At 59.1% G+C, this 230,686-nt stretch carries 206 protein-coding genes, 1 tRNA gene and 6 pseudogenes (1 of these 213 cut by a window edge); 94 read left to right on the top strand and 119 right to left on the bottom strand.

Annotated features, from left to right (window positions below; genetic code table 11):
• The 4 genes from astD to JFT58_RS15525 form a co-directional block, all read right to left on the bottom strand.
• Window positions 1-106: the start of a succinylglutamate-semialdehyde dehydrogenase gene (astD, locus tag JFT58_RS15540; protein ID WP_169918848.1), read on the bottom strand. 1,364 nt of this gene lie to the left of the window's left edge; the window shows 106 of its 1,470 coding nt (coding positions 1-106); the start codon lies at window positions 104-106; its stop codon lies beyond the left edge, outside the window.
• Entirely contained in the window at window positions 103-1,128 is a 1,026-nt protein-coding gene (gene astA / locus JFT58_RS15535) for an arginine N-succinyltransferase (protein WP_003193612.1), read from the bottom strand. Before astA ends, astD begins: the two co-directional genes overlap by 4 nt.
• A gap of 51 nt (window positions 1,129-1,179) precedes the next feature.
• Window positions 1,180-2,199 (bottom strand): arginine/ornithine succinyltransferase subunit alpha, encoded by a 1,020-nt coding sequence (gene aruF, locus JFT58_RS15530; protein WP_015885475.1) that lies wholly within the window; start codon window positions 2,197-2,199, stop codon window positions 1,180-1,182.
• Between the two features lie 212 nt (window positions 2,200-2,411).
• Window positions 2,412-3,632, bottom strand: a complete 1,221-nt coding sequence (locus JFT58_RS15525) for an aspartate aminotransferase family protein (RefSeq protein WP_054922319.1) — start codon at window positions 3,630-3,632, stop codon at window positions 2,412-2,414.
• Between the two features lie 388 nt (window positions 3,633-4,020).
• Between JFT58_RS15525 and JFT58_RS15520 the strand changes: the two genes are divergently transcribed.
• A complete protein-coding gene (locus tag JFT58_RS15520; protein ID WP_054896744.1) occupies window positions 4,021-9,048 on the top strand; it encodes a leucine-rich repeat domain-containing protein in 5,028 nt (1,675 codons plus the stop codon).
• 8 nt (window positions 9,049-9,056) lie between these two features.
• Here the strand turns inward: JFT58_RS15520 and argR are convergent, their stop codons facing one another.
• The 8 genes and pseudogenes from argR to acs form a co-directional block, all read right to left on the bottom strand.
• On the bottom strand, window positions 9,057-10,037 hold the full coding sequence (gene argR / locus JFT58_RS15515; protein ID WP_034128470.1) for a transcriptional regulator ArgR: 981 nt from the start codon (window positions 10,035-10,037) through the stop codon (window positions 9,057-9,059).
• Window positions 10,038-10,134: 97 nt separating this feature from the next.
• Window positions 10,135-10,221 (bottom strand): annotated as a pseudogene (locus tag JFT58_RS30315) (outer membrane lipoprotein carrier protein LolA); the annotation flags it as partial.
• Between the two features lie 34 nt (window positions 10,222-10,255).
• Complete coding sequence (locus JFT58_RS15510) at window positions 10,256-11,020, bottom strand: ABC transporter ATP-binding protein (protein ID WP_054896743.1); 765 nt, start codon at window positions 11,018-11,020, stop codon at window positions 10,256-10,258.
• A 27-nt stretch (window positions 11,021-11,047) separates the two neighbouring features.
• Complete coding sequence (locus JFT58_RS15505; RefSeq protein ID WP_054896742.1) at window positions 11,048-12,160, bottom strand: succinylglutamate desuccinylase/aspartoacylase family protein; 1,113 nt, start codon at window positions 12,158-12,160, stop codon at window positions 11,048-11,050.
• 1 nt (window position 12,161) lies between these two features.
• Complete coding sequence (locus JFT58_RS15500) at window positions 12,162-12,860, bottom strand: ABC transporter permease (protein WP_034119440.1); 699 nt, start codon at window positions 12,858-12,860, stop codon at window positions 12,162-12,164.
• On the bottom strand, window positions 12,857-13,546 hold the full coding sequence (locus JFT58_RS15495; protein WP_003193627.1) for an ABC transporter permease: 690 nt from the start codon (window positions 13,544-13,546) through the stop codon (window positions 12,857-12,859). Before JFT58_RS15495 ends, JFT58_RS15500 begins: the two co-directional genes overlap by 4 nt.
• A 91-nt stretch (window positions 13,547-13,637) precedes the next feature.
• The gene (locus JFT58_RS15490) at window positions 13,638-14,423 is read right to left on the bottom strand and encodes an ABC transporter substrate-binding protein (protein WP_043050341.1); all 786 of its coding nucleotides are present in this window, start codon (window positions 14,421-14,423) and stop codon (window positions 13,638-13,640) included.
• Window positions 14,424-15,118: 695 nt separating this feature from the next.
• Entirely contained in the window at window positions 15,119-17,074 is a 1,956-nt protein-coding gene (acs, locus tag JFT58_RS15485; RefSeq protein ID WP_005790645.1) for an acetate--CoA ligase, read from the bottom strand.
• A gap of 397 nt (window positions 17,075-17,471) precedes the next feature.
• On the opposite strand from acs, the gene JFT58_RS15480 reads away from it, so the two are divergent.
• The 5 genes from JFT58_RS15480 (at window position 17,472) to JFT58_RS15460 (ending at window position 21,125) form a co-directional block, all read left to right on the top strand.
• Window positions 17,472-17,741 carry a DUF2790 domain-containing protein gene (locus JFT58_RS15480; RefSeq protein WP_054896740.1) on the top strand — a complete coding sequence of 90 codons (270 nt, stop codon included), beginning with the start codon at window positions 17,472-17,474 and terminating at the stop codon, window positions 17,739-17,741.
• Between the two features lie 304 nt (window positions 17,742-18,045).
• Entirely contained in the window at window positions 18,046-18,435 is a 390-nt protein-coding gene (locus tag JFT58_RS15475) for a hypothetical protein (protein WP_054896739.1), read from the top strand.
• Window positions 18,436-18,931: 496 nt separating this feature from the next.
• Complete coding sequence (locus JFT58_RS15470; RefSeq protein WP_014719604.1) at window positions 18,932-20,182, top strand: ribonucleotide-diphosphate reductase subunit beta; 1,251 nt, start codon at window positions 18,932-18,934, stop codon at window positions 20,180-20,182.
• A gap of 66 nt (window positions 20,183-20,248) precedes the next feature.
• Complete coding sequence (locus JFT58_RS15465) at window positions 20,249-20,425, top strand: HNH endonuclease (protein WP_371264134.1); 177 nt, start codon at window positions 20,249-20,251, stop codon at window positions 20,423-20,425.
• A 52-nt stretch (window positions 20,426-20,477) separates the two neighbouring features.
• Window positions 20,478-21,125 carry an HAD-IB family hydrolase gene (locus JFT58_RS15460; RefSeq protein WP_054896738.1) on the top strand — a complete coding sequence of 216 codons (648 nt, stop codon included), beginning with the start codon at window positions 20,478-20,480 and terminating at the stop codon, window positions 21,123-21,125.
• A 92-nt stretch (window positions 21,126-21,217) separates the two neighbouring features.
• Here the strand turns inward: JFT58_RS15460 and JFT58_RS15455 are convergent, their stop codons facing one another.
• Window positions 21,218-22,177 carry a LysR family transcriptional regulator gene (locus tag JFT58_RS15455; RefSeq protein ID WP_054896737.1) on the bottom strand — a complete coding sequence of 320 codons (960 nt, stop codon included), beginning with the start codon at window positions 22,175-22,177 and terminating at the stop codon, window positions 21,218-21,220.
• A gap of 193 nt (window positions 22,178-22,370) precedes the next feature.
• Between JFT58_RS15455 and argH the strand changes: the two genes are divergently transcribed.
• The 7 genes from argH to JFT58_RS15420 all read left to right on the top strand — a co-directional run bounded on the left by argH (window position 22,371) and on the right by JFT58_RS15420 (window position 29,283).
• A complete protein-coding gene (gene argH / locus JFT58_RS15450) occupies window positions 22,371-23,798 on the top strand; it encodes an argininosuccinate lyase (RefSeq protein WP_054896736.1) in 1,428 nt (475 codons plus the stop codon).
• Between the two features lie 161 nt (window positions 23,799-23,959).
• The gene (locus JFT58_RS15445) at window positions 23,960-24,838 is read left to right on the top strand and encodes an amino acid ABC transporter permease (protein WP_019819278.1); all 879 of its coding nucleotides are present in this window, start codon (window positions 23,960-23,962) and stop codon (window positions 24,836-24,838) included.
• Window positions 24,839-24,862: 24 nt separating this feature from the next.
• Window positions 24,863-25,627, top strand: a complete 765-nt coding sequence (locus JFT58_RS15440; protein ID WP_003193648.1) for an amino acid ABC transporter ATP-binding protein — start codon at window positions 24,863-24,865, stop codon at window positions 25,625-25,627.
• Window positions 25,628-25,652: 25 nt separating this feature from the next.
• On the top strand, window positions 25,653-26,474 hold the full coding sequence (locus JFT58_RS15435) for an ABC transporter substrate-binding protein (RefSeq protein ID WP_054896735.1): 822 nt from the start codon (window positions 25,653-25,655) through the stop codon (window positions 26,472-26,474).
• Window positions 26,475-26,637: 163 nt separating this feature from the next.
• The gene (locus tag JFT58_RS15430; RefSeq protein WP_054896734.1) at window positions 26,638-27,807 is read left to right on the top strand and encodes an MFS transporter; all 1,170 of its coding nucleotides are present in this window, start codon (window positions 26,638-26,640) and stop codon (window positions 27,805-27,807) included.
• Between the two features lie 54 nt (window positions 27,808-27,861).
• On the top strand, window positions 27,862-28,812 hold the full coding sequence (locus tag JFT58_RS15425; protein ID WP_054896733.1) for a hypothetical protein: 951 nt from the start codon (window positions 27,862-27,864) through the stop codon (window positions 28,810-28,812).
• A gap of 90 nt (window positions 28,813-28,902) precedes the next feature.
• On the top strand, window positions 28,903-29,283 hold the full coding sequence (locus JFT58_RS15420) for a helix-turn-helix domain-containing protein (protein ID WP_054896732.1): 381 nt from the start codon (window positions 28,903-28,905) through the stop codon (window positions 29,281-29,283).
• 110 nt (window positions 29,284-29,393) lie between these two features.
• Here the strand turns inward: JFT58_RS15420 and JFT58_RS15415 are convergent, their stop codons facing one another.
• The 3 genes from JFT58_RS15415 to JFT58_RS15405 form a co-directional block, all read right to left on the bottom strand.
• On the bottom strand, window positions 29,394-30,929 hold the full coding sequence (locus tag JFT58_RS15415; protein WP_229999917.1) for an amidase family protein: 1,536 nt from the start codon (window positions 30,927-30,929) through the stop codon (window positions 29,394-29,396).
• Window positions 30,930-31,073: 144 nt separating this feature from the next.
• Window positions 31,074-31,610 (bottom strand): hypothetical protein, encoded by a 537-nt coding sequence (locus tag JFT58_RS15410; protein ID WP_229999914.1) that lies wholly within the window; start codon window positions 31,608-31,610, stop codon window positions 31,074-31,076.
• A gap of 266 nt (window positions 31,611-31,876) precedes the next feature.
• A complete protein-coding gene (locus JFT58_RS15405) occupies window positions 31,877-32,935 on the bottom strand; it encodes an MBL fold metallo-hydrolase (RefSeq protein WP_054896731.1) in 1,059 nt (352 codons plus the stop codon).
• A 122-nt stretch (window positions 32,936-33,057) separates the two neighbouring features.
• Here JFT58_RS15405 and JFT58_RS15400 point away from each other — a divergent pair, with 122 nt between their 5' ends.
• Both JFT58_RS15400 and JFT58_RS15395 read left to right on the top strand, forming a co-directional pair.
• On the top strand, window positions 33,058-33,684 hold the full coding sequence (locus JFT58_RS15400) for a TetR/AcrR family transcriptional regulator (RefSeq protein WP_034128571.1): 627 nt from the start codon (window positions 33,058-33,060) through the stop codon (window positions 33,682-33,684).
• Window positions 33,685-34,010: 326 nt separating this feature from the next.
• The gene (locus JFT58_RS15395; RefSeq protein ID WP_054896751.1) at window positions 34,011-35,330 is read left to right on the top strand and encodes a methyl-accepting chemotaxis protein; all 1,320 of its coding nucleotides are present in this window, start codon (window positions 34,011-34,013) and stop codon (window positions 35,328-35,330) included.
• A 25-nt stretch (window positions 35,331-35,355) separates the two neighbouring features.
• On the opposite strand, the gene JFT58_RS15390 is transcribed toward JFT58_RS15395, so the two are convergent.
• Complete coding sequence (locus JFT58_RS15390) at window positions 35,356-36,240, bottom strand: LysR family transcriptional regulator (RefSeq protein ID WP_054896730.1); 885 nt, start codon at window positions 36,238-36,240, stop codon at window positions 35,356-35,358.
• A 79-nt stretch (window positions 36,241-36,319) separates the two neighbouring features.
• Between JFT58_RS15390 and JFT58_RS15385 the strand changes: the two genes are divergently transcribed.
• Together JFT58_RS15385 and JFT58_RS15380 are read left to right on the top strand one after the other, a co-directional pair.
• Entirely contained in the window at window positions 36,320-37,027 is a 708-nt protein-coding gene (locus JFT58_RS15385) for a CTP synthase C-terminal region-related (seleno)protein (RefSeq protein ID WP_054896729.1), read from the top strand.
• Entirely contained in the window at window positions 37,024-37,344 is a 321-nt protein-coding gene (locus JFT58_RS15380; protein ID WP_034128487.1) for an antibiotic biosynthesis monooxygenase family protein, read from the top strand. Before JFT58_RS15385 ends, JFT58_RS15380 begins: the two co-directional genes overlap by 4 nt.
• Before the next feature lie 133 nt (window positions 37,345-37,477).
• Here JFT58_RS15380 and JFT58_RS15375 read toward each other — a convergent pair whose 3' ends face one another.
• Window positions 37,478-37,801, bottom strand: a complete 324-nt coding sequence (locus JFT58_RS15375) for a DUF2025 family protein (protein WP_014719621.1) — start codon at window positions 37,799-37,801, stop codon at window positions 37,478-37,480.
• 232 nt (window positions 37,802-38,033) lie between these two features.
• On the opposite strand from JFT58_RS15375, the gene JFT58_RS15370 reads away from it, so the two are divergent.
• From JFT58_RS15370 to JFT58_RS15360, 3 genes are all read left to right on the top strand, one after another.
• Window positions 38,034-39,161, top strand: a complete 1,128-nt coding sequence (locus JFT58_RS15370; protein ID WP_034128488.1) for a glycerophosphodiester phosphodiesterase — start codon at window positions 38,034-38,036, stop codon at window positions 39,159-39,161.
• Window positions 39,162-39,255: 94 nt separating this feature from the next.
• Window positions 39,256-39,561 (top strand): PepSY domain-containing protein, encoded by a 306-nt coding sequence (locus tag JFT58_RS15365; RefSeq protein ID WP_034128489.1) that lies wholly within the window; start codon window positions 39,256-39,258, stop codon window positions 39,559-39,561.
• A gap of 145 nt (window positions 39,562-39,706) precedes the next feature.
• Complete coding sequence (locus JFT58_RS15360) at window positions 39,707-40,726, top strand: transporter (RefSeq protein ID WP_054896728.1); 1,020 nt, start codon at window positions 39,707-39,709, stop codon at window positions 40,724-40,726.
• Between the two features lie 117 nt (window positions 40,727-40,843).
• Here JFT58_RS15360 and JFT58_RS15355 read toward each other — a convergent pair whose 3' ends face one another.
• Genes JFT58_RS15355 through JFT58_RS15345 form a run of 3 tightly spaced genes read right to left on the bottom strand, consistent with a single transcriptional unit; the run spans window position 40,844 to window position 43,508 of the window.
• Window positions 40,844-41,818 (bottom strand): biotin-dependent carboxyltransferase family protein, encoded by a 975-nt coding sequence (locus JFT58_RS15355; protein WP_054918276.1) that lies wholly within the window; start codon window positions 41,816-41,818, stop codon window positions 40,844-40,846.
• Window positions 41,815-42,693, bottom strand: a complete 879-nt coding sequence (locus JFT58_RS15350; RefSeq protein WP_054896726.1) for a 5-oxoprolinase subunit B family protein — start codon at window positions 42,691-42,693, stop codon at window positions 41,815-41,817. Before JFT58_RS15350 ends, JFT58_RS15355 begins: the two co-directional genes overlap by 4 nt.
• 56 nt (window positions 42,694-42,749) lie before the next feature.
• On the bottom strand, window positions 42,750-43,508 hold the full coding sequence (locus JFT58_RS15345; RefSeq protein WP_054896725.1) for a 5-oxoprolinase subunit PxpA: 759 nt from the start codon (window positions 43,506-43,508) through the stop codon (window positions 42,750-42,752).
• Between the two features lie 249 nt (window positions 43,509-43,757).
• Here JFT58_RS15345 and JFT58_RS15340 point away from each other — a divergent pair, with 249 nt between their 5' ends.
• On the top strand, window positions 43,758-44,675 hold the full coding sequence (locus JFT58_RS15340; protein ID WP_054896724.1) for a LysR family transcriptional regulator: 918 nt from the start codon (window positions 43,758-43,760) through the stop codon (window positions 44,673-44,675).
• Here JFT58_RS15340 and JFT58_RS15335 read toward each other — a convergent pair.
• Window positions 44,672-45,568 carry a LysR family transcriptional regulator gene (locus JFT58_RS15335; RefSeq protein WP_054896723.1) on the bottom strand — a complete coding sequence of 299 codons (897 nt, stop codon included), beginning with the start codon at window positions 45,566-45,568 and terminating at the stop codon, window positions 44,672-44,674. The two genes, JFT58_RS15340 and JFT58_RS15335, sit on opposite strands and share 4 nt — an antisense overlap.
• A 106-nt stretch (window positions 45,569-45,674) precedes the next feature.
• Between JFT58_RS15335 and JFT58_RS15330 the strand changes: the two genes are divergently transcribed.
• On the top strand, window positions 45,675-46,433 hold the full coding sequence (locus tag JFT58_RS15330; protein ID WP_054896722.1) for an SDR family NAD(P)-dependent oxidoreductase: 759 nt from the start codon (window positions 45,675-45,677) through the stop codon (window positions 46,431-46,433).
• Between the two features lie 11 nt (window positions 46,434-46,444).
• Here the strand turns inward: JFT58_RS15330 and JFT58_RS15325 are convergent, their stop codons facing one another.
• Window positions 46,445-46,882 carry a multidrug/biocide efflux PACE transporter gene (locus JFT58_RS15325; RefSeq protein ID WP_054896721.1) on the bottom strand — a complete coding sequence of 146 codons (438 nt, stop codon included), beginning with the start codon at window positions 46,880-46,882 and terminating at the stop codon, window positions 46,445-46,447.
• Between the two features lie 88 nt (window positions 46,883-46,970).
• Between JFT58_RS15325 and JFT58_RS15320 the strand changes: the two genes are divergently transcribed.
• Entirely contained in the window at window positions 46,971-47,825 is an 855-nt protein-coding gene (locus JFT58_RS15320) for a LysR family transcriptional regulator (RefSeq protein WP_034128498.1), read from the top strand.
• Between the two features lie 112 nt (window positions 47,826-47,937).
• Here JFT58_RS15320 and JFT58_RS15315 read toward each other — a convergent pair whose 3' ends face one another.
• Genes JFT58_RS15315 through JFT58_RS15300 form a run of 4 tightly spaced genes read right to left on the bottom strand, consistent with a single transcriptional unit; the run spans window position 47,938 to window position 50,474 of the window.
• Window positions 47,938-49,161 carry an RNA polymerase sigma factor gene (locus tag JFT58_RS15315; RefSeq protein WP_054896719.1) on the bottom strand — a complete coding sequence of 408 codons (1,224 nt, stop codon included), beginning with the start codon at window positions 49,159-49,161 and terminating at the stop codon, window positions 47,938-47,940.
• Window positions 49,158-49,634 (bottom strand): SRPBCC family protein, encoded by a 477-nt coding sequence (locus JFT58_RS15310; protein ID WP_054896718.1) that lies wholly within the window; start codon window positions 49,632-49,634, stop codon window positions 49,158-49,160. The genes JFT58_RS15315 and JFT58_RS15310 overlap by 4 nt, the downstream gene beginning before the upstream one ends.
• A gap of 24 nt (window positions 49,635-49,658) precedes the next feature.
• Window positions 49,659-50,012 carry a YciI family protein gene (locus JFT58_RS15305; protein ID WP_034128501.1) on the bottom strand — a complete coding sequence of 118 codons (354 nt, stop codon included), beginning with the start codon at window positions 50,010-50,012 and terminating at the stop codon, window positions 49,659-49,661.
• 42 nt (window positions 50,013-50,054) lie between these two features.
• Window positions 50,055-50,474: a YybH family protein gene (locus tag JFT58_RS15300; protein ID WP_054896717.1), complete on the bottom strand. Its 420-nt coding sequence runs from the start codon at window positions 50,472-50,474 to the stop codon at window positions 50,055-50,057.
• A 145-nt stretch (window positions 50,475-50,619) separates the two neighbouring features.
• Here JFT58_RS15300 and JFT58_RS15295 point away from each other — a divergent pair, with 145 nt between their 5' ends.
• Window positions 50,620-51,111, top strand: coding sequence for a GNAT family N-acetyltransferase (locus tag JFT58_RS15295; RefSeq protein ID WP_054896716.1), 492 nt, complete (start codon window positions 50,620-50,622; stop codon window positions 51,109-51,111).
• Window positions 51,112-51,177: 66 nt separating this feature from the next.
• On the opposite strand, the gene JFT58_RS15290 is transcribed toward JFT58_RS15295, so the two are convergent.
• Window positions 51,178-51,660, bottom strand: a complete 483-nt coding sequence (locus JFT58_RS15290; RefSeq protein ID WP_054896715.1) for a GyrI-like domain-containing protein — start codon at window positions 51,658-51,660, stop codon at window positions 51,178-51,180.
• 195 nt (window positions 51,661-51,855) lie between these two features.
• Between JFT58_RS15290 and alaC the strand changes: the two genes are divergently transcribed.
• The gene (gene alaC / locus JFT58_RS15285) at window positions 51,856-53,067 is read left to right on the top strand and encodes an alanine transaminase (RefSeq protein WP_020303120.1); all 1,212 of its coding nucleotides are present in this window, start codon (window positions 51,856-51,858) and stop codon (window positions 53,065-53,067) included.
• Between the two features lie 153 nt (window positions 53,068-53,220).
• On the opposite strand, the gene JFT58_RS15280 is transcribed toward alaC, so the two are convergent.
• Both JFT58_RS15280 and JFT58_RS15275 read right to left on the bottom strand, forming a co-directional pair.
• Complete coding sequence (locus JFT58_RS15280; RefSeq protein WP_014719640.1) at window positions 53,221-54,573, bottom strand: GntP family permease; 1,353 nt, start codon at window positions 54,571-54,573, stop codon at window positions 53,221-53,223.
• Window positions 54,574-54,657: 84 nt separating this feature from the next.
• Window positions 54,658-55,191 carry a gluconokinase gene (locus JFT58_RS15275; RefSeq protein WP_034128504.1) on the bottom strand — a complete coding sequence of 178 codons (534 nt, stop codon included), beginning with the start codon at window positions 55,189-55,191 and terminating at the stop codon, window positions 54,658-54,660.
• A 225-nt stretch (window positions 55,192-55,416) separates the two neighbouring features.
• Between JFT58_RS15275 and JFT58_RS15270 the strand changes: the two genes are divergently transcribed.
• From JFT58_RS15270 to JFT58_RS15255, 4 genes are all read left to right on the top strand, one after another.
• Window positions 55,417-56,448 carry a LacI family DNA-binding transcriptional regulator gene (locus JFT58_RS15270; RefSeq protein ID WP_161793224.1) on the top strand — a complete coding sequence of 344 codons (1,032 nt, stop codon included), beginning with the start codon at window positions 55,417-55,419 and terminating at the stop codon, window positions 56,446-56,448.
• Window positions 56,449-56,697: 249 nt separating this feature from the next.
• Window positions 56,698-57,330 (top strand): glutathione S-transferase family protein, encoded by a 633-nt coding sequence (locus JFT58_RS15265; RefSeq protein ID WP_034128505.1) that lies wholly within the window; start codon window positions 56,698-56,700, stop codon window positions 57,328-57,330.
• Between the two features lie 88 nt (window positions 57,331-57,418).
• Window positions 57,419-58,825, top strand: a complete 1,407-nt coding sequence (locus JFT58_RS15260; RefSeq protein ID WP_054896714.1) for an MFS transporter — start codon at window positions 57,419-57,421, stop codon at window positions 58,823-58,825.
• Between the two features lie 132 nt (window positions 58,826-58,957).
• Window positions 58,958-59,419, top strand: coding sequence for a hypothetical protein (locus tag JFT58_RS15255; protein ID WP_054896713.1), 462 nt, complete (start codon window positions 58,958-58,960; stop codon window positions 59,417-59,419).
• Window positions 59,420-59,525: 106 nt separating this feature from the next.
• On the opposite strand, the pseudogene JFT58_RS30795 reads toward JFT58_RS15255, so the two are convergent.
• The 6 genes and pseudogenes from JFT58_RS30795 to JFT58_RS15230 all read right to left on the bottom strand — a co-directional run.
• A pseudogene (locus JFT58_RS30795) lies at window positions 59,526-59,921 on the bottom strand (methyl-accepting chemotaxis protein); the annotation flags it as partial.
• 150 nt (window positions 59,922-60,071) lie between these two features.
• Window positions 60,072-60,845 (bottom strand): annotated as a pseudogene (locus JFT58_RS30790) (PAS domain-containing protein); the annotation flags it as partial.
• A 188-nt stretch (window positions 60,846-61,033) separates the two neighbouring features.
• Window positions 61,034-61,984, bottom strand: a complete 951-nt coding sequence (locus tag JFT58_RS15245) for an aliphatic sulfonate ABC transporter substrate-binding protein (protein ID WP_054896711.1) — start codon at window positions 61,982-61,984, stop codon at window positions 61,034-61,036.
• Window positions 61,985-62,094: 110 nt separating this feature from the next.
• A complete protein-coding gene (locus tag JFT58_RS15240; RefSeq protein ID WP_096144831.1) occupies window positions 62,095-62,616 on the bottom strand; it encodes a sigma-70 family RNA polymerase sigma factor in 522 nt (173 codons plus the stop codon).
• 108 nt (window positions 62,617-62,724) lie between these two features.
• Entirely contained in the window at window positions 62,725-63,516 is a 792-nt protein-coding gene (locus JFT58_RS15235; protein ID WP_054896709.1) for a phosphate/phosphite/phosphonate ABC transporter substrate-binding protein, read from the bottom strand.
• Between the two features lie 9 nt (window positions 63,517-63,525).
• Entirely contained in the window at window positions 63,526-64,455 is a 930-nt protein-coding gene (locus JFT58_RS15230; protein WP_054896708.1) for a fatty acid desaturase, read from the bottom strand.
• 302 nt (window positions 64,456-64,757) lie between these two features.
• Here JFT58_RS15230 and JFT58_RS15225 point away from each other — a divergent pair, with 302 nt between their 5' ends.
• Window positions 64,758-65,177: a GNAT family N-acetyltransferase gene (locus tag JFT58_RS15225; RefSeq protein WP_054896707.1), complete on the top strand. Its 420-nt coding sequence runs from the start codon at window positions 64,758-64,760 to the stop codon at window positions 65,175-65,177.
• Between the two features lie 120 nt (window positions 65,178-65,297).
• Here JFT58_RS15225 and def read toward each other — a convergent pair whose 3' ends face one another.
• The 3 genes from def to JFT58_RS15210 form a co-directional block, all read right to left on the bottom strand.
• Window positions 65,298-65,837, bottom strand: coding sequence for a peptide deformylase (def, locus tag JFT58_RS15220; protein ID WP_034128513.1), 540 nt, complete (start codon window positions 65,835-65,837; stop codon window positions 65,298-65,300).
• Window positions 65,834-66,787, bottom strand: coding sequence for a YihY/virulence factor BrkB family protein (locus tag JFT58_RS15215; RefSeq protein ID WP_032895581.1), 954 nt, complete (start codon window positions 66,785-66,787; stop codon window positions 65,834-65,836). Before JFT58_RS15215 ends, def begins: the two co-directional genes overlap by 4 nt.
• A 181-nt stretch (window positions 66,788-66,968) precedes the next feature.
• Window positions 66,969-67,154, bottom strand: coding sequence for a CsbD family protein (locus JFT58_RS15210; protein WP_003193737.1), 186 nt, complete (start codon window positions 67,152-67,154; stop codon window positions 66,969-66,971).
• Window positions 67,155-67,355: 201 nt separating this feature from the next.
• Here JFT58_RS15210 and JFT58_RS15205 point away from each other — a divergent pair, with 201 nt between their 5' ends.
• Complete coding sequence (locus JFT58_RS15205) at window positions 67,356-67,733, top strand: hypothetical protein (RefSeq protein WP_003193739.1); 378 nt, start codon at window positions 67,356-67,358, stop codon at window positions 67,731-67,733.
• A gap of 162 nt (window positions 67,734-67,895) precedes the next feature.
• Here JFT58_RS15205 and fadD1 read toward each other — a convergent pair whose 3' ends face one another.
• Both fadD1 and fadD2 read right to left on the bottom strand, forming a co-directional pair.
• Window positions 67,896-69,587 carry a long-chain-fatty-acid--CoA ligase FadD1 gene (gene fadD1, locus JFT58_RS15200; protein ID WP_034128515.1) on the bottom strand — a complete coding sequence of 564 codons (1,692 nt, stop codon included), beginning with the start codon at window positions 69,585-69,587 and terminating at the stop codon, window positions 67,896-67,898.
• A gap of 381 nt (window positions 69,588-69,968) precedes the next feature.
• The gene (gene fadD2 / locus JFT58_RS15195; protein ID WP_054896706.1) at window positions 69,969-71,657 is read right to left on the bottom strand and encodes a long-chain-fatty-acid--CoA ligase FadD2; all 1,689 of its coding nucleotides are present in this window, start codon (window positions 71,655-71,657) and stop codon (window positions 69,969-69,971) included.
• Between the two features lie 219 nt (window positions 71,658-71,876).
• Between fadD2 and JFT58_RS15190 the strand changes: the two genes are divergently transcribed.
• Entirely contained in the window at window positions 71,877-72,821 is a 945-nt protein-coding gene (locus JFT58_RS15190; protein ID WP_054896705.1) for an alpha/beta hydrolase, read from the top strand.
• Window positions 72,822-72,877: 56 nt separating this feature from the next.
• Window positions 72,878-73,348, top strand: coding sequence for a MaoC family dehydratase (locus tag JFT58_RS15185; RefSeq protein WP_003193747.1), 471 nt, complete (start codon window positions 72,878-72,880; stop codon window positions 73,346-73,348).
• Between the two features lie 147 nt (window positions 73,349-73,495).
• Here JFT58_RS15185 and JFT58_RS15180 read toward each other — a convergent pair whose 3' ends face one another.
• The gene (locus JFT58_RS15180) at window positions 73,496-73,963 is read right to left on the bottom strand and encodes a ferritin-like domain-containing protein (RefSeq protein WP_034128518.1); all 468 of its coding nucleotides are present in this window, start codon (window positions 73,961-73,963) and stop codon (window positions 73,496-73,498) included.
• A gap of 204 nt (window positions 73,964-74,167) precedes the next feature.
• Here JFT58_RS15180 and JFT58_RS15175 point away from each other — a divergent pair, with 204 nt between their 5' ends.
• Window positions 74,168-74,404 carry a DUF3820 family protein gene (locus tag JFT58_RS15175; protein ID WP_003193750.1) on the top strand — a complete coding sequence of 79 codons (237 nt, stop codon included), beginning with the start codon at window positions 74,168-74,170 and terminating at the stop codon, window positions 74,402-74,404.
• A 10-nt stretch (window positions 74,405-74,414) separates the two neighbouring features.
• Window positions 74,415-75,590, top strand: a complete 1,176-nt coding sequence (locus JFT58_RS15170; protein ID WP_054896704.1) for an aminotransferase class V-fold PLP-dependent enzyme — start codon at window positions 74,415-74,417, stop codon at window positions 75,588-75,590.
• A gap of 205 nt (window positions 75,591-75,795) precedes the next feature.
• Here the strand turns inward: JFT58_RS15170 and JFT58_RS15165 are convergent, their stop codons facing one another.
• Genes JFT58_RS15165 through zwf form a run of 3 tightly spaced genes read right to left on the bottom strand, consistent with a single transcriptional unit; the run spans window position 75,796 to window position 78,645 of the window.
• Window positions 75,796-76,461: a bifunctional 4-hydroxy-2-oxoglutarate aldolase/2-dehydro-3-deoxy-phosphogluconate aldolase gene (locus tag JFT58_RS15165; RefSeq protein WP_026067364.1), complete on the bottom strand. Its 666-nt coding sequence runs from the start codon at window positions 76,459-76,461 to the stop codon at window positions 75,796-75,798.
• Window positions 76,462-76,478: 17 nt separating this feature from the next.
• Complete coding sequence (pgl, locus tag JFT58_RS15160; protein ID WP_034128520.1) at window positions 76,479-77,192, bottom strand: 6-phosphogluconolactonase; 714 nt, start codon at window positions 77,190-77,192, stop codon at window positions 76,479-76,481.
• Entirely contained in the window at window positions 77,179-78,645 is a 1,467-nt protein-coding gene (zwf, locus tag JFT58_RS15155; protein WP_034128521.1) for a glucose-6-phosphate dehydrogenase, read from the bottom strand. Before zwf ends, pgl begins: the two co-directional genes overlap by 14 nt.
• A gap of 220 nt (window positions 78,646-78,865) precedes the next feature.
• Here zwf and JFT58_RS15150 point away from each other — a divergent pair, with 220 nt between their 5' ends.
• The gene (locus tag JFT58_RS15150) at window positions 78,866-79,726 is read left to right on the top strand and encodes a MurR/RpiR family transcriptional regulator (RefSeq protein WP_169856377.1); all 861 of its coding nucleotides are present in this window, start codon (window positions 78,866-78,868) and stop codon (window positions 79,724-79,726) included.
• Between the two features lie 173 nt (window positions 79,727-79,899).
• Here the strand turns inward: JFT58_RS15150 and JFT58_RS15145 are convergent, their stop codons facing one another.
• From JFT58_RS15145 to JFT58_RS15100, 10 genes are all read right to left on the bottom strand, one after another.
• Complete coding sequence (locus JFT58_RS15145; RefSeq protein WP_054896703.1) at window positions 79,900-80,745, bottom strand: D-hexose-6-phosphate mutarotase; 846 nt, start codon at window positions 80,743-80,745, stop codon at window positions 79,900-79,902.
• A gap of 98 nt (window positions 80,746-80,843) precedes the next feature.
• Window positions 80,844-82,190, bottom strand: coding sequence for a carbohydrate porin (locus tag JFT58_RS15140; RefSeq protein ID WP_054896702.1), 1,347 nt, complete (start codon window positions 82,188-82,190; stop codon window positions 80,844-80,846).
• A gap of 85 nt (window positions 82,191-82,275) precedes the next feature.
• Entirely contained in the window at window positions 82,276-83,436 is a 1,161-nt protein-coding gene (locus tag JFT58_RS15135; protein ID WP_054896701.1) for an ABC transporter ATP-binding protein, read from the bottom strand.
• Window positions 83,437-83,438: 2 nt separating this feature from the next.
• On the bottom strand, window positions 83,439-84,284 hold the full coding sequence (locus JFT58_RS15130) for a carbohydrate ABC transporter permease (protein WP_003193763.1): 846 nt from the start codon (window positions 84,282-84,284) through the stop codon (window positions 83,439-83,441).
• Window positions 84,277-85,185 (bottom strand): carbohydrate ABC transporter permease, encoded by a 909-nt coding sequence (locus tag JFT58_RS15125; RefSeq protein ID WP_003193765.1) that lies wholly within the window; start codon window positions 85,183-85,185, stop codon window positions 84,277-84,279. The genes JFT58_RS15130 and JFT58_RS15125 overlap by 8 nt, the downstream gene beginning before the upstream one ends.
• 169 nt (window positions 85,186-85,354) lie before the next feature.
• Window positions 85,355-86,641 carry an ABC transporter substrate-binding protein gene (locus JFT58_RS15120; RefSeq protein ID WP_003193767.1) on the bottom strand — a complete coding sequence of 429 codons (1,287 nt, stop codon included), beginning with the start codon at window positions 86,639-86,641 and terminating at the stop codon, window positions 85,355-85,357.
• Between the two features lie 104 nt (window positions 86,642-86,745).
• Window positions 86,746-88,005, bottom strand: coding sequence for a D-mannose isomerase (locus JFT58_RS15115; RefSeq protein ID WP_054896700.1), 1,260 nt, complete (start codon window positions 88,003-88,005; stop codon window positions 86,746-86,748).
• Window positions 88,006-88,234: 229 nt separating this feature from the next.
• Complete coding sequence (locus JFT58_RS15110; protein WP_054896699.1) at window positions 88,235-89,059, bottom strand: hypothetical protein; 825 nt, start codon at window positions 89,057-89,059, stop codon at window positions 88,235-88,237.
• Window positions 89,060-89,186: 127 nt separating this feature from the next.
• Window positions 89,187-90,185, bottom strand: a complete 999-nt coding sequence (locus JFT58_RS15105) for an NAD-dependent epimerase/dehydratase family protein (protein WP_034128528.1) — start codon at window positions 90,183-90,185, stop codon at window positions 89,187-89,189.
• A 52-nt stretch (window positions 90,186-90,237) separates the two neighbouring features.
• Window positions 90,238-91,131 (bottom strand): LysR family transcriptional regulator ArgP, encoded by an 894-nt coding sequence (locus tag JFT58_RS15100; protein ID WP_054896698.1) that lies wholly within the window; start codon window positions 91,129-91,131, stop codon window positions 90,238-90,240.
• A gap of 100 nt (window positions 91,132-91,231) precedes the next feature.
• Between JFT58_RS15100 and JFT58_RS15095 the strand changes: the two genes are divergently transcribed.
• From JFT58_RS15095 to JFT58_RS15075, 5 genes are all read left to right on the top strand, one after another.
• Entirely contained in the window at window positions 91,232-91,831 is a 600-nt protein-coding gene (locus tag JFT58_RS15095; RefSeq protein ID WP_034128530.1) for a LysE/ArgO family amino acid transporter, read from the top strand.
• Window positions 91,832-92,009: 178 nt separating this feature from the next.
• The gene (locus JFT58_RS15090; RefSeq protein ID WP_003175739.1) at window positions 92,010-92,606 is read left to right on the top strand and encodes a superoxide dismutase; all 597 of its coding nucleotides are present in this window, start codon (window positions 92,010-92,012) and stop codon (window positions 92,604-92,606) included.
• A 546-nt stretch (window positions 92,607-93,152) separates the two neighbouring features.
• The gene (locus JFT58_RS15085) at window positions 93,153-95,204 is read left to right on the top strand and encodes a putative bifunctional diguanylate cyclase/phosphodiesterase (protein WP_054896697.1); all 2,052 of its coding nucleotides are present in this window, start codon (window positions 93,153-93,155) and stop codon (window positions 95,202-95,204) included.
• A gap of 126 nt (window positions 95,205-95,330) precedes the next feature.
• Window positions 95,331-96,668 carry an imelysin family protein gene (locus JFT58_RS15080; protein ID WP_034128533.1) on the top strand — a complete coding sequence of 446 codons (1,338 nt, stop codon included), beginning with the start codon at window positions 95,331-95,333 and terminating at the stop codon, window positions 96,666-96,668.
• A gap of 303 nt (window positions 96,669-96,971) precedes the next feature.
• Window positions 96,972-98,426 (top strand): TrkH family potassium uptake protein, encoded by a 1,455-nt coding sequence (locus JFT58_RS15075; RefSeq protein ID WP_003193780.1) that lies wholly within the window; start codon window positions 96,972-96,974, stop codon window positions 98,424-98,426.
• Here the strand turns inward: JFT58_RS15075 and JFT58_RS15070 are convergent.
• The gene (locus JFT58_RS15070) at window positions 98,383-99,441 is read right to left on the bottom strand and encodes an AraC family transcriptional regulator (protein WP_054896696.1); all 1,059 of its coding nucleotides are present in this window, start codon (window positions 99,439-99,441) and stop codon (window positions 98,383-98,385) included. The genes JFT58_RS15075 and JFT58_RS15070 overlap by 44 nt on opposite strands.
• A gap of 160 nt (window positions 99,442-99,601) precedes the next feature.
• Here JFT58_RS15070 and JFT58_RS15065 point away from each other — a divergent pair, with 160 nt between their 5' ends.
• From JFT58_RS15065 to JFT58_RS15055, 3 genes are all read left to right on the top strand, one after another.
• Window positions 99,602-99,913 carry a DUF962 domain-containing protein gene (locus JFT58_RS15065; protein ID WP_034128574.1) on the top strand — a complete coding sequence of 104 codons (312 nt, stop codon included), beginning with the start codon at window positions 99,602-99,604 and terminating at the stop codon, window positions 99,911-99,913.
• 363 nt (window positions 99,914-100,276) lie between these two features.
• On the top strand, window positions 100,277-100,459 hold the full coding sequence (locus JFT58_RS15060; protein WP_054918213.1) for a hypothetical protein: 183 nt from the start codon (window positions 100,277-100,279) through the stop codon (window positions 100,457-100,459).
• Between the two features lie 103 nt (window positions 100,460-100,562).
• On the top strand, window positions 100,563-101,759 hold the full coding sequence (locus JFT58_RS15055) for an MFS transporter (protein WP_198834402.1): 1,197 nt from the start codon (window positions 100,563-100,565) through the stop codon (window positions 101,757-101,759).
• On the opposite strand, the gene arfB is transcribed toward JFT58_RS15055, so the two are convergent.
• The 3 genes from arfB to JFT58_RS15040 all read right to left on the bottom strand — a co-directional run bounded on the left by arfB (window position 101,756) and on the right by JFT58_RS15040 (window position 104,386).
• Entirely contained in the window at window positions 101,756-102,169 is a 414-nt protein-coding gene (gene arfB, locus JFT58_RS15050; protein ID WP_034128536.1) for an alternative ribosome rescue aminoacyl-tRNA hydrolase ArfB, read from the bottom strand. The genes JFT58_RS15055 and arfB overlap by 4 nt on opposite strands.
• A gap of 11 nt (window positions 102,170-102,180) precedes the next feature.
• Window positions 102,181-102,864, bottom strand: coding sequence for a pentapeptide repeat-containing protein (locus JFT58_RS15045; RefSeq protein ID WP_054896693.1), 684 nt, complete (start codon window positions 102,862-102,864; stop codon window positions 102,181-102,183).
• Window positions 102,865-102,964: 100 nt separating this feature from the next.
• Entirely contained in the window at window positions 102,965-104,386 is a 1,422-nt protein-coding gene (locus JFT58_RS15040; protein ID WP_054896692.1) for an amino acid permease, read from the bottom strand.
• A 647-nt stretch (window positions 104,387-105,033) separates the two neighbouring features.
• Here JFT58_RS15040 and JFT58_RS15035 point away from each other — a divergent pair.
• Both JFT58_RS15035 and JFT58_RS15030 read left to right on the top strand, forming a co-directional pair.
• The gene (locus JFT58_RS15035; RefSeq protein WP_003175756.1) at window positions 105,034-105,171 is read left to right on the top strand and encodes a hypothetical protein; all 138 of its coding nucleotides are present in this window, start codon (window positions 105,034-105,036) and stop codon (window positions 105,169-105,171) included.
• A gap of 73 nt (window positions 105,172-105,244) precedes the next feature.
• The gene (locus tag JFT58_RS15030) at window positions 105,245-106,204 is read left to right on the top strand and encodes a hypothetical protein (RefSeq protein WP_054896691.1); all 960 of its coding nucleotides are present in this window, start codon (window positions 105,245-105,247) and stop codon (window positions 106,202-106,204) included.
• Window positions 106,205-106,534: 330 nt separating this feature from the next.
• Here JFT58_RS15030 and rluB read toward each other — a convergent pair whose 3' ends face one another.
• From rluB to JFT58_RS15000, 6 genes are all read right to left on the bottom strand, one after another.
• Window positions 106,535-107,743: a 23S rRNA pseudouridine(2605) synthase RluB gene (gene rluB / locus JFT58_RS15025; RefSeq protein WP_014719681.1), complete on the bottom strand. Its 1,209-nt coding sequence runs from the start codon at window positions 107,741-107,743 to the stop codon at window positions 106,535-106,537.
• 143 nt (window positions 107,744-107,886) lie between these two features.
• Window positions 107,887-108,078: a DUF1289 domain-containing protein gene (locus tag JFT58_RS15020; protein ID WP_034128540.1), complete on the bottom strand. Its 192-nt coding sequence runs from the start codon at window positions 108,076-108,078 to the stop codon at window positions 107,887-107,889.
• A gap of 126 nt (window positions 108,079-108,204) precedes the next feature.
• Window positions 108,205-109,125 (bottom strand): SMC-Scp complex subunit ScpB, encoded by a 921-nt coding sequence (gene scpB, locus JFT58_RS15015; RefSeq protein ID WP_003193794.1) that lies wholly within the window; start codon window positions 109,123-109,125, stop codon window positions 108,205-108,207.
• A 12-nt stretch (window positions 109,126-109,137) separates the two neighbouring features.
• Window positions 109,138-109,836 carry a segregation and condensation protein A gene (locus JFT58_RS15010; protein WP_164365898.1) on the bottom strand — a complete coding sequence of 233 codons (699 nt, stop codon included), beginning with the start codon at window positions 109,834-109,836 and terminating at the stop codon, window positions 109,138-109,140.
• Window positions 109,837-109,956: 120 nt separating this feature from the next.
• A complete protein-coding gene (locus JFT58_RS15005; RefSeq protein ID WP_003193796.1) occupies window positions 109,957-110,586 on the bottom strand; it encodes an L-threonylcarbamoyladenylate synthase in 630 nt (209 codons plus the stop codon).
• Between the two features lie 13 nt (window positions 110,587-110,599).
• Complete coding sequence (locus JFT58_RS15000) at window positions 110,600-111,463, bottom strand: PHP domain-containing protein (RefSeq protein WP_054898402.1); 864 nt, start codon at window positions 111,461-111,463, stop codon at window positions 110,600-110,602.
• Window positions 111,464-111,550: 87 nt separating this feature from the next.
• Between JFT58_RS15000 and JFT58_RS14995 the strand changes: the two genes are divergently transcribed.
• The 6 genes from JFT58_RS14995 to JFT58_RS14970 all read left to right on the top strand — a co-directional run bounded on the left by JFT58_RS14995 (window position 111,551) and on the right by JFT58_RS14970 (window position 116,724).
• A complete protein-coding gene (locus tag JFT58_RS14995; RefSeq protein WP_054898401.1) occupies window positions 111,551-112,138 on the top strand; it encodes a septation protein A in 588 nt (195 codons plus the stop codon).
• A gap of 1 nt (window position 112,139) precedes the next feature.
• Window positions 112,140-112,439 carry a YciI family protein gene (locus JFT58_RS14990; RefSeq protein ID WP_034128543.1) on the top strand — a complete coding sequence of 100 codons (300 nt, stop codon included), beginning with the start codon at window positions 112,140-112,142 and terminating at the stop codon, window positions 112,437-112,439.
• A 100-nt stretch (window positions 112,440-112,539) separates the two neighbouring features.
• Window positions 112,540-113,217, top strand: a complete 678-nt coding sequence (locus JFT58_RS14985; protein ID WP_003193803.1) for a response regulator transcription factor — start codon at window positions 112,540-112,542, stop codon at window positions 113,215-113,217.
• A 250-nt stretch (window positions 113,218-113,467) separates the two neighbouring features.
• Window positions 113,468-113,926, top strand: coding sequence for an LTXXQ domain protein (locus JFT58_RS14980; protein WP_034128544.1), 459 nt, complete (start codon window positions 113,468-113,470; stop codon window positions 113,924-113,926).
• A gap of 64 nt (window positions 113,927-113,990) precedes the next feature.
• On the top strand, window positions 113,991-115,337 hold the full coding sequence (locus JFT58_RS14975) for a sensor histidine kinase (protein ID WP_054898400.1): 1,347 nt from the start codon (window positions 113,991-113,993) through the stop codon (window positions 115,335-115,337).
• A 37-nt stretch (window positions 115,338-115,374) separates the two neighbouring features.
• The gene (locus JFT58_RS14970) at window positions 115,375-116,724 is read left to right on the top strand and encodes a CoA transferase (protein WP_034128546.1); all 1,350 of its coding nucleotides are present in this window, start codon (window positions 115,375-115,377) and stop codon (window positions 116,722-116,724) included.
• A gap of 104 nt (window positions 116,725-116,828) precedes the next feature.
• Here the strand turns inward: JFT58_RS14970 and JFT58_RS14965 are convergent, their stop codons facing one another.
• Both JFT58_RS14965 and arcD (JFT58_RS14960) read right to left on the bottom strand, forming a co-directional pair.
• Window positions 116,829-117,680, bottom strand: coding sequence for a DNA-3-methyladenine glycosylase family protein (locus JFT58_RS14965; RefSeq protein WP_198834401.1), 852 nt, complete (start codon window positions 117,678-117,680; stop codon window positions 116,829-116,831).
• On the bottom strand, window positions 117,677-119,104 hold the full coding sequence (gene arcD, locus JFT58_RS14960) for an arginine-ornithine antiporter (protein ID WP_198834400.1): 1,428 nt from the start codon (window positions 119,102-119,104) through the stop codon (window positions 117,677-117,679). Before arcD (JFT58_RS14960) ends, JFT58_RS14965 begins: the two co-directional genes overlap by 4 nt.
• A 395-nt stretch (window positions 119,105-119,499) precedes the next feature.
• Between arcD (JFT58_RS14960) and arcD (JFT58_RS14955) the strand changes: the two genes are divergently transcribed.
• From arcD (JFT58_RS14955) to JFT58_RS14900, 12 genes are all read left to right on the top strand, one after another.
• Window positions 119,500-120,927: an arginine-ornithine antiporter gene (gene arcD, locus JFT58_RS14955; protein ID WP_198834399.1), complete on the top strand. Its 1,428-nt coding sequence runs from the start codon at window positions 119,500-119,502 to the stop codon at window positions 120,925-120,927.
• A gap of 24 nt (window positions 120,928-120,951) precedes the next feature.
• On the top strand, window positions 120,952-122,208 hold the full coding sequence (gene arcA, locus JFT58_RS14950; RefSeq protein ID WP_014719694.1) for an arginine deiminase: 1,257 nt from the start codon (window positions 120,952-120,954) through the stop codon (window positions 122,206-122,208).
• A gap of 12 nt (window positions 122,209-122,220) precedes the next feature.
• Window positions 122,221-123,231: an ornithine carbamoyltransferase gene (locus JFT58_RS14945; protein WP_054898396.1), complete on the top strand. Its 1,011-nt coding sequence runs from the start codon at window positions 122,221-122,223 to the stop codon at window positions 123,229-123,231.
• Window positions 123,232-123,367: 136 nt separating this feature from the next.
• Window positions 123,368-124,297: a carbamate kinase gene (gene arcC, locus JFT58_RS14940; RefSeq protein ID WP_003193819.1), complete on the top strand. Its 930-nt coding sequence runs from the start codon at window positions 123,368-123,370 to the stop codon at window positions 124,295-124,297.
• A gap of 18 nt (window positions 124,298-124,315) precedes the next feature.
• Window positions 124,316-124,678 carry a DUF5064 family protein gene (locus JFT58_RS14935; protein WP_054898395.1) on the top strand — a complete coding sequence of 121 codons (363 nt, stop codon included), beginning with the start codon at window positions 124,316-124,318 and terminating at the stop codon, window positions 124,676-124,678.
• Between the two features lie 173 nt (window positions 124,679-124,851).
• The gene (locus JFT58_RS14930; protein ID WP_003193823.1) at window positions 124,852-126,360 is read left to right on the top strand and encodes a sigma-54-dependent transcriptional regulator; all 1,509 of its coding nucleotides are present in this window, start codon (window positions 124,852-124,854) and stop codon (window positions 126,358-126,360) included.
• A gap of 403 nt (window positions 126,361-126,763) precedes the next feature.
• A complete protein-coding gene (gcvH, locus tag JFT58_RS14925) occupies window positions 126,764-127,147 on the top strand; it encodes a glycine cleavage system protein GcvH (protein WP_014719698.1) in 384 nt (127 codons plus the stop codon).
• Window positions 127,148-127,157: 10 nt separating this feature from the next.
• Complete coding sequence (gene gcvP, locus JFT58_RS14920) at window positions 127,158-129,995, top strand: aminomethyl-transferring glycine dehydrogenase (RefSeq protein WP_054898394.1); 2,838 nt, start codon at window positions 127,158-127,160, stop codon at window positions 129,993-129,995.
• Between the two features lie 161 nt (window positions 129,996-130,156).
• A complete protein-coding gene (locus tag JFT58_RS14915; protein WP_034128553.1) occupies window positions 130,157-131,533 on the top strand; it encodes an L-serine ammonia-lyase in 1,377 nt (458 codons plus the stop codon).
• A 39-nt stretch (window positions 131,534-131,572) separates the two neighbouring features.
• Window positions 131,573-132,697, top strand: coding sequence for a glycine cleavage system aminomethyltransferase GcvT (gcvT, locus tag JFT58_RS14910; RefSeq protein ID WP_054898393.1), 1,125 nt, complete (start codon window positions 131,573-131,575; stop codon window positions 132,695-132,697).
• 392 nt (window positions 132,698-133,089) lie between these two features.
• Window positions 133,090-133,302 carry a cold-shock protein gene (locus JFT58_RS14905; protein WP_034128555.1) on the top strand — a complete coding sequence of 71 codons (213 nt, stop codon included), beginning with the start codon at window positions 133,090-133,092 and terminating at the stop codon, window positions 133,300-133,302.
• 95 nt (window positions 133,303-133,397) lie between these two features.
• Window positions 133,398-133,886: an RDD family protein gene (locus JFT58_RS14900; protein ID WP_054898392.1), complete on the top strand. Its 489-nt coding sequence runs from the start codon at window positions 133,398-133,400 to the stop codon at window positions 133,884-133,886.
• Window positions 133,887-134,011: 125 nt separating this feature from the next.
• Here JFT58_RS14900 and nadA read toward each other — a convergent pair whose 3' ends face one another.
• The gene (gene nadA, locus JFT58_RS14895) at window positions 134,012-135,070 is read right to left on the bottom strand and encodes a quinolinate synthase NadA (protein WP_003193840.1); all 1,059 of its coding nucleotides are present in this window, start codon (window positions 135,068-135,070) and stop codon (window positions 134,012-134,014) included.
• 473 nt (window positions 135,071-135,543) lie between these two features.
• On the opposite strand from nadA, the gene JFT58_RS14890 reads away from it, so the two are divergent.
• Together JFT58_RS14890 and JFT58_RS14885 are read left to right on the top strand one after the other, a co-directional pair.
• Window positions 135,544-137,259 carry a ShlB/FhaC/HecB family hemolysin secretion/activation protein gene (locus tag JFT58_RS14890; protein ID WP_054898391.1) on the top strand — a complete coding sequence of 572 codons (1,716 nt, stop codon included), beginning with the start codon at window positions 135,544-135,546 and terminating at the stop codon, window positions 137,257-137,259.
• Window positions 137,260-137,379: 120 nt separating this feature from the next.
• A complete protein-coding gene (locus JFT58_RS14885; RefSeq protein WP_054898390.1) occupies window positions 137,380-142,335 on the top strand; it encodes a hemagglutinin repeat-containing protein in 4,956 nt (1,651 codons plus the stop codon).
• 143 nt (window positions 142,336-142,478) lie between these two features.
• Here the strand turns inward: JFT58_RS14885 and JFT58_RS14880 are convergent, their stop codons facing one another.
• From JFT58_RS14880 to JFT58_RS14695, 38 genes and pseudogenes are all read right to left on the bottom strand, one after another.
• Window positions 142,479-142,946: an SRPBCC family protein gene (locus JFT58_RS14880; RefSeq protein ID WP_034128559.1), complete on the bottom strand. Its 468-nt coding sequence runs from the start codon at window positions 142,944-142,946 to the stop codon at window positions 142,479-142,481.
• A gap of 22 nt (window positions 142,947-142,968) precedes the next feature.
• Complete coding sequence (locus JFT58_RS14875) at window positions 142,969-146,445, bottom strand: amino acid adenylation domain-containing protein (protein WP_054898389.1); 3,477 nt, start codon at window positions 146,443-146,445, stop codon at window positions 142,969-142,971.
• Between the two features lie 12 nt (window positions 146,446-146,457).
• The gene (locus JFT58_RS14870) at window positions 146,458-147,387 is read right to left on the bottom strand and encodes a diiron oxygenase (protein ID WP_054898388.1); all 930 of its coding nucleotides are present in this window, start codon (window positions 147,385-147,387) and stop codon (window positions 146,458-146,460) included.
• 24 nt (window positions 147,388-147,411) lie between these two features.
• The gene (locus tag JFT58_RS14865; protein ID WP_034128561.1) at window positions 147,412-147,759 is read right to left on the bottom strand and encodes a DUF4437 domain-containing protein; all 348 of its coding nucleotides are present in this window, start codon (window positions 147,757-147,759) and stop codon (window positions 147,412-147,414) included.
• Window positions 147,756-148,532 carry a DUF3050 domain-containing protein gene (locus JFT58_RS14860; protein WP_054898387.1) on the bottom strand — a complete coding sequence of 259 codons (777 nt, stop codon included), beginning with the start codon at window positions 148,530-148,532 and terminating at the stop codon, window positions 147,756-147,758. The genes JFT58_RS14865 and JFT58_RS14860 overlap by 4 nt, the downstream gene beginning before the upstream one ends.
• A gap of 461 nt (window positions 148,533-148,993) precedes the next feature.
• The gene (locus tag JFT58_RS14855; protein ID WP_054898386.1) at window positions 148,994-150,538 is read right to left on the bottom strand and encodes an MDR family MFS transporter; all 1,545 of its coding nucleotides are present in this window, start codon (window positions 150,536-150,538) and stop codon (window positions 148,994-148,996) included.
• Complete coding sequence (locus JFT58_RS14850) at window positions 150,531-151,703, bottom strand: HlyD family secretion protein (protein ID WP_054898385.1); 1,173 nt, start codon at window positions 151,701-151,703, stop codon at window positions 150,531-150,533. Before JFT58_RS14850 ends, JFT58_RS14855 begins: the two co-directional genes overlap by 8 nt.
• Complete coding sequence (locus JFT58_RS14845) at window positions 151,700-153,202, bottom strand: TolC family protein (protein ID WP_072448453.1); 1,503 nt, start codon at window positions 153,200-153,202, stop codon at window positions 151,700-151,702. Before JFT58_RS14845 ends, JFT58_RS14850 begins: the two co-directional genes overlap by 4 nt.
• 210 nt (window positions 153,203-153,412) lie before the next feature.
• Complete coding sequence (locus JFT58_RS14840; RefSeq protein ID WP_054899116.1) at window positions 153,413-154,153, bottom strand: AraC family transcriptional regulator; 741 nt, start codon at window positions 154,151-154,153, stop codon at window positions 153,413-153,415.
• Window position 154,154: 1 nt separating this feature from the next.
• On the bottom strand, window positions 154,155-155,849 hold the full coding sequence (leuA, locus tag JFT58_RS14835) for a 2-isopropylmalate synthase (RefSeq protein WP_054899117.1): 1,695 nt from the start codon (window positions 155,847-155,849) through the stop codon (window positions 154,155-154,157).
• A 431-nt stretch (window positions 155,850-156,280) separates the two neighbouring features.
• Complete coding sequence (locus JFT58_RS14830) at window positions 156,281-156,982, bottom strand: transposase (RefSeq protein ID WP_169918758.1); 702 nt, start codon at window positions 156,980-156,982, stop codon at window positions 156,281-156,283.
• A gap of 262 nt (window positions 156,983-157,244) precedes the next feature.
• The gene (locus JFT58_RS14825; protein WP_140915240.1) at window positions 157,245-157,613 is read right to left on the bottom strand and encodes a hypothetical protein; all 369 of its coding nucleotides are present in this window, start codon (window positions 157,611-157,613) and stop codon (window positions 157,245-157,247) included.
• Entirely contained in the window at window positions 157,567-158,268 is a 702-nt protein-coding gene (locus tag JFT58_RS14820) for a transposase (protein ID WP_198834398.1), read from the bottom strand. The genes JFT58_RS14825 and JFT58_RS14820 overlap by 47 nt, the downstream gene beginning before the upstream one ends.
• A 23-nt stretch (window positions 158,269-158,291) precedes the next feature.
• Window positions 158,292-158,591: a hypothetical protein gene (locus JFT58_RS14815; RefSeq protein WP_169918757.1), complete on the bottom strand. Its 300-nt coding sequence runs from the start codon at window positions 158,589-158,591 to the stop codon at window positions 158,292-158,294.
• A gap of 250 nt (window positions 158,592-158,841) precedes the next feature.
• A complete protein-coding gene (locus tag JFT58_RS14810) occupies window positions 158,842-159,321 on the bottom strand; it encodes a hypothetical protein (protein ID WP_054897996.1) in 480 nt (159 codons plus the stop codon).
• 3 nt (window positions 159,322-159,324) lie between these two features.
• Window positions 159,325-159,474: a hypothetical protein gene (locus tag JFT58_RS14805; protein WP_164919369.1), complete on the bottom strand. Its 150-nt coding sequence runs from the start codon at window positions 159,472-159,474 to the stop codon at window positions 159,325-159,327.
• 262 nt (window positions 159,475-159,736) lie between these two features.
• Entirely contained in the window at window positions 159,737-159,979 is a 243-nt protein-coding gene (locus JFT58_RS14800) for a hypothetical protein (RefSeq protein ID WP_054897997.1), read from the bottom strand.
• Window positions 159,980-160,566: 587 nt separating this feature from the next.
• Window positions 160,567-161,463: pseudogene (locus tag JFT58_RS30785) on the bottom strand (DUF637 domain-containing protein); the annotation flags it as partial.
• Window positions 161,464-161,704: 241 nt separating this feature from the next.
• On the bottom strand, window positions 161,705-161,902 hold the full coding sequence (locus JFT58_RS30600; protein ID WP_034128708.1) for a DUF4926 domain-containing protein: 198 nt from the start codon (window positions 161,900-161,902) through the stop codon (window positions 161,705-161,707).
• Between the two features lie 10 nt (window positions 161,903-161,912).
• On the bottom strand, window positions 161,913-172,547 hold the full coding sequence (locus JFT58_RS30595; protein ID WP_269837125.1) for a two-partner secretion domain-containing protein: 10,635 nt from the start codon (window positions 172,545-172,547) through the stop codon (window positions 161,913-161,915).
• Window positions 172,548-172,577: 30 nt separating this feature from the next.
• On the bottom strand, window positions 172,578-174,290 hold the full coding sequence (locus tag JFT58_RS14780) for a ShlB/FhaC/HecB family hemolysin secretion/activation protein (RefSeq protein WP_054897999.1): 1,713 nt from the start codon (window positions 174,288-174,290) through the stop codon (window positions 172,578-172,580).
• 398 nt (window positions 174,291-174,688) lie between these two features.
• Window positions 174,689-174,764: transfer RNA gene (locus tag JFT58_RS14775), tRNA-Lys, on the bottom strand.
• A 123-nt stretch (window positions 174,765-174,887) separates the two neighbouring features.
• Window positions 174,888-175,535 (bottom strand): 7-carboxy-7-deazaguanine synthase QueE, encoded by a 648-nt coding sequence (queE, locus tag JFT58_RS14770; RefSeq protein WP_034128580.1) that lies wholly within the window; start codon window positions 175,533-175,535, stop codon window positions 174,888-174,890.
• Window positions 175,536-175,699: 164 nt separating this feature from the next.
• Entirely contained in the window at window positions 175,700-176,530 is an 831-nt protein-coding gene (ybgF, locus tag JFT58_RS14765) for a tol-pal system protein YbgF (RefSeq protein ID WP_054898000.1), read from the bottom strand.
• 6 nt (window positions 176,531-176,536) lie between these two features.
• Window positions 176,537-177,037, bottom strand: coding sequence for a peptidoglycan-associated lipoprotein Pal (gene pal, locus JFT58_RS14760; protein WP_003193861.1), 501 nt, complete (start codon window positions 177,035-177,037; stop codon window positions 176,537-176,539).
• 55 nt (window positions 177,038-177,092) lie between these two features.
• Entirely contained in the window at window positions 177,093-178,373 is a 1,281-nt protein-coding gene (tolB, locus tag JFT58_RS14755) for a Tol-Pal system beta propeller repeat protein TolB (protein ID WP_032874245.1), read from the bottom strand.
• A 17-nt stretch (window positions 178,374-178,390) separates the two neighbouring features.
• Complete coding sequence (gene tolA / locus JFT58_RS14750) at window positions 178,391-179,464, bottom strand: cell envelope integrity protein TolA (protein ID WP_003193863.1); 1,074 nt, start codon at window positions 179,462-179,464, stop codon at window positions 178,391-178,393.
• Window positions 179,464-179,916 (bottom strand): protein TolR, encoded by a 453-nt coding sequence (gene tolR / locus JFT58_RS14745; protein ID WP_161793227.1) that lies wholly within the window; start codon window positions 179,914-179,916, stop codon window positions 179,464-179,466. Before tolR ends, tolA begins: the two co-directional genes overlap by 1 nt.
• Before the next feature lie 23 nt (window positions 179,917-179,939).
• Entirely contained in the window at window positions 179,940-180,635 is a 696-nt protein-coding gene (tolQ, locus tag JFT58_RS14740) for a protein TolQ (RefSeq protein ID WP_003193865.1), read from the bottom strand.
• A gap of 1 nt (window position 180,636) precedes the next feature.
• Window positions 180,637-181,092 carry a tol-pal system-associated acyl-CoA thioesterase gene (gene ybgC / locus JFT58_RS14735; RefSeq protein WP_054898001.1) on the bottom strand — a complete coding sequence of 152 codons (456 nt, stop codon included), beginning with the start codon at window positions 181,090-181,092 and terminating at the stop codon, window positions 180,637-180,639.
• A 238-nt stretch (window positions 181,093-181,330) separates the two neighbouring features.
• On the bottom strand, window positions 181,331-182,389 hold the full coding sequence (gene ruvB, locus JFT58_RS14730; RefSeq protein ID WP_003193867.1) for a Holliday junction branch migration DNA helicase RuvB: 1,059 nt from the start codon (window positions 182,387-182,389) through the stop codon (window positions 181,331-181,333).
• Entirely contained in the window at window positions 182,390-183,001 is a 612-nt protein-coding gene (gene ruvA / locus JFT58_RS14725; RefSeq protein ID WP_054898002.1) for a Holliday junction branch migration protein RuvA, read from the bottom strand. It abuts the gene before it with no gap.
• A gap of 70 nt (window positions 183,002-183,071) precedes the next feature.
• The gene (ruvC, locus tag JFT58_RS14720) at window positions 183,072-183,596 is read right to left on the bottom strand and encodes a crossover junction endodeoxyribonuclease RuvC (protein WP_019821257.1); all 525 of its coding nucleotides are present in this window, start codon (window positions 183,594-183,596) and stop codon (window positions 183,072-183,074) included.
• Window positions 183,597-183,767: 171 nt separating this feature from the next.
• The gene (locus JFT58_RS14715) at window positions 183,768-184,514 is read right to left on the bottom strand and encodes a YebC/PmpR family DNA-binding transcriptional regulator (RefSeq protein WP_034128583.1); all 747 of its coding nucleotides are present in this window, start codon (window positions 184,512-184,514) and stop codon (window positions 183,768-183,770) included.
• A 135-nt stretch (window positions 184,515-184,649) separates the two neighbouring features.
• Entirely contained in the window at window positions 184,650-186,425 is a 1,776-nt protein-coding gene (gene aspS / locus JFT58_RS14710; protein ID WP_005790914.1) for an aspartate--tRNA ligase, read from the bottom strand.
• Window positions 186,426-186,533: 108 nt separating this feature from the next.
• A complete protein-coding gene (locus JFT58_RS14705; protein WP_003193872.1) occupies window positions 186,534-186,755 on the bottom strand; it encodes an FmdB family zinc ribbon protein in 222 nt (73 codons plus the stop codon).
• Between the two features lie 162 nt (window positions 186,756-186,917).
• Window positions 186,918-187,271, bottom strand: a complete 354-nt coding sequence (locus tag JFT58_RS14700; RefSeq protein ID WP_034128584.1) for a ribbon-helix-helix domain-containing protein — start codon at window positions 187,269-187,271, stop codon at window positions 186,918-186,920.
• Window positions 187,272-187,451: 180 nt separating this feature from the next.
• Window positions 187,452-187,925: a Dps family protein gene (locus JFT58_RS14695; RefSeq protein ID WP_003193874.1), complete on the bottom strand. Its 474-nt coding sequence runs from the start codon at window positions 187,923-187,925 to the stop codon at window positions 187,452-187,454.
• A gap of 427 nt (window positions 187,926-188,352) precedes the next feature.
• Between JFT58_RS14695 and JFT58_RS30590 the strand changes: the two genes are divergently transcribed.
• Window positions 188,353-188,955, top strand: coding sequence for a cold-shock protein (locus tag JFT58_RS30590; protein WP_003193875.1), 603 nt, complete (start codon window positions 188,353-188,355; stop codon window positions 188,953-188,955).
• A gap of 73 nt (window positions 188,956-189,028) precedes the next feature.
• Here the strand turns inward: JFT58_RS30590 and JFT58_RS14685 are convergent, their stop codons facing one another.
• On the bottom strand, window positions 189,029-189,235 hold the full coding sequence (locus JFT58_RS14685; protein ID WP_005790924.1) for a SlyX family protein: 207 nt from the start codon (window positions 189,233-189,235) through the stop codon (window positions 189,029-189,031).
• A 3-nt stretch (window positions 189,236-189,238) separates the two neighbouring features.
• On the bottom strand, window positions 189,239-189,664 hold the full coding sequence (locus tag JFT58_RS14680) for an HIT domain-containing protein (RefSeq protein ID WP_054898003.1): 426 nt from the start codon (window positions 189,662-189,664) through the stop codon (window positions 189,239-189,241).
• Window positions 189,665-190,404: 740 nt separating this feature from the next.
• Between JFT58_RS14680 and JFT58_RS14675 the strand changes: the two genes are divergently transcribed.
• Window positions 190,405-191,685, top strand: a complete 1,281-nt coding sequence (locus JFT58_RS14675; protein ID WP_034128586.1) for an OprD family porin — start codon at window positions 190,405-190,407, stop codon at window positions 191,683-191,685.
• A 182-nt stretch (window positions 191,686-191,867) separates the two neighbouring features.
• Here the strand turns inward: JFT58_RS14675 and JFT58_RS14670 are convergent, their stop codons facing one another.
• Together JFT58_RS14670 and JFT58_RS14665 are read right to left on the bottom strand one after the other, a co-directional pair.
• Complete coding sequence (locus JFT58_RS14670) at window positions 191,868-192,710, bottom strand: mechanosensitive ion channel family protein (RefSeq protein WP_054898004.1); 843 nt, start codon at window positions 192,708-192,710, stop codon at window positions 191,868-191,870.
• A gap of 136 nt (window positions 192,711-192,846) precedes the next feature.
• Window positions 192,847-193,332, bottom strand: coding sequence for a YajQ family cyclic di-GMP-binding protein (locus tag JFT58_RS14665; protein ID WP_003193880.1), 486 nt, complete (start codon window positions 193,330-193,332; stop codon window positions 192,847-192,849).
• 123 nt (window positions 193,333-193,455) lie between these two features.
• On the opposite strand from JFT58_RS14665, the gene JFT58_RS14660 reads away from it, so the two are divergent.
• From JFT58_RS14660 to JFT58_RS14650, 3 genes are read left to right on the top strand one after another with little or no spacing between them, the layout of a single operon-like run.
• Complete coding sequence (locus tag JFT58_RS14660; RefSeq protein WP_054898016.1) at window positions 193,456-194,373, top strand: putative 2-dehydropantoate 2-reductase; 918 nt, start codon at window positions 193,456-193,458, stop codon at window positions 194,371-194,373.
• Between the two features lie 46 nt (window positions 194,374-194,419).
• Entirely contained in the window at window positions 194,420-196,456 is a 2,037-nt protein-coding gene (locus tag JFT58_RS14655; protein WP_054898005.1) for a sensor histidine kinase, read from the top strand.
• 2 nt (window positions 196,457-196,458) lie between these two features.
• Window positions 196,459-197,037, top strand: coding sequence for a cob(I)yrinic acid a,c-diamide adenosyltransferase (locus JFT58_RS14650; protein ID WP_032895497.1), 579 nt, complete (start codon window positions 196,459-196,461; stop codon window positions 197,035-197,037).
• Window positions 197,038-197,147: 110 nt separating this feature from the next.
• Here the strand turns inward: JFT58_RS14650 and JFT58_RS14645 are convergent, their stop codons facing one another.
• The 3 genes from JFT58_RS14645 to secA all read right to left on the bottom strand — a co-directional run bounded on the left by JFT58_RS14645 (window position 197,148) and on the right by secA (window position 202,313).
• On the bottom strand, window positions 197,148-198,092 hold the full coding sequence (locus JFT58_RS14645; protein WP_047711674.1) for a Nudix family hydrolase: 945 nt from the start codon (window positions 198,090-198,092) through the stop codon (window positions 197,148-197,150).
• Window positions 198,093-198,235: 143 nt separating this feature from the next.
• On the bottom strand, window positions 198,236-199,453 hold the full coding sequence (gene argJ / locus JFT58_RS14640) for a bifunctional glutamate N-acetyltransferase/amino-acid acetyltransferase ArgJ (RefSeq protein ID WP_054918425.1): 1,218 nt from the start codon (window positions 199,451-199,453) through the stop codon (window positions 198,236-198,238).
• 124 nt (window positions 199,454-199,577) lie between these two features.
• Window positions 199,578-202,313 carry a preprotein translocase subunit SecA gene (secA, locus tag JFT58_RS14635; protein ID WP_014719726.1) on the bottom strand — a complete coding sequence of 912 codons (2,736 nt, stop codon included), beginning with the start codon at window positions 202,311-202,313 and terminating at the stop codon, window positions 199,578-199,580.
• Window positions 202,314-202,619: 306 nt separating this feature from the next.
• Between secA and JFT58_RS14625 the strand changes: the two genes are divergently transcribed.
• Complete coding sequence (locus tag JFT58_RS14625; RefSeq protein ID WP_034128591.1) at window positions 202,620-203,075, top strand: DUF721 domain-containing protein; 456 nt, start codon at window positions 202,620-202,622, stop codon at window positions 203,073-203,075.
• A 4-nt stretch (window positions 203,076-203,079) separates the two neighbouring features.
• On the opposite strand, the gene JFT58_RS14620 is transcribed toward JFT58_RS14625, so the two are convergent.
• Window positions 203,080-204,558, bottom strand: coding sequence for a helicase HerA-like domain-containing protein (locus tag JFT58_RS14620; RefSeq protein ID WP_054898007.1), 1,479 nt, complete (start codon window positions 204,556-204,558; stop codon window positions 203,080-203,082).
• Window positions 204,559-204,763: 205 nt separating this feature from the next.
• On the opposite strand from JFT58_RS14620, the pseudogene JFT58_RS30780 reads away from it, so the two are divergent.
• From JFT58_RS30780 to JFT58_RS14600, 5 genes and pseudogenes are all read left to right on the top strand, one after another.
• Window positions 204,764-205,795 (top strand): annotated as a pseudogene (locus JFT58_RS30780) (HAMP domain-containing protein); the annotation flags it as partial.
• Window positions 205,796-205,888: 93 nt separating this feature from the next.
• Window positions 205,889-206,653: a methyl-accepting chemotaxis protein gene (locus JFT58_RS30775; protein ID WP_370694806.1), complete on the top strand. Its 765-nt coding sequence runs from the start codon at window positions 205,889-205,891 to the stop codon at window positions 206,651-206,653.
• A 221-nt stretch (window positions 206,654-206,874) separates the two neighbouring features.
• Window positions 206,875-207,996 carry a glycosyltransferase family 4 protein gene (locus tag JFT58_RS14610; protein ID WP_054898008.1) on the top strand — a complete coding sequence of 374 codons (1,122 nt, stop codon included), beginning with the start codon at window positions 206,875-206,877 and terminating at the stop codon, window positions 207,994-207,996.
• Window positions 207,989-208,741, top strand: coding sequence for a DUF2334 domain-containing protein (locus JFT58_RS14605; protein ID WP_054898009.1), 753 nt, complete (start codon window positions 207,989-207,991; stop codon window positions 208,739-208,741). Before JFT58_RS14610 ends, JFT58_RS14605 begins: the two co-directional genes overlap by 8 nt.
• The gene (locus JFT58_RS14600) at window positions 208,729-209,838 is read left to right on the top strand and encodes a lysylphosphatidylglycerol synthase transmembrane domain-containing protein (protein WP_054898010.1); all 1,110 of its coding nucleotides are present in this window, start codon (window positions 208,729-208,731) and stop codon (window positions 209,836-209,838) included. The genes JFT58_RS14605 and JFT58_RS14600 overlap by 13 nt, the downstream gene beginning before the upstream one ends.
• 123 nt (window positions 209,839-209,961) lie before the next feature.
• On the opposite strand, the gene purU is transcribed toward JFT58_RS14600, so the two are convergent.
• Window positions 209,962-210,810 (bottom strand): formyltetrahydrofolate deformylase, encoded by an 849-nt coding sequence (gene purU / locus JFT58_RS14595; protein ID WP_019821236.1) that lies wholly within the window; start codon window positions 210,808-210,810, stop codon window positions 209,962-209,964.
• A gap of 352 nt (window positions 210,811-211,162) precedes the next feature.
• Between purU and mvaT the strand changes: the two genes are divergently transcribed.
• Complete coding sequence (mvaT, locus tag JFT58_RS14590; RefSeq protein WP_019821235.1) at window positions 211,163-211,537, top strand: histone-like nucleoid-structuring protein MvaT; 375 nt, start codon at window positions 211,163-211,165, stop codon at window positions 211,535-211,537.
• Window positions 211,538-211,627: 90 nt separating this feature from the next.
• On the opposite strand, the gene sbcB is transcribed toward mvaT, so the two are convergent.
• On the bottom strand, window positions 211,628-213,055 hold the full coding sequence (gene sbcB / locus JFT58_RS14585) for an exodeoxyribonuclease I (RefSeq protein WP_054898011.1): 1,428 nt from the start codon (window positions 213,053-213,055) through the stop codon (window positions 211,628-211,630).
• A gap of 167 nt (window positions 213,056-213,222) precedes the next feature.
• Between sbcB and JFT58_RS14580 the strand changes: the two genes are divergently transcribed.
• From JFT58_RS14580 to JFT58_RS14540, 9 genes are all read left to right on the top strand, one after another.
• A complete protein-coding gene (locus JFT58_RS14580; protein WP_054898012.1) occupies window positions 213,223-213,915 on the top strand; it encodes an RDD family protein in 693 nt (230 codons plus the stop codon).
• Complete coding sequence (locus tag JFT58_RS14575; protein WP_054898013.1) at window positions 213,912-214,892, top strand: stage II sporulation protein M; 981 nt, start codon at window positions 213,912-213,914, stop codon at window positions 214,890-214,892. Before JFT58_RS14580 ends, JFT58_RS14575 begins: the two co-directional genes overlap by 4 nt.
• Window positions 214,879-216,408 carry a DUF4129 domain-containing protein gene (locus JFT58_RS14570; RefSeq protein ID WP_054898014.1) on the top strand — a complete coding sequence of 510 codons (1,530 nt, stop codon included), beginning with the start codon at window positions 214,879-214,881 and terminating at the stop codon, window positions 216,406-216,408. Before JFT58_RS14575 ends, JFT58_RS14570 begins: the two co-directional genes overlap by 14 nt.
• Complete coding sequence (locus JFT58_RS14565; protein WP_103299415.1) at window positions 216,405-217,562, top strand: DUF4350 domain-containing protein; 1,158 nt, start codon at window positions 216,405-216,407, stop codon at window positions 217,560-217,562. Before JFT58_RS14570 ends, JFT58_RS14565 begins: the two co-directional genes overlap by 4 nt.
• 154 nt (window positions 217,563-217,716) lie before the next feature.
• A complete protein-coding gene (locus JFT58_RS14560; RefSeq protein WP_056791103.1) occupies window positions 217,717-218,889 on the top strand; it encodes a tyrosine-type recombinase/integrase in 1,173 nt (390 codons plus the stop codon).
• Entirely contained in the window at window positions 218,864-220,543 is a 1,680-nt protein-coding gene (locus tag JFT58_RS14555) for a hypothetical protein (RefSeq protein WP_131672134.1), read from the top strand. The genes JFT58_RS14560 and JFT58_RS14555 overlap by 26 nt, the downstream gene beginning before the upstream one ends.
• Window positions 220,540-222,438, top strand: coding sequence for a hypothetical protein (locus JFT58_RS14550; protein WP_054899050.1), 1,899 nt, complete (start codon window positions 220,540-220,542; stop codon window positions 222,436-222,438). The genes JFT58_RS14555 and JFT58_RS14550 overlap by 4 nt, the downstream gene beginning before the upstream one ends.
• Window positions 222,435-222,854 carry a hypothetical protein gene (locus JFT58_RS14545; protein WP_054899051.1) on the top strand — a complete coding sequence of 140 codons (420 nt, stop codon included), beginning with the start codon at window positions 222,435-222,437 and terminating at the stop codon, window positions 222,852-222,854. Before JFT58_RS14550 ends, JFT58_RS14545 begins: the two co-directional genes overlap by 4 nt.
• Before the next feature lie 219 nt (window positions 222,855-223,073).
• Window positions 223,074-223,280, top strand: coding sequence for a hypothetical protein (locus tag JFT58_RS14540; protein ID WP_131672133.1), 207 nt, complete (start codon window positions 223,074-223,076; stop codon window positions 223,278-223,280).
• Between the two features lie 729 nt (window positions 223,281-224,009).
• Here JFT58_RS14540 and JFT58_RS30275 read toward each other — a convergent pair.
• Both JFT58_RS30275 and JFT58_RS30270 read right to left on the bottom strand, forming a co-directional pair.
• Entirely contained in the window at window positions 224,010-224,678 is a 669-nt protein-coding gene (locus JFT58_RS30275) for a tyrosine-type recombinase/integrase (RefSeq protein ID WP_131672132.1), read from the bottom strand.
• A complete protein-coding gene (locus JFT58_RS30270; RefSeq protein ID WP_262020207.1) occupies window positions 224,642-225,298 on the bottom strand; it encodes a tyrosine-type recombinase/integrase in 657 nt (218 codons plus the stop codon). Before JFT58_RS30270 ends, JFT58_RS30275 begins: the two co-directional genes overlap by 37 nt.
• Before the next feature lie 291 nt (window positions 225,299-225,589).
• Between JFT58_RS30270 and JFT58_RS14530 the strand changes: the two are divergent.
• The 7 genes and pseudogenes from JFT58_RS14530 to JFT58_RS30770 all read left to right on the top strand — a co-directional run.
• Window positions 225,590-225,718, top strand: a pseudogene (locus JFT58_RS14530) (type II toxin-antitoxin system RelE/ParE family toxin); the annotation flags it as partial.
• Window positions 225,719-226,071: 353 nt separating this feature from the next.
• On the top strand, window positions 226,072-226,293 hold the full coding sequence (locus JFT58_RS14525; protein ID WP_054899052.1) for a hypothetical protein: 222 nt from the start codon (window positions 226,072-226,074) through the stop codon (window positions 226,291-226,293).
• A gap of 416 nt (window positions 226,294-226,709) precedes the next feature.
• A complete protein-coding gene (locus JFT58_RS14520; RefSeq protein ID WP_056791091.1) occupies window positions 226,710-227,072 on the top strand; it encodes a GtrA family protein in 363 nt (120 codons plus the stop codon).
• Complete coding sequence (locus tag JFT58_RS14515; protein ID WP_054899054.1) at window positions 227,069-227,989, top strand: glycosyltransferase family 2 protein; 921 nt, start codon at window positions 227,069-227,071, stop codon at window positions 227,987-227,989. Before JFT58_RS14520 ends, JFT58_RS14515 begins: the two co-directional genes overlap by 4 nt.
• Window positions 227,986-229,428, top strand: coding sequence for a glucosyltransferase domain-containing protein (locus tag JFT58_RS14510; protein WP_096001721.1), 1,443 nt, complete (start codon window positions 227,986-227,988; stop codon window positions 229,426-229,428). Before JFT58_RS14515 ends, JFT58_RS14510 begins: the two co-directional genes overlap by 4 nt.
• Before the next feature lie 217 nt (window positions 229,429-229,645).
• Window positions 229,646-229,861 (top strand): hypothetical protein, encoded by a 216-nt coding sequence (locus tag JFT58_RS14505; protein WP_223816856.1) that lies wholly within the window; start codon window positions 229,646-229,648, stop codon window positions 229,859-229,861.
• A gap of 65 nt (window positions 229,862-229,926) precedes the next feature.
• On the top strand, window positions 229,927-230,214 hold the full coding sequence (locus JFT58_RS30770) for a helix-turn-helix domain-containing protein (RefSeq protein WP_096001720.1): 288 nt from the start codon (window positions 229,927-229,929) through the stop codon (window positions 230,212-230,214).
• Between the two features lie 374 nt (window positions 230,215-230,588).
• On the opposite strand, the gene JFT58_RS14495 is transcribed toward JFT58_RS30770, so the two are convergent.
• The coding region (locus JFT58_RS14495) for an IS3 family transposase (RefSeq protein WP_146186410.1) at window positions 230,589-230,686 on the bottom strand (98 nt) is incomplete at its 5' end.

The raw sequence follows: 230,686 nt of genomic DNA, 5'->3' as shown, positions 1-230,686 counted from the left end.
CACCATTGCCAGCCCACAGCACTTGCTGAGTCACCGGGTTGCGCGATTCAAACAGCTCACCCTGGCCAGCCAGCCAGCTACCTGCGATATACAGCGAATTCATTATTTGGACTCCCGAGCAGCAGACAACGCAACAGCACGCACTTGATCACCCACCACCAGTTGCAGGCGCTTGGCGGTCTGTGGATCGACCACCAGCGTACCTGCCGCCAGACGGGCCGGAGCGGCGGTGATACGGCATTCCTCGCGCTTGCGGTTATGGATCAGGAACGGCGTGGCATCGTCCCCCGGCGTGCCGATGGCCAACACCAGTGACTGGCTGTCGCGCACCGCACGGATCTTGCTGGTTTCACATTCCACCGCCGGGCCGGCGTCGAAAATATCCACATAGCCCTGGTAGCTGAAGCCTTCGCTCTTGAGCATGCTCAGCGCCGGCTCGGTGTCCGGGTGGACCTTGCCGATTACATTGCGCGCGTCTTCGGAGAGAAAGCAGCTGTACAGCGGGAACTTGGGCATCAGCTCGGCGATAAACGCCTTGTTGCCTACGCCCGTGAGGTAGTCGGCCTGGCTGAACTCCATCTTGAAGAAGTGCCGGCCCAGGCTTTCCCAGAACGGCGAACGCCCGGCGTCGTTGGACACACCGCGCATCTCGGCAATGATCTTGTTGCCGAACAGTTGCGGGAACTCGGCGATAAACAACATGCGCGCCTTGGCCAGCATGCGACCGTTGAGGCCGTTGCGGTAATCGGCATGCAAAAACAACGAGCACAATTCGGAATTACCGGTGAGGTCGTTGGCCAGGAACAGCGTCGGTATCTCACGGTAGATATTCAGTTCCTGGGAAGCGCTGACAGTCAGCCCAACCCGGAAGTTGTACCACGGCTCGCGCAGGCCAACGGCGCCAGCGATGGCGGAGATTCCCACCACGCGGCCTTCGTCGTTTTCCAGCACGAACAGGTAGTCGGCATCGCCGCGCCCGGCTTCGCCGCGAAAGGTTTTTTCCGCCCAGCCCACCCGGTGGGTCAGGCGCTCTTCGTTGGCCGGCAAGGTGGTGAGGCCGGTGCCAGTGCTGCGCGCCAGGTCTATCAGGGCCGGTAAATCGCTGCTGCGTACGGGACGAACGATCATGCTATCTCCTCGAACGGGCCGCTGTTGTCAGCCACCCGCGAAACTCTCTTTTTAAACCGCAACCAGGCGCACACTGGCGCCTTCGCCAACACCCAGCGCTTCGGCTGCCGCCAGGTCCAGGGTCACTGGTTTGCCGGGCGCGTAGTCCAGCTCCAGCATCACCGCACGGTAATCCTGCAACTGCGCGTTGCTCACCAGGTACTGGCGGCCAACCCCCTTGACCATCTCACCGATTTTCACTGGCACCACGCGGCTCTGGGCAATCGAGCGAATGCCCGAGACCCGGGCGTGCAGCGTCGGGCCACCGTCGAAGATGTCGATGTAATGGTCAGTTTCGAAACCTTCACGCATGAGGATGTCGAAGGTGATTTGCGCACGCGGGTGCACCTGGCCCATGGCTTCTTGCGCTTCGTCCGGCAGCAGCGGCACGTAGATCGGATAGTGCGGCATCAGCTCGGCGAGGAAGGTACGGCTTTTCAGCCCGCACAGGCGCTCGGCGGCGGCGTAGTTGAGGTCGAAGAAATTGCGGCCAATGGCATCCCAGAACGGCGAGTCACCGTTCTCGTCGCTGTAGCCGACAATCTCGGTCACCACCGAGTCGGCAAAGCGCTCGGGATGGCTGGCGACAAACAGCAGTCGGCCACGGGAATTGAGTTCCGACCACGGCGAACCGACCAGCGCAGGCTTCACGTAGAAACTGGTGAGCAGGCTGTTGCCGGTAAGGTCGTGGCACTGGGAAAGCACGTGGATCTTGTTGTGGATCTTCAGCTCGCGGGAGGCGTGTACGAAGGTCTCGTTACGAAAGCTATAGAACGGCTCGGAGTAACCGGCCGAGGCCACGATGGCCGAGCAGCCGGCGAGCTTGCCGGTCTCGGTGTCTTCCAGCACGAAGAAATAGCTCTCTTCACCGTTGAAACTCACCTCGGCCGCAAAAGAAGCTTCGCTGGCCGCGATCTTGTCGCTCAAGCGTTCCACATCATCCGGCAAGGAGGTGACACCAATCGGGCTGTCCGCAGCCAGACGCTGTACCTCGCCCAGATCAGCCATTTGCGCGGGGCGCATCACCAGCATGGTGTCACTCCTTAACTCGAAAACTCACAGAGGAAAAAATGCCGGACACAGGCCCTGGATACACATCGGTCTCAATGTGTCAGCAGATCCATGTGGGAGCTGGCTTGCCTGCGATACAGGCAACTCGGTATATCAATGTCACCGAGGTGATGCTATCGCAGGCAAGCCAGCTCCCACATGTGTTCAGGTCCGGCCAATAAAATGTGTCGCTATCAGGCTTGCGTCAACGTCTTCACAGCACGCTCAAAACGATCCAGGCCTTCGTTGATGTCCGCCTCTTCCACCACCAGGCTCGGCGCAAAACGCACCACGTCGGGGCCGGCTTGCAGGATCATCAGGTTTTCTTTCTCGGCCGCGTTGAACACGTCCTTAGCCTTGCCTTTGAAGGCATCGCTGAGTACGCAACCGATCAACAAGCCCATGCCACGCACTTGGGTGAAGATGCCGTACTGCTTGCCGATCTGCTCCAGGCGCGCCTTGAACAGGTCGTGCTTGGCATTCACACCCGCCAGCACTTCTGGGGTGTTGATCACGTCGATCACCGCTTCCGCTACCGCGCACGCCAGCGGGTTGCCGCCGTAGGTGGTGCCGTGGGTGCCGACCACCAAGTGCTTGGCCAAGTCTTCACGGGTGAGCATCGCCGCAATCGGGAAGCCGCCGCCCAGGCTCTTGGCGCTGGTGAGGATGTCCGGCGTCACGCCGTAATGCTGGTAGGCAAACAGGTGGCCGCTGCGGCCCATGCCGGTTTGCACTTCGTCGAATACCAGCAGCGCATCGTGGGTGTCGCACAGTTCGCGGGCGCCTTGCAGGTAAGCCAGTTCGGCTGGCAGTACGCCGCCTTCGCCCTGGATCGGTTCCAGAACCACGGCGCAGGTCTTATCGGTCACCGCCGCTTTCAGCGCAGCCAGGTCGTTATAAGGAACGTGGGTGATGCCGGTGATTTTAGGCCCGAAACCATCGGAGTACTTCGACTGGCCACCGACGTTGACGGTGAACAGGGTACGGCCATGGAAGCTGTTCAGCGCGGCGATGATCTCGTACTTCTCGCTGCCAAAACGGTCGAACGCCACGCGACGGGCCAGCTTGAAGGCGGCCTCGTTGGCTTCGGCGCCGGAGTTGCAGAAGAACACGCGCTCGGCAAAGGTGGCGTCGATCAGCTTGTGGGCCAGGCGCAGCGCCGGCTCATTGGTGAACACGTTGGAGACGTGCCAGAGTTTGTTGGCCTGTTCGGTCAAAGCACCGACCAGTGCCGGATGGGCGTGGCCCAGAACGTTAACCGCGATGCCGCCGGCAAAGTCGATCAGCTCGCGACCGGCCTGGTCCCAGACGCGCGAACCTTGGCCACGCACAGGAATAAAGGCAGCAGGTGCGTAGTTGGGCACCATCACCTGGTCGAAATCGGCACGTTGCACCGGGGCTTGCTCAACGGACATCGGAGTCTCCTGAAGAGGAACGCCTGCCTGGAACTGGCGGGCGATGCAGGGATTGTAAGGACAGTTTTCAGTGGGGCCTTGTCGCCAAGCGACAACTTCTTATAGCGCCAACCCGTGTTTTTCGCGGGTTTACGCCAATGCGACAAATAGCGTCGCAATGGCGCAGTTTAAACGCTGCGGCAGGTTTACGTCAGGATCATGCAGCGAAAGGGTTGGCGCGCCCTGACGATCTAACTGCGCCTACCTGAGTTCCGGGCAGCACGGCCTCATAAGCAAGGGAGGCAAGCGCAAGATCTGCAGGTTTCTTTGCGGGCATCACTATATATGCTCCCGCCCTGCATCAAAGTTGGTGTGATGTCGCTGCCTCAACTCAATGAAGATCCAGCCCATGCCCACCCCAACTCAGACCTCGCTCTCCCAACACCTCGCACAAGTCGCAGCCGTAGTGCCCGCCGAGGTCAACCCCCGCCTACCGAAATGGCTAGGGAACGCCTCAAGTGCCCGGCGTCAGGCCCTGAAAAACAGCCCAATTGAATTCGCCGATTGGTATGGCGATGCCAACCGCACACAGCAAGCTCCCGCCAAGAAGGCCCTGGAGAACAGTTGGAAGGCACAAAACCAAGTCGACAGCGCCCTATCCATGCTCCAATCCCCGCAGGCATTTGCCGCCCCCTTGCTGCAGCAGGCACTCAAGCAGCAGTACGACGCCGACTGCGACGTCAGCGCTATTTACCTGCGCTTGTATATCCCACAGACCACACCGCTGCTTCCCATAGAAACTGGCGCCAAAACCTGGACCGTTTCACTGGTGGAGGCGGCATTGCACAACTTTGATGCGGACGAAAGCAAGCCGACGGCATATGCCCCAGAGTCGACATTCATTACTCAGCCCTCCGCCACCGGGCAATTCAACACGCTGCCCCAATTACGCGAGAAAATCAGCATCGCGCAATTCATTGGGTTATGCCGCACGCTGGATGTCGGCAAGCAATACCAGCGCTACCTCAAGAACCTTTTGGGCTTCAATGACGCGGCGATCAAGGCTCAACTGCGCCAAAAGGTCATCAACAGCCTGAAAGCCGACGCCCAAGCCAGCTTGCATATGGCGCAGCTGAAAAAAGATGTATCGCCCCAAGCGTTCAATGCACTTCGCAGCTTTCTCAAAAACCTGATCGGCGACCTGAACGGCAGGCCGTTGCTGTGCCATGACCTTAGCCTGATGAACGCCCCCTTGACCGGCATCGTGCTGTTCGCCGCCGACCTGGAGTCCAATCGCAGCGCCGTCCCGATGGTGGCCTACATTCCGGGCGACCCGCAATCGCCGCTCAAGTATTACGCCAACGGTCAGGCTTTCATGCAGGACCTGGCGAACAAACTGCGCAGCGCCGACTATCAGGCGTTTTTCAGCCGTTTCGTCAGGCATGAACAGCGTGGCTACTTCTTTGCCGATCTCAACAGCCGCTTATCACAGGTCGTCTGGCACGAGCATGTTTCGGGCGACCCCCGCCCTGTCTGGCGTGACGAACCCGTGGCCAAAACCAACCTGCAATTCTATGCGACGAAAATCACCAACGACCTGTACGAGCACCTGTATGAGAACAAGCTTGATAAGTTGCTCAACGATGCTCGCGTAACGGCCATTCCCACCGCCGACGCTGACAGAAATGCTCGCTGGCGGCACTGGGAGGTTGTGCAGAAAATCGGTGAAGCCATTCTCGAAATCGCCGCCTTCATCGCAACACCCTTTGTTCCGCCGCTGGGCTTACTGATGCTCGGCTATACCGCCTATCAACTGCTCGACGATGTGTTCGAAGGCGTGCTCGACTGGGCCGAAGGGCTCAAGCGCCAGGCATTCGGGCACCTGATGTCAATCCTTGAGCAAATGGTCCAACTGGGGATGTTCGCGGTCGGCGCACCGATAGCCGAAAACCTGTTGCGACAGACGCTACCGAAGGCGCTATGGGACTTCTTTGACAGACTCACTCCGGTGACCACCGACCGTAAAACCCGTCTGTGGAACCCCGACCTGGCGCCCTACGCCCACGACATTCAACTGGTTCCAGGGTCGCGCCCCGGCCCGCAGGGATTACATGCCCATCAACAAAAGCAGATCCTGGCGCTGGACGGGCAATTTTTCTCCATCAAACAACCCTCGGGCAACGCTAGCCTTGAACACCCTACGCGCCCCCACGCTTACCGCCCACGCGTACTGAGCAATGGCAAGGGCGCCTGGTTGACGCCCGTGGATCGCCCGTTGACCTGGAATCGCACCACCTTGCTGCGCCGGCTCGGCCCATCTGCCGAAGGTATCAGCGAAGCGGGTCTTGAAAGAGCCAGTCGCATCAGCGAGACCAATGATGACGCCCTGCGCAAACTGTACATGGACCACCAACCGCCACCGCCGCTGTTGGCCGACACACTCAAGCGCATCCGGATCGATGAGCAGCTGCAAACTTTCATCGACCAAATGAACAGCGATGACCCTGCGATGTATCAGAAGGCTGATACCCAAACGCAACTGTGGCTGCTGAGCCAGACGGGCCTATGGCCCGAATCCAAGACCCTGCGGTTTCTCAACGCCAAAGGTGAAACCGTCTGGGAGCACAAAGGCCATAAAAACGCCGCCGTGGCACAGATACACGAAGCCCAGATGAACAACGGCGATTTGCTGACGATCGTGCTGGAAACCTTGAACGAGTCGGAACGCAAAACCTTGCTTGAAGAGCCATTCGGCCCCACGCCCACCCTGCCTGCGCGCACCGCCAAACTGCGCAAACAACTGGCACGCGCAGCTCAGAAAAGCCGCGCCTCGCTGTTCGACTCGCGTTATCGCGGGCTGGAGATAACCGCTGACGCACGCCTGCAAACCATCATCGACGCCGCGCCCGGCCTGCCAACGAGCGCCGCCGAAGACGTATTACGCTGCTCCACCGGCCAGCAGTTGCTGGACATCGACCAAGGCAAGGTACCCGCACCGGTACTTGAGCGAGCACGCTGGGCCGCTCATCACGTTCGAATCAGCCGGGCGCATGAAGGGCTGTACATGACCACTCTGGAAAACAGCGACACCCACCGCCTCGCCCTGCACTCGCTGGAAAACCTGCCGGGCTGGTCGCCGTCTGTGCGCCTGGAAGTGCGCGATTTCAAGCAAACCGGCAAGCTGCACGATGCAATCGGCGCTCCTGAAGCACCGATCAAACGCACCCTGGTGCGTACCATCGAAGGCGAGTACATCCCCGAAGACGAAAAAGGCATGGTGCTTGCCGAAACGGATTTTTACACTGCCGTCCTGCAGGCCCTGCCTGACACTCAGCGCGATGCGCTGGGCATTCATATCGGCCAGGGTCCGTTGTTGCGGCAAACCTTGAGCCAGCGCCCCCTGACACGTGAAGCGCTCGGCGCGTTGTTGGCCCAGGATCCAGTGCGCAAACCTGCCTACGACCCCAGGCTGATGCGCCTACCCGGCGGCATGGAAGGCTACCCCGCCACACCGCCAGAGGCCGGTAACACCCCCGAATTGGCGTTGTTACACGAGCTGTACCCTGGCCTGAGCCCGCAAGAGCTGGCTCAGACACTGGACATTTTGAACAGCTATCCCAGCACTCCCTTACAGACGCTCCGCTACCTGAAAAACGAGCTTTTACGACTGAAAACCGATCTGATGGCCTGGCGCTCGAGCCTCTTGCAGGCCTCTCTCAACACCGATGCCCCGCTACCCCCTTCCACCGTCGCCGAAGCGGAACTGCACCGCTGGATATGGACACAAGAACTGCTCCGCGGCTGGCGCCATGAAACGCCGATCGATACTGACCACGCAATCGGACGCACACTGAACCTTGGCTACCCCATTCACGGCGAACTGCCTGTACTCAATGCAAACTTCGATCACATTTCCAGTTTGACGCTAAAGGGTTACCCCACTACCCGGGGAGCGCCAGGTTTCCTCACCCACTTCCCCAACCTACGTACGTTGCATCTGAGCGACGTTGCCCTCAACACAATTCCTCCCGAGGTCATCGCACTTTCTCACCTTGACAGACTGACGCTGCGCAACTGCAACCTGACCCTGCAAAACCGCGCAGACCTTGATCCATTCACAGGACTCAAAAGCCTGGACCTGTCCAACAACAATCAGCTGTCACGGTCTCCCAACCTCGGGCACATGCCTGAACTACAGACGCTGAACCTGAGCGGAACCCATATCTCCCTGTTTCCCGAGAACTTGCTCAATCGCCCCCAACTAGTCAGCGCCGATCTGAGCAACAACTATTTGAGTCGGCTGCCTGATTTGATCTTCCAGCTGCCAGGCAATGCCGCCAAAGCCTTTAACCTGTCAGGCAACGGGTTCTCACGCGCCACGCTGCAGAGGATCAAAGCCTATTGCCAGATAACCGGCGAACATTTTGGTGCTGATGCCAACCCCGCGCAGAGGCTTATGGTGCAAGCGCTTTACCCCAAGTACAGCGTCGACCAGGCGAATAACTTCATCTTCAGGCTGCCCGGCGGCCTGGAGGACTCAATGGCACACTTGGTGCGCTTGAAAGCGGACTACGAGCGTCTTCAAGCCGATTTGCAGGAATGGATAGTGAGTGTGCCGGCACAGCATCCGCTTACGAGGGCACCACTGGACGAGCAAGCGCAGGCTCAGCAGCAGTTGGTGCGAGACGAACTCAAAACAGTGCTGGAAGCAGCTTGGCGAAGGGAAACCGCTCTGGACTCCGATCAAGAGCCGCCTGCCGCCTCCCACGAAATGGAAGTGACGCTGGCGCCGCTAGGCGATCTACCGTCATTGAATATCGATTTCGAGCACATTTCGAAGCTGGAATTGAGAGCAGAGGAAACTACGTCGATTCCCCAGGGATTTCTCGAGCACTTTCCCAACCTGGAAAGCCTGCTGATCTACCGCTATGCCTTGAACGACATTCCTGGCGCCGTGTTCAATCTACCCAAACTCAAGTCACTGAGCCTTGCAAACAGCCATATTCGCTTGACCACCACCAGCGCCGACGCCCTGAGCGACCTGCAGAACCTTGAGTACCTGGACCTGAGTCATAACCCGCTGGGCGTCGCGCCCGACATCAGCAAAATGTCGGGACTGACAGGTTTGATGATCGAAGAAGCCGGCCTCACGCAAGTGCCGAACGGAATATTCAACCTGCCATCGCTTGATCAAGTGAGCTTGCGCAACAACCAGATTAGCGAGCTGCCCAGCGACCTCCTTGAGATGGATGCAGACAGAGCCCAGGGCTTCGACCTCAGCGGCAACCCGTTCTCGCCCGCGGCGATCGCCATGCTGCGCAGTTATTACAACCGCACGGCGGTAAGTTTCGATGTACCGGAAGCTTTACAACCCCCGCCGATCAATCCCAACCAGGACTCCGTCAGCGGTGGACCCGACACAGAGGGCGATGAATAGCCCGCCGCTCAACCGCGCTCGGAGGGCACCGACGACAACTCGAACGGGCTGCTGCTGCGCCGTTGGTTGCGGTCTTCACGGGGAGTAGCGCCGAAGAAGTTACGGTAGGCGCTGGAGAAATGCGGCCCCGAGGAGAAGCCGCACGACAGGCCGATCTGGATGATCGACTTGCTGGTTTGCATCAACATCTGGCGCGCCTTGTTCAGGCGCAGTTCCAGGTAATACTGGCTGGGAACGCGGTTAAGGTACTGCTTGAAGATGCGCTCCAGCTGTCGTCGTGACACGCACACGTGCTGGGCAATTTCATCGGTGGTCAGCGGCTCTTCAATATTGGCTTCCATCAACAACACCGCCTGGGTCAGCTTCGGATGGCTGGAGCCCAGGCGGTTTTGCAACGGAATGCGCTGGCGCTCGCCGCCCTCACGGATGCGCTCCACCACCAATTCTTCAGACACGGCACCGGCCAACTCGGCGCCATGGTCACGGGCCAGTACCGCCAACAGCAGGTCAAGTACCGACATGCCGCCGCAAGCGGTCAGGCGATCACGGTCCCAGTCAAACAGGTGGCTGGTGGCGATGACCTTGGGGAAACGCTCGGCGAAATCGTCCTGCCAGCGCCAATGCACGGCAGCACGATAACCATCCAGCAAACCAAGCTGGGCCAATGGGTACACGCCCGCCGATAACCCGCCGATCACGCAACCAGCCCGAACCAGCTGCTTGAGCGCTGTGCTGAGCTGCGAGGCGATGGCGGCAGGCGGCTCATCCGCCAGCAGGAACAGTTTCTGAAAACCTTCCAGCTTGCCGGCCCACGGCTCGCCCGGCAGTTGCCAGGCCCCCTCGGTTTGCGGCTCGGCCTGCAGAAACGACAATTCGTAGACCACATCCGGATGCACCCGCTGAGCAACGCGCAAGGCCTCCTCAGCCAGCGCAAGCGTGAGTGCTTTTGTGCTGGGCCAAATCAGGAAACCAATTTTGTGGGCGGTCATGGAGTGCTATCCGGAGCGAAAACGGTGAAAGAAGCTGTGGGCCAATGCTAGCCCGTAAACCAACACAAATCTCAAAAACAATGAAGCCCTGCCCTCCTGTAGGAGCGAGCTTGCTCGCGAAAAACCTGAGAACGCCACGGGGTATCAGGCTTCCCGCGTTATCGTTGACGATCTTCGCGAGCAAGCTCGCTCCTACAGGGGATGGGTGGCAACCTTGACTATTTCAAGCTGCCGGACAGGAATTGCTGAAGGCGCTCGGACTGCGGGTTCACCAGCACTTCCCTCGGATTGCCACGCTCTTCAACAATGCCTTTGTGCAAAAACACCAACTGGTTCGACACTTCCCGGGCAAAGCCCATTTCGTGGGTCACCACCACCATGGTGCGGCCTTCCTGGGCCAGGTCCTGCATGACCTTGAGCACTTCGCCCACCAACTCCGGATCCAGCGCCGAAGTAGGTTCGTCGAACAGCATCACCTCAGGTTCCATCGCCAGCGCACGAGCAATCGCTACGCGCTGCTGCTCGCCACCGGACATGTGGCCCGGGAACGCATCCTTACGATGGCCCACGCCAACTTTGGCCAGGTAATGCTCGGCCTTTTCACGGGCCTCTTTCTTCGATATGCCCAACACGTGCACCGGGGCTTCCATCACGTTTTCAATCGCGGTCATGTGCGACCACAGGTTGAAATGCTGGAACACCATGGACAGGCGTGAACGCATACGTTGCAGTTGCTTGGGGTCGGCGGCCTTCATGGCGCCGTCCTTGCTGGCCACCAGTTTCAGCTCTTCGTTATTGAGCAGAATCTTGCCGGCGTGGGGCTGCTCCAGCAGGTTGACGCAGCGCAAAAAGGTACTTTTGCCCGAACCGCTGGAACCGATGATGCTGATCACATCACCGGCGGCGGCGGCCAGGGACACACCTTTGAGCACTTCATGACTGCCATAGCGTTTATGCAGGTCTTGGACTTCAAGCTTGTACATGCGGTCGGTTCTCACAAAAACAGGTGGTCAGTCGTTGAGCAAGCGCCCGTGACGCAGCGCTTCGCGCCCCGCCACCTTGGCCAGCCAGAAACCCGCTTGGGCATAACGTAGCCGTTCAACGGCAAACAACACCCCCGAGGTGCCCGCGCAAATAGTGCTTACGCGGTCAGTCAGGGGGTCAATCACTTCAAAAATCTCGTCGCCGGTTTCTACCCAGTCGCCCGCTTTACGCAGGTAACTGATCACCCCGGCATGGGGCGCGAACAGCAGCTCGGTGCCCTCAAAAGGCACACCTTCGCAAGGTTCGTGTTGCGGCGCAGGCCACTCGCCCTTGATCAAGCCTTGTTCGGCGAGGAACGCAAGGATGCCTTCGGCGTGGAAGATGGCTTCATCACGGCCGGTGTCGGCCTGGCCGCCCAACTCCAACGTCGTTGCCAGGCAGGCCAGCGGAATCTGCGCCTGCGGGAACATGCGCGACAAACGCAGCCACGGCAACGAGCACGCCTCGTCAAACGAACTGCCGCCGGAATCTTCCGCCAGCAGGCCGACCTTCACATTCAGATGTGCCGACAGCGACCGCCACTGCGGCCAGTGTTGGGGCAGCGCGTACATGTGCAGTGCGGCTTCGGCGTCGCAATGCAGGTCCAGCACCACATCGGCGGTGCAGGCATGGCTCAGCAGGATACGCTGCATGCCTTGCAACTGGCTGCTCGGCTCGGGCAAGGCGGCCAGCGTATCGCTCATGGCCTGGCGAATCATGCGCACATTGGCGTGCGGGTCATCACCCAGTTTGCCTTGCAACAATGCACCGACCGGCTCGCTCAACTCAACGAAGTCGCGATTGAAGTTCTTGCCGCTGCCCACTTCGAAACGCCCCTGGTGGCTGCCCTGCAACAGCTGGCCAAGGCCCATCGGGTTAGCCACCGGCACCAGCTCGATCACGCCGTTGAGGGCGCCCTGCTGCTCCAGCTTTGTGAGGCGTTTTTTCAGTTCCCACGCGGCACGCATACCCGGCAACTCATCGGCGTGCAGGCTGGCCTGGATATAGGCCTTGCGCTCGCCGCTGCCAAAGCGGAACACGCTCAGTTGGCGCTCGCAGCCCAAATGCCCCCAGGGCAGCAGATGATCGATACGTTCCATATCAGTGCTTCCGTGGAGCCAGGTAGCTCAGCCAGCGGCGCTCGGCCAACTTGAACAGGCGCACCAGGATGAAGGTCAGGCACAGGTAGAACACGCCGGCGGTGATATAGGCTTCGAACGGCAGGTAATACTGGGCATTGACCGTACGCGCGGCACCGGTGATGTCGATCAGGGTAACGATGGACGCCAGGCTGGTGGTCTGCAGCATCATGATCACTTCGTTGCTGTACTGCGGCAGCGCGCGGCGCAGGGCCGACGGCAACAGGATGCGGCGGTACAGTTTGTAGCGCGACATGCCCATGGCCTTGGCCGCTTCGATCTCACCGTTAGGAGTGGCCTTGAGGCTGCCGGCGATAATTTCGGCGGTGTAGGCGCTGGTGTTGATCGCAAACGCCAGGCACGCACAGAATGTCGCGCTGGACAGCAGCGGCCACAGGAAGCTTTCGCGTACCGCTTCGAACTGCGCCAGGCCGTAGTAGATCAAAAACAGCTGCACCAGCATCGGCGTGCCGCGGATCACGTAGGTGTAAAGCCAGGCCACGCCGTTGACGATCGGCTGCTTGGACACGCGCATCAAGCCCAGGGGCAAGGCCGCGAGCAGGCCGAAGAACAGCGAGATAGCGAGCAGTTTCAGGGTGGTCAGCAAGCCGCCAAGGTACAGCGGCATGGCCTCCCAGATGACGTTGTAGTCGAAGATCATAGATCAGCCGCCCTTACGCCTACCGAGTAGCGCTTCTCAAGGTAACGCAAGGCCAGCAACGACACGCTGGTGATCACCAGGTACATCGCCGCCACTGCGAGGAAGAAGGTAAAAGGCTCGCGGGTGGCGTCTGCCGCCTGCTTGGCCTTGAACATCATGTCTTGCAGACCTACCACCGAAATCAGCGCGGTGGCCTTGGTCAATACCAGCCAGTTGTTGGTAAACCCAGGGATCGCCAGCCGAATCATCTGCGGCACCATCACCCGGAAAAACACCTGGAAGCTGCTCATGCCATACGCCAGGCCGGCTTCAGCCTGCCCCTTGGGAATGGCCATGAAGGCGCCACGGAAAGTTTCCGACAGGTAGGCGCCAAAGATGAAACCCAGGGTGCCGATACCGGCGGCCAAGGGGTTCAAGTCGATATAGTCGTCAAAGCCCAATAGCGGCGCGACGCGGTTAAGCAAGTCCTGGCCGCCATAGAAAATCAGCAGGATCAGCACCAGGTCGGGGATCCCGCGGATCACCGTGGAGTACAAGTCACCCAGCCAAGCCAACCAGCGCACCGGCGACAGGCGTAACGCGACCCCGATCAGACCCAGAACAATGGCCAAGGCCATGGACGACAAGGCGAGCTGAAGCGTCAACCAAGCGCCATCGAGGATAACGGCCCCGTAGCCTTTCAACATGATTCAGGTCCTCGAAAAGGGGGATGAAAAAATGGCGCAAACTTCAGGATGACTGTTGCTTGCGCCATTTCGGACAGACAGCTGCGATGAGTTACTTGGCGTCAGCGCCGTAAATATCGAAGTCGAAGTACTTGTCCTGGATTTTCTTGTATTCGCCGTTGGCACGGATTGCAGCGATGGCCGCGTTGATGCGTTCAAGGTTTTCCTTGTCGCCTTTGCGCACTGCGATGCCGATACCGTCGCCGAAGTATTTGGCTTCGGTGAACGATGGGCCTACAAACGCGTAGCCTTTGCCGGCGTCGGTTTTCAGGAAACCGTCTTGCAGCAGGGTGGCGTCAGCCACGGTACCGTCGAGACGACCGGCGGCCACGTCCAGGTAGATTTCGTTCTGGGTACTGTAACCCTTGATATCCGCACCTTTTGGCGCCAGGACTTCACGGGCGAAACGGTCGTGGATCGAACCGCGCTGCACACCGATCTTCTTGCCCTTCAACTCATCCAGACTGTCGCTGACGGTGGTGCCTTCCTTCATCACCAGACGCGCAGGGGACAGGTAGTAGCGAGTGGTGAAGTCCACCGATTTCTTGCGGTCGTCAGTGATGGACATGGATGACAGGATCGCGTCGATCTTGCGCACTTTCAACGCCGGGATCAGGCCGTCGAACTCTTGCTCAACCCAGGTGCATTTCACGTCCATCTGCTTGCACAGCGCGTTGCCGATGTCGTAGTCAAAACCGACGATGCTGCCATCCGGCGCCTTCGAGGCAAACGGAGGGTAAGCCGCTTCGATACCAATTTTCAGCGGCTTGCCTTCGGCGAAAGCCTGCATGGACAGCACGGACAGCGCCAGGGCGCCCAACAGCACGAGTTTCTTCATCTTGGGACTCCATCGGTATAGGGCAAAAACAGCAGTATGAGCCATGGCCCACGATGCGGCGAAGGTGTAACCGAATAGCGGTGCTGCGTCCTGCGCGGGCGACACCTGCGACGACGAGCGAGTGATCGGCATTCTAACGACAGGCCGGAAGCCGATATTTCCTCAATGCGACAACAATTTACAGAAGCACTGAGAAAGCGGTTCCAACACATTGACAGCCTCTGAATTTTATGCAGAGACAAAAGATATTAAACCTGATGATGCTGCAAATTGCGGGCCTATTATTCGCAAACCCTTCTAGCACGGCAAGTCTGGCGTTTAATCTTATTTTTTGGGGTGTCTAGAACGCGGTTTTTCGGGGCGTGGGCGTGGTCCATTGCCCCAGCTTTGTGCGGGTGGTTACACATTTGGGCGGGCCGGTAACATTCAGAAACGTCCCACCGGGAAAACCGATATTTATTGGCTTGGTCGTGATGCGACTCTGTCAGACCGCCACCCACACCCCTTTATGAAATGCGATCTGAACTGTGGGAGCTGGCTTGCCTGCGATAACGGTGTATCAGCCAAAGATGGGCTAACTGATAAATAGCTATCGCAGGCAAGCCAGCTCCCACATTGAACCTCGGTGCTTCTGAGTCCCCAAAAAAAGCCCCATCCGGCTTCCACCGAATGGGGCTCTGTCCCACCTACCCCGCTTACGCGACGTTCATGGTCTTGTGCGTTTCAATCAAATGCGCCACCACACTCGGATCTGCCAGGGTGGAGATATCCCCCAACCCGTCGTATTCAGCCGTGGCGATCTTGCGCAAAATGCGCCGCATGATTTTCCCCGAGCGCGTTTTCGGCAACCCAGGCGCCCATTGGATTACGTCCGGCGAGGCAATCGGCCCGATTTCCTTGCGCACCCAGTTTTTCAGCTCCAGGCGCAGTGCTTCGTTGGGCTCTTCACCATTCTTCAAGGTGACATACACATAAATGCCCTGCCCCTTGATGTCGTGGGGCACACCCACCACCGCCGCCTCGGCGACTTTGGGGTGCGCAACCATGGCGCTCTCGATCTCGGCAGTACCCATGCGGTGGCCGGACACGTTCAACACGTCATCCACACGGCCCGTGATCCACCAGTAACCATCTTCATCGCGACGGGCGCCGTCACCGGTGAAGTACATGCCGCGGAAGGTCTTGAAGTAGGTGTCGACAAAACGGTCATGGTCGCCGTACAGGGTACGCGCCTGGCCTGGCCAGGAATCCAGAATCACCAGGTTGCCTTCGGCGGCGCCTTCGATGATGTTGCCCAGGTTGTCCACTAGCGCCGGCACCACACCGAAGAACGGCCGTGCCGCCGAACCCGGCTTCAACGCATGGGCGCCTGGCAGTGGGCTCATCAGCGTGGCACCGGTTTCGGTCTGCCACCAGGTGTCGACGATCGGGCAACGGGATTGGCCGACGTTCTTGTAGTACCAGTCCCAGGCTTCCGGGTTGATCGGCTCACCCACAGAACCCAACAGGCGCAGGCTGCTGCCGTCGGCGCCTTCACAGGCGGCGGTGCCGGAGGCCATCATGGCGCGGATCGCGGTCGGTGCGGTGTAGAGGATGTTGACCTTGTGCTTGTCGACGATCTTCGCCACGCGGGTGATGTCCGGGTAGTTCGGCACGCCTTCGAACAGCAGCGTGGTCGCGCCATTGGCCAGCGGGCCGTAGACGATGTAGGTGTGGCCAGTGACCCAGCCGACGTCGGCGGTGCACCAGTAGATTTCGCCTGGGCGATAGTCGAATACGCGCTCGTGGGTCAGGGCCGCATAGAGCAAGTAGCCACCGGTGGTGTGCTGCACACCCTTGGGCTTGCCGGTAGAGCCGGAGGTATAGAGGATGAACAGCGCTTCTTCGGCGCCCATCTCTTTTGGCGCGCAGACGGTGCCCGCCACTTTCATCAGGTCTTCGTACCAGATGTCGCGATGCTGGTTCCACTTGATCGCACCATTGGTGCGCTTGCACACGATCACCTTCTGGATACTGCTGGTTTCCGGGTTGGTCAGTGCGTCGTCAACGTTAGCCTTAAGCGGAATCTTCTTACCGGCACGGATGCCTTCGTCAGCGGTAATCACCACTTTTGACTTACAGTCGATGATGCGACCGGCCAGGGCTTCCGGGGAAAAACCGCCAAACACCACCGAATGGATCGCGCCGATACGGGTACAAGCCAGCATGGCGACCACGGCTTCGGGGATCATCGGCATATAGATAGTCACCACATCGCCGCGGTGCACGTCCTGGCCGCGCAAGGCGTTGGCGAACTTGCAGACTTCTTCATGCAACTCGCGGTAGGTGATGTTGCGGCTCTCGGCAGGGTCGTCGCCCTCCCAGATGATTGCGATCTGGTCGCCACGCTCGGCGAGGTGACGGTCCAGGCAATTGTAGGAAACGTTCAGGGTGCCATCGGCGAACCATTTGATGTCGACATGGTGGTCGTCGAAAGAGGTCTGCTTCACCGCGGTGAAAGGCTTGACCCAGTCAAGGCGCTTGGCTTGCTCGCGCCAGAAGCCATCGGGGTTGACCACCGACTGCTGGTACATGGCCTTGTAGGTCGCCTCGTCGGTCAGCGTATTGGCTGCTACTTCGGGGCGAACGGGGTACAGGGAAGCCGCACTCATCTTTCTTACCTCGGTGACATAGTTGTTGTTGTATGGCCCCTGTTGTAGCCGGGGTGGGCCTATAGAACCATTCGACGATGGTAGTAACAAGACCCTACAAATTGCCCTGCTATGCCGTTTCACCGCTCTGGCCCGCGTGCTGCGACGCCTGGCAGGTCTCTGAAAAAATCTTGATTGAGGGATTGTTACAAAAACCGCCAAAAGTGTTTATCAAAAGCACGGGTATATGAATATAACCGAGGCGCCTAAAATCAACTCCGCCAACAAGGCACTCTGATTAACAACGCAACAGCCCCCACGAAGGCAACGTTAATCCGAACTTCCCAACTTTTAAGTGACACACGCGGCCTCACAAGGGCCCCGTGCACCCTTTCGCCCTGAAGAAGGTAATGAAGCAATGAAAGCGTTATTAGTGATCGCCCTGAGCAGCCTGTGCGCCACCGCTGCCCTGGCGGACGAAGCCCCGACTGAACTGGCCGGCCAGAACGCCCCGATTGTCGAGAACTACACCTATAGCACGCACTTGGATGTGGCCAAAGTCTTGTCCATGAGCAGCATTCCAGAAGTCTGCGAAGTTGTACCGGTGAAGATGGAATATGAAGATTCTCAAGGCCAGCGTCATATTCTCAACTATCAAGTAATGGGCAATGGTTGCTCTAACGGCTAACAGCTCTTGCTTCGCCCCATCAAAATCCATGTCTATAAAGTAATCATTGTTGCGACGAGGAGCATTATCTCGGGCGGCTACTCCAGCCCTCAGTGATGACCGAGCCACTGCTCCTTCCCGCATATGATTTTTTTACTGATAAATACCTCACATAATTCCAATTACTTCTTTAAACCTGTCAACTCTGACAGTTACCTCAGTTTTAAGTGCGTGTTTGAATGAGACTCCGAGTTTGTCATGCCTGTCGCATCAAGAAGGATGCGGCAAGACAAATATCATACGCAACGACTGAGGAGCAAAAACCATGACGATTTTAAAAAAAGACCCGCGTGATTTAGCTAAAGCGACAGGAAGCGGGAGTGCGGTCATCCATTTCAAAGAGATCCGTGGTGAAGTTGACCAGAGAGCAGCTTATTTGTATTTTTTACCAAAACTTTCAAGCTACGACAGTTACGTTCAAATCACCATCCTGCGTGAGGAGTTCAACCAAGGCGCAATCCCCTTACCCTCAGACAATGTACAAACCTATATAAAACTGGGCACTTCCGCGTGGAGCGCCAATGCGGGAAACGTTAAATGCGACTGGGATGAAAATTCAGGCCGTGCCACAGGTACCTTTGAATTAATTAACTCGCAAACCGAAGAAAAAATATCTTCCGGTAATTTTGATGTGACATTCCCGGTTAAAAAGTAACGCACCCTCGCGGGGGCAGTAAATGCTGTAGCCCCCCTCCTGCCTCCGTATCTGTGAGCCAGATCGAAGCGCATTGGCATCACAAGCGTCCAGAGATCGCGAAAGCATCTGCGCACCAATTAAAAATCGCTCAAGCAACAATCCCCCTGCAAACCCTTGCCGTGGCTGGAAAAATCTACATTCAGCTCCTCCACTGCGGTCATCCACCACAACACAAACCCAATTTTTTCCCTATAATGCGCGGGTAAATCGGGCCTGCAATATCCCTTTACACAGGGATGAAGAGCCAGACCTGAGGCATCCCGCGCGAGCTTGCACCTGCTGCTGCGCCCCTCAAGCCTCACGCAGAGCACCCGTAGCCCTATTCCGTTTAATGCGTGCGCTAGCTGCAACAAACGATTCCTTAAGATCCACCGCGGCCCTAGGGCCGTGTGAACACCCAACCATCCGGTTTCACACGGGCACCTTTGAGCCCTCACGCAGGAGACGACACGTCATGCTGAGCTGGGACGAATTCGACAAAGAAGAAGAAGGCGAAGTAGCCGCCAAAGGCGCCAACGCCGGCCACGCCACCGAAGCCAACATGGACCGCCTCGACGGTGCCGGCGCCGCTGCCGCCGTGGAAGCCCGCGCCGTCACCGCCAACGACTCCGCCGCCATCGTGCGCGCCAAGGCCGCCCTGGACAAACTCGACGTCGCCGAAGGCCTCGCCGAGCTCGAAGGCGCCTCCGCCCGCGTCGCCGTTGACGAAAAGCGCATGATCAACTGCCGCGCCGACCTCAACCAACTCGTGCCATTCAAGTACGACTGGGCCTGGCAGAAGTACCTCGACGGCTGCGCCAACCACTGGATGCCGCAAGAGGTCAACATGACCGCCGACATCGCCCTGTGGAAAAACCCCGAAGGCCTGACCGACGACGAGCGCCGCATCGTCATGCGCAACCTGGGCTTCTTCTCCACCGCCGACTCCCTGGTAGCCAACAACCTGGTGCTGGCCGTGTACCGCCTGATCACCAACCCGGAGTGCCGCCAGTACATCCTGCGCCAGGCCTTCGAAGAAGCGATCCACACACACGCCTACCAGTACTGCATCGAATCGCTGGCCATGGATGAAGGCGAGATCTTCAACATGTACCACGAGATTCCATCGGTCGCCAAAAAGGCCGCCTGGGGCCTCAAATACACCCGCTCGATCTCCGATCCGAAGTTCGAAACCGGCACCGTCGACACCGACAAAGAGCTGCTGCGCAACCTGGTCGCCTACTACTGCGTGCTGGAAGGCATCTTCTTCTACTGCGGCTTCACCCAGATCCTGTCCATGGGCCGCCGCAACAAAATGACCGGCGTGGCCGAGCAGTTCCAGTACATCCTGCGCGATGAGTCGATGCACCTGAACTTCGGTATCGACGTGATCAACCAGATCAAAATCGAAAACCCACACCTGTGGGATGCCGAGATGAAGGAAGAAGCGACCCAGATGATCCTGCAAGGGACGCAGCTGGAGATCGAATATGCGCGTGATACCATGCCTCGTGGGGTGTTGGGCATGAATGCGGCGATGATGGAAGACTATCTGAAGTTCATCGCTAACCGTCGCCTGTCGCAGATCGGCTTGAAGGAAGAGTACCCAGGCACGACTAACCCGTTCCCGTGGATGAGCGAGATCATGGACTTGAAGAAAGAGAAGAACTTCTTCGAGACCCGTGTGATCGAGTATCAGACCGGCGGCGCGTTGAGCTGGGATTGATCCGGACTAAGCACTAAAGGAAGCCCTGGCATGTTCAGGGCTTTTTTTCGTCGGTAAAAAAGGAATTTGCTATTTCTTGAAGTACATCACCTCAAACACCTGGCCCGGAAGGGTTCGGATCGCCCCCCCAATGCTGTAGCCTTGTGCCCCAATTGCCATCAGCGTTGTCACCGGTTTTACCGAAGAGATTTACGCCAAGATCGGAAGATTGGCACGGGAGTAGACTCCTGCTGTCACAGCTGATGCATGCTTAAAAACTATTAGATAGGACCGAGGCCAACCCGTGAACCCAGACATGCTCGAAGCCGGCCCCGCAGACGCCAAAGTACTTTCCGTCTTTGACTTCGACGGCACCCTCACCCACCACGACAGTTTCGTGCCCTTCCTCAAGTTTGCCTTTGGCCCCGGTGAGTTTTATGGCCGGATGGTCAAGCTGGCGGTGCCGGGGTTGCGGTTTTTGGTGCGGCAGATCAGCCGGGATGAGTTGAAGGCGCAGTTGATTCGCACCTTTATGACCGGGGTGGAGAAGGCTTGGGTTGAGCAGCAAGCGCAGAAATATTGCCAGGCGCGCTGGAGCAAGCTGATGCGCCCGAGCGGGTTGCAGTCAGTGGCGGATGAGGTGAAGTCCGGGGCGGTGGTGACGCTGTGTTCGGCGTCGCCGGCGTTGGTGTTGCAGCCGTTTGCCGACCGGCTTGGCATTCGTTTGATCGGCACTGAACTTGAGGTGGTGGATGGGGTGCTGACCGGCAAACTCACCGGGAATAATTGCCGTTGTGAGAACAAGGTGCTGCGCCTTGAAGCGGTTTATGGCGACCTGGGGGAGTATCGGCTCAGGGCCTGGGGCGATACGCGTGGGGATCGGGAGTTGTTGGCGGCGGCGCAGGATGCGCATTTTCGGCATTTTCATGCGAAGAAGAAAAAGCGAGCTCGGTTGCAGCGGTGATGCGGGGGGATGAGGTTGGCGGGGAGACCGAGGCGATCCCATCGCAGCCTCGCTGGGGCTCGACAGCTCCCACATTTGAGCTTTGTTGAGGCTTAGGCCGAAGTCTTCAGGTCTACACCCAGCGCTGTGGCAAAGGCTTTTACCATCGGGCTTCTCGGCGCGTTGTGGCGCAGGATCAGGTTGAACGCGGTGCTTAAATGAACCTGCTGTGGGCACAGTGCGCGCAGGCGCCCTTCCCTCACCAGTGGCGTGGCGTAGTGTTCTGGCAGAAAGCCCAGGAAGCGGCCGGTGAGGATCAGGATGGCGACGGCTTCCACTTGTGAAGCCGAGGCGGACTGGCTGTCGTGGCCGACGAAGTTGGCCTTGTCGCGATGGATCGCATACCGATGGTTCACCACTTCGTATTGGCGAAGCGCATCGGGGGTGATGTCGCTCGCAGTGAACAAGGGATGCCCTACGGCGCAGTAGGCGTGGGCCTTTTCTTCGTAGAGCGGGAAGTAGTCGAATTCTTCACGGCGTTGGTACACCGGGACGATGCCGGCGACCAGGCGCCCTTCCACTACTCCGCGTTCAACTTCGTCCAATTGAGAGGCGTGTAGGCGCAATCTTATTTTTGGCGATTGGCGATGTAAGTTGCCCAGAGCGGTAATCAGCGGGGAATTGACATCAGAGACGGTGTTATCAATAACGCCCACACTCAGGTCGCCGATCAGTTCGTTTTGCGCCGAACTAAGCTTGTCGCGAAAACTGTCCACTGAGGTAAATAACTCGATGGATGCTTGATACACCAACTTGCCTTCTTCGGTCAGCCCGAACCCTTCGCGGCCCCGTGTGCACAGGCGCATGCCGATGCGAATCTCCAGGTCGGAGATCTGTTTGCTGATGGCCGCCAGGCCCACGTTCAGCTCGTTTTGCGCAGCACTGAAGCCGCCGGCTTCGACCACGGCCATAAATACCCGCAGCAATTTGAAGTCCAGCCCACTCAGTTGCAGCGGTGCTCGTGTGCCGGGTTTTGGCGGCAGGTTTCCAGAAGTGGAAAGTGGGGTTTCCATAATGCGCGTTGACCTCGAGTGCCATATTCAACAGGCTTGAACCCAATCCTTGAACATAGCCAGGCGGCGATAATGAACATAAACATCCGCCCTTGGCAACCTTGAATACGGCGCGTCAGATGCCGGTTCTACACCGATAAACGTCTGTTGAAACTGCCTCCGACTCTTCTAAAAACAAGCGTGAGGAATACCCATGTCCCAGCCCACCGACCGCCTTTGGGGCGCTCGTTTCAAGACCGGTCCGTCTGCGGCGTTGGCCGCGTTGTCGCGTTGCCCTGAGCGCTATTTTCGCCTGACGCCCTACGACCTGGCCGGCTCCTGCGCCCATGCCCGTGAGTTGCAGCGCGCTGGGTTGCTGGATGAGTCGGAGACTTTGCGTACCCTCGAGGCCCTGGACCGCATCGGTGAGGATTTTGCCGCCGGGCGCCTGCATCCCACCCTGGATGACGAGGACGTACACACCTTTATCGAACGCGTATTGACCGAGCGCCTGGGCGCCCTGGGCGGCAAGTTGCGTGCCGGACGCTCGCGCAATGACCAGACGGCCAATGATCTGCGCCTGTTCCTGCGCGACCATGCGCGCACCATCGCCAACGAGGTGCTGGGTTTGCAGCAGGCGCTGGTTGAGCAGGCCGAGCAACATGTGCAGAGCATCTGCCCGGGCTTCACCCATTTGCAGCAGGCGCAACCCATTGTGTTTGCCCATCACTTGCTGGCCCACGCGCAGTCGATGCTGCGCGATGTGCAGCGCCTGGTGGATTGGGATGCGCGTACGGCCCTGTCGCCGTTGGGCGCGGCCGCCATGGCAGGTTCGGCGATAGCGCGTCAGCCAGAGCACTCGGCCAGGGAAATGGGTTACACCGGGCCATGCGAAAACTCCATAGACGCCGTCGCCAGCCGTGACCATGTGGCGGAGTTCCTGTTTGTGGCCGGCATGCTCGGGGTGAATATTTCGCGGCTGTCGGAGGAGTTTTGCCTGTGGTCGTCGCGCCAGTTTCGCTGGGTAGTGCTGGACGATGCCTACGCCACCGGCAGTTCGATCATGCCGCAGAAAAAGAACCCGGACATTGCCGAATTGGCGCGGGGCAAGGCCGGGCGTTTGATCGGCAACCTGACCGGGCTGATGTCGACGCTCAAGTCGTTGCCGCTGTCGTACAACCGCGATTTGAGTGAAGACAAGCACTGCGTGTTGGATAGCGTGGACACCTTGCTGCTGGTATTGCCGGCGATGGCCGGCATGGTGGCGACCATGAAGGTGCAGGTAGAGGAGTTGCGGCGCCAGGCGCCAATGGGCTTTACCTTGGCGACTGAGGTGGCGGACTGGCTGGCCACCCGTGGTGTGCCGTTCAAGGAGGCCCACGAGATTACTGGCGCGCTGGTGCAGGCCTGTGAGCAGCATGAGATTGAGTTGTGGCAAGCCTCACCGGCGATGTTGGCCGAGGTGGATGGGCGACTCACCCCGGACGTGCGCGACTGCCTGACCCTGGAGGCGGCGATTGCGGCGCGTAGTGGGTGGGGTGGGACGGCGCCGGAGCGGGTGAAGGAGCAGATTGGACGGTTGAAGATGGCGTTGGCGGCTCAGCAAAAGTGGACTGAAAGTTATCAAGGATTTCGGATTTAAGCCGGTGACGATCGTTCCCACGCACTGCGTGGGAATGCATCCCGTGACGCTCCGCGTCGTCACGTTACGCGCCAACGGCGGGACGCGGAGCGTCCGAGGCGGCGTTCCCACGCGGAGCGTGGGAACGATCACGCATCAAGAATAAATTTTGGAGTAGCAGCATGAACCAAACCCCGGCCGAGCGCTTGGAAGCCGAGCGCAAGTTGTCCGAAAACCAGTTCGATATCACCCAGTACGAGCACGTGCCGCGGCGCTATTACGGGCGGATGTTTTTTGCCACCCTGATCGTGATTGTGTTGGCGGCGCTGTTGCGCGCGTTTGCCAATGGCCAGATCGAATGGTCCTACATTGGCCAGTTCCTTACGTCGCAAGCCATCCTCTGGGGCCTGGTGAACACCATCGTCATGTCGATCCTGGCGATGGCATTGGGCGTAGTGATCGGAGTGATCACGGCGATCATGCGCATGTCGGCCAACCCGATCCTGCGTTACGTGGCCATCACCTACACCTGGTTGTTTCGCGGTACACCGCTGATTTTGCAGCTGCTGCTGTGGTTCAACCTGGCGTTGATCTTCCCGGTGATCGCGATTCCGGGCCTGTTCAGCATCGACACCGTCGACCTGATGACGCCCTTCGTGGCCGCCCTGCTCGGCTTGAGCATCAACCAGGGCGCCTATACCGCTGAAGTGGTGCGTGCCGGCTTGCTGTCGGTGGACACCGGCCAATACGAGGCGGCCAAGTCCATCGGCATGCCGAGCCTGCAGGCGCTGCGCAGGATCATTCTGCCGCAGGCGATGCGCGTGATCATCCCGCCCGTAGGCAACGAGTTCATCAGCATGGTGAAAATGACCAGCCTGGCCAGTGTCATCCAGTACTCGGAGCTGTTGCACAACGCGCAAAACATCTACTACGCCAACGCCCGGGTGATGGAGCTGCTGATTGTGGCGGGCATCTGGTACCTGGCGGTGGTGACTGTTCTTTCATTCGGTCAAAGCCGCCTCGAGCGTCGTTTTGCCCGCGGCGCCGGCAAGCGTTCGTAAGCCTGGGTTGAGGAGATTTGCCCCATGAGAAGCATCGTCAAGGCTGTCAACCTGAACAAGTATTACGACCAGTATCACGCCCTGCGTGACATCAATATAGAGGTCGAGCAAGGCGAGGTGATGTGCATCATCGGCCCGTCCGGCTCGGGCAAAAGTACCCTGCTGCGTTGCGTCAATCAGCTGGAAAAGATCGACAAGGGCGGCCTGTGGGTCGATGGCGAATTGGTTGGTTATCGAGTGGTCGGAAACAAGCTGCACGAGATGAACGAAGCGCAGATCGCCCGCCAGCGCCTGGCCACCGGCATGGTGTTCCAGCGGTTCAATTTGTTCCCGCACATGACTGTGTTGCAAAACATCATCGAAGGCCCGTGCCAGGTGCTCAAGCGCTCGCCCAAGGAAGCCATCGAAGATGCGCTGGAACTGCTGGCCCGCGTTGGCCTGGCGGATAAGCGCAATGCCTACCCGGTGGAGTTGTCCGGCGGCCAGCAACAGCGTGTGGCAATTGCCCGGGCCTTGGCGATGCGCCCCAAGTTGATGCTGTTTGACGAACCCACCTCAGCCCTCGACCCGGAGCTGGTAGGCGAAGTGCTGTCGGTGATGCGCGATTTGGCCACCACCGGCATGACCATGATCGTGGTCACCCATGAATTGGGCTTCGCTCGCGAAGTGTCCAACCGCATGGTGTTTATGGACGCCGGCCAGATTGTGGAAGCCGGCAGCCCGGAAGACATTCTAATAAGCCCACAAAACCCGCGTACCCAAAGCTTTATTTCTGCCGTTCGCACTTAACTAAAAAACTAACGAGAACGCCCCCATGAAGAAGATGTTTATCCCTACTTTGCTTGCAGGCCTGATGGCCTCCTCGTGTGTATTCGCGGCCTTGCCGCAAGCCATCAAGGACAAGGGTGAGATCAGCGCGGCCATCGTGCCGAACTACCCGCCGATGGACTTCAAGGACCCGGCCACCAACAAACTCACCGGTTTCGATTTCGACCTGGGCAACGCCCTGGCCGAGCGACTGGGCGTGAAGATCAAATGGCAGGAAACCGGCTTCGAACAGATGCTCAGCGGCCTGACCACCAAGCGCGTGGACATCGTGCTGTCGGGCATGACCGATACCGCCGAGCGCCAGAAAGCCGTGACCTTCATCGACTACTTCACCAGCGGCCCGCAGCTCTACACTTTGGCCAAGCGCGAAGAGATCAAGGAATTGACCGACCTGTGCGGTAAAAAAGTCGGCACCAGCCGCCGCACCACCTGGCCGTCTGAAATTACCGCCTGGAGCAAGGCAAACTGCGAAGCGGCGGGTAAGCCGGCAATCGTGGTGATCGGCACCGAAGGCTCGGCAGATGCCCGGGCGCAGTTGCAGCAGAACCGCCTGGATGCGGCGATGCAGGGCAGCGAGACCATTCCTTATTTGATGTCGCTGGACAAAGGCAAGTACAAGCCGGTGGGCCTGGCGATTTCCAAGCAATTCACCGGGCTTGGGATTGAGAAGAGCAATACCGAGTTGGTCACGGCGATCAGTGAGGCATTGCAGGGCATGATTGATGACGGGACTTACGGCAAGATCTTGAAAAAGTGGGATCTGGAACAAGGTGCGGTAAAAAAAATCACCATCAACTCTGGCCAATAACGCCATCGAATGTGGGAGCTGGCTTGCCTGCGATAACGGTGGGTCAGCTAAAACAATGTTGGCTGTTACTCCGCTATCGCAGGCAAGCCAGCTCCCACACTCAATCTGCGTTCGCTGGTGATCTGAGTCGTGTAGGTAAGAATCACAAGGAGCCCACCCCACCGTGGCCACCTACTCCCTGGTAATCCGTCGCCTGATGATCTGCTCGGTGACCATCGTGGTCAGCCGTGCCATGACCAGCCCGTTGCTGGCCCTCTGGCTGAGCACACGCCTGGGCCTCAACCAGCAGGACATCGGCCTGCTGATGGGGGTCGCCGTGTTCATCGCCACGCTCCTGGGTTTGTACGGCGGCTACATCATCGACCGTCTGGAAAAGCGCAAGCTGTTGATCCTGGCCATGCTCTCCAGCTCCATCGGTTTTTTGTTGCTGACCTTTGCCAGCAACCTCTACCTCACCACGCTGACCCTTGTTGTGACTGAAGCCGCGTCGGCGCTGTTCCTGATCGGCTCCAAGGCGATCATCAGCGAAAACCTGCCGGTGGGTGAGCGCGCCAAGGTGTTTTCCCTGCGCTACACCCTGACCAATGTCGGCTATGCCACGGGCCCGATGTTGGGCGTAGTGATTGCCGGCCAATTGCCGTGGGCACCGTTTTTGATCGCCAGCGCCATTGCCTTTGGCAGCTTGTTCCTGATGATCGGCATTGCGCCGACCCAGCGCGACGACAGTCATAAGCCTCAGAGTTTCCTCAGCACCCTGCGCATCTTGCGCAGCGACCGCACGCTGATCCTCTTCACCAGCGGCAGCCTGTTGAGCACCATCGTCCATGGGCGCTACACCCTTTATCTGTCGCAGTTTTTGCTGGTGGCCTACACACCCGACCAGGCACTGAAAATTCTGTCTGCGGTGCTCGCCTGCAACGCCATCACCGTGATTTTGATGCAGTACCAAATCGGCCGATTTCTCAAGCGCGAGCAACTGCGCCATTGGATCGTGCTGGGCACCCTGCTGTTTATTGCCGGGTTGGTCGGCTTCAGCCAGGCGCACAGTCTGCTGACCTGGTGCCTGGCAATGTTCGTGTTCACCCTGGGCGAGATGATCATCTACCCCTCGGAGTTTCTGTTTATCGACACCATCGCGCCGGATGCACTACGCGGCAGTTATTACGGCGCACAGAACCTGGCCGCGTTTGGCGGGGCCATGAGCCCGGTGATTTGTGGCTATCTGCTGATCAATGCGGCGCCCACCAGCATGTTCTTTGCCCTGGCCGCACTCACGGCCATGGGTGGCACCCTGTGTTTCTTGAGCGGGCGACGCGTGGCAGGTTCTTGCTGATATTTACGCAAGATCCGGCTATTAATAGCCAAACCTCTGACGGACCCGAGCCCCATGAAATTCGACACGGCCTACAGCCTGAGTCTCGACGACAAGCTGTCAATCTACGACGTGCGAGATCTGAATTTCGATGAAACTACCGCCTTCGATTCCGACAAAGACAGCTTCCTGTGCCCCAACGACGCCTGCCGTGCGGCGTTCGATAGCGCCAATGCGTTGAGTACCTTCAACGCCAAGAACGTCAACTACCAGCGCACGCCGCACTTCAAGAACAAACCCGGCACGCGGCATATCGACGGCTGCCGCTATGCCGGCAGCCATAAACCTGCGACGGGTGAAAATGACGACGAGCGTGAGGAAAATTTCCCATCGGAATTTGTGCTGACGCGGCGACTGTACGAGCTTAGAACGCCGGTAGTCGGCACCGCTGGGAGCGTCCTGCAGGAGCCGACGAAAGTGCCCGCAAACCGCGCTACCACCTCTTCTGGCAGCAATGACTCGATCCCGGACAAAACCAGCGTATTCGCACACCCGGTGGAGTGCTACGTGTCCAACATCGATGACAAGGACAAGCTAAAGGCCATGCCCTTGAAGATCGGTGAGCACACGGCGACCTACTGGGCATTCTTCAAGAAGATCGAATACCTGCAAGACAACCAGGGTTTGATTTACTGGGGCAAGATCAAGACCATCAAGGACTACACCAGCAGCTTTCGCATCGACTTCGAAAAGAAGGTGTGGCTCGACAAGAAGCCCTATTCGGTAAATGTCTACCTGAGCAAAAAGCTTATCGAAAACTACCGCAAGCGCACGGCATTCCTGGAACAGATCAAGGCGGCGGCCAGCAGCGAACGGCCGCTGTATTGCTTTTTCTACGGGGTCACGCCGCAGCTTGTGCAGGTGCCCAGCCAGAAAAAACCCGAGCAGACGTTCGGGGTATTCAGCGCCAGGATCGAAAACCTGGATCACCTGATTATTCGCGAGGCGCCGGGGCTGGAATCATAAGGGGTTGCAACGCCAATGGATGAGCGGTAGAAACAACTGTACAAAAACACAGTATAGTTGCGCCTCCCCTGTCGAACCTGGAGAAACCCCATGTCCTCTCTGGCAATGAGTTCTTTCGTAGAACAACAGATCGTCTTGCATCAATTCACCACCAAACACTGCGCGCAGGCGCGCGTGATGCTGGGCTGGAGCCGCGAAGAGCTGGCTCGCCAGGCTGGCGTGGCGGTGCAAGCAATTGAGAAACTGGAAGGCCACGGCGACGTGGACGATGAAACTCGTTTGATCCTGGCGTTTCGCCTGGAGGCCGAAGGGCTGGTATTTTTCCCGGGGTTCGCGCCGGGGTGGGGGATGAGTGCGCGGCGGTTTGATACCGCCGCAGCGCAACCTTCTGCGCAAGGCCTCATTTCCCGGTTGATGGGTTCAACCACCGCAACCATTGACTCACAAACGCCTCAACCCAATGGTGCGTAGAGCCCAGGTGTTTCTCCGGGCGCTTCAATAGTTTCAAATGCACCCGTGGCGGTCGATTGAACCCTGGCACAACCTCTGCGAGGCAGCCGTCTGCAGAGGCTGATTCAAACTCAAGTGTCAGTAGTCTCAACCACGTCCTCTGTACTGGCAGGTGTCGGTGTGAAGGGAGCACCTGGGAGAAAAGCCGGTTTTTGAATGGCCTGTGAGGCTTGTTCATAACCATAGGCGACTGACAGCAAGGTCGCTTCACTGTTGGCGGAGCCATACACGTAAAGTGCCGTGGGCATGCCATCTTCATCCATGCCTGACGGAACGGATATGCCTGGGTACCCGGCCGCAGCGCTGAAAAAATAATTGTGGGACTGGAAGTTCGACACCATGGCGTCGAGCTTGTGCTCCTTCATGGGGTCATCAATGGTGTTCTGAAATATAGGAAGAATGGCTTTCCACAGCGCATCGCGATCTTCCTGGTTGGTCTGCACCCCATTGATCATTTCCAGCAGTTTCTGGTCAGGCTCACCAGGTTTCTGGGTGCGGTTGATAAAAGCAATCAGCTCAGAGAGTGATTTGACCGGCAAACCTTCTCGCCCAGCCAGGTAGCCTTCCAGCGCTTGCTTGACCTCCGAGAAAAGCGCGTTGTTATAATCGACATAGGTTTGTTCGGGGACGCCAGCATCCAACCGCGCCATCGGCACCAGAATCGCCCCTTGGGCCTTCATCACGTCGAGCGCCGCCTCATAATGCTTGCGGTCTGCTCGCTTGGCCGGGTCCTTGGCCTCCTCAGCGGACAACTCGGGTAAAGGGGTATAGCCAATTCGCTTGTCCTTCAAGGCGTCGGACTGCAGGCCCTTGGTGTAGGCAGTGGTCTCGGTCATTGCGTTAAGCGCTTCGGCCGCATCACAGATATTGCGGGTAAAAGTCCCCACCGCGTCCATGCGAGTGCTGGTCATGACGCCTTCGGTACTGACCAGGCCCGTCGTTGTTTTCAGGCCAAACACACCGTTGTAGGCGGCGGGGCTGATGATCGATCCGTTGGTTTCCAACCCCAGTGCCACAGGCACATGCCCTTGGGCGACCGCCACTGCCGAACCTGAACTCGACCCAGCCACCGGCCCTCCGAGTCGATGAGGGTTCAGCGTCTGGCCACCTCGGGAGCTCCAGCCATCCACAGGTAATAGTGACCGAAAGTTGGACAGCTCACTCATATTGGTTTTCCCCACAATCACCACCCCGTGCTTCAACAAATTGTCGACAACCTTGGCGGTTTTAGTGGCCGGCGCGCCCACCAAGGCCTTCGAACCTGCACTGGTCTGCATGCGGTCGTTGGTTTCGAAGACATCCTTCAGCGCTATCGGCACGCCATGCAAGTGCTTGAGTACGCGGCCATTGGCACGTTCCTGGTCGCGGGCCTTCGCCTCCCTCATAGCATCCGGGTTGGTTTCCAAAAACGCATTGCCGCCCTGTAGCCCACGATCAATATTGGCAATCTGCTTGAGCGAGTCCCTCAACAGTGACTCTGAGGTAACGCCGCCACCTTGGCCCATCTCCAATGACATCTGGCAGGCACTCTTGAAACCTTGCACAGGGTTTGCAAGTTCCTGAAGCAGGCCTGTCGCCCATCCACTTACCGAAACTGGTCCGATCATGAAATTCCCCTCTGTCTAACTGGATGTGAGCGTTATCGGTCGATAACACCGCACCAGTCTAAGAGCCGACACCCCATCACTATTTCGGGCGAATCCTGCTGCTGCGTCCTACTCTTCCCAGCCCGACGTAGTCTTCAATAACGTCTATGGCCGTAGCTGGCGGTAAGCGCGTACCAGTGCCGCCAAACGATCACCTGCCCAGCGTGCACCGTAAAACCAGACTCTGGAGCCATCCTCCAGGGTTTCACACACCGTGGGGTATCCGCTTCTCGAGGCGTTATGAAAGGCGGCTTCGGGGTCCTCCGACACCAAGGCATCCAGGCGAAGGCCTGCCACCCGCTCATCGATTTCACGACAGGCCTGCTGATTGTCGCCGCTGCGCTGCATGTCCACCGCTACCCATTGGACACCGGCCCTGCGCAGGGTGTCGAAGACTCGGTGCAAGGCCTCACTGTGTTCGACCCGTTCAACGTGATTGCCCTGCACATAGCGCTCGACATACCCGACCCGATAGCCCGTCAACGCCCGCGTGGCGGTGAACGTGGTGTTATTCAACACGAGCGGTACCTCTACCATCACCGGTTCGGTAGGGTCCTCGCCGCTGAGGGCGACAAGTGATAGCGCGGGGTCACGCACCGGCCGTAGATGGGGCGCCAGGGCGTTATACCCTGGGATGAGCATGGCGCCCGCAGCCTGTTCGGTGCCAAAGACAATAGAGGTGGGTGCAGCATGGGGGGGTGAAGCGGGTACGTCGGCGGCGTTCATTGGCGGGGGTAGCGGTTGGGCTGGGGCACAAGGCACCCCTATTTTCCAAAGCTTCTTACAGTGGCTGTCCATCGAAACATCCTCCCGGAAATAAAATTTCCGCGGGATCATCGCACTCTCATTTGGCCTTTGTCGCAGAGCAGAAATTCGCTGAAAAACTCTTTTCCAAGCGGGCCATCGGCTCAGCTTGCTGCGTGTTCGTTGACCGGTTGAGGCTCCACTTCCAGCCACCAGGCCTGCCCGCGCTCGGGCTGGTTCAGGCGGAACGCCTGGCCCATTGCCGGGGTAGTGATCGAGATATTGCGCTCCCAGGCCAGGGCCATGATGCGGTCGAACGGTTCGTGCCAGGCGTGGAAGGCCAGATCGAAGGTGCCATTGTGAATCGGCAGCAGCCACCGCCCTTTCAGATCGATATGCGCCTGCAGCGTTTGCTCCGGCTGCATGTGCACATGGGGCCAATCGACATTGTAAGCGCCGGTTTCCATCAGGGTCAGGTCAAACGGCCCGTACTGCTCGCCGATGCGTTTGAAACCGTCGAAATAGCCAGTATCGCCACTGAAAAATATACGTCGCGTAGCGTCGATCATTACCCATGAGCACCACAGGGTCTGGTTGCCATCAAACAGGCCGCGCCCTGAAAAGTGCTGAGCCGGCGTGCAGACAAAACGAACGCCATCGACTTCGATGCCCTGCCACCACTCCAGCTGGCGCACTTTGCTGGCGTCTACGCCCCATTTGACCAGCGTGTCACCCACGCCCAGGGGCGCCAGGAAGTAGCGGGTCTTTTCGGCCAATTGGACCACCGCTTTACGGTCGAGATGGTCGTAATGATTATGGGAAAGGATCACCGCTTCCAGCGCTGGCAGCTCATCAAGACTGATGGGCGGCTGATGAAAACGCTTGGGGCCGGCCCAACTGAACGGCGAGGCGCGTTCGGCAAACACAGGGTCGGTGACCCAGAATTTACCACGCAGTTTCAGCAGCACGGTTGAATGGCCGAGGCGATACACGCTGTGATCAGGGGCGGCCAATAACTGCTCGCGGGTCAGTGGCTGTACCGGAATCTGCCCCACCGGCCGTGTCGTGCGCGGCTTGTTGAATAGCATGTTCCAGAAAATGCGCAGGGTCTTGCCCAAGCCACCGTGCTGCACCGGAGTGTCGTTGCTGAAGTGCCCCAGGCCCTGCTCGGCAGGCTTGGGCGCCGAGGGCGCCGGGTCGAGACGGGTTGAAATAGTGGCCATGACGATGTGACTCCGGCGGTCCGCTCAAGTATTACACTGCACAGTGTAGTTTCTAGATTGCAACAAAATCCGGAGCAAGTAAACTGCCCGGTGTAATTTCATTGTTGAGTCGAATGCCTTCCATGACTGCCCCCAAACGCCTCACCGAGCGTAAACGCGAAGCCATCGTGGCTGCGGCGATTGCCGAATTTCGCGAGAACGGCTTCGAGGTCACCAGCATGGACAAAATCGCCGCAACTGCTGGCGTTTCCAAGCGCACGGTGTACAACCATTTCCCCAGCAAGGAAGAACTGTTCGCCGAGATCCTCCACCAACTATGGGCCAGCAGCGTTGCCCAGCTGGACGTGATCTATACGAGCGACCGTCCGCTGCGCGACCAACTGCGCACGTTGCTGGAAGCGAAAATGCAGATGATGTCGGACGCCAACTTCCTCGACCTGGCACGCGTAGCCATTGCTGCCACCATTCATTCGCCGGAACGCGCTCAAGACATGGTCAACCGCCTCAGCGCACGAGAAGAAGGCTTTACCCAATGGGTGCGCGCCGCCCAGGAAGACGGCCGCCTCACCTGCACCGACCCGGGGTTCGCCGCCCACCAGATCCAAAGCCTGCTCAAGGCCTTTGCATTCTGGCCGCAGATTACCCTCGGCCAGCCCACCCTCGACCCCGCCGCCCAGGCAGGTGTTATCGAATCAGCCATCGACCTGTTCCTGGCCGGCTACGAAGTCAGCACTCCGCCCTCATACTAAGGCGCGTTATTGCAGAGCGTTTTGGCGTATTCCGCCCGTTGCGTGGCCGCCCATCCGGCCTGAGTTGTCTGATGACACCTCGTCTGAAACTTCATTCGCCGGCTTGCCGCAATAGCATAATGCCGCCATTGGTCGCCTGGTCAAAATAGTCCTGCCTGACGGGCGAACTTCCAGGTCGGTTGATCACTCTGACACCGTTGTTCTACCCCCCTCTGTCAGCATCAGGAAGCTGGCAATGAGCAAGTCAACCGTAAGGCCAGGGGCCCTACGGGGTCAGGCGCAAATACATGGACCCCGCATACGCTTGCATGCCCGAGCCCTCCACCATGCTATTCAACGCTCACAAGAAAACCATCAGTACCCTGCAACACAGCCTAGCCCAACAGACCAGCCTGCTTGCCGCCATCGAACGCTCCATGGCCGTGATCGAATTCGACCTGCAAGGCACCGTGCTGCGCGCCAATGACAACTTCATCAAGACCATGGGCTACCGCGCCGAACAGATCCTGGGCCAGCCCCATCGGATGTTCTGTACCCCGGCGTTCGCCCGCAGCGCGGACTACAACCAGCTGTGGACGCACCTGCGAAACGGCCAATTCCAGTCGGGCACCTTTGAACGCGTAGGCGCCAACGGCGCCTCGGTGTGGCTGGAAGCCAGCTATAACCCGGTACGGGATGAGGCGGGGAATGTGATCAAAGTGGTGAAATACGCCATGGACGTCACCCCGCGCCTGCAAGCCGAAAGCGAAGCCAACGCCAAGCTCGAAGCCATCGACCGCGCCATGGCGATGATCGAGTTCAACCTCGACGGCACCATCATCACCGCCAACGGCAATTTCCTGCAGCGCATGGGCTACAGCCTGGCGCAGATCCAGGGCAAGCATCACCGTCTGTTTTGCACGCCCGAGCTGGCCAACAGTGCGGCCTACAGCGAGTTCTGGAAGCGCTTGAACCAGGGCGAGCTGTTCAATGGCCAGTTTGAGCGGGTGGACAAACACGGCCAGGTCGTGTGGCTGGAAGCCAACTACAACCCGGTGTACGACGCCAGCGGGCGCCTGTGCAAAGTGGTGAAGTTCGCCTCGGATGTCACCGCCCGCGTGCTACAGCATGCCGCTGACGCACAGAGCGCCGCCCAGGCTTACCACCTGTCGTTGAACACCCAGGAGATGGCGGAAAAAGGCGCCGAGGTGATTCAGAAAACCGCCAGCGGCATGCGCGAAATCGCCGTGGATATCGACACCTCTTCGCAACTGATCGCCAAACTCGGCGAACGCTCGCAACAGATCACCGCCATCGTCAATACCATTCGCGGCATTGCCGACCAGACCAATCTGCTGGCCCTCAACGCCGCCATTGAAGCCGCCCGCGCCGGCGAGCAGGGCCGTGGCTTTGCCGTGGTGGCCGATGAAGTGCGGCAACTGGCGGCGCGCACCAGCGGCTCCACCGCGGAAATCTCCGGCATGATCGCCATGATCCAGGACGAAACCCGCCAAGCCATCGACAGCATGGACGCCACCCGCGACCGCGCCGCCCAGGGTGTGGAACTGGCCAACCAGGCCGGCACGGTGATCCTGCAGATTCGCGAAGGCACCGGCGAAGCAGTACAAGCGGTAAGTGCGTTTGCCAATGAGCGGGGCAATCGCTGAGCCATTGGCGCTGGCTGTCTGCAGGTTAACTTCGCAGCCAGCGCACATGCCGCCCCAGTTCATCAAATAGCGTCACCACCGAGCGTAACGCCCGGCAATCAGGCCGCGTCAACAACCACAGCGCCGTATCGTGCCCTGCCAGCGCAGGGCCCAGCGGTTGCAGGCCATCGCCCATCAGAAACTCCGGCAGCGCCGCCACGCCCAACCCCGCGCGCACTAATTCGGTCACCGACTGCATGCTGTTGCACCGATAACGGGGACGCACGCCCGGCAAATGCTCACGGCGCCAGATGACGGTGGGGTGATCGGGTAAAAAATCGTCCGGCGCGATCCAGGCCAGGTCGGCCCACTCATGGTCTGGGTGCAGGCGCGCATAGTCGGCACTGGCACACACCTGGTAGGTCACCGCACCCAGGCAACGTCCGACAAGATGCGCTGGCGGCGTCTTGGTCAGGCGCAGGGCGATATCCGCATCGCGGCGGCTGAGGTTGGCGAAGTCATTGGAGGTGCTCAGTTCCAGGGTCAACGCCGGGTAGGCCGGCATGAACTGCGCGAGGGCCGGCAACAGCAAGCCTTGCAACACCGAGTCGGTGCAGGTCAGGCGCACGGTACCGCTGATCACTTCACCGCCCTGCTCCACGCCAATACGCGCCGCCTCCAGCGCCTGTTCGGCACGCTCGGCCTGTTGGGCCAGGTTGCTCGCCAGGCTGGTGGGCAAATAACCGGCACGGCTTTTTTCAAACAGGGTCTGGCCCAGCGCCGCCTCCAGCCGCCGCACCGCACGGAATACCGTGGACACATCGACCCGCAGCAGCGCCGCCGCCCGCGCCAGGGTACCGCCGCGCACCAGGGCCAGGATCAATGACAGGTCGGCGTAGTCGATTTGATAGTGCGTGACTGCATTGAACATATGGGCAAACGCCAATATTGATTGCGTGAGCGCCAATCTATAGTGGGTATCACCGCACCACAAGTCATGGACGTACATGATGCCAACCCCCGCGCTGCACCTTGCCCTGATCGGTGATTACACCCCCGATGTGACCGCCCACCAAGCCATTCCCATGGCCCTGCAACAGGCCGCCGACGTTCTGGGCCTGAACGTCCAAGTGCAATGGCTGGCCACCGACACCCTCACCTCCACTTCTGCCCTGAGCGACTTCGACGGTTTCTGGTGCGTGCCCGGCAGCCCCTATCGCGATGTCGACGGCGCCTTACGGGCGATACGTTTTGCCCGCGAACAAGGTCGCCCTTTCCTCGGTACCTGCGGCGGTTTTCAACATGCCGTGCTGGAATATGCCCGCCATGTGCTCGGCTGGGCCGATGCCCAGCACGGCGAATTAATGCCGGATGCTGAACGCGCCGTCATCACGCCGCTGGACTGCTCCCTGGTGGAGGTGAGCAACACCGTACGCCTGGCCCCGTACACGCGCATTGCCCAGGCCTACAGCCGCCTGGACATCCACGAGGGTTACCGTTGCCGCTACGGCATCAACCCCGCCTTTGCCGACGCCCTGCTGGACGCCAACCTGATTCCCACCGGCCACGATTCGGCGGGCGATCTGCGCGCGGTGGAACTGCTCGACCACCCGTTCTTCGTCGCCACCCTGTTCCAGCCCGAACGCGCCGCACTCAAGGGCATCACGCCGCCGCTGGCGATTGCGCTGCTCAAGGCCTGCCAGGAGGTATCGGTATGATCGCCAAGACACCCGCCCCACCTTATTACGCGGTAATTTTCAGCTCGCTGCGCACCGGCGCCGACCTGGGTTATGGCGAGGCCGCCACACGCATGCTGGAACTGGCCAGGCAACAACCGGGGTTCCTTGGGGTGGAATCGGCGCGGGAGGATGGACTGGGGATCACCGTATCCTACTGGGCCAGTGAGGCGGCGATACTGGCCTGGAAACAGCAGGCCGAGCATCGGCAGGTGCGCGAGCAAGGGCGGGCCACCTGGTATGCGGCGTTTCACACACGGGTATGCAAGGTAGAGCGGGCCTACACCTTCTCCACTTGAGACACTGACCCCTTGTGGAAGCTGGCTTGCCTGCGATGCAGACACCTCGGTGATGCAGTGAAACCGCATTGATACTATCGCAGGCAAGCCAGCTCCCACATTTGCTCGTCATCGTTAGCAAAATCGCGGACGCTCAGCTCACCAAACTACGCAACGCGCTGATCTGCGGGATCTCTACCCGACGCATATACACCCGCAGCGGCTCGGTGATGTTGATGCGCTCGTCGATATTCTGGTCGAGCAACAACTGCAGGCGCGCTCGGCACAGGGTCATGGTGTGGTCGGCGGCCGGCAGCCAGACGAACTCGGCCGTGGGGATGATGCCGTCATCGGCCACGTCCATGCCGAATGAGTCTTCGCTGAAACGCACGATGTACTGGCCGGTCTTGCGGTTGAGGCCGACAAATCCCTGGAGTTGGTCGGCGGCCTGGCAGATAAGCTCTGAAGTGATGCGCATGGTAAACCTCACTGAAAAGTCCCACAGGGACTGGAAAGATGGTTTACACGCGTGGCAGAAAATACCGCCCTCTGACGGGGCAGCTACCCGTAAGAATACTGCAACGCCCTGCAAAAAAGTCGACAAAATTGGCCGGTGCGCACGTTAATGTCGGTTTGGTGATAGCGCCGTTCGCAATCAATTGTTAAAAAGGACACCTTCTCAAAGTTACCTCCACGAAAGGACTTCGCATATGCCTGTCACGTTTTCCAAAAGCGCCTTGCTGCTGGCGTTGATGCTCGGCCTTGGCCAGGCACAGGCTGCCGAACCGGTCAGCCCGGCCGAATTGGCGACAAACGAAGGCATCCCCTATCCTGCCGTGATCGCTCACCGTGGCGCATCCTACGACGCACCTGAATCCACCGCCGCTGCCTACAAGGTTGCACGCGACCTGGGTGCCGACTACCTGGAACTGGACTTGCAACGCAGCAAGGACGGCGTACTGTTCGCCCTGCACGACAACAACCTGCAGCGCACCACCGACGTCGCCACCAAGTTCCCCGAGCGCAAAGACGCGCCTGCCAACGAGTTCACCTGGAAAGAACTGCAAACCCTCGACGCCGGCAGCTGGTTCAACGCCGCCTACCCGGACCGCGCGCGCCCTGGTTTCGTTGGCCTGAAAATCCTGAGCCTGGACGACATCATCAAGATCGCCGAAGGCAACCCCTCGCACAAACCCGGCCTGTACATCGAGACCAAGGAGCCCAAGCAGTTCCCGGGCATCGAAGCCGACCTGAAAAACAAGCTGCTGGACAAAGGCTGGCTGAGCTCCGCCGGCTCCAAGCTGGGCAAGAGCAACACCGGTGTCGGCCAAGGCAAGGGCCGCGTGGTGCTGCAAACCTTCGAAACCGCCAGCCTTAAAGAGCTGCAGAAGGAAATGCCCAACACCCCGAAAATCCTGCTGTTGTGGGTAGGTGAAGGCAGCATCGAGCCCAAATCCAAAGTGACCTTCGCCGAGTCTGGCGAAGCCACCAAGGCCGCCTACTACGCCAAGCAAGAGCCCAAAGACGCCGCCGAATTCGAAAAGTGGGTCGATGAGGCCAAAAGCCTCGGCGCCATCGGCACCGGCCCGTCGGCTGAGCTGACCGACCACGGCGACCAGAGCTACACCGACCTGGTGAAGCCGGAAATGAACAAGCTGACCCACGACAAGGGCCTGCTGGTGCATGTGTATACCGTGGATGAGCCGGTGGACTTCGAGAAGGTCATGAAGGCCGGCGTCGATGGTATCTTTACCAACCGCGCCGCCGAGCTGTTGAAGTTCTACAAGCGCTGGCCGTCGTCCAGCGTGCAAGACCTGCTCAACGACCATAAGTACTAAAAGCGTTGGTGTCAGTGAGCCATTAAGGCTGAGTTAAGTTGCGCTGGTTAATCTGGCGCCACTTAAACAGCTCAACCTAAGAAGGACATACACCATGAAAACCTTGACCGCCCTGTTCGCTGCTACTGCCCTGACTTTGACCGCCGGCCTGGCCCAGGCTGATGTTCGTCCGGACCAGATTCCCAGCCTGCTCAAGACCGGTGAAGTGATGGCGTTCGAAAAGCTCAACGCCGCCGCCGTCGCCCAACATGCCGGCGCTACCATCAACGATACCGAGTTGGATCACGAAGCTGGCAAGCTGGTCTACGAAGTGGACCTGACCGACACCACCGGCAAGAAATGGGATGTGAAGCTCGACGCCAAAACCGGTGCCGTGCTGGAAAACAAGCAAGACACCTGAGTTGAACCTTGAAAAAACGCGCCACCTTCGGATGGCGCGTTTTTTTATGCGAGCCTCAAACCGTCACATAACCGTCATACCGCCTTGCAATGATTCGCTCAGGAACCTGTGAAACGTCCTACAGGCCCTTTCTCTGCGAGTCGCCATGAACCACAGCATCGACCACGGCCATCAGGATTCCGATCTGTTTGGCCTGCTTTACGGTTTTCGTTTTCGCCCCGGCGAGAAAGGCCAGCAAATTGATTCCGCCACCGCCCTCGCCGCCTTGCAGCAACCGCCAGACCCGGACGAATTCCTGTGGCTGCACCTGAACCTGGCGCACGCCGCCTGCGAGCGCTGGATGCAGGCGCATCTGTCATTGCCAGAAGAGTTTTTTGAAGCCTTGCATGAAGGCTCACGCTCCACGCGCATCGAGCATGTGGACTCGGCCTTATTGGCCGTGGTCAACGATGTGGTGTTCAACTTCAGCAGCATGGTGTCGTCGGATATTTCCACGCTGTGGGTGTGCGCGCGCAGCCGCTTGCTGGTGAGCGCACGCCTGCAGCCGTTGCACTCGGTGGATAAATTGCGCTCGTCGGTGAAGGCCGGCGAACACTTTCGCTCCCCCTTGGAGCTGTTGGTGCACCTGCTGCGCGACCAGGGCGAAGTGCTGACGCAGATCGTGCGCAAGACCAGCATCAGCGTTGACCAAATCGAGGATCAGCTGTTGTCTTCGCGCCTGTCCACCAACCGTGCCGAACTGGGCGCCGCCCGCCGCGTGCTGGTGCGCCTGCAACGCCTGCTGGCTTTGGAGCCGGGCTCGCTGCTACGCCTGCTCAATCGCCCGCCGCAATGGCTGCAAAAGGAAGACGTGAAGGAATTGCGCAAATCCACCGAGGAGTTTGCGCTGATCATCAACGACCTGACCGCCCTGGGCGAACGCATCAAACTGTTGCAGGAAGAGATTGCCGCCAACCTCAATGAACAGAGCAACCGCACATTGTTTACCCTCACGGTGGTGACGGTGCTGGCGCTGCCGATCAACATCATTGCCGGTTTTTTTGGCATGAATGTGGGTGGGGTGCCCCTGTCCCAAGACCCGGAAGGCTTCTGGATACTGGTGGCCTTGGTCGCAACCTTCACCCTGATCGCTGGGCGGTGGGCATTCCGCAAATTCTCAAATTGAAATAAGCCCAAAGGTGGGAACTGGCTTGCCTGCGATTGCGGTGTATCAGCCAAGACAATGCAAGCAGACCCACCGCTATCGCAGGCAAGCCAGCTTCCACAGGGGTTAAGCGTATGTTCAGTGATTGAAGAGTCCCGTCATCGCTCTGAGGCGCTTCTTGTACAACCGCCGCGCCTCCAAAGCCTCCTCCAGACTCACCGCCACAAACCCCGCTCGCTGGTTGGGCTGCATTTGCCCGATCAAGTCCAGGTCGGCGCTGATCACCGTGCCGATCATCGCGTAGCCACCGCCCGACACCGCATCGCGGTGCAGCACAATCGGCTCCAGCCCCGCCGGTACTTGAATCGAGCCAATCGGGTAGCAACTGTCCACGATGTTGGAAGGATCGGAGCCGGCGCCAAACGGCTGTTCCCGCGGCTGGAAGCTCAACGCGCTGCCGCCCTTGAAGCGATAGCCAATGCGATCGGCCTCGGAGCCGACCGTCCACGGCTCGGCAAAAAAGCTGCTTTTGGCCTCCAAGCTCAAGCGTTCGTAATACAGCCCCGGCACCACCCGCAACGTCACATCGCCGCCGACCGAACGCCGCAACGCCATCGGCAAGCTGTTGCCCGCACGCCCGGTACCGCTGGCGCTACCGATCGGCAATTGATCGCCCTCCTGCAAGCGTCGGCCATTAAACCCGCCGAGGGCGCCGAGGGTGTAGGTGGAGCGGCTGCCGAGCACCAACGGCACGTCGATACCGCCGGCGACGGCGAGGTAGGTGCGTGCGCCGGCCTTGGGAAACTCGAACCGCAGCACCTGCCCGGCGCGTACGGCAAAGGCGGTGTCCTGATGCACCACTTCACCGTCCAGGCGCGGCGACATCAAGGCGCCGCTCAAGGCCACCAGCGCGTCCTGCTGGAACTCCAGCGCCGGCCCGATCAGCGTGCATTCCAGGCCCGCCGCGCCCACGGGATTGCCCACCAGGTGGTTGGCCGCACTCAACGCGTATTGGTCCAGCGCCCCCGATGGTGGGATGCCTAAATGGTAATAACCTTCGCGGCCCAGGTCCTGCACGGAGGTGGCGAGGCCGGGTTTGAGGACCTTGATCATGCCAGCGCCTCCTGCAGGGTTTTCGGATAGCCGATGGGGTCGGCGAGAAAGGCATCCAGGGAAAACTCCACCGGGCGAATGCGCAAGTCGAAACGCCCGGCGTCCACCTCGGCGACCGCCAGGTCATATGCCTCGCGGTCCATCGGCTTGAACTGCACGATATCGCCAGGGCGGAAGAACACCATGTGCTCCTTGAGGTACGCCAACTGCTGCGCCGGGTCGTAGATCGGTGCCGGGGTAACGCCGAACATCTGATAACCGCCCGCCCCTCGCACTGAGTAGATACAGCCAAAGCAACCGCCATGGCCCAGGGTCAGTTTCGGTGTGTCGGTGCGTGGCCGCAGGTATTTGGGCACCTGCAATTGCCGCTCGCGTTCGACCATCTGGAACATGAACGGCAAGCCCGCGACAAAGCCGACCATCGACACAAACCACGGCGCGCCACTGTGGGCGGCGATGAACGCGTCCACGTCGGCCAGGCCATTGATGCGTGCCGCGTATTCCAGGTCTGTGCCGCTGGGGTCTTGGTGGCGGTCACGAAAACGCATCAGGGTTTCGTGGGTCCAGGGGTCGTTATAGAGCACTGGGATTTCGATGATGCGCGTGCGCAAGGTACGTTCGGCCACGGCCTGGGCTTCGGCGCTTTGCACGGCGTCGAGCAGCGCGTGAGGGGCGATGCGGTCAGGGTCGAAGCGAATCTGGAAGGATGCATTGGCCAGGCACACATCCAGTACGCCTTCCAGTGCCAGGCGCTCCACGGCGCGGGTCACCGCCATGCCCTTGAAAAAAGCCTCCAGGGACATGCTGTCGCTGACCTCGGCAAACAGATGTTCATCACCGCCGAAGCTATAGCGGATGGGGGACGTTTCAGCCATGTCTGTTCCTCTTGGAATCTTTGTAGAAAGGCAGGCAAAAAAGTAAGGGTTGGATCTTATCGGGGTGTTCTGACGTCGATACCCGCCTGGTCCAAGGCTTCACGGGTAGCCTCCACCAGATCCAGGGCGCCAGGGGTGTCGCTGTGCAGGCAGATGGAATCGAATTCGATCGCAAGGTCTTCGCCTTCGACGGTACGTACCAGGCCGGCCTGACACGCACGCAAGACCCGGGCGGCCACTGTGGCTGGGGCCAGCGCCCGCACATTGCGGGTAAACACGATGGAGCCGCTCAGGTCGTATTCACGGTCGGCATAGAACTCGCGCACCACCGGCTGCCCCAGTTCCTTGGCGATGCGCCAGATCACTGAGTTGGGCATGCAGTACAGCATCAGCGTGGGCTCAATGATTTGCAGGTTCTGCACCAACAGCCGGGCGGCCTCTTCATCACGGGCCAGGTGCATGTAAAGCGCGCCGTGAGGCTTGATATGTTGCAGGGTCACGCCTTGGGCACGAGCCATTTCACGCAGGGCACCGAGCTGGTAGAGCATGTCGTCCACCAGTTCCTGGGCCGGTGCGTTGATATGCCGGCGACCGAAACCCACCAGGTCACGAAAGCCTGGGTGCGCGCCGATGGCCACACCCAGTTGCTTGGCGCGCTCGACGGTGCGGCGCATGGTGCCCGGATCGCCAGCGTGAAAGCCGGTGGCGATATTGGCCGAGCTGATATAGCCCATCAGCTCTGCGTCGACGCCGTCGCCGATGGTCCAGGGGCCAAAGCTTTCGCCCATGTCTGAATTGAAATCCACTGCCTGCATCAGGGTCGCTCCGCCAAAGGTGATGCCCGCAAAGTAGGCCGGGGCTTGACCCCTTGGGAAGATCTATTATCAGATGGCCCATCTTCTGAAAATCAGATAGCTTTTTATCCTCGACCCCAGATCGTTCCCACGCTCTGCGTGGGAATGCAGCCATGGACGCTTTGCGTCCGCACTTGAGACCGTGACGCGGAGCGCCACAAGAGGCATTCCCACGCAGAGCGTGGGATCGATCAATAAGCAGAGTGCGATATGTCTTTAACCTTGCGCCAGGTTCGCTATTTCGTCGCCACTGCGGAAATCGGCCAGATTTCCCAGGCAGCAATTCATCTGAATATTTCCCAATCGGCGGTGACCACAGCGATCAAGGAGCTGGAAGCCATGCTCGGCGTGCAGTTGTTCGTGCGCTCGGCCCAAGGCATGAACCTCACCGATGCCGGGCGGCATTTTCTCAACCGTGCCTATGTGATTGTGCGCAGCGTGGAAGATGCCCTCAACAGCCCGTTGCCGGACTACCGCGCCAGCGGCGTGCTGCGGGTGGCGGCCAGCTACACCGTGCTGGGTTATTTCCTGCCGCACCATTTACAGCGCATGGAGCATTGGCATCCGGACGTGACCATCGAGGTGTTCGAACAGGAGCGCCAGGCCATCGAACAGGGCCTGCTCGACGGCCAGTTCGACATGGCTGTGGTGCTCACTGCCAACCTCACCCACACGGATATCGTCTCGGAAATTCTGTTCAACTCCGAGCGCCGCCTGTGGCTGCCCAGCCATCACCCATTGTGCGAACGCGGTGCCGTGAGCCTGGCCGACGTGGCCCAAGAACCCTACATTTTGCTCACCGTCGACGAAGCCGAACACAGCGCCATGCGCTACTGGGAACAGGCCGGGCAAACGCCCAAGGTGCGGCTGCGCACCAGCTCAGTGGAGGCGGTGCGCAGCATGGTTGCCAACGGCAGCGGCGTGGCGATCCTGTCAGACCTGGTACACCGGCCCTGGTCCCTGGAAGGCAAACGCATCGAAACCCTGACCGTGACCGACCCGGTCACCCCCATGAGCGTCGGCCTGGCCTGGCACCGCGAGCGCGCGTTTACCCCAGCGATGCAAGCGTTCCGGGATTACTTCCACGACGCGTTTCTGGCGCCCCAGCAGTTGTCGGCACGCCGTTAAAGATGAGCTTGCAGGGTGGCGGTCAACCAGTCCATGAACACCCGCACTCGCAACGGCAGATGCCGCTGGCCGGCGTACAGCAACGACACATCCAAGGGCGGCGCTTGGTAGTCGGGCAGCACCGCCACCAACTCGCCGCTGGCCAATAAGTCGCGTATCCCGAGCTGCGGCACCTGGGTGATGCCAAACCCGCCCAGGCACGCCGATTGATAGGCGTCGGTGCTGTTGACCGTCACCCGGCCTGCCATCGGCAGCCGCTGCACCTTGTTGCCCACCATGTATTCGAACCCGGCCGAGCGTGCGCCCAGCGGCCGCACATAATGCACCAACTGGTGATGCGCCAGGTCTGCCAGGGTTTCGGGCACGCCATACCGTTGCAGGTACGCCGCGCTCGCGCAGTTGACCATCGGCATGCTGCACACCCGCCGCGCTACCACGGTTTGATCGGGCTGGGCGCCGACGCGCACCACGCAATCAAAACCTTCGGCGATCATGTCCACCTGGCGGTCCGAACCGCTGATCTCCATGTCGATCAGAGGATGGCGCGCCATGAACGTGGGCAAGTTCGGCAAGATCAAGCCCCGCGCCATGACGTTGGGCATGTCCACCCGTATGCGCCCGGCCAATTGGGTTTCGTCCTGACGGAACAAACCTTCCAGCTCTTCCATATGCGCCAGCAGATCCTTGCTGCGCTCATACAACACACGACCATCCTGGGTCGCCTGCACCTTGCGCGTGGTGCGTTGCAACAGCCGTGCGCCGAGCAACTCCTCCAACGCCTGCACATGCTCGGAGACCGTAGAGCGCGGCAAGCCCAGACTTTGACCGGCCTGGGTAAAGCTCGACAACTCAGTAACGCGTACGAAGGTGCGCAGCAACTCAAGCTTGTTCATTAGATTGTTCGCCTTATCCGGCCAGTGATTCCGATATCAGCCTGTTTATCACGTTATGGCCGGACAAATACACTCAGTCCCACTCACCCCATTCGAGGACTGCACCATGACCCGTAAAATCGCACTCATCACTGGCGCCAGCCGTGGCCTGGGTAAAAGCGCCGCCCTGCACCTGGCTGCGCAGGGCATCGACATCATCGGCACTTACCACAGCGCAGCGGCTGAAGCCCAAGCCGTGGTTGCCCAGGTAGAGGCCTTGGGCGGTCGCGCCGCCATGCTGCAACTGGACGTCAGCCAGAGCGCAACCTTCGATGCATTCGTTGGCCAGATCGGCACCCTGCTCAAGGATGTGTTCGCCCAGGAACATTTCAACTTCCTGATCAACAACGCCGGGGTTGGCACCTACGCAAGCTTTGCCGAAACCACCGAAGCCCAGTTCGACCAGTTGGTGGCGATCCATGTGAAGGCACCGTTTTTCCTCACGCAAAAACTGTTGCCGCTGATCAGCGATGGCGGGCGCATTATCAATGTCTCCAGCGGCCTGGCGCGCTTCAGCCTGCCGGGTTATGCCGCTTACGCGTCCATGAAAGGCGCGGTGGAAGTCTTGTCGCGCTACCAGGCTAAAGAGCTGGGCCCACGGGGTATTACCGTGAACACCCTGGCACCGGGCGCGATTGCCACTGACTTCGGCGGCGGCGCGGTACGCGATAACACCGATGTGAATGCGATGGTTGCCAATAACACCGCCCTGGGCCGCGCTGGCTTGCCGGACGATATTGGCGGGGCGATTTCGACCTTGCTGGCCGATGGCAGTCATTGGATCACCGGCCAGCGGATCGAGGCATCGGGCGGGATGTTCCTATGAGCGACGCACGCCTACGGGGTAACTGGGGTTTTACCGGCGAATTTCTCACGCAGCACGTCATAACCCCAGTGGTACACGTAGGTGTACGGCAGGAAGAACAGCAACACGCCAATGTCGAGGATGAAGGCTTCCAGCAGGCTGATCTTCATCAAGGCGGCAATCAACGGCACTGCCAAGAGAATCAGGCCGCCTTCAAACAACAGCGCGTGCAGCACACGGGTCCAACCACCGTTGGCCAGTTGCAGGCGGGTTTTAAGGCGGTCGAACAGGCTGTTGAACACCACGTTCCAGCTCAGTGCCAACAGGCTGATGCCCAGGGTCACTGCGCCCATTTCCAGCGCCGGCCGGCCGGTGATCCACACCAACAGCGGCGTGCAAATCAATAAGGCCAGCCCTTCGAAACCAAGGGCTTGAAACACGCGTTCAGTAAAGGATTTGGTAGGGGTCATGACCCGGCTCCGTGAGTGACGATGGTTGCCATGATCAGGCTTTGTATCGATACTTCATAACCAATAACCATCGATCAAGGCGATAGTCATGGCCTCCCATGAAGTGCTTCAGGCGTTTGTCCAGGCTGCCACCCAAGGCTCGTTTTCCGCGGCGGCGCGCAAGCTGGGCAAAAGCCAGTCCACCGTGAGCGCGGCAGTGGCCAGCCTTGAGATTGACCTGAACGTGGTGCTGTTTGACCGCAGCAGCCGCAAGCCGACCCTCACGCCGGCGGGGCAAGTGTTGCTGCAAAGGGCTGAGCAAGTGCTGGAAGCCAGTAGCCGCCTGGAGCTGGCAGCCAGTCAGTTATCGCAAGGCCTGGAGCCGAAGTTGAGTCTCGCTATGTCCGATACTTACCAATCCGATCGATTCGAGGTCGCCCTCACGGCCTTCGAGCAACGCTACCCGGACCTTGAGCTGGAATGCCTGATCGCGGAATGCGAAGACTTGATCGCACTGGTGCAAAGTGGCCGGGCGCAGATCGCGTTTATCGAGAAACAAGAAGCCTACCCGCCGGACCTTTCCTTCTCCACGGTGGAGGAGCGCACGGAGATCGCGCTGTTTGTCTCGCCTGGACACCCATTGGCGACCCTGGACAAGGTTCACCCGCACACCTTGCAACAACACCGGGAGTTGCGTTTGGCGAGCATCATCAGCCCCAATGAAAACCGCGGCACGCAGCGAGTATGGTCGGCGCCGAGTTACCTGATGCTGATGGAGATGGCACAGCTGGGGTTTGGCTGGGCACCGATTCCACGCTGGCTGGTGGAGCGCTTTGGCGGCAACCAGTTGGTTGAACTCAAGGTGCGCAGTTGGCCGCGTTCGGTGGCGGTGGATGCGCTGTGGTCCCGGCACCAGCCGCCGGGGCCTGCGGGGAGCTGGTTGCTGGGCAAGATGCTGGAATGAGCCTGTAGGAGCGAGCTTGCTCGCGAAGAACGTCAACGATAACGCGTGCTTCCTGAAGAAACGTGGCGTCTGTGAGTTTTTCGCGAGCAAGCTCGCTCCTACATTTGGATCGTCACTGCCTGGAGGAATTGAGTTCGGCGAGACGCCGCGTGATGAAGCGTTTTTCTGGCGCCTGTTGCGTCAGCGACAGCGCTTTTTCGTACGCGCTGCGGGCTTCGTCAAACCGCCCCAACTGCCGGCAAAACTCCCCACGCGCCGAATGCGCCAAGTGGTAGTCCTGCAACTCACCGCGCTGCAAAAGATTGTCTACCAGCACCAACCCCGCCAACGGCCCCTGCTCCATCGCCACCGCTACCGCACGGTTCAACTCGATCACCGGCGACGGCACAGACCTGAGCAATACATCGTAGAGCCCGACAATCTGCCGCCAATCGGTTTCCCCTGCGCTGGGCGCCTCGGCGTGCACGGCGGCAATCGCAGCCTGCAAGCAATACGGCCCGAAGCGTGGCGTCATCAGCGCCTGCTCCACCAATGCGCAGCCTTCAGCGATCAAGGCCCTGTCCCAAAGCGTACGATCCTGAGCGTCCAACAGCACCAGTTCGCCGCTGGCAGAAGTGCGGGCAGGCCGACGCGACTCGTGCAGCAACATTAACGCCAGCAAGCCCATGACTTCCGGCTCGGGCAGCAACTCCAGCAGCAAACGCCCCAGGCGAATGGCCTCCAAGGTCAGGTCCTCACGGGTGAGGTCGGCACCCGCCGAGGCCGAATAGCCCTCGTTGAACACCAGGTAAATCACCCGCAGCACACTGTCCAATCGTTCGGGCAATTCGGCGCGGGACGGCACTTGATAGGGAATTTTCGCCTCACGGATCTTGCCCTTGGCGCGCACGATGCGTTGGGCAATGGTGGTGGGCGTGGCTAGAAAAGCGTGAGCGATGGCCTCGGTGCTCAGGTCGCAGATCTCGCGCAAGGTCAGCGCAACCTGGGCATCGGCTGCCAACGCTGGGTGGCAGCAAGTGAACATCAGGCGCAGGCGGTCGTCTTCCACGTCTTCATCACTCCAAGGCGCAGCCTCCAACGCCTCGGCCTGCTCTTCCAATAACGGGGTAAAACGCGACTGCCGACGCAGGCGGTCGATGGCTTTGAAGCGGCCGGTGGACACCAGCCACGCCCGTGGATTATCCGGCACGCCATCTTGGGGCCAGCGCTGCAGGGCGACGAAAAATGCTTCGTGCAGCGCCTCCTCGGCCAAGTCGAAATCCCCCAGCACACGAATCAACGTCGCGAGCACGCGGCGTGATTCGCGGCGGTAAATAGCGTCGATCTGCTGGGTCAATCGACCATGTCCTCGGTCACCAACTTCACCAGGCGGTCCAGGCTCTGGCCCCAGCCGTCATGAAAGCCCATGGCTTCGTGGGCCTGCTTGTCCTCGGCACTCCAGTGCATGGCGCGGGCGGTATAGAGGGTCTTTTCGCCGACCTCCTCAAAGGTGACTTCGGCGCTCATGAACGGCTTTCCCGAAGGCACCCAACCCGGCATGAACGCGTCGGTAAACACCAGGCGGTTGGGCGCATCGATTTCCAGAAAAACGCCCTGGGTCGGGTACTCGCTGCCATCGGGCGCACGCATCAAGGTGCGGAACAAGCCGCCGACCCACAGGTTCATCTCGCATTCAGGGGTGGTCATGCCGTGGGGGCCCCACCATTGTTGCAGCAGGGTTGGCTCAGTCCAGGCGCGAAACACCCGGCGGCGCGGCGCATCGATCAAGCGGCTGATGGACAGTTCAAATTGGGCGGGTTGAGTGTTCACGGGAAACCTCCTCACGTCTTTTGATTATTGTGTTGAGAGATTCAATTGGCGCACGGGGCGCACTTCCACACTGCCGACCCGGGCCGCCGGAATGCCGCCAGCCACCTGGAGCGCTTCATTGAGGTCCTTGGCGTCGATCAGGTAGAACCCGGCGAGCTGCTCCTTGGTTTCGGCAAAAGGCCCGTCGGTGATCGACAGCTTGCCGTTGCGCATGCGCACGGTGGTGGCGGTGGTCACCGACTCCAGCGGCTCGGCGGCCAGCATGCGCCCGCTGGCCTGGACGGCCTCGGCGTAGGCCAGACATTCCGAGTCGTGGGGGCTGTCGGGCGAGGTGTGCAACACCTGTTCATCGCTGTAGATCAGGCACAGGTATTTCATGGCGTTCTCCGTTTTCGGACTACTGACTATAGTTCGCGGTGCTCAAGGTTTCAGGTCGAACAACGCCGTGCCGCTTTGCATATCAAACGGTGCCGACCAGTGCTCGTGCACCACCTTCCATTGGCCATCGATACGCTGGTAGCCGGCGGTCACGCGCATCCAGCAGGCCTTTACCTCGCCGTCCGGCCCGGCGCCGCCGCAGTGGGCCAGCCAGTGGGCAAACGCACTGTCTGGCGCATCGACGACATGCAATTCATGAAACTCGAAGATGCCGGGGCCGGGGCAGTGCTCCATGCACGCCTCCCAATGCGCGCGGTAGGCCGCCTTGCCCTTGAATTGCAGAGCGGTTACGGCGTCGAACGAGACGATATCGTCGGCGTAAAAGCTGACAATCTGGTCGATATCGCGACTGACAACGGCGTCTTTCCATTGCTCGATCAGGCTCTTGATTGCAGTGCTCATGGCGATGACTCCTTGGGGTGGAAAATCACGGAAGACACCCTTAGTCGAATGGCCCCGAGGGAAATCGACATTTCCCTGAAAAATAATTTCCCGTGGCTCAAACCCGATAAACTGCCACTTCTCTTGCAGCCGTTCGGATAGTCCCATGCCAACCCGCCTCGTTGCTTACGAGGCGCTGAACGCTGTGCAAAAACAGCAAGTCGGCGCCATCGAAGTTCACCCTGAACAACTGCCGTTTTGCGGTGATATGTATTGCGCCCTCAATACCCTGCTCGCCAACCCGAGCCCTGGGGTCAAGGGCTTTGCGCTGTTGGTCGACGACCTTCCTGTGGCGTTCTTGCTGCTCAAGCGACCACCGTGCCTGCCTCATTGGGCCGATGAACACAGCGCCACACTCCACGCGCTACAGGTAGACCGGCATCAACAGGGGCGTGGATACGGCAAGATGTGTTTGCAGGCGTTGCCCGCCGTGGCGCGCGAGGCCTGGCCGCAGATCAAGGGGTTGGAGTTGTCGGTGGATGCCCACAACCTGGCGGCAATGGGGTTGTATCTGGGGGCGGGATGGGTGGATCGCGGTGAGGCGTACAAGGGTCGTGTAGGGTATGAGCGTCGGTTGAGTTTCAGGTTTAATCCATAGCGGCAATGTCACGTAAACATGACTTTTAAGCGTGCATGTCGTGTTTACGTGACATCGGGTGCAGTGTCAGCCCCGCTCCCCGATCGGCAGCCAGATTTCCACCGTCCCCGTGCCCTTCCTGGCATCGAAGTCCGCGCTATAGCGCTCGAAATCCGCACCCATGACCTTGTAGCCCGAATGCGGCAGCCATTCGAACATGATGCGCTCGTAGGTTTGCTCAAGCGCCTGCACCGGCCCGTAGTGGGGGAAGACGGCATAGTTGAGTGGCGGAATTTCGATCACCTCGAAATTGCTCGGCACGTCCTTCTTGGCCGGGACTTCAACACCTGCCAGGTAATCGAATTCGCCGTGATGCGGGTTATGGCACACCCCGTAGGTCACACCGCCGACGCGCTTCTTGATGTCCTTGATACAGGTATCGAACAACTCCCACAGCCGTGGGATATCGCCCACGGTGGCCTTCGAATATCGCCCTTGTACCCCGGCGATCACTAGGGCCTTACCGGCTTCCAGGCGTGACTCCAACGGTCTTTTTGTCTGCTGATCCATACGAACAGTCTCCTTCTTATGAGGGAACAAACCCGCATCGAGTATAGGGGCATATCCGCGTTGTACTCCATGTAGAAAAATTTCCTACGCATCTGGACAACTGGCCATCATCGCCCTTATTGTCTGCCCCGCAGGCCACCGCAGTGGCCGACGTCGCTCGGACGGTTCCGGGCGCTTACGTACCTCGAGGCAACAATGGCAGACCAAGGTTCGCCGCGCCGCTTTGCGCGCATAGATCGACTCCCCCCGTATGTATTCAATATCACTGCCGAGCTGAAGATGGCTGCGCGTCGGCGCGGCGAAGACATCATCGACTTGAGCATGGGTAATCCTGACGGCGCCACGCCTCCTCATATCGTGGAGAAAATGGTCACCGTCGCCCAGCGTGAAGACACCCACGGCTACTCCACCTCCAAAGGCATTCCGCGCCTGCGCCGGGCGATTTCGCGTTGGTACAAGGACCGTTACGCGGTGGATATCGACCCGGAGTCCGAAGCTATCGTGACCATCGGTTCCAAGGAAGGCCTGGCGCACTTGATGCTGGCCACCCTGGACCAGGGCGATACCGTGCTGGTGCCCAACCCCAGCTACCCGATTCATATCTACGGCGCAGTGATTGCCGGTGCCCAGGTACGTTCGGTGCCGCTGATACCGGGCGTGGATTTCTTCGCAGAGCTGGAACGCGCGATTCGCGGCTCGATCCCCAAGCCGAAGATGATGATCCTCGGCTTCCCGTCCAACCCAACCGCGCAGTGTGTGGAACTGGACTTCTTCGAACGGGTGATCGCCCTGGCCAAGCAGTACGACGTGCTGGTGGTGCACGACCTGGCCTACGCCGACATCGTCTACGACGGCTGGAAAGCCCCCTCGATCATGCAAGTGCCCGGCGCCAAGGACATTGCGGTGGAGTTTTTCACCCTGTCCAAGAGCTACAACATGGCCGGTTGGCGCATCGGCTTCATGGTGGGCAACCCTGAACTGGTCAACGCCCTGGCACGCATCAAGAGCTACCACGACTACGGCACCTTCACCCCGCTGCAAGTGGCGGCGATTGCGGCGCTGGAAGGCGACCAACAGTGCGTGAAGGACATCGCCGAGCAGTACCGCCAGCGTCGCAATGTGCTGGTCAAGGGCCTGCATGAACTGGGCTGGATGGTGGAGAATCCGAAGGCGTCGATGTACGTCTGGGCCAAGATTCCCGAGCAGTACGCGGCCATGGGCTCGCTGGAGTTTGCCAAGAAACTGCTATTGGAAGCGAAGGTGTGTGTGTCGCCGGGGATCGGCTTTGGTGAGTATGGCGACGATCATGTGCGCTTTGCGCTGATCGAAAACCAGGATCGGATTCGCCAGGCCGTACGTGGGATTCGCGGGATGTTCAGGGCGGATGCGTTGGTCAGCAAGGCCTGACCTGATCTACCTGAAGAAACCCAATTAATGTGGGAGCTGGCTTGCCTGCGATGCAGACACCTCGGTGTTTCAGATGTACCGAGGTGATGCTATCGCAGGCAAGCCAGCTCCCACATTTTGATCGAGTTGCCGCCACTGCTTTTGTGGTGTGGCTTACACCACCAACGACAGCAACATGATGAAGATCAGCGCCACGATCGACAGAATGGTCTCCATCGCCGTCCAGGTCTTGAACGTCTCGGCCACGGTCATGTTGAAGTACTGCTTGACCAGCCAGAACCCCGCATCGTTGACGTGAGACAGGATCAACGAACCCGCGCCCGTCGCCAGTACCAGCAACTCGCGGTTGACGCCAGGGATCATCCCCACCACCGGCACCACAATGCCCGCGCCGGTAATGGTCGCGACCGTCGCTGAACCGGTGGCAATCCGAATCACCGCCGCCACCAGCCACGCCAGCAGGATCGGGTTGATCTGCGCGTTCACCGCCATATGGCCGATCACGTCGCCCACGCCGCTGGTCACCAACATCTGCTTGAAGCCACCACCGGCACCGATGATCAGGATGATCGCGGCGGTGGGCGCAAGGCTGGCGTCGAGCAGCTTGAGGATTTGCTTGGAGTGGATACCCTGGCGATGGCCAAAGGTGTACAGCGACAACAGCAAAGCCAGCAACAGTGCGGTGATCGGGTGGCCGATCATGTCCATCCAGTTGCGTACCACATTGCCTTCGGCGAACGCGATGTCGGCAAAGGTTTTGAGCAGCATCAGGAACACCGGCAGCAGCACGGTGACCAGGGTGATGCTGAAGCTGGGCAGCGACTTGTTATCGGTTTCGCGGGCCAGTTGGTCCACCAGTTCCTGGGACGGGTTGCCCGGGATGTACTTGGCGATGAACGTACCGAAGATCGGGCCGGCGATGATGGCGGTCGGCAGTGCGACGATCAGGCCGTACAGGATGGTCTTGCCGATATCGGCACCGAACACGCCGATGGCCAGCAGCGGGCCCGGGTGCGGTGGCACCAGGCCGTGCACCGCCGACAGACCGGCCAGCAGCGGGATACCGATCTTGATCAACGACACACCGGTACGCCGGGCGACGATAAACACCAGCGGGATCAGCAACACAAAGCCGATCTCGAAGAACAGCGGGATGCCCACCAGGAACGCGGCGAACATCATGGCCCACTGGACCTTCTCTTTGCCGAAGGCGCGGATCAGGGTCTGGGCGATCTGATCGGCACCGCCGGACTCGGCCATCATCTTGCCGAGCATCGTGCCCAGCGCGAGGATGATGCCGACAAAGCCGAGCACACCGCCGAAACCGTCCTGGAACGCCTTGATGATCTTGTCCACGGGCATGCCCGAGGTCAGGCCGAGGAAACCGGCCGCGATGATCAGTGCAATGAACGGGTGCACCTTGAACTTGGTGATCAGTACGATCAACCCGATGATAGTGACTACTGCATCTAGCAGCAGGTAAGACTCGTGGGACATGCCAAACATGGGGGGTCTCTCCTGTTTGTTGTTGTTATTAAAGCGGGTGTTGAACTTCCTGCCGGGGATAGCGCTATCTTTTCCGGCAAAAAATTAATGAGTAGGTTCAAAGCCGTGCTTGCGCCACCAGGTATGGGTCTGCGCGGCCAGTTCCTCGACGCTGTCTTCACTGGCGTTCAAGGCCAGGGTCAGCGGCTCGCCCTTGGGCGATTCAAGGGTGGCGAACTGGCTGTCGATCAGGCTTGCCGGCATGAAATGGCCGGGGCGGTGAGACACGCGGTCAGCGGCGACTTCACGGGTCAGCTCCAGAAAGACAAAACCCAGGCCCGGCGCAGCTTCGCGCAGGTGGTCACGGTATTTTTTCTTCAGGGCCGAACAGGTCAGTACAGGATGCTCGCCCGCTTTCAACGCACGACGCAGTTCATCGCACAGGATGTCGAGCCAGCCGGCGCGGTCGTCGTCGTTGAGGGGGTGGCCGGCGCTCATCTTTTCGATGTTCGCGGCAGGGTGAAAGCTGTCGCCTTCAATGGCAGTGGCGCCGTTAAGGGCGCACAGGGCTTGGCTGACGCTGGACTTGCCACAGCCGGAAACACCCATGATGACCAGGGCGGTAACAGGTTGACTCATGAAACACCTCAGGACGCAGATAGCGCTACCTTTGCATAGCGTAAGGCTAGTGCAAAAACAGGCTTTTCCCGCGCCGACTTGTCATTTTTATGGAGTGACGCGTGCATCCGTTCCAACAGATTGACTTCAAGAGCTGGACAGGATCAGGCAACCCTTTATCCAAGAATTTGCAGCCCTTTGGAGACAGCGCTACCTTAGTGCCTCGATTTTTGTTTGGCAAGCCGCCTGATGACCTCCAAGAACGATAAAAATACCCGCACGACGGGCCGCCCTACCCTCAATGAAGTTGCGCGCCTGGCCGGCGTCAGCCCGATCACGGCCTCCCGTGCCCTGCGCGGTATCAGTACCGTGGCTACAGAACTGGTTGAAAAAGTGCAACAGGCCGCCGCCGAACTGAGCTACGTGGTCAACCCCGCCGCCCGCGCCCTGGCCTCGGCGCAGAGCCATTCGGTGGTGGTGCTGGTGCCGTCACTGTCCAACCTGCTGTTTATCGAAACCCTGGAAGCTATCCATCAGGTACTGCGGCCCAAGGGCTTTGAAGTACTGATCGGCAACTCCCATTATTCGCGCGATGAAGAAGAAGACCTGCTGCGCAACTACATGGCCTACCAGCCACGGGGTTTGTTGCTGACCGGTTTTGACCGCACCGAAAGCGCGCGACGAATGGTCGAGGCCAGCAATGTGCCCTGTGTGTACATGATGGATCTGGACCCCAATGCCGGGGTGAACTGTGTGGGCTTCTCGCAACTGGCCGCCGGCGAGACCGCGGCGGCGCACTTGCTGTCCCGGGGGCGCAAGCGCCTGGCCTATATCGGCGCACAACTGGACCAACGCACCTTGCTGCGTGGCGAAGGCTTTCGCCGCGCCTTGCAACAGGCCGGCATGTACGATCCGGCGCTGGAGCTGCTGACGCCACGCCCGTCCTCCGTGGGCCTGGGAGGCGAACTGTTTTTGCAACTGCTGGCCGCCCACCCGGATGTGGACGCGATCTTCTTCGGCAACGACGACCTGGCCCAGGGCGCCCTGCTCGAAGCCCTGCGCCATGGCATCAAGGTGCCTGAACGTGTGGCGGTGCTGGGCTTCAACGACCTACCCGCCTCGTCATTCATGGTGCCGCGCCTGAGCAGCATCAGCACGCCACGGGAAGCCATCGGGCGTCGGGCAGCAGAGCATCTGCTGACGATCATGGCGGGCAACAAGGTGGCCAAGCCAGTGGTGGATATGGGGTTTGAGTTGCAGGTGCGCGAGAGCACCTGAGCGTCGAGCCGAACGCAATCAATGTGAGAGCTGGCCATGTAGTGTCCACAGAATCAGCGCCTGGCACAGATCCCCTGTGGGAGCGGGCTTGCTCGCGAAGGCGGTGGGTCAGTCAACGCATCTTCAACTGAACCAACGCTTTCGCAGGCAAGCCAGCTCCCACATTTTCGGCCGTGCCCGCTTCACACCCTCGCCGCCGTGCCCGGCCCCTGCTAGATTGGTCACTCTCTTAGATGCCAGGGAAGCACCATGGGCCATTCACTGAAAATCTTGGGTCGTACCTCTTCAATCAACGTGCGAAAAGTACTGTGGACCTGCCAGGAGTTGGGCATCGACTACGTGCGCGAAGACTGGGGCATCGGTTTCAAGCCTACCCAATCCCCCGATTTCCTCGCCTTGAACCCCAACGCCCAGGTGCCAGTGCTGATCGACGACCATGGCGTGCTGTGGGAGTCCAATACCATCTGCCGCTACCTTGTCGGCCTCTACCAGCGCCATGACTTGCTACCCGTTGAGCCTGCCTTGCGTGCACGGGTCGAACAGTGGATGGACTGGCAAGCCACCGAACTCAACCCTTCGTGGGGCTATGCGTTCCACGCACTGGTGCGTCAAAACCCGGACTATCAGGACCCGCAACGCATCCAGGCGGGTGTGCAGGCCTGGAATGACAAGATGGCCTTGCTAGAACAACAGTTGACTAAGACCGGCGCCTACGTCGCCGGCGAAGAGTTCACCCTCGCTGACATCTTGATAGGCCTTTCGGTACATCGGTGGCAGATGACACCCATGGAGCGGCCACCCTACCCCGCCATCGCGGCGTATTACCAACGCCTCAGCCAGCACGCCGGTTTCAAGACGTTCGCGCTCGACGGCCACAATTAGAGAAGCAGTTGCGCACGTTAAGCTCCAAGCCCAATAGCGGTTTGGCTTAAAGCTCGAAGCTTCCAACTCGCCCAACTGAAGGTTATTCATGCCCCCACTCGCCGCCTGCGTCTCAGACCCCACCCGCGCCGCCCACATCAGCGCCCGCATCGACCGCCTGCCCGCCGTCGCCACTATTTGGCGCCTGGTGGCGTTGCTCTCCATCGGCGGTTTTTTCGAGCTGTATGACCTGTTCCAAACCGCCTATATCAGCCCTGGCCTGATCAGCGACGGGATTTTTCATACCGGCAGCGAAGGTGTTTTCGGTTTCTCGGACCAAGCCGCTTTCGCCTCGGCCACGTTCCTCGGCCTGTTCCTCGGCGCCAGCCTGCTCAGCCCCATCGCTGACCGCTTCGGGCGACGCGCGATTTTCACCTTTGCGTTGGTCTGGTACACGGTGGCCACGGTGTTGATGGGCATTCAAACCTCGGCCTTGGGCATCATCTGCATGCGCTTTCTGGTGGGCATTGGCCTTGGCATCGAACTGGTGACCATCGACGCCTACCTCTCGGAACTGGTGCCCAAACGTATGCGCAGTTCGGCGTTTGCCTTTGCGTTTTTTATCCAGTTTCTGTCCGTACCGGCCGTGGCGTTGATGTCGTGGTGGCTGGTGCCACAGGCGCCGTTCGGTATCGCCGGGTGGCGCTGGGTGGTGTTGAGCAGTGCAGTGTTTGCATTGTTTATCTGGCAACTGCGCAAGCGCCTGCCGGAGTCACCGCGCTGGCTTGCACAAAAGGGACGCTTCGAAGAGGCCGACACGATCCTGAACAACCTGGAGGCACGCTGCCGAAAGGACCAAGGCAAGCCGCTGGACGAACCGGAACCCGAAGCGATCAGCGTGCAGGGCAATGGCCGTTTCGCCGATATCTGGCAGCCGCCCTACCGTCGCCGCGCCTTGATGCTGATCGTGTTTCATGTATTCCAGGCCATCGGCTTCTTCGGCTTCGGCAACTGGCTGCCGGCCTTGCTCTCGGGCCAGGGTGTCAGCGTGACCCACAGCCTGCTCTACGCCTTCATCATCACCCTCGCCTACCCGCTGGGCCCGCTGTTGTTCGTCAAGGTGGCCAACCGCTTCGAGAACAAGTGGCAAATTGTCGGATCGGCCATGGGTGCAGTGATTTTCGGCAGCCTATTTGCCCTGCAAACCACGGCGTTAGGGCTGATTTTCTGCGGGGTGATGATCACCTTCTGCAATGCCTGGCTGAGCTTCAGTTATCACTCGTACCAAAGCGAATTGTTCCCCACCAATATCCGTGCGCGAGCGGTCGGGTTCTGTTATTCGTTCAGCCGTTTATCCACGGTGTTCAGCAGCCTGTTGATCGGTTTTATCCTCGAACACCTGGGCACGCCGGGCGTGTTGGCGTTTATTGCCAGCAGCATGTTGATCGTGATGATTACCATCAGTTGGTTTGGGCCGCGCACGCGCAACCTGGCGCTGGAGAACATCGCTCACTGACGGCAACGGTTGGCCGCACAAGGAGAAGGCTTGCCGCGTCGACGACGCCAGCCCCAGTAAACACTGGGGTCTGGCAACCGGCACAGTATTTGCTCCAGCTGTCGCACCGTCTGTTTTCATAGGTGAACGATCATGCTGGTTAACAACACTCAAGCGGCGTCGAACGTGCAACAGATCACGCGACCCGACATGGACCCCGCCAACGCCGCCGCCAGTGCGCTGTACAGCGGCGCCCTGCAGGCTGCGCAACACAGCGTGACAGTGCCCGCCGCGCAGAGGGAATTGGACAAGGCCAGCGATCGCATCGACGAAGCCTTCGCCAAGACTCGCGTGCAGTTACAGGCCACAACTAATGGGGCACGTACCGAGTTCACCGAATACATGAGCAAGACCCCAGCCGAACGTATTCGTGAACAGTTACTCAAGGAACAAGGGCTGACCGAAGAACAAGTGCAGGCGATGCCCCAGGACAAACAAGACGCCATCGCCAAACAAGTGGCCGAGCGCTTGAAAGAGCAGCAACAGCAGCAGGTGGCGGCGAAGGCTACTGCTTCGCCAGCCCAGACACTTAAAGAAACCTTGGCCGCGATCTAAACAGGTGCGAGCTGGCTTGCCTGCGATGCAAACAACTCGGTGGATCTGCAGGACCGAGGTGATGCTATCGCAGGCAAGCCTGCTCCCACATAGAGCGGCGGCTGCGCTATTGCAATTGCAGCGTCGAATTGAACTGACTGATCGCATCTACCACATGCCGTGACCCTTCCTGGATCTCCAGGATCACCTGCCCCGCCTCGTTCGCCAACTCCACGCCCAGGCCCGTACGGCTCAAGCTCGACTGCATGCTCGACACGGCGCTCAACGACAGGTCATGGTTCTTGCGCACCACGTCCACGATCTCAACGGTGGCCTGGCTGGTGCGAGCGGCAAGGCTGCGCACTTCATCGGCGACCACCGCGAACCCACGCCCGTGCTCGCCCGCACGCGCGGCTTCAATCGCCGCATTCAGGGCCAGCATGTTGGTTTGTTCGGCAATGCTGCGGATGGTTTGCACGATGGCGCCGATGATGTCCGACTGTTTGCTCACCGCATCGATGCTCTGCGCCGCCTGGTTAAGGTCGTGGGACATGGCTTCAATGATCTGCACCGTTTGCTGCACTACCTGCGAGCCCTTGCGGGCGCAGGCATCGTTCTGTACCGAAGTGGCGTGGGCCGAGTCGGCGGCCGTGCGCAGGGTGCTGACTTGCTCGGTGATATCGCTGGCGAACTTCACCACTTTGTACAAGCGCCCATGGGTGTCGAAAATGGGGTTGTAAGAGGCTTCCAGAAACAGGGTCTTGCCGTATTTGTTTTTACGTTCGAAGCGGTGGGAGTGAAATTCACCGCGATTGAGTGAAGCCCAGAACGCTTTATACGCCGGGGACTCCACTTCGCTGCGGTGGCAAAACATGCTGTGATGCTGGCCGATGATTTCTTCGCGCGTGTACTGCACCGTGCGCAGGAAGTTGTCGTTGGCATTGAGGATCTGGCCCTGGGGAGTGAATTCGATTACCGCCATGGAACGGCTGATGGCGTCGATCAGACTTTGGTTTTCGTGTTCGTGATGGACCCGTGCGGAAATATCCGCCGCCACCTTGATTACACTGCGTACCTGATGGTCGCTGTCCAGCACCGGCAAATAGCTGGCTTCCAGCCACACTTGCTCACCGCGCTTGTTAAGGCGCATGAAGGTGCCGCTGAGCGCCTCGCCTCGCGCCAGATCGCGCCACAACTGGTGGTAGGCATCGGTGTGGGTATACGCCTCCTCGCAAAACAGGCGGTGATGTTTGCCACGGATCTCCTCGACGCTGTAGCCCATGGTTTGGCAAAAGCGTTCGTTGGCATTCAGGATCACTCCCGTGCGGTCGAACTCGATCATCGCCATGGAGCGACTGATGGCGGCAAGCTTGGCGTTGGCTTCGGTGAGGGCACAGGAAAAACGCTGGATTTCTTGCAGGTCGGATTTGTGCTGGCGGTTGAACATGGTCAGATCACCCTAGATTCCCGGCGCCTGGAGGGCGCATTCCATTCATACGTTGGATATTTCTGGTACACCTGCATGGGGAAATAACCATTGGAAACGCTTTATCGGCCAAGCGTCGTTAACGGTTCTGGGTGAGCATAGACAGGCCTTGGCACTCTGCAAGGCCACTAATCCGCCAGCATTGCTGCTCATGGATGATCAAGGGGCTTGAAGACAGCCTGCTGCACATCGACTTTTTTCGGGATCAGGCCGTTGGCAAAAAACAGGTCGGCGGTGCGTTGCTGGTTGGCAATGTCGATGGCCGCCAAGGGGCGGATCGGCTCGGGCGAGCGATGTTCGAAGTAGCTTTTGACCACCGCCGGTTGCAGGCCCAGGGTGCCGGCCATCAGCGTGATGCTCGCGTCAGGCTCATCAAGCGACAGCCGCTGCGCCTTGCCAAGCGTCTGGATAATCGTGGCAACGGCCTCTGGGTGCTGCTTGGCAAACGGGTGGTTGACCACGAAGAAACTGCCCGCAGGGTTCAACCCTTGCCCGTCCCGCAGCACGCGTGCCGAGCCGTCGATCACGGCGGCCGAGTAGTACGGGTCCCACACCACCCATGCGTCCACCTTGCCTTGTTCGAACGCGGCGCGGCCGTCGGAAGGCGACAGGTACACCACATTCACATCCTTCCACTGCAACCCGGCGTGCAGCAGGCTTTTGAGGAACAGGTTGTGTGCACTGGAGCCCTTGAGCAATGCCACGCGCTTGCCCTTGAGTTCGGCCACGTTCTGCACGGTACTGGCCTTGGGCACCAGCACTGCTTCGGCCTTGCCCTCGTTGGGCTCGACGGCAAAATACTGCAAGTCGATCCCGGCTGCCTGGGCGAAGATCGGCGGGATATCGCCAATATTGCCGATGTCCAGGCTGCCGGCGTTGAGCGCTTCGATCAGCGGCGGGCCACCGAGAAATTCGGTCCACTGCACCTGGGTGCCCGGCAGTGCGGCTTCGAAGAGCTTGTGCTCACGGGCGAGCACCATGCTGACCGAGCTTTTCTGGTAGCCGATGCGCAGCGTGGAAGGTTCGGCCGCCGAGGTGGGTTGCGCCAGTACTGCCAATGCCAGCAGCGAACTGCCCAGCAGGTGTCTGATTGCTTTCATAAGTTGCCTCTTGGTGGTTCGATCAGATTCAAAGTGAGCACAGGAAGTGTGGGAGCTGGCTTGCCTGCGATGGCGGCCTGACATGGCCAGAGGTGTTGGCTGGCTCACCGCTATCGCAGGCAAGCCAGCTCCCACATTTGATCGGGGTGGGATTCAAGTCCGGTAACAGCGCGGGCCATGTAGTCACTGACCGAGCGCTGGGAAATCCCCAGTTCGGCAGCGATCTGGGGGTACGTCAGGCCGTTGACGCGGGACAACAGGAACGTCGTCTTGACCTTGGCCGGCAAGCGGTCGAGCGAGAGATCGATGGCTTGGAGGGCTTCGAGTACCTGCGCCCGGTCCTCGGCGCAGGCTGCATCGTCATCCAGCACAGCGAGGTAGGCACGCTCCAGGTCACGCCGGCGCCACACCTGGTACACCAGGCGCTGGGCAATGGTGGTGAGCAATGCGCGGGGCTGTCGTATCGGCGCTACCTGAGGTGCACTCAAGAGCTGGACAAACGCGTCGACGGCGATGTCTTCGGCGTGGGCACGGGAGTTGAGGTAGCGGTGCAAGCGGCTGCACAGCCAAGGGTAATGAATGCGAAACAATGAGCCCACGTAGTCGCTGTGAGCACGATCGGCGCCGGACATAGTGGCTCCTTCTGAGTAGGTTGCGCGGTATGTCCGGTGTTCCGGTGAAGCAATCCTAGCAAGGCTACTTATGCTTTAATAATATTTAAAACGCATTTTTATATAACCTTATTGAAGTACCGGATAGCCGTTGCTGGCGGCTTTGCGCTGGTAATCCAACACCACCTGGTAGTCATCTTCGCTGGCAGGAAGCACAGCTCGCACACCGAGGGTTTGCGCCACCTGCGGCAGGTCCTGCAACGCCAGGTTCATCGCCTCCCGAATCTGCGCTACCTGCGCATCGCTCAAGCCCAGCGCGCCTATGTAAGGCAAAGTCGGGCTCGGCGCGCTGCGGGCGATGACGCGTAGGCCCGCGACCTCTGCTGGGGCGAATCGGGCGAGGTAGTCGTAGGTGACGCTGTCAATGGCGGCGAGGTCGGCGCGGCCTTCACGCAGCCAGCGCAAGCTCTCGCGATGGGCACCGCTGATGCCGACGCTGGCGAAGAAACGCCCGTCGCGCTGCAACGGCGCCAGGCAGTCACGCAGCAGGTTCATACCGCTGTTGGAGTCGTGGCCGTTGATCACGCCGCGGCTCTGGTAGAACTGCGCCAGGCGGGTACGCGGGTTGTCAGCGCGAGTTAACAGCAGGCTGCAATGTTCGCCGTGGCTGCTGTGGGCCAACTCGTAACGGGGGCGCCCAATGATGCGCACCTGGCCGCGCAGTTGGGTCATCAGCGGGTAGCCGCAGGTTTGGCTGACGAGCAATTGCGGCGCCAGCCACAGGCCGCGCAAGTCGAGGTGGTCGGCATCAAGACGATGCAGCTTCAAGCGCTCAAGGATGCGCGCCAGCCAGTATTGATTGGCCTGCTGGATGGGCTCGGGCGCAACGTACATGCGCAGGTCGGCGTAGTGCTCACTCATGGTCGCCTCTCAGGCAAACGGGTGCAGGGGACTGTCGATGGCCTTGAGGCCGTGACGGCTGATCAACTGGCCGTAGCCATGCACCAGGAAACCACCGCTGCGCGCCAGCCACTGCTCGCGCCGGGCACGGTACACCCTGGGCAGCAGGTACCACGGCAACTTTGGCAGATCGTGGTGCACCAGGTGCAGATTGTTGTTGAGAAACAGCCAGGCCCAGGGCCAGGATGCTTCGTTGAGCACTGTGCGCTGTTCCGGCCGAGGATGGGGGCGGTGCTCATAGTAGGAACGGATCGAGGCCAGGGACAAGGCTGGCACGCTGACCAGCAGCAGGTAGTGCCACACCGCAAGCGCGCTGTAGTAGGCGATGAAACTCAGCATCAGCACAGTGACGGCGCCGTGGGCCAGCCACATCGGCCATACCTGGGGCAGGCGTTGAAACTCGTGACGTGCCAACCGGCCAATCGCCAACGGCGCAGCCAGCAGGAAGCGGCCAAGCACGGTCTTGGTCAGCCAATGCACGCCACGTTCGAACAGTGAGCTGTTGTTCCATTGCTGCTGATTGAGGTAGCGGCTTTCCGGGTCGATGCCCGGCAGGGTCAGGTCATGGTCGTTATGGTGCAACAGGTGGCTGTCGCGGTACAGCGTGTAGGGATACCACACCGCGAAAGGGGCATAGCCGAGGAGTTTATTCAGCCATAACGAACGGGTCGGGTGGCCGTGGAGCAATTCGTGCTGCACCGATAGCCACAGGGTCAGCAGCGGAATCAGCAGCAACATGCTCAGCCACACGCCCAGCCACCGGCTGCCAAGGATCACCGCAAACCAGCCGGCATACACGCCGATCAACAGCAGCCAGGTCGGCCACTCGGTTCTTGCCACAAAGGTCGTCGCCAGGGCTTCGATTTCCCGGCGGTGGGTCGGATCAAGGTAATTGGCCATCGGCAGCTCAGAGCAGGTGTTTCCTGCTCTGTGCAATGAGGCGGGAAAATCTTGCAGATCGTTTGGTTCTAAGCGTGTAACTCAGTGACCGAACAGGCCTGCTTCGGATTTTTTGGTCTTCTTGTCCGCGCGTTTTTCATCCGCGGTCTTTGCCGGTTTTTTCTTCGCGGCTTTCTTTGAATCCATACCTTTGGCCATGATGCATGCTCCACTAACAGGGGATGTAGCACTGGGTATACCACCTATTGCCCGGCAGAAGGCGCTTATAATCCCCTGCCCTGGATAATGCTTGTCTGAACCCCATGCCCCCAATGCACATCGAACCGCTGGCCGAGCCTCTGTGGCCACTGCTGAACAAGTTTTACCGCAGCCACAATTCATCGATGAAGGCGCTCAAGGGCGGCCGTTTGTGGGTAGTGCGAGATGCCGAGATCGTGGCCGGCTTGTGCTTGAGCCCGGTGATGGGTGGGCAGTGGCTGACGGGGGTGTTTGTGGCGCCGACTTATCGTGGCCAGCAGCTGGCGGCGCGACTGATTGGCGAGGCCGTGGCAGGTTGTGAGGGGACGGTCTGGTTGCTGTGCCATCCGGACCTGGAAGGGTTGTATCAGGGCATGGGGTTCAGCCAGGACACGGTTTTGCCGCAATCGCTGAGTGAGCGGCTGGTGCGTTACAAGCGCAATAAACCGATGATTGCGATGGGGCTCAATGCCCCAAAACACTGATCCAATGTGGGAGCTGGCTTGCCTGCGATGGCGGTGTATCAGCTACAAATAAGGTAGCTGGCCCACCGCCATCGCAGGCAAGCCAGCTCCCACAGTTGAACTGTGAGTGTGTCAGAAGGGCTATTCGTCAGCCGTTGGGTCCAGCTCCGGGAACATCACTTCAATAAATCCGAATTTGCTGAAGTCGGTAATCCGCGAGGGGTACAGCCGGCCGATCAAATGGTCGCACTCATGCTGCACCACCCGCGCATGGAAGCCGTCGGCAAAACGTACGATCGGCTCGCCTTTGGGGTCGAACCCTTCGTAGCGGATCTGCTGGTAACGGTTCACGGCGCCGCGCAGGCCGGGCACTGACAGGCAACCCTCATAGCCCTCTTCCTGCAGCGGGCTGAGCGGTGTGATCAGCGGGTTGATCAAGATGGTCTGCGGCACAGGCGGCGCGTCCGGGTAGCGTTCGCTGGCCTCGAAACCGAAGATCACCAGTTGCAGGTCCACGCCAATCTGCGGCGCCGCCAGGCCAACGCCGCCCACGTGCTCCATGGTCTGGAACATATCGTCGATCAGTTGCCACAACTCCGGGCTGTCAAACATCTCCGGCGGCACCGGCGGGGCGATACGCAGCAGGCGCTCGTCGCCCATTTTCAGGATTTCACGGATCATTGTTCAGGCTCGGTCATGGGCTTGGAGTGGTCCCGGCCTAGGCCTGAGACGTGTTGTTTTTCATCGGTGTGGCCCGGCTCGCCTATTTCCTTCTCACCGGGGTCCTTGCCCTCGGCAGACATATGCTCGATCACCGCGTTCATCTCCGCGCCCAGCAGCAGTACGGCGGCAGAGATGTAGAAATACAGGAGCAAGACAATGATCGCACCGATACTGCCATACATGGCGTTGTAGTCCGCGAAGGTCTTGACGTAGTAGCCAAAGCCCAGGGAGGCGACGATCCATACCACCACGGCCAAGACGGAGCCGGGGGTGATAAAGCGAAATTCCTGCTCGACGTCCGGCATCACGTAGTACATGAGGGCCACGGCGAACATCAGCAAGATCACAATCAGCGGCCAGCGCAGGATGGTCCACAGCGTGACCACGAATTCCTGCATGCCAATCTGCCCGGCCAGCCACTCCATGACTTGCGGGCCCAGCACCATCAGCGCGGCGGCCGCCAGCAGCATGCCGGCGATACCCACGGTGTAGAAAATCGACAGCGGGAAACGCTTCCAGATCGGCCGACCTTCAACCACATCGTAGGCGGCGTTCATGGCGCTCATCATCAGGCGCACGCCCGCAGAGGCCGTCCACAGGGCGATAACGATACCCACCGAGAGCAAGCCGCCCTTGGACTGCTGCAACTGATCGATCACCGGGTTGACCTGTTCCAGCGCCTGGGGTGGCAACACCAGCTCCGATTGCAGGCGCAGCCAACTGAAGAAGTCGGGCAAATGCAGGAAGCCGATCAGGGCAATGAGGAACAGCAGGAACGGAAACAAAGAGAACAGCATCTGGTAGGCCAGTGCCGAGGCGTAGGTAGGCATCTCGTCATCGACGAATTCCTTGATGGTGCGTACCAGCACCTTGTGCAGCTTGAGACCATCGAGTACTGGAAAAAGCATAGCGTCTCCTTTCGCCGCAAAAGAGGTTGAGTTCGTGGGCGACTCAGGGGCCGTTTTCTACATCAAAGTAGCCCATTTGGCGACTTTGAAACAATTTCGAAAGTTTAGTTGCAGCACCGGATACAAAAACGGCCATCCGTGGATGGCCGTCGGGCTGCTGGGGTCAGCCAGCCAGGACGTGTTACTCAGTGGCTTTTTTCACTGCGTCCTTGGTCTTGCCCACTGCTTGCTGAGCTTCGCCTTTTTTCTCTTGGATCACGCCTTCAGCACGCAGCTTGTCATTGTCTGTGACTTTACCGACGCCTTGCTTGATGTTACCGACAGCTTCGTTCGCCAAGCCCTTTACCTTATCGGAAGTGCTGCTCATGGTATTACTCCTGATAACAATCAAATGGTTTTTGGTCACTACGTAGCGGTTGACCCGAAGCGCAACGGCAGAGTTTCAATTATTTTTGCGCAAGCATTTCATCGAAAGCGGCAGGTTTGGCTTTATGTTTTGCAGCCAACCCACGAGAATGCCCGGCACATTCAGGCTGCAACGCTGGATAACAGATCCCGTAGGAAGGTTATGAAACTCAATAAAGCACAGGCCATTGCCCGCAGAAACCAGGAACTGGGCGGTGCCGTACTCGGCGTCAACAACTGCCACTTCACCGACCTGGACCGCAAACGCAACATCTGGTGGTTCGACCTGCCGGTGGGGCGTATTGCCGTGGGCCAGTACGAGTGGATCCACCTGTTGATGCACAACGCCGACACCGACCAGTTGCTGCACCTGAAGGTGCCGACCGTGTTCCTGCGTGAAAAACTCGAAGGGCTGGTGGTACGCAATGCGGGCAAGCGCAAGCCGGAGATTACCCTGGAGCTAAGCGCGGATAAGGACTCGTTCTTGAAGGACGTACGCCCCGCCGGTGCGGGTGTGAGCTTCGCGCAGTTCGCGTTGTAAGCCCGGTAACCCTGTGGGAGCGGGCTTGCCCGCGATGGCAGTGAGTCAGGCGATACAGCAATGGCTGCTGTAGCGCTATCGCAGGCAAGCCAGCTCCCACGGGGGTAAGTGTTTCGCCAGCGCCCTCATAAAAAACCCCGCATCGGCGGGGTTTTTTATGGGTTACTTTTTAAGACCGAGTTTCTTCAGTTCTTCATCACGCAATTCACGCCGCAGGATCTTGCCCACGTTGGTGGTCGGCAGCGCATCACGGAACTCCACGGCCTTGGGCACTTTGTAGCCGGTGACGTTGGCGCGCATGTGCTCCATCACCTGGTCCTTGGTCAGGGTAGCCCCTGGCTTGACCACGATGAACAACTTGATGTGCTCGCCGGATTTTTCATCCGGTACGCCGATAGCCGCACACTGCAGCACACCCGGCAGGCCCGCCAGCACGTCTTCCAGCTCGTTGGGGTAGACGTTGAAGCCGGAGACCAGAATCATGTCCTTCTTGCGGTCGACGATACGCATGTAGCCGTCTGGCTGGATGATCGCGATGTCGCCGGTCTTCAGCCAACCCTCGCTGTCAAGCATCTCGTCGGTAGCTTCCTGGCGCTGCCAGTAGCCCTTCATCACTTGCGGACCTTTCACGCACAACTCGCCAGTTTCGCCCAGTGCAAGCTCGGTACCGTCGTCGGCGATGACTTTACACGCGGTGGAAGGCACCGGAATGCCGATGGTGCCGATCTGGATGTGCTGGATCGGGTTGACCGTGGCCACCGGGCTGGTTTCGGTCATGCCGTAGCCTTCGCAGATCGCGCAGCCGGTCACGGCCTTCCAACGCTCCGCCGCCGCCAGCTGCAACGCCATGCCGCCCGATAGGGTGACCTTCAGCGCAGAGAAGTCCAGCTTGCGGAAACCTTCGTTGTTGCACAGTGCCACGAACAGGGTGTTGAGGCCGACGAAGCCGCTGAACTTCCACTTCGACAGTTCCTTGACCATCGCCGGCAGGTCGCGCGGGTTGCTGATCAGGATGTTGTGGTTGCCGATCAGCATCATCGCCATGCAATGAAAGGTGAAGGCATAGATGTGGTAGAGCGGTAGCGGCGTGATCAGGATCTCGCAGCCTTCATTGAGGTTGGAGCCCATCAGCGCCTTGCATTGCAGCATGTTGGCGACGAGGTTGCGGTGGGTCAGCATCGCGCCCTTGGCCACGCCGGTGGTACCGCCGGTGTATTGCAACACGGCCACATCGCCGCTGGCCGGGCTGGCATCGTTGACCGGCTGGCCATGGCCCTTGGCGAGTACGTCGTTGAACTTGATGGCCTGGGGCAGATGATAGGCCGGGACCATTTTCTTTACGTATTTGATCACGCTGTTGATCAGCACGCGCTTGAACGGCGAGAGCAGGTCGGCAACTTCGGTGACGATCACGTGCTTGACGGCGGTCTTGGGCACGACTTTTTCAGCCAGGTGCGCCATGTTGGCCAGGCAAACCAGGGCCTTGGCCCCCGAATCATTGAATTGGTGTTCCATCTCCCGCGCGGTATACAGCGGGTTGGTGTTGACCACGATCAGGCCGGCGCGGATCGCACCGAATACAGCGACGGGGTATTGCAGAACGTTGGGCAGTTGCACGGCGATTCGATCGCCAGGCTTCAAATCGGTATGCTGTTGCAGATACGCGGCGAATGCGCCGGACAATTCGTACAGTTCACCGTAGGTGATTGTCTTGCCCAGGTTGCTGAAAGCCGGTTTGTTGGCGAAGCGCTGGCAGGACTGCTTCAGTACCGCCTGAATATTCGGATACTCGTCTGGATTGATCTGTGCAGCAATCCCGGCGGGGTACTTATCCTTCCAAAAGTCTTCATTCATGGAAGCCCACTCCTCAGCGACGCGAATTCATCATCGCATTTGATGCGATTATTATTGGTGTATGTTTTTAGGTGAGTCTGGCGCTTTCAAGCAGGCCTAGAAGTCACAAAGCGCGCCGAGAGTAGCAGCTTTGCCAAGGGCCGCCTAGAGCCAAAAGAGGCCCCTACAGTCATAAACATGACTCAAGAACATCCAATGGTCACTTTTAGAGCAAAAATTCTATAACTCCAGAAATGGCTCTAGAACAGGCTCTCACGGGCGAAAAATACAGTGTGGGAGCTGGCTTGCCTGCGATAGCGATGGATCAGTCAATTCAACAGGCGACTGAAACACTGCTATCGCGGGCAAACCAGCTCCCACATTTTTGTACCCTATTTCAATTCAAGCGATGTCGCGCAGCTCCCGGCGCAGAATTTTCCCCACCGGCGTCATCGGCAACGACTCTCTCAACACAATATGCTTGGGCACCTTGTACCCCGTGAAGTTGGCCTTGCAGTACGCCTTCAGTTCCTCGAGGCTCACCCCCTGGGCCCGTGCCACCACGAACAGCTTCACCGCCTCCCCCGTGCGCTCGTCCGGTACGCCGATCACGGCGCAGTTGGCCACGGCCGGGTGGGCCATGATCACGTCTTCGATTTCGTTGGGGTACACGTTGAAACCCGAGACGATGATCAAATCCTTCTTGCGATCCACAATACTGATGTAGCCATCGGTGTCGATCACCGCAATATCACCGGTCTTCAACCAGCCATCGGCGTCCAGGGTTTCGGCGGTGGCGGCCGGTTGCTGCCAGTAGCCCTTCATCACTTGTGGGCCCTGGATGCACAGCTCGCCGCGCTCGCCCAACGGCAGTTCTTGCCCCAGCTCATCCACGACCTTCATCGCCGTACCCGGCACCGGGATGCCCACGGTACCCAGGCGCGACAGGCCGCCGTAGGGGTTGGTACTGGCCACTGGCGAGGTTTCGGTGAGGCCGTAGCCTTCGCCGATGGCGCAGCCGGTCACCGCTTTCCAGCGTTCCGCCGTGGCCTTGACCAGGGCGGTGCCGCCGGAGTTGGTAATCTTCAGGTGGGAGAAATCCAGGGTCTTGAAATCCGGGTGGTCCATCAGCGCCACAAACAGTGTGTTGAGCCCCAACAGGCCGGAGAACTGCCACTGTTTGAGCTCCTTGATAAACCCGCCGATGTCCCGTGGGTTGGTGATCAGCACGTTGTGGTTACCGGAGACCATCATGCACATGCAATTGGCCGTGAATGCATAGATGTGGTACAGCGGCAGCGGTGCAATCATCACCTCCTGCCCTTCCTTGATCAGCGGATGGCCGTCGTCGCCCAGTTGCGACATGCACGCCCGCACTTGCTGCATGTTCGCCACCAGGTTGCCGTGAGTGAGCATCGCGCCCTTGGCCAGCCCAGTGGTGCCGCCGGTGTATTGCAGCACGGCGACGTCGTCCAGGGTCACCGGATGGCGCGTCACTCCAAGGCCCGCGCCCATGCGCAGGGCGCGCTTGAACGAAACCGCCCGCGGCAGGTGGTAGGCCGGGACCATCTTCTTGACTTTGTCGACCACGGTGTTGACCAGCCAGCCTTTGGCGGCGGGCATGAAATCGCCCATCCTGGCTTCGATCAGGTAGTCGATCTCCGTGTCGGTGCACACCTCCTGCACACGTGAACCGAACAGGTTGAGGTAGACCAGCGCCCGCACACCGGCATCCTTGAACTGATGGCGCATCTCGCGCGGCGTATAAAGCGGGTTGGTGTTGACCACGATCAGCCCGGCGCGCAGTGCGCCGAACACCGCAACCGGGTAATGCAGCACGTTGGGCAGCTGCACCGCGATGCGCTCGCCGGGCTTGAGGTCGGTGTGCTGCTGCAGGTAACCGGCAAACGCCGCACTCTGGCGCTCAAGCTCGGCGTAGGTGAGGGTAATGCCCATGCTGCTGAATGCCGGACGGTCGGCAAAGGTCTTGCAGGAACGCTCGAAGACCTCGATCACCGACTTGTAGGTGCTGAGGTCGATGGCATTGGGGACTCCCGGCGCGCGTTTGTCATTCCAGAAATCAGGTTGCATTATTCTTGTCCTCTTTACCTGAGTGTGTCCGGCCGCTGCCATGCAGATGTGCAGCAATAAGAAGCGGAGCTTTGGGGAAGTTAGCAGCTATGGCCAAACAGGCAAGACGCTGAACTGTGTCATTGATTGTATGAATCTTGTACCTAAGGCGTAGGCAGATACCCCGCCCCACGCCGGATGAGCTATACAATGCAACCACCCTGAGCAAAGGAAGCCGCCATGAACCACAGCACCTTCTGGCTGACCGCGAACGACCACACCCGTCTGTACGTCAACCAATGGATGCCCGACGGCCCGCCCAGGGCCGTGGTGATGATTTCCCATGGCATGGCCGAGCACGGCGGTCGCTATGCGCGCCTGGCGCAAGCGTTGTGTGGCGCAGGGTATGGCGTATATGCGCTGGACCAGCGTGGGCATGGCCGTACCGCCGAGGCCGGCACCGTTGGGCTATATGCTGAAACGGATGGCTGGAACAAAGTCGTGGGCGATCTGGCCAGCCTTAATCAGCACATCGGCCAACAGCATGCCGGGCTGCCGATCATCTTGCTGGGCCACAGCATGGGCAGCTATATCTCCCAGGCATACTTGCTGCATCACAGCGCCAGCTTGCATGGCGCAATACTCAGCGGCTCGAATTTCCAGCCAGTGGCCCTCTACCGTGCAGCGCAAATCATTGCGCGCATCGAACGTGCACGCCAAGGCCTGCGAGGACGCAGTGCGTTGATCGACTTCTTGTCGTTCGGCTCATTCAACAAAGCCTTCAAACCCAATCGCACCGCGTTTGACTGGCTCAGCCGCGACCCGGTTGAAGTGGACAACTACATCAACGACCCACTCTGTGGCTTTCGTTGCACCAATCAACTGTGGATCGACCTGTTGGGCGGCTTGCAGCAGATCAGCAAAGTCTCCAACCTGGCGCAGATTGATCCCGGCCTGCCGATCCTGGTGATGGGCGGCGATCGTGATCCGGTGAGTGAAGGCAAGCGTCTCAAGCACCTGGCCCACGCCCTGTGTGAGGCCGGTTGCCAGGACGTGCAATTGACGCTTTACCCGCAGGCGCGCCATGAAGTATTCAACGAAACCAACCGTGATGAAGTCACCGCCGACCTGCTGACCTGGCTCGACCAGGCGCTGGCGTTGCGCAGGCCCACCCGCTGCGAATAGTTTTTGCTTTAAAATCAGCCGATTAATTACCGTTAAGCCACAGGATGCACCTTGAGATGACCCAGGTAACCAACACCCCGTACGAAGCGCTTGAAGTGGGCCAGACTGCCAGCTTCAGCAAAACCGTCGAAGAGCGCGATATCCAGTTGTTCGCCGCCATGTCGGGTGACCACAACCCGGTGCACCTGGACGCTGAATACGCCAAGGCGACCATGTTCAAGGAGCGGATTGCCCACGGCATGTTCAGCGGCGCGCTGATCAGCGCGGCAGTGGCCTGCGAGCTGCCTGGGCCGGGCACGATCTATATCGGCCAGCAAATGACCTTCCAGAAACCGGTGAAGATCGGCGACACCCTGACCGTGCGCTTGGAAATCCTCGAGAAACTGCCGAAGTTTCGCGTGCGCATTGCCACTCGGGTGTTCAACCAGCGTGATGAGTTGGTAGTCGATGGCGAGGCGGAGATTCTGGCGCCGCGCAAACAGCAAGTCGTGACCCTGACCGAGCTGCCGCCAATCAGCATCGGCTGATCTACATTCCAGCCTTTGCATAAAAAAATGTGGGAGCGGGCTCGCCCGCGAATGCGGTGTATCAGCCAATACAACAGTGACTGATCCACCGCTTTCGCGAGCAAGCCCGCTCCCACACTAGGTCCAGCGTAGGTCTTACCTCAGGTCTTACGACTGAGCGCGAGCCTGGTTACGCAGGGCTTTTACCTGGTCGTGGTTGCGCTGTACACCGTGGTACTGACGCTCAACCAAGTCACGAATGCCCACCAGGTTGTGCTTGTTGATCTTCTCGATCGCTTCCTTGTAAGCCTTCAGTGCGTGGTCTTCACCGCGCTCGGCTTCGTTCAATACGGCCTCTTCGTCCTTGCCGGTGACCATCGACTTCACGTCGACCCAGCCACGGTGCAGGGCGCCGGCAACACTACCGGACTTCTCTGGATCGCCGCCCAGGGCACGCACAGCAGTTTTCAGTTCTTCGGCAGCGGTACCGCAATCAACAGCACGCTTGGCAAACAATGCCTTGAGTTCCGGATGCTTGATGTCTTCAGCGCATTCCTTGAAACCCTTTTGGCCGTCGATGCTGGTCTCGATCAGGTCGTTCAGTACGGAGATCGATTCTTTGTTGATATCAGTCATTTTTCAATTCCTTGTACGGGTTAGAAGGTTGCCTTGGTTATTGCAGCGCCCGTGCCAGGTTTATAAAAATTATTTTTATGTTTATTTTCAATAACTTACGAATTATTGAACCATCTGTATGTTGGTTATTTGCATGATCTGTCATTTGGCCTTCATGCAGAATGCCTGTATTTTCGAAAGCCTGGCCTCAACCCTACGACGTTCATGAATCCCGAAAAACTCGAACTGCTGATCACCCGCCAAATGCCCTTTGGCAAATACAAAGGCCGGATCATTGCCGACCTGCCTGGGCCCTACCTGAATTGGTTCGCCCGTGAAGGTTTCCCCCACGGGGAACTGGGCGGTTTGCTGGCCTTGATGCAGGAAATCGACCACAACGGACTGTCCGAATTGCTTGAACCACTGCGCGCCAAACATGGCAGACCCGCCCCCCGCCACTAAGAGACTCACCATGCCAAGGAATGCCGATAACGACCCGCACTGGCAGGCCATCGCCCAACGCTATGAATACGAGCCCGGTCCGATCAACCTGGAAAACGGCTACTTCGGGCGCATGAGCCGGGCGGTGCAGGCCCAGTACCTTGAGCACATCAGCTTTATCAACCGCAGCAACTCTGTGCATGTGCGCCAGCGTTTTGAGCAGGGCGAAAACAACGAGATACGCCGCCAGTTGGCCGGGTTGATTGATGTCGACCCCGAATCGGTCGCTTTCACCCGTAACGCCACCGAAGCCTTGCAGTCGCTGATCCGTAACTACAATCGCCTGCAACCGGGCGACCAGGTGCTGATCAGCGACCTGGAGTACGACACGGTCAAAGGCGCCATGCGCTGGCTGGCAGCGATTCGCGGCGTGGAAGTGATAGAGGTGGCCCACACCCACCCGGCCAGTTTCGACAGCCTGGTGCAGACTTATCACGATGCGTTTGTGCAGTACCCGCGTCTGAAATTAATGGCCTTGACCCATGTGACCCACCGTACGGGCCTGGTCATGCCGGTTGCGGACATTGCCAAGGCCGCGCGCGAACGCGCAATCGACGTGATCCTCGACGGCGCGCACGCCTTGGGCCAGATCGACTTCAACCTGGCCGAACTGGGCATTCAGTTCGCAGGCTTCAACCTGCACAAATGGATCGGCGCGCCGCTGACCCTGGGCTTTTTGTATATCGCACCAGAGCGCCTGGCCGATATCGACCCGGATATGGGCGAGTTTCACTACCCAGCCACCGATGTGCGAGCGCGTACGTCCTACAGCACGCCGAACTTTCCGGCGCTGATGACATTGCCCCTGGTATTTGAAGAGCATCGACAGTTGGGTGGCGCGGCGGCCAAGGGCGCACGCGTCAATTACCTGCGCAACCTGTGGGTAAACCAGGTACGGCCGTTGCCGGGAATTGAAGTGCTGACCTCGGATGACCCGCGACTGTATTGCGGGATCACAGCCTTCAAGTTCATCGGGCGTAATCAGCAGGCGATGGCGGACAGGTTGCTCAAGGAGCACGGCCTGTTCACCACCACGCGCACGGGGGCAGCGTTTGGCACCTGTATCCGGGTGACGCCGGGGCTGGTGACGTCGGCGGCGGACATCAATGCGCTAGTCCACGCGATCACCAAACTAAACACCGTTTAAAACTGTAGGAGCTGGCTTGCCTGCGATAACGGTGTATCAGCCAAAGATGGGCTAACTGATAAATGGCTATCGCAGGCAAGCCAGCTCCCACCTTCAGAGCAGCGATGTGCTTGAGGTTTTTCTACAGGCAAAAAAAAGCGGCACACCGACCAAGTGCGCCGCAAAAATGCCGTTAAGCACAGCAACAACGATTCGATAAATCAGTTCAGTCCAGCAGCGCCAGCGCCTGGGCAGTGACTTCCTGGATACGCGCCCAGTCGCCGTTCTTGACCCACTCCGGATCCAACATCCAGCTGCCGCCCACGCACATCACGTTTTTCAACGCCATGTAGCTCTTGATGTTGGCCGGGCCAACACCGCCAGTCGGGCAGAATTTGACTTCGCCGAACGGGCCGCCGAGAGCCTTGATGGCAGCAACACCACCGCTGACTTCAGCCGGGAACAGCTTGAAGCGGCGATAACCCAGGCCGTAGCCTTCCATGATGCCGGAGGCGTTGCTGATGCCCGGCAACAGCGGGATCGGGCTGTGTACCGAGGCTTCCAGCAAGTCACGGGTGATGCCGGGGGTGACGATAAATTGCGAGCCTGCCACTTCTGCCGCTTCGAGCATGTGACGGTCGAGCACGGTACCGGCACCGGTGCACAGCTCAGGACGTTGCTCGCGCAAGACCTGAATGGCCTTGAGGCCGAACTCGGAACGCAGGGTCACTTCCAGCGCGGTCAAACCGCCAGCGGCCAGGGCGTCGGCCAACGGCAGGATGTCCTGCTCGCGGGCGATGGTGATCACCGGCAGGATCCGCGCCTTGGCGCAGAGGCTGTCGATCAAGGCAACTTTATCCGCCATGGACACGGTCGGTTGAGGGCTTTTCATAGCGGCTGATCCTTGGCTCATGGGCACCAGTAAATCTCTAGAGTAGGTTGCAAAAACGCGCGAATCGGCATGGCAGCAACATCGTCGCTGGCCAGGGCGGCGCTCAAGGTAGTCAATTTCGAACTGCCGGAAATCGACAGCACGGTGTAGCTGGCCGTGGCCAGCAGCGCACGACTCATGGTCAGGCGCTGGTGCGGCACAGTGGGCGCCAGCATCGGCCAGCAACGGCGGGTACCGTCGGCCTTAAGCGCTTCGCTCAGGTTAGGGCTGTTGGGGAACAGCGATGCGGTGTGGCCGTCATCGCCCATGCCCAGCACCAGCACATCAATGGCTGGCAACTCGCCCAGCAGGCGATCGGCCTGCTCGGCAGCGTCTTCAAGATTGGCAGCGGGGCTGTACAGGCTCAAGAACTTCGCCTTGGCCGCCGGACCTTGCAGCAAGTGTTGCTTCAACAGGCCAGCATTGCTGTCGGCATGTTCGACCGGCACCCAGCGTTCATCGGCAAGGGTGATGGTGACCTTGGACCAGTCCAGGCCCTGCTTGGCCAGGTTCTGGAAAAACGCCACGGGGCTGCGGCCACCGGACACCACCAACGTCGCCTCGCCACGAGCACTGATGGCCGAGCGCAGTTGCTCAGCCACGTCATTGGCCAGGCCATCGGCCAGCAGCGCAGGCGTACGGTACTCATGGGCAGTGACGCCCTGAGGCAGTTTCAATTCAGATATCGCCATACCACGACCTCCCATCCCGCGTGATCAGTGCAATGGAGCTCATCGGCCCCCAGGACCCCGCCGCATACGGCTTGGGCGCATCACCGGATTTTTTCCACCCGGCGATCAACTGGTCACACCACTTCCACGCGGCTTCGATTTCATCTTTGCGAACAAACAGGTTCTGATTGCCGCGCATCACTTCCAGCAACAATCGCTCGTAGGCATCGGGGATGCGTGCGCTGCGATAGGTGTCGGAAAAATTCAATTGCAGTGGTCCGCTGCGCAGTTGCATGCCTTTGTCCAGGCCCTGCTCCTTGGTCATCACACGCAGGGAAATACCTTCGTCCGGCTGCAGGCGGATGATCAGCTTGTTGCTGATTTGCAGGCGCTGCTCCGGGGCGAAGATGTAGTGGGACGGTTCCTTGAAGTGAATGACGATCTGCGACAGTTTTTGCGGCATACGCTTGCCGGTACGCAGGTAGAACGGCACGCCGGCCCAGCGCCAGTTACGGATATCGGCACGCAGGGCAACGAACGTCTCGGTGTCGCTCTGGGTATTGGAGTTGTCTTCTTCCAGGTAACCCGGCACGGCTTTACCAGCGCTGTAGCCGGCGATGTACTGGCCACGGACTACCTGAGTGGTCAGGCCCTCGGGGCTGATCGGCGCCAGGGCCTTGAGCACCTTGACCTTCTCGTCGCGGATGCTGTCGGCGGACAGGTCGGCAGGCGGGTCCATGGCAATCAGGCAAAGCAGTTGCAACAAGTGATTCTGGATCATGTCGCGCAGCTGGCCAGCCTTGTCGAAGTAACCCCAACGGCCTTCGATGCCAACCTGCTCGGCCACGGTGATTTCCACGTGGGAGATGTAGTTCTGATTCCACTGGGTTTCGAACAGGCTGTTGGCGAAACGCAGGGCGATCAGGTTCTGCACCGTCTCTTTGCCCAGGTAGTGGTCGATGCGATAGGTGCGGTTTTCCGGAAAGAACTGCGCCACGGCGTCGTTGACCTTGCGCGACGACTCCAGGTCCGAACCGATGGGTTTTTCCAGCACTACGCGGGTATTTTCCGCCAGGCCGACCTTGGACAGGTTTTCGCAGATCGCGCCGTATACCGCCGCCGGGGTAGCGAAGTAGGCAATCAGGCGTTGCTCGCTGCCGGCTTTTTCGGCCAGGGCGACGTAGTCGTCGGCCTTCATGAAGTCGACATGCACATAAGCCAGGCGTGCGAGGAAACGCTGGGCCACGGCTTCGTCGAGCTCTTTGCCGACGTATTTACGCAATTCTTTTTCGATATGGGCCAGGTGTTGCTGCTCGGAGCCGGCTTCACGGGCCAGGGCCAGGATGCGTGTGTCGTCGTGCAGCAACCCGGCGCCATCGAGTTGATAAAGGGCAGGAAATAACTTGCGCAGCGCCAGATCACCCAAGGCGCCAAACAGGGCAAAGGTGCAGGGTTCCACGGTTATCGAAGGCATGATGTTTGTTCTTTTATCAAGTTAAGCTACAAATACCTTTTTTCAAGGCATCACTCAAGGAAAAATGTAGTAATAACCACAACATTTTCCCGAAATACGCATTGCGAGTGGTGGTGTTCAGCTACCCTCAGTAGGATAGGCCACCGCGAAAAGCCACTCATCGATTGGTTACCGCCTTTTTATTTGCATCGTCGCCCGAAGGAAAGACTGAATGGACCGCGTGCGAAATCTTCTGGAACAGATCCGGAACCGCCTCGAAGAATTGAACAAGGCCGAGCGCAAAGTCGCTGAAGTGATCCTGCTCAACCCGCAGCAGGCCACACGCTTCTCGATCGCCGCCCTCGCCCAGGCCGCCTCGGTCAGTGAACCGACGGTCAACCGCTTCTGCCGTTCGTTCGGTGTCAGCGGTTACCCTGAACTCAAATTGCAGTTGGCGCAAAGCCTGGCCAGTGGCGCCGCGTATGTCAGCCGCGCCGTGGAGGCCGATGATAACCCTGAGGCCTACACCCAGAAGATCTTTGGCAGCGCCATTGCCTCCTTGGACAGTGCGTGCCAGGCCCTGGACCCGGCGCTGATCAGCAAGGCCGTGGACTTGTTGATCCAGGCGCGGCAAATCCACTTCTTTGGCCTCGGCGCTTCGGCCCCCGTCGCCATGGACGCGTTGCACAAGTTCTTCCGCTTCAACCTGGCGGTGACCGCCCATGCCGACGTGCTGATGCAACGCATGATCGCCTCGGTGGCGCACACCGGTGAGTTGTTCGTGATCATTTCCTACACCGGCCGTACCCGCGAGCTGGTGGAAGTGGCGCGTATCGCTCGGGAAAACGGTGCGTCAGTGCTGGGCGTGACCGCCGAAAACTCGCCGCTGGCCAAGGCCAGTACGGTGAGCCTGAACATCCCGTTGCCGGAAGACACGGATATCTACATGCCGATGACTTCTCGGATTATCCAATTGACGGTATTGGACGTGTTGGCAACGGGTATGACCCTGCGTCGCGGAGTGGATTTCCAGCCGCATTTGCGCAAGATCAAAGAGAGTTTGAATGACAGCCGATATCCGGTGGGGGATGAATTCAACTAAATCCGTGTCAACTGATCGTTCCCACGCTCCGCGTGGGAATGCCTCACTGGACGCTCTGCGTCTGCCTTTAGCGTCGTGACGCGGAGCGTCATAGGCTGCATTCCCACGCGGAGCGTGGGAACGATCATGAATTCAACTAGCAGGCAGCTCTTCCAGCAGTACCGGCGCTATCGCTAAACCCCTGCCCTGGCCTGCAAACTCAAGTGGGCCCTCTCCCCCGGCGCCAGGCTCGCCGCCGCCATCGCCGCCTCTACGCACACAAACCCCGACGCTTCGTTAAAGCTCACGCCCAACAGCGGCCGGCTCCCCGGGTGCCACACCACCGTGTCGGCGCTGTCGCCGGTGTCGATGCACAGTTCACGCTGCCAGGCGTGGTCCTTGAGCTGCAATTCGCCCTCATGCTGGAACACCCGCTGGCATCCGCCATCGACCCGCAATTCACCTTCCTGCTGGCAAACCTGGCGATTGAGCTGGTCGTAACCTTGTGCTCCTTCGAGCCCAGACAGCGCTACCTCATCGACGTGACCAATACGCCAGTAAGCGTGCAATGCATGACTCAACTGGCACGGCAGCTCGTCGTGATGCTCGGTGCTCAGGCGCAGTTCCAGGGTGTCACCCAGGTGCGCGTGCAGGTCCACCTGCCAGTCGCACAGCTGCAATTGCCAGTGCAGCCGCACGCCGTCGTCATCGGTGCTGCTGTCGAGCAGTTTCCAGTCGATCAAGCGGGCCCATCCGTGGGACGGCCAGGCATTTTCGCTGGGGTGGCGGCCATACCACGGCCAGCACACCGGTACGCCACCACGGATAGCCCCGACTTGCGGCCATTTGGCGGCACACCACAGCCACGGCTTCTGGCCCGTAGGTTGAAAGTGCAGCAATTGCGCACCCTGGCGACTGAACACCGCCTGGCACAGGGGGTGGTCGATCACCAACACATCGCGCATCTGAAAGCGCTCCCAGGCGAACACCGGACGCTCGCGCAGGGATTTGAAAAAGCGTTGCAGCGGTTGCTCGTGCATGTGCCCAGGTCCCGAATATCACAGTGCCACGCAAAAAAAAGCGGATAGCCATGGCTACCCGCAAATGCGCACAGAGAGAGGAGCTTATCGCAACAGCGTTAGAACGTAGACTGAATTTTCAGGCCCGCTACCAGCGCGTTGTCGACTTTATCCACGCCGCCAGGCTGGACAACGTACTGCAGGTTCGGACGCACAGTCAGCCAGTTGGTGACGTGGAAACCGTAGTTGAGTTCGACGTTGTATTCAGTCTCACGAATCGGCGTGTACAGCGGATTGTCGTAGTCGCTCACACCATTGGCGGCGTTGAGCAATTGAGAGTTCTTCTTCACGTCATCGTTGACATGCAGGCGAGCGACGCCAATGCCGACGTCATCTTTTGGACGCGCGTCGAATGGGCCTTTGTACACGAGCATCAACGACTGGTAGTTGTCGACCAGGTTGGTTTCCTTGTCATGGAAGGTCGCGTTGGCTGCAATGTTCAGGCCACGGGAAGCGTCGCCGTTATGGGTGGTGAGTTGCTGTTGCGCAACGAACCAGTAGCCTTTCTTGCTGCTGCGGGTACGGAAGTCGGCGCCGCTGAGGACCGCATCGTTACCGTTGACGTCTTCACGTACATCCGGAGCATCGGCCGCACTTTTATAGAAACCCACACGGTATTCGCCCGGCAGGTTATTAACCTTTGGCGACCAGACCAATTCCACCGGAATCACGGTGCCCTTGGTACCACTGCCGCTGAGTTTGAAGCCGTTGCCGTGCTCCAACTGCGACGGGTTCTGGTTGTAGGCACCGATTTGCGCATACAGCTCAGGCGTGATGTTGTATTTCACGCGGATAGCGGCCTGGGCGACCGGCCAGTTGTACCAGGTATTGACGTAGTTACCGACCTGCGAGCCGCAGAACGACAGGTTCTGGAAGTCGCAAGGGAAGGTGTTGAAGTCTTCGCCTTCACCGAAGTAACCGAGCTTCACGTCCAGCTTGTTATCGAACATCTGGTGCTGAATCCAGAACTGGGTCAGACGCACCATGTGGCCACGGCCATACACTTCTTGCGAGGAACTCAAGGTGCCGGCACGCGGGTCGCCAATGCGGTCATTGGAGATGTTCTGGCCATTACGATTGGTCAACTGGATCTTGGCCTGGGTGTTATCCCAGCCCCACAATTTTTCCAGGTCCAGCGCCACGCCCAGACCGAACTGGTCGGAGTAACGACCGGTCTTGTCGTCGTTGTAGCCGCCGTGGGCGTTGTAGCCCATCTCGCCCACGTAGTCGGCCTTGATGTCGATACCTTGCTCGATCAGCTTGGTACGCTCGCCGCCCCAATCGCCGGTCATCCACTTGGAATCGGCGCTGAATGCATCGGCCGCCATCGCATTGGCGGACAATACAAGGGCTGCTGCCGCTGAGAGTTGGCAGATCAGCCGGGTGTTGTTGTGTTGCTTTTTCATCCCTACATCCTCGTCTTTATTGTTATTAAACTGTTTTTATCTAACGCGGGTTACATTTTTTAACTAAAACAATCACTTATCTTGCTCAACGGCCCTTGAACTTGGTCACATTGTCGGCATGCCCCTGTGCCGGCAATGAAGCCACTGCGCCCAACCGCTCACCGGTCTTGGCGTCAAACAGCAATACCTTGGCCGGGTCGAACTGCAAGGTCAGTGTCTCGCCCACTTGCGGTGCCACGTCCGGCGCCAAACGGCAGCAGACCTTGGTGTCATTGAGCTGCACAAACACCAGGGTGTCCGGGCCGGTAGGCTCGGTCACCTGCACTTCGGCGCGAATGCTCGACGAGCCGTTGCCCTCGCCCGCTGCCAGCACGATCTGCTCCGGGCGCAGGCCTAGGATCACATCGCGGTCTTCCAACCCGGCGTCATTCACGCCCAGCGGCAACTCGCAACGGGCCTGGCCGCTGTCGAGCAGCGCGACCAGACCACCGTTCTGTCGTTTTAGACGCATGGGAACGAAGTTCATCGGTGGTGAACCGATAAAGCTTGCCACAAACAGGTTGGCAGGGTCGTTGTAAATTTCCTTCGGGGTGCCGAATTGCTGAATGATGCCGTCCTTCATCACCGCCACTTTGTCGCCCAGGGTCATCGCTTCGATCTGGTCGTGGGTCACGTAGACGGTGGTGGTTTTCAGACGCTGGTGCATCAGCTTCATTTCGGTACGCATCTCGACCCGTAGCTTGGCGTCGAGGTTGGACAGCGGTTCGTCGAACAGGTAGATCTTCGGCCGACGCGCCAGGGCACGGCCCATGGCCACGCGCTGTTGCTGGCCACCGGACAACTGGCCCGGCTTGCGGTTGAGCAGGTGTTCGATCTGCAGCAACTTGGCCACGCGCGCCACTTCGGCGTCGATGTCGGCTTGCGGCATCTTGCGGATCTTGAGGCCGAACTCGATGTTCTCGCGCACGCTCATGGTCGGGTACAGCGCGTAGGACTGGAACACCATGGCGATGTCACGGTCCTTGGGGCTCATGCCGCTCACGTCTTGATCACCGATCATGATCGCGCCGCCGGTGATGGTCTCAAGGCCGGCGATGCAGTTCATCAGCGTGGATTTACCACAGCCCGACGGGCCGACCAGGATGAGGAACTCGCCTTCCTTGATCGACAGTTCAATGTTCTTCAAGGTGTCGGGCAGGCCGGCGCCATAGGTCTTGTTTACATTGCGAAGTTCAAGCGTAGCCATGATTACCCCTTGACCGCGCCGGCCGTGAGGCCGCGCACGAAATACTTGCCTGCGATCACATAGACCAGCAGGGTCGGCAGCCCGGCGATCATCGCCGCCGCCATATCCACGTTATATTCCTTGGCCCCGGTACTGGTGTTGACCAGGTTGTTCAGCGCCACCGTGATGGGCTGGGAGTCGCCACTGGAGAACACCACACCGAACAGGAAGTCGTTCCAGATCTGGGTGAACTGCCAGATCAGGCAGACCATGATGATCGGCGTCGACATCGGCAGGATGATCCGGCGGAAGATGGTGAAAAAACCCGCTCCGTCCAGGCGTGCTGCCTTGATCAGCGCATCCGGGATGCTCACGTAGTAGTTACGGAAGAATAGCGTGGTGAACGCCAGGCCGTAGACCACGTGGATAAACACCAGGCCGGTGGTGGTGCTGGCCAGGCCCATCTTGCCGAGGGTGAACGACGCGGGCAGCAGCACAGTCTGGAACGGCAGGAAGCAGCCGAACAGCAGCAGGCCGAAGAACAGCTGCGAACCCCGGAAGCGCCAGAACGACAGCACGTAGCCGTTCAAGGCGCCAATGGCGGTAGAGATGAGCACAGCAGGAACGGTGATCTTGATCGAGTTCCAGAAGTAGCCATCCACGGTGGCCCAGGCCTTGACCCAGCCGATACCGCTGACCACGGTGGGCCAGCTCAGCAGGTTACCGGTGCTGATGTCTTCCGGGGTCTTGAAGCTGGTGAGCAGCATCACCACCAACGGCACCAGGTACAGCAGAACCGCCAGGATCAGCACCGCGTAGATCGCGATGCGGCTCAGGCTGATGGCAGGTTTGGCGGCGAGACTAGTCATTGCGCTTGGTCCTCAGCTCGGAATACAGGTACGGCACAATGATCGCGAGGATCGCACCGAGCATCAGGATCGCACTGGCCGAACCCATGCCCATCTGGCCGCGACTGAAGGTGAACGAGTACATGAACATAGCCGGCAGGTCGGACGAGTAGCCCGGGCCGCCTGCGGTCATTGCCGCCACCAGGTCGAAGCTCTTGATCGCAATGTGCGCCAGGATCATCACCGCACTGAAGAACACCGGGCGCAGGCTCGGCAGCACCACGCTCCAGTAGATACGCGGCAGGCTTGCGCCATCGATCTGCGCAGCGCGGATGATCGACTGATCAACACCGCGCAGGCCGGCGAGGAACATCGCCATGATAAAGCCCGAGGCTTGCCACACAGCGGCGATCACCAGGCAGTAGACCACGCGGTCCGGGTCGATCAGCCAGTCGAGACGGAAGCCTTCCCAGCCCCAGTCCCGCAGGAGTTTGTCCAGGCCCATGCCCGGGTTGAGCAGCCATTTCCAGGCGGTACCGGTGACGATCATGGAGAGCGCCATCGGGTACAGGTAAATGGTGCGGATAAAGCCTTCGCGGCGGATTTTCTGGTCGAGGAAAATCGCCAGCAGCACACCGATCACCAGGGTGATGCCGATGAACATGCCGCCGAACACGGCCAGGTTCTTGCTCGCCACCCACCAGCGGTCGTTATCGAACAGCCGCTGATACTGCGCCAGGCCCGCCCATTTGTAGCTGGGGAGGAAGGTCGAGGTGGTGAACGACAGCACGAACGTCCACAGGATGTAGCCATAAAAGCCCACCAGCACGATGAACATGCTCGGCGCCAGCACCAGTTTAGGGAGCCAGCGCTGCAGTACATCGAATGGCGAGGCCTTGCTGAACACAGCAACAGAACTCATGGGAAAATCCAGTACAGGGAAAAAGGACTACAACCTGCAGGAACCCGCCTTTGTGGCGAGGGAGCTTGCTCCCGCTCGGCTGCGAAGCAGACGCTGTCTTTGGGGGCGCTTCGCACCCCAGCGGGAGCAAGCTCCCTCGCCACAGCAAGCCGGGTTCCTACATAGGGTGTTACTTGGCCGACTTGATCGCCGCGCCAAGCTTCTTGGCCGTGTCGGCCGGGTCGGCTTTCGGGTCGTTGATGAAGTTGGTCACGACATCAAAGAACGCACCTTGCACCGCCAGGGTGGTGGCCATGTTGTGCGCCATGCTTGGCTGCAGGCCGCCAGTCTTGGCGTCGGCCAGGAAGTCCTTGGCGGCGGTCTGGGCGCAGGAATCAAAGCCGTAGGATTCCATCTTGGTCAGCATGTCGTTACGCACAGGGATCGAGCCCTTGTTGATGCTGAACACCTTCTGGAAGTTTTCACCCAACACTACTTTGGCGATGTCCTGCTGACCCGCAGCAGTGCCTTTGTCTTTCTGCTTGAACACCGCCAGGGAGTCGATGTTGTAGGTGAAGGCTTTATCAGTGCCCGGGAACGCTACGCACTCATAATCCTTGCCAGCGACTTTCTTGGCGGCGGTCCACTCGGACTTGGCCCAGTCACCCATGATCTGCATGCCGGCCTTGCCGTTGATGACCTTGCCAGCTTCCAGGTTCCAGTCCTGGCCCTTGCCGTCGACGTCCATGTAGGTCGCGACTTTCTTCAGCTCGGTGAGGGCCTTGACCATTTCCGGGCCGGTCAGTGCGCCGTTATCCAGGTCGACCAGCGCTTTCTTGTAGCCATCAGCGCCCATTACCGAAAGCACCACCGCTTCGAACACGGTGCTGTCCTGCCAAGGCTGGCCGCCGTGGGCGAGCGCAATGAAGCCTGCAGCCTTGAGCTTGTCGCCCGCTGCGTAGAATTCTTCGAGGGTGGTAGGGTTCTTGGTGATGCCGGCTTTCTTGAAGACTTCCGGGTTGATCCACAGCCAGTTCACGCGGTGGATATTCACCGGCACGGCCACGTAGTCACCGTCGTATTTCACGGTGTCGGAGACTTTCTTGTCGAGCAGCGAATCCCATTTTTCTTCTTTGGCGACGTCTTTGAGCACGTCGGTGTCGAGCAGGCCAGTAGAGGCCCATTCCTGGATATCGGGGCCTTTGATCTGGGCAACGCCTGGCGGGTTGCCAGCGACCGCACGGCTTTTCAGCACGGTCATGGCGGTGGCGCCACCGCCGCCTGCCACTGCACCGTCTTTCCAGGTGAAGCCGTCTTTCTCAACTTGGGCCTTCAGGACATCCACAGCCGCTTTTTCACCGCCGGAGGTCCACCAATGCACCACTTCCACCGTACCTTTGGAGTCGGCGGCAAATGCACTGAGGGGGAACAACGAGGCAATGGAAATAGCGACGGCGAGGCGATTAATCGCGTTCATCTGAGTACCTTTTCTTGTTGTTATGCATGCAAGTCTAGAGCTTGCGCTGCACGGAGTTTAAACATGGATTTTCGGGGCGCAGGTAACAAAGGGACGTACAAATGTCACCACCTGGTGACATAGCATCCGCTGCCCAATGCACTGGCCAGGCTGGGTGCCAAGGGCAGTGCAGGCAGCACGACCGCTTGCCAGGCATGGTACAGGTCAGGTTTGCCGCCCCAGATTTTACTGCTGGGTTGGTTGTGCGGGCTGAGTTCGTGGTGCCAACTGCCCTGGAGCCGGTCGATGAAGTGGGTTTCGCAAAACTCCCAGAAGCGTCGGTACCAGGTTTCGTAATGCAGCTCGCCGGTACGTTTGAGCAGCGCCTGAGCAGCGGCGCTGGCTTCAGCATGGGTCCAGTGCAGGCGCTCGCGTACCACCGGGCGCTGGTTCCAATCCAGAGTGTAGACAAGGCCCGGCGCACCATCCACCGCCCAGGCGTACTCGCAGGCACTGGCGAACAGGCCTTTGGCGTCGCTCACCAGCCAGTCCGGCGTGGCCAGCTTGGCCTTGAGGCGCGCAGCTTCAAGGTGCAGCAGCAACCGCGCCCATTCGAAACCATGGCCGGGGGTGATGCCGTAGGGGCGAAAGCCATCGGCGGGGTTGTCTTGGTTGTATCCGAGCAACGGCTTCCAGTGCGCATCGAAATGTTCGATGACCATGAATTGGTTGCCAGCGGCATGGGTGTGGATCACCCGTTCGACGATGCGCAGCGCACGGTCCAGCCAACGTGTATCACCACTGACATCGGCCAATGCCAGGAAAGCTTCGGTGGCGTGCATGTTGCTGTTGGCGCCACGATAGGCTTCGACGCCGCTCCAGTCCCGGGCAAAGGATTCAAGCATGACGCCCTCCTCTTCGCTCCAGAAGAACTGGTCGATGATATGGACGGCGTCGTTCATTAATGTGCGCGCACCCGGCGCGCCGGCCACCACGGCAGAGCTGGCGGCGAGGGCCACGAAGGCGTGCAGGTAGGCGGCCTTGCCGGTGTTGCCATCAGCCGCCTGGGGCGCGGCGAACCAGCCACCGTGCTCACTGTCACGCAGCGGGCCGCTGAGCGCTGCCACACCGTGCGCCACCAGTTCGGCATAACCCGGCAACCCCATGGCGTGGGCCATGGCAAAGCTGTGGGTCATGCGCGCGGTGTTCATGGTTTCGGCGCGGGCATTGGCCGGTAACTGGCCTTTATCGTCGAGGTTGCCGAACCCGTCCGGCAGGCGCGATGCCTTGGCGAACGCCAACAGGCGCTGGCCTTCCGCGGCGAGCCAAGCGTGATGGGCAGGTGCATTCAGCCAACTGCTGGCAGGCAGTGGGTGGGTGGTCATGGGTGGCCCTTATTGTTTTTTTGGGATGACCGGAGTCTAAACAAGGGCGCGGCAGGGGCAAGTAACGAAGGGGAAAAGAAATGTCACCGAGTGGTGACAATCAACACCCGAATGTAGAAGCGAGCTTGCTCGCGAAAAGCTCACAAGCGCCGCGTTTATTCCAGGGAACCTGCGTGATCGTTAACGTTTTTCGCGAGCAAGCTCGCTCCTACAGAGGATGATTTTGAGTTCATTGACCCAGTGGGGTGACCGCAGCAGGCGCATTGAGACGCTGATTCAAGTTCTGCACCTGGCTCTGCAAGGTGGTGATATTGCGCGTGGTCTGGATGCGGAACACGTCAAATTCCTTGTTGGTCGGCGCGTCGATATTGGCCGGCTGGTTTTCCTGGGCGCTCTTGAGCACCAGCACGTCCTGCTCGAGGCGGGCGATGGCCGCGCTTGGGTTGCCTTGTTTCTTCAAGGCCGCCACATCGGTGGCCAGGCCCTTGCTCTCGGCCTGTGCTGCCGTGAGGCTGGTGACCGCGTCAGTGAGGGCCTGCACCTGGCCTTGCAGCTTGGTATTGGCCGCTGTCAGCTCGGTGTTGCTGGCGCTCATCTGGGCCAGGCGGCTGTCAAGTTCGGTGGTTTGACCGGCGACGCCCAACTGTTGCTTGCCCTGCTCCTGCAACTGGGCTTCCAGTTGCTTGATCTGCAGCTTCAAGGCTTCGCTGCCGTTGTTCACATTCGCTTCGCTGGCCACGACCTTGCCGGAAATCGCCTGTAGCCGTCCTGCCGCTTCCTCGCTGATGCGGGCAAAGCTTTCCTGGGTGGCAACCAACTGCTGGCCCATCAGGGAAATCTGCTGGAAGCTCCACCAGGCCAGGCCCGCAAAGGCGATCAACAGCGCACCGACCAGTGCCCACAACGGGCCAGTGCTGGCGCTCTTGACCTTGACCACGGGCGTCGTTCGCGAACGCACCGACGTCGCGGGGGTCGGCACGAAATCATCGTCATCCCCAAGGTCGGCCCGCAGGCTGGGAACGTTGTCGAAGTCGTCTTTAGCATCGTTACGCATGAATCTACCCTGAATCAATGAGATGGCTGGCTGTAAAGCCGAGCGGCAGGAGTATAAACCGCACTCCCGGCGCATGGATCGACTCGGAACCTGGAATGGGGTTCCCGAAGTGTTGCTGCTTATGAGGTTATTGGCGGCCCGGGTCCTGGGCTTTCCACCAACTGCAGAACTCGTCGAGCGCGGCCCACAGGCTGACCTTGGGCTCGTAGTCGAGATAATGCCTGGCGCGACTGATGTCGAGGGTGAAGTTTTTATTCATCACTTGCATGCCCAGACGCGATAACGCCGGTTCCGGCCGCCCCGGCCACATCGCGCAGAATGCCTCGTTCAACGCCGCCACGCTGTAGGACAAACCGTAGGATCGATAGCGGGTCACTTGGGGCAGCTCCATCTGCCGCATCACGTAGTTCACCACATCCCAGATCGGCACCGGTGCGCCATTGCTGATGTTGTAGGCTTTGCCCAGGGCCGAGCCGGTGGCGAGCAAACTGCTGAGCAGCGCCTCGTTGAGGTTGTGCACGCTGGTGAAGTCGACTTTGTTCAAACCGTCGCCGACGATCGCCAGACGGTTCTTGCGCTGCATTTTCAGCAAGCGCGGGAAGATACTCATATCGCCGGCCCCGGTGACAAAGCGTGGGCGCAGGGCTATCACTTGCAGGCCGAACTCCTGGGCGCCGAACACCTTCTGCTCGGCCAGGTACTTGGTAGCGGCATAGGGATGCTTGAAACGCTTGGGCACTTGCTCTTCGGTGAGCCCAAGGTGATCGCGACCGTCAAAATAGATCGACGGCGACGACAGGTGCACCAGGCGCCCCACGCGCTGTTTCAGGCAGGCTTCGACGACGTTTTCGGTGACCAATACGTTGTTCTGGTGGAAGTCCTGGTACTTGCCCCACAGCCCGACGGCGCCGGCGCAATGCACCACGGCTTCGACATCGCGGCACAGGTCGCGCACAAGGTCGGCATCATTCAAATCACCCTGGATGAACTCGGCACCGCGCCGCACCAGGTGTTCCACACCCTCGGCGCGCCGCCCGTTGACCCGCACGTCCAGGCCCTGCTCAAGGGCGAAGCGCGCAAAGCGCCCGCCAATGAAGCCGCTTGCGCCGGTGACCAGAATTTTCATGTCGTACTCCGTGTTCTTTCATTTTTCATCGCTCTTGCCTTGACGCGCGCCATCACTCCAACGGCACCAACCAATGACCACACACATCGGCCAGATGGTCGGTCAACAAGCCCAACAGTTGCCCGCCACTGCGCCAATGATGCCAGTACAGCGGCACATCGATGGGCTTATCTGGCAATAACTCGACCAATACACCGGTTTCCAACTGGTCGCGCACCTGCAATTCAGGCACCAGGCCCCACCCCAAGCCGGCTTCCGTCAGGCGGATAAAACCTTCGGATGACGGGCATAGATGGTGTTCGAAACCACCGTCCACGCCAAGGGACGCCAGGTAGCGGTGCTGCAGGAAATCATCCGGGCCGAACACCAGCGCAGGCGTGCGCGCCAATTGGTCGGCCCGCACGCCTCCAGGAAAATGCCGCGCCAGAAAGGCCGGGCTGGCCAGCGCCCGATAACGCATGGCGCCCAGCAACAGGCTGCGAGCACCGGCCACAGGACGCTCGCTGGCACAAATGCAGGCCGCCACTTCACCGGCGCGCATGCGCTTGAGGCCCACGGTCTGGTCTTCGACCACCAGGTCCAGCAACACATGCTGTTCGGCGCAGAAGTCGCTGACTGCTTCGGCCCACCAAGTGGCGAGGCTGTCGGCATTCAGGGCAATGCGCAGGCGCTCAGGCATGCCCTCCTCGTCCAGGGCCGGCACCTGGCTTTGCAGGTCACGCTCCAGCAAACGCACCTGCTGCACATGGTTGAGCAGGCGCCGACCGATATCGGTGGGCGTTGGCGGCGAGGCCCGTATCAACACCGGCTGGCCGACGCGCGCCTCCAATAGCTTGATGCGTTGGGAGATGGCTGATTGCGACAGCCCCAACACCTGGGCACCGCGCTCAAAGCCGGCTTGTTCCACCACCGCCGCCAGGGCGGAAAGCAATTTATAGTCGAACATCAGTTTCTCTAATGAGCGATCAGCAATATTGGTTTTTCTTATACAGCCCCGACCCGCACCATAGCCAGCATCGTTTGAGCATCAACAAGGATCTCCTTCTATGTGGCAAAGCTATATGAACGGTTTGCTGGTGGCCCTCGGGTTGATCATGGCAATCGGCAGCCAAAATGCATTCGTACTCGCGCAGAGCCTGCGCCGCGAACACCACTTACCCGTGGCGGCGTTGTGTGTGATCTGCGACGCACTGCTAGTGGCCGCTGGGGTATTCGGGCTGGCCACCGTGCTGGCGCAGAGCCCGATACTGCTGGCGGTGGCACGCTGGGGCGGCGCAGCGTTCTTGCTCTGGTATGGCGCATGCGCGCTGCGCAGGGCGTGCTCCAAGCAGAGCCTGGACCAAAGCGACACCCTCAAGACGCGCTCATTGCGCGCTGTGCTGCTGAGCGCTTTGGCGGTCACCTTGCTCAACCCCCATGTCTACCTGGATACCGTCCTGCTGATCGGCTCCCTGGGCGCGCAACAAACCGAACCCGGTGCCTACGTAGCCGGTGCAGCCAGTGCATCGTTCCTGTGGTTCGCCACCCTGGCGCTGGGTGCGGCATGGTTGGCACCCTGGCTGGCACGCCCGGCCACCTGGCGCCTGCTGGACCTGCTGGTGGCCGCGATGATGTTCTCGGTGGCCTATCAACTGATCAGCGCCTGAGCAATATTCCAAAACGCTCTGGAACCTCTATCCCACACAGTTGTTGCGTGGTTATGCCGCACCCCCGGTGCTATGATCGGCCCCCTGCGCCGCAAAGAGTACAAACTCCCCGGCGCATGTTTGGCCGCCCGTGATCGGCCTTGCGCTCACCGCAACTGACCTGATTAGGAGAATCATCATGGCTTTCGAATTGCCGCCGCTGCCCTACGCACACGATGCCCTGCAGCCGCACATCTCCAAGGAAACCTTGGAATACCACCACGACAAGCACCACAACACCTATGTCGTGAACCTGAACAACCTGGTGCCTGGCACCGAGTTCGAAGGCAAGACCCTGGAAGAGATCGTCAAGTCTTCCTCGGGTGGCATCTTCAACAACGCCGCTCAGGTCTGGAACCACACTTTCTACTGGAACTGCCTGGCGCCGAACGCCGGCGGCCAACCAACCGGCGCACTGGCTGAAGCCATCAACGCTGCGTTCGGTTCGTTCGACAAGTTCAAGGAAGAGTTCACCAAGACTTCGGTCGGCACCTTCGGTTCCGGTTGGGGCTGGCTGGTGAAAAAGGCTGACGGTTCCCTGGCCCTGGCCAGCACCATCGGCGCCGGCAACCCGCTGACCAACGGCGACACCCCGCTGCTGACCTGCGACGTCTGGGAACACGCCTACTACATCGACTACCGCAACGTGCGTCCAAAGTATGTAGAAGCGTTCTGGAACCTGGTCAACTGGAAGTTCGTGGCTGAGCAGTTCGAAGGCAAGACCTTCACTGCCTAAGCGACGCTTGCAGTAAAAAGAGCCCGGCGATTGCCGGGCTTTTTCATGGGCGCCCTGATTGCCATGCCAGAAATCCCGGAACCCAACGGTAACTATTCACCACACAAACGCCAGGAGGAATAAACCTCCTGAATCAATGTGGAGAATGACAATGGATCCTATTTCAACGGCCGCAGGTGCAGTGCCAATGTTATCCGGTCTTCTTGAGAAGGGAATGGACCTGGCAAAAAGCGCACTGGACTTGACGAACAAACTCGTAGACATAGCGGGTGAACAGTCAAAGGTCGGAGGGGAAGAGCAACAGCCAGAGGGTAAGATCAATTTTTGAGAGCGTCGCCAAACAGAGGGCGGATCTGTTCCGCCTTCTTCTTCTCTGCCCGACGTCCAGTCCACGCCTCAAACGTCCTGACATAAGCGGGTATCCCTCCACGTTTATCCAGCCCCTTCAATTAATCTCAAGCCCGAATGTCCCTTTGACTGCCATCACCAGATTGCCAATACTCATGGCATATTGACGGCCACCCGCATGAGACAAGGAATGCCCCTTTGAAGCTGGAACTCAAGAACAGCTTGTCGGTGAAGTTGCTACGGGTTGTGCTGCTGTCGGCATTGATCGTGGGTGTGGCGCTGAGCGTGGCGCAGATCGTTTTTGATGCCTACAAAACGCGCCAGGCCGTGGCGGGCGATGCCCAGCGCATCCTCGACATGTTTCGCGACCCCTCGACCCAGGCCGTGTACAGCCTGGATCGCGAGATGGGCATGCAGGTGATCGAAGGTCTGTTCCAGGACGACGCTGTGCGCATGGCTTCCATCGGGCACCCCAACGAGACCATGCTGGCGGAAAAAAGCCGTCCTTTACAGCAGTCGCCCAGCCGCTGGTTGACCGACCTGATTCTTGGCCAGGAACGCTCCTTTACTACTGCGTTGGTGGGCAAGGGCCCCTACAGCGAATATTACGGCGACCTGAGCATCACCCTCGACACCGCCACCTATGGTCGAAGTTTTCTGGTCAGCTCGGTCATCATTTTTATCTCGGGCGTATTGCGCGCCCTGGTCATGGGGCTGGTGCTGTACCTGGTGTATCACTGGATGCTCACCAAACCGCTGTCGCGGATGATCGAGCACCTGACCTCGATCAACCCGGACCGCCCCAGCGAGCACAAGATCCCTCAGCTCAAGGGCCACGAACGCAACGAACTGGGGCAGTGGATAAACACCGCCAACCAATTGCTCGAATCCATCGAGCGCAATACCCACCTGCGCCACGAGGCCGAATCGAGCCTGTTGCGCATGGCCCAATACGACTTCCTGACCGGCCTGCCGAACCGCCAGAAGTTGCAGGCGCAACTGGACAAAATCCTCACGGACGCCGGCCGCCGGCAACGCCGTGTCGCGGTGTTGTGCGTGGGGCTGGATGATTTCAAGAGCGTCAACGAGCAATTCACCTACCAGGCCGGCGACAAACTCTTGTTGGCGCTGGCTGATCGCTTGCGCGCCCATAGTGGCCACCTGGGCACGCTCGCCCGCCTGGGCGGCGACCAGTTCGCCCTGGTTCAAGCCGATATCGACCAGCCCTACGAAGCCGCCGAACTGGCGCAAAGCATCCTTGATGACCTGGAAGCAGAGTTCGCCCTTGAGCATGACCTGATCCGCCTGCGCGCCACCATCGGCATCACGCTGTTCCCGGAAGATGGCGACAGCACCGAGAAGTTGCTCCAGAAAGCCGAGCAGACCATGACCCTGGCCAAGAGCCGCTCGCGCAACCGCTATCAGTTTTATATCGCCAGCGTCGACAGCGAAATGCGCCGGCGTCGTGAACTGGAGAAAGACTTGCGAGACGCCTTGGGCCGCGAGCAGTTTCACTTGGTGTACCAACCACAAATCAGCTATCTCGACCATCACGTGGTCGGTGTGGAAGCGCTGCTGCGTTGGCAACACCCGGAACATGGGCTGGTACCGCCGGACTTGTTCATTCCGCTGGCGGAACAGAACGGCACCATCATTCCCATCGGCGAATGGGTGCTGGACCAGGCGTGTCGGCAACTGCGCGAATGGCATGACCAGGGTTTCACCGCGCTGCGCATGGCCGTCAACCTGTCCACCGTGCAACTGCACCACACCGAGTTGCCGCGGGTGGTCAACAACCTGATGCAGATCTATCGCCTGCCGCCCCGCAGCCTGGAGCTGGAAGTGACCGAGACCGGCCTGATGGAAGACATCAGCACCGCAGCCCAGCACCTGCTGAGCCTGCGTCGCTCCGGCGCGCTGATCGCCATTGATGACTTCGGCACCGGCTACTCATCCTTGAGTTACCTCAAGAGCCTGCCCCTGGACAAGATCAAGATCGACAAGAGCTTCGTCCAGGACCTGCAGGACGACGACGATGACGCCACCATCGTGCGCGCCATTATCCAATTGGGCAAAAGCCTGGGCATGCAGGTGATTGCCGAAGGCGTGGAGACTGCCGAACAGGAGGCCTACATCATCTCCGAGGGGTGCCATGAGGGGCAGGGTTATCACTACAGCAAACCGCTGCAGGCCCGGGAGTTGACGGCTTATCTGAAGCAGTCCGAGCGCAATAACGCCGTGAGTCTTTGAATTTACACTTCGATACTCAATATTTCCCGCGTATAAGCCTTTACACAAAATGCAAATCTTTCGCATTATGTCGCAGCGTTTGCGCTCCCCGCGCGCCCTTTCAACAACCGAAGCAGGATGTTCGCCATGATTCGTATGCCCCTGGCCACCGCCAGTCTGCTGGCCATTGCCATTTCTCTCGCCGGTTGCGGCGAAGGTAAAGACAAGGCCGCCGCGCCCCAGGCACCCGCTGCCGCCAGCACTACCGCACCGGCGGCTGCCCCGGCTGGCCAGGTCGACGAAGCGGCCGCCAAGGCCGTGGTCGCGCACTACGCAGACATGGTGTTTGCGGTGTACAGCGATGCCGAATCCACCGCAAAAACCCTGCAGACCGCAATCGATACCTTCCTCGCCAACCCGAACGACGAAACCCTGAAAGCGGCCCGTACCGCCTGGATCGCCGCACGCGTACCCTACCTGCAGAGCGAAGTATTCCGCTTCGGCAACACCATCATCGACGACTGGGAAGGCCAGGTGAACGCCTGGCCCCTGGACGAAGGCCTGATCGACTACGTCGACAAGTCCTACGAGCACGCGCTGGGCAACCCAGGTGCGAACGCCAATATCATCGCCAATAACGAGATCCAGGTCGGCGAAGACAAGGTCGACGTCAAGGAGATCACTCCGGAAAAACTCGCCAGCCTCAATGAACTGGGCGGTTCCGAAGCGAACGTCGCCACCGGCTACCACGCCATCGAATTCCTGCTGTGGGGCCAGGACCTCAACGGCACCGGCCCAGGCGCGGGCAACCGCCCGGCATCGGACTACATGACCGGTGACGGTGCAACCGGCGGCCACAACGAGCGTCGCCGCACTTACCTGCGCGCCGTCACCCAACTGCTGGTCAGCGACCTGCAGGAAATGGTCGGCAACTGGAAGCCCAACGTCGAAGACAACTACCGCGCCACCCTGGAGTCGGAACCTGCGACCGATGGCCTGCGTAAAATGCTGTTCGGCATGGGCAGCCTGTCTCTGGGCGAACTCGCCGGGGAGCGCATGAAAGTATCCCTGGAAGCCAACTCGCCGGAAGACGAGCAAGACTGCTTCAGCGACAACACCCATTACTCGCACTTCTACGACGCCAAGGGCATCCGTAACGTTTACTTGGGCGAATACACCCGTGTTGACGGTACCAAGCTGACCGGCGCCAGCCTGTCGTCCCTGGTGGCCAAGGCCGACCCGGCAGCAGATGCAGCCCTCAAGGCTGACCTGGCCGCCACCGAAGCGAAGATCCAGGTGATGGTTGACCACGCCAACAACGGCGAGCACTACGACCAGTTGATCGCCGCCGACAATGAAAAGGGCAACCAGATCGTGCGTGACTCGATTGCCGCCCTGGTCAAGCAGACCGGCTCGATCGAGGCTGCTGCCGGCAAGCTGGGCATCAGCGACCTGAACCCGGACAGCGCTGATCACGAGTTCTGATCAAGCGCAGTTGAAAGAGGCGACCTGCGGGTCGCCTTTTTCATGCGCGCAATAACTGCCGCCGTTATACCTGTGGGAGCTGGCTTGCCTGCGATGGCGGTGGTTCAGTCGACTGATCTGTAACTGACACACCGCCATCGCAGGCAAGCCAGCTCCCACATTGGATTGCGGGGCGTCAGGTGGATATCCGCCGGCTGGCAGGCCAGCTCCCACAGGGGTTCTCCATCAACCGGCAGCCCTTGGTTTACAAGACCTGCACCGCAGGTAGAATGGCGCCTCTGTCCAATCACCCGAGCGAACTTCATGGCGTTGCCGACCCTGCGCATCATCGGTTTCATCATCGGCATCTTCCTGATCACCCTTGCGGTCGCCATGGTGATCCCGATGGCGACCCTGGTGATCTTCGAACGCACCAGCGACCTGCCCTCGTTCCTGTGGGCCAGCCTGATCACCTTTATCGCCGGCCTGGCGCTGGTCATCCCTGGTCGCCCAGAGCACGTGCACCTGCGCCCCAGGGACATGTACCTGCTGACGGTCAGTAGTTGGGTGGTGGTGTGCATCTTCGCCGCCCTGCCCTTTTTGCTGACCCAGCACATCAGCTACACCGACTCGTTCTTCGAAAGCATGTCCGGCATCACCGCCACAGGCTCCACCGTGTTGAGCGGGCTGGACAGCATGTCGCCGGGCATCTTGATGTGGCGTTCGCTGCTGCACTGGCTCGGCGGTATCGGCTTTATCGGCATGGCGGTGGCGATCCTGCCGCTGCTGCGCATTGGTGGCATGCGCCTGTTCCAGACCGAATCCTCGGACCGCTCGGAAAAGGTCATGCCTCGTTCACACATGGTGGCGCGCCTGATCGTGGCGGCGTATGTGGGCATCACTATCTTCGGCAGCCTGGCCTTCTGGTGGGCCGGAATGGGCGTGTTCGATGCGATCAACCATGCGATGTCGGCGATTTCCACGGGCGGGTTTTCCACCTCGGACGAGTCCCTGGCCCATTGGAAACAACCGGCGGTGCACTGGGTCGCGGTGGTGGTGATGATCCTGGGCAGCTTGCCGTTCGCCCTGTACGTTGCCACTTTACGTGGTAACCGTCGGGCGCTGATCAAGGACCAGCAGGTGCAAGGCTTGCTCGGCCTGTTGCTGGTGACCTGGCTGGTACTCGGCACCTGGTACTGGTGGACCACCAACCTGCATTGGCTCGATGCCTTGCGCCATGTGGCGCTGAACGTGACGTCTGTGGTGACCACCACCGGCTTTGCACTGGGGGACTACAGCTTGTGGGGCAACTTCTCACTGATGCTGTTTTTCTACCTGGGCTTTATCGGCGGCTGCTCGGGCTCCACCGCGGGCGGTATCAAAATCTTCCGTTTCCAGGTGGCCTACATCCTGCTCAAGGCCAACTTGAATCAGTTGATCCATCCGCGCGCGGTGATCAAGCAGAAGTACAACGGCCATCGCCTCGATGAAGAGATTGTGCGGTCGATCCTGACTTTTTCGTTTTTCTTCGCCATCACCATCTGCATGATCGCCCTGGCCCTGTCGCTGCTAGGCGTGGACTGGATGACCGCGTTGACCGGCGCCGCCAGTACCGTTTCCGGCGTGGGCCCCGGCCTGGGCGAAACCATCGGCCCGGCCGGCAACTTCGCCACCCTGCCGGATGCCGCCAAGTGGATCCTGTCCCTGGGCATGTTGTTGGGGCGCCTGGAGATCATCACCGTGTTTGTGTTGTGCATTCCGGCGTTCTGGCGTCACTGACCGACGACGTTTGCTGCAAGCGCGCCCGGTATTCACCGGGCGTGGCATCGAACCAGCGGCGAAACGCGCGGAAAAAGTTGCTCGGGTCGGCAAACCCCAGCAGGTAAGCGATTTCCAGCAAGGTCATGCTGGGTTGTGCCAGGTACTGCTCGGCCAGTTCGCGCCGGGTGTCATCAAGCAAGGCCTGGAAGCTGGTGCCCTCCTCCTGCAGCCGCCGCTGCAAGGTGCGCTGGGACAGGTGCAACGTCTGGGCCACGGCTTCGCGCTTGGGCTCGCCCTGAGGCAACAGGCGGCACAGCACCTGACGCGCCTTGTGGGTCACGCGGCTTTCGGAAAAACGCGCCAGGTATTCACCGGCAAAGCGATCATGCAACAGCGCCATGGCTTCGTTGGCCGTGGGCAGCGGCGCCTCCATGTCAGCCTGCTCGAAAATCAGCGCGTCATAGGGTGCATTGAATTGCAAAGGCGCATGAAAGGCCTGTTGGTAGGGCGCCAGGTCCGCCGGCTGCTCGCCTTGCAGCAGCACTTTGCGGGGCTGCAGGGTGCGCCCGGTGAGCCAGCCGCACAGGGCCAGGGCGCTGGCCAGCGAGGCTTCGGCGCTTTGACGGGTCGGCGGCAGGTGATCGCCATGCACCGTCAGAATCAACGCATAGCCTTCGGGTAACAGTCGAAAACTCAAATCAGCGCTTTCGGCGATGATGCGCTGGTAGCGCACCAATCGCATAAAACCTTCGGCCAGGGTGTTGCTGGACATCAACGCATAACCGGCAACGTGAAACGAGGCCGGGCGCACCACCTTGCCCATGTTCAGGCCAATCGCCGGGTTACCCGACACCTCTACCGCGCGTTGCCACAGGCGGGTCATGGCGTCTTGCGGGAAGCGCGCATCGGGGTCACTGAGGGCGGCGTAGTCCAGGCCCAGTTGCTTGAACAAGGCACGGCAATCCAGGCCATCCATTTCCAGCGCCTTGACGATGCCCATCGCCCAGCTTGCAGAAGTTGTTCGTTCGCTCATGGCGTCTTCTTGTTGAAAGCAGGCTCAAACGGCAGCCAGGAAGCCAAGGATACTAAAGTGGCATCTATTGTCACTGGCTGTTAGCACTGATCACTCTAGACTCAAATAAGCTCCCCGCCGCGCACCCGTTGGCGGCACAGCAACCAGAGGGCCGGTGACCGTGGAAAACATCAAGAAATTCAACAGTTTTGCCGAGTTCTACCCGTACTACCTGAGCGAACATGGCAACAGCACCTGCCGACGCCTGCACTTTATCGGCACCACCCTGGTAATAGGCATTCTCGCGTACGCCATCGGCAGAGGCTCATTGGTTCTGCTGCTGGCGTTGCCCCTGGCAGGCTACAGCTTTGCCTGGATTGGCCACTTCTTCTTCGAAAAGAACCGCCCCGCCACCTTTCAGCACCCGTTCTACAGCTTGCTGGGGGATTTTGTGATGTACCGCGACATGATCCTGGGCAAGGTGCCGTTCTAGGGGTGTGACCTCATGTCACTTGCGCCTGAACCATTAAAAATTGTGCATCTGTGGAGATAAAAGTCTTTTTGTCATTTACGGTGCTGTATCCTGCCAAGGCTTTTTGAGAGCGCGGAATCACCTGCGATTGAAAAAACAGACCTTGCGAGGAGCGACCACGATGCACGAGATACCTAATCTCCCCTTCCCAAGCCTGCACCCAACTGAGCAGCCAACACCGCAGCAGGCCAGCGACAAGCAGCCTGAGGCCAAAGAAGCAAAACCAGTCGAGCGCGAAAGCCGAGACTGACGCCGTACCAGACCGTGTGGAAAGCGCGCCTTTGAGCGCTTTCCACACTGCCTGAATTATCCGAGACCTTCACTATGACCACTTCCCCTTCCGACACGCCGGACGCCGCTGTACTCGACGCTGCCTTGCAGATGGTCGAAGTCTGGAACCGCCTCAGTGCCGACAAGCAAGCAGCACTGCTCAAGCGCTTCGGCACCCAGGAAAACGCCCTGGCGGCCCTGGTGACCACCCAATTGCTGGCCCCCGCCCAAGCTTGATCTGCCTTAGATCTGACGTTTTACATTTTTGCCGCCCTGCCCGGCTTGCGCACCGGTATCATTAGCAGCCTATCTTTACCTGCTGCGACAGTGGATCTCTCCCATGCCAGATACCCAGCGCCCCATGACGGTCACGCTGCAAGTCGTTTCCATCGTGCTGTTTACCTTCATCGGCTACTTGAATATCGGCATCCCCCTGGCCGTACTACCGGGCTATGTCCATAGCCAGTTGGGCTATGGCGCCGTCATCGCCGGGCTGGTGATCAGCGTGCAATACCTGGCAACCCTGCTGAGCCGCCCCTATGCCGGTAAGATCATCGACAATCTGGGCAGCAAGCGCGCCGTGCTGATCGGCTTGGTGGGCTGCGGTTTGAGTGGCGTGTTCATGTTGTTTGCGGCGTGGTTTTCCAGCCTGCCGGCTCTGAGCCTCGGCTGCCTGCTGGTCGGGCGGCTGGTGCTGGGCAGCGCTGAAAGCCTGGTGGGTTCGGGCGCGATTGGCTGGGGCATTGGCCGTGTCGGCGCGGCGAACACGGCCAAGGTTATTTCCTGGAACGGCATTGCCAGCTACGGCGCGCTGGCGGTGGGTGCGCCGTTGGGGGTGCTGCTGGTCAGCCATTTTGGGCTGTGGAGCATGGGCGTCAGCATCATTCTGTTGGCCGTGCTGGGTGTGCTGTTGGCCTGGAAAAAACAAGCGGCGCCGATTGTGCCCGGCGTACGTTTGCCGTTCATGAACGTGCTGGGCCGCGTGCTGCCCCATGGTTGCGCGCTAGCGCTGGGCTCCATCGGCTTTGGCACCATCGCCACCTTTATCACGTTGTATTACAGCACCCAGCACTGGGATAACGCGGTGTGGGCCTTGAGCCTGTTCGGTGCCAGTTTTATCGGCGCACGCTTGCTGTTTGGCAATTTGATCAACCGCATTGGCGGTTTTCGCGTCGCAATCGCCTGCCTGTCAGTGGAAGTACTGGGCCTGCTGTTGCTGTGGCTGGCGCCGGATGCCCAACTGGCGTTGGCGGGTGCGGCGTTGAGCGGTTTCGGCTTTTCCCTGGTGTTCCCGGCGCTGGGGGTAGAGGCGGTCAACCTGGTGCCGGCCTCCAGCCGAGGTTCGGCGGTGGGCGCCTATTCGCTGTTTATCGAATTGTCCCTGGGCATCACCGGGCCGCTGGCGGGCGCCGTGGCGGCAGGTTTTGGCTTTGCCTCAATCTTCCTGTTCGCGGCCCTCGCAGCTTTCGCCGGTTTGCTGCTGAGCTTCTACCTGTACCGCCAGGCGCCTAAGGCCCGCGAAACACGCGACGCCTAGAAGTCGACCTTGCCGCGCCCGGCCTTGATGCTGCCGCGCTTGGTCTTGGACTCCAGGCGGCGTTTCTTCGAACCCAGGGTGGGCTTGGTCGGACGACGCTTTTTCTCGACCTTGGTGGCGCTCTGGATCAACTCCACCAGGCGCTCCAGCGCATCGGCGCGGTTCTGCTCCTGGGTGCGATATTGCTGGGCCTTGAGCACCAGCACGCCTTCGCTGGTGATCCGGCTGTCACGCAGCGCCAGCAGGCGCTCCTTGTAAAACTCCGGCAACGACGAGGCCGGAATATCAAACCGCAGGTGCACCGCACTCGACACCTTATTGACGTTCTGCCCACCGGCACCCTGGGCACGAATGGCGGTCAGCTCGATCTCGGCGTCGGGCAGGTGCACATTGTTGGAAATTTCCAGCATCAATCAAAACCTTAGGCAACGGACAAGCCCAACTCGGACAACAATATCGACGCCTGGGCTTTGGAAATCACGGCGCCTTTGAACAGTTTGGCATCATTGAGGCGAAAACCGCTCAAATCTGCACCGCGCAAGTCGGCACCCGCAAAATTAGCGCCGTTGATGCGGGCATGTGCGAGGCTGCAGTCGACCAGTTCAGCCTTGCGAAAGTCCGTATCCGACAAGTCGCTGTCGGAAAAATCCAGATTATTGAGCACACTTCGAGCAAACGACAACCCGGATAAAAAGGCACTGTTGAGCAGGGTTTCGCTGAAGCTCAGCCCCAGTGACGCGCAATGGGTGAAATTGGCGCCCGTCAGCTTGCACTGGGTAAAAGTCGCCTGGGACAGTTTGCTGCGCTGCCAACGAGTGTTGTTCAGATCGCAACTGTGGAATTGCGCCTCGAGCAGGTTGGCCGCTTCGAAAATGGCGAGGCTGGCTCGGCAGTTTTTCCACTGAGTCCCTTCCAGTCGAGAACCGAGAAACGAGGTCTGGACCAGGGTGCAGCGCTCGAACACCCAGTTGTCCAGTGCCATGCGCGACAGGTCGACACCACTTAAATCTACTCCGATCAAGCGCAAAGGGCCGCTGTGCCGGCCGATCAAGTCTTGCAGTTCATCGCGCTGCAAGGCGCTATCGGCGACGTCGGTGTATTGCATCGGGGCCTCCGGGTAGGCGGAAAAAAGAGGGGGCGATTCTAACGTGCCATACCCACAAAAAACCCGGCAGGGCGCCGGGTTTTCTGCAAGGGGAAAAGTCCTACTCCAGAACCGGACCCGTTGCGCCAATAGCTGACCGCGCCGTGCGCTTGTTCTTGATCCAGTAACATACTGCCATGAACGCTACCCACACCGGGATCGCATATACCGACACCTGAATCCCCGGCATCATCAGCATGATCACCAGGATAAACACCACGAACGCCAAGCAGATGTAGTTTCCATACGGATACCACAACGCCTTGAACAGCGGCACCTGGCCGGTGCGGTTCATGTGCTGGCGGAACTTGACGTGGGAGAAACTGATCATCGCCCAGTTGATCACCAACGTGGCCACCACCAGCGACATCAGCAGTTCCAGCGCGTCATGGGGCATCAGGTAGTTCATCAGCACCGCCACCAGGGTGATCGCCGCCGAGGCCAGGATCGAACGCACCGGCACGCCGCGCTTGTCGATCTTCGCCAGGGCCCTGGGCGCGTCGCCCTGCTCGGCCATGCCCAAGAGCATGCGGCTGTTGCAGTAGGTACCGCTGTTGTACACCGACAGCGCGGCGGTCAGCACCACGAAGTTGAGGATATGCGCGGCGGTGTTACTGCCCAGCATCGAGAACACCTGCACGAACGGGCTACCGCTGTAGGCATCGCCGGAGGCGTTGAGGGTCGCCAGCAGGCTGTCCCACGGTGTGAGCGACAGCAGTACTACCAGGGCACCGATGTAGAAAATCAGGATGCGGTAGATCACCTGATTGATCGCTTTGGGGATCACGGTACGTGGCTGGTCGGCTTCGGCAGCGGTAAAGCCGAGCATTTCCAGGCCGCCGAAGGAGAACATGATGATCGCCATGGCCATCACCAAGCCGCCGACGCCATGGGGGAAGAAACCACCATGCTCCCACAGGTTGCTGACCGAGGCCTGCGGGCCGCCGCTGCCGCTGACCAGCAGGTAGCTGCCCAAGGCAATCATGCCGACGATCGCCACCACCTTGATGATGGCGAACCAGAACTCGGCTTCACCGAAGACTTTGACGTTGGCCAGGTTGATCGCGTTGATCAGCACGAAGAAGGCCGCAGCAGAGACCCAGGTCGGAATCTCCGGCCACCAGTAATGCACGTACTTGCCGACGGCCGTCAGCTCCGACATACCCACCAGAATGTACAGAATCCAGCAGTTCCAGCCCGACAGAAAACCGGCGAAACCGCCCCAGTACTTGTGGGCAAAATGGCTGAAGGAGCCGGCGACGGGCTCCTCGACGATCATTTCGCCAAGCTGGCGCATGATCATGAAGGCGATAAAGCCGCAAATGGCATAGCCCAGGATCATCGACGGGCCGGCGGATTTGAGCACCCCGGCCGAGCCCAGGAACAGGCCGGTGCCGATGGCGCCACCGAGGGCGATCAACTGGATATGCCGATTTTTCAGGCCGCGTTTCAGCTCGCCTGAAGAGGAATGGGGTCCACTCATGAAAAGGGTCTCACGCAAGGTTTGAAGAGTTGAATGCAGGTTGCTGCCTTGAATTACCGACTCAAGCAGCGCCGCTCAAACCCCAGCGCAGGCACCAGGAGTACAGCTTCTTTCTAACGGTCATGCGTCACCTGTTTGTTTTTATCTGTGACGAAATCGAACCCGTCCGGCTCGTGGCCAGGCGGAGTGATCAGGGGGATCAAACCCTGAGGTCTTGGCCTTTTGCGTGGGTACGCAAGGGGGGTCACAGTAAAACGCGGCGCATTGTACACCGCTCGACAGCTTCGGCACGCACCGGGAAAGTGCACAGGCAATTCTGTCAGCTAATGCTTACATCGGCGCGCCCCCCAACAACGGCAGGGCAGTTGCGTAAATCTATCGTTACACCGCGGAAATCCTGCGTTACAGCCAGACTTTGGCAGCCCTCAACGGAATTCTGTCGGAAGGCCACGTCTGAAGAATCGCTTCAGCCAATTCACTGTTTTGCCTGAATAAAAAAATCCGCCAAAAAACAGAAGAAAAAATCCAAATGAAACCGTGTCAATAAATTTTTTGCATTTCGAAACACTCTCTTCTAGGTTCTTTCCACTTGCCCGCGAAGCCCGTGGGTGAGCCGTTCTCAATCAACGTCCTCTAGGAGATACACCATGCAAGCACTGGAAAACGACCTGGAAACCGAACTGCAACTCGACGATTGGTTTGAAGCGCCGACCCATGAGGCCGCCGTTGAAATGATGCAAGCCGATGCCGTTGTGCCTTTTGGCACCGCGATGTGGCCTTTCTAATAACCGGCAGGCATCCGGCAGGCGCTGTGCACGGCGCCTGCCCCCTTACCCAAGGCACCGAAGGACACCCGTCATGGACAAGGCCCGCGCCGTCGAACACTTTCTCTACTACCTTGCTCACCACCCGGCCCTCAACGGCCTGAACCGCCCCACCGTGTTGCTGGGCCATACCGAGCGCTATGACGCCATCGCCCAGGCGATCACCCACGGCAGCGCCGCCCGCTTCAACTTCCAACTGCAACGCCTGGACCTGGCGCCCAGCGACACCCTGGCAAAGGCCATTCAAACCTGTGATCTGTACCTGTTTCTCTACGATTCCTCCACGCTGCCCAACCCGCGCGCCGAAGGCCCTGACTTTATCCGCGCCCTGCAAGGCGTGATGGCCGAGCACTGGAAGAAATCCCTGCTGTTCAAGGATTACGGCGACTATTTTTACGACACCTTCAGCGTCGAGCCCCAACGCATCGCCGACCTCAACGCCACACTGATCCGGCGCATGGCCCAGGCCAACGTGCTGAGCTTTACCGACAAACACGGTTCGCGCCTGGAAGCGCCGATGAGCAGCATCAAGAAGTGGACCAATATCAACGGCGTCGGCAACCACGACCTGGCGCCCGGCGAAATCGCCACCCACAGCGAAGCCATCAACGGCCAGGTGCGGTTTGTCGGCACCTTCCTCAGTACCATCCCCTTTGCACGCAAATACGGCGTGCTGCAATCCCCGTTGGAGTTATGGATCGAGAACTCCACCGTTTGCAGCGTGGCCAGCGAAGTGCCGGGGCTGGCAGATGACTTCAACAAGTACCTGAATGCCAACCCGTCCAACCGTCGCGTGGAGGAGTTGGGGATTGGCACCAATGAAGGGGTCAAGGACCTGTATGCGCGCAATGCCGGGTTTGAAGAGCGTCACTGCGGGCTGCACCTGGGCTTGGGTGGCGGGCAGAAGGGCAGCCATCACCTGGACCTGATCTTTGCCAGTGGGGTGTTGGCGCTGGATGACAAGCCGGTGTTTGATGGCGCCTTTGCCTTTTAAAAGGCCGTCAGACGTGTAGAGATCCCTGTGGGAGCCGGGCTTGCCCTAATGCCAGTCAGTTAAGAGCTAGAGCAGACAACCAGTGACTTGTGGCGAGGGAGCTTGCTCCCGCTGGACTGCGTAGCAGTCCCATTTTTGGGGCCGCTTCGCGCCCCAGCGGGAGCAAGCTCCCTCGCCACAGTTGCCGATTCTGTCTTAACTGACTGGCATTAGGGCTTGCCCACCGCTATCACAGGCAAGCCAGCTGCCACAGTTGATTGCATTTCGAATGTAGATCGCAAAAAAAAACGCCAACCCTAGGGTTGGCGTTTTCGCGCAGCACTTAGCGCATCACTGCGGCTTCTTGCGGCCAAAACCAGGACGCTGGCCGGAACCGGCCGGGGCGCCACGGCGCTTGCCCGAAGGCTCGTCCGCGACCAGTTTCGGGCCAGGGCGCTTGTTCGCCGCTGGCTTGGCTGGACGCTTGGTGCTGGCGTTGTCGGCCGGGCGATCCGCTTCACCACGGTTGCTGCGACCACCCGCCGGAGCAGGACGCGGCGTACGTGGCGCACGCTCGCCTTCCTGACGCGATGGCGTGGTGGGGCGGCGTTCGCCTTCAATGTGCGGCTGACGCGAGATACGACCGCCGGTGGCCGGTGCATCCAGCGCAGGGCGCAGGGTGCGAGCAACACGTTCGGTACGTGGCACTGGGCGCGACGATTTACGCTGCATACGCTCAAGCTTGTCTTTGCTCTTGGCGTTCATCTGCGGCATGGCAACCGGCGTCAGGCCCACTTCGGCGCTGAGGATATCGACTTCGTACTGGCTCATTTCGCGCCAGCGGCCCATCGGCAGGTCGGAGTTCAGGAACACCGGACCAAAACGCACGCGCTTGAGGCGGCTGACCACCAGGCCCTGGGACTCCCACAGGCGACGCACTTCACGGTTACGGCCTTCCATCACCACGCAGTGGTACCAGTGGTTGAAACCTTCGCCACCCGGCGCCTGCTTGATGTCGGTGAACTTGGCCGGGCCGTCTTCGAGCACCACGCCCGCCTTGAGGCGTTCGATCATCTCGTCATCGACTTCACCACGTACACGCACGGCGTATTCACGGTCCATCTCGTAGGACGGGTGCATCAGGCGGTTGGCCAACTCACCGTCAGTGGTGAACATCAGCAAGCCGGTGGTGTTGATGTCCAGGCGACCGATGTTGATCCAGCGGCCTTCTTTAGGCTTGGGCATCTTGTCGAACACGGTCGGACGGCCTTCCGGGTCGTCACGGGTGCAGATCTCGCCGTCGGGCTTGTTGTACATGATCACGCGGCGCACCGATTCGGCGGCCTCTTCACGCTTGATGACCTTGCCATCAATGGTGATTGCATCGTGCAGGTCGACGCGCTGGCCGAGGGTTGCCTCGACGCCGTTGACCTTGATGCGCTTCTGGGTGATCCAGGCTTCGACGTCGCGGCGCGAGCCCACGCCGATACGCGCCAGCACTTTTTGCAGCTTTTCGCCTGCTGGGCCGATTTCCTGGTCTTTCTGGTCTTGGTCATTCATCGTAAGCACCTCCCGGTGGGTCGATTCAGGCGTGGCCTGAGGGTATTGAAAGCGGGGCCTTGGCCAAATAGCTCGGCAAGGGGTCGCGAATCATACGCGCATGGCGCGTGTTGCGCATCACAGACTAGTCGATAACGCCCAGCTCATTTGCTTTTCCGCCGACCGGTGGCCCCCAGGGCCAGCAATCGCAGCTCGGCTTCGGCCAGCACCGTGCGCTTGTCGGCTTTATCGAGCTTCTTCCAGGCACGGATTTCACGCTTGCTGCGGCCACAGCCGACGCAGATGTCATCGTTGAATTTGCAGATGCTGATGCACGGGTCTTTCATGGCACTCATGGTCGATCCTCTGTGGGAGCTGGCTTGCCTGCGATGGCATCACCTCCTTGCATCTGAGAGACCGAGGCGCCTGCATCGCAGGCAAGCCAGCTCCCACATGGGTTGCGCAGTGAACGTCAGAGCCGGTCAGTCTTCGAGCTGTCGGCGTTCGTTTTCGATGGCTTCGGCCAGCGCCCGGGCTTCGTCTTCTTCGTCACTCAGGGGCGGCTGTTCGAGGGCGGCGACGGCGGCCAGGAGCTTTTCCCGGGCTTGGGCCACGCCAAGCACATCGTCTTCGGCTTCGACCTCAGGCTCGGATTCAACGTTCACCTGGGTTTCTGGCTCCGCCGCACCATCACGCAGCAAATCGTCGAAGTCTGTCTTGATCCCCTGCTCCATGTCGTCCAGCTCCAGCAACAACGTATGGAAACTGGTTTCGTCCTTGGGCTCCTCCGGCTCGGCGCTGGCGTCGGCCAGTTCCTGCAGGCTTTGCGGCACCGGCGCGTCGTCGAAGTCGAGCACCGGCTCGGCCTCCATTTCGCGCAGCTCGGCCAGGGGTGGCAGGTCGTCGAGGTTTTTCAGGTTGAAATGATCGAGGAACACCTTGGTGGTGGCGAACATGGCTGGTTTGCCCGGCACATCGCGGTAGCCAACAATGCGGATCCACTCACGTTCCAGCAGGGTCTTGACGATATGGCTGTTGACCGCCACACCACGCACATCTTCGATCTCGCCTCGGGTGATGGGCTGGCGATAGGCGATCAGCGCCATGGTCTCCAGCATCGCCCGGGAGTAGCGCTGCGGGCGTTCTTCCCACAAACGCCCGACCCACGGTGAAAACTTCTCACGGATCTGCAGGCGGTAACCCGACGCCACTTCACGCAGTTCAAAGGCACGGCCCTCGCAGGATTTGCGCAGGATCTCCAAGGCCTTCTTGAAGACCGGCGGCTCCGGGCGTTCGGCCTCTTCAAAGAGTTCGAACAGGCGCTCCAGAGATTGCGGTTTGCCCGAGGCCAGGAGAAAGGCCTCCAGCAAAGGGGCCAGTTCGCGGGGTTCAGTCAGATTCATCGATTCAGCTCGTTATTCGGCTCGCGCCCGCACGTGGATAGCCGCAAAAGGCTCATTCTGCACCAGCTCGACCAAGGACTCCTTCACCAGCTCAAGGATCGCCATAAAGGTCACCACCACGCCCAGTCGGCCCTCTTCGGCAGTAAACAACTCGACAAAGGGCACAAACCCACCGCCTTTGAGACGTTCCAGCACATCGCTCATGCGCTCGCGGGTGGACAGCGCTTCACGGCTGACCTGGTGGCTCTCGAACATATCGCCGCGGCGCAGTACTTCGGCCATGGACATCAGCAATTCTTCCAGACTCACGTCCGGCAGCAACTTGCGCGCGCGCGCCTCGGGAGCGTCGAGCTTGGGCACCACCACATCACGGCCCACACGGCTCAGGCCGTCGATGCCTTCGGCGGCGGCCTTGAAGCGTTCGTACTCTTGCAGGCGGCGGATCAGCTCGGCGCGCGGGTCATCCTCTTCGGCTTCCACCGTCTCCGAGCGCGGCAACAGCATGCGCGACTTGATCTCGGCGAGCATGGCGGCCATCACCAGGTACTCGGCGGCCAGTTCCAGGCGCACCGACTGCATCAGCTCGACATAGCCCATGTACTGGCGGGTGATTTCTGCCACCGGAATGTCGAGGATGTTGATGTTCTGCTTGCGGATCAGGTACAGCAGCAAGTCCAGCGGGCCTTCGAAGGCTTCAAGGAACACCTCCAAGGCATCCGGCGGGATGTACAGGTCCAGGGGCATTTCCATAACCGCCTGGCCATACACCATGGCAAACGGCAGTTCCTGCTGGGCGCCAGCCTGGGGATCAGCGGCTTCCACGGCTGACATTCAGGCCTCGACCATGAACGGAGCCGGGTCGCCACAACCCACACGCACCACTTCTGGCTCGCCATCGGCCAGGTTGATCACCGTGGAGGCCTTGTTGCCACCGTAGCCGCCGTCGATGATCAGGTCGACGTGCTTTTCCAGCAAACGGCGCATTTCGTAAGGGTCGTACAACGGCTCGGTTTCGCCGGGCAGGATCAACGACACGCTCATCAGCGGTTCGCCCAATTCGGCCAGCAGCGCCAGGGCAATCGGGTGTTCCGGCACGCGCAGGCCAATGGTGCGCTTCTTCGGGTGCAGCAACAGGCGCGGCACTTCGCGGGTGGCGTTGAGGATGAAGGTGTAGGGCCCCGGCGTGTGGGCCTTGAGCAGGCGGAAGGTGCCGGTGTCGACCTTGGCGAACAGCCCGAGCTGGGACAAGTCGCTGCAGATCAGCGCAAAGTTGTGCTTGTCGTCCAGCTGGCGCAGGCGTCTTACTCGCTCCACCGCGCCCTTGTCGCCGATCTGGCAGCCAATGGCGTAGGACGAATCAGTCGGATAGATCACCACGCCGCCGGCACGGATGATCTCCACGGCCTGTTTGATCAGGCGCGCCTGAGGGTTTTCCGGATGAATCTGGAAGAATTGGCTCACGTGCTCTACCTGTTCAGACGGTGGCAATAATGGGGTCATGCTTGAATCGCCCCCACAACAGCGGCAGATCTTCCGGGACCTGGCGATATTCGCCAATCTCGGACCAGCCGCCTGGGCCATGAAAGTCACTGCCGGCACTGACCAGCAGACCAAATTCGCGGGCGAGGATCGCCAGGCTGCCGACCTGTTCGGCGGGTTGATGCCCATTGACCACCTCGATGGCGTGGCCACCCGCTCCAATATAGTCGCTGATCAGCTTGCGGCGCTTGCTGCGGGTGAAATCGTAATGCCAGGGATGCGCCAGGCTCACCCAGGCCCCGGAGGCCCGCAGGGTCTGGACGGTGTCTTCCAGGGTTGGCCAGTGCAGCTTCACATCGCCCAACTTGCCGGCGCCCAGCCATTTGCGAAAGGCCTCGGCGCGATCCTTCACATAGCCTTCACGCACCATCCAGTCGGCAAAGTGCGGACGGGCCGGTGCGTTGCCGCTGTCGCCCAGTTCCTGCTGGATAGCACGGGCGCCATCGAGGGCACCAGGCATGCCTTTAAGGCTGAGCTTGCGGCTTATTTCTTCGGACCGCAGCCAGCGGCCATCGTGCAATTGGGCAATCGCCGCCACCAAGGGCGGGGCCTTTTGATCAAAACCGTAGCCCAGCACGTGGATGGTGGCGCCGCCCCAGGTGCAGGACAATTCCACGCCGTTAACCAGCTGCATACCCAGGGAGTGCGCGGCCTGGCGGGCTTCGTCGAGGCCTTCAAGGGTGTCATGGTCGGTCAATGCCAAAACTCGCACGCCTCTTTCGAACGCACGCGCAACCAGTACAGCGGGCGCCAGGGCGCCGTCGGAGGCCGTGCTGTGGCAGTGCAAATCAACATTCACGGGGGTGTGTAACCTCAAGTCAGCTGGCGCTATCGCAACCAAGGATGTTTGTTATTATGCCGACACATCCAGCTTCTGGCTCTTACTGTGAAACAATTCATCGACTTCATCCCGCTGTTGCTGTTTTTCATCGTTACCAAACTCGACCCCAGGGTCATCGAAATCGCCGGCCACGAGCTGTCGTTCGGGGGCATCTACAGTGCCACTGCCGTACTGATCATCAGCTCTATCGTAGTGTACGGCGCCATCTTCATCTCGCAGCGCAAGCTGGAAAAAAGCCAATGGCTCACCCTCGTCGCCTGCCTGGTGTTCGGCGGCCTGACCCTGGCCTTCCACAGCGAAACCTTCCTTAAATGGAAAGCCCCGGTGGTCAACTGGCTGTTCGCCCTGGTGTTTATCGGCAGCCACTTCATCGGTGACCGCCTGCTGATCAAGCGGATCATGGGCCATGCGCTGACCTTGCCGGAGCCGGTGTGGGGGCGCCTGAACGTGGCCTGGATCGTGTTCTTCCTGTTCTGCGGCGCCGCCAACCTGTTCGTGGCCTTCACCTTCCAGGACTACTGGGTCGACTTCAAAGTGTTTGGCAGCCTGGGCATGACCGTATTGTTTTTGATCGGCCAGGGCATCTACCTGTCACGCCACCTGCATGACACCACACCGAAAACCGAGGACTGACATGCTCTACGCCATCATTGCCACCGACGTTGCCAACTCCCTGGAAAAACGCCTGAGCGTACGCCCGGCCCACGTCGAGCGCCTCAAACAGCTGCAAGCCGAAGGCCGCATGGTACTGGCCGGCCCGCACCCGGCCGTCGACAGCAACGACCCAGGCGACGCGGGTTTCAGCGGAAGCCTGATCGTCGCCGAGTTCGCCTCCCTGGCCGACGCCCAGGCCTGGGCCAAGGCTGACCCTTATGTCGCAGCAGGCGTCTACGCCGATGTAGTGGTCAAGCCGTTCAAGCAAGTCTTGCCTTGAGCCTGGCTGCGTCGAACCTAATCGTTTCGGCGCACTCCTAATGGCTCACGGCGTCACCGGTGGGGCCTTCGCCGCCGACAATGGCTAAATTGAGTGAGTCATGAGCGAGCTGTTACTGATAGATGATGACCAGGAGCTCTGTGAGCTGCTGACCAGTTGGTTGAGCCAGGAAGGTTTCCAGGTACGCGCCTGCCATGACGGCTTGAGTGCCCGAAAAGCCCTGGCCGACAGTGCGCCGGCGGCCGTCGTACTGGATGTTATGCTGCCCGACGGCAGCGGCCTGGAGCTGCTCAAGCAATTGCGCAACGACCACCCGGAGCTGCCGGTGCTGATGCTCTCGGCCCGGGGCGAACCCCTGGACCGCATCCTCGGCCTGGAACTGGGCGCCGACGATTACCTGGCCAAGCCTTGCGACCCACGCGAACTGACGGCGCGCCTGCGCGCCGTATTACGCCGCAGCCACCCGGCCGCGGTATCGACCCAGCTGGAACTGGGGGACCTGTGCTTCAGCCCGGTGCGCGGCGTGGTCAGCATCGATGAACAGGAGTTCGCCCTCACCGTCTCCGAAAGCCGCCTGCTCGAAGCATTGCTGCGTCAGCCCGGCGAGCCCCTGGATAAACAGGAACTGGCGCAGATCGCCCTGGGCCGCAAGCTGACCCTGTATGACCGCAGCCTGGATATGCACGTCAGCAACCTGCGTAAAAAGATCGGCCCACACCCCGATGGCCGGCCACGGATCGTGGCGCTGCGTAGTCGTGGTTACTACTACAGCCTCTAAACATCACGCTCAACCCTGGGGGAGCTGGCTTGCCTGCGATAGTGGTGGGCCAGTTAGCATGAGGGTGACTGACACACCGCTATCGCAGGCAAGCCAGCTCCCACCCGCGTTCTCATCAGCCTCGAGGGTTTTGTCAGTTCCTATCAAACCCGTCTTTACCGAAGCTTTACCCTCCCCTGACCGCCGCTGACCTTGCGCTGCGTAACCTACTCACATCCGGACTCACCGGAATAGAGACAGGAGAATCACCATGCGCAAGACCCTTATCGCTTTGATGTTCGCCACTGCCCTGCCCACCGTTGCCATGGCAATGCCGGAAGGCCCAGGCCCGATGGGTGGTCCTGAAAGCCACATGATGGGCGGCCCAGGCCACGGTGAACACGGTCCGCGTGGCAAAGGCGGCCCGTTCAGCCAGCTGGACTTGAGCAAGGAACAGCGCGAGCAGATCCGCAAGCTGATGGGTGACCAATGGCACGCCCGCAAAGACCTGGTCAAAAAGTACCTGGACAAACTGCCAGCCGCTGACCAGAAGGCGATGCAGGACGAAATCGCCGCCGGCAAGCAGAAAACCCAGACCGATATCCGTGCCGTGCTCAAGCCCGACCAGCAGAAGAAGTACGACGAAATCGTCAAGAAACAAGCCGAACGCCGCGCCGAATGGAAAGAGTTCCAGGCCTGGAAAGCCCAGCAAGCGCAAAAAGCGCAATAATGACCTAGCTTCACCCCAGCCCAGTGGTTCGCGCCGCTGGGCTTTTCCTGTTTGAGGGTTTCCTGTGCGTTCATTGTTCTGGCGTATCCTGGCGAGTTTCTGGCTGGCCATCGCCCTGGTTGCCGGTTTGTCGATCCTGCTTGGGCACATGCTCAACCAGGATGCCTGGATTCTCAGCCGCCACCCTGGCCTCAACAACCTGGCCCAAGAGTGGACGCAGCTCTACGAAACCCAGGGCGAAGACGCCGCCCAGGAGTTGCTGCAGCAGCGCAAACGCCAGTACCACATCGACGTGCAAGTGCTTAACGAAAGCGGCGACCCGGTGGTGCGCGGCACCTTCCCGCGCCGCGCCGCCGCGTTCGAAGCCCGCCAGAACGACAGCCAGGACGGCCACCTGCCGTGGCGACGCCTGACCGCCGAGTACACCAGCGCCAAAACCGGCGACACCTACCTATTGATCTACCGTATTCCTCACCCGGAGCTGGACGCCTGGCACCGCAGCAGCCTGCTGTGGCCGCTCAGTGCATTGGCGATTACCCTGGTGGTGCTGACCCTGTTCAGCCTGCTGGTGACCTTGTCCATCACCCGCCCACTCAGCCGTTTGCGCGGCGCGGTGCATGATCTGGGGCAAACCACTTATCAACAGAACAGCCTGGCGCAACTGGCCAATCGGCGCGACGAGTTCGGCGTGCTGGCCAACGACTTCAACCGCATGGGCGCACGCCTGCAAAGCCTGATCGGCAGCCAGCGCCAGTTGCTGCGCGACGTGTCCCACGAACTGCGCTCGCCGTTGGCGCGCTTGCGTATCGCCCTGGCCCTGGCCGAACGCGCCAGCCCCGAAGAACGGGAAAAACTCTGGCCGCGCCTGACCCGCGAATGCGATCGACTGGAGGCCTTGATCAGCGAGATCCTGGTATTGGCGCGGGTCGACGCCGACAACGCCAGCGCCGAAGACATCGACCTCACCCCGTTGCTTAAAACGCTGCAAAAGGACGCCCAACTCAGTGCCCCCGAGCAAGTGGTGCAACTGACGACTGCCAATGACTTGCAGCTTAAAGGCTGGCCGACCATGATCGAACGCGCCGTGGACAACCTGCTGCGCAATGCCCAGCGCTTCAACCCGGTGGGCGAACCGATTGAATTGCAGGCCCAGCATCAAGGCGGGCGCATTCTGATCAGCGTACGCGACCACGGCCCCGGCGTTGAAGCCGAGCACCTGAGCCAATTGGGCGAGCCGTTCTACCGGGCGCCAGGCCAGACCGCCCAAGGCCATGGCCTGGGCCTGGCCATCGCCCGTCGCGCCGCCGAGCGCCATGGCGGTAACCTGATCCTGGCCAATCATCCCGATGGCGGCTTTATCGCCAGCATCGAACTGCCCTTGATCCCTGGGGTTGCCACACCGGTGGGATGATCTTCTATAGTGGCCCTTCTCTTACGGAGGGCCTTTGATGACAGACCTGCTGACTCCCATCCAAGCCGCACTCGCTTTACCGCACGCCCCACTGCCCCAGACCCAGGCCGGCGCCTTGCCCTCGACCTTCGCCGTGACAGACCTGGCGGCCGCCAGCATCGGCGCCGCGGGCCAGGCCGTCGCCCAGTTGATTGAGCAACAAACCGGGCGCCTGCCCAGCGTCAGCGTGGATCGGCGCCTGGCCTCGTTGTGGTTCTCCTCGTCGATTCGCCCCGTGGGGTGGCAAGTGCCGCCTTTGTGGGACCCGGTAGCGGGTGATTACGCCAGCGTGGATGGCTGGATCCGTCTGCACACCAACGCGCCCCATCACCGCGCAGCGGCCGAGCGGGTATTGGGGCCTGCCGCTGATCGCGCAGCCATGGCGAGTAGAGTCGCGACCTGGAAAGCCGCCGAACTGGAACAGGCGGTTGTCGATGCGGGCGGTTGTGCGGCGCAGATGCGTAGCTGGCAAGCTTGGCAGCAGCATCCCCAAGGCTTGGCGGTAAACGCCGAAGCGTTGATCCAGCGTCAGGTCTTCGAACCCGGCACCGACAAACCCTGGCTCGGTTCCGCAGCGCGCCCACTGGCCGGCATCAAGGTGCTGGATTTGACCCGGGTGCTGGCCGGCCCGGTGGCCAGTCGTTTCCTCGCCGGCTTGGGTGCCAGCGTACTGCGCATCGACTCGCCCACCTGGAACGAACCTGGCGTCGTCCCGGAAATGACCCTGGGTAAACGCTGCGCCCGCCTGGATCTAACGAGCCACGACGACCGGCAAGTGTTCGAAGCGTTGCTCAAGGACGCCGACATCCTGTTCCACGGTTACCGCGCCGATGCCCTGGAGCAACTCGGTTATACCCTTGGCGAACGTCAGCACATCGCCCCCGGACTGATCGACGTCAGCCTCAACGCCTACGGCTGGAGCGGCCCATGGCGTAATCGTCGTGGCTTTGACAGCCTGGTGCAGATGAGCAGCGGGATTGCCGAGGCCGGCATGGCCTGGAAACAGACGGATAAACCGCTGCCGCTGCCGGTGCAGGCGCTGGATCACGCCACCGGCTATTTGATGGCCGCCAGTGCGATCCGGGCGTTGGCCGAGCGCCTGGACTCCGGACGCGGCGGTTCGGCGCGCTTGTCGTTGGCGCGTACGGCGAAGTTGCTGGTGGAGGCCGGGCAAGTGCCACAGCAAGCGGCATTGCGCGAAGAAGACATCAATGACCAAGGCCTGGTGGTGGAGCAGACAGCCTGGGGCCAGGCCCACCGGCTACTGGCGCCGCTGAGCATCAGTGGCACGCCGTTGCAGTGGGATTTGCCGGCGGTGGAACTGGGCTCGCACCGGCCGCAATGGTGACTAATACCCTGTAGGAGCGAGCTTGCTCGCGAAGGTCGCCAACGATAACGCGGGAAACCTGATACACAGCGGCGTTCTCAGGTTTTTCGCGAGCAAGCTCGCTCCTACAGGGTTGTCCACAAATGCTGCGCCGCATACGCCCTCAACGGCCGCCACGCGTCGGCCCGCGCCAATAACTGCCGCGCCGACACCGGTCCACCTTCCAAGGCTGCCAAAGCATTGATCAGCCAGATATCCCCCGACGCAAACGCATCCGCCTCGCGCAACTGGCGCATGGCGATGTACTGCGCGGTCCACTCTCCAATCCCCGGCAATGCCACTAGCCTTGCAACGCCGTCCTGGAGGCTGGCCTTCGGTTCGAAAAGCTGTGGATCATCCAATAGCGCCTGGGCCACACCAGACAACGTACGGCCCCGCGCCTTGGGCATGCCCAGGGTCGCCAGGTCCGCCGCCGCCAGCACTTCAGGTGTTGGAAACAGGTGGGTAATATCGGCGTGCGGGGTTTGCAGGGTCTGGCCATACTGCGCCACCAGCTTGCCCGCCAGGCGAATCGCCGCCACCACGGTGATCTGCTGGCCCAGCACTGCACGAATCGCCAGTTCCAACCCATCCCAGGTGCCAGGCAACCGCAGGCCAGGGCGGGCCGCAACCAGTTGCGCCATCAGGGGGTCTTGCGACAATTGCGCGTTGATCACCTCAGGCACCGCGTCCAGATCAAACATCCTGCGCAAGCGCCGCTCGATCTCAGGCATCGCGGCAGGCTCGGGAAAGTCGACCGTCACCTCCAGCCAATCCCCCGCGCCCGGTTCGACGCTGACCCAGCCATGTCGCCCTGCCATACTGATACTGCGCCGATACACGCCGGCGACCACGGTTTCCAACCCGGTAATCGCCCGCGCCGATAGGAACCCCAGCATCGCCGCCCAGTCGTAGGGCGGTTGATACGCCAGTCTCACAGTGACAATACCCCGCTATACAGCCCATACGCGGCTAACCCGGCGCCCGCGATCACGCCGCTGAAAATGCCTTTTTCCACGGTGGTAAACAAGGGTTGGCCCTGCTCGCGCTTGGCCAGGGCAAACAGGATCACACCCGGTGCGTACAGCAACGCCGACAGCAGCAAGTACTTCAAGCCCCCCGCATACAGCAGCCAGATCGCATAACCGAGGGCAACCAGCCCCACCAGCAGATCTTTCATGCGCCGACGCTGCCAGCCTGCATAGGTTTCGCCGCGCGCGCTCAACAGCACCGCATAGGCCGCCGACCACAAGTAAGGCACCAGGATCATCGAGGACGCCAGGTAGATCAGAGTGGTGTAGGTGCTGGCTGAAAACAGCGTGATCACCAGGAATGCCTGGATCATCACGTTGGTCAGCCACAGTGCGTTGACCGGCACCTGATTGGCATTTTCCTTCTTCAGGAACGCCGGCATGGTCTTGTCCTGGGCGGTGGCATAGAGGATTTCCGCGCACAGCAGCGCCCAGGAGAGCAACGCGCCGAGCAGCGAAACCGCCAGGCCGATACTGATCAATACCGCGCCCCAAGGCCCGACGATATGCTCCAACACACCGGCCAGGGACGGGTTCTGCAATTGCGCCAGCTCCGGTTGGCTCATGATGCCCAGGGACAGCACATTTACCAGCACCAACAGGGCCAGCACGCCCACAAAACCAATCACCGTGGCGCGCCCCACGTCCGAACGTTTCTGCGCCCGCGCCGAGTACACACTGGCGCCTTCGATCCCGATAAATACGAACACCGTGACCAACATCATATGGCGCACCTGCTCGACCACGCTGCCCATCTGCGGATTGCCCAGGCCCCAGATATCGCGAGTGAAAATATCCGCCTTGAATGCAACGCCGGCGATCACGATAAACATCAGCAACGGCACGATCTTCGCCACCGTCGTCACCTGGTTGATGAACGCCGCCTCTTTGATTCCGCGCATCACCAGAAAATGCACCGCCCACAGCAACAGCGACGCGCAGCCGATGGCGAGCGGTGTATTGCCCTGGCCGAACGCCGGAAAAAAGTAGCCGAGGGTGCTGAACAGCAAGACGAAATAACCGACGTTGCCCATCCACGCACTGATCCAGTAACCCCAAGCGGATGAAAAGCCCATGTAATCGCCAAAACCCGCCTTGGCGTAGGCATATACCCCGGAGTCCAGTTCGGGCTTACGGTTCGCCAACGTCTGGAACACAAAGGCCAGGGTCAGCATGCCGATGGCGGTGATCGCCCAGCCGATCAAGATGGCGCCCACTTCGGCACGGGCGGCCATGTTCTGCGGCAATGAAAAGATGCCGCCGCCAATCATCGAGCCCACCACCAGGGCAATCAGGGCACTGAGCCGGAGTTTCAGGGCGGGTTGGGTCATGCAGTTTCCTCGAAATAAACGGTTGGCCGACAACTGCGCACGCAAGTAATTCAAATTAATGACGTTGTCATAACATAAGGATATGTAAAGGTACGAAGTTTAGGCTTATTTAGAATTTAAATACGTCAATTATGAAGTACTCGTCAAACAACGCACAAAAAATTTGCACATCCGCAAATAAGAACTAGCGTCAACACCCATGCCCCAACCAATTGATTAACCATAAAGCAGAGAGCGCTCTACCCAGGGTCTTTGCGGGATTTTCTTGCCCGCAAAACCTCACCCTAAGTCGTTAATTCACAATGGAATGTGCCAATGAAGTGATCTGAGTCAGCTGTTTGATTAGCGCACGGAATTATTCTGTGGTCTCTCTTCTCCTGCATTGGAGTCATGCAATGTCTGAAACTCCCGGAAAACTTCGATTAGGCGCCCTGGTCGCACTTGTCGTCGGCTCGATGATTGGCGGCGGCATCTTTTCACTGCCACAAAACATGGCCGCCAGCGCCGATGTCGGTGCAGTGTTGATCGGCTGGGTAATTACCGCCATCGGCATGCTGACCCTCGCCTTCGTGTTCCAGACCCTCGCCAACCGCAAGCCTGACCTCGACGGCGGGGTATACGCCTACGCCAAGGCCGGTTTCGGCGACTACATGGGTTTTTCATCTGCCTGGGGTTACTGGATCAGCGCCTGGCTGGGCAACGTCGGCTACTTCGTGTTGCTGTTCAGCACCTTGGGCTATTTCTTCCCGGTCTTTGGCGAGGGCAATACCCCGACGGCGGTGATCGCTGCGTCAGTGCTGTTGTGGGCCGTGCATTTCCTGGTGCTGCGCGGCATCAAGGAAGCCGCGTTCATTAACCTGGTAACCACCGTCGCCAAGGTGGTGCCGCTGCTGCTGTTCGTGCTCATCGCGCTGTTCGCGTTCAAGCTGGACATCTTCACCGCCGACATCTGGGGCGTGAAAAACCCGGACCTGGGCAGTGTGATGAACCAGGTGCGCAACATGATGCTGGTCACCGTGTGGGTGTTTATCGGCATCGAAGGCGCGAGCATCTTCTCGTCCCGTGCCGAGAAACGCAGTGACGTGGGCAAGGCCACCGTGATCGGCTTTATCACTGTGCTGCTGTTCCTGATGCTGGTGAACGTGCTGTCCCTGGGGATCATGACCCAGCCGGAACTGGCCAAGCTGCAGAACCCGTCGATGGCCGCCGTGCTGGAGCATGTGGTGGGCCACTGGGGCGCGGTGCTGATCAGCGTCGGCTTGATCATCTCGTTGCTCGGCGCGTTGCTGTCCTGGGTGCTGCTGTGTGCGGAGATCATGTTCGCCGCCGCCAAGGACCACACCATGCCGGAGTTCCTGCGCAAGGAGAACGCCAACCACGTGCCGGTCAACGCCCTGTGGCTGACCAACGCAATGGTGCAGATATTCCTGGTGATCACGCTGTTTTTCGCCAGCACTTACCTGTCACTGATCTACCTCGCCACCTCGATGATCCTGGTGCCTTACCTGTGGTCGGCGGCCTATGCCCTGCTGCTGGCGGTGCGTGGCGAAACCTACGAGAACGCCCTCAAAGAGCGCAGGAAAGACCTGTTCATCGGCGCCGTCGCCCTGATCTACGCGATCTGGCTGCTGTATGCCGGCGGCACCAAATACCTGCTGCTCTCCGCCCTGCTCTACGCCCCTGGCGCGATCCTGTTCGCCAAGGCCAAGCGTGAACTGGGCAAACCGATTTTCACCCCCGTCGAGAAGCTGATTTTCGCCGCAGTGGTCATTGGCGCCCTGGTGGCGGCCTATGGGCTCTACGACGGCTTCCTGACCCTGTAATTGTTGTTCACTGGAGGATCTGTAATGACCACGGAAAAAGTGAAGTACGGCGTACATTCCGAAGCCGGCAAACTGCGCAAAGTCATGGTGTGCTCCCCAGGTTTGGCCCACCAGCGGCTGACCCCCAACAACTGCGACGAGCTGCTGTTTGATGACGTGCTGTGGGTGGCCCAGGCCAAGCGCGACCACTTCGACTTCGTGACCAAGATGCGCGAGCGGGACATTGATGTGCTGGAAATGCACAACCTGCTCACCGACATCGTCGCCAACCCCGAAGCGCTGGACTGGATCCTGGAGCGCAAGATCACCGCCAACACGGTAGGCCTGGGCCTGGTCGATGAAGTCGGCTCGTGGCTGCGCAGCCTGGAGCCGCGCAAAATCAGCGAATACCTGATTGGCGGCGTATCGGCCGACGACCTGCCGAGCAGCTTCGGTGGCAAGACCATCGAGATGTTCCGCGATTTTCTCGGCCACGCCAGTTTCATCCTGCCGCCGCTGCCCAATACCCAGTTCACCCGCGACACCACTTGCTGGATCTACGGCGGCGTGACGCTCAACCCGATGTACTGGCCGGCGCGCCGTCAGGAAACCCTGCTGACCAGCGCCATCTATAAATTCCACCCTGAGTTCACCAACGCGGACTTCCAGATCTGGTACGGCGACCCCGACCAGGAACATGGCGCCGCGACGCTGGAAGGCGGCGACGTGATGCCGATTGGCAATGGCGTGGTGTTGATCGGCATGGGTGAGCGCTCCTCCCACCAGGCCATCGGCCAACTGGCGCGCAACCTGTTCCAGAACAAAGCCGTGGAACGCGTCATTGTTGCCGGCCTGCCCAAATCCCGCGCCGCGATGCACCTGGACACCGTGTTCAGCTTCTGCGACCGCGACCTGGTCACCGTCTTCCCCGAAGTGGTCAACCAGATCGTGCCGTTCACCCTGCGCCCTGACGAGAGCAAGCCCCACGGCATCGACATCCAGCGCGAGAAAACCAACTTCCTCGAAACCGTGGCCGCAGCGCTCAACCTCAAGGCGCTACGTGTCGTCGAGACCGGCGGCAACAGCTTCGCCGCCGAACGCGAGCAATGGGATGACGGCAACAACGTGGTGGCCGTGGAACCGGGCGTGGTGATTGGCTACGACCGCAACACCTACACCAACACCCTGCTGCGCAAGGCCGGTGTGGAAGTGATCACCATCAGCGCCGGTGAACTCGGCCGTGGCCGTGGCGGCGGCCACTGCATGACCTGCCCGATCATCCGCGACCCTATCGACTATTAAGGAGATTCCATCATGGCTTTCAATATGCGCAACCGCAGCCTGCTGTCGCTGATGCACCACACTACCCGCGAGCTGCATTACCTGCTGGACCTGTCCCGCGACCTCAAACGCGCCAAATACACCGGCACCGAGCGTCCGCACTTGCAGGGCAAGAACATCGCGCTGATCTTCGAAAAAACCTCGACCCGCACTCGCTGTGCCTTCGAAGTCGCGGCCCATGACCAGGGCGCCCACGTCACCTACATCGACCCGGTGTCGTCGCAGATCGGCCACAAAGAAAGCATGAAAGACACCGCCCGCGTGTTGGGCCGGATGTTCGATGCCATCGAGTACCGTGGTTTTGAGCAGGAAATCGTCGAAGAGCTGGCCAAGTTCGCCGGTGTGCCGGTGTTCAACGGCCTCACCGCCGAATTCCACCCGACCCAGATGATCGCCGACACCCTGACCATGCGCGAACACAGCGACAAGCCGCTGCATGACATCAGCTACGCGTACCTCGGGGACGCCCGCTACAACATGGGCAACTCGCTGCTGATGATCGGCGCCAAGCTCGGCATGGACGTGCGCATCGGCGCGCCGAAAGCGCTGTGGCCCCATGAAGATTTCATCAAGCAATGCCAGGCCTTTGCCGAGGAAAGCGGTGCACGCATCACCATCACCGAAGACCCGAAAGAAGCCGTGAAGGGCGTGGACTTCATCCACACCGATATCTGGGTGTCCATGGGCGAACCGGTGGAAGCGTGGGACGAGCGCATCGAGCAACTGCTGCCGTACCAGATCAACGCCAAGATGATGAAAGCCTCGGGCAACCCTCGGGTGAAATTCATGCATTGCCTGCCGGCGTTCCACAACAGTGAAACCAAGGTCGGCAAGGACATCGCGGCACGCTATCCGCACCTGGCCAATGGCGTGGAAGTGACCGAAGAGGTGTTCGAGTCGCCGGCCAATATCGCCTTCGAGCAGGCGGAAAACCGCATGCATACCATCAAGGCGATTCTGGTGTCGGCGTTGGCGGATATCTAACCCCACTCTGATCGTTCCCACGCTCCGCGTGGGAATGCAGCCAGTGGCGCTCTGCGCCACAAGAGCGGACGCAGAGCGTCCGGTGGGGCATTCCCACGCAGAGCGTGGGAACGATCATTCTAGAAGGACATTCTGTATGCGCATCGTCGTAGCCCTGGGCGGCAACGCCCTCCTGCGTCGTGGTGAACCCATGACCGCAGACAACCAACGCGCCAATATCCGCATCGCCACCGAACAGATCGCCAAGATCCACCCCGGCAACGAACTGGTGATCGCCCACGGCAATGGCCCGCAAGTCGGCCTGCTGTCATTGCAGGCGGCGGCCTACACCAGCGTCTCGCCTTACCCGCTGGACGTGCTGGGCGCCGAGACCGAGGGCATGATCGGCTACATCATCGAACAGGAACTGGGCAACCTGCTGGACTTCGAAGTGCCGTTCGCCACCCTGCTCACCCAGGTCGAAGTCGACGCCAAGGACCCGGCCTTCCAGAACCCCACCAAGCCTATCGGCCCTGTGTACCCCAAAGCCGAAGCCGAGAAGCTCGCCGCCGAAAAAGGTTGGGCCATCGCGCCCGACGGCGACAAATACCGCCGTGTAGTCGCCAGCCCGCGTCCCAAACGCATCTTTGAAATTCGCCCGATCAAGTGGCTGCTGGAGAAAAAAGCCATCGTGATCTGCGCCGGTGGTGGCGGCATCCCCACCATGTATGGCGAAGACGGCAAGCTGCGCGGCATTGAAGCGGTGATCGACAAAGACTTGTGTTCCTCCTTGCTGGCCACGCAACTGGAGGCCGATTTGCTGGTGATCGCCACCGACGTCAACGCCGCCTTTATCGACTTCGGCAAGCCCACCCAGAAGGCCATCGGCCAGGCCCACCCCGACGATATGGAAAAACTCGGCTTCGCCGCTGGCTCCATGGGCCCCAAGGTACAAGCCGCCTGCGAGTTCGCCCGTCAGACTGGCAAAACCGCGGTGATCGGTTCACTCTCGGACATCGAAGCCATCGTCCAGGGCAGCGCCGGCACGCGCATCAGCACGGCAAAACCTGGCATCACCTACCTGTGAAGTTGAGGAGAAACGCCTATGGCTATCTTTGAACCCGGCCACTTGCATATCGAGCGACACGCGCTGAACAAGGACGATGTCAGCTACGACCTGTGCCTGGACTACGAAGTCGTCACGGATGACCGCGAAGGCAAAGGCATGCAGTTCACCCTGCATGGCAGCATCCAGGGCAAGGACATGAAGGAAACGTTTTTCCTGCCCAAGGACCAGGCCTATAACTTCGCCAGCAATGTGACCAAGATTGTCGAAAAATACGGCATTCCCAAGACCCATAGCAGCGTCGGTTCACAGCACAAGCATTACGATCTGATGTTTGAGGATGTGCGCCAGCAGTTGGGTATGAAATCCGGCGACCCAGTCAAACCCGAACACCTGGAATAACCTGCCCCCCAATCGAATGTGGGAGCTGGCTTGCCTGCGATAGCGACGTGTCAGACGATATTTTCGGTAACTGACCCACCGCCATCGCAGGCAAGCCAGCTCCCACATTTTGATCTCCACCGGCTCCAAGGCATACTGGCCACCCTCAGCACTCCAGAATCAAGATCCGCCCCATGCGTATCCACGTCAGCTTCATCGACCGCGTCGGCATCACCCAGGAAGTCCTGGCCTTGCTCGGTGGGCGCAATCTCAATCTGGATGCGGTGGAGATGGTGCCGCCCAATGTCTATATCGATGCGCCGACCCTCAGCGCCGAAGTGCTCGAAGAACTGCGCGACGCGTTGTTCAGCGTGCACGGCGTGCAAGCGGTAAAGGTCGTCGACATCCTTCCGGGCCAGCGTCGCCACTTGCAACTCGACGCCCTGCTGGCGGCCATGACCGACCCGGTGCTGGCCCTGGACAGTGCAGGCAAGATCCTGCTGGCCAATCCGGCGCTGATCGCCTTGTACGGGCGTGAACCGGCCGGCGAAAGCATCGCCGAGCTGTTCGATGATCCGGCCTTACTGGAAACCTTGCTGGACCAGGGCTTTCGCTTGCCGTTGCGCGAGATCAGCGTGAACGGCCAGACCTTGCTGCTGGGCGCCACGCCGATCACCGACGCCGGCGCCCTGCTCACCCTCTACCAGCCCAACCGCATCGGCGAACAACTGTCGGCGCTGCACCATGACCATGCCGAAGGGTTTGATGCGCTGCTGGGCGAGTCCCCGGCGATCCGCACGCTCAAGGCGCGGGCGCAACGGGTGGCGGCACTGGATGCACCGCTGCTGATCCAAGGCGAAACCGGTACCGGCAAAGAGCTGGTGGCCCGCGCCTGCCACGCCATCAGTGCGCGCCACAGTGCGCCGTTTCTGGCATTGAACTGCGCGGCACTGCCGGAAAATCTCGCCGAAAGTGAATTGTTCGGCTATGCCCCTGGCGCCTTTACCGGCGCGCAACGCGGTGGCAAACCAGGGCTGATGGAGCTGGCCAACCAGGGCACGGTGTTCCTCGATGAGATCGGTGAGATGTCGCCGTATCTGCAAGCCAAGCTGCTGCGTTTTCTCAATGACGGTAGCTTTCGCCGCGTGGGTGGCGACCGCGAAGTGAAGGTCAATGTGCGCATCCTCAGCGCCACCCACCGCGACCTGGAAAAGATGGTCAGCGAAGGCACCTTTCGCGAAGATCTGTTTTACCGCCTTAACGTGCTCAACGTCGCCGTGCCGCCCTTGCGTGAACGCGGCCAGGACATCCTGCTGCTGGCGCGCTACTTCATGCAGCAAGCCTGCGCGCAGATCCAGCGCCCGGTCTGCCGCCTGGCGCCGGGTACCTATCCAGCCCTGCTGGGCAACCACTGGCCGGGCAACGTGCGGCAGTTGCAAAACGTGATCTTCCGCGCTGCCGCCATCTGCGAAAGCAGCCTGGTGGACATCGGTGACCTGGACATCGCCGGCACCTCCGTGGCGCGCCAGAGCGATGGTGAAGTCGACAGCCTTGAACAGGCCGTGGAAGATTTCGAGCGCAGCCTGCTGGAAAGCCTCTACAGCCGCTACCCCTCGACCCGCCAACTGGCCAGCCGGCTGCAAACCTCCCACACGGCTATCGCCCATCGCCTGCGCAAATACGGCATTCCCAACAAACCCTGACGGAATAAACGCGGTTCAACTGTGGGAGCTGGCTTGCCCTGCGATAGCGTCGGGTCATCCAACTCCTTAGTGACGGGTAGACCGCTATCGCAGGCAAGCCCCCACAGAAACCGCATTACAGATTTGGTCTGAGAACGACATTCCGTGTACTGAAAGCGCTACAGCGTAACGATATCGCTACAGCCCTGTTTTTTGCGTGCCATGCAAGGCTTTGATCCACATAGGCTTTTTTTCACGCACCTGACTGTAGCGAAATCGCTACAGCTCACTGCTCGGACTTTATAGCGAAATTTATTAACCCATTGATTTATAACGGCTTAATAACGTTGGCCGCGATATTGCTAAGCAACTCCCCATTATTCCAATCCCGTCCACCAGACGATTCTGGCCCTGAGGAGTTTCCATGAGCGAGTTGCGTTTCACTGAAGATCACGAATGGCTGCGCGCCGAAGCCGATGGCAGCGTCACCGTGGGTATCACCGCTTTTGCGCAGAACGCGCTGGGTGACGTGGTTTTCGTGCAACTGCCGGAGTTGCAGGCTTATACCAAGGGCGCCGAAGCCTCCACCGTGGAGTCGGTCAAGGCCGCCAGTGGTGTGTACATGCCGTTGGACGGTGAAGTCCTCGAAGTCAACGACAAGCTCGATGGCAGCCCGGAACTGGTCAACGAAGACCCGATGGGCGAAGGCTGGTTCTTCCGCTTTAAACCCGCCGATGCCGATGCAGTGGCTAAGCTGTTGGATCAGGATGCGTACGACCGCCTGATCAAAGCCAACGCTGAAGCCTGAGGAGCGCGCCATGACCGTTAATCTGACCACCGCCAACGAATTCATCGCCCGCCACATCGGCCCGCGCCAGGAAGATGAGCAGCAAATGCTCGCCAGCCTGGGGTTTGATTCCCTCGAAGCCCTGAGCGCCAGCGTCATCCCGGAAAGCATCAAGGGCACCAGCGTGCTCGGCCTGGAAGACGGCCTGAGCGAAGCCGAGGCCCTGGCCAAGATCAAGGCCATCGCCAGCCAGAACCAACTGTTCAAGACCTACATCGGCCAGGGCTACTACAACTGCCATACGCCGTCGCCGATCCTGCGCAACCTGCTGGAAAACCCGGCCTGGTACACCGCCTACACGCCGTATCAACCCGAGATTTCCCAAGGCCGCCTGGAAGCCCTGCTGAATTTCCAGACCCTGATCAGCGACCTCACCGGCCTGCCGATCGCCAACGCCTCCTTGCTCGACGAAGCCACGGCCGCCGCCGAAGCCATGACCTTCTGCAAGCGCCTGAGCAAGAACAAAAGCAGCAACGCGTTCTTCGCTTCGGTGCACAGCCACCCACAAACCCTCGACGTCCTGCGCACTCGCGCCGAACCACTGGGCATCGATGTAGTAGTGGGCGATGAGCGCGAACTGACCGACGTCAGCCCGTTCTTCGGCGCCCTGCTGCAATACCCGGCCAGCAACGGCGATGTGTTCGACTATCGCGAACTGACCGAACGTTTCCACGCCGCCAACGCACTGGTCGCCGTGGCCGCCGACCTGCTGGCCCTGACCCTGCTGACGCCGCCGGGTGAATTCGGCGCCGACGTCGCCATTGGCAGCGCACAACGCTTTGGCGTGCCACTGGGCTTCGGTGGCCCGCACGCGGCGTACTTCTCCACCAAGGATGCGTTCAAGCGCGACATGCCAGGCCGTCTGGTCGGTGTTTCCGTCGACCGCTTCGGCAAGCCGGCCCTGCGCCTGGCCATGCAAACCCGCGAGCAACATATCCGCCGCGAGAAAGCCACCAGCAACATCTGCACTGCCCAAGTGCTGCTGGCCAATATCGCCAGCATGTACGCCGTGTACCACGGCCCCAAGGGCCTGACGCAGATCGCCCAGCGCATTCACCAACTGACCGCGATCCTGGCCAAGGGTTTGACTGCCCTGGGCCAGAAAGTCGAGCAGGCACACTTCTTCGACACCCTGACAATCCACACCCTCGCCCACACCGCAGCCCTGCACGACAAGGCCCGCGCCCAGCGCATCAACTTGCGTGTGGTAGATGGCGAGCGCGTAGGCCTGTCGGTCGACGAAACCACCACCCAGGCCGATATCCAAGCCTTGTGGGCCATCTTCGCCGACGGCAAAACCCTGCCAGCCTTTGCTGCAACCGAAAGCACCCTGCCAAGCGCATTGCTGCGTCAGTCGCCGATCCTCAGCCACCCGGTGTTCAACCGTTATCACTCGGAAACCGAGCTGATGCGCTACCTGCGCAAGCTGGCCGACAAGGACCTGGCCCTGGACCGCACCATGATCCCGCTGGGCTCGTGCACCATGAAGCTCAACGCCGCCAGCGAAATGATCCCGGTGACCTGGGCCGAATTCGGTGCCCTGCACCCGTTCGCCCCCGCCGCGCAAAGCGCCGGCTACCAGCAACTGACCAGCGAACTGGAAGCCATGCTCTGCGCGGCCACCGGTTACGACGCGATCTCCCTGCAACCCAACGCCGGTTCCCAGGGTGAGTACGCCGGCCTCTTGGCCATCCGTGCCTATCACCAGAGCCGTGGCGAAGAACGTCGCGACATCTGCCTGATCCCGTCGTCAGCCCACGGTACCAACCCTGCGACCGCCAACATGGCCGGCATGCGCGTGGTGGTCACCGCTTGCGATGCACGCGGCAACGTCGACATCGAAGACCTGCGCGCCAAGGCCATCGAGCACCGCGAGCACCTCGCAGCACTGATGATCACCTACCCCTCTACCCACGGCGTGTTCGAGGAAGGTATTCGCGAAATCTGCGGGATCATTCATGACAACGGCGGCCAGGTGTACATCGACGGCGCCAACATGAACGCCATGGTCGGCCTGTGCGCACCGGGCAAGTTCGGCGGCGATGTGTCCCACCTGAACCTGCACAAAACCTTCTGCATTCCCCACGGCGGTGGCGGCCCGGGCGTTGGCCCGATTGGCGTCAAGTCGCACCTCACGCCATTCCTGCCCGGCCATGCCGCCATGGAACGCAAGGAAGGCGCGGTGTGCGCTGCGCCGTTCGGCAGCGCGAGCATTCTGCCGATCACCTGGATGTACATCAGCATGATGGGCGGCGCCGGCCTCAAGCGTGCGTCGCAGTTGGCGATCCTGAATGCCAACTACATTTCCCGTCGCCTGGAAGAGCACTACCCGGTGCTGTACACCGGCAGCAATGGCCTGGTGGCCCACGAATGCATCCTGGACCTGCGCCCGTTGAAAGACAGCAGCGGCATCAGCGTGGACGACGTGGCCAAGCGCCTGATCGATTTTGGTTTCCATGCGCCGACCATGTCGTTCCCGGTGGCCGGCACCTTGATGATCGAGCCCACCGAAAGTGAATCCAAGGAAGAGCTGGACCGCTTCTGCGACGCCATGATCGCCATCCGCGAAGAGATCCGCGCGGTAGAAAACGGCACCCTCGACAAAGACGACAACCCCCTCAAGAACGCGCCGCACACGGCTGCGGAACTGGTGGGAGAATGGAGCCACCCATACAGCCGTGAACAAGCGGTGTACCCGGTAGCGTCGTTGATCGAAAGCAAGTACTGGCCACCGGTTGGCCGGGTCGACAACGTGTTTGGCGATCGCAACCTGGTGTGTGCGTGCCCTTCTATCGAGAGCTACGCCTGATCTGACGAGAGATACGCGGCCAGTGTGGGAGCTGGCTTGCCTGCGATAGCGGTGTATCAGCCGACAGTGATGTTGCCTGACCCACCGTTATCGCGGGCAAGCCCGGCTCCCACATTGACCGAGTCGGCTTTCAGAAAATAATAAGAAACCGGAGAACAACCATGTCCCTTAGCGTGTTCGACCTGTTCAAGATTGGCATCGGCCCCTCCAGTTCCCACACCGTCGGCCCGATGCGTGCCGCTGCCCGATTCGTCGAGGGGCTCAAGCGTGACAACCTGCTGGAGGCCACCACCGGCATCAAGGTGGAACTCTACGGATCACTGGGCGCCACCGGCAAAGGCCACGGCAGCGACAAGGCTGTGTTGCTGGGCCTGGAAGGCGAACACCCGGACACCGTGAATACCGAAACCGTGGCAGCACGCCTGGCGCAGATGCGCAGTGACGGGCGCCTCAACCTGCTCGGCGAACACAGCATTGCGTTCAACGAGAAAGAACACCTGGCGATGATCCGCAAGCCCCTTGCCTATCATCCCAACGGCATGATCTTTCGTGCCTTTGACGCCGCCGGCATCCAGACCCGCAGCCGCGAGTACTACTCGGTCGGTGGCGGTTTCGTGGTGGATGAAGACGCGGCGGGCGCCGACCGTATCGTCGAAGACGCTACCCCCCTGACCTTCCCGTTCAAACACGCCAAGGACTTGCTCGGCCACTGCACCACCTATGGCCTGTCTATCAGCCAGGTGATGCTGACCAATGAAAGTGCCTGGCGCCCGGAAGCCGAAACCCGCAGCGGTTTGTTGAAGATCTGGCAGGTCATGCAGGATTGCGTCGATGCCGGCTGTCGCAACGAAGGCATCTTGCCCGGAGGCTTGAAGGTCAAGCGCCGGGCAGCGGCCTTGCACAGGCAGTTGTGCAAGAACCCGGAGTCGGCGCTGCGCGACCCGCTGTCGGTGCTCGATTGGGTCAACCTGTATGCGCTGGCGGTCAACGAAGAAAACGCCAATGGCGGGCGCGTGGTCACCGCGCCCACCAACGGCGCGGCCGGGATCATTCCCGCCGTGCTGCATTACTACATGCGTTTTATCCCCGGCGCGAACGAAGACGGCGTAGTGCGCTTTTTGCTCACCGCGGCCGCCATCGGCATTTTGTACAAGGAAAACGCTTCGATCTCAGGCGCCGAAGTCGGTTGCCAGGGCGAAGTCGGCGTGGCCTGTTCCATGGCCGCAGGCGCACTCTGCGAAGTGCTGGGCGGCAGCGTGTCCCAAGTGGAAAACGCCGCCGAGATCGGCATGGAACACAACCTCGGCCTGACCTGCGACCCAATTGGCGGGCTGGTGCAGGTGCCGTGCATCGAGCGCAATGCCATGGGCTCGGTGAAGGCGATCAATGCGGTGCGCATGGCCCTGCGTGGCGACGGGCAGCACTTTGTGTCCCTCGACAAGGTCATCCGCACCATGCGCCAGACGGGCGCCGACATGAAAAGCAAATACAAGGAAACCGCCCGTGGCGGTTTGGCGGTCAACATTATCGAGTGCTGACGCCCACAAGCGCGTCGGCACGTTTTTCAGGAGTTGAATATGTCCACCGAAACCCTGTTGAAAACCCCATTGCATGCCCTGCACCTGGAACTGGGCGCACGCATGGTGCCCTTCGCCGGCTACGACATGCCGGTGCAGTATCCATTGGGCGTGATGAAGGAACACCTGCATACCCGTGAACAGGCCGGGTTGTTCGACGTCTCCCACATGGGCCAGATTCGTCTCACTGGCGCGAATGCCGCCAAGGCTCTGGAGACCCTGGTGCCCGTCGATATCATCGACCTGCCAGTAGGCATGCAGCGCTATGCGATGTTCACCAATGAGCAAGGCGGCATCCTCGACGACCTGATGGTCGCCAACCTGGGCAACGACGAATTGTTCCTGGTGGTCAACGCCGCCTGCAAGGACCAGGACCTGGCGCACCTGCGTACACATATCGGCGACCAATGCACCATCGAACCGCTGTTCGAAGAACGCGCCCTGCTGGCCCTGCAAGGCCCTGCGGCAGTGAAAGTATTGGCGCGCCTGGCCCCTGAAGTCACTCAGATGACCTTCATGCAATTCGCCACCCTGCGTTTGCTGGGCGTGGACTGCTACGTCAGCCGCTCCGGCTACACCGGTGAAGACGGTTTTGAAATCTCCGTGCCGGCCGCCAATGCCGAGAGCCTGGCCCGCAGCCTGCTGGCCGAAACCGAAGTGCAGGCGATCGGCCTGGGCGCTCGCGATTCGCTACGCCTGGAAGCCGGCTTGTGTTTGTACGGCCACGACATGAACACCGACACCACGCCAATCGAAGCCAGCCTGCTGTGGGCGATTTCCAAGGCTCGGCGTGCCGATGGCGCACGGGCCGGCGGCTTCCCTGGCGCCGACCGCATCTTCACTCAGCAGCAAACCGGTGTGGCGCGCAAACGCGTAGGCCTGCTGCCGCAGGAGCGTACCCCGGTGCGTGAAGGCGCTGAAATTGTCGATGCACAAGGTACGGTTATCGGCAGCGTCTGCAGCGGGGGCTTTGGTCCAACCTTGGGCGGCCCTCTGGCAATGGGTTACCTGGACAGCGCATTTGTCGCACTGGATACCGAAGTTTGCGCAATGGTACGTGGGAAAAAGGTGCCACTGCGTGTAAGTAAAATGCCATTTGTTCCGCAACGTTACTACCGTGGCTGATTGACTGTTTCTATAAGTAACGCGGTTGCGTTAACGTGCACTAAACTGTAACGCAACCGCCATAAAACAGTGCATTCACGATAGGCTTTTTATAGCTGAGGCCCTATAACAAGTGAATAGATCTATCGAATAAGCCAGTATCAGAACATTCAACAAAGTGTCATGACCCCCAGTAAAATCAGGGCCTGCACAAGGGCTTGTTTTTTTCATATTAGTTGGCGTAGAGTTTGCCCACTGTGTTTGCATGGGTCGCTTGGAACCTGGACCTGGGCAGTAGCTCAAGTAGTTTGCTACAACCCGTTCGACGTCTCTTACTTTCCTGCAACCCAGCCCAGTACTCTTTCGTTTGAAAGGGGCTGTCATTAATTTTTAGCGTCAAAGGAAAGAAGAAAATGGCTGAGCGTCAGAGCGGTACCGTCAAGTGGTTCAACGACGAAAAAGGCTTTGGTTTTATCACTCCTGAAAGCGGCCCGGATCTGTTCGTGCATTTCCGCGCTATTCAGGGCAATGGCTTCAAGAGCCTGAAGGAAGGCCAGAAAGTGACTTTCGTCGCTGTGCAGGGCCAGAAAGGCATGCAGGCTGACGAAGTCCACGCAGAAGCCTGACCCTTACCTGCGACAAAAAGCCCCTGATATGACATCAGGGGCTTTTTTATGGGCGCCATTGCGTAAACTGCGTGCTTTCTCCAGAGAGCCCTGCCATGTCCAAACCCCTGTTGAGCCCCCAGGGCGAATTCCCCGCCGTTGGCCTGGGCCGCCGCCTGGCAGCGATGTTCTACGACTTTCTTTTATGTACCGCACTGCTGATCGTCACCGCATTTATCTACAAGCTGGTGTGGATCGCCTTCGTGGGCGAAGCGAAGATGCGCATGCTCACCGAATCCGGCGCGCTGGACGGTGACCCGTTGCTGTCCACGATCCTGCTGTTCGTGCTTTTCGGGTTCTTCGCCAAGTTCTGGACGCATTCAGGGCAAACCCTGGGCATGCAGGTGTGGGGCGTGCGCGTGCAAAACGCCGACGGGTCGCGGATCAGCCTGTGGCAGGCACTGCTGCGTTTTGTGGTGTCGATTGCGTCATGGCTGTGCGTGGGGTTGGGATTTATCTGGTCGTTGTTCGATAAACACAAACGCAGCTGGCATGACATCTATTCGGATACGCAGTTGGTGCGGATCCCGAAGCAAAAGAAGTAACTCAAGCGCATCACAGATCAACTGTGGGAGCTGGCTTGCCTGCGATAGCGGTGTTGCAGTCAAAAACACCTGTGACTGTTACACCGCTATCGCAGGCAAGCCAGCTCCCACATTTTGATTTGTGTTCAGGCGTTGCCGGCCAGTTTCAATCGTGCTGCCTGGGTAAAGTCGAGCATGCGCTTGAGCGGTCGTACCGCCTGCGGAATCACCGCCGGCTCCACGAAGATCTCATTACTGCCCTCACGCAAACACTGCAACGTACGCTCCAGTGTGTTCATTGCCATCCACGGGCAGTGCGCGCAACTGCGACAGGCTGCACCGTTACCGGCGGTAGGCGCTTCGACAAAGACTTTGTCCGGGCACAACTGCTGCATCTTGTAGAAGATGCCGCGGTCGGTCGCGACGATAAAGGTCTTGTTCGGCAAGCGTTGCGCCGCAGCGATCAGTTGGCTGGTGGAACCCACCGCGTCAGCCAATTCGATCACCGAAGTCGGTGACTCCGGGTGCACCAGGATTGCCGCATCCGGGTACAACGCCTTCATGTCTTCGAGCTGCTTGGACTTGAATTCTTCGTGGACGATGCAGGCACCGTCCCACAGCAGCATATCGGCACCGGTCTGGCGCTGGATGTAGGTGCCCAGGTGTTTGTCCGGGCCCCAGATAATGGTCTCGCCGTTGTCCATCAGGCTTTCGACAATTTCCAGCGCGCAGCTGGAAGTCACCACCCAATCCGCCCGAGCTTTGACCGCCGCCGAGGTGTTGGCATAGACCACCACGGTGCGCTCGGGGTGCTGATCGCAGAACGCGGAAAACTCATCCACCGGGCAACCCAGGTCCAGGGAGCACGTGGCTTCCAGGGTAGGCATCAGGATGCGTTTTTCAGGCGTAAGGATCTTGGCGGTCTCGCCCATGAAGCGCACGCCAGCCACCAATACGGTTTTGGCCGGGTGAGCGGCACCAAAGCGCGCCATCTCCAGGGAGTCGGAAACACAACCACCGGTTTCTTCGGCCAGGGCCTGAATCACCGGGTCGCAATAAAAGTGGGCAACCAGCACCGCGTCCTGAGCCTTGAGCTCGGCGGCAATGGCGGTTCGCAGGCTCGCCTCTTCGGCAGCGCTGAGAACCTTGGGCTGCTTGGCGTCGAGGTGAGCTTGAACCAGTAGGCGTTCGGAAATGTGCGTCATGTTCGCAAGACCTGCAGGCGCAGTAGCGCGAAAGTCGAGTGTACCACCGGCTCAGGAGCCCTTCGGGCGCCGCCGGACGAAGTGTTTTTGTTCATCAAGCACGGGTACAGCTTAAAGCTGCGCAAGGCTACAGAATATCCAATGGATTCAAAAGCCTAATCTGGCAACCGGGCAAGGTACTCAGTTCCTCGCCGCGGCACGCCGATTAGGTGAAGCCCAGACAACAATCAAAACCGCGCCGCCCCCTCCCGCCTCCTGAAAAATCAGGATTTTTGGGCTGGGACGCCCATTCGCGCACTGAATTTGTGCATTTGAGCACTGCATCACACGATTTTTCTTACAGAATGTGCAATAAATCCTACGGCGATGTAACAAACCGTTCAGCACTCACTCAAGTGGGGCAAGTCTGCGCTGAGTTCAAGGTTTAGCTCGTGCGGTGTGGATCGTGTGTATTTCTACGTTAAGGATGTCGAGTGCCAAATCAGCTCTCAACCGGACACTTGAGTTGTACCCGGAACCTGGGCATTGCCCTGCTCTGCCTGTGGGCGCTGCCCGTGGCTGGCGCCGAGGCGCCGCAGCCAGGCCAGGAAGCCCTGCGCTTGCAACAGCAACAGCAACGCGACCTGCAGCAATTACAATTGGAGCAGCGCCAACGCCAGATGCAACGTGGCAGTTTCGGTACGCCAGCGGCCACACCGGCCTTGCCAACAGACATCGCCAAGGACGAACGCTGCTGGCCCTTGAGCGGTACGCGCCTGGCCGGGGTCACGCTGTTCAGCCGTGCCGAGTTGGACAAACACATCGAGCCCTACGTGGCGCCTTGCATGGGCGTCACCCAGATCAACCGCCTGCTGGCCGAGATTACGCGGCTGTATGTCGAGGCCGGTTATATCGCCAGCCGCCCCTACCTGATCAGCGCGCCCGCCGCCGGGCAACCGCTGGATATTCACGTCGAAGAAGGCTACCTGGAGGCCATCGAACTGGCCGACCAGAGCCTGCCGGTGTCATTGGGTGGGGCATTCCCCGGGATGCTCGGCAAGCCACTGAACCTGCGAGATCTGGAGCAGGGCCTGGACCAGCTCAACCGCCTGCGCTCGGTGGACCTCACGGCCGACATCGCCCCAGGCAGCACCGCGGGCGCGTCGCGCATCATCCTGCGCTCGCGCAGCAGTGCCTCGCGCTGGGCCCTGGGCCTGGGGGTGGATAACCTCGGCAGCGCCGGCACCGGGCGTGATCGCAATGCGATCAACTTGAGCCTGGACAGCCCGCTGCAAATCAACGACTCGCTCAACCTGAGCTTCAGCGACACGCTCAACCATGGGCCGCGCTACAGCCGCAGCCACAGCCTGTTCTACTCGATCCCCTACGGTTACTGGACCTACAGCCTGTTCGCCAGCCATGCCGAATACCGCTCGCCGTTCAAACTCAGCCGCACCACGTTTTACAACAGTGGCCGCACCGATCAGGTCAGCCTGCGTAGCGACCGTGTGTTGTGGCGCGACCAGGGCCACCAACTCAGCGCCAACCTGCAACTGGCCTACAAAGACGTCGACAGCTACCTACAGAAGGTACACCTGGACATCCAAAGCCCCACGCTGACCGTAGCCGAAGCGGGCATGAACCTGTTCTGGCTCAACAGCGCGGTGTGGAACCTGGACGTCAATTACGCCCAGGGCCTGACCTGGTTCGGCGCCGATCGCGATGCCGACCAGGTGCAGAAAAACCGGCCCAAGGCGCAGTTTCAAAAGTACCGCGCCAACCTCACCCAATGGCGCAACGGCCAATGGGCAGCGCAGCCATGGCAGTGGCAGAGCCAGTTGTCGGTGCAGTACAGCCCGGATGCGTTGCCCGCCATCGAACAGTTGCTGATCACCGACGACTCGGCCGTGCGCGGCTACCGCGAAAACAGTAGTTCCGGTGCCATTGGCGCGGTCTGGCGCAACACCTTGCGCCTGCCGCTCAACACTGACTTGCCGGTGAAGCTCACCCCGCGCCTGGGCCTGGACAACGGCTGGGTCAAGCACGAACACGGCGCCCAGAGCCAACGCCTGAGCGGCGCCAGCGCGGGGCTCAACCTGAGCTGGAAGAACGTACAGCTCGACATCGACTACCAACGCAACCTCAACACCCCCACAGGTTTTCGCCAGGAGCCGGAGGTCTGGCTGACGCGCCTTAGCTTGCAGATATGAGTGTGCACCGATGAGCCAATACCTGTTTTTAGCCTGAGTCACCGCCGTACCTGACCACCCCAGCAGCGTTGCAACGAACAACGCGCGTCGTGGATCAGCCAACACAGAGCGAGATTATTTATGCCGACTACTTCACATAGCTTCCACCTTTCACCCCAGGGCAAACTGCGCTGGGCCATCGCTAGTCTCTTCCTGCTGCCGCAGCTCGCGCTCGCCGCAGGCTTGACCGTCGTCGAAGGCCCTGGCGGTACGCCGCAGCTGCAAAACCAGGGCGGCGTCCCCATCGTCAACATCGTCGCGCCGAACGCCGGTGGCCTGTCCCATAACCAGTTCCTGGATTACAACGTCGACCGCCAGGGCCTGGTGTTGAACAACGCCTTGCAAGCTGGCCAGTCCCAACTTGCCGGGCAACTGGCGGCCAACCCGCAGTTCCAGGGCCAGGCGGCGAGCGTGATCCTCAACGAAGTGATCAGCCGCAACGCCTCGACCCTCAACGGCGCCCAGGAGATTTTCGGCCAGGCGGCCGATTACGTGCTGGCCAACCCTAACGGTATTTCGGTGAATGGCGGCAGTTTCATCAACACGCCCAATGCCAACCTGGTGGTGGGCCGCCCTGAACTCAACGACGGCAAGCTGCAAGCCTTGAGCACCCGCGATGCCAACGGCCAACTGACAGTGCAAGGCCAGGGCCTGCACAACCGCGAAGGGTCCATCAACCTGATCGCGCCGCGCATCGACAGCGAAGGTCGCCTCAGTGCCCGCGATCAATTGAACCTCACCGTCGGCAGCAACCAGGTCGATTTCGCCAGCGGGCAGGTACGCCAGGTGGACCCGGCCAGCAAGACCCAGGACCAACGCATCGACGCGCGCCTGTTCGGCGCCATGCAGGCCGGGCGCATCAACATCATCAGCACCGCCGAAGGCGCCGGTGTACGCGTGGGCGGCGTGCAGGTGCAAGGCACTGACGGGGTGAAGATCAGTTCGGCCGGCGACCTTGATATCAGCGGCCAGGTGCGCGCCGACAGCCTCGACGCCACTCGCGCTGGCGTGCACAGCCGCCAGGGCGATATCGACTTGCACAGCGCCAAGGACCTGAACCTGGCCGCCACCGACGTCAGCGGGCGCAACGTCAAACTCGACGCCAGCCGCAACCTGACCCTCAGCAGCCTGGAAAGCCGCAAGCTCCAGGAAAAGCGTGAACAGTGGAACAACAGCAACTTCCTGTTCACCTACGAAACCTACGACCGCACCACCACCGACAAAGACTCGCGCCAGCACGGCAACAAGGTTGTGGCGCAACAGGATGCGGCGCTGTCTTCCGGTGCCAACACCGAGATCAAAGCCAGCCATGTGGAAGCGGGCAACACTCTGCGCGTCGACAGCGGTGCCAACCTGCACGTTAACGCCGCCACCGAAACCCATGAAACCCGCGACCAGGGCAACCATCGCAAGCACCTGTGGAAAGCCAACTGGGATAAATCCAGCAGCGAACAACGCAGCATCACCAGCAGCCTCAAGGCCGGAAAGACACTGGAGCTGACCAGCCAACAGAAGCTGCAATTGCAAGGCGCCGAGCTGAAAACCCCCGGCGATATCCAACTGGCCGCCCGGCACGTGGAAATCGCCAGCGCCAGCCGTACCCAGAGCAGCAGCGACAATGCCTACTCCGGCGACCTCACCGGTGGCAGCTTCTTCGGCAAGCAAGGCGACGGTAACCAGGGCAAGACGTCGAACACTGGTAGCAAGGTCAACGCCGACGGCAAGCTGATCGTCAAGGCCGACGACGTGCGCATCAGCGGCAGCCAGGCCCGAGGCGGCAAACAGGCCAGCGTCATCAGCGACAAAGGCTCGCTGGTGATCGACGGCGTCCAGGACACCTCCCACGACAACCGCTACAGCAATGACAGCAAGTTCTTCGGTATCTCCAAGGACGAAAGCCGCAAGAACCTCAAGGACAGCACCGTGGTTGCCAGCAACCTGCGCTCGGACAGCAACCTCAAGCTGCAAAGTGCCAAGGACATCACCGTCAGTGGCTCCCAGGTGTCCGCCGCGGGTGAACTGCAAGCGGATGCCAAGGGCGATATCAAGGTCGTTGCCGCCGAGAACACCACCCACGACACCACTCGCACCCATAGCCGTGGCTTCGATGGCTACGCCAAGGAAACCGAGGGTGTCAGCCGCCAGTACCGTGCGGGCCTGAGTTATGAAGACCAGCAGCAAACCCGCCAGACCGACACCACGCAACAACAGGCTTCCAGCCTTAAAGGCGCCAGTGTGGCGGTTAACGCCGCAGGCGATGTCAGCATCACCGGGTCCAACCTCCAGGCCACCGAAGGCGATGCCAGCCTGAGCGGCAAAAACGTCGAGCTGTTGGCCGCCCACGACAAGCGCACCGAAGCCGTCGACAAAACCGCCACCGGCGGCAGTTTCTACTACACCGGCGGCATTGATCGGGCAGGCAGTGGCGCTCAGTTCAGCCACCAAAGCAGCCAAGACACCGCTGAAAAAACCACTGCGCAAACCAGCACCGTGGCCGCGGCCGGCAAGCTGACCATCAACGCTGGCAACACCTTCACCAGCGAGGGTGCACAGGCCAAGGCCGGCGCCGGGCTGCAGGTCAACGCTGGCCAGATCGACAACCAAGCCGCCCATTCCACCGAGACCAGCACCCACAAGGAAAACGGCTGGACCGCCGATGTCGGCGCCAATGTGGAATACAAAGGCATTACCCGCCCGATCGAAAAAGCCGTCGAGGGCGTGGCCCAGGCCAAGTTCCATCAGCCCGGTTTGCTGGATGCATTCGAGCAACCCAATGTCGGCCTGGATGTGGAAGTCGGGCACACGAACAAAACCGGCACAACGCAGGACAGCACCGCCGTGGTCAGCCAGTTCAGTGGCGCCACAGTGCAGGTCAATGCGGCCAGCACCTTGCAGGACGAGGGCACCCAGTACCGCGCCACCGAGGGCGGGCTGAACATCAAGGCGGGCGAGCACGTTGCTACCGCAGCGGCCAACACCCACAGCAGCAGCGAGCAAGGCGTGGACGCCAAGGCTGGCGTGCGAGTCTATACCAACACCGGTGAAGACCTGAATGTGCGCGGCAGTGGCCTGGGCGGCAGCAGCGATGTGCGCGAGCCCAGCAGCACGGCGGTGGTCGGCAGCTATGTGGCCAGCCAAGGCGTGAGCATCGAAGCCAAGGGCGATGCCCGTTATGAAGGCAGCCAGTTCGACGGCGGCCAGGCCGGGGTCAACCTCAAGACCGGCGGTGAGCTGGCGCTCAACCAGGCCACCAACACCCAGAGTAAAAACAGCAGCACGCTGCGCGGCAACGGCTCACTGACGGTGGGCACCGCGCCCGGCGCCAATGGCAGCAACGTCAACCTCGGTGCCGGCGTGCAGTTGGATAACAAGCGCCTGGACACCCAGGACAGCCAGGCGCAGGTCGCAACCATCCAGGGCAGCGGCCCCGTGCAGCTCAGCAGCGGCGCTGACATGACCCTGCAAGGCACGCAGATCGGCAGTACGGGCGCGAAGGCTGGCGATATCAGCCTCAATGCCGGCGGCAAGCTAAACCTGCAAGCCGCCACCGATAGCCACGTCAGCAACGGCAGTAACCTGGGCGGCGGCCTGACCCTCGGTGCCGGCAAGACCAGCAGCGCCGAAAGCAGCAGCAAGACCGGCAGCCTCAGCGCCAATTTCAATATTGGCAAAGTGGCGGAAAACGACCAGAGCGCCGTCGTCGGGCAATTGCACAGCAGCGGCAAGGTCAGCCTCGCCAGCGGCGCTGATGCAACCGATGCCATCCACTTGCAGGGCACTCAGGTCAGCGCAGCCAGCGTTAGCCTGGATGCGCAAAACGGAGGCATCCTGCAAGAGTCTGCGCAATCGAACCAGGCCCGTGGCAACTGGGGCGTCACCCTGGGCGCAGGGGGCAGCGTCGGCAAAACCACCTTGGCCGACGCCGGTGAACATGAGACACCCAAGACCCAGCGCGGCATCAATGCGCGGGCCAAGGTCGATGTGGATCACTTGCAAGGTACCACCCAGCACAACAGCCTGATCACAGCGGGTGACGTCACCCTCAACAGTGCCGGCGATACCCATCTGGCCGGAGCGCGTATCGACGCCAACAAGGTACATGGCACGGTGGGCGGCGACCTCGTCGTCGAAAGCCGCAAGGACCAGGTCAACAGCACCCAGGTGAATGTCGACGCCAGGCTGGATGTCGAGAAAAACCAGCCGGGGGTGGTGGATAAGCTGGCCAAAGCCAGCGGCCCATTGAAGGACAAGGTACAAGCCAAGGCTGAAGGCGCGTTCGACAAGCATCGCGACAAGCTGGAGAACGTCGTCGACAAAGGCACCGGGCACCTGGCTTCGGCCAAGGACAGCGTGGTCAACAGCGTGGTCAATGCCAAGGAACGCTTGGGCGAAAAACTCACTCGCAGTGGCAGCTACGATGTGAACCCGGAACCCCGTGGCGCCTTCGGTACCCGCGTGGACAAGGCCAAGGCATACCTGGCAGACAAGACCGATGCCCTGGGCACGCGCTTGTCTGGCTTCAAGGATAAGGTCTGGCCAAAAACCAGCGACAGCTACACCGTCAGTGGCAAAGACACCACCGGCAGCAAGGTGGCCAATACCGCCGAAAGCGTGTTGTTCGGCGACAAGAGCGGCAACACCAGCTACACCCCGACTCTGTATCTGGATGTCAGCCATGTGGCCAAGGACAGCGTCACCCAGGCGTCAGGCATTCGCGCGAGCCACGGCGTCAACCTGCAGGTCAAGGGTGATACCCAGCTTACGGGCGCGCGGATCAGTGCGCCCAATGGCAAGGTTGAGCTGGGTGGCTCCAAGGTGACGGCAACCACACTGGCCGGCAGCGACTACCGCGCCGATGTCGGGCTGAACGTTTCGAAGTCACCGGTCAACCTGGCCCTGGGTGCCAAGGACGAACTGACCCAGAAACACGACGACGCCACACGCAATGACCAAGCCTTCAACCTGGGCCCGCTGCGAGCGGGTGGGCACAGTGAAAGCCAGGCCTTGCAGGCGGGGATTGATCAGGCCATCAACTAACGCTTAAAACAGCAGAACGCTTCTGTGGCGAGGGAGCTTGCTCCCGCTGGACTGCGCAGCAGTCCTATTCTCAGGGTCGCTTCGCGCCCCAACGGGAGCAAGCTCCCTCGCCACGGAATCAGCCACTGCCTGCTCTTCCTATGTCAGTTGAAGAGCGCCTGTACGTTCTTCATCGCGTCATCGGCAAAGCCTTGCAGGAAAGCTTCGAACGCCGGTACGTCTTCCTTGCCGCCCGTGTAGGGCTGGCCAATGATGGTCCAGGTCGCCAGGCTCTGGTTCGGGCCTTGTGGCACCACCTCCATCAGCGCCCACAGGTTACCGATGTTCAGCGAGGTGTAGATCAGCGACCAGGTCATGGTCATGGCTTGATCGTCATGGCTGTTGAGTTGCTCAATCACGACATTGCCGTCCTTGAACAGCTTCTTGCGTACCGAGCGCACGCCCTCGCCCGTCATCTCGATATGGGACAAGGCCGGAATAAACTTCGCGAAACCGGCGAAATCTCCGACGACATTCCACACACTGCGAGCATCGCCATTCACGCTGACGCTGGCGACGACAGGGTTGCCGACTGGATTACGGACCAGGGTATCGGGTTCAAAATGTTGCATGGGTAAGCTCCTTTTTTTTTGCTCAGATGAAATCGATTTGCTTGAGGTAGTCACAGCCTTTTTGCAGCAACTCACTGTTCTTGGCTGGGTAGTCTTCGCCCATGCTCTGGATGCCTGAGAGTGCATTGCGGTACTCGATCATCGAGATATCGCCAATGTCTTCTTCAAACCCATTGAGGTAAAAACCGACCACGCCGAACAACGCGTTATCACTGTCGATGGCCGACAGGCGTTGCTGCCATTGTGTCACCGGGACCATCTGGAAATCGTGACCGGCCGCGCGGAACGCCTCCAGATAGTGAGCCCATGTCAAAGGCAGCGGGTTGTGCAAGTTGAACACCGCTTTGGTGCGGTTATGACGGCTGGCGTGAAACGCAATGAAGCGTGCGAGGAAGTCCACCGGCATCAGGTCGAAGTTGAGCGCCAGTTCGGGCACTTGCTTAAGCTGCAAGGAGCCTTTAAGCATCAGCATCAAACGGTTCTGATGAGGCTGGCACACACCGGTTCGCGTATTGAACGCGATGTTTCCAGGGCGATAGAGATTGACCCACACCCCCGACTCACTGGCGTTCCACAAGATGCGCTCAGCCACCCATTTGGAGAGGTTGTAACCATTGCGGATGTAGATGGGCGGCGTGAAGGCAGGCGGTTCTTCCAATACCCGGCCCTGCTCGTCCACCGTGCTGGAGGCCGACAGGGTGGAAATGAAGTTGAAAATTTTCTTGCTGCGCCCTTCACACAATTGCAGGCATTCCAGCACCGGCGTGACGTTGTCCTTGACCAGCGACTCGTAGTCGAGCACGTGGTTGACGTTGGCCGCGTTGTAGATCAACACGCCGTATTCACGATCCAGCCATTCATAGTCCTGCTCGGACAACCCCAGGCGCGGCTTGCTGATATCCGCCGCCAGGACCTTGACCCGGCTCAGGTCCAGATGTTCGAGGCGGTTCTGGATCAGCGCATCCTCGAAGCGCTCTTGCGCGCTCATGCCGCCGGACTCGCGCACCAGGCACGCCACTTCGGTGCTGCCCAGTTCCAGCAGGGCCTCGACGATATGCACACCCAGGAACCCGTTGGAGCCGGTCACGATGACTTTATGTACGTTGCCCAATCGACTGATGGGCAGTACCTCCAGCTCAGGCCGGATCATGGCGTCTTGCAGCGCCTGCGGACTGACCGTAGCAGTGGCCTCGACGTCCTGGTCAATCAGGTTGGCGAGGTTGACCAAGGTGGGTTGCTCAATAAAACGGTTGATCGAGACTCCTTTGCCGAACGCCTCGCGAATCCCCATGAGCATCTGCGACAACAGGATCGAATGGCCACCCAGATTGAAGAAACTGTCATCTACGGAAATGTCCGGCCCAGGCAAGTCGAGCAGCCTGGACCACAGCTCCAGCAACTGCGCCTGGGTGGCGTTCTGGGGCGCCAGGCGCGGCCCTTGCGTCTTGTAGTTGACCGGCAGGTCTCTCAAGGCCTTGCGGTCGACCTTGCCATTGGCCGTGGCCGGCAACCGGTCCAGCAGGCAATAGGCGCTGGGGCGCATGTAGTCGGGCAAATGCTTGAGCGCATAGGCCTGCAACTGCTCGCTGGCCGCCTGGGCCTCGCCCTCTTGGGGCTGGGAGAAAAACGTCAGGATGCGGCGCTGGTGATCGATGACCACCGCCAGTTGCCGGAACAACTGGCTCGATTGCAGCAGGTGTTCGATCTCTTCCGGCTCCACCCGAAAACCGCGGATCTTCACCTGGTTATCCAGGCGCCCGATGATCTGGATGCCCTCCTCGGTCCAACGCGCCAGGTCACCGGTACGGTAGAGGCGCACCCACTGGCCATCGGGCAACTCGTGCAGCCGATAGCGTTCGGCCGTCATTTGCAAGGCACCCAGGTAACCGGCGCCCACCCCTGGCCCGGCGATGTGGATTTCACCGCTGTCATTTTCGCCTACCGGTTGGCCGTGCTCATCCAGCAGGTAAATCGCGGTATTGGCAATCGGTACGCCCAGGTTGCGATTGTTGTCCCCCCGTTGGAAGGTACGGCAGGTGGCGAGCACCGTGGTCTCGGTGGGGCCATAGATGTTGTGCAGTGCACAATGGCCAACCAGTTGTTCGATCACGTGGGGTTCGCACACATCGCCGCCCGTCACCAAGTGCTGCATACCGTACAGCGATTCAAGCTGGATGATGCTGAGCAAAGCCGGCGGCAAAAAGGCGTGGGTGACCTGCTCCTGTTGGATCAATTCAGCAAGCGCCACCGGGTCGCGGCGCTGGTCTTCGGTGGGCACGATCAACTCGCCACCCTGGATCAGCGTCGGGAAGATATCCAGCAGCGATGCATCGAAATTGATGGTCGAGAACTGCAGGGCACGGCTATGGCGGTCCAGTTCCACATAACGGGCATACCACGCACAGAAGTGGCTCAAGTTGTCGACTGTGAGCAACACGCCTTTGGGTTGGCCGGTGGTACCGGACGTGTAGATCGCCACGCAGGGTGCCGAACCGTCCAGCGCTACGCGCAACAGGCTCTGATCCGGGGCCAGGGCGACACGGCTGTAGCCCTTGGCGCCGTGGTGGAAGAAGTCCAGATGGCCAATATCCAGGGTAGCCAGGCCCGGTAGCGGGTTGTCTGCCTCGGTGTCCTGGATCAGCAGGCTGGCACCGGCATGCTTGAGGATGGCCGCACGGCGTTCGACAGGATGGTTCGGGTCCAACGGCAGGTACACCGCACCGCAACCAATCACCGCCAGGATCGCTGCATAGAGCGCAGTGCCTTTGGGCAACGAGATGCCGACCACCGTCAACCCTGGGGTCGAGGTTTCAAGCAAGGGTTGCAAGCGTTCCTGGATCGCAACGCTATAAGCGTGCAGTTGCGCATAGGACATACCCCGCCCTTGCACTTTCAGGGCGTTGCGCTCGGCGTTGGCCAACAGGCTATCGGCCAAGCGCTGCACAAAGGGGCGCCTGGCCTCCTCCAGAATGCCGGTATTAGCGCTCGCATTGTGGCGATGACGCCAGGCCAGGCCATCCAACAGGGTCAGGCTCGACAAGCGATCAATCGCCTGCACCGGCTCACGGGGCGCCTCAAGATAGTCAGCACTGCGTGAGAAACGCCCGATGTGCACACTGGCCATCTCTACCACTTGCGCTATCGCTTCACGTGCCCGGTCGGCACCGTTGCCGGCGAGGGAGGCGCTGACTTCACGACGCCCCAGCAGCATCCAATCGCCATCGCCAGGACGCCACAGGCAGTCCACCCGCAGTGGCGCGAGAACATCACTGTCATCGTCAGCCTGCGCCCGCAAAGATAGGCGATGACACGACGGATAGTGCGGGAGTTGCGCCGTGCTGGCGTCGTCTATCAGCACGTCCGGCGCCGATAACTGGCAAAGCTCAATGGCGTTATCGCTGGTCAACAAGCGGGCGGTGTGCCCCATCTGTTCCAACTCTTGCGTAAGGCAGGCGAGCGCATGGCTGCGCCCGCACAAAACGATATCAAGATGTCTCATCGAAGTTGTCCTCTAGCGCAGATAATCGGCGAGCGCTTCCTGCATGCAGGGAGCGTCGAGCAGGCCGCTGTGTTTGAAGAATCGGACGATGTTGCCTACCAGCGGGTGAGACGGCGTGATCGGAAAACTCATGCCTTCGACCTCTTCACGCAACGCCGCCTTGACGCTGGGGTTCACCGGCAGTTGCTCGATCAGCGCGAAATCAAACCCCTGCTGGATCTCGTTGGTCAGGTACTCACCCAAGAACACCGGCATGATCGAGGCCAGCACACGTTTGTCGTCTTCGCTCGCGGTATTCCAGTAAATGCGCGTCAACTTGGCCCAAAAGCCCGAATGTCGACCCTCATCCGCCAAGTGGTCGGCCATCAACCCCTTGACCGATGCCTTGACCGAGTCGTCGCGGGCAAACGCGGCAACATCGTTGGTCAGGGTGTTTTCCGCAATGGCCACGCAGATCAGCTCGACAGCAGCCTTGAGGTGCGCGGGCGCCATGGCCAATGCCTTGGGGATAGAACGGCTGAGCTCGATTTCCGCTGGCAAGGTGATGGGTTCGATGCCCGTCAACTCGATGGTCTGTTGCATGTAGTCCATCGCCACTAGCGCGTGATAGTCCTCATCGACGACCACGGTCATCGCGTCGTAACGGCACGCAAACGGAAAGCGGATAGCGAAGTTATCTTTCGCAATGCTCCTGGCGGTCTTGTCGACAATTTCGGTTTCGAAAATCACCACATCATTAATGAACTTATACAAGCTCTGAACGAGAACAAAATGCTGTAAGTGACTACACTCCTGCATAAAGGTTGCGCTCATGACCAATGGTTGACGACTGGCCGGAAATATTAACTTTTCGTCATCTTCCAAGCGTCGTCTCGGGCGCGTCCGAATGGTCGCCCTTTCCTCCCACGACTCGGAAAACGATTGATATGCTTCAGCTCTCATGACTACTTCCTTTATTCATGATACTCAGTAGTAGTGCACTTCAAACAACAGGCATCCGTCTTTCGAATTAAACGGCCCGTGCTCCGTGTGTGCGGCCCTGAAGAAGTAACTACCGTCGCGGTAAGTTTTCTCCGGGCGCCCCTCACTGGCCTGCTCTGTCTGGTCGCCTTCAATCAAATACACTTCTTCGTGATAATCATGGGTATAGATTTCACGGGTGCCGCCCCCAGGGTGAAAACGTACCAGACGTGTACGCACTCCAGTTTTCGTAACAGGGTCCAATGTGTCTTTGAAGACGGTCAGCGTGATACCGCGTTCAGAGGTCACCTCAAACCATTGGGCCTGGTCGGCCTCGATCACTTCGAAGTTCATGCCACGCACTCACTGACCGTTTCGCCCATGGCCACGCGCAGGTTGTCCCACAACGCCAGGCGGCTTTGTACCGCCGCGATAGCCGATACGTAGACCTCTTCCTGACGCTGCGCATCGCCATTGACCAGGCGCGCCAACAGGCTTTCTGCCGCCGGGCCGTGGTCTTCCGAGTCGACTTCGATGTGGCGCTGCAGGTAATAGCGAAAGGTTGGCGCGTCGTCTGCGGTGATATCCCAATCGTCCAGAATGCGCTGGAACATCTGCGGGATGACACTTTCACGGCCATGCAAAAACGCAGCAGCCACACTGTGGGTGGAAGCGTTGATGGCGGTTTCGATGGTGTCAGTGACGAAAGCCGACGCTGCCAGGCCTGCACCGCAACGGCTCAAGGCCGTTTTCAGATCGACGCCTTCGCGCATCAGTTTGACAAAGTGTTCGATCTTGTCGGTGCTGGCGCCGACTTCGCGCATGGCATGCAGGTAGAGTTCGAAGTGGCTGTAGTGACCGCCTTGCAAGTTCTGGTCGGACTCTTCGCCCAGGATGATTTCGTTGATCAGGTGCGCGGCCGCCGGGTCCACGGGAGGCAGCCAAGGCAGGCGAGTACAGGTGAGGTCCTGTTGCAGGCGCTTGGCCAGGGACATGAAATCCCACACCGCAAACACATGGGTTTCCATAAAGGCGCGCAGGACCGGCAGCGAATTGATTTCAGCAAAGATCCGATGATTGCCCAGCTCTACTTTCTTGGCGTTCAACAGCGTCTTTTTATCTTCCATGTTGCGCTCCTTATCAGGCTTTAGTTAACGCTGACCACTCGAGAGATACCCGCTTACCTTTTTTCAGGCATAAGCAGGCCTGCCTCGCCGTTCTTGGCCAGTGCTAGAGTCTTATTCAATTAAGTTGTACGGTTATGCTTCCGTGACCCGAAGGTCAGCCGTCGAAGCAAGACGAAACTTAGAGGAAGTTCATGATGATCAGCAAGTGTTTTTTGGAAAATTAATACAATTTATTTCCAAGTTGTAAAACCCACAAAAACAGAAGCCCGACCGAAGTTAATAAAATCAACTTCGCCAGGCAATAGTTAGCTAACACCCCTCAAGGGAGTGCAAACAAACTGTATGGAATTGCTAAGTTAGCAATTAACTAGTCTATGAACGCGGCCATTCGCCTTTTTACCATTCAAGTTCCCTCTTACCGCTGATAAGCGCCCGCGTATTACCTGCGGGCAGTAATGAGTTCAGTTCTTTGCTGATTGGCGCAATGCCAGGGCCGCGACCCCGCACAAGATCAAAGCAATACAGGACACATAGAACGCATCGCTGTAGGCCATCAGGTACGCCTCACGACGCACGGTGTGGATCAAGCCCTCAAGGACCTGCTGTTGAGCGGGTAATAGCTGGTTGAAGATAAAAGCCTCGCTGTCGGCCATGCTGGCGCGCAGGCGCTCCTGAAAGGCCGGGGAAAACAGGGTGATCGACTCCCCTACCCGCTCAGAGTGAAAGCGCTCGCGCATGGCCACGATCTGCGTCAGGCCCGCCGTGCCCACGGCACCACCCAAGTTACGCAGCATGGAAAACAAGGCCGAGGCCGAGCCGGCTTCATCTTTGGCCAGGCCAGACACCGCCAGCACGGAAAGCGCCACCATGATCAGCGGCTGCCCGATGCCCCGTACCACGGTGGACGGAATAATCACGTTGGCGGCGCTGTCCACGTCCAGGTGCGCGCCGAGATAGCACCCCAGGGCCATGATGAAAAAGCCACTGGCGACCATCAGTTTCGGGTTGAGCCACTTCATCAGGCGCGGCATGAACGGCGCCAGTACCAGTTGCACCATGCCGTAGGCGATCAGGCTGATGCCAATCTCCCGGGCGTTGTAGCCCTGCAACTGAGACAGGTAATTGGGCACCAGGAACACCAGGCCGAAGGTGGCCGCGCCAAAGATGAACATCGCTGCGCTGGCCACGCCGAAGTTGTAGCTCTTGAGCAGGCGCAGGTTGATGAAGGAGCGACTGCCATACAACTGCGACAGCACGAAGTACACCAAGGCAGCGCCGGCAATCAGTGACATCCATACAATGAAATCGGAGCCGAACCAGTCCTTGCGGCCACCTTCTTCCAGCACGATCTGCAAGCCACCCAGGCCGACGATCATGGCGATGATCCCGCCCCAGTCGCCGCGCTTGAGCAGGCTCAACTGCATGGGCTTGGCATCGATCGACCATGCCACCGCCAACAGCAAGAGAATGCCGGGGGCCAGTTGCAGGTAGAAGATCCAGCGCCAGGAATAGGCATCGGTCAGCCAGCCGCCAATGGACGGCCCGGCGGCCTGGGCGACGCTGTTGGACAACGCGAACAGCGCCATGCCCATCGCGATCTTGCTGGGCGGCAGTTCAGTGATGATCAGCTGGAATGACAAGGGAATCAGCACTGCGCCGGCAGCGCCCTGGATTACCCGAATGATGATCATCACTTCCAGGTTGGGCGCCCAGGAGCAGGCAATGGACGCCACCAAAAATACAAACGAGCCCACGAGCATCACACGTCGCAGAGAGAACACCTGCACCAACCAGGCGGTCAGCGGGATCATCACGATTTCCGCGACCAGGTAGGCGGTGGAAATCCACGAGCCTTCCTCGAACGTCGCGCCCAGGGAGCCTTCGATCTCCGGCAGCGCGGCGCTGGTCACGTGCACGTTCATGCCGGCCATGAAACAGCCGAACAGCCCCCCGATCACCGCCACCCAGGCGCGAAAGGAGACGCTCTTTTCAGCCGCTTCAGTCATGTGCAGCGCCCTGCTCAGCTGGGCGGGTGTCCACCGTGGTGATCACCGACATGCCCGGCAGGATGGGCCCGCCTTCGTCATGCTCATCAATGACGATCTTGACTGGAAAGCGTTGCACGATCTTGGTGAAGTTGCCGGTAGCGTTGTCCGACGGCAACAGTGCGAACACCGCCCCGGAGCCTGGCGAGAAGCTCACCACATGGCCTTTGAGCTTGCGCCCCGAATAACTGTCGACGCTGATATCCACCGGTTGGCCGGCACGCATATCGCGCAATTGAGTTTCTTTGTAGTTGGCCACGACGTAAGCCTGCTGCAAAGGCACCACCGCCAGCAGTGGCAACCCTGGCGCGACGTATTGGCGGGTACGGACTTTGCGCTGCCCCACCACGCCGTCGATGGGTGAGCGGATCAAGGTGTCCTCCAACGCATGCGTCGCCAGGTTCAACTGCGCCTCGGCCTGGCTGCGCCGGGCTATCTGCTGCTGGAGCGAAGCCTGGGCCAGTTGACGGCGGGTGGTGGCCACGGTCAAGCGGGTTTCCTGCTGGCGTTGCATCGCCTTGGCAATTTCCACCGCAGCATTGGCCTGGGTGTAACTGGCGGCGGCCGTTTCCAGACGCTGCGTGCTGGCAGCATGTTCGCGCACCAAGCCTTCGTAGCGACGCTGGTCAAGGCTTGCGCGGCGTAACTCAGCGGCCACACTGCGAGCATGGGCCTCAGCCTGGGCAACCCCGGCCTTTTGCTGGGCGATCAGGCTGTCAGTGACTGTCAAGTTGGCCTCTTGCGCTGCCACCGAGGCCTGGGTCTCGGCCAGTTCTGCGCGGGCTTGTGCCAAGCGGGCCTGGTAGTCACGGTCCTCGATGCGTACCAGCACATCCCCTGCCTTGACCGGCTGATCATCCTCTACCATCACCTCGGCCACGTAGCCTGAGACTTTCGGGCTGATGGGGATCCAGTCGGCCCGCACATAAGCATCATCGGTCTGCTCCAGATAGCGGCCGACGGTCATCCAGTACACGCCGAACACCACCGCCGCGATCAACAACCCGGCGCCGCCCAGCAGGATCAGGTTTCTTTTGCGCCGTTGCTTACGCGCATGCATAAGTTGCTCGAGCACATTCTCCTGCTCGTCCTGGACAGCAGTTTTTTCATCAACGGCGATATTCATGGCTGGGTACCGGAAGAAGGGATAGACGCGTGGGTGGGCGCAGCGGCCGGGGTATCGACGGCGCCGGACTGCCAACCGCCACCAAGGGCACGGAATAGGCCGATCTGGCGTTGCAGTAACTGGCCATCGGCGTCGGCGCGCGTGGCCTGCAAGCGGATCAGTTCACGCTCACTGTCCAGCACGTCGAGAAAGTCGATAGAACCGGCGTCGTAGTTGAATTGGGCCAACTTGTAGGCTTGGCGGCTGCTGTCCAGCGCCCGGCTCAAGGCCGCGTGGCGCTGCCGTTCGCCGTCGTACAACGCCAGGGCCTGGCGCACCTCCTTGAGGGCCTTGAGGACGCTGGCCTCGAACTGCGCGACCTCCACCTGCTCGAGTGCCCGTGCCTGCTTGACCCGCGCGCGGTTGGCCTGCCAATTAGGGAACTGCCAGGTAATCAGTGGGCCGATGCCGAACATCACCGCACTGCTGTCCCCCAGCTCATGGGGTTTGTTGGCCGAGGAGGACACTGAAGCGCCGAAGGTCACCTTGGGGTACAGGTCGGCCTGGACGATATCCACTTGCAGCGTGGCCGCCTGCAACGCGCGCTCGGCCTGACGTATGTCGGGGCGGCGCGCCAATAGTTGCCAGCCATCACCCACCGGCAACTCGGCATTGAGTTGGGGCACCACTTCACACGTTGCGGCGCCAGAGCCTTGGTCCAGTTCAGCGACGCCGGTCAGCATGGCCAATTCGTAGAGCGCGGCTTGTCGACGCGCCTCCAACATCGGCAGCAACGCCTGGGTTTCGCCTTGCAGGGCTTGCATGCGGCTGTATTCAAGGTCTGTCACCACACCGGCCTGGCGCTGGCGATCGGTCAACGCCAGGCTATGCCCGACCACGTCCAACGAATGGCGCTGTACCTTGGCACGCGCCCCCAGGGCGCAGGCATTCACATAGGCGCGAGTGGTTTGCGCCACGACCGTGATGCGCAGCAAGTCCTCGGCATCCTGCGCCGCTGCGGTTTGCACGTGGGCACGTTCAATGGTGCGCTGAACCTGGCCCCACACATCCACTTGATAAGCCAGCTCGAAGCCTGGGTTGAATGCCCATTCTGACGGCGCATGGCTATCGGTGGCCTTGGCCAGCGTCTGGTCATCGGTCGTCTTGCCATAAGCGGCCCCCAGCGACGCCTGGGTGGACGGCCAGCGCTCGGCATCGGCCTGCTGGATCCCGGCCAGCATCGCTTGCACATGGGCCTGGGCCGCCGCCAGGTCGCGGTTGTGCAGTAACGCCTGTTGCACCAGCGCATCGAGTTGCGGATCGTTATACAACTGCCACCAGCGCTCAGGTAACACTTGGTCCGAGACACCTTGGGGCAGGTGGCTCAGGGCATTGATGCGTTCCGGATGTGGCTGTGCCGGTGTATGGGCGACCCAGGACGAACAACCCGCCAACAACGCCACCGCCATGCCAAGCAGCGAAAGACGGTAATGCCGTGGGAAAAGAGAAGGCGAACCCATCGAAGAAATCCAGAATGCCAAGTAGAGACGCAGGGTAAGAGAGCAACCGGTTGCGCATCTCCCGAGTTCCAGACAACCATCGTTTCGATTGGGACAATGTGCCGGCGCGCCCTCTGCGCCGCAGGCTCCATACACCAGGCACAGGTAAACATGGCCCTGCCTGGAGGCGGGGCCATGTTCAAAAGGAGGTGGTGCTATCGCCAGTCAGATTCAGACCAAGCGACAGTTACTCGGGGTGTAGCCCATGGTGCGTTTGAACATCGCGGTAAATGCACTCGGACTCTGATAACCATGCTCCAATGCCACTTCAAGGATGGAGGCACCACTGGCCAGCCGCTGCATGCTGAGCAGCAGCCGCGTGCGCTTGCGCCACTCGCCGTAACTCATGCCCAACTCTTTCTGGAACAGCCGAGCCAAGGTGCGTGAACTCATATTGAGTTGCACCGCCCAACTCTCCAGTTTCGACTCCTGAGAAGGGTTGTCGATAAAGTCCGCACACAGAGACTTGAGCCTAGGCTCGTCCGGTATCGGCACGTGAGCCAGCACCCTTTGCGCACGGTCAAGTTCCGAGAAAATCAGCTCGACAATCTGTACATGCCGCAACGACGCCGGGTGGCTGTCAGGCTCATCGCCGGCGGCCACAATCAGCTCGCGCAGCAAGGGTGAAACCCTGATGACCTCGCACTCCTCCGTCAAACGACGGTGCGCTCCCGGTGAGATCAACAAAGTGCGCATGCGCACTTCGCCGGTCATGCGGATCTGATGTTCCAAACCTGAAGGCACCCACAGGGCATGCCCGGAAGGTACCACCCAGGTGGTCTCCTCCACCGACACAAGCATCACGCCGTTGATGGCGTAGACCAGTTGGCCTTCGTCATGTCGATGCGAGGCCACGATGTCACCGTGGCCATAATTACCGGCAAGTGCCGCCAATGCGGTATGCGCGTTCATCTCAGGACGGCACCGCAGCATTCACCACGCTGAGCAGGCCCAGGCGCGATGCACGATTGACCGCACTGGTGACCGCTTCGAGGGAAGCGAGCAGGCTACTGCCATCGCGAGCGGCGCCGAACAGCAACTGGTTGCCCACGCGAATTTCCACATAGGCCAACGCCTCAGCCTGGGCACCGTCACGGGTGGCATGTTCGTGGTAATCGGCGATATCAAAATGAATGCCACGCTGGGCAAACGCATCGACCAGCGCCGCAAGCGGGCCGTTGCCCTCGCCACTCAAGTCGATGCGCTGTGTACCTTGTTCAAGGGTGGCCTCCAGGTAAGTCACATCGCCCTCGCTCACCAGTTTGGGGGCTCGTAACGCGTAAGGCTTGCCCTGCTCCAGGTAATGCCGGGTGAAGCAGGCAAGGATCATCTCGCCACTGATTTCCTGGCCGGAGCCATCGGCTTCCTGTTGTACCAGGCTGCTGAACTCCATCTGCAAGCGACGCGGCATCACAATGCCGTGCTGCTCCAACAGATAGGCCACTCCCCCCTTGCCCGACTGGCTGTTCACGCGAATCACCGCTTCATAGCTACGGCCCATATCGGCAGGATCGATAGGCAGATACGGCACTTCCCACATGCCCTGCGGATTGGCCTGGCGCGCCGCAAAGCCTTTCTTGATCGCGTCCTGATGCGAGCCGGAGAACGCGGTAAACACCAACTCACCGGCGTAAGGGTGACGAGGATGGGTCGGCAACTGATTGCAGAACTCCACCTCACGCTGGACGTGCAGGATGTCGGAGAAATCCAACTGCGGATCGATGCCGCTGGTGTAGAGGTTCATCGCCAGCGTGAGGATATCGACGTTGCCGGTACGCTCACCGTTACCGAACAACGTGCCCTCGACACGCTCGGCACCGGCCAGGCACGCCTGCTCCGCGGTGGAAACTCCAGTGCCCCGATCATTGTGCGGATGCACGCTGATGACCACACTGTCACGGCGACTGAAGTGCCGGCAGAACCATTCGATCTGGTCGGCGAAGACATTGGCGGTAGACACCTCCACGGTGGTGGGCAGATTCAGGATCATCTTGTTGCTCGGGGTCGGCCCGAACGTATCCGTCACCGCTTCACACACCTGCAATGCAAAATCCAGCTCGGTGAAGCAAAAGGTTTCCGGGGAGTACTGGAACGTCCACTGCGTATCGGGGTTCGCGTCCATGTGCTGCTTGATCTCTCGTGTTGCCTGGGTAGCAATCTCGATGCAGCCCGCCTTGTCCACATTGAAGACAACGTCCCGAAACACCGGCGCCGTCGCATTGTAAACATGCACGATGGCGCAAGGCGCGCCCTTCAACGCCTCAAACGTGCGTGCGATGAGGTGGCTGCGCGCCTGGGTCATGACCTGAATCGTCACATCATCAGGAATCGAACCGCTTTCAATCAGCTCACGGACATAGTCAAAGTCGGTCTGCGAAGCGGCAGGAAAGCCCACCTCGATCTGCTTGAAACCGACCTTCACCAGCAAATCGAAGAAACGCCGCTTGCGCTCGGCATTCATCGGCTCGATCAAAGCCTGGTTGCCATCACGCATATCCACACTGCACCAGGTGGGAGCAGCAGCCTGGACAGTGCTGGGCCATGTGCGATCCGGCAGGTTGACCGTGGTGAAGTGGCGATATTTGCGGGAAGGGTCCTTGAGCATCATGGCGTTTCTCCTTTTTCAGCAGTTTGTTTGTGTCAGACACACCACCGGCAATGCCGACTGATTGGATCCAATACTAAACGAACATAGTTTGATACAAATTGCGTTGTTGAGTTTGCGGAATGAAAAAATCCAAAGAAAAATCCAAAAAGCTCAAAAAAACCGAAAAAATATTGCGCAAATAAATAAAAACCAACAATCAAAGACCGGAAGTCAGGAGTTACCGGCAAAATCAGTAAAAAAGAACCTATCGCTTGGATGAACGGGCTGAGGGAGCCAGGGAAAACATTTCTGACGGGCAAAAAAAACCCGAGAACCTTACCTGTGTAAGGCTCTCGGGTTTTCTGAACACACTTGATTGGATACCTGTAGGTTACGTTCAGGACGAGCAAAAAGGGACCAAAAAGGGGGTGACGACCAAAAAGGGGACAGATTTATTTACCACCATCCAACCTCGGCCGCCCTTGCCCTCGGCGCTCAATACGAACGCCTGCAATCCTCTCAAATTCTTCAATGAAACGAGCAGTTCCGGTAAGCTGCCCCCGTTGCAACGCCTCACGAATAATTCTCGTCTCATCACTCGAAACGGACTGCTTCACAAATACCTTATAATTTTCGCGGCGCTTCAGCGTTGTATCTCCCAATATGGAAAAACAAGCATCAACATCAAGCCAGTCACTATCAGGCACCAGCCCTGTGCGGGCACTGTAACTTGACCATGGATAATCCGCCGCGTCAGCTACCATGCATGCACGAACCGGATTTAATTCAATGTACCGGCAGCAAGCTAGCAAGTAAGTCTCCGTTTGCATCACGCTTGATTTATACCGTCCCTCCCATAATGTACCTGTCCGCCCTTCTAACCTGTTTCGATACCGAGTGGCCCGAGCCGCGAGCGCCTTCATTAACTGCCCTAGCCCTGCAACCGAGTTACCCGGAGAAACCAGTAAATGGACATGATTAGTCATCAAACAGTAGGCGTATATTTTTACGCCAAATGCGTCCTTAAGCTCTCGAAGGTCTCTCACGTAGCGCTGGTAGTCCTCCTCGGCAGCAAAGATCACCTGGCGGTTGTGACCACGCTGTACAACATGATGAGGATAGTTGGGCAAAACGACATGTCCCACTCTGGGCATAGGTAACCTCCTTCCTTAGAGAATTACAGCCTAGCAAATGGGGAAAAAATAAATCTGTCCCCTTTTATCCCTTTTATCGTCCCCTTTTATCGTCCCCTTTTATCCAGTCCCCTTTTATCCAGTCCCCTTTTATCCAAAACCTTACCCGATGCTGATGCAAACGCGTTCGGCGGCAAGGGCCGAGGTCAGGAGAAATGGACAACCAAAGAAGGTTAAGTAAGTGCCATTCAAATCTGTCCCCTTTTTCTACTTCTTCCAAATACTAGTGCCTTTTTTTGTCTTTACGACTTTTCAGCCATGACAACATCCAAATACCCGCACCTACTGGAACCCCGCAGTAAGCAGCGACTTTCAGAGAGGCATTGATAACGCCAGCCTCAAGCGCCCAATGACCCAGCTTGAAATATGCAATCGTCGCCACGAGTAAATTACCGACAATACCTACCACAAAAAAACCAGAAAAAAATACACAGCTAGCGTACCCAATAGGTACCAACCTACCGTTTTTGGCTTCACTTATTACTTCCCATATTAGATACACCACGACAAAAAGCAAAAAGGGGACAAGCAAAAAGGGGACAGATTTATTTACCACCATCCAACCTTGGCCGCCCTTGCCCTCGGCGCTCAATACGAACGCCTGCAATCCTCTCAACTTCTTCAATGAAACGAGCAGTTCCGGTAAGCTGCCCCCGTTGCAACGCCTCACGAATAATTTTCGTCTCATCACTCGAAACGGACTGCTTCACAAATAACTTATAATTTTCGCGGCGCTTCAGCGTTGTATCCCCCAATATGGAAAAACAAGCATCAACATCAAGCCAGTCACTATCAGGCACCAGCCCTGTGCGGGCACTGTAACTTGACCATGGATAATCCGCCGCGTCAGCTACCATGCATGCACGAACCGGATTTAATTCAATGTACCGGCAGCAAGCTAGCAAGTAAGTCTTCGTTTGCACCACGCTTGATTTATACCGTCCCTCCCATAATGTACCTGTCCGCCCTTCTAACCTGTTTCGATACCGAGTGGCCCGAGCCGCGAGCGCCTTCATTAACTGCCCTAGCCCTGCAACCGAGTTACCCGGAGAAACCAGTAAATGGACATGATTAGTCATCAAACAGTAGGCGTATATTTTTATGCCAAATGCGTCCTTAAGCTCTCGAAGGTCTCTCACGTAGCGCTGGTAGTCCTCCTCGGCAGCAAAGACCACCTGGCGGTTGTGACCACGCTGTACAACATGATGAGGATAGTTGGGCAAAACGACACGTCCCACTCTGGGCATAGGTAACCTCCTTCCTTAGAGAATTACAGCCTAGCAAATGGAAAAAAATAAATCTGTCCCCTTTTTTCGGAAGTTTCCACTTCGCCCAAAAAGAAACTAACCTCATTGAAACTTTCTGGATCGTCCCAGTCCTGATCAAGGGCGTAAAAAAAACCTTCACTCACAGAGAAGCCAAATCCCTGCGAAGCGTCATAGATGAACGCTGGAAAATTAGTCCTTCCCCTCGCCATAGAAGCCTCTATCAATTCGTAAAGATCTTCATAGTCCAGACCAGTTGAAGCAAATGACTCCTTGAACCTCTTAAGCCAAGCCAAGCTATCCATTAGTTTGTCCTCGGGGGCATAGTGATAAAGGAATTTGTTATTTCTCCTGTCTTGCTATTACGTGTCACTTGGAAGTGATAGCCATCAACTTTAATACTAGCTTCTCTCAACGCTGGGTTGGTTTTAAACAAAGACTCGGCTTGGACTGCCGCTCGACTAGACATATCAGCCACCCTGCTATCCGGCAGAACCTTTGGATCGTAAGTCGTTTTCGTGGATGTAGGCTTATACTCACCCATTTTGCCACCTGTCAGCGAAAACGCGTAACCAGAGGGCCTAACATTTCGCCAGTAAAGTACCGAGTTCCTAAGTCTTTAGCAGGCTCCATCCCTCCGTAATACTCCTTCATACGAACTCTATCAGAAATCTCTTTCAGATATTTCTGCAGTAGAAGCATAACTTTATCAACATCACTAAAAACAGAATCGTCAAAACACAGCTCTACGTCAACACCGCCCCCACATTTTACAACTCTAAGTAATACAAAAAAATCGGAGGAAGCAGATACAATATCAAAACCATACAACTTAGCAGACACACAAACATCACCTTCAAAACGACAAAGCTCCGCAACCATACTTTGATCAAGGCCCAAGCAACTCGCAATACCGAGCACTTCTGAAGCTGTCACATCGTCGACGCGCTCCGAATGACTCTCCAAATCCTTCAGAAGAATAATAATATCGTCTTCAACCACACCACCTAGAACAACCTCATATAACTCTTTCATAAATTAGTCGACAAACCCTTTAAATGCCCCATCTAAATTCAACCGTATGCCACGCCCGTCGCCAAGACGTTTCTCTATAAATGGAATTCCTTTTTCTGTTGTCACCGACTTAAACTCGCCGGGAGCACGTATTATTTCACGTAACTGCTTCATAGCCTGCTCGTTCCAAGTAGCCATAGACCCTGTAGTCTTACCCCAAATATCAGGATTTCTACCCGCGTGCTTCGATAGTGCATGACCGATAACGGTGGAACCTTTGTAAGGTAATTGAACGAAAAAAAATGGACAGATTTATTTTTTCAGAGACTCATCCGCTACGTCTCAAGATCTTCACAAAGCCCAAACCTCAAAAAACCTGCCCCCTTTTCTTGTCAAGTAAATGACGCTCAAATTTGCCCCATTTTTTCTTCTAGCCTCACCCCGACTCAACAATGAAATCTTTCGCTAGAATCATCGCCTCAAAAAAACCAGAGAATGGAACTCTCAAAGTCGCGCTACTTAAGTCAGCAAAGATCTCCACCTCTAAAGCGTCCACCCCTTTATCCTGATTAACTTGAGCAATTGGTTCGCCTTTATATTGAATCTCCGCAGTCAGCCTTTTATAGCGATTATCACTAAAGCCCAGAACTTCAAAATCCGAATTACTTTCAAGTTTCATGGTTTCGCCTTAGGGTCCAAAAACCCAGAAAATGAGCCATCATTATTGTAGCGCAGACCTCTTCCATCGGGAGCCCGGACCTCTAGCCCACCGCGACTCAAATTTGAGAATGTTGAATTTGGATTCTTGAGAACGTCATCAATAATACCGAGTGCAGTTGCATTTTGCTTTTCAATTCCACCTGTGAGTTTTGGGAACGTTCCAGTAGCTCGCTGGCCAGAAGCATGCTTTGTGAGCGCCCTAGCAGCCTCTGTCAGACCTTCCTTATTGATAGGATTTGAAGCTGCGGCAGATAGATCATCGAAAGTGCGGCCGCCGAAATTTTGCAGGGCGGAAGGCAATCCTTTTGCACCTCCCATCACAAGCCGACCTAATACTGCCGCCAGCCCAGCACCTGTGAGTTCACCGGCCATAAAATAGCCCCAAGCCTTGACGAACTCGTTAGCCGGTTGAACCCCTTCAAAACCTTGTCCTTGGGCCAGCTCCAGCTGTGCTTGGGCAATTTGGTCGTTAGTGGCACCTTTTTCCAGCATGTCCTTTGCCAGAGTAGTCGCCGCTGATCCGTATTCACTTAAGCCTGGTGGCAGATGCTCCAGAAAATTGTATTGCGTCAGGTTTTGCGCAACCCAAGCCCCTTTCTCGATCTTGGCAGCGTCCGCATCTTTCTGCCCCGCAGCCGCCAACACACCCACGATCTGCGAACTCATCGTCAGCAACTCTTCGTTGCCGTTAACCAGCGTATTCAGATGAGTAACCAGCGCCTCATTCGCCCCCGCTGCCAACGCACCGGTTTTAAAATCGCCGCCCGTAGCCTCAGCCAGCAAACCACCTACCATCGCGTGAATCGCAATCTTGGGTGCCGACCCATCGGCAACTACACCTTGGGTGTAATTTCCCACCAGATTGAAACTAGCTGCCGCCAACGTATTGAACAGCGCACTTTTTAATGCATCGCTGGCGCTACCGCCCTGCCCGAGTGCCTTGCTCAGCAGCATGGATGTGCCGCTTTGCAACGTCTGGTTGGCGGCAAATTTACCGACACCGCTCCATGTATTCAGTAGACCTGGCGTCGTGACTTTCCCAGTGATTGTGTTTGTTTGAGTCCCCGTCCAATCACCAAAATATGCAGCGGTCATGCCAGCCGTGACGCCAGCAATCACATACCCCTTCATCGCATCCGAAGAAGTCACGTCCTTGAGTACCGCGCCCAAGTTGCCACGGTTGTTAACGACACTGACCGTAGCGTTGGTCGCTGCTCCTGCAGCCACTGCTCCAGCTCCAGCTGCCACGCCAACGCCCGCCCCTGCGCTGGCAGCCGCACCCGCAGCCAACGGCCCAACCACCGCCGCCATCACAATCGCAATAATGATCTGCGACGCAGGCCCCAACCCTGAGTTGCTGTACTTGAAGCTGTCATGAATCTCCTTGACCTGCCTCCAGTCCACATCCCCACGAGCCTCTGCATCCTTAATCCAGGCCAGTTGAGTAAAAAAAGGGGACAGATTTATTTTTCAGAAACTCATCCGCTACTTTTCAAAATCCTCACAAAACCAAACTTCAAAAATAAATCTGTCCCCTTTTCTTTGATCGCTAAAATAAATCTGTCCCCTTTTCTTATCAGGCCGCCCTTGTTATAAGTGCTCGCGCTCCAGGATGCATCTATTTGCCTTGGAGCTGGTAATGCCTTGACCGCATCATCTACAACAGCCCCAGTTGCTTTTGCACCTACTTATAGAGCTGGAATTGATTAGAGGATAATGCCAACTGTGAAACTGTTCGCCCCTGCTCGTCACAAAACTCTATTTCATACCCCTCAACTGGCTGACTATAGATCTCGATAATCGCGCCCTTCATACCTGCCCGCAACCCCTCCTCCGGAATATCCTCGATTAACACAACCACATCAAAAAGCGAATAAACCACCTTATACTCCTTACTTGACATAGAGGGTCGTCATCCTAGGTGTGGCAGAACCCGGATCATATATCCAGCCTGTACGGACAGTTGCCGTATTACCGTTTGGCCCAGTTATTGGCATATCTATAGTTATACGCTGACCAAATTTATCAGAAGCGCCTAACTTCGCAGGATACAGCGCTGCACCCTCCTGTACTTTTGTTATTAAACTGGCAGCATTCGTTTGATTGTAGCCCAAGGCCGACTCAAAGACCTTTGCTTTGTTACCGCCAACAGGGTGCGCTGTGTTCAATGCATAAGATGTCACTTTGCTCGGATCAATAACCGCTTTTTCTGCATTTACCAACCGGCCAGATGCTTGGGTCTGAATGACAGCCTCTGCGTGAGTATAATTTTTCCAGTTACCTGTCGGGCCTGCTAGAGGAGTCCGCGGCACGGTAGCAGCTACCTCGCCGGTTGCTTTTGCACCCGCCAACTCCACCTTAACAACCTTAGCAGTGACCTTTTCGACGAGCAAGGCCCCGCTTTTCAGCGCTCCCCCAACCCCCGTCCCAAGCGCCACCACGTCGCTTATCAGCTTCCCGGTTTCACGCCCTGCGTTAAACGATCCACCCGCCCCAGCTCTTTCATACTCTGCTTCCAGATTGTCAATTCGTGCGATGTAGGACTGCTTCATAGCGTCCGAAACATTACCCAGCACATCCCCGCTCTCAAGCACAGATCTCAACGCCCGATACGTCTCTATCGGGCTGACGGCAACTTCCAAGATGCCCTTGACCGTATCAAGTAGCCCTTCCGGCACCCCAACCACTGCCCCACCCGCAAAGCTGGCGTCCTGCCCGGCGTCGATCAATTCCCACTTCGTATTGATCCTGAGTGTTTCCAGTGAATCTTTGCTTTCTTCCAGCTCTTTCGCTCTCTGAGCCTTTTGATGATCGCCCAGATAGTTGTATTGCGTGGCATTCTTTGCCACCCACGCCCCAGTTTGCAGGCTCTGCGCATCCGCATTGCTCTGTACCGATGCCGCAAGCACACCAAGCAACTGCGAGTTCATGACCAGCAAACCTTTCTTCTGGTCATCGGGCATGTCCGCGTAGTTCTTGGCGAGGCTATCCAGCAATGCCTCATTCACACCCGCTGCCAGGGCCCCTGTGCGGAAATCTCCTCCAGAAGCCTCAGCTGCCAACCCGCCCATCAAGGCATGTAGCCCAATCTTGGTAATGCCACCTTCTGCAAACCGGTTCTTGGAAACATCCCCGACCAGGTTGAATCCATAAGCCGCAAATGCGTTAGCCAAACTACTCTGCAACGCGTCGCCAAGACGGGCTTCGCCCCCGAGCGCCCGATCTACCAATAGTGATGTTCCGTTTTGCAGTACTTGGTTGGCCGTGAACTGCCCCACACCTTGCCAAGTGCTCAACGGACTTACGGTGGCAACTGCACCTGAGTTGGGGAGTGCAGTGGAAGTACCTGTCTGAGTGCCGGTCCATTTGTCATAGACACCTGCAGTCAAGCCCGCAGTGACGCCGGACACCACGTAGCCTTTCATCGCGTCGCTGGAAGTGACATCCTTTAAGACGGTGCTCAGGTTTCCACGGTTATTGATGGCGCTGATCGCACCGTTACTCGCCATGCCAGCAAGCACGGTACTGCCCGCAGCATTGGCCCATCCGGCAGACGTGGCCGCAGTCCCAACAGCCGTGGCACTCGCCATCGATGTCCCCGAACCAGCTGCGGCAATTGCACCGCTGGCGGCTCCCATCGTGAAGTAGGTAACAATGATCGCGATGATGATCTGCGCGCCGGCGCCCAAGCCTGAATTGCTGTACTTGAAACTGTCGTGCAGCTCTTTAACCTGGCGCCAATCCACGTCTCCGCGCTGCTCGGCCTCTTTTAGCCAGGCCAGTTGCGGGTCGGCTTTGACCATCACATCAATCGTCTGACTAACCGTATTTTGATCGATCTGCTTGATGTCAATTTTCAAGCCATCGACGGCTTTAATCACGACGCTGCCTTCTGCAATCATCTGCGTCTGACGTAGCGTCTCGTCGGTATTCCCCTTGCCCTTGGAGCTGGTCCAGGCGAGGTCGCCCTTGCTCTTGGTGTGGCTCTCGTCATGCAGATCCTTCACTGCCTCAAACGTCACCGCCCCACCGCTGACAATCGCAATACCCCCACCACTCTCAAGCTTCGCCGCCTGATACTTCTGATCCCCACCGCTCTCCAGCGTCAGGTCTCCACCCGTCTTGACCTCACTCCCGACATTCTTCACATCGGTCACTTCATCACGCTGAGTCTTTTTGCTGCCCCAACTGCCCTTCTTGCTCATGTCGTACAGCGAGTAGTGGCTGTCCTGCGCCGCCAGCATTTGCAGTTCGTTATCAGCGTGCACATAGGCTTCGTTGCCCGCGCTGATTTTGCTGGCGACTAGCGTGAGGTCGGTGCCGGCGATGGCGATCAGGTCGCCGCCGGCTTTGAGTTCGGCGCTTTGTTGGGTGACGTCGTCCAGTTGAGTAGTGGTTTTGGTGCCGCCTTTTTTACCTTTGGAGTAGTCGTGTTGTTCGTTGGCGGCGGCGGCCAGGGTCAGATTTTCTCCGGCTTTGACGCTGAGGTCTTTGGCGGCGCTGACGGTGCTGGCGACCACGGCGATGTCGCGGCGGGCATCGATGGCGAGGTTGCCACCCACGTCCACGGCAGAGGTGTGTTGCAGGATGGTTTGCTCGGTGCCGCTGATGCGACGGCGTTGGTAGGCGTAGTCGTCCTGTTCGGTCTGGCTGGCGATCAGTACGTCGCGCCCTGCCGTTACGCTGGCGTTGCCACCGGCTTTCAGGTTGCTGCCGAGGTTGAGCACGTCGCGGCCGGCGTTCAGTTTGAGCGTGTCGGTGGCTTCGAAGCGGGAGGCTTCGCTGACCACGTCGTTGCGCAGTTGATAGCCCTGGCCTTCCTGCTTGAAGGTGGTGACCGTGCGCTCGTTGATGATGTCGCCGGTCACAGCAGTGGCGCTGATGTCGCGGCCATTGATGATGCCGCCACGGCTGTTGCGGATCGAGTCGGTGGCGAGCATTTCCAGGCGGTTGCCGGCTTGCATCAGGCCGCTGTTGTCGATGTTGCCCGCGACCATACTGAGGTTGTTGGTGGCCCGCAAGGTGCCGCTGTTGTGCAAGTCGCCGCCGGTGACCAGGCTCACGTCCTGGCCCTGGATCAGCGCGCCGTTGGGCGCCAGGCGGTTGTTGGCCTGGGCCAGGTAGAGCACGGGGGTCAGGACTTTCTGGCCGTTGACCTCGGCTTCTTCCATCCACACGATGTCGTGGGTCAGTGCCGCGACTTGTTCGGCGGTGAGGGACACGCCCAGTTGCAGGTTGAGTGGGTCCTTGTAAGAGATGGCGTTGTCCATCAGGTAGCGGAACAGCGCGTCATCACTGGCAAGGCCGTTGATGTAGCGTTGGCCGGTGCGGGCCACCACGGCTTCGCGGATCAGGCGTTGCTCGTACAGGCCATCGCCTAGGCGCTTCCAGCTGGCGTCGGGGTTGTAGCCGAGTTTGCCGAGCAGGTAGTCGGAGCTCATGAACTGCTTGAGGTCGGTGAGCGCCGGGTTGGTTTCGATCAGGTATTTGTGGCTGTTATCCGCCGGGGCGATGTCCGGCATTCCTTGAACGCGGGTGACGGAGGGCGCGCGGTTGTCCAAGGCCAGCGGGCCCTGGCCGTTGACTGCACCGCTGACGGGCTGGCCATCGAGGCTGAAACCGCGTTCTTGCACGGCGTTGTAGTCGAGGGTTTTCTCGCGCTCGGCGGCGCTGATTACACGTCCACTCACGCTGAAGTCACCGCTACCGGTAGCCGCGTTACCCGCTGCACCACCCTTCGCGGCCTGGCCGCTGAGACGGAACAGGCCGTTCTGGCTGGTCGGCAAACTGAAGCCGGGCAAGGTCACCGGGTTGACCTGGCGTTGGGCCAGATCTGGCGGTAGCTGTGCGGTGATCGCCGGCTTGACGGTGGAGGCAAATACCTCGGAATTGGTGTTGCGGTTGGCCGCCGGGGTGTCGATGTGGGTAGCGTTGGGGCGGATGACGCTGTTGTCGATCCTGGAGGTCGCATTGACCGTCACCGCACCTGCGGCCTGAATCACCGCCTGTGCAATCACGCTGCCGGTGATGGGCACTACATAGATACTGCTTTCATAGAAATTGCCAACGCCTGCCCTGACCTGGTCCATCGTCATCTGGCCCGGGCGGTAGTCGCCTGAGTTGGGATTGTTGTAGATGTTGAACTGGTTCTGGCGCTCCATGAAGGTGTTGTAGATGCCACGGTCGCGGGTATAGAGCCCGGAATTGAAGTGACGCTCTTCGCCGCCTGCCGCGCCGCGGTTGGTCAGCACATCGGTGTTGATCAGGATATTCCCGGCGGCGGATACCGAGCTGTAAAGGTTATCGAAGGTCTGGCTGCCCACAGTCAGGTCGCCACCGGCGTTGATGAACGCAGAGGCCGAGCTGCCGGTGATGACATCTTCGTATTTCTCCACCGAGTTGAAGTACAGCTCGCAGCCTTTGCCTTTGCAGTAGTCGTTCCAATAGATATTGAGGTTGCCCGACACCAGCTTCATTTCAGTGGTGAACTGGTCACGACGGTTGCTCAGGGTGTCTGCCAGCAAGCGCATGCCGGTGCCACTTTCCAGGCTGCCGGAGACGTTCTCGATCAGGCTGCTGCGCGCGCTCGCATCATCCCGGGCGATGTCCAGGGCGCCGAGGCTGTAGACGTCGCCATAGCGGTTGCTGAAATCATTGACGCGCAACGCCATGTCGTTGCCGCTGAAGAGCAAGCCCTTGTCATTGACCAGGTGCGTGGCGTTCAGCCGGACTTTTCCGGCGCCGCCCAGGGTGCCGTAGTTGTTCAGGGTGGTGGCATTGACTGTCAGGTCGCCGATGGCAGTCAGGCGCCCGTGGTTATTCAGGCTCGTGCTAGTGACCTGGTTGAGTGCGCCGCCGGCAATGCGGGCGTTCTCGCCCAGGTCCATGCTGGCGCTGGTGAGGCTCATGTTGCCCAGGCTGCTGACGCGGCCGTTGCCGCTGTAGCCACCGGTGAGCGTCACACTGAGGGTGCCATCACTGGCCAGAAGGCCGTCGTTGGTCCAGGTGTCGCCAATGCCGATCAGGCTTTGTGCACCGAGCAACTGGCCGCTGGCGGTCTGGGTGAACTGGCCGATGTCGAGGTTCAGGCGCCCGGCCTGGAGCACGCTGCTGTTGGTCCAACTGGCAGCCTTGATGTCCAACTGGCCGTTGGTGACGAAGCTGCCGCCGGCCCGGGTGACTTGGTCGGAGGTCAGGTCGAACGTACCGGTGCCGGTGTGTACGATGCGCCCGCCGTTATTGTCCAGGCCGGCGGCTTGCAGGTTCAGGTGTTCGTTGGCGCTTTCAAGCACGCCGAAGCGGTTATCGAACAGGCCGGAAACATCGATGTCGGTCGTGCCCGTACGGCCCATGGCCCGCAGGTTACCGCCGACGTTGTTGATGGTTTGCGCAGCAAGGCGCAGGACGTCGTCGCTTTCAATCAGGCCATAGCCATTGCTCAGGGCGCCAGTGAGGCCGAAGTCGATATTGCGTGCACCGACCTTGCCGCCCTTACCGGCCGCCGTGCCCTGGTTATCGAAAGCCTGGGCAGTGACCTTGAGCAAGGTATCGGCGTAGACACCGCCGCCCTGGTTATTGAAGGTCGTGGTGACGATGCGGCTTTCACCGCCGAGTGCGGACAAATGCCCCATTTGGTTGAGCAGCCCGCCCTTGGCTTGGATATCCAGCGACTGCGCCTGAGTGATGCCGTTGCTGTTAGTGAACAACCCAGTGACCAGTTTGACCCAGCCCTTGCTGCTGTTGAGTACGCCACCGGCCGTGTTGGCTACACTGGCGGTTTCCAGGTCCAGGTTGCCACTGAGGCTGTCGACGCGGCCGCCCTGGTTACTCAGGGCGCCGCTGAGGCGCAGGCGGTTATCGGTCTGGCTTTGCAGCGTGCCTTGATCGTTGGTGAGGGCGCGGGCGGTAAGGTCGAGCTTGCCCTTCTGGCTGAACATCAGGCCGTCTTGCTGGTTTTGAACGTCACCGGCCAACAGCTTGATCACCAGGTCTTTCTGGCTGGCAAGCGTGCCTTTGGCGCTGTTATCCAGGTCGCCATTGGCGAGGGTCAGGTCAAGGCGATCCTGGCTGACCAGTTGGCCGCCTTGGTTGCCCAGGCTGGCGGCGTTCAGCAACAGGGCTGCGCCACTGGCCAGGCGCGCATTGTTGGCATTGATCAGCGCGCCACTGAGGGTGCCGTCCAAGGTGCACTGGCTGATCAGTTGGCCAGCACTGTTGTCGAGACTCTCGCCGATAAAGGTGATGTTGGCGGCGTTGATACGCCCACCACGGTTGAGAATTTGACTCTGGGCATTATTGAAGCCCAGGTGTTGAGCTGCGGAAATCAGGCCGTTGTTGCTGTTATCCAGGCGACCGGCAACGTTGAGGTCGACATCGGCCTGGCCGGAGATGATCCCCTGATCATTGTTCAGGCTGCCCGCGATGAGCGTTTGTTTGCCCATGCTGACCAGGGCACCCGCCGCGTGGTTATCCAATACACCGGTGAGGTCAGTGTGCAGGGTGCCACTCTTGCTCGACAACGTGCCCTCGGCGCTGTTGTCGAGGCCATTGCCGACCACCGTCAGACCGTTCCAGCCGGAGATCAAGCCCTTGTTGGCGTTGACCACGGTATCCGCTTCAAGGCGCAATTGATCGGCACTGAGGATGACCCCGCGATCACCGTTATCGATGCGTTTGGCGGCGATGGTGAACGCCGTCTGGCTGGAGATTTCGCCTTGTTCTCGGTTGGTCAGGTTAGCCAGGCGCGCGAAGGTCAGCGGACCTTTGGCGCTGATCAAGCCTGCGCTGTTTTCGAGATTTCCGCCTTGCAGATCGAGGCTCACAGCGCGTTCTCCGATCAAGCGGCCCTGGCGCTGGATCAGCTGTTGGACGATGAGTTTCAAGTCGCCCTTGGCTGAGATTTCGCCATCCAGGCTTGAGTCGACTGTTTGCCCGGTCAGAGTCAAATCAGCCTGGCTGTTGATCAACCCGGCAGTGTTATCGAGGTTGGCAGTGGTCAGGTTCAACGCCTGTTGACTGCCGATCACACCCGCGCGGTTATCCACATTGGCGGCTGTGACCGTCTGGCTACCATCGCTGACGATTCGCCCGCCCTGGTGATTGTCCAGCGCGCCGGTGTTGAGCGTCTGGAGCGTGCCGGCCGAAAGGCTGCCCTTGTCGCTGTTGTTCAAGGAGCCTGAGGTGGTCGTCAAAACCGTAGCGGCAAAGATCTGCCCCTGGTTATGGTTATCCAGCACGCCGGTGACCTTCAGGTCCAGCGCACCACGGCTGGCGAGCGCGCCACCGGCCTGGTTGTCCAGGCTGTCGGCTGCCACCTGCAGAACGCTCTTGGCGGACAGTACACCTTCCACACTGTTATCCAGCGCCTTGGCGATACGTACCTGCAGGCTGTCGCCACTGATGACTTTACCGCCGCGGTTATTCAGCGCATCGGCCATCAACAGGAATGATTGGGTGCTGGAGATTTCACCGCCCTGACTGTTGTCGACGGTGCCCAGGTTGTTCAGCAGCAGTTGGCCCGGTGTCGCGATCAGGCCGTGGTCACGGTTGATCAGTTGCCCATGGCTCAAGTCCAGGTCGATGCTGGTATTGCTGATCAGCTCGCCACGATCATGTTGGTCCAGCCCGGTCAGGGTTGCCTTGACCGTGGACTTGGCGAAGATCGAACCTTGTTGGCTGTTGTCCAGTCGCCCTGCGTTGAGGGTGATGCCAGCGTCACTGCTGATGCTGCCGCGCTGGCTGTTGTCCAGGCCGGCGCTGCGCACGTCCACCTGTTGCTTGGCGCTGATCACGCCGCCCTGGCTGTTGTTCAGCGCAGTGCTGACCAGCGTGGCGGTGCCATCGGCCAGCAGCTTGCCAGCCTGATTGTTCAGTTGGCCCTGGGTGGTGATCGACAGCGCATTGGCCGCAGAAAGAATACCGCCCCGGCTGTTATCCAGGGTGCCAGCCCTGACGGTCAGTCCGCCCTCGCTCAGCAGCGTGCCCTGGCCTTGGTTGAGCAAGTCTCCGGTCAGGCTAATGGTCAGGTCTTTTTGGCTGGTAACGCGGCCACCCAGGCTGTTATCCAGTTGGTCGCCATTCAATGCCAGGCTCTCACGCCCCGCCAGCAAGCCGTTGCTCTGGTTGAGCAGGCGCTGCACCGTGAGCGTCAGGCCGCTGTCGCCGATGACCTTGCCGGTGGTGTTGTTCAGTTGATCGGCGACCACCAGCACCCTGGCCTGGCTGGAGATCTCGCCTTGCTGATTGAGGATGGTCTGGCTGCGCAGGTCCACGCCCTTGGTGGCAGCGATAAGGCCGCCGTTGCGGTTATCCAGGGACGCGCCGGTCAGGTTCAGCGCACCGTCGCTGACGAGTTCGCCCGCTTGTTGATTGAGCACACCGACGGTTGCCTGCAGGTCGCCCTTGGCGCTGATACGACCGGCGCCGTTTTCGAGCTGGTTGGCGTTGAGGGTCAGCGCACCATCGCTGCCCAACTTGCCGCCATTGCTGTTGTTCAACTGGTTCAGTTGCACGTGTGCGGCGGCCTTGGTGCTGATCACGCCCGCTTGGCTGTTATCCAGATCGCCGCCGGTGAGGGTCAGCGCGCCGTCGGCAATGACCAAGCCCCCCTGGTTGATCAGGCTGTCGCCGTGCAACGCCAGGGTGGTTTTGCTGGACACCAGGCCGCCCTGGCTGTTGTTCAACTGCCCTGCGGTTATTTGTTGAGCCCCCTGGCTGACGAGGTTGCCTTCATTGCGATTGTCCAGCAGCCCGGCGACGGTCAGGTTCATCACGCCTTGGGCGGCGATGGAACCTTTGTCGCGGTTATCCAGGCTGGCCGCCTGTACTGTCAGGCTGGACGCAGAGAAAATCCCCAGGCGGTTATCGATGGTACCGCTGGCGGTTACGTTGAGGTTGCTGCCCAGCAATTTGCCTGAACGGTTATCCAGGTTCGTGGCAATCACGGTTGTCTGGCTGGCAGAGATTTCACCCGCCTGGTTACTCAGTTGCCCTGCGGTTACACGGGCCTGCGCCTGGCTGGCGACCAGGCCGTTATCGTTAGTCAGTTGGCCAGCGTTGAGCGTCAGGTTCTTGAGGCCGATCACGCGACCGTTCTGGTTATCCAGCGCAGCGGTCACCGTAGCGTCGGTGCTGTTTTCACTGTGCAGCAGACCGTTGGTGCGGTTATCCAGACCGGTGGCCGTGACCTTGAGCGAGTCCTTACCCAGTACACGACCGCCACGGTTGTCGAGTTGACCGGCGTTAATCACGGCGGTGGTACCGCTCAGAGTGCCGCCTTGATTGTTCAAGGTTTGGTTGGCCGTGGCGGTAAGGGTTCGGCTGGCAACCACGCTGCCGCTATTGCTCAGGTTTGCCGCGCGCAGACTGACATCGCCACCGGCATTGCGGCTTTCATCGGCGTTGACACCGGCTTCGATGATGCCGCTGTTGACCAGCGCCCCACCGCTGGTCACGGTGATGCTGTCGCGGGCCGCCAGGCTTTTCTGGTTGCTCAGGCCTGTCGTGGTTTGTACATCGACTCGCGTGCCGGCATACACCGCACCCGCAGCGTCCAATTGACCGGCCTTGATCACCACCGCTTCGCTGGCTTTGGCATTAGCCAAACTCAGTCGTCCAGTGGCATCGAGCTGAATATCACCGCCACTGGCCATTAACGTACCGTCGAGCTTCACGCCCACCCCGGCCTCGGTGCCCACCAGTTTGATCGCCCCGGCATACATCCCACCCAACGCCGTCGAATCAATCGCGAGCTCGGGCTTAGCGCTGCCGTCGTCGGCGCGGGCAGTGGTTTGCAGGCTTTTAGCATCGACGTCATTGCGCCCGGCAACCACACTCAAGTTGCGCGCATTGATCTGTGCGTTAATCCTGGCCGAGCGGGTGATGATTTCAAAGCGGTCGACGTTATCGGCGTTCAAGCCCTGGCCGTCGATGGTCACGGCGCCGCCATCAACCTGGTAACGTTGCAGTTGGCCGCTTGCGTCGAGTATCGGTTTGCCGGTGGTCAGGGTGACGTTGGGGGTGTTGATGAAGCCGCAGCCGCTGCAAGTAATGCCATAGGGGTTGGCGACGATGACCTTGGCCGACTGGCCCGCCACTTCGGTGTAGCCGCGCAGTTGGCTGGGACTGCCGCCGTTGACTTCGTTGAGGATGATGTTGGCGGCGCGGCCTTGCAGGTTCGGGTTGCCGAGGATGATGCCGCCCAGTTGCGTCGATTGGGTACGGTCGGTGGCGTTGTTGAGTATCACGCCGTTGGCGCCGACGTTGTAGTCCTTGAACTGGTTGTGGGACAGGCCACTGCCATTGGGGGCGGCGATGTTTACCACCGGCACGCCATTGCCCGCCTGGCCGACCGTGGTGCCCGGCGCGCTGACCACGATGCCTTCGGCCTGGGCCAGCAGCGGTTGCCAGAACAGCGCGTTGGCCAGGATCAGCGCCACGCCACGTTTGGGCAGGCCCAGGAACGCGTCACGGCTTTTCAGGGCAGCAGAAGGCTGGCGAACCAGGAAGGCAAATTGGCGAACATCCATTTCAAATTCTCGTTGCAACTGGGCGTTGAATTACAGGAAGAAATCCATGCGGAAGTAGATCGGTGCTTCGCGCTCAAGCAGCGCGGCCGGTCGTTCCAGCGAGTGGGCAAAGGTCACGCTGGTGCTCACGTGTTGGCCGCGGGCGAACAGCTCAAGGGAGTTGCTCGAGACGCGGCCGTGCACTTCGCCGTTGTAGCGACCATTGCGGATCACGCCCTGGTCGTAGCCCACGCTGGCACCGTACTCGCCGAACACCGGGCGCAGCCAACCGAGGGTCACCGGGCGGCTCCAGCGCAGGTCATTGCGCCAGTAACCGCCGCTGTCGCCGGTCAGTTGCTGATCCTTGTAGCCGCGTACCGACGCCGAGCCACCGAGGCTCATGCGCTGGGGGCTGAACAGCACGTCTTCGCTGCGTTGGCCGGTGGCCAGGCTGGTGAAACTGAACGACTCGCCCCACAGCGTGAAGGGTTGCAGGTAGCTGACGGTGGCGGTGTACTTGCGGTAGCGCGCATCCGGCACGCCAGGCAGGGGGTTATGATTGCCTTGGGCGTCGAAGGCGCCGGTGCCGTTTTGCATGCCCACATCGACGTTGACGAACGCACTGCCGATACGACGACCATGGTTGATGCCCAACTGCAGTTCACTGAGGCGGTTGCTGCTCTCTTTGAGGCGGCTGCTATCGATGTAGTTGTTGGTTCGCAGGTGGGACAAGCCGACGTTGAGCGACGTCTTGCTCACGGCATCACGGTGGATCACCCGCTCAGCGCGTAACTGATGGTTTTCACTGTCACCGGTTTGCTTGAAGTCGAAACCGTCGCCCTGGACGACCGAACGGTAATCGCTCTGGTTGTAGCTGTAGCTGAAGTTCCACCACCCCCAGGGAACGTTGTAGTAGAGCATCGCGTTCTTGGAAGTTTTCTGATGGTCGCTGACCGCGTCATGGCCGCCGCGCAGAATCAGCTGATCGGCCAGGCCCAGCGGGCTGTCCCATTCAAAGCCGGTGCCCCACTGCTGTTCGCCGGTGCTTTTCTGGCCGTCGTTGTTACGTGAAAGGCTGGCGCGCCATGGCTTTTGCGGGGTGTTTTTGACCAATACCGAGCTGCCGCCCACGGCCTCGCCCGGGGTCAGCTCCATTTGGGCTTGATTGGACGGCAAGCGATTGAGTTGGTCGACGGCCTGCTCGATTTCTCGCAGGTTCAATATCTCGCCGCTTTTGCCGGGAAAGGCCATGGCCAGCTCGCGGTCCGTCAACTTGCTGTTGTCGGCGCCCTTCAAGCCTTCGAGTTTGCCCTCCACCACCAGCACTTGCAGATGCCCCTTGGACATGTCCTGTTGCGGCAAGTAGGCGCGACTCGTCATCAGGCCCTTGTCGATGTAGAAGTCGGTGAGGTCTTTGAGCAGGGCGTTGAGTTGTGAGACGCCCAGGCATTGACCGGTGTACGGTTTGAGCAGACGCTCGCGTTCAGGGGCAGGCAGGTGGTCGGCCCCCTGGAGTTCAATGGTTTGGATCGGGAAGCAACGGCTGTCCACCGGGGCTGCTGGCGCTTCGGGCCTGGCCTCTTTGCCGGGCAGTTCCTTGAGTTGTTCAAGGCGGCGTTGCTGATCTTCCAACAGGCGGTTTTGCCGGTCGCGGATCAGGTCCTGATCACCCGGAAGGGTTGCCGCCATCACGCTGGGGGAGGCGAGGCAGACAAGCAGGGCAATGCTCAGTGAATACCGAGTCCGTGGCGGTTGGGAATTCATGTTCGATCCATCGAATTTACGAAGGGTGGCAAACTAACATCGACCGCGTTTCTCGCCAATAAACTGACCCACCTTTAGGTAACGCCCTAAAAAAACTGTAACTAGCTGACGAATAAAGAAAATAATCGAATAAGAATGGATATTGCTTGAAGTTATTGGTTGTTTTCCGACCAGCGGTATCAGATTTGATACACATTGAGCACCCACACGAACGCCCGGACTATTGGGTCAGCACCGGTCCGCATATGAATATTTGAATTTAAGGAATTTTTGGACGACAACGGAAATTTGCGCAGACGTTGACCCAACGTCGACTCGGGCAGGCCAAATCACAGGCAAAAAAAAACCCGGAAATCCTCACTTGCGTGGGCCTTCCGGATTTTCTAAACCGCCAAAAATGGTGGGTCGTGTGGGATTCGAACCTACGACCAATTGGTTAAAAGCCAACTGCTCTACCAACTGAGCTAACGACCCGCTGTGTGGTGGCGCGTATAATACTGATTTCTAAGGATTATTCAACACCTTATTTTAAATAAATCAGAAAAAACGCATTTGAACGGTAATTCGGTGGGTAGAACGCCTATCGCAGCAGCCGGATCAGCGCCCCGGCTCGTCGTTCCACAGGTACTTGTGCAGCTGCAATTGCAGGCGTACCGGCAGGTTGTCCGCCACTACCCAATCCGCCAGGTCACGGGCATTCAGGTCGTGATGGCTTGGCGAGAACAGCACCTCGCCCGCTCGACGCTCCAGGCCATACTGGATCAGCTTGGAGGTGGCCCAGTCATAATCGTCACGGGAACAGATGACGAACTTGACCTGATCGTTGGCCGTCAGCAAGTCCATGTTCTCGTAGCGATTGCGGTGGGCTTCCTTGGAGTCCGGGGTCTTGAGGTCAACCACTCGGCTGACGCGCGGGTCGACCGCGGAGATGTCCAGGGCGCCACTGGTTTCCAGGGAGACCTCGTAACCGGCATCACACAGCTGTTTGAGCAACGGAATGGCGTTGGGTTGCGCCAGAGGCTCACCGCCCGTCACGCAGACGTAGCGCGGCCGGTAACCGGCAACCTGCTCCAGGATGTCGTCGAGGGTGCGCACAGTGCCGCCGCTGAAGGCGTAGGCGCTGTCACAGTATTGGCAACGCAACGGGCAGCCGGTCAACCGTACAAAGACAGTGGGCAGGCCAGCAGTGCGCGTTTCACCCTGCAACGAGTAAAAGACTTCGGTAATACGTAATGTGTCTTGCATAGTCGCCACGGGCGTAACAGCTAAACAGGCTGTCCGCCTCCGTCAGGCACTTCAAGGGATTGCGCCAACGCGTCAACCCCAGGAAGCGTGTTTCATAAAAGGGCGTGGATTCTAACGAAAAAACCCGCGACAAGCGCGGGTTTCTTCTGAACGGGCTGCATTGCTTACAAGCGTTGCAGGTCCCGCTGGGCCAACTGCGCCGCGGAGGTACCCGGATACTGGGCAACCACCTGCTGCAGAATACCTTTGACCTTGTCGGTGTGACCCAGGCGGCGTTCTACGTCAGCGAGTTTGTACAGCGAATCCGGAACCTTGGCGTGCTTGGGGTACAGCTGGCTGACCTTGGCAAAAGCCTGGCCCGCGCCCTGCAAATCACCCTTTGCCAGGTTGACCTCACCCAACCAGTACTGGGCATTGCCCGCGTACTGGCTGTTGGGGTACTTGCGCAGGAAAGCGGTGAAGGCCTGACTGGCTTTATCGAAATCCTTGGCCTTGATCAGGTCGAAGGCTGCATCGTAATACAGTTTTTCCTTCGCTGGATCGCCCGGTTCGCTGCTGGCGGCAGGAGCTGCAGCGGCGGCCCCCGCTGCTGCGCCACCGGCAGCGGCACTGGGTGCGCCACCGGTAGAAGAATTATCAGGAGTAGCGGCAGGTGCAACACCGGCTCCAATACGACGGTCAAGATCCTGGTAACGCTCCAGGCCTTCTTGCTTCAGCTGGTTCACCTGGTTCTGCAGTACTTCAATGGCGCCTTGTTGCTGGGCCAATTGATCCTGCATGCGTTGCAGCTGGTTGAACAGTTCGCCCTGTGCCGAGGGAGCGGACGTAGCCGCTCCCCCCGCATAGGCGCCGTTCGTGCCATAACCCGCTGGCGGATAACTGCTCCCGCTATTGTTATAGCCTGAGTTGCTATCCGTTACAGGAACCGCAGCCCACACCGCAAGCGGTGCGAAGCTGAGAGCCAATACAGTTAGAGCACGACGGCACGTTCGCATGACGAATTACTTACGCAGTTCGACGCGACGGTTCTGAGCCCACGACTGTTCGTCGTTGCCAGTTGCAACTGGACGCTCTTTACCGTAGGAAACCAGTTCCAGTTGGCCTGGAGCAACACCTTGCAGTACCAGGTAGCGCTGAACGGCTTTCGCACGACGCTCGCCCAGTGCCATGTTGTACTCACGAGTACCACGGGCGTCAGTGTTACCTTCCAGAACAACGCGAGCGCCGTTAGCTTTCAGGTCCTTGGCGTGAACGTCCAGAGCGCGCATGGCTTCTGGCTTCAGGTCCGAACTGTCGTATTCGAAGTAGAAAGTGGTGATAGCGCGCAGAGCAGCTTCTTCGCTCAGGGAGCCGTCGACCGCACCAGTGTTGGCGCCGTAACCAGCGTTTGGATCAACAGCTGCGCCTTCACCGGCATTGTCGCCGCCTTTAGAGGAGCAACCAACGGCTACGGACAGAGCCAGAGCCAGAGCAGCAAACTTACCAAACTTCAGCATTTCCATCGTGAAACTCCTAATGAACCCCAGTGTGTTAAGTACTTCTTTTTGTAGCGCCGCGTCAGTTCAGGTAAGGGGACCAGGATGGTTCTCTGACTTCGCCTTGTGCGGTAGGAAGTGGGAGCCTTACGCGTCCGTTGATGGACACGAGCATCAAGACTCCCCGGCCCTGCTGGCGGGTGGCGTAGATTACCATGGTGCCGTTGGGCGCAACAGTGGCTGACTCATCAAGGTTGGTATCTGTAAGGATTTTTACGGTTCCGCGCTGCAAATCCTGGGCCGCAACCCGGAAATTAGTGAAACCATCCTGACGGTGAATCATCACCAACGTCTTTTCATCGGCCGAAAGCTTGGGGTTGGCGTTGTAGTTACCAATAAAGGTCACACGTTCCGCACCGCCGCCGTTCACATTTGCCTTGTAGACCTGAGGCTTGCCGCCACGGTCGGAGGTGAAGTAGATGGTCGAGCCATCCTTGCCCCAGAACGGTTCGGTGTTGATGCCCGGGCCGCTGGTCACACGCGAGAGTTGACGCGAGGCCATGTTCATCACGTAGATATCCGGGTTGCCGTCCTTGGACAGCACGAAAGCCAGGCGCGAACCGTCCGGCGACCAGGCTGGCGCACCGTTGAGGCCTTCGAAGTTGGTGATCTGCTCACGACGGCCAGTATCGATGTGCTGCACAAAGATACGCGGGCGACGCTGTTCGAACGATACGTAGGCAATACGCTTGCCGTCCGGCGCGAAGCGCGGCGACAGGATTGGCTCACGGGACTGCAGCAAGGTCACTGCACGAGCACCGTCGTAGTCCGAACGCTGCAGGGTGTAGCGGGTATTGTCTACAGAGAAACGCTCAGCCGTGACATACAGTAGGCGCGTCGAGAACGCCCCCTTGATACCGGTGAGTTTTTCAAACGACTGGTCCGAGATGTAGTGAGCCATGTCGCGCAGTTGTTCGGCGGTACCCGATACGCTGCCGGTCAAGACCTGCTGCTCGGTGGCCACGTTGAACAACGTGTACTGGATCTGCAGGCGACCGCCGGCCGGCGTGATGCTGCCGACCATCAGGTACTGGGCACCCACCGCCTTCCAGTCACGGAAGATGACTTCGCTGGCCTGGGTTGGCTGGCTGATCATGTTGCCTTTTGGAATCGGCGCGTAGTAACCGGAGTTACGCAGGTCGTCGCTGACGATCTGGGCCATGTCGTCCGGCAGCACGCTGCCGCCCTGCCAACCGAACGGCACGACTGCAATCGGGGTGGCCCGATCACTGCCGCTGGTTACCAGGATGTTCTTTTCATCCGCCGCCGCTATCCCTGCCATACAGCAAATAACGACAAGCATTCCTCGAAGAAGGTTTCTCACAAGGCTAGATCCTCAGGTGTGAATGTCATCTTGAATGAACGATAGGGAGCGAAGTCACTTGGTTTCATTCCCTGCATCTCGGTCAACCGGCCAATATTCTTGACCGCGGCAACCGCCGAACTGTCGAACGAACCGTCACCACTGGACTTGGCCACGCTGACCGAAGTCACCGTACCGTCCGGCAACATGCCGATCTGCAGCACTACTGTCATGCCTTTACGTGCCGAAGGTGGACGTGTCCAACCTTCCGCTGCCCGCGCCCGAATCAGGTCGTCGAAACTGCCCGCGACTTCATCGCCACGCTCATCGGCCAAGGCTTGCTGACGCTGCGGCGTGTCGGAAAGCAAATCTGCCAGGGCCTGGGCCTTTTTCTCTTCGGCGGATTTGCGTGCTGCTTCCTGGGCCTTTTTCTTGGAGGCGTCGGCGGCAGCTTTCTTCTTCGCTTCGTCGGCGACTTTCTTCTTCGCCTCGTCTGCTTCAGCTTTTTTCTTGGCGTCTTCGGCGGCTTTCTTTTTCGCGTCTTCGACTATCTTTTTCTTGGCTTCTTCAGCGGCCTTTTTCTTGGCCTCTTCTTCGGCAGCCTTCTTGGCTTCTTCTTCCGATTTCTTCTTGGCTATATCAGCCAATTGTTTCTCTTCGGCCTTTTTCGCTTCGGCAGCTTTCTCGGCTTTCTTGGCTTCATCAGCCTTTTTAGCCTCGTCGGCCTTCTTGGCTTCGTCAGCCTTTTTCGATTCCTCGGCCTTTTGAGCCGCCTCTTCTTTCTTTTGTTCCGCAGCAGCCTTCACCGCTTCCTGCTCGACCTTCTTCTGTTCCATCTGCTCGACTTCAGTCTGGCGCGCGGCCGACTTCTGGGCCTCACCCGCAATCTTCTGATTGGTCTGGGTGGTGGCCTGACTTTTCGATTTCAGCTGATACAGGGTCGCCTGCACGATCGGCTTGGCTGGCGGCAGGTCCGGGGTCATGGCAAAGCTGACGAACAGCATGCCGAACACCAGGACGTGCAGGGCAATTGCCCACACGCCAGGCCAGAAGTAGCTTTCCGAGGCGGACGGCTCTCGCTGTTGCTGCATCAGGGCGCCTCGGTAATCAAGCCAACGTTACCGACGCCGGCCTTCTGCAGCCCGCCCATGGCGCCCATGACGGAGCCGTAGTCGACCGATTTGTCACCCCGGATAAACACCTGGGTGTGCTTGCCGCCTTCGTTGCCGGAGCGAATGATCTTGGTCACCGCATCGGTCATGGCCGGCAAGGTCAGGGCCTTGTCCTGCTGCTTTTGCGTGTCGACTTCGCTGCCAAGGTTCCAGTAATAGGTCTTGTCAGCCTTGATCGAAATGGTCAGGACCTGAGTGTTGTTGTCCTGCGGCAAGGCTTCACTGGAAACCTTGGGCAGATCAACTTTCACGCCCTGGTTGAGCATCGGCGCGGTCACCATGAAGATCACCAGCAGCACCAGCATCACGTCGATGTAGGGCACTACGTTCATCTCGGCGACCGGCTTGCGCTTTTTGCGAGCTCGAGCGATTAAAGCCATTGGGAATTACCTGCTTATTCTTCGCTGGTGTGCACTTTACGGTGCAGGATCGCCTGGAATTCATCGGCGAAGGTGTAGTAACGGCCGATCAAGGTTTCGCTGGTTGCGGCAAAACGGTTGTAGGCGATTACTGCGGGGATAGCGGCGAACAGGCCGATCGCGGTGGCGATCAGTGCTTCGGCAATACCCGGGGCCACGGTGGCCAGTGTGGCTTGCTGCGCCTGGGCCAGGCCACGGAAGGAGTTCATGATGCCCCATACGGTACCGAACAGGCCGATGTACGGGCTGACAGAACCCACGGTGGCAAGGAACGGCAGGCCCTGCTCAAGTTTCTCTTCTTCGCGGGAGATGGCCACGCGCATGGCACGGGCCACACCTTCCATCACCGCTTCAGGATCGACACCCGGCTGTTGGCGCAAGCGCGAGAACTCCTTGAAACCGGCACGGAAGATCTGCTCGACGCCCGAATCCGGGTCCGGGTTGCTGCCGGCCTGGCGGTACAGTTTGGACAGGTCGATACCCGACCAGAAGCGCTCTTCAAAGCTCTCCAGGGCACGTCGACCGGCGCGCAACATGTTGCTGCGCTGAAAAATCATGACCCAAGAGGTAACCGATGCGGCTACCAGGGTCAGCATGACCAGTTGAACCACGACACTGGCATTGCTGACCAGGCTCCACATGGAGGAATGGTCGACGACGGTAGGTTCCACGCTAAATCTCCTGCTTTGGTTGTTGACCCGCGCCGCTCACGGCGGCAAAGGCCGCGCGTAGAGTTTCGGGAATGGCCCGAGGTTTCAAGCTGTTGGTGCGCACACACGCCACCAGGAACTGCCCCTCACAGAGCAGCGTTGCATCCGTGGCCCGCCTGACCTGCTGTTTGAAACGCAGGCTGGCACGGTTCAATTCGATGACTTCAGCACTGACCAGCAACTCATCGTCCAGTCGCGCCGGCGCGTAATACCGCGCCTCGCTGGAATGCACGACGAATAACAGGTCCTCGCCTACCAGCTCGGACTGGGCAAAACCCAACTCCCGCAGCCGCTCGGTTCGAGCCCGTTCCATGAATTTCAGGTAATTGACGTAATAAACGATGCCGCCGGCATCGGTGTCCTCGTAATAAACGCGACAGCGATGTGCGAACGACTGATCCCCGTTTTGCGCGCGCATACTCTAGTGCTTACTCCTCAGGTTGCCAATTGGCTGGGCAACTGTTTTTTCATTCCTGAACGCTTTCAAATGACGACGCCAGACACTGGGACAGCACAAAGCTCGGATAAATCACCCCACATGACAAATACCCTGTAGGAGCGAGCTTGCTCGCGAAGAACCTGAGCACGCCGCGTATAACCAGACATACCGCGTTATCGTTGGCGTTTTTCGCGAGCAAGCTCGCTCCTGCAATTTTTTAATCGTCCACTGCATCGAGGAATTCGTCTACCACGGGCATCTCTCCCAATCGTGACGGAATGTTTAGCCCGAAGTGCAAATAGGCATGACGCGTCACCACCCTGCCCCGCGGGGTTCGCATGATGTAGCCCTGCTGAATCAGGTACGGTTCCAGAACATCCTCAATGGTATGGCGCTCCTCACTGATGGCTGCGGCCAGGCTGTCCACGCCGACCGGGCCACCGTCGAATTTCTCGATCATGGTCAAAAGTAGGCGTCGATCTTGGTGATCAAAACCATGTTCGTCCACATCCAGCAGGTTCAAGGCCAGGTCCGCCACGGCCTTGGTGATGTGGCCCTTGGCACGCACCTCGGCAAAGTCTCGCACGCGGCGCAGCAAACGGTTGGCAATTCGTGGCGTACCGCGAGCGCGTCGAGCGATTTCAAAGGCGCCTTCCGGGTCCAGGGGCAAGCCGAGGATACTCGCCGACCGGCTGACAATGGTCGCCAGATCGGCGGTGCTATAGAACTCTAGACGTTGAACAATGCCGAAACGGTCTCGCAGCGGGTTGGTCAACATGCCCGCGCGGGTGGTCGCGCCCACCAGGGTAAAGGGCGGCAGGTCGAGTTTGATCGAACGGGCCGCCGGGCCTTCGCCGATCATGATGTCGAGCTGGAAGTCTTCCATGGCTGGGTACAGCACTTCTTCGACAATCGGCGACAAGCGATGGATTTCGTCGATAAACAGCACGTCATGGGGTTCAAGATTGGTCAGCAACGCGGCCAAGTCGCCAGGACGCTCAAGCACCGGGCCGGAGGTGGACTTGATCGACACGCCCATTTCCTGGGCGATGATATTGGCCAGAGTGGTCTTGCCCAAACCCGGCGGGCCGAAGATCAGGGTGTGGTCCAGGGACTCACTGCGCCCGCGAGCGGCCTGGATAAACAGCTCCATCTGCTCGCGCACGGTGGGCTGGCCGATGTATTCGGCCAGGCTCAACGGGCGGATGGCCCGGTCCTGGACTTCTTCACGGTCACGCGGGCCGGTGGCCGCGATCAGACGATCGGCTTCAATCACTTAAATCATTCCCTTCAGGGCACGGCGAATCATGTCTTCAGCGCTCAGGTTCTTGTCCTTGATGGCCGATACGGCCTTGCTGGCTTCCTGAGGCTTGTAGCCCAGGGAGATCAGCGCATTGACGGCATCGCTCTCGGCGTTGGCGACCTGGGCCGCCGGCATATCCGGCTGGTTCGGTACCAGGGCGAACATGCTCGGCACCACCTCCCAGGCTTTGAAGCGGTCCTTGAGCTCGACCAACAAGCGCTCGGCGGTCTTCTTGCCCACCCCCGGCACCTTGGTCAGGGCCGAGGTATCCTGGGCCGATACAGCCCGGACCAATTCATCCACTTCCAGGCTCGACATCAAGGCCAGGGCCAATTTGGGCCCCACGCCATTGAGACGAATCAGCTCGCGGAAGAAATCGCGGTCACGCTTGCCGATGAAACCATAGAGTAGTTGCGCGTCTTCGCGCACCACTAAATGAGTGTGCAAGGTTATCGGCTCGCCGACCGACGGCAGGCGATACAGGGTGGTCATGGGCACTTCCAGCTCATAACCCAACCCATTCACATCCAGAATCAGGTGCGGCGGCTGTTTCTCAGCCAGGGTGCCGCGCAAGCGTCCAATCACGGTTCAGATCCTTAAAGCTTGGGGGTCAGATCGGAGCCTGACCGCAAAAATAACGATTGCGCTGATGCTATCAGAGACGCAGCCGCCCGCCACGACTACGTGCTGCGCCCAAGCCGTGAGGCAACAGGCTGGAGCGGGTATGGGCATGGCAAATGGCGATGGCCAGGGCATCCGAGGCGTCGATCTGCGGCTTTGAAGTGAGCTTGAGCATGTGCATGACCATCATTTGCACCTGCTCCTTGTTGGCGCCACCGGTGCCGACCACGGCCTGCTTGACCTGGGTCGCGGTGTATTCAGCGATCTCCATGCCCTCCTCGGCACCTGCCACGATGGCAGCGCCCCGGGCCTGCCCGAGCTTCAACGCCGAGTCGGCATTCTTGGCCATGAAGACTTTCTCTATGCCCATGGTGACCGGGCCGTAGGTCTGGATGACTTCACGTACGCCGCGATAGACGATCTGCAGCCGCTCGGCCAATTCCCCTGCGCCAGTGCGGATGCAGCCCGAGGCGACGTACACACAGCCGCGTGGGGTCTGCTGCACCACGCCAAAACCGGTGATGCGCGAACCGGGGTCGATACCTAGGATTAAAGTCATAACGCCTGCGGGTTGGATTTACAACGGTATGTGCCAGGCACACATTTGTGTAACAGCATAGAAGCCCTGTGGGAGCTGGCTTGCCTGCAATGCGGGCACCTCGGTGCTTCTGTCAAATCGAGGTGATGCTATCGCAGGCAAGCCAGCTCCCACAGCGGATATTCATCGTTCTTAAGCGAGCTGTTCGGCCACAGACTCAGGGATGTCGGCATTCGAATACACATTCTGCACGTCATCCAGATCTTCAAGCATGTCCAGCAGCTTCAGCACCTTCTGGGCACCGTCCAGGTCCAGTTCGGCACTGGTGGTCGGCAGCATCACGATCTCCGCGTCGGTGCCGCTGAAACCAGCGGCTTCCAGGGCATTACGCACGGCGTAGAAGCTGGCGAACGAGGTGAACACATCGATGGAGCCGTCTTCGTTGGTGACCACGTCATCGGCATCCGCTTCCATCGCGGCTTCCATCAGCGCGTCTTCATCAGTGCCCGGTGCGAAGGTGATCTGCCCCTTGCGCTCGAACAGGTAGGCCACCGAGCCGTCCGTGCCAAGGTTGCCGCCACACTTGCTGAACGCATGGCGCACGGCTGCCGCGGTACGGTTGCGGTTGTCGGTCATGCATTCGACCATCACCGCCACACCGCCCGGGCCGTAGCCTTCATAGGTCAGCTCGACCATATCGTCGGTGTCGGCCGCACCAGCACCACGGGCCACGGCGCGGTCGATGATGTCGCGGCTCATGTTGGCGCCCAGCGCCTTGTCCAGCGCCAGGCGCAGACGCGGGTTGGAGCCCGGGTCACCGCCACCCTGACGGGCAGCGACGGTCAGTTCGCGAATCCACTTGGTGAAGATCTTGCCTTTCTTGGCATCCTGACGCTCTTTGCGGTGCTTGATGTTCGCCCACTTGGAATGGCCAGCCATAACACAACTCCGAATTCTCTAGAAACCTTATCAATCCCGCCCCAGGCGAGATTTCCCTCTTTTAAACGCAAAGGCGCATCCGAAGATGCGCCTTTTTGACTGCGTACAACCTTATCGCGCTTTCACGCTGCAGCCTTACTCAGCCTTCGGCGTCTCGCGCAGGCGGATGTGCAGCTCGCGCAGTGCCTTGGCATCAACCACACCCGGAGCCTGGGTCATGACGTCCGCAGCGCTCTGGGTTTTCGGGAAGGCGATCACTTCACGGATCGACTGGGCGCCGGTCATCAGCATCACCAGACGGTCCAGGCCGAACGCCAGGCCACCGTGCGGCGGCGCACCGTATTTCAGGGCGTCGAGCAGGAAGCCGAATTTCTCTTCCTGTTCCGCTTCGTTGATGCCCAGCAGGCGGAAGACCGCTTGTTGCATCTCTTTGCGGTGGATACGGATCGAACCGCCACCCAGTTCAGTACCGTTCAACACCATGTCGTAGGCACGGGACAGCGCGCCTGCAGGGTTGGCTTCCAGCTCTTGCGGGGAGCACTTCGGTGCGGTGAACGGGTGGTGCAAGGCGCTGAAGCTGCCGTCGTCGTTCTCTTCGAACATCGGGAAGTCCACAACCCACATCGGCGCCCATTCGCAGGTCAGCAGGTTCAGGTCGTGACCGAGCTTGATACGCAGCGCGCCCAGGGCCTCGCTGACGATCTTGGCCTTGTCGGCACCGAAGAACACGATGTCGCCGTCAACCGCACCGACGCGATCGAGGATCGTGTTCAGGTTGGCTTCAGGGATGTTTTTCACGATCGGCGACTGCAGGCCGTCGACACCGTTGGCGCGCTCGTTGACCTTGATGTACGCCAGGCCCTTGGCACCGTAGATGCCGACGAACTTGGTGTAGTCGTCGATCTGCTTGCGCGGCATGCTCGCGCCGCCAGGCACACGCAGGGCGGCGATGCGGCATTTAGGATCGTTGGCCGGGCCGCTGAACACCTTGAAGTCGACGTCCTTGAGCTGGTCGGCCACGTCCACCAGCTCCAGCGGGTTACGCAGGTCTGGCTTGTCGGAACCGTAGCGGCGCATGGCTTCTTCGAAGGTCATGTGCGGGAATTCGCCGAACTCCAGGTCCAGGACTTCCTTGAACAGGTTGCGGATCATCTGCTCGGTCAGGCCCATGATCTCTTTTTCATCGAGGAAGCTGGTCTCGATGTCGATCTGGGTGAATTCCGGCTGGCGATCGGCACGCAGGTCTTCGTCACGGAAGCACTTGGCGATCTGGTAGTAGCGGTCGAAACCAGCCACCATCAGCAGTTGCTTGAACAGCTGCGGCGATTGCGGCAAGGCGAAGAAGCTGCCGGCATGGGTACGGCTCGGTACCAGGTAGTCGCGCGCGCCTTCCGGGGTGGCCCGGGTGAGGATCGGGGTTTCGACGTCGAGGAAGCCGTTTTCATCCAGGAAGCGGCGGATGCTGGTGGTCATGCGCGAGCGCAGGCGCAGCTTCTCGGCCATTTCCGGACGACGCAGGTCCAGGAAACGGTAGCGCAGGCGAGTTTCTTCGCCCACGTCGGAGTATTCGTTGAGCGGGAACGGCGGGGTTTCCGACTCGTTCAGCACTTCCAACTCATAGCCCAGCACTTCGATGCCGCCGGACGCCATGTTCTTGTTCACGGCACCGGCCGGACGCAGGCGTACCTTGCCGGTGATCTTCACTACGTATTCGCTGCGCACGCGGTCGGCGGCGGCGAAGCTTTCGGCGCGGTCCGGGTCGAACACTACCTGGGCCAGACCATCACGGTCGCGGATATCGAGGAAGATTACCCCGCCGTGGTCGCGGCGACGGTGAACCCATCCGCAAAGGGTGATTTCCTGACCTTCCAGGGTCTCGTTCAGTTGGCCGCAATAGTGGCTGCGCATCATGGTCGTGGTTTCACTTCTCGTAATTCGAAATTCGGTGGCAGGCCCGCCTCGTCACCGCACATTAAAGCAGGGGACGGATAATGCAGGAGCCTGCGCGTAGAGTTCAACTCAGTCTGCTTTGTCGCCGCCGGCCAGGTTCTTCTTGGCACCGGTCTTGAAATCAGTCTCGTACCAGCCGCTGCCGCTCAGGCGGAAGCCCGGCATGGACAACATCTTCTTCAACTCAGGTGCCTGGCAGGCAGGGCAATCGACCAGCGGCGCGGCGCTGATCTTCTGAATGGCTTCCAACTGATGACCACAGGAAGCGCATTGATAGTCGTACATGGGCATGGAGATGTCTCGGCGATCAGATCGTTACAGCGCCACGCCCTGCCCTGTGCATAAAGCCCGGCATGCGCAGCAAAGCGCGGGATTATATCTGGTAAATCAATACAGCGCAGCCGGCTTTGTGCCCAGGACCCGGCCCGTCGGGCTGAAGGCCCGGCCATCGGACTACTGCGCGAGCGTATCCCCGGACGTGAGGGCGCCCCGACCTTTGAGGACGTGAACCACGCACACCACCCTCACCAGCCCACTGAAGTTCTTCACGCCTCCGTAACGCAAATGCACTTCCCGATCGACATAGGACAACAGCGCACTGACCGAACAGGTATTGAGCCTGGCGATTTCCGTCAGGATATTCCAATAGATCTGTTCAAGCCGCAGGCAGGTAGAAAACCCATTGAGCCTGACCGAACGGGACAGTGGCTTGGCCAGCCCCATATCAAAACCCTTGGTAAAAGGGTCGACCTTTATCTTGTGAAAACCACAGGCTTCCATCATTCCCTTACCCACTCCACGTGACATACACCTGACACTCCATTGCCAAACAGCAGCCAATGGGCTTCTCCCATTGGACGATGGCCTATAAAACAGCAGCCAGCGCAGAGCAGCCAGAAGACGGGGAGTTGTTAGTTGTAGGACAACGCCAGGAAGCGCAGGGAAACCAGCAGGCGGCGCCGAAAAGGCGCCGCCTGGGTTCGACAGTTACTGGTTTTCAAGCAGGGAGCGCAGCATCCACGCGGTTTTCTCATGAACCTGCATACGCTGGGTCAAGAGGTCCGCCGTCGGCTCATCACTGACTTTGTCGAGCAATGGGAAGATGCCTCGCGCGGTACGCGTGACTGCTTCCTGACCGGCCACCAACTGCTTGATCATCTCTTCGGCGCTCGGCACCCCCTCTTCTTCCTTGATGGAAGACAGGCGGGCGTAAATCGAATAGGCACCCGGCGCCGGGAAGCCCAGGGCACGGATACGCTCGGCGATGGAGTCCACTGCCAGCGCAAGCTCGTTGTACTGCTCTTCGAACATCAGGTGCAGCGTACGAAACATGGGGCCTGTGACGTTCCAATGGAAATTGTGGGTCTTCAGATACAGAACATAGGTATCGGAGAGTAGGCGGGAAAGTCCGTCGACGATGGATTTACGGTCTTCTTCACTGATACCAATATCGATTGCCATGTGTTTCCCCTTCAATTGACGAGCATTCATTGATCAGGTGCAGTTCCACTCTAGCAAGAGAGTGCGCCACGTGCAGCCCGACACACTCGGGCTGCATGCGGCAAATCGCCCCGCACCGACTGCGGGATCTGACTTGGCAAGCCTATTTACCTGTAGGAAGGGTCTAGGCCACCACTGAAAAAATCCCGCACCTGTCTAGGACAAGCGTTTGACGCAGAAATGCCTTGGCCGTGGCAACACCCCGAAATGCTTGATTTGAGTAGGCACAGCCTTTGCTGTTAAATAGACGCGGTGTGGCTGCCGTTTATTCCTGCGGCACGTCACATAGGCTGATACCCGCGCACGTGCTCAACGCCTCCCATTGTTCAGAAGCGAACCGTGCCAGTCAGCTCTTCCTTGTGATCCGTCTTAACGTGAGTTAACCAAAATGTTGAAAATCGTCCACCTGCTAACGGGCGTCGCAGCCTTGCTGCTGTCCTTTATTCCGAGCCTGCAGCCTGAAAGCCTGCCCTACCTGGAACAACACGACGCCCTGTACCTGGCCTTGTTCGGCCTTCTTAACCTGACGCTCGCGCCGGTAATCCCTTACTGGAACAAAGGCACGCGTCATCAACTGCAAAACCTGGTCAGTGCGCTGCTGGTGCTGACTGTTGTCGTACAAACCCTCACCCTCCTGGCGCCCATGCCTGAAGTCGGGGGCCATCCGGCCATCCTGCTCAGCCTGGTGATCGCTGTGGTCGCCATCGTTCTTCACCTGGCCATCAGCTTCTACCGCTCGTCTCCAGCGGCCGCGTCGCAAAACTATGACATGACCAACCGGGATACCGGGACCGTCAAGTGGTTCAACACCTCCAAGGGCTTCGGCTTCATTTCCCGCGACTCGGGCGACGATATCTTCGTCCACTTCCGAGCCATTCGTGGCGAAGGCCATCGCGTCCTGGTCGAAGGCCAGCGCGTAGAGTTCTCGGTGATGAACCGTGACAAGGGCCTGCAAGCCGAAGATGTCATCGCTGCCCTGCCGCGTCGCTGATCCCAGCCCTCGCAGCAAAAAAAAACCGCGATCCAGCCTTGGCTGGGTCGCGGTTTTTTTATTGCTTGCGCACTCAATAGTGTGGCGGCGGCGCTTCCTCTTCGGATGACTCGAACTGCCCGCCCATTTCTTCCTGGCGCTTGAGCAATGCAGTCATTTGCAATTGCAGACGTTCGACGGCCCGCTGCTGGGTGACCAGGATGTCGTTGAGGGTCTCAATGGTGTCGTCCTGGAAGGCCAGGCGGCTTTCCAGGTCGGTGACGCGTTCTTGCAGGTCCATGGTTCAGTCCTGGGTAAAGATGAAGTCGGCAGGCAATAGCTCGCGCAATCGGCTGCGAGTCGCGGCCACCTGCTCTTCGGTGTAGGGCCGGGCCGGGTGCTTGCCCCACACCGGGGCTGGCCAGGCGGCGTCGTCGCGCTTGCGCACAATCACATGCACATGCAACTGGCTGACCACGTTACCCAGCGCGCCGATGTTCATCTTGTCGGCCGCCAGCCCGTCGTTAAGCAGCTGCGCCAGGGCCGTCGTTTCTTGCCACAAGGTTTGTTGATCTGCGACATCCAGTTGAAACACTTCGCTGATACCTTCGATGCGCGGCACCAGGATGAACCAGGGGTAATTGGCGTCATTGGACAGCAGCAGGCGACAGAGCGGGAAGTCCCCAATGGCCAAGGTATCTTGTTGCAGGCGTTGATCTAAGGCGAACACGTGGCACTCCGTTCGGCAGGTCGGTAACAGGTGCCCAGCATACCTTCGAATGCCCAAGGCTTCACGGGCAATGCTGGCGGCCTTGAGGCAACCAGGCAAAAAGATGCACCCTTTAGAGGCAACAGCCCAGGTGAGCAACGCTAGGCCGGGCCTCAACGGGATGCACCAAAATAACCCACCTGTGCCTCAAAGGGATCCGCCGATTACCCACTGATAAGGGTCAACCGGTAACGTTTTACCCAGGTACAGGATTCAGGTACCACCGAACCGGGGTAACACCCTGGCGTCAAGCCCAACCGAAATGGCGTAAAACCCCCGTGCTTATGCGGTTTTTACAGGCTCATCACACTTTTCACGAAAAAATGACATTCGGTAAGTGGTTTGAGCACGCTTGTTGCATTCACCCCCATATCGTCGGCAACGACACCCGTTTGGACACAGGTGTTTCGCGATAAAAATAGTGGCGTTTCAATGTGTATCAGGGATGCGTTCAAACTTTGAAAGAAGTCTGAAAACAGCATTGAAGTTGTCAGCCTGGATACATTTCAGGCTGTGAATTTGCGACATGGATCTAGCGATTTACGACAGCCTCGTAAAGAAGCTGAAAGGATAATTGAGTAAGTATCGTCAATAGGGTCTGCGTGAGATAACTTTGCGCCGACACAAAAAGAAAGAGCCGCCCAGATAAAAATACAGGTGGGACGGCAGTACTCTTCCTAAAACCAAAGGAGCAAATCACGATGCGCGTGATGAAGTGGAGCATGATCGCCCTGGCTGTTTCAGCAGGCACCTCGCAGTTCGCAATGGCGTCCGCCCAGGACGATTCCAAGGGCTTTGTTGAAGACAGTACGTTCAGCATCAATACTCGCGCGCTGTACTTCAGCCGTGACTTCCGTAACAACCCGTCGGGCCCAGGCTCCAAGAGCCGTGCTGAAGAAACCGGCCTGGGCTTCAATGCCCTGTACGAATCGGGCTTCACCCAAGGCACCATTGGTGTCGGTGTCGACGTGATCGGCCTGATGGGCGTCAAGCTCGACAGCGGCAAGGGCCGCGCCGGCACCGGCCTGTTCCCAACCGGTTCCGACGGTCGCTCGCAAGATGACTATTCCAAAGGCGGCGGCGCGGTGAAGTTCCGCATCTCCAACACTGTGCTGAAAGTCGGTGACCAATACACCACAGCCCCAGTGTTTGCCTCCGACGACAGCCGCCTGCTGCCAGAGCTGCCGCAAGGTATCTCCATCACCAGCAACGAAATCAAGGGCCTGAAGCTTGAAGGCGGTCACTTCACTTCCAGCGTCGCGCAGAACCAAACCTACCACGACAGCCTGGGCCTGACCAAAACCGACTTCGTCGGCGGTGTGTATGCCTTCACTCCAGAAGTCACCGGCAGCCTGTACTACGCGAAAACCGAAGATTACTTCCGCAAGTACTACAGCAACCTGAACTGGACCCACGCCCTGAGCGATGATCAGTCGTTCGCCCTGGACTTCAACATCTACGACACCAAGAGCGACGGCGCCGGCCTGCAACGCGCAGAGAAAGATGGCGTGACCAAGCTCGACAACCGCGCCTTCAGCTTGCAGGGCGCGTACACCATCGGTGCTCACACCTTCACCCTGGCAGCCCAGAAAGTCACCGGTGACGGCGACTACGGTTACGGCGTAGACGGCGGCGGCACTGTGTTCCTGGCCAACTCCATCGCCCGTTCCGACTTCAACGCCGAAGGCGAAAAGTCCTACCAGGCGCGTTATGACATCAACATGGCAACCTTCGGCATTCCGGGCCTGAGCTTCATGACCCGTTATGTAACCGGTAGCGGCGCCAATACGGGCACCACCTCGAATGGCAAAGAGTGGGAACGCGACATCGAAGCCAAGTACGTGATCCAGAGCGGCCCGGCAAAAGACCTGAGCCTGCGCCTGCGTCAAGCGACTTACCGTTCCGGTGATGGCGTGTACTACGGTTCGCCGTCGATCGACGAGCTGCGTCTGATCGCCAACTACCCGCTGAACATCTTGTAATTGCCGGTTCAATTACAACGATGACTTGAGGCTTCGGCCTTAAACAAAAAGCCGCTCCTCTGTTTAAACAGGGAGCGGCTTTTTTATTGCAGTTTTATTTCAATCAACCAAACAACTAGCAAGCTAAGTAACTATTTTTTCAAAGCTGACCTTTCGGCCAACTTCGATAGCATCACGCCAAGTTACTTCGGCGCACTTTCCTGCATCACTCGAATAACCCGTTGCGGAAACGGAATATCAATCCCGGCCGCTTTCAAACGGTCACGCGCCAGCTCATTGAACATAAACATCACGTCCCAATAATCCGGTGTGTTGGTCCAGCAACGCAGGGAGACGGTGATGGAACTGTCGCCCAAGGTCGACACCACCGCCACGGCGGCAGGGTCCTTCAGTACACGCGGGTCTTCAGCCAAAGCCAGCAGCACTTCACGGGCCTTCTGCAGGTCCGCCTCATAGTCCACACCCACGTCAAACACAACCTTGCGGGTCGGCTGGCGGTTGGTGTTGGTGATAAGGCCGTTGGACAGGCTGCCGTTGGGAATGATCACCGTCTTGTTGTCGCCGGTGCGCAGCACCGTGTGGAAGATCTGGATGCTGTCGACGGTACCCGAGGTACCCTGGGCTTCGATCCAGTCACCGATACGGAACGGGCGGAACAACAGAATCAACACGCCGCCGGCAAAGTTCGCCAGGCTGCCTTGCAAGGCCAGGCCGATTGCCAGGGTAGCGGCACCGATCGCCGCAACGAACGAGGTGGTGGCCACACCAATCATCGAGGCCACGTTGACCACCAGCATGACTTTGAGCGCGATGTTAGCAAGGCTGGTGATGAAGTGTTGCAGTGCCAAGTCAGCGTTACGCATGGCCAGCAGACGGCCCACGCGGTGAGTCAAGACGTTGATCAGCCACCAGCCGATGGCCAGGGTGACCAACGCCAGCAATACGCGGCTGCCATATTCCATGATCATGGGGAGCCAAGACTGGGAGGTCTTGATCAGGTGATCCATTTCAGCGTTCAAATCCATCTACTTTCTCCTGTTGTGCGGCGATAAGGCTGTATTGACTGCCTGAAAACGCAATTGAGCCCCGAAGGGCTCAATTGTAGGCACTGATGCTGGGGCGTGGGACGCCAAAAGTGCCCACAGGTTCCCCAAAGTGCCATCAGTCGCGGAAGTTATTGAACTGCAGCGGCATGTCAAATGTCTTGGCGCGCAGGGCCGCGATGGCCTCTTGCAGGTCGTCACGCTTCTTGCCGGTGACACGAACCTGCTCGCCCTGGATGGCGGCCTGGACCTTGAGCTTGGCGTCCTTGATGTGCGCCACGATCTTCTTGGCCAGCTCTTTGTCGATGCCTTCCTTGAGCACGGCTTCCTGCTTCATCAGTTTGCCTGAGGCGTAGGCGTCCTTGACTTCCAGGCACTGCACGTCGATCTTGCGCTTGACCAGGGCCAGCTTGAGGATCTCGATCATCGCTTCCAGCTGGAAATCGGCTTCAGCGGTCAGGTTGACGGTCAGTTCCTTTTCCTTGAATTCGAAGCTGCCCTTGCCTTTCAAGTCATAGCGACGGTCCAGTTCCTTGACGGCGTTCTCGACGGCGTTGGTGACTTCGTGTTTGTCCAGTTCAGATACCACGTCGAACGAAGGCATGTGATTTCTCCAATATAAGGGGCGGGCTCAGTAGAGATGGAGCGCGCCCGAGCTAAAATGCCGGGGCATTATAGCGGTTCTTTCGCGCCGTTCACCGCTGGCGACCTTATGGAGTACACACTGATGTCGACCCCGTGGCATATTCTTGGCGCCGGCAGCCTGGGCACCCTCTGGGCCACGCGGCTGGCACGTGCGGGGGTGCCCGTCAGGCTGATTCTGCGCAATGAGGCGCGCCTGGCCGACTATCGAGCCGGCCAAGGGCTGACCCTGGTCGAGCAGGGTGTGGAACAGACTTACCCGGTAGTCGGTGAAACGCCTGACAGCCCGGAGCCGATTCATCGCCTGCTGGTCGCGTGCAAAGCCTACGATGCTCAAAGCGCTATCGCCCAGTTGCACCCTAGACTTGCGCCCGACGCCGAACTGATCCTGCTGCAAAACGGCCTTGGCAGCCAGGACGCAGTGGCTGCACAAGTGCCGTTGGCCCGTTGCATCTATGCCTCAAGTACCGAAGGCGCGTTTCGCGAAGGCGACTGGCGGGTGGTATTTGCCGGCCATGGTTACACCTGGCTGGGGGATGCGAGCCACCCCACGCCACCGCTGTGGCTGAACGACCTGCAAGCGGCCGGCATTCCCCACGATTGGGCCAGTGATATCCTCACACGCCTGTGGCGCAAGCTGGCGCTCAATTGCGCCATCAACCCGCTGACCGTGCTTTACCAGTGCCGCAACGGCGGTTTGCAAGCCCACGCGTGTGAAGTGGCAACCTTGTGCGCTGAATTGGCCGAGCTGCTGGAATGCTGCGGCCAACCTGCTGCCGCACAGGACCTGCACAGCGAAGTGCAGCGGGTGATCCAGGCCACGGCGGCCAATTACTCGTCCATGCACCAGGACGTGGCCAACCACCGACGTACCGAGATCAGCTACCTGCTGGGCTATGCCTGCCAGGCGGCGGCCCGCCATCAATTGGTGTTGCCGCACCTGCAACAGTTGCAAGCGCGCCTGGTCGAATATCTGCGCACACGCGGATTGGCCAGCGACTGAGGCACGCGCTACCCTGCCTACCTGTCTATCACCTGGGAAACCCCTGATGCCATTGCGCCAGCGTCTTGAAAATCTACCGGTAGGGCAGAAACTGCTGGCGGCCCTGCTGGTGTTGTTGACCACCGTATTGCTGGTGGCCAACCTGACGTTTATCAGCGCCGCCTACTGGATCTCCCAGGAAAGCATGGCCCCCCAGGCCTTGCAGTCCATTGGTCGACTGGTGTCCAACCCCGCGCTTGCCGCCGAGGCCCTTGAGTCTCCGACCAAGGCCGAGGCGCTGCTCAATGAGCTGACCAGCTATTCACCGTTGCGCGCCGCCGCTTTGTACGATGGCGAAGGCAACCGCCTGGCGCAGATGCAGCACGGCGACCGCCTGCACCTGCCGGACCACTACCGGCATATCGAAGCGTGGCGCCTCACTGAATTTCGCAGCAACCAGGTCATCACCCTGCCCCGTGGCACTCAGCCTTCGGGGCATTTGTTGCTGGTGGCCAGCAGTGAGCTGCCGGTGGCGTTCTATACCGGCACGCTGACCGCCAGCCTGGGCATCCTGATTTTCAGTGTGTTGTTGTGGCTGGTCATCGCCCGGCAGATCAAACGCCTGATCACACGGCCAATTCATGAACTTGAAGAACTGTCCCGCCAGGTGACCCGCGAGGAGAACTACGCTTTACGCGCCGGGCGTGGCAACCGTGATGAAATCGGCAGCCTGGCCGAAGCGTTCAACACCATGTTGTCGCGCATTGAAGCCCGCGAGCAGCAACTCAAACGCGCACGCGACGACTCCCAGGCTGCGTATGACCAGGCTCAGGGCCTGGCCGAAGAAACCCGGCATACCAACCGCAAGCTGGAACTGGAAGTCCAGGTACGCAGCAAGATCGAGAAAAAGCTCACGGGCTTCCAGAACTACCTGAACAGCATCATTGACTCGATGCCCTCGGCGCTGATCGCCCTGGACGAACAACTCTATGTCACCCAGTGGAACCAGGAAGCTACCGCCCTCTCCGGTACGCGTCTGGACGAAGCCCTGAACCAGCCGGTGTTCCTGGCCTTCCAGCCGCTCAAGCCGTACCTGCCACAGATCAAGGCCACCGTGGAGCAGCACACAGTGGAGCGGATAGAACGGGTCACCTGGATCAAGGACGACGAGCCCAAGCATTATGCGCTGACGTTCTACCCGTTGATGGGCGGCGCCGGGCGCGGTGTGGTGATCCGAATCGACGACATCACCCAGCGCCTGTCCCTGGAAGAAATGATGGTGCAATCGGAAAAAATGCTCTCCGTGGGCGGCCTGGCCGCAGGTATGGCCCATGAGATCAACAACCCGTTGGGCGCGATCCTGCATAACGTGCAGAACATTCGGCGGCGCCTGTCCCCCGAGCTGCCCAAGAACCTTGAACTTGCCGAACAGGTGGGCATCGAGCTGGAGACGGTCAACCGATACCTGCAAGGCCGCGAAGTCCCGCAACTGCTCGACGGCATTCAGCAGGCCGGGGCGCGTGCCGCGAAAATCGTTACCCACATGCTCAGCTTCAGCCGCCGCAGCAATCGCCAGATGGCGCCCTGTGATTTGCCAGCGCTGATCGACCAGGCCGTGGACATCGCTGGCAACGACTTCGACCTGACCATTGGTTTCGATTTCAAGGGCCAGGCGATCATCCGCCAGTTCGATCCGCAACTGGGCCCGGTACCCGGCACCGCCAACGAGCTGGAACAAGTGCTGCTCAACCTGTTGAAGAACGCCGCCCAGGCCATTCACCTGCGTGAAGACGACAGCGAACCTGGGCGCATTATCCTGCGCACCCGTCTGAACCCGCCGTGGGCAGAAATCCAGGTAGAAGACAACGGCATAGGCATGAGCGAAAACGTGCGCAAGCGCACGTTCGAACCCTTCTTTACCACCAAGGAAATCGGCCAAGGTACCGGGCTTGGGCTGTCAGTGTCGTATTTCATCATCACCAACAACCACAAGGGCCAGATGGAAGTGCATTCCACCCTGGGCCAGGGCACCTGCTTTACCTTGCGCCTGCCTTTGGCCGGCAGCCAATTGCCCCCCACTGAACTTACCCAACTGGAGCACTGACCATGGGCTTTCGCCTGTCGAAGATCTACACCCGTACCGGCGACAAAGGCGAAACCGGCCTCGGCGACGGCCGCCGCGTGCCCAAGGACCATCCACGCGTGGAAGCGATTGGCGAGGTGGATACCCTGAACAGCCAACTGGGCCTGCTGCTGGCCAACCTTGAAGAACAAAGCGGCAAGCACCCGGCGTTGAAGGACGTGATTGAAGTGCTCACGCCTTGCCAGCACCGTCTGTTTGACTTGGGCGGTGAACTGGCGATGCCGGTATACAAGGCGCTGAATGCGGCGGAAGTGGATCGGCTGGAAGCAGCGATTGATCGCTGGAACGAGGAAGTCGGGCCGCTTGAGAATTTCATCCTGCCCGGCGGCTCAGCCCTGATTGCCCAGGCCCATGTGTGCCGCAGCCTGGCGCGCAGCGCCGAGCGCCGCTGTCAGCACTTGAATGCGGTGGAGCCACTGGAGGGTGTGGGGTTGGCGTACATCAATCGGTTGTCGGATTTGCTGTTTGTGGCGGCCAGGGTGATTGCCAAGCGCCAAGGCGTTGCGGAAGTGTTGTGGCAGGCGGCGGCCAAGCCACACTGACCTGATCGCTCCCACGCTCTGCGTGGGAATGTATCAAGGGACGCTCCGCGTCCAAAACATGACGCAGAGCGTCACAGGAGGCATTCCCACGCAGAGCGTGGGAATGATCATCACACCTGCGGCCAGAACGCTCGAATACCTGCCACACCTTGCGCACCAGCCTCCCAGGCCTGCTCCCGCTGCGCCGGCCCAACCCCGCCCAACAGAAACACCGGCTTGCTGAACCCGGCGATCAACTGCTGCGCCTGCTCCCACCCCAACGGCTGGGCATCCGGATGGGTCTGGGTCGGCTGCACCGGCGACAGGGTGACGAAATCCACGTCCATCATTTCTGCCAGGGCCAGCTCTTCCGCGTTGTGGCACGAAGCCGCCAGCCAACGGTCTTTGGGCAGTGGGCGGCCCTTACTGGCGTATTTGCGCAACTGCGCCGAGGTCATGTGCCAGCCGGCAGCTGGGAAATCCCCCAGCCACTCGAACGGCCCCTTGAGCATCAATTGCGCCTTGCCGGCACACAGGCCCACCGCATCTACCGCCAGGTCACGGTATTTGGGGTCATAGCCGTTGGGCGCACGCAGTTGAACCAGCTTGATGCCACCGGCAATAGCCTTCTGGATACCGCGCAACAGCGTCGGGGTTTCCAGCTCGCCAGGGGTGATCAGATATTCGGCGGGCAAGCGTGCCGCGGCGACAATCGGCGCATTCGCCGCCGGGAATTCATAGTTGACCAGGTCCCGCGGTGCCACCCACGCCAACGGCTGCCCTTCAGCGCCATGGGGCTCGCCGGTAAAAGCCGAGACTTCCCAGACATCCAGCAATACCTGCTTGTCCGGATAGTCATGTTGCACCTTGATCAGCGGCCGCGCCGTAGTGACCTGGATGCCCAGCTCTTCCTGCAATTCACGGGACAAAGCCGTGGCAACCGACTCATCAGCCTCCACCTTGCCGCCGGGAAACTCCCAGAGCCCGCCTTGATGCTGAGTATCGGCACGGCGCGCCAGCAGGATCCTGCCATCGACACCGCGGATCACCGCTGCTGCTACATGCACTCGTTTCACGCCACTGCTTCCTCTCGTCGTAGCCCTTTGTAGGAGCGAGCTTGCTCGCGAAGAACGTCAACGATAACGCGTGCATCCAGGATAACCGCGATGGCATTGAGTTTTTCGCGAGCAAGCTCGCTCCTACAGGGGGAGGGTCATTTTCAGGTACGGTATTCCGCGTTGATCTTCACGTACTCGTGGGACAGGTCGGTGGTCCAGATGGTTTCGCTGCAGTCACCACGACCCAGTTCGATACGGATGGTGATTTCTTCCTGCTGCATCACCGCCGAGCCCTGGGCTTCGGTGTAGGTTTCGGCGCGGGCGCCACGGCTGGCGATGCACACGTCACCCAGGAACACGTCGATCTTGCTCACGTCCAGGTCCGGCACGCCAGCACGGCCGACAGCCGCGAGGATACGGCCCCAGTTCGGGTCCGAAGCAAACAGCGCGGTCTTGATCAGCGGCGAGTGCGCCACGGTGTAGCCCACATCCAGGCATTCCTGATGGTTGCCGCCACCGTTGACTTCAACAGTGACGAACTTGGTCGCGCCCTCGCCGTCACGCACGATGGCCTGGGCCACGTCCATGCACACTTCAAACACTGCCTGTTTCAACGCCGCGAACAATGGACCTTCGGTGGAAGTGATTTCCGGCAGGTTGGCCTGGCCGGTGGCGATCAGCATGCAGCAGTCGTTGGTGGAGGTATCACCGTCGATGGTGATGCGGTTGAACGACTTGTTGGCGCCGTCCAGCATCAGGCGTTGCAGCACATCACGGGAGACTTTGGCGTCGGTGGCGATATAACCGAGCATGGTGGCCATGTTCGGACGGATCATGCCTGCGCCCTTGCTGATACCGGTGACGGTGATAGTCACGCCCTCATGCACGAACTGACGGCTCGCTCCTTTTGGCAAGGTATCGGTGGTCATGATGCCGGTAGCCGCAGCCGCCCAGTTATCCACAGACAGATCATCGAGCGCGGCTTGCAGGGCGCCTTCGATTTTTTCCACCGGCAGCGGCTCACCGATCACACCGGTGGAGTACGGCAGCACCTGGCTGGCATCGACGCCGGTCAACTGGGCCAGCTTGGCGCAGGTGCGCGCCGCCGCCACCAGGCCGGGCTCGCCGGTGCCCGCGTTGGCGTTGCCGGTATTGGTCAGCAGGTAGCGAATCGACCCGGCCACGCGCTGCTTGGCCAGAATCACCGGCGCGGCGCAGAAGGCATTGAGGGTGAACACGCCCGCCACGGTCGAGCCTTCCGCACAACGCATCACCACCACATCCTTGCGCCCCGGGCGCTTGATGCCCGCCGAAGCGATACCGAGTTCAAAACCGGCAACCGGGTGCAACGTGGGCAAAGGACCAAGACCAACAGCCATGAATGCGCTCCTCAAAAATAGGTGATGTCTGTGCCGTCGCTATCGACGGTGGGAATTAATGGCAAAACGCCGCGACGGCAAAGGCCGGTCGCGGCGCGGGGTGTTGCAGCGTCAGGCGAAAATCTTATTCGATCTGGCCGTGGCAGTGTTTGAATTTCTTGCCCGAACCGCAGTAGCACAGCTCGTTGCGGCCCAGCTTCTGGTCATTCCGAACCGGGGTCTGGGCCAGGGCCACATCGACCTCTTCACCCAATGCTTCAGGCTCATCCAGGCCCGGCGCTTCGTCATGCTGGAACTGCATGCGCGCCGCCAGTGCTTCGGCTTCCTGACGCAGGCGTGCTTCTTCCTCGATCGGGTCTTCGCGACGCACCTGAACGTGGGACAGCACGCGGATCGAATCGCGCTTGATCGAATCCAGCAATTCGGAGAACAGCGTGAACGACTCGCGCTTGTACTCCTGCTTCGGGTTCTTCTGGGCGTAGCCACGCAGGTGGATACCGTGGCGCAGGTGGTCCATGGTCGACAGGTGGTCTTTCCACAGGTCATCCAGCACGCGCAATACGATCTGTTTCTCGAAGGTGCGCAGAGCTTCGGCACTCGCCTGCTCTTCTTTCTCGTTGTACGCCGCCAGCAACTCGGCCATCAGTTTTTCGCGCAGGGTTTCTTCATACAGGTGGTCGTCTTCGTCCAGCCATTGCTGAACCGGCAAGTCCACACCGAAGTCGCTCTTCAATGCCGCTTCCAGGCCGGCAACATCCCACTGCTCAGGCAGCGACTGTGGCGGAATATGGGCGCTGACAGTGGCGTTGAGCACGTCCTGACGGAAATCAGCGATGGTCTCGCCAATGTTGTCGGCGGCCAGCAACGTGTTACGCATGTGATAGATCACTTTACGCTGTTCGTTGTTGACGTCGTCGAACTCGAGCAGTTGCTTGCGAATATCGAAGTTGCGGCCTTCTACTTTGCGCTGGGCCTTCTCGATGGCGTTGGTCACCATGCGGTGCTCGATCGCTTCACCGGACTGCATGCCCAGGGCTTTCATGAAGTTCTTCACCCGGTCCGATGCGAAGATACGCATCAGGCTGTCTTCCAGCGACAGGTAGAAACGGCTGGAACCGGCATCACCCTGGCGGCCGGCACGGCCACGCAGTTGGTTGTCGATACGACGCGATTCGTGACGCTCGGACGCGATCACCTGCAAGCCACCGGATTCCAGCACAGCCTGGTGACGCTTCTGCCAGTCGGCCTTGATCTGGGCGATCTGCTCAGGCGTCGGGTTGTCGAGCGAGGCCACTTCCACTTCCCAGTTGCCGCCCAACAGGATGTCGGTACCACGACCGGCCATGTTGGTGGCGATGGTCAGTGCGCCTGGGCGACCGGCCTGGGCAATGATCTCGGCTTCTTTTTCGTGGAACTTGGCGTTCAGTACCTTGTGCTCGATGCCTTCCTTGTTGAGCAGGTTGGACACGTGCTCGGAGGTCTCGATGGTGGCGGTACCCACCAGGATCGGACGGCCCTTGGCCATGCCGTCCTTGATGTCGTTGATGATCGCCGCGTATTTCTCTTCGGCGGTCAGGAACACCAGGTCGTTGTAGTCTTTACGCGCCAACGGTTTGTTCGGCGGAATGACCATCACGGCCAGGTTGTAGATCTGGTGGAATTCGAACGCTTCGGTGTCGGCCGTACCGGTCATGCCGGACAGCTTGTTGTACAGACGGAAGTAGTTCTGGAAGGTGGTGGACGCCAACGTCTGGCTTTCGGCCTGGATGTTGAGGTGTTCCTTGGCTTCGATGGCCTGGTGCAGGCCTTCGGACAGACGACGACCGGGCATGGTACGACCGGTGTGCTCGTCAACCAGTACCACCTGGCCGTCCTGCACGATGTATTCGACGTTGCGATGGAACAGCTTGTGGGCGCGCAGGCCAGCGTACACGTGGGTCAACAGGCCCAGGTTGTGCGCCGAGTACAGGCTTTCGCCTTCGGCCAGTTCGCCGATCTGGGTCAGCATTTCTTCGACAAACTGGTGACCGGCTTCGTTGAGTTCGACCTGGCGGGTCTTCTCGTCGATGGTGAAGTGACCTTCTTTGGTCACCACGCCTTCCACTTCCTCGATGTGCTGCTCAAGACGCGGGATCAACTTGTTGATCTCGGTGTACAGGCGCGAGCTGTCTTCGGCCTGGCCGGAGATGATCAGCGGGGTACGGGCTTCGTCGATGAGGATGGAGTCGACTTCGTCGATCACGGCAAAGTTGAGTTCACGCTGGAATTTTTCATCCATGCTGAACGCCATGTTGTCGCGCAGGTAATCGAAACCGAATTCGTTGTTGGTACCGTAGGTGATGTCGCAGGCGTACGCGGCGCGCTTCTCTTCCGGCGGCTGGAACGGCGTTACCACGCCGACGGTCAGGCCGAGGAATTCATACAACGGGCGCATCCAGTTGGCGTCCCGGCGAGCCAGGTAGTCGTTCACCGTCACAACGTGCACGCCCTTGCCGGACAGTGCGTTGAGGTAAACGCCCAGGGTTGCCACCAGGGTCTTGCCTTCACCGGTGCGCATTTCGGCAATCATGCCTTCATGCAAGGTCATGCCGCCGATCAACTGGACGTCGAAGTGGCGCATGCCCATGACGCGCTTACCGGCTTCACGGGCAACCGCGAAGGCTTCGGGCAGCAGCTTGTCGAGGGTTTCACCTTTGGCTATGCGGGCCTTGAACTCTTGGGTCTTGGCGCGCAATTGCTCGTCCGACAGAGCAACCATCTGCTCTTCGAAGGCATTGACCAGCTGCACCGTCTTGAGCATGCGTTTGACTTCGCGCTCATTCTTGCTTCCAAAAAGTTTCTTTAACAAAGGCGCAAACATATCGGCAGGTTCTTCCACACATAGGGATGGAGGGCGCACCGTGAGTGGCCCGAGCAGCCCTCACGGCCGCATTGCGAACGCGCATTCTACCCGGAATCGTGGGTGAGGAAAGTGGCGTTGTTCCCTGAGACAGGCACGGCATAGTGAGAGGGCATGTTTAAAATAAGGGCTTTTGCTGGAACTTCAACCCACCAGGCGCAGAAGTTACTTATTGATTTGACGGAGAAAGCCCTGCCGACGCAGAGCCTCAGGGCATACAGGCGCTTTCTGCTAAGATAGCCGCTCTGTTACCTAAGGTGTCTAAACATGGCATTTCGCCCTCTCACAGCCCGCGCGCCCGGCGCGTTGCTCCGCGAAGCCAAACCGCTGAAAGCTATCTTCGGCCAGGCGCAACGCTTGGGCCATCTGCAACGCCTGCTGGAAAGCCAACTGCAGCCGGCCGCCCGGGAACATTGTCACGTCGCCTCCTGGCGTGAAGGCAACCTGCTATTAATTGTCACCGATGGGCATTGGGCGACCCGCTTGCGCTACCAACAGAAGCGCTTGCAGCGCCAGTTGATGGCGTTCGACGAATTTGCCAATTTGACGCGCATTCAGTTCAAGGTACAGCCACCCACCGTGCCGCAAGGCGCAGTGGGGCATACCATGGACCTGTCGGAAACGGCCGCCGAAACCCTTCAGGCCACTGCTGAAGGGATCAACGACCCGGGGTTGCGCGCTGCCCTGGAACGGCTGGCCGCCCATGCCCGGCCCAAAGCCTGAAGCGCTATTTGCGTTTGCTGCCGCCCAGCAACGAACCCAGCAACCCCCGCACCAACTGGCGCCCCATCTGATTGGCGGCCTGCTGCATGGCTGATTTCAACGCCTTGCCCGCCGTGGTCCCCAGGAATGCACCCGCCTTGTCGGTGAAGCTCGGCTCTTCGGCGGCCGGAGCAGCCTGCTCGGCAGGCCCAAGCTCCTTGCGGGCCATCAGCACCTCATAGGCAGACTCACGATCCACTGGTTTGTCATAGCGCCCCAACAGCGGCGAACTGGCAACCAACGCTTTACGTTCGGCTTCGGTGAGCGGCCCGATCCGCGATTGCGGGGGAGCAACCAGTACGCGCTGGACGACTTCCGGCGTGCCCTTTTCCTGCAAGGTTCCCACCAATGCCTCACCAGTGCCCAATTCTGTAAGCACTGACAAGGTATCGAATGTCGGGTTGGGCCGAAAACCGTCCGCCACCGCTCGCAAGGATTTCTGCTCTTTGGCGGTGAATGCGCGCAAACCGTGCTGGATGCGCAGGCCCAGTTGCGCCAGTACCGTATCCGGCAGGTCGCCCGGCGACTGGGTGACGAAGTACACGCCAACCCCTTTGGAACGGATCAGGCGCACCACTTGCTCCAGGCGCTCCTGCAAGGCTTTTGGCGTATCGGCGAACAACAAGTGCGCTTCATCGAAAAACAACGCCAGCAACGGTTTGTCGGCATCGCCGCGTTCCGGCAATTGTTCGAACAACTCTGCCAGCAGCCATAACAGGAAGGTCGCGTAGACCTTCGGCGCTTCATGCACCAGGCGGCTGGCGTCCAGCAGGTGGATGCGACCACGCCCATCACTGGCGGGCTGCAAAATATCCTCCAGTTGCAGGGCCGGCTCGCCAAACAAGGCTTCGGCGCCCTGCTGCTCCAGCACCGCCAGGCGTCGTAACAAGGCCTGGCTGGAACCGGTGGTCATCAAGGCGGCGTCTTCGCCCAGCAGTTCCGGGTGATAGCGCAGGTGATTGAGCAGTGCCTTGAGGTCCTTGAGGTCCAGCAGCAACAGGCCTTCGCGGTCGGCCACTTTGAACGCCGCATAGAGCGCCGACTGCTGGCTGTCGGTGAGTTCCAACAGGCTGCCGAGCAAGAGCGGGCCCATTTCACTGATGGTGGTGCGCAACGGATGACCGGATTGGCCGTGGATATCCCACAGGGTGACCGGGTACGCCTGGGCCGTGTAATCAAGGAAGGGCATACCGGCGATGCGCTCGGCCACTTTGCCCTGGGGGTTGGCGGCGGCGCCCAGGCCGCAGAGGTCGCCTTTGATGTCGGCAGCGAACACCGCCACGCCCGCATCACTGAAGGCTTCCGCCAGGCGCTGCAAGGTGACGGTCTTGCCGGTGCCTGTGGCGCCGGCGATCAACCCATGACGGTTGGCCAGGCGCATGGACTGGGCGATGGGCTGGCCGTCAAGGCCTGCACCGATAAGCAGTTGTGTGGAGTCAGGCATTTCGTCACCTATGGTTAATCTTTAGTGCCGCGAGGTCGATATAGACGGATGTAAGCCCGACAAAGACTAAAAAACGGTCAGATAATTCCGATACGGACCAACGGAGCTATCACCAGAAATACCACACCTTTTTTAACGCTGCCATTTCGCGCCTCCCGCATTGGATGCGCCTCGGATATTAAGACCTTAGCGGACCCTTCAAGCCATGAACAAAAATCTGCGCTTCAGCCACAAGATCCTGCTTGCAGCCTCCCTTATCGTCATCGCCGCCTTTGCGTTGTTTACCCTCTACAACGACTATCTGCAGCGCAACGCGATTCGCGACGACCTCAACAATTACCTGCACGAGATGGGCGACGTTACCGCCAGCAACATCCAGACCTGGCTCACCGGGCGTATCGCCCTGGTGGAAAACGCCGCACAGAACATCGCCATCAACCCTGAAAAAACCGTCGTCGCCAGCCTGCTGGAGCAGAAAGCGCTGACTTCGTCATTCATGGCGACCTACGTCGGTGACAGCCAGGGCACGTTCACCATCCGCCCTGACACCAAGATGCCCGACGGCTTCGACCCGCGTGTTCGCCCCTGGTACAAGGGCGCCCAGGCCAGTAATGGCTCGACCCTGACCGAACCCTATATCGACGCGGCGACCGGGCAACTGATCATTTCTGTCGCCACGCCCAGCGCCAAGGGTGGCCAGAGCATCGGCGTAGTCGGCGGCGACCTGAGCCTGCAGACCCTGGTGGACAACATCGGCGCGCTGGATTTTGGCGGCATGGGTTATGCGTTCCTGGTCAGCGCCGACGGCAAAGTGCTGGTGCACCCGGATAAAGCCCTGGTGATGAAGACCCTGGCGGACGTTTATCCAAAAGACACGCCGAAGATCAGCGGCGACTTCAGCGAAGTGCAAGCCAACGGCAAGACCAATATCGTGACGTTCACACCGATCAAGGGCCTGCCATCGGTGAACTGGTACCTGGGCGTTTCGGTGGACAAGGACAAGTCTTTCGCCATGCTCAGTGAGTTCCGCACCTCGGCGGTGATCGCCACGATCATCGCGGTGGTGATCATCATCGCCCTGCTCGGCATGCTGATCCGCGTCTTGCTGCAACCTTTGCACCTGATGACCCGCGCCATGCAAGACATTGCCGACGGTGAAGGCGACCTGACCCGCCGCCTGACCATCCAGAACAATGATGAATTCGGCACCCTGGGCAATGCTTTCAACCGCTTCGTCGAGCGCATTCATACCTCGATTCGCGAAGTGTCTTCAGCCACCGAGCACGTCAATGAAGTGGCCCTGCGGGTGGTCAGCGCCTCCAACTCGTCGATGGTCAACTCTGACGAACAGGCCAACCGCACCAACAGCGTCGCTGCCGCCATCAATCAACTGGGGGCCGCAGCCCAGGAGATCGCACGCAACGCCGCCCAAGCCTCCAGTCAGGCCAGCGATGCCAGGCACTTGGCCGAAGACGGCCAGCAGGTGGTTGAACGCAATATCAAGGCGATGACGCAGTTATCCAGCATGATCAGCACCTCAAGCACCAATATCGAAGCACTTAACAGCAAAACGGTGAATATCGGCCAGATTCTTGAGGTGATCACCAGCATTTCCCAGCAAACCAATCTGCTGGCGCTCAATGCGGCGATCGAAGCGGCGCGCGCGGGGGAAGCCGGGCGTGGATTTGCGGTCGTGGCCGATGAAGTGCGCAACCTCGCTCATCGCACTCAGGAGTCGGCGCAACAGGTGCAGACGATGATCGAAGAGCTACAGGTGGGTGCCCGGGACTCGGTGACTACCATGAGCGAAAGCCAACGCCACAGCCTGGACAGCGTGGAAATCGCCAACCTGGCCGGCGAGCGCCTTAACAGCGTGACCCAGCGCATTGGCGAGATCGACGGCATGAACCAGTCGGTCGCCACCGCAACGGAAGAACAAACCTCGGTGGTGGAGTCGATCAATATGGACATCACCGAGATCAACACCCTCAACCAGGAAGGGGTGGAAAACCTGCAATCGACCCTGCGCGCCTGCTCGGACCTGGAACAACAGGCCTCGCGCTTGAAGCAATTGGTGGGCAGCTTCCGGATCTGAGGTGCCCCCACCTTAATCCACCTGTAGGAGCGAGCTTGCTCGCGAAAAACGTCAACGATAACGCGGGCTGCCTGAAGAAACGCGGAGTCTGTGAGTTTTTCGCGAGCAAGCTCGCTCCTACAGCGTGCGTTTGTCCACTCCCGCCACCGTCATGCTGCGAATCTAAACCGAACATCTATCCTTACCTCAGGTCCATCTAGGGAGAGCAATGGATCGGAGGGATGTTCATCGTGCATATCGCTGACATAACCATGTTCTACGCCCCGGCCAGCGGTGGCGTACGCACTTACCTTGACGCCAAGCACCGGCGTCTGGCGCTCAAGCCGGGCATTCGCCATAGCCTGTTGATTCCTGGCGCACACTTGAGCGAGCAGGACGGCATCTTCAAAGTACCGGCGCCCGCCCTGCCCTTCGGCAAAGGCTATCGCTTCCCCCTTCGTTTGGCGCCTTGGCGAAATGTCCTGCACGATTTACAGCCCGACCTGATCGAAGTTGGCGACCCTTACCTGACCGCCTGGGCCGCGCTGGATGCCCGACGCCAATTGGATGTGCCGGTCATCGGCTTTTACCACTCCGACCTGCCACTGCTGGTGAGCAACCGCATGGGGCCTTGGTTTACCCCCAATGTTGAAGCCTATGTGCGCAAACTCTATGGGAATTTTGACCGAGTGCTCGCCCCCAGCCAGGTAATGGCCGACAAGCTCATCGGGCTTGGCGTCAGAAATGTCTTCGTACAACCCCTGGGCGTAGACCTGCAAACCTTCACCCCTGAGGTACGTGACCCCGGCCTGCGCGCCGAACTGGGGATTGGCGAAGACACTCGGCTACTGATCTTCGCCGGGCGCGGCTCCAAGGAGAAAAACCTGCCGGTGCTGCTCAACTGCATGAAACGCCTGGGGGAAGGCTACCACTTGCTGCTGGTGGGCTCCGGCATGCCGGCCAGCGTGCCAGACAATGTCACCGTGATTGACGGATTCCGGCCCGCCCAACATGTAGCTCGGCTGATGGCCAGCGCCGACGCCTTACTGCATGGTGGTGACCAGGAGACCTTCGGCCTGGTGATCCTGGAAGCCATGGCCTGCGGTATTCCAGTGGTCGCCGTGGCGGCCGGGGCCTTTACCGAGATTGTCGACGAGCGTTGTGGCCTGCTGTGCGCGCCAAACAACCCCAAGGCCATGGCCGAGGCGGTGCGCGAGCTGTTCAGTACCGACAGCCGACGCCTGGGTGCTCAGGCTCGGCGCCATGTCGAGCAGCATTATGCGTGGGACACGGTAGTCGACAGCCTGCTGGGGCATTACTGCGCCGTGCTGGGCAGCCATGAACCGATGCTCGCCCATGGCTGAGCGCGCGCTGATGCTGGTACTGCACGACGTGGCTCCGCACACCTGGGCCGACTACCGGCCGTTCGTCGAGGCCGTCGATGCACTGGGCCACGTGCCCATCACTTGGCTGGTGGTGCCAGACTTCCATCACCATGACGACTTGGCCGCCCACCGCGATTTTCGGCGCCTGCTCGACAGCCGTGTCGCCAAGGGCGATGAGCTCACCTTGCACGGTTACTACCATTGCGACGACCAACCTCGGCCGCGTACGCCAAAAGAATGGTTTATGCGACGCATCTATACCCACGAAGGCGAGTTTTACCAGCTGTCCGAAGCCGAGGCGTTGCGGCGGTTGACCGCCGGCATTGAGGTATTTGAGCGCAATGGCTGGCCGCTGCATGGCTTTGTTGCGCCCGCCTGGTTGATGAGCGACGGCACCCGGCAGGCATTGCGCCAGTTGCCGCTGAGCTACACCAGCGACCCACAACATCTTTATCGCCTGCCGGACTTCACGCCTATCAACGCCCCCGGCCTGGTGTGGAGCGCCCGCAGCGGCTGGCGCCGGGGATTGTCCAAAATCCTCAGTGATCGCCGTGAACAGCGGTGGCAGGAGGCCCCGCTGATCCGACTGGGTTTGCACCCGGTGGACATGCGCCACAGGTTTTCCCGCGATTATTGGCTAGACACCCTGCAACGCCTGCTCAACACGGGGCGCGTCCCCCAAACCAAGGCCGCCTGGCTGGCGACGCAGCCATGGGCCGACTGATCTGGTTAGTGTTGGCGCTCTTGGTGGCGCTGGTGATCCCATTGTGGCTGGGCGGCGGCGAAAGCATTGCGCGCCTGCGCCAGTTTCCCTTGCCCCAGTTACTGGGGATGTTCGCCATGATCATTGGCTGCTGGCTGATCAACAGTCTGCGTATCCGCCTACTGCTTGGCGAGCATCGCGGCGAGTTAGGCCCGCTTAAAAGCCTTGGCGTGGTGATATCCACCGAGTTCGCCATGTGTGCAACACCCGGCGGCAGCGGCGGGCCGTTGACCCTGATGGCCCTGCTGGCACGCAATGGCATCCGCCCCGCCCAAGGCAGCGCGGTGTTTGCCATGGACCAGTTGAGCGACCTAGTGTTTTTTCTCTGCGCACTGGTGGGGATCTTGCTATATGCGCTGTTCCATAGCCTCAGCCCGCGCCTGGAGTGGTTGCTGGGGCTCAGCGCCGTGTCGATGGTGGGTGGGGTAATCAGTGGCTGGGCCGTGGTGCATTTTCACCGACGGCTGATTCGCCTGGCGGGTTTGGTACTCAAGGCCATGAAGGTCAGTGCTATCACCCGCCGACGCTGGGCACGCCGGTTGCTGCGTTTTCTTGCGGCGTTCAGCGCCACCCTGAAACTACCCCGCAGCACCTTGCTTGGGGTCTTTGCGCTGACCAGCCTGCATTGGCTGCTGCGTTACAGCGTGCTGTACCTGGCGCTGCGCGGGTTGGGGGGCGAGGTGCAGTGGGCCTGGAGCTTTCTGATCCAGATGTTATCCCTGACTGCCGGGCAGTTCAGCCTGGCGCCAGGCGGGGCCGGCGCTGCGGAGTTGACGTCAGCGGCACTGCTGGCGCCCATGGTGGGCACATCCACAGCGGCTGCGGCGATTCTGATCTGGCGCGCGGTGACCTACTACTTCTATTTGCTGGCCGGTGCGCCAGTGTTTCTATTGATGGTCGGCAAACCGCTGCTCAAGCGTCTTTTTCAGGGGCGGCAGGCTGCTCATCCTGCGCCTGTGTCTGTTCCCATAAACGCGCCGCGCCTGGAAAATCAGTACCATCCTCGGCATCCAGCGCGTCCGGGTCGTAACGACTCAAACAGCCCTCGCCCAAGGTAGCAGGCGCCCGTGAGGTGGCTTTATCGAGCGGGTCGCTCATGGGAATCTCCTGAAACAGAAATAAAAAAGGGCCTGGAGAGTTTTACCTCCAGGCCCCGGTGTCTTTCAATCAAAACCGCTGGGTCAGAAGACCACGGTCTTGTTGCCGTGCACCAACACGCGATCTTCCAGGTGGTAGCGCAAGCCACGGGCCAACACCATCTTCTCGACATCACGGCCGAAACGCACCATGTCTTCAATACTGTCGCTGTGGCTGACGCGCACCACGTCCTGCTCGATGATCGGGCCGGCGTCCAGCTCTTCGGTCACGTAGTGGCAGGTTGCACCAATCAGCTTCACGCCACGCAGGGAAGCCTGGTGATAAGGCTTGGCACCAACAAAGGACGGCAAGAAGCTGTGGTGGATGTTGATCACCTTGCCAGCGTATTCGCGGCACAGCTCCGGTGGCAGGATCTGCATGTAGCGCGCCAGCACCACTACATCCGCGTCATGCTGCTTGACCAGGCGCGACACTTCGGCGAATGCCGGCTCCTTGTCCTGTGGGTTGACCGGCACATGGTAATAAGGGATGCCATGCCATTCGACCATGCTGCGCAGGTCGTCATGGTTGGAGATCACGCAGGCAATCTCGCAATCGAGTTCGTCGCTGTGCCAGCGGTGCAGCAGGTCTGCCAGGCAGTGGGATTCGCGGCTGGCCATCAGCACCACGCGTTTCTTCTGCTCTGTATCGGTGATGTGCCAGGTCATCGAAAACTCTTCGGCAATCGGCGCAAACGCCTCGCGGAAGGCTTCCAGGCCAAAGGGCAACGTATCGGCACGGATTTCGTGACGCATGAAAAACCAACCACTGAGATCGTCCGAGTGATGGCTCGCCTCGGTGATCCAGCCATTATGGGAAGCCAGAAAGTTACTGACCTTGGCAACGATGCCAACCCGGTCCGGGCAAGCAATCACCAGCCGAAAAGTGCGCATTAGGGGGAAACTCCAGAACTTCACAAAGGCCGCTATTCTAGCGATTACGCAGAAAAACTGCAGTATTCCCTTGCACCTTATCTTGAGGCATGGCCGTGGTAACACCCCTTAATCGTGTAAGGTTTTACCAGCGCTATATGACGATACAACGGCATGCTCAGGCCGATAGCAAAAAATTAAGGTGATTATCTTTTGCGCATAACGCTTACTAATTAACTCATCGGCCAGGTTTTCTCCCACACATTCAATGTCATTCGCCTAAATACCGTCTTAAATGTTTACTTGATGAAATTGCCTGACTATTATTAGGCCACTCACCCTGTCAATCAGCGTTCTACATAAGGTAGTCCACATGTCACTGATCAACGAATACCGCGCCACCGAAGAAGCTATCAAAGAGCTGCAAGCCCGTTTGAAGAACCTGTCCGAAGACGACAAGCTGAAAACCGAGCTGGAATTCGAAGGCAAATTGCGCACCCTGATGGGTGAATACTCCAAATCCCTGCGTGACATCATCGCGCTGCTGGATCCAGAGTCGAAAGTTAAAGCACCGCGTGGCGCTGTGAAAACTACCGGCACCAAGCGTGCTCGCAAGGTCAAGCAGTACAAAAACCCGCACAACGGCGAAGTGATTGAAACCAAAGGTGGCAACCACAAAACTCTGAAAGAGTGGAAAGCCAAGTGGGGCGGTGACGTAGTTGAAGGTTGGGCAACCCTGCTGGGCTAAGCCCGGTCGGACGTTCACCCGATACGTCACACATGAAAAACGCCAGCTTGCTGGCGTTTTTTATTGTCTGAATATTCTGTAGTTATGCACCTACAGATTCAGGCGCGCCGCTAAGGAATCCACATAGTCCTGCCATTGCGCCAGTACCTGGCACTGAAACGATGTAGCACTAACCGCCAACTCCTCACGCGCCTGCTTAAATGCCAAGAGGGTATTCGGCGCCCCCCACTGTGCATCCGACAAACGTTGCTGACAGAAAAGTTTCCAGCGTTGTTGCTCCTCATTGTTCAAGGTTTCAGGAAAGTTACGCGCCCGGTAGCGAAATAATAATTCCGGCAAACGATGATCATCGAACGGCCACTGCTGACGGGCTAATTGCGCGGGCTCTGCCATGCGAACTTGCTCACATAAACGGCGGTCACGGTCACCAATAAAACCCTCGTAGAGCTGCTGCTCCGGGTCCGAGTTTGACGCAAAGTCTTCCTCGGCATAAATGGCCGCTAACTTGTCCCGCCAAACTTCATGTGCGTCAGTTAGCCGCAGCGCCCGCGCGAGGCAAGCTTCCTTATCCAATTGAAGGCGCTCGAGGTCTTGAGGGCGCAGCACCTTCAACGGCGCAACCACCGGGCAGCGGTTGATATGCAGCAACTTGAGCGGAACCGGCAGTTCACCTTCGGCTAGCTCATAGCGGCGCGTGTAAAGACGCTGACGCAGCGTCGTCGCATCCAGGTCCAACAGCCCTTGTGGATCGAGCCCCAGGTCACAGACGATCAAGGCATTGCGATTGCGCGGGTGCCACGCCAGGGGCAAGACCACGCCCAGATAATGGCGCTCGGCGGAAAAACGCCCCGAGATATGCACCATCGGTTGCAGCAACCGCACCTGATCCATGACCCGCTGCTTGCTGCGCAATTGAAACAACCATTCATACAACTTCGGTTGTTTCTCCCGGACCAACCGCGCCAGGGCGATGGTTGCACGCACATCCGACAACGCATCATGGGCCTGGCCATGGTCAATGCCGTTGGCCTCGGTCAAGCGTTCGAGCTTGAGGGTCACACGCCCATCCTGCTCGGGCCAGTTGATGCCCTCCGGCCGCAGGGCGTAGGCAGTGCGCATCACATCGATCAAGTCCCACCGGCTGTTGCCGCCCTGCCACTCGCGCGCATACGGGTCGAAAAAATTGCGGTACAGACTGTAGCGCGTCATTTCATCGTCGAATCGCAGGGTGTTGTAGCCGGCGCCGCAGGTACCTGGCGCGGCCAGTTCGGCGTGCACCCGAGTCATGAAATCGGCTTCGGCAAGGCCCTTCTCGGCGAGGACACCCGGCGTGATGCCCGTGATCGCGCACGCTGCCGGGTGAGGCAGGATATCGTCGCTGGGCTGGCAATAAAGATTGATCGGCGCACCGACCTCATTGAGCTCAAGGTCGGTGCGGATCCCGGCTACCTGGAGCGGGCGATCGTTGCGCGGGTTGATGCCAGTGGTTTCATAGTCGTACCAGAAAATCGAGGTCACGGGCTATTCCTGTGCTGAAGACCGACAAAGTCTAGGCGCTGCAAGGCGTTGGGGGCCAGCGATACCTGACTGTATAAATACCCAGAAAAACCTCGGGTGGTTGCTTCCACCGTCGACACTGTTAGCATCCGTGTCTCTCAAGTCGCCTCGCACTGCCAAGGATCGCAATGCCATCAACGCCTTTGGATACCCACTATCAGATAGAAACGCCGGAGGGCATCGACCTGCTCCTGCGCCCTGCTGGCCTGCCCTCTCGGGCATTGGCCTTTGCATTCGACCTGGGCGTGCGAGGGATCATCATGGGGATCCTGCTAGTGCCGCTGGCGCTGCTCGGCAATGTGGGGATCGGGCTGGGTTCGCTGCTGCTGTTCGTGGTGAGCTGGTGGTACATGGTGTTGTTCGAAGTGCTCAACCACGGCTGCTCGCCGGGCAAGCAGGTCATGGGCCTGCGCGTGGTACAGGATGACGGCACGCCCATTGGCTGGTCGGCATCATTGATCCGCAACCTGCTGCGTTTTGTCGACATGCTGCCCTTCGGTTATTTCCTCGGCGCGATCAGTTGCCTGCAGCATCCGCACTTCAAGCGGCTCGGCGACCTGGCCGCAGGCACACTGGTGGTCTACCGCGAGCTGCCGCTGGTGCGCCCGAGCATCCCTCAAGCACCCGCCCTGCGCCTGTCATTCGCACTGGAGCTGAGCGAACAGCGGGCCATCCTCGGTTTCGCCGAACGCCAGGCCGAACTCTCGGCCGAACGGGTGCATGAACTGGCCGCCATCCTCGCAGGGCCCCTGCAGGTGCCTGCACCGCGTGCCGTGGAGCAACTCAACGGTGTAGCCCGTGGTTTGTTGGGGCCGACATGAAGCAAAGCCTTTTTGAAAGCCGCCACCAGCATCAATGGCAAACCTTCGCCGAGCAGTTGAAGCAACTGGAGCAAGGTAAAGCCAAGGCCGCCGATGTTGCCGACTTCCCGCATCAATATCGACGCCTGTGCCAACACCTGGCCCTGGCTCAGCAACGCGGCTACAGCAGTTACCTGGTCGATCCGTTGCAACAACTGGCACTGCGCGGCCATCAACAACTGTATCGTCATCGCAGCCATCTGACAGCAAATATACTGGCGTTTCTTCTCGCCGACTTCCCGCGCCTGGTACGCGAACAATGGCGCTTCGTGCTGATCGCCGGCCTGCTGTTCTTTGGCAGCCTGGTGGGGATCGCCCTGCTGGTGTACCTGTTCCCCGACCTGGTCTACAGCATCATCGGCCCCCAGCAGGTGGCCGAGATGCAGGGGATGTACAACCCAGACGCCAGCCGCCTGGGCCGCGCTGCCGAGCGTGCCGCCAGCGAAGACTGGATGATGTTTGGCTATTACGTGATGCACAACATCGGCATCGCCTTCCAGACCTTTGCCGCCGGCCTGTTGTTTGGCCTGGGCAGTGTGTTCTTCCTGATTTTCAACGGTTTGGTCATAGGTGCGGTCTCCGGGCACCTTACCGAAATTGGCTATGGCCAGACCTTCTGGTCGTTTGTCATTGGTCACGGCGCATTCGAGTTGAGCGCCATCACACTGGCCGGTGCCGCAGGCTTGCAACTGGGCTGGGCACTGGTCGCCCCCGGGCGCTTGGCGCGCAGCGAAGCCCTGCGCCTGGCCGCGCGCAAAAGCGTAAGGATGCTCTGTGGTGTCATGGTGTTCCTGTTGATCGCCGCCTTTATCGAAGCCTACTGGTCCTCAACCACTCGCATTGAGCCCTGGATCAAGTACGCGGTAGGCGCCGCCCTCTGGCTGCTGGTGGCCGCTTACCTGACCCTGGCCGGGCGGAGTCGCCATGCGCCTGACTGACGCCAGCGTAGTCATTCGCCCGCGCACTTCCTGGGAAGCCATGGACTTGGGTGTGCTGATGGCGCGGGAACACCGTTTCTTGCTGATGAGCAGTTGGGCGCTGGTGAGCCTTCCGATATTCAGCCTGTTGACGGTGCTGCTCTGGAGTTACCCGTCTCTGGTCATGTTCCTGTTCTGGTGGCTCAAGCCGGCCTTCGACCGCTTGCCGCTGTACATTCTTTCCCAGGCCCTGTTTGCTGAGCCCCCCAGCCTCAAACAGGCCGTTCGCCATTGGCCGCAGTTGCTCAAAGGGCAACTGTTCGCCAGCCTGACCTGGCGGCGGCTGAGCATGAGTCGCAGCTTCACCCTGCCCGTCAGCCAACTGGAAGGCCTGGACGGTGACGCACGTCAACGACGCCTTGGGGTGTTGCTGCAACGTAACGCTGGCGCCGCACGCTGGCTGACGACGATCGGCGTACACCTGGAAATCGGTCTGTGGTTTGGCGGCATGGCCCTGTTCTATCTCTTCATCCCGCAACAGGTTGAACTGGACTGGGACTGGCAACGACTGGTATTGGCATCAGGCTCGGACGTGCTTTGGCTTGAGCACCTGAGCAATGCTTTCTATGCCCTGGTCCTGGTGTTCTGGGAACCCATCTACGTCGCCTGTGGCTTCAGCCTGTACCTCAACCGCCGCACGGTGCTGGAGGCCTGGGACCTGGAACTGGTATTCCGTCGCCTGCGCCAGCGCCTGAACAACGTTGCACCGCTGCTGTTGCTGGTCGTTGGTCTGGCACTGCTACAAATCAGCCCACCGACCATGGCAGATGAAACCACAGCCCATAAGCCACTTAGTACCCAGGCCGCCAGCCAATCCATCCAGGCATTGCTGGAAAAGCCACCTTTCAAGAACCCGGAAACCGTCACACGCTATCGGTTTGGCGAAGAAAAAGCGCCGGTTGAAAACAAGGCCAAGGGCGACGGCAAATTACCCGGCTGGCTCCAGGCACTGCTCGACAACCTTAACAGCGACACCTTCAAATACGTCGCCAAAACCTTGGAAATACTGCTCTGGAGCCTTGTGATTGGCGGCCTGGCCCTGGTGTTCTGGCGTTACCGTGAATGGTTGCTCACGTTCGTCAGCCGCCTCGGACCCACTCGCACTACCGCCCCCTCGCCCGTTCCCGCTCAGTTGTTCGGCTTGGAGCTGGGCGCCGAGACATTGCCCGAAGACATCGCCAGTACCGCCGAACAGCTATGGCCTACTCAGCCACGGGAGGCCCTTGGCCTGCTGTATCGCGGGTTGCTCAGCCGGCTGCTGCATGAGTTCGACCTGCCACTGACAAGCGCCGATACCGAGGGGCAGGTGCTGGAGCGCGTTCATCGTTTGCAACAACCGCAATTACTGGCGTTCAGCGACGAACTGACGCGCCACTGGCAAAACCTGGCCTATGGTCACCGTCTGCCGCCCTCTTCAGCCCAACAAAAACTGTGCAGCGACTGGCGTGCTCTTTTCAGTGAAGGAGCGAGCCAATGAATCGCGCGCTATTGTGGACAGCGCTGTTGTTGGCGTGCCTGCTGGGTGCGGGCGGCTTATATGCCTGGCACAAAGCAATTCCCTACGACGAAGTGGTTGACCGGGGCCCGTCGCCAGAGGCACGCGCCAACCCTTACCTGGCCGCCGAGCACTTTCTACGCCAGCAAGGCGTGGTTGTGGCGCACGCCAATGGCCTTGAACGACTCGCCGACCTGCCTGCCAAAGGCCATAGCCTGTTGCTGCTGGGGGAGCGCAGCAACATGACCCCGCGCCAGGTCGAACAACTACTGGGCTGGGCAAAAGCCGGTGGCCACCTGCTACTGGTCGCCGAGGCATTATGGGATGAAGACGCCGGCACAAGCGGTGACCTGCTGCTTGATCGCCTCACTATCCGTCAAACCTTGAGCGACACCTTCGACGAACCCGTGCCACCGCGTAAAAAAAACAAGCCGGATCTGACAAAGCTCTACGTCGACAACGAAACCGCCCCGGCGTACTTCAGTTTTGACACCGACTTCAACCTCACCGACCCCAAGCACCTGGCGCAGTTTTCCGCCAACAGCGCCAAGTCCAGCCACCTGATGCAACTTGACCTTGGGCAAGGCCACGTAACGGTGATCACCGACAGCGACCTGTGGAAAACCGCCAATATCGGCAAACATGATAACGCCTGGTTGCTGTGGTACCTGAACCAGGGCACTGACGTCACCCTGCTGTTCAACAGCGACACAGACGATCTGTTTACTCTATTGCTCCGTTATTTCCCCCAGGCCCTCGTCGCCCTGGTTGCGCTGCTTGCTCTGGGGCTGTGGCAGGCAGGCATGCGCCAAGGCCCGATCCAGGCACCGGCTCCCAAGGCACGTCGCCAGTTGCAGGAACACTTGAAGGCCAGCGCGGACTTCCTATTGCGCCGCAGCGGCCAGGGCACGTTGTTGCAAGCCTTGCGACACGACATTCTGCGCGCAGCCCGGCGACGCCATCCAGGGTTCGAACACCTCGATGCGTCAGAGCAACGCCAGGTGCTGGAACACCTTACGCGACAACCCCCTCACATCATCAGCCAGGCGCTTGAGCCCGTTGCGCTGAAGCGGCTCTCCAGCGCCGACTTCAGCCGACAGGTGGCGCACCTGCAAACCCTCAGGAATGCCTTATGATCCGGCACCTTGCAACCGTTAAATATTCCGTCTAAAAGAAACAGACCCTCACGATTTCATAGTTCCACGATGTGCTTGAGGGTCGATCTAATAGCCCTAGCTCTGCCAGAGCAGACAAAGGGATTGGCTGCCTAGTCAGTACAGGGGATGGCAGATGGAGCTTGTGTGGGCTACTGACGATTTGGTGATCGCTGGGCAACCCTATCCTGGATTCCCCATTCTGCTATGGGACTCAATGGAAAGTTGTGTCCCGGCCAATCAGTTCTTTCGTCACTACCTGTTTCGCGGGGTCATTGGCTCTAAGCGATCCTGGCCCAGCACCGGACGCGCGCTCTACGACTTTTTCAGCTTCATCCAGGCTCATGAGCTGGACTGGTGCGACGTTGATCGTGGCGAGGCAAAGAGCCTTGTGGCGGCCTATCGGGACTACAGCCTGATTGCGTGCGAACTGGCATCGAACACCACTCGCCAGCGTCTGCATTACATCTGCAAGTTCTACGAGTTCGCGCAAAAGGAAGGGTGGGTGAAGCGCCTGCCCTTCGCCTATGAGGAACGCAGCGTGAGGCACGGGAGACGTTTTCTTGCACATATTGATGCAAGTGGCGGCAAGGCTATGGCAAACGATGTGATGCCGCGTAGGCATAAGACTCTGCCCAAGTTCCTGAACATGGCCGACGTCAAGGCGCTACTGACCGCTGCGGAGAATCCGCATCACCGCATGATGATGCGCCTGGCGCTGCATACGGGTCTGCGCCGCGAGGAACTCGCCGCCTTTCCGCTGTCCTATGTCTTCGATCCAGACAAGGCGTTACGAACCGAGCGCAACCTTCGCATCTACCTCGATCCATTCGACGGCAGCGGCATGGTGACCAAGGGCAGCAAACCGCGAGGTATCTACGTCAGTCGCGAGTTTATGGCTGAACTCTACCGCTATGTGACGAAGTTCCGCAGCGAGCGTGCGTCGCTGAGCAAGACCCCGCAAAGGGCGCTGCTCCTCAACCAGTTCGGACGACCGTACGGTGGGGACGGCAAGAGCATCAATCGGATCATCAGCAAGGTAGGCAAGCGGGCGGGGATCAAGGTCCATACGCATATGCTCCGACATACCTATGCCACACATACCCTGATCAGTCTTCAACGCAATCCAGCGAGCGGACTGGAACCACTAGTATTCATCCAACGGCAACTTGGCCACAGTTCGATTCAAACAACCATGGTGTACCTGCATCTGGTCAACGAAATAGCCGACGAGGCTGTGCTGGCCTATGACGATGAGTTGAACGCGCTAGTGGGGGGACTTGATGGGCAAGCGCAAGGTATTTACTAAAACCGATCTCAGCGTCCCGCAAGTCGAGCACTGTCACAACGCGGCAGGCAATGTGGTCATTCTCCCCGAGGTCATCCCGCCGACTAACACTACGATCGAGTTCGGGCGGAACTCTATTAACGCCCGTCGCTTTAAGTTTGGCCGCTGGTACGGTGTCGGCATCGACCACGTTACCTACGCCTGTCAGCGCCAAATCGAGCGGTTCCTCGCCGGCCAGGACCAAGCCGCCTCAGTCACCACAATTATTAGCTATTGCAACACTGGCCTGTGCAACTTCCTTGACTACTGTGTGCTACGTGGGATGGCTTTTAGTCGTAACTTAGCTTTGTCTGATTTACATCGGGATCTGATCGACGGCTACCTTGCACATCTGGCGGGGCGGGGCTGGGTTACTAATACTCAGAAGAGCGTCTATTCGAAGACCAAGCCTGTGCTGCTCGCCTTGGGTCGGCGTGGGCTGATCACTCTTATCGACTCCGGCAATGCAGCCACCTTTCCGCGCAACCCTTTCCCAAACAGCAACCTCAAGGGCAAGGGCGAGACAGCGCTATCTAAACGCGAGCGACAAGCATTCAAAATAGCACTCAGGCAGGCTCTTAAGCCGATCTGGGATGACGACGCACCAGTGACCAAGGAGCTACTGGTCTTCGCTCTGTTGGTCATTGCGCTGCACACCGGACGCAATACAACTCCACTGCTGGAAATGGGCCGGGACTGCCTGCGGCCGCACCCCAAAGACAACGCCGTATTTCTGGTGCTATGGAAGCGGCGTGGTTACAACACCAGCAAAGTGGCGCTACGCTCAGACTCGAACGCCAATCGCCTCCTGGAATCAACACCGAGTGTGAGAACCAACGTGGAGCGACTAATCCGCCGCGTGATGTCGCTGACCGAGTCTCTGGATGCAGATGCCCCGGACGACCTGAAGGGCAGAGTATGGCTATATCGATATGGTAGCGATAAGGGTGCCAGTCGAGTCTCGGCTTTGAATCAAAATGTGCTAGCTAAGGCGACAAGTAGCCTCGTAACCAAATATAGCTTGACCGACAGCGACGGGAAGGCACTACGCATCAACGTCTCGCGCCTTCGCAAGACCTTCGCTAATCGTATCTTCGAGTTGACCGATGGCGATTTAACGACTTCCGCCGCGGCGCTCGGCAACACTCCCCAGGTGGCCGACCAGAACTACTTGGCGCCCGGCGAAGATGCCCGTCGCAACTGGCAGTTCATGGGTGAGGTACTGGTGCAGGAGTTGCTGACTAACACCATCGGTACGACCTACAAGGACACCCCCATGGGCCACTGCTCCGACTTGGTATACGGACAGTACGCCCCGGCGCGCGAAGGCGCGACTTGCATGAATTTCATGAACTGTCTGCGCTGCAAGCACTACGCGGTGACGGCAGAAGATCTGTACAAACTGTTCAGTTTCTATTTCCGCGTACTGACCGAGCGCTCGCGCATGGACAAGCGGCGCTGGGCACGGGAATACGCCCACATTCCACGGCTGATTGAGCATTACATCGTTGCCGAGGGGCTGCGCCGCGGCACCTTTAAGGCCACAGCAGTGGAAGCCGCCCGTGAGCGCGCCCGAACCCAGCCACACCAGTTCTGGTCGATTGATTTGATTGACAGCCTGGAGACATTTTCATGAACGGCAACCTCCTGACGGTACCACCCCAAGTACCTCTTCCCACCCAGCCGAACGATGTGTATGAGCTCGCCGAATCCGAGCGCGACGCTCTGATCATCAGCGCGACCAAGGTCGGTGAACACTGGGTCATCCTCAGTTGCTACGGCGATGACACCTGGCAACTCGACGGCTTCCCCAACAACATCTCTACCAGTAAAACACGACTGGACTTCAGCATCGTGCCACCGGTATTTCGGGCGGTAATGAAGGCGGCGCTGTATCGTTATCTCCGGAGTGGGCGCACAGATTCGGGTCGGCCTAAAGGCAGCATAGTGCGACAACTTTTCTTTAATGCAATGATATTCCTTCGGCATTTGAAGGTGCTCAAGCTCGACCATCTGGGCGCGGTGACACCTCTGGTATGTGCGAGCTATGTGACCGCCTGCAAAGCGTACCGGCAACCCCACCGGTCTAAGGGAAAACCGCTGTCGCAAGAGGGACTACGTAGACGTTTAGCGGCCGTCGAAGCGCTCTATGAACTGAGCCAGTACACCAATGATCCAATGCCAAAGCATCCCTGGCCAGAGACGTCCTCTTTAGCAATGGCAGGGCTTACCGGTAGCGGCTCCCGTCAGAAGAAAGACAGCAAGACGCCGCTGATCCCCGATGATGTGTTCTGCATCCTGTTCGAACGGGCCTACCTGCAGGTTGAACGCGGCCATCAACTGTTAGACCTTCGCGATAAGTTGGAAGTCATCGCGAAGGAGCGAAAGGGGCAATGTCGCGAAGCAGTCATAGCGGCCAAGAATCGCCTTCTGAGCGATAGTGGTCGGAAGGGAGGTCTGAGAGCATTCAACCGGGCGCTGAGCGACCTGCGTACGGCCTGCTACATCATCCTGGCCAGCACCTCCGGCTGTCGCCACCATGAGTTGGCAAACTTGCGGTTGGGTGCGCACCACCGTACCCAAGACGATGAGGGCACCATCTATCATTGGATGCGCTCGCGGTCGGACAAGACTGACGTAGGAATTCATGACTGGATGATCCCTGAGGCAGCCGTGCTTAGCCTGCGGGTGATGGAACGCTGGTGCGCGCCCTATCAGGCCATGATTGCTGCAGAGATCGTGCGCCGCCGCCGCGCCAACCCACATGATCCGCGAATTGTAGAGGCGCAAAAGCACCGGCATGCGTTATTTCTCGGCGTATATCCAAAAGAGGGTAACCAAGTACGCACGCTTACCACGTGGGGTTTGGGTTTCAACTTAAACATATTCGTCAAGGATTGCGGGTTGAACTGGAGTCTCACCAGCCACCAGTTCCGCCGCAAGTTTGCCAACTACGCTGCGCATAGCCGCTTCGGTGACCTACGTTATCTCAAGGAGCATTACGCGCACTGGTCACTGGACATGACCTTGGGCTACGCGCTAGACGACAGTTGGGGACAGCACTTGGACCTAGACCTTTACGCCGATATTCAGACGGAATTGCAAGATGTAAAACTCGGCATCGTTGATTACTGGTTGGGAGACGAACCCATGGCTGGCGGCTATGGTCGTGCGCTCAAGCAGTGGCAGCGAGAACCCCAGAACCTGCTGATATTCAAGGATCACGCTTCTATGCTGAACTCTATTGCTGAAAGCACTGCGATTCGCAGCAACGGTCATGCCTGGTGCACGGCGGACAACGACGGTTGCGTCGGCAATACTTTAGAACGTACCCGCTGCAGCAACTGCAACAATGCCGTGATTGGACGTCGCCACGCGGCCATATACCAGCGACTCTACGATGATCTGAAAGGGCTGCTGCATTGCCCGGACATTGGCGAGAGCGGACGACAGCGCGTTGAACGCGACCTGAATCGGTGCCGAGACGTACTGGACAAGTTAGGCATGGACCCGGAGAGCCTGATAGCATGAAGCCGATCGACAAGGCAACTAACTACAAGCCGGCTGACGATCGTGAAAAGGATCTGCGGCTCGCGCTTTACCGCATCCAGAAGGGACGTACCCGCTCTGGGGAAACCAAGGTTACGATCACCGCAGTCGCCCGCGAAGCAGGCGTATCAACGGCGCTAATTCACAACTACTACCCAGGAATTGCCGAGGCTATCCGCGAGGCTCAAGGGCGCTCCAGTCGCGCCATGCGTGATGTGAAACACCAAGACTTGCTTGCTGAACGCATAAAGTCAGCAGCACATCGTCAGGAGATAGAGGAACTGCGGGCCAAGATCGCCCAACTCGCATCCGTCAATGAGGTGCTATTGGACGAGAACCGTGTGCTCAAGAGTAAGATGAACGATCATAAGGTGATCGATCTGGCTTATAAGGAGTAAACGTCCGACCAACTCACCTTGAGTAAGTCAGGCCGGTACCCACTAGTTTGGTAACTGCTAGCTGCGTGAGCAGAAGTCTCAGAATGGCAAAAGCCCGGTAATCAACCGGGCTCTGCAAATCCCTCAAGGGGTTAAAAATCAAGTGCCTCAAGGGCTACCTTTAGAACTCTATGGCCGGTTGACTCAAATGTCAACATTCGTCATATAAGACCGACTCGCTTGTCTCGCGACATTGGACCACTGCTGCTCTGCATCTTCAAAGGCATCGAAGGGATGATCGGCGCCGAGTTGCTGCCTGGAGAATCCTTGCTCTTTGAAAAATGGCCTAAAGAGGCCCTTGAAAAGCTGTTGTCAATGGTGTCTGAGCGCTACGCCAGTTCCTTTGATCTTTCGACCTTCCGCGCCGACGGATCATGCCCGATTTAGATGAGACAGAGGGTTTCAGGGCACTGATTTACTGTGAGGTTGCAGGACCGGCAAGTTTCGACGAAAGCCGATTAACGCCCTACGGGAGCTACCAACCACTCGGCCCCTATGCGGACATGTCCTCCATCTTACGTGTACCACTACCCATTCGCCTTGACCGAACCATTTCCCGTGTGCGGGTAATGCCGGACGAAGGCGATTTGATTCTCATGGTCGGCCAATTTCGTTGCGGGTAAGCCTTAAAGCTTGACGATGGCTCTTTTTGCGCCGAAGAATTTGCGCCGGAACATCGGCGTCGGGTGGGTCGCTAACGGCGTGGTTCACGTCAAAATTTCAAACCCTACTACTGCAAACATCACAATTCCCGCAACGGAGACTTCAGCGTTTTTGAAGCGCACGGGAGTATAGAAATATAGGGCCCGTCTTTTAGGCGGACCTCATATATCTAAGACGGTCAGTCTAACCGAAAGCACCTTCTTTGATCCTGCGTCATAGTCACACTCAAAGCTGGCCTTCTTATATACTCCCGCTCCATGCTGATACGCGACCTTGCCGTGAGAATCTTGAAAAACACCAACGTCCTCCAAGGTTTCAAAGTTTTCGCCCTTTATGGTTATCGTCGATTTGTTGTAATCCAGCCAGGCGATATCCTTTATTGCTATGCCCCCACTGCCACCAGTCCATTTGAAAGCGTTTTTAGCTGTTTTCTGTATTGCTTGTTGGCAACCGTCAACATAGTAGGGATAGTTTAGCTTTCCCCAGCATGACAAATCCCTGGAACAAGCTTGCTCGCTGACGTCGGTAGGATCTACTTGGCCGGCCTGTGCCACGCCTGTGATGCTTGTCATAGACAGCACGAAAGAAAAGATAGTTGCCATTACTGGTTTCATAAAGCGTCCTTATATATTTTTGATTCGTGAGACGAACTCGGCCCGCTGTTGCTCGGTCATGCGCTTCCCGAAGCGCATCAAGATAGTCCGCATACCACTGCACCATCTTCTTGCGCTGCGGCAGGTAGATCGCTTTGCCATACACGCCTTTGAGTCCGGCCTTCTTGTGGGCCAGATGCATGTGCCGCCAGTTTTCATCCCAGCCAAATTCGGATAGCAAAGTTTCGCAGTTGTGCCGACTGCCGTGGCCCGTCATCCGCCCTTTGTACCCGATCAGTGCAAAGCACTTATTGATCGACGCATCTGAAATTTCCGGCACCTTCTCGCCCGATGATGGGATCAGGTAGCGGGACCGGCCAGTAAGCCGTTGCAGATCACTGATCAGCTCCACTATCTGGGTGGGCAGCAGTACGACGTTGTCACGCCGCATTTTCATCTTGACAGCCTGTTCGGCCCATTCCGCCCAGCGCGTCATGCCTGGCTTTGAGCGGTCAGCAGAGTCAGCCATGCGGCAGTGCGGACAATGGTGCCGCTGCGTGATTCAACCAGCGCCCGCAAGAACTTTGGCAGCTCCGACTCCAAAAGGTGTGGGTACTGCGATTCCTCTGGTGCCTTTTCGGCAATGTCTATCAAGTTGCTGGCCGGATTGTTCTCATTCATGCCCTTGGCAATGGCCAGTCCAAATATCTGATTCACCCACACGCGCACCTTCTCTGCGGTGTTGTGGGCACCGCGGCTCTCGATGCTCGCCTGGAGGTTGGCGCAATCCGACCTGGTGATCCTGCTCAGGGGCTTGCTACCAAGGGCCGGGAGTATGTCGTTGGTCAGCGCGCCTTTGATTCCGGACAGGGTCTTTTCAGCCCGACCGTCCCTGATCTTTTTATCAAGCCATAGATCGGCTGCAGCTTTGAACGTGTTCGCCTCGACGGCATTCTTGGAAACTTTCAACGTTGCCTTATGGGTGATAGGGTCTACGCCTTCAGCATTGAGCCGCTGCACTTCCTGAGTTTTCTCCCTGGCCTTTTTGGCGGTCACGTCCGGGTAGGCGCCCAGTCCGTGCCATCCCCATTTGCCATCAGACTTCTTGAAACGAAGCTCCCTGCGTTTACAGCCCGTGCTGCTGACCACGAAATAAAGCCGGTCTATTCCATAGTTTTCGCGGTATTCCTCTCCCCTGGCTCAAGGGATGCCAGCACCGTGTCGGCCAGTGGCCGGCGCTTTATCTCGGATCGTTTCATGCTGGATTCTTGTATGGTTAGGTTCGATGTTGCGCGAACCATATATGGCGCCATACACAGAATCAAGGATAAGAGGACACAAAAGGAATAGCGGGGATCAGAAGGGATTGGAGCTTGTTCAGTATTGCAGGGGGGTTGGTGCATAGCGGGAGGGTGTGGGACAGGGGGGAATAAGAATGTAGAGCGGGTAGAAGGGTTTGAACCAAGGGATGTTCGCCGAATCCAGGTCGGCCATTACGAGATGCGCTACGTGATAGTGGATTCGACTATCTACCTTCTGCGCCTGTGGCAAACCCGCGCAGATAGGTGAATGGATGGCCTACCAAGGCTCAGAAAACCTTAGCGTACGTTTTTTACGAATTCTGTAGGCTCCCCTTTGCAGGCTACCAGCCACCCAAGACCCTCACTGGCCTTAGGTGCACTTTTTATTCCGTTGCTCCCCAAATCCTAAATACAGGATAGGTCGCCCCGAGGCCGTGTTCAATTTTCTAACTGACAAGATAATTAGCCTGAAAACCAATGAATCAGGTGCTGACTGATTGGGAGTGAAATGAGCTGATTCCCAGCCCAGCCACCCTCTGTGGATAGGATGCAGACTGTTGACATGTCTACGAAATTCGCATACATTGAGTCAAGTAATACGCGTAACACATGAGGCATGACATGACAGCAAAGAAACACGTCAGCGTTCGATTGGAACAAGAGACCAGGGTAAAGCTAGAGTTAATCGCCAAGCGCAGGATGATGGCGACAGGCGTGGCGGTGACACTGGCAGATCTGATCCGCGAAGGTCTGGCCCAGTTTACCGACAGTGAGCCATCAGAGAATTCTATGGCACCTATTCAGTCCCTCGCACCAGTAAAGCCAGCTCCAGCCGAAGAATAGGCCGATATGATCCCTCAGATCGCAGCCAAGCCAAAGACTAGCCGCACCCGTACAGAGGATGAAATGAGCGAGCTACGCCGTCAGGCTCTGAAGCTGAAAAGTGAGGGGATGAGCAGCTAAGAGATTGCAGACCAGCTAGGCGTTAACCAACGATGGCTGCCCGCAAGCTGCTGAAGTAATACCGGAGATGGCTCAGGTTTGAGCTATCAGAAAGAGTGCCAGTCCACTGCGCTAGCAACGGAATGACGTCCACACAGAAACTACCGTAGGAATAGTGCAATCTGGAACCAACAGAATAATCGTGTAGCACTTAGTTCCTGCAACCAAGTAACTGTTTGATGGGTATTATTCACAGCTTGCCAGTTGTGGTAGATTGCAAGTCCAATGTTTATAAAAAAGCTGTAGGGTTTTAGAAAATGAGTAAGCTTTTTTTTAAATATTTGTCTGTGGGTATAGTCAATACTATGCTGCATTGGGTTGTATTTGCATGGCTGGTTTATAAGGAAGACTTCAGTCAAGCCACGTCAAATTTGTATGCTTTCAGTATCGCGGTTACATTTTCTTATTTTGCTAATTCGTATATGACGTTCGAGAAAAAGCCTACGACACTCAGGTATATTGCGTTCGTTGCTTTTATGGGTGCATTAAGCTATGCGTCTGGTTTGTTAGCCGATCGAATAAGCTTGACGCCAATTTTAACGCTGATAACATTTTCTGCAATTAGCTTGATTGTGGGATTCTTTTACTCAAAACTGATTGTTTTTAAAGATAAAAAATGAAAATATCATTGGTTGTACCTGTTTTCAATGAAGAAGATGCAATACCTATCTTCTATAAAGCCGTTCGTGAAAACAAAGAGTTGAGCGAGTATGAAGTAGAAATAATCTTCATAAATGACGGTAGTCACGATGCAACAGAGTTGATTATTAATAAATATGCGACTGCAGATTGTCTAGTGATGGCGCTAAGCTTCACCCGAAATTTCGGTAAAGAGCCAGCGCTATTTGCTGGTATAGAATATGCGACTGGAGATGCTGTAATTCCAATTGATGTAGATCTTCAGGATCCCATTGAAGTAATTCCAGAGCTTATTAGAAAATGGCAGTTAGGGGCTGATGTAGTGTTAGCCAAGCGTACTGATCGCTCTAAAGAAAACTGGTTGAAAAGGAAAACAGCCGAGTGGTTTTATAGATGCCACAATAAAATCAGTACGCCGAGAATTGAAGAGAATGTAGGTGATTTCCGACTAATGTCAAGAGAGGCAGTCGAAAATGTTAAGCTGCTGCCTGAGCGCAATTTGTTTATGAAAGGGATATTGTCATGGGCAAGCGGAAATATTGAACTGGTTGAATACTCTAGAGCAGAAAGGTCTGCTGGGGATTCAAAGTTTAATGGCTGGAAATTATGGAATCTGGCGATTGAAGGAATAACCAGCTTTTCATCTGTACCTCTAAGAGTATGGACATATTTAGGGTTGTTTGTGGCTACCTGCTCATTTTTGTATGGTAGCTTCATGGTAATTGATAAAGTTATCTGGGGTAATGCTGTGCCTGGTTATCCATCGCTACTCGTCTCCATTCTGTTTCTTGGTGGCATTCAATTGATAGGTATTGGTGTGCTGGGTGAATATATCGGGCGCATATACACTGAGGTAAAACAAAGACCGCGGTATATCCTCAAAAGGCACAGAAAATGACTTATAGCAAAAACTGTTTTATTTCATGCCTGCTGATATTGGGAGTGGCGTTAATTCCCATTTTTAGTTCGAATGTTTACTATATGGATGACTTGTATAGGGTTGTCCTAGGTATTAAAGGATGGTCTGGCGATGCAAGACCATTCGCAGAGATCTTCTACAATGTATTAACTTTGCAAAGCGATATTGTGCCTGATTTATATCCAGCACCATTAATATTGGCAGTGGTTTTCTTGTGCTTTGTTTTTTCTATGTTGTCCAAGAGACTTTCTAACGGGAGGGATATTTTATTTGCTTTTTGTATATGCCCCTTAATCCTTAGCCCTCTGTTTAGCTCAAACTTACATTTTAAATATGATTCACCTTTTATGGTGCTTTCTGTTGCATTTGCCTTGCTGTCGTTTTGTTTTGAATTCAAAAGAACAGTTGCGTGTGTTCTGATTACGGCAACATTTGTGACGCTGACATTGTCAACCTATCAAGTTTCAGTAAATATTTTTGCTGTGCTGACAGTTGTTGAGTTCTTGTATTTCGCTACAAAAGGAGATTTCAGAGTAGCCGTATTAAGACTTGTTAACCGGGGTTTCGGTTTCATTGTTGGATATTTTGTTTACTCCAAAATAATAATCCACTTTGTGCAGGTCAATAAATACTTCTTAGAATACAGCACTACTGTGGGGCTGGATAAGTCTGGTGCTTTGAAAGTATTCGATAATTTTACATCTTCATTTTCGATATTCACTAACAGTCAAAGCTTGGGCTTTGAGATTTTCGTCTTATGTCTAGTTTCTGCTTATGTCTTGACAATTACCAATTTATTGATATCAAACTACAAATCTATAAGTCCATTTGCTTTGGCTTTGTCAAGCGTTTTGGCATTCTTCACGTTTGTATTGCTAATTCCTGGGGTTATGATTTTTAGCGAGCAACCACTATTCTTTGCTAGAGGCTATATAGGCTTTGGTGGATTTATCTCGGCAATGCTTATACCTTTGTGCTGGGCTTCGGTTAGGGCGCTTAGATATATTCTGGTTATTCCTTATATTTATATGGTTGGTTTTGTCTATGCTGCGCATAACGCTTTTAAACTAGAAAACGACCATATTGAACGAACGGCTATCAGCATTATTGATGACATAAATAGAAGCGGATATGATGATATAAAATATATACGCGTCGATGGTGTGCTAAAAAATTCCTCTGGCACTGAAGTCATAGTGACTGCGTATCCCCTGGTAAAAAATATTTTGCCTAAAGCATTTTCATATCAATATGACGGAGGTCTATACGTCATTAAAAGACTTGGTCTTCCAGATGTAAAATATGCAACGGATGAAAATGCTGAGGCTTTTTCTAATGGTTGCCTGCCTAAGCTAAAAAGATATTATTACGATATTTGTTTCGGATCCGAAGATACGGCATATGTCAAATTTAAATAATACGGGATGGCTCATCACCCTTACGTGTCGAATTTTTATGTTTGCAGGATGTCGACTAGCAGGCGCTCACTCGAGTGCTTCCGTCGCTGCGGTGTAAATCATAGACTGTTACGGTAATTCACCCCCGCTTTTAATGCTTGCTAGAAGTATAGGCTTGTCCGTTGGGGCCAGTTTCTGTTTGGGGGTAATATCTCCAAGGGCCCTATTCGCCGGGGCCTTGCTGGACTTCAAGGCCGCTGTCGAGCGCCATGATAAATCCGAGGCACACCTCCATTACGCACTGGTTTTCGGGCTGATTTGTGGTGCGGCATTGAGTGGAGGGATCAACAAACAGGCAGGACATAAATTGCTGATCCCCCTAGAAGAAACCCGAGCAGCACTGATGGACGCTTTCGGTGAAGCGCCGAAAGTGTCTGCGCCTTCGATCAATTGAGGGAAAAGGCCTAGGTACGACCAAGTCCTAGCCTCGCAGCGGGGCGGGTTCGTAGAAGGACGCCCATTTTCGCATCCGCGAAAACAAAAGAAAGACGACTCAGAAGTGAACGCAAGCGGCTGGCTCTTACGCAAGCTGTAATGACTGAACGTTGCGGCATATCTCGCGAGATTTGGTGTCGCTACGAGCAAGGCAAGGGGCTTCCAGGGAGCGAAGTGCTGCAAGCCTTCTTGAAGGCGGGATGCAACGCCCACTTTGTCTTATCAGGTAAATCACCTGTGGAGGAAACGTTGTTGATCGAGCGTTTCAGGGCGTATCCGAAGATGCTGCAAGATGCCATCTTGCGGCATTGAAAACAGAACACTGAATTTCAGGAAAAGTCGCTCAGCAACGCCCAAGCCCAGCACCTGCGGGGCTGAGGCGGTAGAGGAACGCCGCGTTGGCCTCTACCCCCTTAAGCTAAGGGACACTTATGGATTTCAAGCTTACTTATTGGACGCGTCGGTGGTCAGCGAACACGACGCTCACGGTACAGAAATTCGAAGCTGGATGGCACATTTCCCACGTCACGATCTATAGTGATGCTGATCGAGAAGGTGCGCCGTTCCTTGAGTCGAGCTTACATCAAGACCATGGTAAGCAGATGGCGAACACACCTACCGAACTCCAGTATTTAGGATGATGGTGTCCGCGTATTTTGATCTGACCCCGAAATGTTGGACGCCATCTATGCCCGCCGTGCTTGAGTCCTGTATTCCACAGGGCTCAGGCCACTTAGCTTCAGCCTGATTCGCGAATGATTGTAGTAGTGTATGTAGTCCTCTA

Origin of the sequence: Pseudomonas sp. MF6767 (assembly GCF_016405475.1) — a bacterium.
GTDB lineage: Bacteria > Pseudomonadota > Gammaproteobacteria > Pseudomonadales > Pseudomonadaceae > Aquipseudomonas > Aquipseudomonas paracarnis.
This window is presented reverse-complemented; position numbering and strand designations above follow the sequence as displayed.

Coding starts and splice junctions, on each gene's coding strand:
- JFT58_RS15435 (WP_054896735.1), top strand. CDS start 25,653: ATGAAGAAGATGTTTATCCCTACTTTGCTTGCAGGCCTGATGGCCTCC.
- JFT58_RS15520 (WP_054896744.1), top strand. CDS start 4,021: ATGCCCACCCCAACTCAGACCTCGCTCTCCCAACACCTCGCACAAGTC.
- JFT58_RS14880 (WP_034128559.1), bottom strand. CDS start 142,946: ATGCAACATTTTGAACCCGATACCCTGGTCCGTAATCCAGTCGGCAAC.
- JFT58_RS14980 (WP_034128544.1), top strand. CDS start 113,468: ATGCGCAAGACCCTTATCGCTTTGATGTTCGCCACTGCCCTGCCCACC.
- JFT58_RS15390 (WP_054896730.1), bottom strand. CDS start 36,240: ATGTTCAATGCAGTCACGCACTATCAAATCGACTACGCCGACCTGTCA.
- JFT58_RS15365 (WP_034128489.1), top strand. CDS start 39,256: ATGAAAACCTTGACCGCCCTGTTCGCTGCTACTGCCCTGACTTTGACC.
- JFT58_RS14945 (WP_054898396.1), top strand. CDS start 122,221: ATGGCTTTCAATATGCGCAACCGCAGCCTGCTGTCGCTGATGCACCAC.
- pgl (WP_034128520.1), bottom strand. CDS start 77,192: ATGGCGATATCTGAATTGAAACTGCCTCAGGGCGTCACTGCCCATGAG.
- rluB (WP_014719681.1), bottom strand. CDS start 107,743: ATGAATGACCAAGACCAGAAAGACCAGGAAATCGGCCCAGCAGGCGAA.
- JFT58_RS14570 (WP_054898014.1), top strand. CDS start 214,879: ATGCGCCTGACTGACGCCAGCGTAGTCATTCGCCCGCGCACTTCCTGG.
- JFT58_RS15225 (WP_054896707.1), top strand. CDS start 64,758: ATGCCCCCAATGCACATCGAACCGCTGGCCGAGCCTCTGTGGCCACTG.
- JFT58_RS14810 (WP_054897996.1), bottom strand. CDS start 159,321: ATGAAAGAGTTATATGAGGTTGTTCTAGGTGGTGTGGTTGAAGACGAT.
- JFT58_RS14855 (WP_054898386.1), bottom strand. CDS start 150,538: ATGACTGAAGCGGCTGAAAAGAGCGTCTCCTTTCGCGCCTGGGTGGCG.
- astA (WP_003193612.1), bottom strand. CDS start 1,128: ATGATCGTTCGTCCCGTACGCAGCAGCGATTTACCGGCCCTGATAGAC.
- JFT58_RS14700 (WP_034128584.1), bottom strand. CDS start 187,271: ATGTCACGTGGAGTGGGTAAGGGAATGATGGAAGCCTGTGGTTTTCAC.
- JFT58_RS15030 (WP_054896691.1), top strand. CDS start 105,245: ATGGACAAGGCCCGCGCCGTCGAACACTTTCTCTACTACCTTGCTCAC.
- queE (WP_034128580.1), bottom strand. CDS start 175,535: ATGCAAGACACATTACGTATTACCGAAGTCTTTTACTCGTTGCAGGGT.
- JFT58_RS15095 (WP_034128530.1), top strand. CDS start 91,232: ATGTGGCAAAGCTATATGAACGGTTTGCTGGTGGCCCTCGGGTTGATC.
- gcvT (WP_054898393.1), top strand. CDS start 131,573: ATGTCCACCGAAACCCTGTTGAAAACCCCATTGCATGCCCTGCACCTG.
- JFT58_RS15280 (WP_014719640.1), bottom strand. CDS start 54,573: ATGTTTGGCATGTCCCACGAGTCTTACCTGCTGCTAGATGCAGTAGTC.
- aruF (WP_015885475.1), bottom strand. CDS start 2,199: ATGCTGGTGATGCGCCCCGCGCAAATGGCTGATCTGGGCGAGGTACAG.
- JFT58_RS15165 (WP_026067364.1), bottom strand. CDS start 76,461: ATGAAAAGCCCTCAACCGACCGTGTCCATGGCGGATAAAGTTGCCTTG.
- JFT58_RS14660 (WP_054898016.1), top strand. CDS start 193,456: ATGTCGACCCCGTGGCATATTCTTGGCGCCGGCAGCCTGGGCACCCTC.
- mvaT (WP_019821235.1), top strand. CDS start 211,163: ATGTCACTGATCAACGAATACCGCGCCACCGAAGAAGCTATCAAAGAG.
- scpB (WP_003193794.1), bottom strand. CDS start 109,125: ATGAATCTGACTGAACCCCGCGAACTGGCCCCTTTGCTGGAGGCCTTT.
- JFT58_RS15480 (WP_054896740.1), top strand. CDS start 17,472: ATGAAAGCGTTATTAGTGATCGCCCTGAGCAGCCTGTGCGCCACCGCT.
- JFT58_RS15170 (WP_054896704.1), top strand. CDS start 74,415: ATGCCAAGGAATGCCGATAACGACCCGCACTGGCAGGCCATCGCCCAA.
- nadA (WP_003193840.1), bottom strand. CDS start 135,070: ATGACGCACATTTCCGAACGCCTACTGGTTCAAGCTCACCTCGACGCC.
- JFT58_RS15205 (WP_003193739.1), top strand. CDS start 67,356: ATGAAACTCAATAAAGCACAGGCCATTGCCCGCAGAAACCAGGAACTG.
- JFT58_RS15505 (WP_054896742.1), bottom strand. CDS start 12,160: ATGGAACGTATCGATCATCTGCTGCCCTGGGGGCATTTGGGCTGCGAG.
- JFT58_RS14510 (WP_096001721.1), top strand. CDS start 227,986: ATGACTTATAGCAAAAACTGTTTTATTTCATGCCTGCTGATATTGGGA.
- JFT58_RS15495 (WP_003193627.1), bottom strand. CDS start 13,546: ATGTTGAAAGGCTACGGGGCCGTTATCCTCGATGGCGCTTGGTTGACG.
- JFT58_RS14610 (WP_054898008.1), top strand. CDS start 206,875: ATGTTCATCGTGCATATCGCTGACATAACCATGTTCTACGCCCCGGCC.
- JFT58_RS15385 (WP_054896729.1), top strand. CDS start 36,320: ATGCCAACCCCCGCGCTGCACCTTGCCCTGATCGGTGATTACACCCCC.
- JFT58_RS14875 (WP_054898389.1), bottom strand. CDS start 146,445: ATGAGACATCTTGATATCGTTTTGTGCGGGCGCAGCCATGCGCTCGCC.
- JFT58_RS30590 (WP_003193875.1), top strand. CDS start 188,353: ATGTTGAAAATCGTCCACCTGCTAACGGGCGTCGCAGCCTTGCTGCTG.
- JFT58_RS15070 (WP_054896696.1), bottom strand. CDS start 99,441: ATGAGCGAACGAACAACTTCTGCAAGCTGGGCGATGGGCATCGTCAAG.
- JFT58_RS14805 (WP_164919369.1), bottom strand. CDS start 159,474: ATGAAGCAGTTACGTGAAATAATACGTGCTCCCGGCGAGTTTAAGTCG.
- JFT58_RS14860 (WP_054898387.1), bottom strand. CDS start 148,532: ATGGAAGATAAAAAGACGCTGTTGAACGCCAAGAAAGTAGAGCTGGGC.
- JFT58_RS15035 (WP_003175756.1), top strand. CDS start 105,034: ATGCAAGCACTGGAAAACGACCTGGAAACCGAACTGCAACTCGACGAT.
- JFT58_RS15330 (WP_054896722.1), top strand. CDS start 45,675: ATGACCCGTAAAATCGCACTCATCACTGGCGCCAGCCGTGGCCTGGGT.
- JFT58_RS15425 (WP_054896733.1), top strand. CDS start 27,862: ATGAAATTCGACACGGCCTACAGCCTGAGTCTCGACGACAAGCTGTCA.
- JFT58_RS15370 (WP_034128488.1), top strand. CDS start 38,034: ATGCCTGTCACGTTTTCCAAAAGCGCCTTGCTGCTGGCGTTGATGCTC.
- JFT58_RS15215 (WP_032895581.1), bottom strand. CDS start 66,787: ATGCTTTTTCCAGTACTCGATGGTCTCAAGCTGCACAAGGTGCTGGTA.
- JFT58_RS15525 (WP_054922319.1), bottom strand. CDS start 3,632: ATGTCCGTTGAGCAAGCCCCGGTGCAACGTGCCGATTTCGACCAGGTG.
- JFT58_RS14915 (WP_034128553.1), top strand. CDS start 130,157: ATGTCCCTTAGCGTGTTCGACCTGTTCAAGATTGGCATCGGCCCCTCC.
- JFT58_RS14990 (WP_034128543.1), top strand. CDS start 112,140: ATGCTCTACGCCATCATTGCCACCGACGTTGCCAACTCCCTGGAAAAA.
- JFT58_RS15145 (WP_054896703.1), bottom strand. CDS start 80,745: ATGCACGAGCAACCGCTGCAACGCTTTTTCAAATCCCTGCGCGAGCGT.
- JFT58_RS15100 (WP_054896698.1), bottom strand. CDS start 91,131: ATGTTCGACTATAAATTGCTTTCCGCCCTGGCGGCGGTGGTGGAACAA.
- JFT58_RS14930 (WP_003193823.1), top strand. CDS start 124,852: ATGCGTATCCACGTCAGCTTCATCGACCGCGTCGGCATCACCCAGGAA.
- JFT58_RS15135 (WP_054896701.1), bottom strand. CDS start 83,436: ATGGCTACGCTTGAACTTCGCAATGTAAACAAGACCTATGGCGCCGGC.
- JFT58_RS15235 (WP_054896709.1), bottom strand. CDS start 63,516: ATGAGTGAGCACTACGCCGACCTGCGCATGTACGTTGCGCCCGAGCCC.
- JFT58_RS14870 (WP_054898388.1), bottom strand. CDS start 147,387: ATGAGAGCTGAAGCATATCAATCGTTTTCCGAGTCGTGGGAGGAAAGG.
- JFT58_RS14800 (WP_054897997.1), bottom strand. CDS start 159,979: ATGAAACTTGAAAGTAATTCGGATTTTGAAGTTCTGGGCTTTAGTGAT.
- JFT58_RS15175 (WP_003193750.1), top strand. CDS start 74,168: ATGAATCCCGAAAAACTCGAACTGCTGATCACCCGCCAAATGCCCTTT.
- JFT58_RS14650 (WP_032895497.1), top strand. CDS start 196,459: ATGGGCTTTCGCCTGTCGAAGATCTACACCCGTACCGGCGACAAAGGC.
- JFT58_RS15180 (WP_034128518.1), bottom strand. CDS start 73,963: ATGACTGATATCAACAAAGAATCGATCTCCGTACTGAACGACCTGATC.
- JFT58_RS14780 (WP_054897999.1), bottom strand. CDS start 174,290: ATGAATTCCCAACCGCCACGGACTCGGTATTCACTGAGCATTGCCCTG.
- JFT58_RS15305 (WP_034128501.1), bottom strand. CDS start 50,012: ATGAAATACCTGTGCCTGATCTACAGCGATGAACAGGTGTTGCACACC.
- tolB (WP_032874245.1), bottom strand. CDS start 178,373: ATGCTTGTCGTTATTTGCTGTATGGCAGGGATAGCGGCGGCGGATGAA.
- JFT58_RS14900 (WP_054898392.1), top strand. CDS start 133,398: ATGTCCAAACCCCTGTTGAGCCCCCAGGGCGAATTCCCCGCCGTTGGC.
- JFT58_RS15345 (WP_054896725.1), bottom strand. CDS start 43,508: ATGCAGGCAGTGGATTTCAATTCAGACATGGGCGAAAGCTTTGGCCCC.
- leuA (WP_054899117.1), bottom strand. CDS start 155,849: ATGATGCTCAAGGACCCTTCCCGCAAATATCGCCACTTCACCACGGTC.
- JFT58_RS15045 (WP_054896693.1), bottom strand. CDS start 102,864: ATGCAATACACCGACGTCGCCGATAGCGCCTTGCAGCGCGATGAACTG.
- JFT58_RS14600 (WP_054898010.1), top strand. CDS start 208,729: ATGGGCCGACTGATCTGGTTAGTGTTGGCGCTCTTGGTGGCGCTGGTG.
- JFT58_RS14565 (WP_103299415.1), top strand. CDS start 216,405: ATGAATCGCGCGCTATTGTGGACAGCGCTGTTGTTGGCGTGCCTGCTG.
- JFT58_RS15245 (WP_054896711.1), bottom strand. CDS start 61,984: ATGAAAGCAATCAGACACCTGCTGGGCAGTTCGCTGCTGGCATTGGCA.
- JFT58_RS14815 (WP_169918757.1), bottom strand. CDS start 158,591: ATGGATAGCTTGGCTTGGCTTAAGAGGTTCAAGGAGTCATTTGCTTCA.
- JFT58_RS14620 (WP_054898007.1), bottom strand. CDS start 204,558: ATGCCTGACTCCACACAACTGCTTATCGGTGCAGGCCTTGACGGCCAG.
- JFT58_RS14885 (WP_054898390.1), top strand. CDS start 137,380: ATGCCGACTACTTCACATAGCTTCCACCTTTCACCCCAGGGCAAACTG.
- JFT58_RS14905 (WP_034128555.1), top strand. CDS start 133,090: ATGGCTGAGCGTCAGAGCGGTACCGTCAAGTGGTTCAACGACGAAAAA.
- JFT58_RS15510 (WP_054896743.1), bottom strand. CDS start 11,020: ATGTACAAGCTTGAAGTCCAAGACCTGCATAAACGCTATGGCAGTCAT.
- arcD (WP_198834400.1), bottom strand. CDS start 119,104: ATGACCCAACCCGCCCTGAAACTCCGGCTCAGTGCCCTGATTGCCCTG.
- JFT58_RS15350 (WP_054896726.1), bottom strand. CDS start 42,693: ATGGCTGAAACGTCCCCCATCCGCTATAGCTTCGGCGGTGATGAACAT.
- JFT58_RS15275 (WP_034128504.1), bottom strand. CDS start 55,191: ATGAGTCAACCTGTTACCGCCCTGGTCATCATGGGTGTTTCCGGCTGT.
- JFT58_RS14845 (WP_072448453.1), bottom strand. CDS start 153,202: ATGGGTTCGCCTTCTCTTTTCCCACGGCATTACCGTCTTTCGCTGCTT.
- JFT58_RS15020 (WP_034128540.1), bottom strand. CDS start 108,078: ATGAGTGCCATGAAAGACCCGTGCATCAGCATCTGCAAATTCAACGAT.
- gcvH (WP_014719698.1), top strand. CDS start 126,764: ATGAGCGAGTTGCGTTTCACTGAAGATCACGAATGGCTGCGCGCCGAA.
- fadD1 (WP_034128515.1), bottom strand. CDS start 69,587: ATGAATGAAGACTTTTGGAAGGATAAGTACCCCGCCGGGATTGCTGCA.
- JFT58_RS14830 (WP_169918758.1), bottom strand. CDS start 156,982: ATGCCCAGAGTGGGACATGTCGTTTTGCCCAACTATCCTCATCATGTT.
- arcC (WP_003193819.1), top strand. CDS start 123,368: ATGCGCATCGTCGTAGCCCTGGGCGGCAACGCCCTCCTGCGTCGTGGT.
- JFT58_RS15255 (WP_054896713.1), top strand. CDS start 58,958: ATGCTGGTTAACAACACTCAAGCGGCGTCGAACGTGCAACAGATCACG.
- JFT58_RS15380 (WP_034128487.1), top strand. CDS start 37,024: ATGATCGCCAAGACACCCGCCCCACCTTATTACGCGGTAATTTTCAGC.
- tolA (WP_003193863.1), bottom strand. CDS start 179,464: ATGCAGCAACAGCGAGAGCCGTCCGCCTCGGAAAGCTACTTCTGGCCT.
- JFT58_RS15470 (WP_014719604.1), top strand. CDS start 18,932: ATGCTGAGCTGGGACGAATTCGACAAAGAAGAAGAAGGCGAAGTAGCC.
- JFT58_RS15185 (WP_003193747.1), top strand. CDS start 72,878: ATGACCCAGGTAACCAACACCCCGTACGAAGCGCTTGAAGTGGGCCAG.
- JFT58_RS15055 (WP_198834402.1), top strand. CDS start 100,563: ATGCCAGATACCCAGCGCCCCATGACGGTCACGCTGCAAGTCGTTTCC.
- JFT58_RS30595 (WP_269837125.1), bottom strand. CDS start 172,547: ATGGATGTTCGCCAATTTGCCTTCCTGGTTCGCCAGCCTTCTGCTGCC.
- JFT58_RS14695 (WP_003193874.1), bottom strand. CDS start 187,925: ATGGCAATCGATATTGGTATCAGTGAAGAAGACCGTAAATCCATCGTC.
- JFT58_RS14560 (WP_056791103.1), top strand. CDS start 217,717: ATGGAGCTTGTGTGGGCTACTGACGATTTGGTGATCGCTGGGCAACCC.
- JFT58_RS14525 (WP_054899052.1), top strand. CDS start 226,072: ATGACAGCAAAGAAACACGTCAGCGTTCGATTGGAACAAGAGACCAGG.
- JFT58_RS14850 (WP_054898385.1), bottom strand. CDS start 151,703: ATGAATATCGCCGTTGATGAAAAAACTGCTGTCCAGGACGAGCAGGAG.
- JFT58_RS15455 (WP_054896737.1), bottom strand. CDS start 22,177: ATGGAAACCCCACTTTCCACTTCTGGAAACCTGCCGCCAAAACCCGGC.
- JFT58_RS14705 (WP_003193872.1), bottom strand. CDS start 186,755: ATGCCCATGTACGACTATCAATGCGCTTCCTGTGGTCATCAGTTGGAA.
- JFT58_RS15080 (WP_034128533.1), top strand. CDS start 95,331: ATGATTCGTATGCCCCTGGCCACCGCCAGTCTGCTGGCCATTGCCATT.
- JFT58_RS15190 (WP_054896705.1), top strand. CDS start 71,877: ATGAACCACAGCACCTTCTGGCTGACCGCGAACGACCACACCCGTCTG.
- JFT58_RS15320 (WP_034128498.1), top strand. CDS start 46,971: ATGGCCTCCCATGAAGTGCTTCAGGCGTTTGTCCAGGCTGCCACCCAA.
- JFT58_RS30775 (WP_370694806.1), top strand. CDS start 205,889: ATGGTCAACTCTGACGAACAGGCCAACCGCACCAACAGCGTCGCTGCC.
- fadD2 (WP_054896706.1), bottom strand. CDS start 71,657: ATGCAACCTGATTTCTGGAATGACAAACGCGCGCCGGGAGTCCCCAAT.
- JFT58_RS14715 (WP_034128583.1), bottom strand. CDS start 184,514: ATGGCTGGCCATTCCAAGTGGGCGAACATCAAGCACCGCAAAGAGCGT.
- JFT58_RS14655 (WP_054898005.1), top strand. CDS start 194,420: ATGCCATTGCGCCAGCGTCTTGAAAATCTACCGGTAGGGCAGAAACTG.
- JFT58_RS15445 (WP_019819278.1), top strand. CDS start 23,960: ATGAACCAAACCCCGGCCGAGCGCTTGGAAGCCGAGCGCAAGTTGTCC.
- arcD (WP_198834399.1), top strand. CDS start 119,500: ATGTCTGAAACTCCCGGAAAACTTCGATTAGGCGCCCTGGTCGCACTT.
- JFT58_RS15210 (WP_003193737.1), bottom strand. CDS start 67,154: ATGAGCAGCACTTCCGATAAGGTAAAGGGCTTGGCGAACGAAGCTGTC.
- JFT58_RS14625 (WP_034128591.1), top strand. CDS start 202,620: ATGGCATTTCGCCCTCTCACAGCCCGCGCGCCCGGCGCGTTGCTCCGC.
- JFT58_RS15260 (WP_054896714.1), top strand. CDS start 57,419: ATGCCCCCACTCGCCGCCTGCGTCTCAGACCCCACCCGCGCCGCCCAC.
- arcA (WP_014719694.1), top strand. CDS start 120,952: ATGACCACGGAAAAAGTGAAGTACGGCGTACATTCCGAAGCCGGCAAA.
- JFT58_RS15325 (WP_054896721.1), bottom strand. CDS start 46,882: ATGACCCCTACCAAATCCTTTACTGAACGCGTGTTTCAAGCCCTTGGT.
- JFT58_RS15040 (WP_054896692.1), bottom strand. CDS start 104,386: ATGAGTGGACCCCATTCCTCTTCAGGCGAGCTGAAACGCGGCCTGAAA.
- JFT58_RS14820 (WP_198834398.1), bottom strand. CDS start 158,268: ATGCCCAGAGTGGGACGTGTCGTTTTGCCCAACTATCCTCATCATGTT.
- JFT58_RS14970 (WP_034128546.1), top strand. CDS start 115,375: ATGACAGACCTGCTGACTCCCATCCAAGCCGCACTCGCTTTACCGCAC.
- JFT58_RS14550 (WP_054899050.1), top strand. CDS start 220,540: ATGAACGGCAACCTCCTGACGGTACCACCCCAAGTACCTCTTCCCACC.
- JFT58_RS15240 (WP_096144831.1), bottom strand. CDS start 62,616: ATGTCCGGCGCCGATCGTGCTCACAGCGACTACGTGGGCTCATTGTTT.
- JFT58_RS15475 (WP_054896739.1), top strand. CDS start 18,046: ATGACGATTTTAAAAAAAGACCCGCGTGATTTAGCTAAAGCGACAGGA.
- JFT58_RS15360 (WP_054896728.1), top strand. CDS start 39,707: ATGAACCACAGCATCGACCACGGCCATCAGGATTCCGATCTGTTTGGC.
- arfB (WP_034128536.1), bottom strand. CDS start 102,169: ATGCTGGAAATTTCCAACAATGTGCACCTGCCCGACGCCGAGATCGAG.
- JFT58_RS15230 (WP_054896708.1), bottom strand. CDS start 64,455: ATGGCCAATTACCTTGATCCGACCCACCGCCGGGAAATCGAAGCCCTG.
- JFT58_RS15490 (WP_043050341.1), bottom strand. CDS start 14,423: ATGAAGAAACTCGTGCTGTTGGGCGCCCTGGCGCTGTCCGTGCTGTCC.
- JFT58_RS15405 (WP_054896731.1), bottom strand. CDS start 32,935: ATGGCCACTATTTCAACCCGTCTCGACCCGGCGCCCTCGGCGCCCAAG.
- alaC (WP_020303120.1), top strand. CDS start 51,856: ATGGCAGACCAAGGTTCGCCGCGCCGCTTTGCGCGCATAGATCGACTC.
- JFT58_RS14865 (WP_034128561.1), bottom strand. CDS start 147,759: ATGAACTTCGAAGTGATCGAGGCCGACCAGGCCCAATGGTTTGAGGTG.
- JFT58_RS15060 (WP_054918213.1), top strand. CDS start 100,277: ATGACCACTTCCCCTTCCGACACGCCGGACGCCGCTGTACTCGACGCT.
- JFT58_RS15415 (WP_229999917.1), bottom strand. CDS start 30,929: ATGATCGGACCAGTTTCGGTAAGTGGATGGGCGACAGGCCTGCTTCAG.
- JFT58_RS14545 (WP_054899051.1), top strand. CDS start 222,435: ATGAAGCCGATCGACAAGGCAACTAACTACAAGCCGGCTGACGATCGT.
- JFT58_RS15105 (WP_034128528.1), bottom strand. CDS start 90,185: ATGAAAATTCTGGTCACCGGCGCAAGCGGCTTCATTGGCGGGCGCTTT.
- ybgC (WP_054898001.1), bottom strand. CDS start 181,092: ATGCGCGCGCAAAACGGGGATCAGTCGTTCGCACATCGCTGTCGCGTT.
- def (WP_034128513.1), bottom strand. CDS start 65,837: ATGATCCGTGAAATCCTGAAAATGGGCGACGAGCGCCTGCTGCGTATC.
- aspS (WP_005790914.1), bottom strand. CDS start 186,425: ATGATGCGCAGCCACTATTGCGGCCAACTGAACGAGACCCTGGAAGGT.
- JFT58_RS15290 (WP_054896715.1), bottom strand. CDS start 51,660: ATGGATCAGCAGACAAAAAGACCGTTGGAGTCACGCCTGGAAGCCGGT.
- JFT58_RS15410 (WP_229999914.1), bottom strand. CDS start 31,610: ATGCTCATCCCAGGGTATAACGCCCTGGCGCCCCATCTACGGCCGGTG.
- argR (WP_034128470.1), bottom strand. CDS start 10,037: ATGACCGCCCACAAAATTGGTTTCCTGATTTGGCCCAGCACAAAAGCA.
- JFT58_RS15375 (WP_014719621.1), bottom strand. CDS start 37,801: ATGCGCATCACTTCAGAGCTTATCTGCCAGGCCGCCGACCAACTCCAG.
- gcvP (WP_054898394.1), top strand. CDS start 127,158: ATGACCGTTAATCTGACCACCGCCAACGAATTCATCGCCCGCCACATC.
- JFT58_RS15295 (WP_054896716.1), top strand. CDS start 50,620: ATGCCAACCCGCCTCGTTGCTTACGAGGCGCTGAACGCTGTGCAAAAA.
- JFT58_RS15500 (WP_034119440.1), bottom strand. CDS start 12,860: ATGATCTTCGACTACAACGTCATCTGGGAGGCCATGCCGCTGTACCTT.
- JFT58_RS14555 (WP_131672134.1), top strand. CDS start 218,864: ATGGGCAAGCGCAAGGTATTTACTAAAACCGATCTCAGCGTCCCGCAA.
- secA (WP_014719726.1), bottom strand. CDS start 202,313: ATGTTTGCGCCTTTGTTAAAGAAACTTTTTGGAAGCAAGAATGAGCGC.
- JFT58_RS15420 (WP_054896732.1), top strand. CDS start 28,903: ATGTCCTCTCTGGCAATGAGTTCTTTCGTAGAACAACAGATCGTCTTG.
- JFT58_RS14670 (WP_054898004.1), bottom strand. CDS start 192,710: ATGGATTTGAACGCTGAAATGGATCACCTGATCAAGACCTCCCAGTCT.
- JFT58_RS15265 (WP_034128505.1), top strand. CDS start 56,698: ATGGGCCATTCACTGAAAATCTTGGGTCGTACCTCTTCAATCAACGTG.
- JFT58_RS15395 (WP_054896751.1), top strand. CDS start 34,011: ATGCTATTCAACGCTCACAAGAAAACCATCAGTACCCTGCAACACAGC.
- JFT58_RS14520 (WP_056791091.1), top strand. CDS start 226,710: ATGAGTAAGCTTTTTTTTAAATATTTGTCTGTGGGTATAGTCAATACT.
- JFT58_RS15335 (WP_054896723.1), bottom strand. CDS start 45,568: ATGAACAAGCTTGAGTTGCTGCGCACCTTCGTACGCGTTACTGAGTTG.
- ybgF (WP_054898000.1), bottom strand. CDS start 176,530: ATGCGAACGTGCCGTCGTGCTCTAACTGTATTGGCTCTCAGCTTCGCA.
- pal (WP_003193861.1), bottom strand. CDS start 177,037: ATGGAAATGCTGAAGTTTGGTAAGTTTGCTGCTCTGGCTCTGGCTCTG.
- JFT58_RS15120 (WP_003193767.1), bottom strand. CDS start 86,641: ATGAACGCGATTAATCGCCTCGCCGTCGCTATTTCCATTGCCTCGTTG.
- JFT58_RS30275 (WP_131672132.1), bottom strand. CDS start 224,678: ATGGCTGACTCTGCTGACCGCTCAAAGCCAGGCATGACGCGCTGGGCG.
- purU (WP_019821236.1), bottom strand. CDS start 210,810: ATGCGCACTTTTCGGCTGGTGATTGCTTGCCCGGACCGGGTTGGCATC.
- JFT58_RS15115 (WP_054896700.1), bottom strand. CDS start 88,005: ATGACCACCCACCCACTGCCTGCCAGCAGTTGGCTGAATGCACCTGCC.
- JFT58_RS14935 (WP_054898395.1), top strand. CDS start 124,316: ATGGCTATCTTTGAACCCGGCCACTTGCATATCGAGCGACACGCGCTG.
- JFT58_RS15300 (WP_054896717.1), bottom strand. CDS start 50,474: ATGAGCACTGCAATCAAGAGCCTGATCGAGCAATGGAAAGACGCCGTT.
- argJ (WP_054918425.1), bottom strand. CDS start 199,453: ATGGCTGTTGGTCTTGGTCCTTTGCCCACGTTGCACCCGGTTGCCGGT.
- JFT58_RS14665 (WP_003193880.1), bottom strand. CDS start 193,332: ATGCCTTCGTTCGACGTGGTATCTGAACTGGACAAACACGAAGTCACC.
- JFT58_RS15110 (WP_054896699.1), bottom strand. CDS start 89,059: ATGCGTAACGATGCTAAAGACGACTTCGACAACGTTCCCAGCCTGCGG.
- JFT58_RS15140 (WP_054896702.1), bottom strand. CDS start 82,190: ATGAAAAAGCAACACAACAACACCCGGCTGATCTGCCAACTCTCAGCG.
- ruvC (WP_019821257.1), bottom strand. CDS start 183,596: ATGACTTTAATCCTAGGTATCGACCCCGGTTCGCGCATCACCGGTTTT.
- JFT58_RS15460 (WP_054896738.1), top strand. CDS start 20,478: ATGCTCGAAGCCGGCCCCGCAGACGCCAAAGTACTTTCCGTCTTTGAC.
- acs (WP_005790645.1), bottom strand. CDS start 17,074: ATGAGTGCGGCTTCCCTGTACCCCGTTCGCCCCGAAGTAGCAGCCAAT.
- JFT58_RS14605 (WP_054898009.1), top strand. CDS start 207,989: ATGGCTGAGCGCGCGCTGATGCTGGTACTGCACGACGTGGCTCCGCAC.
- argH (WP_054896736.1), top strand. CDS start 22,371: ATGTCCCAGCCCACCGACCGCCTTTGGGGCGCTCGTTTCAAGACCGGT.
- JFT58_RS15340 (WP_054896724.1), top strand. CDS start 43,758: ATGTCTTTAACCTTGCGCCAGGTTCGCTATTTCGTCGCCACTGCGGAA.
- JFT58_RS14985 (WP_003193803.1), top strand. CDS start 112,540: ATGAGCGAGCTGTTACTGATAGATGATGACCAGGAGCTCTGTGAGCTG.
- JFT58_RS14515 (WP_054899054.1), top strand. CDS start 227,069: ATGAAAATATCATTGGTTGTACCTGTTTTCAATGAAGAAGATGCAATA.
- zwf (WP_034128521.1), bottom strand. CDS start 78,645: ATGCCTTCGATAACCGTGGAACCCTGCACCTTTGCCCTGTTTGGCGCC.
- JFT58_RS15355 (WP_054918276.1), bottom strand. CDS start 41,818: ATGATCAAGGTCCTCAAACCCGGCCTCGCCACCTCCGTGCAGGACCTG.
- JFT58_RS14580 (WP_054898012.1), top strand. CDS start 213,223: ATGCCATCAACGCCTTTGGATACCCACTATCAGATAGAAACGCCGGAG.
- JFT58_RS15130 (WP_003193763.1), bottom strand. CDS start 84,284: ATGACTAGTCTCGCCGCCAAACCTGCCATCAGCCTGAGCCGCATCGCG.
- JFT58_RS15075 (WP_003193780.1), top strand. CDS start 96,972: ATGGCGTTGCCGACCCTGCGCATCATCGGTTTCATCATCGGCATCTTC.
- JFT58_RS15440 (WP_003193648.1), top strand. CDS start 24,863: ATGAGAAGCATCGTCAAGGCTGTCAACCTGAACAAGTATTACGACCAG.
- JFT58_RS15090 (WP_003175739.1), top strand. CDS start 92,010: ATGGCTTTCGAATTGCCGCCGCTGCCCTACGCACACGATGCCCTGCAG.
- JFT58_RS14575 (WP_054898013.1), top strand. CDS start 213,912: ATGAAGCAAAGCCTTTTTGAAAGCCGCCACCAGCATCAATGGCAAACC.
- JFT58_RS15125 (WP_003193765.1), bottom strand. CDS start 85,185: ATGAGTTCTGTTGCTGTGTTCAGCAAGGCCTCGCCATTCGATGTACTG.
- JFT58_RS14675 (WP_034128586.1), top strand. CDS start 190,405: ATGCGCGTGATGAAGTGGAGCATGATCGCCCTGGCTGTTTCAGCAGGC.
- JFT58_RS14685 (WP_005790924.1), bottom strand. CDS start 189,235: ATGGACCTGCAAGAACGCGTCACCGACCTGGAAAGCCGCCTGGCCTTC.
- JFT58_RS15400 (WP_034128571.1), top strand. CDS start 33,058: ATGACTGCCCCCAAACGCCTCACCGAGCGTAAACGCGAAGCCATCGTG.
- JFT58_RS14840 (WP_054899116.1), bottom strand. CDS start 154,153: ATGAACGCGCATACCGCATTGGCGGCACTTGCCGGTAATTATGGCCAC.